Here is a 194,319-nt window from a genome sequence, read left to right as displayed (position 1 = left end):
GCGGTAGTTCAAAAATCAGCCTTGGATCACGAAGCGGTTCGAGGAGGCGGTGGCGGCGGCGAATCATTAATTCAGCCGAGACCTCCGTCCACTCACGTAGCCTCATGCTACTTAGTCTCGGGAAACGCTGGCTTCCGCCCCGCCTTCTCGCGGCTAACGGACCCCAGAGACGTTATTTGAGGCTCCAAGGGCATTTTCCGATTCTAACGGACTGAGGAGACCTTATTTCAAAGAAACGCAGCAAATCGGCTGCGATTATGACCCAACAAGGTCGCTGGAGTCCGTTACAGCGGGAAATGACCGGGAAATAGGCAAATAAGGGCTGTACGGTCCGTTAGAACCCTTCGTTCGTCGAGCAAGCCGCCTTCTCACGGCTAACGGACCCCAGAGACGTTATTTGAGGCTCCAAGGGCATTTTCAGATTCTAACGGACTGAGGAGACCTTATTTCGAAGAAACGCAACAAATCGGCTGCGATTATGACCCAATAAGGTCGCTGGAGTCCGTTACAGCGGGAAACGACCGGGAAATAGGCAAATAAGGGCTGTACGGTCCGTTAGAACCAGCCATCAAACGTTTTGCGCACTAAACACAGAACGGAAGCGCAAATTGCAAAGCACACGAAGCGACGCTAGAAACACGAAATGAATATATTAAAAGGAGGGCCTCCCATGGCCGGAAGAAACCGCGAAGAAATGCAGGACGTCACGCTGCTGGGCAACCAGGGTGTGAAATATCCTTTTGACTATGCGCCTGAGGTACTGGAGAGCTTTGATAATAAGCACCCGTACCGCGATTATTTTGTAAAGTTCAACTGTCCGGAATTCACCAGCCTATGCCCGATCACCGGGCAGCCTGACTTCGCCACCATCTATATCAGCTACATTCCCGACATCAAAATGGTGGAAAGCAAGTCGCTCAAGCTGTATTTGTTCAGTTTCCGCAATCATGGTGATTTCCACGAGGACTGCGTCAACATCATCATGAACGATCTGATCAAACTCATGGAGCCTAAGTATATCGAGGTTTGGGGCAAATTCACACCGCGCGGCGGCATTTCCATCGATCCCTACTGCAACTACGGCCGTCCCGGCACCAAATATGAAGCGATGGCTGAACATCGCCTGATGAATCACGACATGTATCCGGAGAAGATCGATAACCGCTAATCAATCCCTTGACTTGAATCATTCAGACCTTCCCATTCGAGAGAGGAGTACATCATGAAACCGAAAGTGTTTATCTCCCGGCCGATTCCCCCGGAAGTCGAAAGTTACCTTGCCGAGCATTGCGAAGTCCTCAAATGGCAGGGAGACGGGCCGATGAGCCGGGCCGATCTGCTAGCCAGTTTGAGCGACGCCGAAGGCCTGTTAACCGCAGATCGCAGTATCAATCAGGAACTGCTGGACCATGCACCTAAATTGAAAGTCGTCAGCAATATCAGCGTGGGCTACAACAACTTTGATCTGGATGCGATGAAGGCCCGCGGCGTGATGGGTACCAACACGTCAGCCGTCCTGAACGACACGGTCGCCGATCTCATCTTTGCCTTAATGCTGGACGTTGCCCGCCGAATATCCGAGTTGGACAAATACGTCAAGGCCGGGCTATGGAAACGCGGCGATGGCCAAAACCTGTTTGGCCTGGACGTCCACCATAAGAAGCTGGGTATCATCGGGATGGGTGAAATCGGCGAAGCCGTTGCCCACCGGGGGCAATTTGGCTTCGGTATGGATGTGTTGTACCACAACCGCAGCCGCAAGCCTGAGGCTGAAGCCAAGCTGGGCGCCGTTTATCGCTCCTTGGACGAATTGCTGCAGGAAGCGGACTTCATCGTGCTGATCACGCCGCTCACGCCGGAAACGCGAAAGCTGATCGGTGCGCGTGAATTTGCCTTAATGAAGCCGACGGCCGTATTCGTTAACGCCTCGAGAGGGGCTACCGTTGATGAACAGGCGATGACCGCCGCTTTACAGAACGGACAAATTTACGGTGCGGGACTTGATGTGTTTGAGAAAGAGCCCATCGATCCGGACCATCCGTTGCTGAAGTTGCCCAACGTCGTGACCTTGCCGCATATCGGTTCAGCGACGGACCAAACCCGCCGGCAGATGGCGATGCGAGCTGCTGAGAACCTGGTTGCCGCACTTGAAGGACGGACACCGCCAAGTCTGGTCAAGGAACTGCGGCCTGACTGACCAAGCCTAAGGCAGTCCATCGCAGGCTCAAGGCCTAACCCAGCAGGACACTTCCTGATGAATCCCGATGAACCCTCTCCTCCTCGAACAAACTAAAGAAACTCCCCGAATCCCGTAAGCGAAAATCGCCTGTGGGATTCGGGGAGTTTCTTATTCTTCATCGTTCAACAAATCGGCCGGGTCTCTGTCACCCAACCGCCCAGCCTCGGCATCCGCATATAGCCGGCGCAGCCAGGAAAGCTCCGTTTGGGCGTGCTCGTAACGGCCGGCCATCAGATGCAGCACGCTTCGCGGCACGATCCCGCGATGCTCTTCGTAGACCTGGTAGCTTAAATTTACCTGATGTTCCGCTTCCCGAATGCGAGCCTGCAGCAAGGCAACGATCTTGTCGCGATCCCCGTGTCTAGCGAATACCAAGGCGACATGCAGCGGATGATAACCGGACACTTCCTCTTTAAAACGGTCGACCAGCAGCTTGTGAAAATACCCCCGGCCTTCGTCCGTAATCCGGTACACCTTCTTGTCCGGACGTCCATCGGTCTGGATCGTCTCCACCGCTTCGATATATGCTTCTTTGGCTAACTGGTCGACCGCGTAATACAGCGATCCAATTTTAAAGTTGCCGTGATGGTCGAGGAATCGATCCCGGATGCGAATCAGCATTTCGTAAGGATGTTGGTCTTCCTCGAGCAGCAGACCCAGAATGCAGAGGCGGATAGCCAAACCCTTCATGCTCGCTTACCCCTGCTGGTTCGAAGGCTTGACTGCCGCACGCTCAATCCGGTCCTTTGGCATCGCGATCACGACCAAGACCGCGCAGACAGTCGGAACCAGTGCCCACATAAAAGTGTGGGCGATCGAAGAGGACAACGCCTCGGTGATTTTATCCAAAATCTCTGGGGGAATCAGCGCCCTTTTCTCCGGACTTAGCGCCTCTCGGGTATCCCCGAAATTCGCCCCGCCTTGTCCCATCCCGGCAAACGCGTCCGTCATCGCCCCCGACATCAAGTTGCGCTGCACGATGCCAAAGATCGTAATCCCCAGCGTCATCCCCAGGGAACGGAGGAACGAGTTCGTTGACGTCGCCGCTCCACGCTGCCGCATGTCGAAATGATGTACGGACGCCATGCTAAGCACCGAGAAGGAGAATCCTACGCCAAAGCCCGTTAGAATACTGTATACCGTAAGCAGTAAACGAGACGTATCGTTTGTCAGCGTGCTTAACGCAAAGATCCCGCCGACGAAGCAAACGACCGACAAGGCCATCACCGTGCGGTAAGGAATGCGCGAAGCCATCATCCCGCCCAGCATGCTTCCGATCACCGAGCCGATCATCATCGGCATCAGAATAATGCCGGAGTTGGTCGCCGAACCGCCGTATACCCCTTGCACGAAGATCGGGATGTACACCGTAGCGACGATAAATACACTCCCGTAAAATAAAGCCAGCAAACAGCTAGTCGCATAAAGCCGGTTTTTGAACATATCAAATGAAATAATCGGCTCCTGCGCTTTCGTTTCGAGCCGCAAGAACGCAACGAAGAGCACGGCAAATCCCGCGAACAAGCCCAGGATAACGCCAGAATTCCACGCGAATTTCTCACCGCCCAGCTCCAACGCAAACATCAGGCACACCACTGCTCCGACCAAGGTAAACGCCCCGCCCCAGTCGATCTGCTGCTTCGCGTGTGTGAGCGACTCCTTATAGTAGATGATAATCATCACCAGAGATACGATCCCAATCGGCACGTTGATGTAAAATACCCAATGCCAGCTCAGCGCATCCGTGATGAAGGCACCCAGCAGCGGGCCGAAAATACTGGACGTACCAAATACAGCGCCCATCAGTCCGGTCATTTTCCCACGCTTCTCCACTGGGAAGATGTCATAAATGATCGTAAACGCAATCGGCATCAGCGCGCCCCCGCCGATCCCTTGGATCGCCCGGAAGATGCTGAGTTGCACAATACTGCCGGCAAGTCCGCATAGTATAGATCCAAGCAGGAACATCACGATGCCAAACAGGAAGAAGCGCTTCCGACCGTACATATCCGACAGCTTGCCGAAAATCGGCGTCCCCGCCATGACCGTGACCATGTAGGCTGAAGTCACCCAAACGAACTGCTCCATCCCGCCGAGATCGGCAACAATTGTCCCCATCGCCGTCGTGACAATCGTGTTGTCCATCGCCGACATTAAAATCGCGAGCATCAATCCGACTAGGATGAGGCGCGTATGATCTTTCTTTTCTGCAACCAATATTTTCTCTCCTTCGTTCTTATTCAAATTTGAATACATGACCTCTTTCTATTTTATTGAAAATATCTAAAAAGTAAACATTTTGATAAAATTTCGCTTTGTCCTATAATGAAACAAGAGATCGAACGAAAGGAAGTTTTTTCAAAATGAATGAAAAATGGACCGAATTAGAACGCAAAATGCGCGAATCCGGCGTTAGCACGCTGCTAATTACAGATCCGAAGCATGTGTATTACCTAACGGGCTTCTTGAGCAATCCGCATGAACGCTTTCTCGGCGCCGTCCTCCAAGCTGGAGGCGAGCCCTTCCTAGTTGTCCCGGCACTCGATGAGGAAGCGGCCCGCAAAGCGGCTGACCTTACGGAAATTCTCACTCACGGCGATACGGATGATCCTTATGCTCTCCTTAGCCAGCGGCTGACTGGCGCGCTTGGAACGATCGGCTTCGAGAAAGAGCAGGTATCCGTGGCTAACTTTGAGCGCATGCAGGAGAAGCTTACGTTCTCCAGATATATGGATGTAGGACCTTGGCTCCGAGATATGCGGGTACGCAAAAGCTCGGGAGAGGTCGGCAAAATCAAGCATGCCGTACATTTGATCGAACAGGTGCTCAGCGAATCGCTCCGGAAAGTGAAGGAAGGCGTGAGCGAAAGCGAACTCGTCGCCGAAGTGGAGTATCAAATCCGCAAGCTTGGCGCGGACGGCCCTTCCTTTGACTCGATGGTGTTGTCCGGTGAAAAGACGGCCCTACCGCACGGGGTTCCCGGCGATCGGTTGATCCGACGCGGCGATTTGCTTATGTTTGACATCGGCGTTTATGCGGACGGCTACGCTTCGGATATCACCCGTACCTTCGGAGTCGGCGAGCTCTCCGGCGAACTGGTACGTATTTATGAGACCGTGCTTGCCGCCAACGAAGCGGCGATCGCCGCCATCAAGCCAGGCGTCACCTTCGCCTCCATCGATCGCGCCGCCCGCGAAGTCATCGAAGCCGCCGGCTATGGTCCTTATTTTATCCACCGGCTTGGGCATGGGCTCGGGATCGACGTTCACGAGTTCCCTTCCGTTCATGGGGAGAATGAATTTTTGCTGGCGGAGGGCCACGTCTTTACCGTTGAACCGGGGGTTTATGTGCCAGGACTCGGAGGAGTTCGCATCGAAGATGATGTTCTGGTTACCGCAATTGGCGTGGAAGTGCTAACGGCATATCCCAAGCAGTTAACTTATATCTAACACGTCATGTCATCTTATTTTATTGAGAAACCTTGCGGTCGCGAATGTGCCGCAAGGTTCTTTTTTTCTTTTTTTCCGATAGATTTAGTACATTATTCATGAAAATTATTGCGAAAACCAAAAAAAGTACGACTTTTTCGTTTTCAAAGGACATTTTTTCCTATAAAATGATTCTTATGAACCATTGGTTAAAAAAAAGAGAAACCCCAGGTTCGGTCACATGCATCGATAAAATCCATTATTTAAGGGGAACGGAGAGGATTTTCGTGTTCAAGGTCATTAATCGCTCCATTAGCCGCAGACTTATGAGTACCTATGCGGTGATCATTGTCGTATCATCTCTTTTGTTTAGCGTCAGCTTTTATAACATTTCAATGGGGATCATTAATCAAAATGTGCTGCCGCAGTTCGACAAGGTGCTGCAGACCAGTACACAGGATATCTTCAAGCGGCTGGATACGACCCAAGCCCTGCAATTACTTAGTGGGAAAGATAATTCACGTTTTACGGTGGAGACGTATTTGACGAAAAGTGCCAAGGACTTCAATTTGAGCACTGCTTATCTGCTCCAGATTCAAGAGGATGGCGCTGCCGTTTTGGCCGCGAACGAAAATTCCGGCATGAAACCGGGTGACAAGTTGGATCTCCAACCGGCCATGTCCGAGGCATCTAAAGGCGGGGTACAAATCAGCGAGTTATATTCCGACCAATTCGGCTCGCACAAAACAGCCTTTATCGCGATCCCCGGCAGCAAAGCGATGTTGGCCGTAGGCCTTGACGCCACCTTCATCGATCAGAAGAAGGACCAGATTTTATACATATGTATCGGTATCACCCTGCTCGTCATTATCGCGGGAATGGCGGCGGCATACTTTGTCAGCGCGCGAATCACAAAACCGATCAAGAAACTGGTGGCGATTACGGAAAAAATGGCCGGCGGCGATTTCCGCCAAACGGTCGAGGTGAAGGGAAATGACGAAGTTGCCCAACTAGCCGGCAGTTTCCGGACAATGACCAATCAGCTTAAGGACATGTTCGCCGCTGTCATGGAAACGTCTCACGCGGTCGTAGGCGGCTCGGAAGACTTGTCCCGATCGGTTATAACGTTTGAGGATTTGATCTCGCGTTCGGGTGCGGCCACTCGGGAAATCGAGACTGGCAGCATCACGATTGCCTCCGCCGCAGCTGAAAACGCCCGGGCGATGGAAGAAATTTCGCAAGGCGTGCAGCATATCGCCGCTTCGTCCGGCGAAGTCACCGAACGGATCGGACAAGCTGCCGATGAAGCTGGCACCGGCAATACGTTGGCGCAGACGGCCGTGATGCAAATGCAGAACGTTGAAGATGCAGCCAATCGGACACTCGAGCATATTCGCACGTTAAACGATCGCTCCGAATCGATTTCGAACGTTGTAGGAACGATTACCGAAATCACGAAGCAAATCAATATTTTGGCCCTCAACGCAGCGATCGAAGCCGCACGGGCCGGCGAGCACGGGAAAGGATTTGCTGTCGTAGCGGAGGAAGTTCGCAAGCTGGCCGAGCAATCCCGCCTGGCGATGGAGGAAATCGGGGAGAATCTGCTCAGCATTCGAGAAGAATCGGAAAATTCCGTCAGCGCGATGCAGCGCGCTAGCGAGGAAATCGTCTCCGGGACCGAGCGCGTGAAGCAAGCCGGACAAGCCTTCGAACAATTGACGGAACTCATTCAGAACGTCAACTTGACGATCCAATCCGTTTCGGCATCCACGCAGGAGGTGTCCGCCGGAACCGAGGAAGTGACCGCTTCCGTTGAAGAGTCGGCGAATATTACCGCTAAATCGTTGGCCAATATGGAGCAAATCGCCGAATATTCGCAGCAGCAGCTCAGTGAAATGGAAAGCCACGCCCGAACAGTTCGTTCGCTGCATGAACAGGCGTTGTCGCTGCAAGAATCGATTGCGAAATTCCGGATTTAACCGGAGTTTAGAGAAAAAAAACGTACCCTTACTGCCTCCCTTTTACGGAGCCGGCGGTCAGGGTACGTTTTGTTTTACCCGGTAACGGACATTTCGTTGAAGGAGACGGCTTCGTCTTGCCTCCGCTCCGGTTTCCTCCAGTAGGCTTCGTTGCCCGGCAGGTCATCGAACCAAGCAGCCTCGTCCGGACAAGGCAAAATCATGAACTTGCCGTAATCATGGTCTCGCGACTGATGATATTTGAGATAAGCCTGGCCGTCTTCGATTGCGAGGATTTCGATTTTTCCCGAAGAGTGACTCATCGACAAGCGCACGCGCTTGCCCAGGCCCGAAGTGCGGGCCTTCGCTTCCTCAACCAGCTGGTACGCCCGTTTCAGCGGAATGACAAAATCGGCATTTCCGGCAACTGGCCGGTTGATGAAGAAATAATAGGGTGTGACGCCTGCCCAGGACAACCGATCCAGCAATTCGCCAAGCACGGCCGCATCGTCGTTAATGCCTTTGAGGATCGGCGTTTGATTGACCACAATAGCCCCGGCGTCGTGCAACGCCTGAAAGCCTCGTTTGGCCTCAGGGGTCATTTCGCGCGGATGATTGATATGCGCCATGACATAAATACGTTGGTCTACGGTGGAGAATTCCCTGATCAGATCCAGCAGCTCCGGATCTTCATAAATGCGCATGGGATTAAAAACGGGGATTTTCGAGCCGAGGCGGATGATTTTCACATGTTCAATGGCTCGCAGCTGTTCGAGTATAGTACGCAGCTTCCTCGTAGCCAGGATCAGGCTGTCACCGCCGGTCAATAAGACGTTGTTGATCTCGGGATGCTGAGCGATGTACTCGATGCCGGGCGTCACATCAGACATCGCCTCCTTCACATCGTTGCGGAACAAGCGTTTGCGGAAGCAATAGCGGCAGTAGGAGCCGCAAACCTCGGAGACGATCAACAGCGCGGTCGTCCGGTATTTGTGCTGACAGCCGGGAACCGCATAGTTCGTCGCCTCGTCGGAAGCGTCCCAACGCCCGTATTCCTTAAGCTCTCCCGTATTCGGGATCACCAGCTTGCGGATTGGGTCTTCCGGATCGTTCCAGTCGATCAGATTCAAATAGTAATCATTTACCCGAAAGACGAATTTGTCCGTAATCGGTTTCAATTCCTGACGCTCCTGTTCGGACAATTCGCTCACCTTGGCGATGTCGGTGATGTACTTCGGATTTGCCATAATCATCTCCTCCTTTAATGGGATCGATGCGTAAAGAAGTAGCGGGAAACCTTGCAGTGAATGCGAGTACTCCGCCGAATGCTCGGGTCATATCCCTTGAGAAGCACAAAAAGACCCCGCTCAAATAAACAGGGTCATTAGTTGATGACTGAACATATTTAAGATGACCCATCCACTGCAAACGAGGTTAGCTGACGGGCTCGGGAAAGATGGTCCCCTACGTTAAAACTAGCAACGATTCGCCCCAAAAAATGGTTCCCCCGCTTTTCGACTTTACTCATCGAAAATTAAGCGTACTATCATGCTACCTTAGAATCGCCTGATTTGTCAAAGCTTACCTTCTTCCGCGCTCGGCCGAATTCCGGAAATTTCGTAGACCAGGTCCATCCGCAAATGGCTGCGGACTACATCAGCCAGCCGGTTGAAGGCTTCCTCCTTCCGCGAGAAGGACGCAAAAGTGGTGCCCAAAGGTTCCAGTCCTTTGCTTGTACGAAGCCCATCCAGCCAGGCGCGCCGCCAGGTATCATTGTGGAACAAACCGTGTAGATACGTTCCGAACACTCTCCCGTCGGCTCGAACTGCGCCTTCCGGATGCGGGGCGTCCTCCGCTCCCCCCTGCCTTGGCTCCATCCCTTCGGCTTGTAACATAAACAAAGGACTGATGTCCCGAAGGAATTGGGTCTCGCCAGCATGGATCTCATAGCCTTCTATCAGCAATCGACGATCCGAAAGATGCAGCGGAACTGGCAGGTTATCTATCGTTTGGCCATAAACGCGAACGGTCCTTTTGCCCGGAATGAAGGTTGTTGTTAAAGGTAGCAAACCAATTCCTATCGCCGATCTCACTTGGCCGGATTCTACCGCGTCTGGATCATGCAATTGCTCTCCCAGCATTTGATACCCACCACAAATGCCGACAAGCTGGGCTTGGGTATTCCCTTCGATCAAACTGCAAATTGCTCCCTCCAGCCCTTGCTCCCGCAGGAATGTTAAATCCCCGATCGTATCCTTGGTTCCCGGTAAAATCACGGCATCCGGATGTCCAAGTTCCGAAGGTTTACTTACGTAACGCAGTGACACATCCGGTTCGGCAGCCAAAGGTGCGAAATCGGTAAAATTAGAAATTCGCGGGTAACGAATGACCGCGATATCCAGCACCTTACCGGCAGCCTTCTCTGAGCGGGAAACATAAGTATCCAGAACAACAGAATCCTCCGCTTCAATATCCAGATCAGGCAGAAACGGGAGCACGCCTAACACAGGAATCCCGGTCCGCTGCTCCAGCCAATCCAGCCCGGGCTGCAGCAGGGACAAATCGCCGCGGAACTTGTTGATCAAGAACCCTTTGACTCGAGCTCGTTCGTGCGGCTCCAGCAGCTCCAACGTGCCGACGAGAAAGGCAAATACGCCGCCACGGTCGATATCGCCGACCAAAATGACCGGAGCATCCGCCCACTCAGCCAAATTCATATTGACGATATCCCGCTGCTTCAGGTTGATTTCCGCCGGGCTGCCAGCCCCCTCCATGACGACGATGCCGTGCTTCTCGCGCAGCCTTCCAAGCGCTTCCACCACCAGCGATTTGGCATGGGGCAGGAACTCCTCGCGATAGTCTGATGCGCTGAGATGCCGGTAAGGACGCCCGTGAACGACGATTTGCGAATGCATCTCACCCGTTGGCTTGATCAACACCGGATTCATGTCCGTGGTGGCGTCGATCCCGCAAGCCTCCGCCTGGATTCCTTGCGCCCGACCGATTTCGAATCCGTCTGGTGTAACATAGGAGTTCAGAGCCATATTCTGCGACTTAAACGGAACTGGATGAAGCCCGTCCTGCGCGAAAATACGGCATAATGCCGTCACGATGACGCTTTTACCCACGTCCGATGCCGTGCCTTGGATCATCAGCACCGCGCTGGCCGGAGCCGGGGCATCAGAATCTGCGCCAGTAACTTCAAACTCGTCAAGCCTTTTGTTCACTTTAGCCTCCACCCCTTTCCGAATCGTGAGATTTGTTCCTCTGCAGGCTGCTTTGCCCGATTATCCCTTTCATTAAGGGTGGGGGCCCTTGTATTGTTATCGTTATTAGCACCCTGAGCCTAAGGGATAATGGTGCAAAACCTCGGTTGGGACACGGACTTGCTATGACATTAACATCCAGGCCTTACCGCAAAATCAACACGGCGAGCAGAAGCAGGACAGCCTCCAGCCCTTCACCAAGCGCACCGTATGTATCCCCAGTCAAACCGCCCAGTTTGGCACTGATCCGACGGGCCGCCCAGGTGCCCGCTGCCCAGGCAATCAAAGGCGCCGTAACGATATATAATAGCGAGCGAAGCAATGCGGTTTCGTCAGCTCCGCTCAGCGACAGGAGCAGGGTTAGCAGCAGCACCATGACCGTAAGCGTGACCGCCATCATAGTGCCTCCCCAGGCATCCCGCTCACCAAAGCCGTGAAACTGCGCGGCTAATCCCTCACCTTGCCGAGCCTTCGGCCATCGAAACATCGCCCGGCTCATAAACCAGCGGCTCCATAAAGGGGCCATCAGCAACGCGAGCCCCGTTGTCAGCCTATCTCCTTGGAGGAGGGGTGCCAACAACGAGGCCTTAAATAAGAGCAAGAGAACACACGCCAACACGCCCATTGCGCCAACCCGGCTGTCTTTCATAATCTCTAGCATCTTCTCGCGTGGCCGGTAGCTCAGCAATCCGTCGGCCGTATCCATCCAACCGTCCAGATGCAGCCCTCCGGTTAACCAGACCCAAAGGATTAAGGCGAGTATGGCTGCCGGAAGCGGCGGAAGCAGCCAGGCGGCGAGCCAGCCCCCTACCCAGACGGCGACGCCGATCGCCGCTCCCACAAGCGGATAATAAGTGGTGCTGCGTCGCAACAGGTCCGGCGTAAATTCCAGTTCGGCCCGAACCGGGAAGCGGGACAGGAATTGGAATGCGGCCAGCAACGGTTGCAGGACGCCGGACTTGGCACTCCGGGGATTAATTTCGCGTTTCGATTCGGTCATAAGCGATACTCCCGGCTTTTCAATTCGATGGGGATTCCGGCAGTGACCAGAAAGACCTGATCCGAAATTGACGCTATTGTCCGGTTCAGCAGCCCTGCCCAATCCCGGTATTGCCGACCTAACGGATACTCGGGTACGATGCCGCTGCCCACCTCGTTGGTCACCATCACCAGCGTACCGGGGAAGTCTTCGATTGCGGCGATCAGCTGCTCGATTTCTCGCGCCAGCACGCTGTCGGAGGTATCCTGTCCATCGCCTGCGCCCAGGAGCACGTTCGACAGCCACAGGGTCAGACAGTCGACCAGCACGATCGGGCTAGCGACCTCCGATGCCGATTTCTCTCCTGTTATAACGGGCTGCTCACTCAGCTCGTACAGCAGATTGGCCAGACCAAGCGGCGCTTCATGTGTTGTCCAGGCAAACCCGCTTTGCTCCCGCTGGAGACGGTGCAGGTTGATCCGGGCTTTCATCTCATCGTCAAACGCTTGCGCCGTCGCAACATACCCGGCCGATTTTGCCTGTTTCATCACCCAGCGTTCGGCGAACGTGCTTTTGCCGCTGCGGGCGCCGCCGGTCACCAGGATCTTCATCGTGCGATCTCCCCGTTATCCCCGCCATGCCCGCCATCTGCGACGCCTGCGCTCTCAAACGTCGCCATCTCGGCCACGATGCGGCAAGCCGCGTCGATGAGATGCAGCGCAAGCACGCCGCCCGTGCCTTCACCCAGCCGCATGTCCAACTCCAGCATCGGGTTCAGCCCGAGCTCCTGCAGGAGCGCGCGGTGTCCCTGCTCGTGAGAGACGTGCGAAGCGATCAGAAACCCGGCTGACTCCGGCTTCATGCGCACCGCGAGCAACGCAGCGACGGTCGAAATAAATCCGTCGATCACAACCGGGCAGCGCTGGGCGGCGGCCCCCAGGATAACGCCGGTTAATCCCGCGATTTCAAGTCCGCCCACCTTAGCCAGCACATCCAGCGGATCGTCCGCATTGGGGCGATTTGCTTCCAGCGCCCGCTCCACGACGGCGATCTTATGCCGCAGCCGTTCATCGTTGACTCCGGTCCCGCGTCCAACGCTTTGCTGCGGCACAACTCCAGTCAGACTGCTCATGATCGCGGCGCTAGCTGTGGTGTTGCCGATGCCCATCTCCCCGGTAACGAACAGTCGAACGCCTTGGGACACCGCGTCATCGACGACTTGAGCCCCCACTCGGATAGCGGCTTCGGCTTCTTCTCGGCTCATCGCCGGTCCAATGGCCATGTTCCCGGTTCCGTAACGCAGCTTCCGCTGAACAAGAGACGGATGCGACAACTCTGCATTAACCCCGATATCCACGCAAACGACGTCAGCCGAAGCTTGACGCGCCAGCACATTCACCGCCGCACCTCCAGCCAAAAAGTTGTGTACCATCTGCGGAGTCACTTCGGCCGGAAATGCGCTGACCCCTTCCTCACAGACGCCGTGATCCGCCGCCATGACGATCACTGAACGTTTCCGGAACGCGGGTTGGACCTCTCCCGTGATGCCCGCCAGCTTCACGGCCAATCCTTCCAGCTTCCCGAGACTCCCCGGAGGTTTCGTCAAACGGTCCACATGGGCGCGGGCCGCCGCCATCGCGACTTCGTCCAGCGGGGTTATCGCTTGTGTCAGTTGTCCTATTGAATCGTATCCCATCATGCATTCCCCTTTCATTATTACGCATCTTACGCATCAGCGTTCTTGCACTTCTCACGCCGCCATAGCAGCCGGTACTCACGACCGTTCCCGACGCAGCAGCAGCAGCTGCGGAACGTTTGAGTCCGGATGAGGCACTTGATGTGCCTGAACCCCAAACACCTCGGCGACCAGCTCCGGCGACAAAATATTCTCCGGCGCCCCCTGATCCACGATCCGACCTCCGCTCATGACAAGAAGATGGCTGCAAAACAACGCAGCCAAATTCAGATCATGCATGACCGAAACGACAGTTAGCCCCGCTTCTCGCTGCCAATCGGCGACCATCTCCATAAACTGCATCTGGTAGCGCAAGTCCAAATAGGTCGTTGGTTCATCAAGCAGCACCAGCTCGGGCTGCTGGGCCATCACTTTCCCGAGCGCTACCCGCTGCCGCTGCCCCCCACTCAGCACGCCCAGCGGACGATGCTCGAGCTCCTTCAAGTCAAGGCGCTCCATAATGCCGTCGATGAGGCGGCGGCCGGCCACCGCCCCTCCTATCTCCCTGCCGCGCCAGTCCTGATGGGCGAATCGGCCCATCTCTACGACCTCGCGAACCGTGAACGCGACGGACGGAAGCCCGTCCTGTTGGAGAACGGCGACTTTACGCGACAGTTCCTTGCGGGAGTAGGCCGTCAACGGACGCCCCTCCAGCGCAATCGCGCCGGAATCCGGTTGTTCCACACCTGAGATTAGGTTCAGGAGGGTCGTTTTGCCGCTGCCGTTTGGACCGATCAATCCCCAAAACTCGCAGCGGCCGACCCGCCAATCCACTTCGTTCAGCACTTCGAGGCGACCAAACGCCTTCGCAACTCCCCGCACCTCGATCAACGCAGCTCCTCCTCTCTCTGCTTTTTCTTCCGGTACAGCAGATACCCAAAGAAAGGCGCTCCCACAAACGCGGTGACGATGCCCAGCGGAATTTCTGTAGGGGCCAGCAGAGAGCGGGCGGCCAGGTCGCTCCACATCATGAATATCCCCCCACCTAGCGCGGACAGCGGGATGATTAGGCGGTAATTCGGTCCGGTGATCAGTCGGATCATATGCGGAACGACCAGACCTACGAATCCGATCACCCCGGACACCGACACCGCAGCTGCCGTCATCAGCGTGGCGACGAGCAACACGGCCAGTTTGGTCCGTTCCACAGCCATCCCGGAGTGGGAAGCCTGACGTTCACCAAGAGCCAGCAGGTTCAAATGCTTGGCCCGGCTCCACAGGAACAGGGCCCCCACCAGCAAATACGGCAAAAGGATGGCCGTATACGACCATCCGCGCAAGCTCAAACTGCCCATCGTCCAATAATAAATCTCATTGATTGTTTTTTTCGACATCGCCGTTAAAAAGGACACGACCGCCCCTAGAAAAGACTGCATCACGACGCCGGACAAGACCAGGCTTTCGATGGGCAGCTTCCCGTTCTCCCGGGCCAGCCAGATCACGATCCATAACGTAACCGCCCCGGTCACGAAGGCGATCATCGGCAACGTAAAGATGCCAAGCAACGAAAACTGCCATCCGAAAAAAATCAGCACAGCCGCACCGATCGCCGAACCTGACGATACCCCTAACGTAAAGGGATCCGCCAGCGGGTTGCGCAGCACGCCTTGAAAGCCTGCGCCCGCCACGGCGAGCGAAGCGCCAACCAACATCCCGAGCAGCACGCGAGGCAAGCGAACCTGCACGACGATTTGCTCTGCCGCAGCGCCCCAGTCCGGCGTAATCAAGCGGCCAAGACCCGGGAGCCGATGCAGCAGGATGGCCGCAATATCCCCTGCCGGAACATAGACAGAGCCAATGCCGATGCAGAACAGCAACGTCACCGCTAGCAGAACGAGTCCCGCCGCCCCATATCCGGCTAATCTGCCGCGCGTCATGGCTGGATCAAATCCGGATGAATCGCTTTGGCGACTTCGATTAGCCCTTGTGTCACGCGAGGACCTGTACGACTAAGCAGATTATCGTCCATAGCAATGATCCGATTCTCCTTCACAGCCGATATTTGGTCCCAGCCGGAACGGCCTTTGATGATGTCAGCCAACGTCTTGTTGTTCTCGTCAATTACGCTTTTTGCATACAAAATGACATCCGGGTTCGCTTGAATAATCTGCTCTTCATTAATCTCGGACCATCCCTCAACCTCGGAAGCAACGTTGATGCCGCCCGATAACGTGATCATTTCATCCATAAATTCACCTTTACCGACTGTCCAGCCTGGGGAAAACTCGATGTACACCTTTTTCTTCTGATCCTCGCTCAGCGAACCCACCGCATCAGTAACGGTTTGGACCTCCTGCTTCATCTTCCCGACCACTTCGTCCGCTTCGGCCTGGTGATTCGTGATTTTGCCAATCGTTTGAATATGCTCCATAACCGCATCGATCGTTTTCGGATTGGATTGGAACACTTGAAGTCCCATATCCGTCAGGCTTTTGACCGTCGCCTCATCAATGAGACTAGCTGCCAAAATGAGATCCGGCTGCGCCGCCACGATCGCTTCAACGTTCACCTGGAATCCGCCCATCCGCGGTTTGTCCTTCACCGCTTCCGGATAGTCGTCCAAATCGGATACGCCGGCGACTTGTTCATTAAGCCCAAGAGCAAACAGCACTTCCGTCTCTGACGGCGCCAGCGAAACCATTCGTTCCGGCGCTGCGTCAAACGTGAACTCCTTGCCGGTGGAATCCGTTACGGTATAGGGATAAGTCGTCTCCTGTGCGGCTGGTTGATTCGCTTCAGCATTTGTTCCCGCGTTTTGCGTCTGCTGTGTCGCCTCCGCAGCGTTCCCCGTTCCTTGATTCACTGCGTTGTTACCGCAGGCAGCCAGCACCAGCAGCAAGGCCAACAAGCCCAAGCTTGCGATTCGTTTCCAGTTCTTCATCTCCAAATCTCCCCTTTTTGTTCATTCCAGTTGGTAAAGAATCGCCTCGTGCTTCAGCGGTACGTTGTGCAGCCGGATTTCAAGTCCAGCCGAACACCATCCCGGCAACAAAGAAAAACCCCTATCCTAGCGGATGGGGTTACGTCTACAAAGTCATGCCGCGCGCCGACGAAGTGGAGAGCTCCACAGTCTGGCGCCAAGCCATGATACTCTTGGCAGAACGTTATCCTTTCCTCGAAGGACCGTCTTGATTTCCCGTGGCAGGTCTCCTGACTTCCAGGTATCGACGAAAGCTCGCCTTCCCATCTCCCTCGCGGGCGACAGTGGCATCGTGAGCTCGTCCCTGTTTACAGTGGCGGGACCGTGCCGGATTTGCACCGGCTTCCCTTTTAACCCGAAGCGGCACGGCGTTCTTCACCGCTGCTTCAGGACCTACGGGCACAATTTGTACGCTTGTCTTAAGGCTTTCTTCTCTATTGGATTATAGGGGAAAAGCGGGAAACTGACAATATCTAATCCGCTTCGTCATGTCTTCGACTTCACTCCAGAGACAAATCCGCTCCCAGGACGCCAATCGCTTCGCCGCCCCGACGGATGGGCACGGCAAGCGTCATGCACCGTCGTTTCGTAATCGCTGAGATATACGCCTCGGAGACGACCGTTTCCCCGGCAAAAGCACGGCGGAACCATTCCCGACCTTTGGCGTTCAGCAAACCAGCCTCCGGGATGGACACGACAAAGGATCCGTCCTCACGGTTTGACCAAGCTGCTTCAAGTCCCGGTTCCGCGGCCAATAGCTCCTCCAGAGCGGCTCGGTGTCCAGCCGGTTCCATCGCCAGGAACCGCGGCTGATCGGCTGCCTTAAGCAGCTTCCGGGCATAGGCCTGTCCCAACGCCACCGCTTCCTCGCCTCCGGCGGCCAAATCCGTCCCCGAATGCACGGAGTTAAGCGAAACCATCAGTTCGCCTTGCGCCCGGTCGAGCCCCACGACTACGGTCTGCAGCTTGGAAATATGCTCCCGTTCGGACTCCATTCGAGACAGCGCCCCCTCCACATGGATGATGCTTCGATTCAGTGCTTCATGCACCTCACCCAGCATGGCTTCCATGTTACGCGTCAGCTCGGCTTGCTCCCGGCTTCGCTGCCCTGTCTCGGCAACCAGTCCATTCACTCCGGCCACTTCCTCCGCGATGAAACGAATATCCTCACCCATTCGCTTCATCAGGGAAATGCCCTCCAGCGCCGAGTCCCGGCCGCCTTTCAGCGTGGACTTCACGCGGTCCACATCCGCGGCAATCTGCCGGAACAACGGAGCAGAGCGGCTGATCGCTTCGGTGCTTTGGTCCGCCAGCTGACGCATACGTACGGCTACCACGTCGAAACCTTTGCCTTGAGCCCCCAAACGGGCCGCTTCAATGGATGCGTTCAGCGCCAGCAAAGCCACCTCCCCGGCGATCTCTTCCAAACTCCGGTACAGCGCGCCCAACTTCCGCGTATTCCCCTCCAATTCCTCCATCGGCCCGGCAATCGATTCCTGGGAATCGGCCAACGAACGGATCGTGCCATCCGCCGCTTCAAGCGCCCCAGCCATGCGCACCGCTTCGGCCCGGGTGTGCTCGCTGCGGCTTAGGAGATGCTCTGCGGCGTCATGGATTTGGGAAGCCGATGCGGCAACCTCCTCCATCGCAGCGAGGCTCTCCTGCACCTGTTCCAGTGAGCGCTCGCTGCTGTGCTTTAGCTTCAAATCCTCCTCCGCCGCCGTGTCGGCCAACCTGTGCAGTTGCTCAAGGCTCCCGCCTACTTCGCCGACCGCCGCCTGCAACCGATCCGCCGCCACCAGCGACTCATTGAAGACCGTTGTCCAATCGGTCTCCTTCCGCACGGGTTCATCCGCACTCGCCGCAACGGACTTGCCTCCCAGCAGTCCCCCCCACGGCGCAGTCCCCCGGCTGGTTCCCGACGGCAGCAGGGAATAACCCAAGCAGAGGAGCGTCAATAGCGCAAGAGCCGTGATATACCATGGCGTCTTCGCTACTACCACACAAACTGCGAGAAGAACTGCCAATCCCACGCCAAGCCAAACGGCGTTTCTTCCTAACCAACGAAGTTGATTCATGTCCCCACCCCTATGTGTAAACTTTGCTAACATTATAAAATAGGACTGGAGTCATAAAAAGGAAAAAGTTAGGAGTTTCGAGACAGGGTGCAAATAATCGACGGATTTCTATAAATAGAACGTTCATTTTAAGAACGTTGTGTCTGGCGTACCCGATTTATTTCTGGTAAATTGATCAATGATTTGCGGCATACTCAATATATATGATATTTTATAATAATACCCTTTTGATGGGTCACAATCTAAGGAGTGCTTATCATGAAGTTACCTTTACACAATCAATTCATACAGGAAGCCATTGAGTATGTGAGTCAAGATCAACGAATAATAGGTCTTCTCGCAGGTGGATCCATGATGTACGGGGAAATGGATGAGTATAGTGATCTGGACTTAATCATTGTGTACAATTCTGCTTTTCGAAGCGAGATCATGGAACAACGCCACTTAATTGCCGAAAGACTGGGTAACTTACTTTCAGCATTTACAGGCGAACACGTCGGGGAGCCTAGATTGCTTATATGTTTATATGGCCCACCTCTTCTTCATGTCGACCTGAAATTTGTCCAACTGGATGAGCTTGAATCCCGAATTGAGAATCCTTTGATTCTTTGGGAGAGAGGTGCTGCTATAACATCTATCATTAGTAAAACAAGTCCGTCTTTCCCAATCCCTCATCCTCAATGGATTGAAGACCGTTTCTGGGTATGGGTGCATTACTGCGCTACAAAATTAGGAAGAGGCGAATTGTTCGAATTAATCGATACTATAACATTTATGCGGAATGCAGTGTTGGGGCCGCTGGTACTCATTAGCAACGGCCATCTCCCGAGAGGAGTTCGAAAGCTAGAAAAACACGCGCTCGAGGAAGTAGAAGAATTAAAAGGAACCATTCCCATCCACAGCTTTGAGAGTTGCTACCTCGCTCTAAAAAATACAATCAAAATGTATCAACGGCTACGTCAAGTTTCGGAAATTTCACCGAGGAGCGAAGCGGAACGCATCACAATTGAGTTTCTTGAAGGAATATATTCAGAACGATCCCAATGATAGAGCCCCCCACTATGGGTAGTGGGGGGCTTTACAGTGCAAATCGGAGGCAACAATACTATCAAACGGAATCTAAAAAATATAACGCATTACGTTACTTTTCTCTTGTAACCCCCCAAACCTGCCGAACGAAGTGGCCTTTGCTAACGGTACAGTGATCCGTAACAATCAATCTCGCTTCAGCAATATCTTGCTCCAGCGGCTCGGTGGAGACGATCACCGCTCTTGTCGAGATTCGCTTTACGCTTTCCAGCATCCGCCGTCGCTCCGTGGCGGTTAGTACCGAACACAAATTGTAAGGAAGGTCGACGATCGCGGCATCGTACGCCCCGTCCAGCTCATTTAAATCTCCGATCTCCACGATTCCTGTATCGTCATAGCCAAAGTGACGTAGATTGCTTCTTGCTCCGCGAATCGCCACAGGATTGATGTCCCTGCCAACAATGTCAATCCCCATCGACATCGCTTCGATCAGCACATTGCCCATCCCGCAGCACGGGTCGATAGCTAGCTTGCCTTTCGGGGCTGGCACGGCGATATTGACCAGCGCCCGGGCCACCACCGTCGTTAACCCGGTGGAGTAGTTATGCGGCTTCTCCTTGTGCGCAAGCCAGACCGGGTCCGAGATGCGGCATATCCCCAGCACCCAGTCGTCCTGCCGCGCCAGCACACCCAAGGTTACCTCTGGATCACGCATCTCCGCGATGCCGCGAACTTGGGCACCGATCCGGCGCTCCGCCTCGCGCTCCCCTTCATACGTTTGCCGCCGTCCGTTTTTGAGATATCGGACCTTGAAGGTGCATCCCTCCAAATCCAGCAACGATGCCAGCTCGCCAAGCTCATCCAGTGTAGGCGCAGCAAACAAAACATCTAACCGCAGCTGCACGAACGGGCTACGATTGGGCGGCAGCCGGAGCGGGCTTTCCAAATAAGCGTCTCCCTCTGAAGCCTGCCCGAACAGGGCGCGCTGCTCCATCAGACAGAGCTCCCGCTCGCTCTCATGGCTGGCAAAAGGATAAATATATGTGATGGGGGATGATTTCAAATTGTAGCTTGGATTCAATCTAGCGACATCCTCTCTTGTCCTTATCTCCCCATTGTACCAGAATGTTCAATCATCCCGCATTTCGGTCAACTGCGCCCAGTATCGCTTGGGCATATGCGACATTTGTGCCCGAGGATTCAGCCGTTCCCGGATCGCCACGGTGTCGTAAAATTGCTTCCACAACCGGCGGTATACCCGTTCCTGCTCCCCCACCTCCGGCAAGACGAGCTCATCGAGATCCACGATCTCCGTCCGCTCCGGAGTCGCCTCCTTCGGGCGATGGATCAGCGCCTGGCGATGAGTTTGATCGTAGATCAGAAACGCCTCATGACGATAACGGTTGCTAAAGTGCGGGGCTAAGATCGGCAACACGCGGTTCTTGGGTTCAATCACCGAAACGAGCACATCGCCGTATACCGAGAAGCGGACAAACCCCATCAAAGCGTGACTTTCCGTATTCAAATGTCTTACCGCTTTGCGAAGCCGATGCACCGTAGTCTCGGTCAGCATATCTATAGCTGCACGCCCATGCCAGAATCCGAGCCGCAGGAAGCGATAGATTAACAAATCCTTCTGCGGCTCGCAAGTCAAGAACCCGCGGCGGACGAGCTCCTGAGCCTCCGGCGAGATGCTCCGCCCGATGGCGCTGTAAACCCGGGACGCTTTCTCAGGTGAGGTCTCCACCCACCTCGACTCAAATAACGTCACCTGCGGGTCGTCGTCAGCGCGGAGATCAACCAGTTCTTCCTTGCGTTCATAGCTTTCGAACACACAGGTTAGCAGACCGTCGAAGCTCCCATCATAAGCGTAAGCCGCTTCCTTTATCCAAGCAGCCATGCTCCGAGCTCCCTTCCTGCCGTCCCCGCCAACTCCTCGTCGGAGAACAACGACAGCTGCTCCACCTTCGGCTGCGGCAGGAACATGTCGATTTCCTTGCGAGACAACAAGGATCTTAGAATCGTGCTTTCGTTCACCTTCAGTCCTTCCAGCCGACGTCCAGAACATGTGAGGAAGTATTGCGCCCGCTTCAACACGACCCCTAGCTTCTTCAAGCCATGAAAATCAAGCCGCCCTGTTCGCCGCGCAGCCACGATCCGTTTAGCGCTTCGTATTCCGATCCCCGGGACGCGCAGCAGCGTTTCATAAGGAGCCGTATTGACTTCCACCGGAAAACGATCGATATGCTGGACTGCCCAATGGCATTTCGGATCCATGAACAAATTAAAATTTGGCGTGCGTTCCTCGAGCAGCTCCTTGGCTTCAAAGCCGTAGAACCGCAGCAGCCAGTCCGCCTGGTACAAGCGGTGTTCCCGCAGCAGAGGCGGCTTGGTATCCAGCGACGGCAGCAGTATATGCTCCGCCACCGGTGTGTAGGCGGAATAATACACCCGCTTCAGCTCATATTTGCGATACAGCGCCTCCGTCAGGTTGAGGATGCTGAGATCGCTGTCCGGCGTAGCCCCGATGATAAGCTGTGTACTTTGCCCGCCGGGCACAAACCGGGGGGCGTGACGGTATTTCACGAGATCGGTACCGTTTTCGCGGATGCCCTGACGGATGGCGCGCATCGGCTTCAGGATCGCCTCCTTGCTCTTATCGGGCGCAAGCTGAAGCAAGCTGTGCTGCGACGGCAGCTCGATGTTTACGCTCATCCGGTCCGCTAGCAGCCCAAGCCGGGCTATCAGCGCCGGATCGGCACCGGGTATCGCCTTCACGTGAATATAGCCGCCGAACCCGTAGTGGTTCCGCAGCAGCTCCAACGTCCGAATCAGTTGCTCTGTCGTATAATCCGGGCTGCGCATGATCCCGGAGCTGAGGAACAAGCCCTCGATGTAGTTGCGGCGGTAGAAATGCATCGTCAGCTCCGCCAGCTCCTCCGGCGTGAATGCAGCGCGGCGCGTGTCGTTAGATCGGCGGTTAACGCAATATTTGCAATCATAAATGCAGGCGTTTGTCATCAGCAGCTTGAGCAACGAGATGCAACGTCCGTCGGCGGCAAAGCTGTGACAAATGCCGCAAGCGACGGTGTTTCCTACCGTCCGGCTGTCGCCGTTCGCTCCGCTTCCCCGTTCAACCCCGCTGGAAGAACAAGATACATCATATTTGGCCGAATCCGTCAAGATGGTCAGCTTGTCAACTACGTTCATCCTTGCAGCCTCCCTTTTGACTGCATTATATGACGAACATATGTTCCTGTCAATGAACCAACAACACCGCTACTCCTTCATCCCGCCGCTGGCCAGCAAAATATTAATGTTCTGCTGCTGCCGGTACTCATTGGGCGTCACGTTATATTTCTTGCGGAACATCTGCGTAAAATGCCGCATGTCCTGATAGCCGATGTATTCGGCGATTTCCGCGACCTTCAGCTTCGGGTTCAGCAGGAGTTGCTTCGCTTGCTCCAGCCGGAGCGAGGTCACGTACTCCTTGTAGCCAAGCCCGACCTTCTGCTTGAACAGCTGACTGAAATAGGCCGAGTTCAGGTAGACGATGGAGGCGACCTTTTCCAGGGAGAGATCCTCGTTGTAGTGCTCCTTGATGTACTGCAAGGCAACATCGATTGCCTTCTCCCCGCTGCCTTTCGCTGGATCCAGCAAGGTGACCGGCGAATCGGAGGCCTGCTTCATGCGCATGACCACCTGCGGCACCATCTTGAAATCGTTGTTCAGACCTGAATGGACGATCTGAAAAGGCACCTTCAAATAGTGCTTCATATGTGCCTTCACTTCGTCTTGAAACTGTCCGATTCGTTCCGGATCCCGCGGCGTAATCAGTCCCAGCAGACTTTGCCGGTCGTAGCTGACAACAAACCCCCGTCCATGGCGTTCAATCAACTCGGAGAGCACATTTTCCACGATGAAATGCTCAAGCCGCACGCTTTTGTCCCCGGCATCCATCTGGACCATCATCAAATAAAAGCTGAGATAGTCCTCCATAAACGGTGTCAGATCCAGATTGCCAATATCCAGGCCTGAGGCCAGCCGCTGGAACATGCCTTCGCGCAAATATTTCAAATTCGCCTTCAAGAGCTCCTCTTCCTTGATCAGCTCGCTTTCCTCGCGGATTTCCGCCGCCAGGGTACTGATGATTTCCTGCAGCCGGGTTTTCCCGATCGGCTTGAGCAGATAATCGCGGGCCCCCAACCGCACCGCTTCCTGGGCGTAGGCAAACTCGCTGTGGGCCGAGATAACCACCCACTTCACGTAGGGATACTTGCGTTTGGAAATCCGCATGAATTCCAGCCCGTTCATCCCCGGCATCAAAATATCCGTTAGGACGATGTCGAAACGCTGCTCTCCCATCAGTTTAACCGCCTCTTCTGCTCCTTCCGCCAAATCCACCGCATATTCCGGGGAGATCCGCTTAATCGTCCGTTTGATCCCTTCGCGAATCGCCCGTTCGTCGTCGGCTATCAGAATATTCACTATGAAACGTCTCCTTCCATTGGAAGCGGCAGCACGACGGCCACCTTGGTTCCTTCATCGGGAATGCTCTCGATCTCCAGACCGTAACGTTCACCAAACATATGCTGGATGCGGCGATGCAGGTTTTGCAGCCCGATGCCGCTGCTGCCCGTGCCGGACTCCCTCGGGATTTGCCGGTTCAACGACTGCTTCAGCCAAGCCAGCCGCTCACCATTCATCCCATTCCCGTTGTCCTCCACGACGATCTTTAATACGTCCCCGACCTCCTGCGTATATAGCTTAAGCACGCCTTGGCGTTTCAAGGACTCGAGCCCGTATTTTACGGCGTTTTCGATGATCGGCTGAACGGTCATTTTCGGCAGGCGGATCCCCATCCAACGCTCGTCAACCGACGTTTCCACCCGCAGCCGGCCCTCCAGCCGGATCAGGATGATCGTCAAATAATGGTGGATCTGCTCCAGCTCTTCGCGCAGCGTAACCTTGGCTCCATCTTTCCACTCGCTGCTGTAGCGGAACATCGAAGACAGCGATAAGACGAGCTCGCCTAACCGATCGTTCTCCTTCTCATCCAGCAGCCAGTAAATCATATCCAGTGTGTTATACAAAAAATGCGGGTTCACCTGAGACTGCAGCGCATGCAGCTCGGCATTCTTCTCGCTGACCGAAGAGACCTTGACTCTTTCGATCAGCTCCTCGATCCGGCTAACCATCCGGTTAAAGGAGGCGACAAGAATGTTGATCTCCTGGTAAGAGGACACGTTCACCATCCCGCGGAAATTCCCGATCTCTACCTGTTTCATCTCACGAATCAGCTTCTTCAGCGGATTGGCGATCGTCCGCGATACGAGGCTGGCGACGACGGCGGAGACGATGATCAGGATCGAGATAACGATCAGTAAATACCGTTTGGTCTCCACCAGCTCCACGTTCAAATCCTGGCGCGGCGTCACGCTGACGACCGACCAGTCGGAGAAAGGCAGCCGGGAGGCCACGGTAATGCCGGAATCTTTCTGCTCCACCACCATATTACGGGATCCCTCCAGCTTGGGGAGGTTCGGCAACACCGGTGCCGGCTCGGTCAGCGACGAGACGACCTGACCCTGCTGATTCATCAGATAGACCTCGCTATGCTCGCCCAGCTTCAAATTATCTAGGGCATCCAGCACAGGCCCGGGGTTCACCTCAAAGAGAGCAATCCCGATCGGCTTGTGTTCATTCAAATCGTAAATTTGCCGGCCAAAAGCGAACACCGGACTGTCTTCGTTCATATCAATCAGCGAATGGGCATAAACGCCTAGCCACACCAATTTCCCCGACGAATCGCGGAGTTGGTGATACCATTCTTCCTTCGGATAGTCCGAATCGAGCACATTCATCGAGTTGCCGTAATTATAGATTTTCCCCCGGTTGGTGATGACATGGATGCCCACCAGATCGTCGCGCGAATAAAAAATCGCCCCGATAATATTTGTAATCGATTGCTCATTGATATAGGCTATCGCCGGTTCGTCGGTTTTCTCGTTCAACAGGCGGATCATTTCGAAATTGTTCGTGATCGACTTGGACAAGCTGTCGTACCCTTCGTAAAGCAGGCTGAACAACCCGGCGGTCTGGGCCACGTTTTTTTGCGACAGGTCGCTGATTTTCTCGTGATATTGCTCGGTGGTCCGGTTATAGTAAAGCAGGCTGACGATCAGCAAAATGCCCGACATGCAAAAAAGAAACAGCAAAAACAACCGATGGTTGATGGAATGAAAGCCGTTTCGCAACTGTTTTCCCCCTCCCATCCTCGTGTCCTGCTGCTCCTCCATTATAAGTCCGCTTCCCTATTTTGCAAGATAATCCCTTTAACCTTTGACGGCCCCTGCAACCATCCCTTTCGTAATCTGGTTCGACAGGAAGAAATAGATCAGAATGACCGGCAGTGCGCCCATAACGAGGAAAGCGCCGATCGCCCCGTAGTTGACGGAATATTGGCTGACGAACGTATATACCCCAAAGGGTAAGGTCTTTAGCTTCTCTGAAGAGATAAACGTCGCGGCCAAAATATATTCGTTCCAGATCGTGATAAAGGTAAGGATACACACCGTCATCATCGGCGGCACGGACACGGGAATAATGATGCTGCGGAAGATCCGGTAAATGCTCGCCCCGTCGATAAAAGCCGACTCCTCGATTTCCGCCGGGATGCTCTTCATGAACCCGCTGAGAATAAAGACGGCGATCGGGGTGGAGAAAGCGATATACGGCAATATGAGCGACAGATGGGTATTCAGAATATCAACGTTTTTGAAAATCACCATCAGCGGCAACAGCGTGGCCTGCATCGGGATCATCATCCCCATCAGAAAGACGGTCATGACCAAGCCGCCGTACTTCCAGCGGAAACGTGAAATCGCGTACGCCACCATCGAGCTCAGGAGGATGACGCAGATCATGGTGATCGCGGTGACCATCACGCTGTTCGATAAATATTTCAAATAGCTGCCGGACTCGTAAGCATCTTTGTAATTATGCCACTGCAGCGCCTTAGGCAAGGCGAAGAAGCTCCCGCTCATGATCTCCTCATTCGTCTTCAAGGAATACAGCAGCAGCCACAACAGCGGGTACAGCTGAGTAACAACCGGAATCGCAAAGAGCAGATACACGATTCCCTTTTTGATTTTGCGCATGGACCTCGCCTCCTTGGCTAGCTGTATTTTTTCTCGAGCTTGTTGAAGATGGAATTGATGATCGCCGTGCATACAAGGCACAACAGAACCAGGAACGTGGCAATCGCGCTGCCGTACCCGTACTTTAAGGACAGGAACGAGCTGTTGTACATATGCGTGGAGATGACGTCGGTAGCATGCGCCGGACCGCCGGCCGTCATGACCATCACGAGGTCAAACGCCTGCAGGGAGCCGATAAACGCCAAGACGATCGATATTTTAAAAATCGGGACGATTAGCGGCATCGTGATGTAACGATCTGCTTTGAAGCCTTCCGCCCCGTCGATTTTCGCGGCTTCATAAATTTCGTCCGGAATGTTCTGCACCCCGGTGTATTGGATCAACAGGTGGTAGCCGAAATACTGCCACAACGACACGAAGTACAAGCTGAACATGGCGATCTTCGGCTCGGTCAGCCAGTTATGCGTCCAACTGTCCAATCCGAGGGCAATAAGCACGCCGTTCAACATCCCGCCCATCGAGGTCGGGTTATAGATGGTTTTCCAGAGTTGTCCGATAATAACGACCGATAAAATCACCGGCGTAAAATAAATCGACGCCAGCGTATTTCCCTTCTTCAAATAACGGCTGAGCAAAATGGCGAAAAACAAGCAAAGCGGAATTTCCAACATGGAAGCTACCGCATAAAGCAACGTTCTCCTGACCGACGGCCAGAAGACTGGATCGTTCCAGAACATGTCGCGGAAGTTGGATAACCCCGTAAATTTCGCAGTGGTGATCCCGTCCCAATTCAATAAACTGGTCCCAAACGATACGACAATGGGAACAAACACCAGGCACACATACAACAACAGACAAGGCAATACGAAGACGGCTATTGTGCGTGCAGGCACCTTCAGTACTTTCATCTCTCCGCCCCCCAATAGAAATGCGATGCGAAGAAGCGCTCTGGCACGAATGCTCATAAGGCTGCTTCGCATCGATGGAAAGGTAACTTTTTAGTTTTTATACGGTAGGGTTAGTTCATTATTGCTTATTGGCTTCGAAGGCGGTTTGATGTTCTTTGGCTACTTGAGCGGATTCCACTTTCTGTACAAACAGGTTTTGGATGCTGCTCAGGTGGACTTGCGCGGTTGCCGGATTCATCGTGTTGTCAAACGCCAGGTCGCCGCCCTTCACTTGGTTGAACAATTCAGCCACGTTGATGGCGAGGTCGGAGTAACCGGCTGCTTTCAGGTCGCCGTCGACTTTTTGGCCGAGACCTACGGCGTTTTTGTTCTCAAATTGCTTCTTCGGGAAGTTCAGCGTAAAGAAGTTCAAGAAGTCCTTTGTTTCCTGCAAATGCTCGCTGTTCGCCGATACCGCAAACGCGCTGCCCGGTGCGAGCATGAACTCGTTTGGATCGCCCTTGCCGTTCACAGTCGGGAATTGGAATGCGCCGACCTTGCCAGCTACAGACGAAGCATCGATGGCGCCGGTTTCCCAGGATCCGATCACCCACATCGCCGCTTGACCGGATTTGAAGATGTTGCCGCCCGCCGTTGCGTCAATGGAGGTTGCGCCGTCCGGGAACGCGCCGGCTTGCACCAGCTCTTGGAACTTGTCGACGGCTTCGATGAAGGCCGGATCTTCAAACGTCTTCTTGCCGTCCATCACGTCTTGCAGGAACCCAGGGCCGCCGTTCGTACGAAGCAGGATGTTCATGAACAGGAACGAACCGGTCCAGGAATCCTTCTCGCCGATCGCCAGCGGCGTGATGCCTTTTTCTTTGAAGATCTTCACGTCAGCCAGGAACTCATCGAACGTTTCCGGTGTTTTGGTGATGCCGGCTTGCTCGAACAGTTCCTTATTGTAATAAACCACTTCGATATTGTTGCCGTCCGGCAGGGCATACACGTTGCCGTCAAAGCTGTAGTAATCAAGCAATCCCGCTTGGTACGTGTCCTTCAGGCCGTTTTGGTCCAGCATGTCGTTGAGCGGCGCCAGCAGGCCGGCGTCCACGAACGGTTTCATTTGCGCCGCCGGGTTCACGATCGTAATGTCCGGAACTTCTTTGGATGCGGCTTGCGTTTTGAGCTTGATTTTTTGCTGGTCGGTATTCAGCGTGTCGAGTTCGATATGGATGTTGGGATGCGCCGTTTCGTACTCTTCAACCAGCGCATGGATCGTTTTATAGGACGGAGTAGCCGGGTCTGGATAAATGTTCTGGAACGTGATAGTGATCTTCTCGCCGCCGCTCCCGCTCTTCGCCCCGTTTCCGGCCGGCTCGTTCGCCGCTGCATTGTTCTTCGCCGCGTTGCCTCCGCATGCCGACAAGCTCAGCGCCAGCACGGCGGTTAAAGCGATTGCCGAAGTTCTCTTCCATAGCTTCTTATTGACCATTGAATCATGCCCCCTGTGTTTAGGATAAAACCATTATTTCGCCTTTAAGCGCTTTCAACAAGGCGCGAACTTTGGATATCCGGTTGATTTTTTTTAGGAATGTAGAATTTCCCCTGTTTCCTTGGAATTGGGAATAGGGGTGGAGCGGAATGCACAGCGCAGGGCGAGGGCGTGGATGCAGCAGGACGTGGTAGGGCGAGGGGGTGCGGGGGGCGCGGGGGGTGCGGGGGGATCGGTAGATGCGGTGGGCGTGGGGGGCATGGGGGGGCGCGGTGGGCGTGGTAGGTGCGGTAGGTGCGGTAGGTGCGGTGGTGGGCCCGGTGGGTGCGGTAGGATCGGGAGCCCCGGGGGAAGTGCGACTAATGTTGCATGTTGTACAACACCCACAGCAATTAGGTGTTCTGCTGCAAAAATGTTGCATTTTCTGCAACATTATTAGCCGGCATGGGACTGCCGCCCTCAAAATGTTGCATTTTGTACAACATTTCACAGCAAATCGGGCGCTCTGTCGCAAAAATGCTGCACTTTCTGCAACATTATAGCTAGAACCCCGGTGGATCAGGGTAAAATGTTGTACATTCTGCAACATTTCAACATCAGCACGGATCGGCAAGAAGCCGATAGGAACGCAACCGCTCCTCGTAATCGGGGATCGGCGAGACGATCAAAAACTCGTCGTTAAGACACTCGCGTTGCATGTTCTGCAGCTGTTCGCGGACCTGATGCCCTGTCCCGACAAGCCCTTGGAAAGGCGAACCTCCGCGGGCGAGGAATCCTTCGGCCGCCTTCGCCGCTAGGGTCTCCGCCTGCTCTTTCGTCTCTGCACAAATGACACTAACGGCAAGTATCGTCGTTGGCTGGGCTTGGTGCAAGGAAGGGCGGAAGGTTTCACGATAGGTCCGCAGGATCTCTCCCCCATCGCTTTCACTCATAAATTGACCGAAGACGTAACCCGTTCCGAGTTCGGCCGCATAACATGCACTTTTGACATTAGTGCCAAGCATCCATAGATCGAGCGGAAGATGGGGAATTGGCCGAGCAGTAACGGGATGATCGTCGTAGCGATAACGATCCGCAAGCAAGTCAGAGAGATCCTTCGCTAGCTGCGGATAACGAGCTACCCGTTCCAGAAAATTACCGCTTAACGCCATCGCCGCATGCGCCTCCCCGCCGGGAGCTCTCCCGATCCCAAGATCGATACGCCCCGGATAGAGGGCCGCAAGGAGCCGGAAGTTTTCCGCTACCTTCAGCGGGCTATAATGCGGCAGCAATACGGCTCCTGATCCAAGACGGATCCGGCGGGTAGCCGCTCCGATCGCTGACAGCAGCACCTCTGGCGCCGCACTGGCCAGACCCTCCATATCGTGATGTTCCGCCGTCCAGTACCGCAGATATCCCAGTTCTTCCGCTTGCCGGGCCAACCGGATGGCTTGTTCAAGTGCCGCTTCCGCCTTAGTCCCCGGGAGCTTCGGAACCAAATCCAGCACGCTAAGCTTTAGCCTTAGCTTCAGCTTCATCTCAGAATCATTCATCGTACGCCTCCTTCTCCACCTCAGGTTCCCCTTCCTCTCGAAAGTACAAACGTTTCACGCCGCCCGGCCCAACCCGGGTGTCCCAGAAACTCAAATTCGGTTGAAGCAGTGAACAGATCAATGAGATAACCCCGCCATGGGTGACGATGAGCAAACGGGTGGGTTCAAGCGGCTGTGATGCGGTTAGCGGCAAAGACGGATATAATCGAACCGCTGACGGCGGGAATGTCTCCCGCAATCGGACGTTTGCCAAACTGCCAAAGCTGGAGTTGGAGTTGGAGATAGAGTCGGATCCCGCTAACGCTTCCGTCCTCGTTAAGAATTCCCCGCACACCCCCGACACACGTGCCTCAAAAGCCTGCCATGATTCGCCGTCAGGTGGCGTTGCGGCTTGCGGATCGTCGATCCAAGTACGGTAACGCTCGTTGTCCTTGAGCATCTCATACGTCTGGCCCTCCCACCGGCCGAAATTCATTTCCCGCAGGCGGGGGTCCTGCTGCGCGCCGTCCAGTAAGTCTGGACGGGCCCAGGCTAACGTTTCGCGGCAGCGCCTTAAATCACTGACATACACCGCCGCGAAATCGACCCCCGCCAGTTCCCGGCGCAGCTCGGCCAAGCCCGATGCTTCACCCGGCAGCAGGGGGAGATCACTATGCCCTTGATACCGGCGTTCGGCGTTCCAGGCCGTGAGGCCATGACGAACCAGCCACCATTCCACGTTCATTCACGTTCACCTCCCAGGCCATTCCCCTCCAAAGTTAAGTTCAAGCTCAAGGCCCGCCGCTAATTCACGAATCGAGTCTCCCATTCCGATTAAATCCATGTCCAATTGCCGGTGATCGCAATCCATATCCCCGTTCCTACGATTACCATCGCATTCGCCGCCCAGAACATCAGTTTCGCCGTCTTCGCTACGTCCTCGGGAACCAGCTCTCGGGTCTTGTCGCCCATATAGGCGCGGAACGAGACGACGCTGTGGTAGGAGTTCTCCCCGCCAAGGCGTACGCCTAGAGCCCCGGCCACCGCCGCTTCCGGGTAGCCGCTGTTCGGGCTCGGATGCTTGGCGGCATCGCGGCGTACCATTCGCCAGACGCCGCGGGCATCCAACCGCAAGGCCCATGCTGCGACGTAGAGCAGCAGCGCCGTCAACCGGGCGGGGATGTAATTGGCGATATCGTCCAACCGGGCGGAAGCCCAGCCGAGATCGATGTATTTGTCGTTCTTATAGCCGACCATCGAATCGAGGGTGTTCACCGCCCGGTATGCCATCGCCAGCGGGGCACCGCCCAGCAGGCCATAAACAAGCGGCGACACGACGGCGTCGACGATGTTCTCGGCGACGGTTTCGACGGCGCCGCGCGTGATCTCCGGCGCATCCAAGTGCGCCGTGTCGCGCCCGACGATCATGCCGAGCGCGCGGCGGGCGGTAGGCAGGTCACCGCGCAGCAGGTGCCCGGCCACGTCCATCCCAGCCATGCGCAAGCCTTTGGCGGCGATCGTCGTCCAGATGAGGGCGGCCTCCACTGCGGCCGCCAGCCACGGGCTGACCTGGGCCAGCAAGCGCAGCAGCGCCCAGGTCAAGACAAAGCTGCCGCCGGCGACGACCAGCGGCAGCAGCACCCCCGCCGCCCGATAGCGGCGGGGCGGAACGAGGCGGCGGATGGCCGCCTCGAGCGCGGCGATCGCCTTGCCCATCCCCACCACCGGGTGGGGAAGCCAGCGCGGATCGCCGAGCAGCCGGTCGAGCGCATACGCGACCGGCAACACCCACCACGCCGCCATCATCGGCGTGCTCCCGCGCCTGCGGCCGCTGCGCGCAGCGACGCGCCTACGGCGGCGTACACCAGGCGGCCCACCGTGCCGCCCAGGTCCGTCGCGGTGCCCGCGTAAGCGTGCAGCAGCGGCCAGTCGGCCCGCTGACTCACGCCAAGCGCGACCGCGTCGGTCGTGGTGCCGGTGGCCGCAAGCCCGTTCTCGGCGTCCAGCACGCCGAGTTCGCCCAGCGCGGCCGTCTTGGCCTCCGTCGCCGTCATCACGGCGTTGACCATCGCCGCCGGCGTCAGCCGTCCGTCCACGGCCAGCAGCACATTAATCGTTCCCGGTGTCCACGAGGCCGGGAACGTCGTCCGCCGAACGCCGGCCCGCGCGGCATTCGAAGCTCCCGCCGTCGCGCAGCAGAAGACGGCGAAATCGCCTCCCCGCTCCTCCGCCACCGCCGCGTAGCGCATCGGCACCGCCGTCAGCAGCCCGGCCGTTCCTTCAGCCGGATAACCCCACTGCCCCAGCAGATCCGCGATATCCCGCGCTGGGTCATCGCAGCGGTAATGCCGGTCTACGTAGATGTTGACCATTCGGCTAAGCTTGCCGAAGCCGCCGCCATACACCGCGCTGCTCAGCCCGTCCATCTCCTGCGGGGCTTCCAGCAACAAATGGCGCTCCCCGTATTCCAGCTTCAAGCCAGGCCAGGCTTCAGATGCATAAACCTTGCCCGGGTTCGCCTCCATAAAAGGCATCTCGATCGTCATTCTTCCCTTCCTCCCAAATCCACGTCTTGCGCAATCGCAAACGATACTCGTTCAATTCATCCCTACCGTCAGGAATTCACAGGAATCCCAATCATCCCGTTCCTCTTGAATTCTCCTCACCGCTTCTCCCCTACAACGCTTCCCCCATCACCGCTTCCAGCTCCCGCAGCAGTTTGCCGCAGGCCGGTTCGTCCTTCACCGCCAGCCGAATGTCCCGCTCCGTCAGCCCCGGGTACATCGCGCAGCTGCGCACCAGCACGCCGCGCCGTCCGAGCGCGGTCTGTATCGATTCGGCCGTCCACGGCTCCGGTACCCGGACAAGCAGGAAGTTCGCTTCGCCTGGCCAAGTTTGGCAGCCCAGCCGCATCAGCTCACCCATCAGCCGATCGCGCTGCTGCTTCACCAATTCCATAGTCGTTCGTTCGTACGAAACGTCCGCCCCCAAGCAAAACTCCCCCGCCAGCAGTGCCAACGAATTGACGCTCCAGGTCACCTGCTTGTCCCGCATGCGCCGGGCCGTCTCCGGATGCGCGATCGCAAACCCGAGCCGGAGGCCCGGGATCGCGTAAAACTTCGTCATCGACCGGATCAGGATGAGATGCGGATATTCCCCCAGTTCCGGCAGCAACGTTCGGCGCTCCGGTTCCGGGATAAAGTCGATAAACGCTTCATCTATCACCACGTACGTGCCGTATCTCTCTCCTGCCGCGGCGAACCGCCGCAGCTCGTCCATCCCATATTGCACCCCGTTCGGGTTGTTGGGTTGCCCGATGAACGTCAAATTCGTTTCACGAATCAGCCCTTCAATCTCCTCCGGCGCCGCCTTAAACGCCCGCTCCTCTGTCCCGAACACCGACATCACCTCGGCGCCAAACTGTTCCGAAAGGGTGCGGTATTCGGAGAAGCAAGGCTCTACTATCCCGACCTTCTCCGGGGCGAGTCCAAGCAGCGCCAACGCCATATTTTCCGCCGCCCCGTTGCCGACGACTAATGCATCCCCCTCCACTTGAAGGCGGGCTGCCAACTGCATCACCAGCTTGCGATGTCCGGGATCCGGATAACGCACAATACCCGGCAGCGCCTCCCGAAGGGCATCCAGCAACCCCGGCGGCGGCCCCAGCGGATTAATGTTCGCGCTAAAATCCGTCCATTCTCCCGCCGCCACGCCGTACCGGGCCGAAGCCGTCACCAGGTCGCCGCCGTGGCCGTAAACTTCCAACTCCATGACTGATCCCTCTTTCCTTATGCTCCTTGCATCAATGCACGTTATTCTTTTCTCTCCAAAAAAGTTCAGGTGTCCCCATTATCTGTTCCCGGTCACCTCCCGTCAATAAGGAAGCTATTCGGTTCTTTTTCACCAAATATCCCTGCTCCCTCTTTGGTTTCGACATCAATTGGTTTACAATAAATTCATATGCGTGTAAGACTACATACCGGGGCCTGAGATTCAGGCGTCCGGCCGCAAATAGGAGGATGGAGAACCATGCTGTTTATTGATAACGAAGGCATTACCGATGCATCCGTCAATTTGGCCATCGAAGAATATGCCCTGAGACATTTGCCGCTGGAGGACGACAGCTATTTGCTGTTCTATATCAACGCCCCTTCCATCATTATCGGCAAGCACCAGAACACCATCGAGGAGATCAATCAGGAATACGTCAAGGAGAACGGCGTGCAAGTCGTGCGACGGCTTTCCGGAGGCGGCGCGGTATACCACGACCTCGGGAATTTGAACTTCAGCTTCATTACCAAGGACGACGGTGAGTCTTTCCACAACTTCCGCAAGTTTACCGAGCCGGTGGTGCAGGCATTGAAATCGCTGGGTGTGAATGCGGAGATGACCGGACGCAACGACCTTCAGGTCGGGGAGCAAAAGATTTCCGGCAATGCCCAATTCGCCACGCGAGGCCGCATGTTCAGCCACGGCACGTTGATGTTTAACCTAAACCTGGACAACGTACAGGCTTCGCTGCATGCCAATCCGGAGAAGTTCAAATCGAAAAGTACCAAATCCGTACGCAGCCGGGTCGCCAACATCATCGACTTTCTGGACCGCAAAATGACAATTGAGGAATTCCGCGCCGAGTTGCTGCGGCATATTTTTGGCATGGAACCGAACGCCGTGCCTCAATATAAATTGACGGAAGCAGACTGGGCGAAGATCCGTGAGATTTCCGCTCAGCGCTATAAAAACTGGGATTGGAATTACGGTTTGTCGCCGGAGAGCAACGTGAAGCATGCCAAGAAATTTCCGGTCGGCATCATCGATCTGCGCATGAACATCAAAGACGGACACATTCAAGACATCAAGATTTACGGGGACTTCTTTGGCGTCGGCGACGTGGCGGATATCGAGGACAAGCTGAGAGGCGTGAAATACGAGGATTCGGCTGTGCGAGAAGCTTTAGCTGGCATTGAGGTGAAGCACTACTTCGGCAATCTGGAGCTGGACGACTTTATCGGACTGGTATTCCTTGAAGAATAACGAACCTGCCCTATCTTTGAAAAAGCCCGCCATAAACCGGACCCGACTGGCCGATATGGGCCTGTTGTTCGTCGCGTTCATGTGGGGCTGTACCTTCCTGATCGTTCAACATGCGGTGCAGGTGCTCCCGCCCCTGGCCTTTAACGCCATCCGCTTTATCGGGGCGGCGCTGCTGCTCGCTTTGATCATCGCCGTGTTTTATCGGCAGGAATGGAAGCAATTATCCTGGAGTATGGCGGGACATGCGGCGCTGCTTGGTTTGTTCCTGTTCCTCGGCTATTCGTTTCAAACGGTCGGCTTGCTGTATACCTCCACCTCGAACGCAGGGTTCATTACAGGATTGTCCGTCGTCATCGTGCCTTTTTTGTCATTTTGGCTGCTGAAGCATCGCATCTCCCGGTTCACCTGGATAAGCGCGTTGCTGGCCGCCGCCGGACTCTATCTGCTAGCGTTCGCCGGTACCCAGGGTCTGGCTTTGAATCGCGGCGATGCCCTCGTGTTCTTATGCGCCATTGCCTTTGGGCTGCATGTCGCCTACACCGGCGTGTTTGCTCCCCGTTATCCGGCGCTTCCTTTAGCATCGCTGCAAATGTTGGTCGTCGGCGTTCTCAGCGCGGCTGGATCGCTGCTGTTTGAACGTTCGGCTTCTTGGACCGAAACGGCCGGTCAACTGATGCAGCCGGAGGTATGGCTTGCGCTACTCGTATCGATCGGGCCGACCAGTGCGTTCGCGTTTTGGATTCAGACGGTAGCTCAGAAGTTTACCAGCCCTTCCCGGGTCGCCGTCATTTTCGCCATGGAGCCGGTGTTCGCCGCGGCGACCGGCGTGCTTTTCGGAGGCGAACGGCTTGGTTTGGCGGCAGGGATCGGCTGTATGTGCATTTTAGGCGGTATGTTGCTCGCGGAATTGAAATCCGCCGGTTAGAGAGAGATCATTCCAAAAGGAGAGAAACCATGTATAAACTGATTGCCATCGATATCGATGATACCTTAATTAATGACGACAAAGAGGTTACTCCTGCAACGCAGCAGGCGTTGGAGCAAGCGGTGTCCAAGGGGGTAGTCGTTACCCTGGCAACTGGCCGCGCCTACGCTTCGGCCCAAGCGATCGCCCGTCAGACCGGGCTGAACGTGCCGATTATTACGTACCAGGGAGCGCTGGTCAAAAATCTGATGGACGAAAAAGTGCTCTACGAGCGTTACGTCCCGATGGAAGCGGCGCGCCAACTGTTTGAATACTGCATCGAGCGCAACCTGCACCTGCAAACGTACATCGACGACAAGTTGTACGCCCGCGAGGAGAACCAGAAGCTTATCGACTATACCACGCTAAACCGGACGCGGTATTACGTGGAGCCGGATTTCGCCAAGCTGGTGGCCCAGCCAACGCCGAAAATGCTGATCATCGACGAGCCTGATTACCTGGACCAAATCGCGCCGGAGCTGCGCGAATTGCTGGGGGACGGCGTTCATATCACCAAGTCCAAGCCGAATTTCCTGGAAATCATGCATGCGGAAGGCACGAAAGGCCATGCCCTGCGTTTCCTGGCGGCCCATTTTGGCTGCGACTTGTCGCAAACGATTGCCATCGGCGATTCGTGGAACGACCATGAGATGCTGGAGGCTGCTGGCCTGGGCGTAGCGATGGGCAATGCCATCCCCGCATTGAAGGACATCGCCGACTTCGTCACCCTGAGCAACAACGAGGACGGCGTGAAGCACGTGATCGATCAGTTTGTGTTAAATGCAAAAAACTAACTGGATTCCTCCAGTTAGTTTTTTTTTAGCTGAAATTTCGTTTATCATTTGCTGCAAAACGCCCAAAACTCGAAATCTATTCGGTTTTTCATATAGATTCAGGGCTTTTGCACCCGATTGGGACGAATAAGCATGAAATTTCATATACATTGGGTCCAAGTGACCTGACGTGGGTGAAATGTATTCGAATTTTCGCATACATTCGGCAGAAAGTATCGGTAGCGGGTAAATTGTATTCGATTTTTCGCATACATTAACCTCATGCCTACAGGGAACGGAGCTCGGAAGACATCCCCTCGGCCCCCGCTTCGGAACGGCTCGGATATCCGCTTGAACAACCATTCGGAAATCTCCCTAAACATCTGCTCGAACATCCGTTTGAACATCTGCTCGGACATTCACCCGGACGCCCAATCCGCCATCACTCCCCCGTCTGCAGCAGTACCCTCATCCCCGTCGCAGCAAACGCCACGCCCTCCGGCAATCCATAATCGCGCCGAAGGTCGAGGTCGTGCGACAGGTGCGTAAACACCGTTCGTGTCGGTCGAACTTCGTTCAAGAGCTCGAGCGCTTCCTTTACATCATACACCGACCGGGTCGCGAACTCCGCCAACTCATGATAAAAGCTCGTGCCCAGTACCAACAGATCTAGACCATGCAACGGCTCCTTTTGCTCCTCCGGTAAAGCGATCGAATCGGAGCAATAGGCCCAGGCGAAGCAGCCTTTCTCCAATCGGTACGCATACGAAAATCCGTTCTTGCCGTGGAACACCTTCCACGCGCGGATCTGCCACCCGGCCAGCCGGGTCCCTTCGCTGCCAACGGCATGCAGATCTAAATGACCGCCTAGCCACGGATATTGCCGAAGGATCGTGTCCAGCACCTCCTGCGGCGCGTGCAGCTGTCCCCGTCTCCCCAGCCAACGGCAAGCATCCGCCCATTCGGGCAGTCCGCCAATATGGTCGAAATGGGCGTGCGTAACCAGAATTTGCTCGGTAAAACGTTGTCCTCTACGTTCCATGCCGGTCCGCCAATCCGGGCCGCAGTCAATCAGGAAGCTGCCTTCATCACCTTCTACCGCGACTAAAGCGCGATATCTCCGATTCACGCCGCTGGTGCTTCGCGCTTCCGCGCAAACCTCACAATCACAATACACCCTTGGAACCCCCATCGCATCCCCGGTGCCGATAAACTCGAGCTGATCCATATTGAAACGTCTCCCTCCTGACGAGCCACTTGTCTATTTTTTACGAAATCTCCCGCCATCGAGACCAGTCTGTCTTGAGGGTTGACTACGTCTTATGCGCACAGTAATTATCGTCCAAGCAAATCCAGCGAGATGGAATTCGAGTCCTTATACATGTCCGGCGAACCAGATATCGGCTCGATCGTCAGCTCCAAATCGTCATTGACATTCAGCGTCTTGTCCTTGACGTAAAGATGTGCCCGATTCGCATGATATTGCAGCAATCCCAGGCTGTCGCGCGCGCCTTCCTTCACGATCCAGACGCGAATGGTTTGACCTTTGTCCGGGACCAACCCGCCAACCAGCATGAGCATTTCCCGGGTGGCGGCGTTGTACCACACCCTCCCGTTTTCCGGCTCCAAACGGCCCATGGCGATCGGATAAGAGATCGTATCCGGCTTGGACAGGACCGATAGGGCTTCCGGCTCGTACGTTTGCACATAACGGTCCCAACCTGCTTCGGGTTGGTTCAGATGATCCAAAGCGTATCCCAAGCCCATCAGCACCATCAGGGCTGCAGCCAGTGACACCGTCCACTTCCAGCGTACCGATAGCAAGCGTAACGCCCGACGTCGCCACCCGACTCCTCTCACCCGGCGACGCAGGCTGCGCCGAATTCGTTCAGAAGGAAGGGCATCTGCCCACGGGTCAATACGCTGAGTGGAAGAAGTGACAGCCTGCTCCTGGAGGTGCGGTTGCACTCGCACTGGTTGCACCGGCATGACTAGCGCCGGCTTCGGGTCTCCGCTAACGGGTATCCCTGGCATGTCCGTCTGTGATGCGTCAACGCCTGCAATCCCCAGGACGTCCTCCCAATACGTTTTCTGCCCCAGACAGATCGCACAGGTGTCCAAATGCTTCGCCATTTCAGAGCGCTTCGTCTCCGCCATTGTCCCCAGCAGCCAATCGATCCACTCCTGCTCGGTATACATCCGAACACATACGCCGTCGTGCTCCGCCCCGTTGATTTTGCGAGCATTATCGCCGGTTTGCCCGTTCATGCTCGTTCCCTCCTTCCAGCGATTCTCCCCAACCCTGCTTCTCCAACTGCTTGCGCAAATGATTCAGGCCATATCGCACCCAGGACTTCACGGTACCGATTGGCACGCTCCAGGCCTCCGCCATCTCGCGCTGGGTCTGCAGGGCGAAATAGGAACCCACGATCGCCCTCTTCTGCGGTTCCGGCAGGGTGTAAATCGCCGTGCGGAGCGCCTCCCGCTCCAGTCGCGACAAGGCTTCGCTCTCGCCGGAGCCGTCTTCGTCCACCGCATCCCGGAGCAGGGCCTCGTCGCCTGGATACTCCAGCCGCGCTTTACGCCGCAAGCGGTCCAGGCTGCGGCTCCGGGTCATGACCGCCAGCCAGGCCTTGATCGAACCGCGTGACGGATCATAGTCCTGTCCGCGTCGCAGCACCTCCAGAAACACCTCATGGCAAATATCTTCGGCCTCCATCCGCTCCCCAACCAGACGGCCGGCCACCTGCATGACAAAAGGAGAATAACAGGCGTAAAACGCATCAAATGCCGACACCGAACCTTCGCACATTTCGCGCAGACGCCAGGTCATCTCTTCATTTTGCAGGTCCATGTTTGTCCCTCCCGCAAAATTTCTCCTCTTCTTACCTCCCGTTTTACCAAAAATGGTTTCGCTTGAAAACCCCAATTTTTTTTGCTCGGAATAAATCCAAGGCGTCGTTTCGTGCGTACCCTTGATGAACATCAATATTTCATAGGGGGTATAAAAGATGCATCAAACCTTTCGAAAAGCAGCGTTCCTGCTGCTCATTGTGATCACGGCCGTAGGCGGTGCTCTATCCGGGGTTGGCAGAGCCTCGGCGGCCGGTTCGTTGGAACTTTACTCACCTTACTTAGAGTGGTCCGCAGCGCCGGGCGAATCCGTATCGTATACGATCGATCTCGTCAATCATGGCGGAAGCACGGCATCAGCCAACCTCTCTTTAGATTCGCAAAGCAAGGACTGGAAATACGAATTGACCGCGGGCGGCCGCGAGGTCTCGCGCCTGGCGGTAAAGGCCGGAGAGACCCAAACCTTCAACCTCGACCTCGACGTACCGCTGCAAGTCAACAAAGGCCGGTACGTATTCAATCTCAAAGCGGACGATGTCACATTGCCGCTCGTCGTCAACGTCTCGGAGCAGGGCACCTTCAAAACCGAGTTAACCTTGGACCAGGCTAATATGGAAGGCCATTCCGACTCCACTTTCACGTACAGCGCGGTGCTGCGCAACCGGACGACGCAAAAACAGACCTATGCCTTCAGCGCACAAGCCGAGCAAGGCTGGGACGTCCGCTTTAAAGCCGACGGCAACAGCGTAACTTCGGTCGAAGTCGAACCCAATGCCGAGAAGACGATTACGATTGAGGTGAAGCCGCCTGAACAAATCAAAGCCGGCAAGTACGAAATCCCGATTGCAGCTACAAGCGGCGATTCAACCGCCAACGCCAAGATTGAAGCCGTCGTGACGGGAACGTACGATATGAAATTTTCCACGACGGATGATCGGCTTAGCACTGACGTGGGGGCGGGTTCCGAACGCAAGCTGACCTTTGTCGTTCAAAATACCGGTTCCGCCGAGCTGCAAGACCTCTCCTTCTCTTCGTCCGCGCCAACGGATTGGGAAGTGTCGTTCGAACCTTCGTCGATCACATCGATCGCGCCGGGCGAGAGCAAGCAGGTCCAAGCCACGATCAAGTCGAGCAAGAAATCGCTCCCCGGGGATTACGTGGTCAGTCTGACCGCCTCCTCCGCAAACAAAAGCGCGAACGCCGATCTGCGGGTGACCGTGAAATCGTCCGTATTATGGGGATGGGTGGGGGTTCTCATCATACTGGCGGTTTGTGGCGGCATCTATTACCTGTTCCGGAAATACGGGAGAAGATAATCCATGGTTACTGAGACCGGTATGCGTATGACACCCACCCCATCGGCCAACGGCGAACGTCCGGTCGTCGAGCTGGTGCAGTTGACCAAGAAATACGGCGAGGCCACAGCTGTCGATCATCTGAATTTGAGCATCGCCCGCGGGGAGATTTTCGGATTGCTTGGTCCCAATGGCGCAGGGAAAACCACAACGATCCTGATGATGCTCGGGCTGACCGATCCGACCTCGGGGCATGCACGAATCTGCGGATTCGATCCGACGCGCGAGGCGCTTAAGGTCAAGCGGAAGGTTGGTTATCTGCCTGATGACGTCGGGTTCTATGAGGACCGGACGGCACTGGATAATCTCATGTACACGGCACGGCTCAACGGCGTATCGGAGCAAGAGGCCCTCCAGCGCGCCAAAGCCCTTCTGGAGAAAACCGGACTTGCGGACAACGCCGGTAAAAAGGTCGGGGCGTTCTCCCGCGGGATGCGGCAGCGTCTGGGTCTGGCCGACGTGCTCATCAAAAACCCGGAGGTCATCATTCTCGACGAGCCTACGCTCGGGATCGACCCCGAAGGGGTACGGGAGCTGCTCGCCCTCATCTCCTCGCTGAGCCGCGACGAGAAATTGACGGTACTGCTATCCTCGCACCACCTGCATCAGGTCCAGCAAATTTGCGACCGCGTCGGTTTGTTCGTCGAAGGCCGTCTGATCGCCGCCGGCGACATCCGCTCCTTATCCAAGCAGTTGGACGCGGACGGCAACGTCTACGTCGAGGTTGGCGCCAAAGGCTGGACGGAGGAGTTGGCCCTGCACATCGCCGGTTTGGAAGGCGTCCGCGGCATCCGCTACCCGGTTCAAGGCGACGACGAGCTTGAGCGGGGCGTGACCGCAACCGTGGTATGCGAGCGCGACCTGACCGCCCAAATTGCCGATGCCGTCATTCACGGGGACGCGGAGCTTGTGTACATCCGCCGGAAGGAGTACGGGCTTGACGATATCTATCATCGTTATTTCGAAAGAAGGGGTGAGCAATGATGCAGCCAAACAAAGCGGCCGACGGCCGTTCGCCGAAGGAACTGCTGCGCCTGAACGAATGGCGGGAGCGCGCAAGAAGACAGTGGGCGGAACTGCGTCCCGCCGGCGAAGCTGATCCGCCCCGGGAACGCTCGTTTTCCTCCTTTTGGGTCATGGTGCAGAAGGAAATCGGCGATCATCTGAGCAGTTGGCGGTTCGGGATCCTGATGGGCATTATCGTGCTGGCTTGTATTGGCTCGATTTATTCGGCCGTCACGGCCATTCGATCGGGCGGCAGCGCGGCTGACGGAGGGGCGGGAGATACGTTCCTGTTCCTGAAAATGTATACTCTAACCAGTTCGGCGCTGGCGGTACCCTCCTTCTCTACATTCCTGTCCTGGCTAGGACCGCTGATCGGCATCACGCTCGGCTTCGACGCCGTCAACTCCGAACGGAACAAAGGGACGTTAGGCCGCCTTCTGTCGCAGCCGATTTACCGCGACGATTTTCTGAAAGCCAAGTTCGTCTCGGCATTGGCGATGATCGCCGTCGTCGTGTTTTCACTGGGCCTGCTCGTGATGGGGCTTGGCTTGTTTACGATCGGCTACCCGCCAACGCCGGAGGAGTTTGCCCGCATCTTCATCTTTTTGCTGATAGCGGTGGTATACATCGGCTTCTGGTTATGCCTGTCGATCCTGTTCTCGATCCGCTTCCGGCAGGCAGCGACGTCGGCGCTGTCGTCCATTGCCATTTGGCTGTTCTTTACGATCTTCTACAGCATGATCATCAACATGATCGACAGCGCGACGGCCGTCTCCCAGATGGCGACGCCGGATGCGCAGCTGCGGCAAATGAACCTCGTGCTGACGCTGAACCGCCTGTCTCCGACGGAGCTGTTCTCGGAGACGATCTCGACGATGCTTTCCCCCGGAGTCCGCGCATTGGGGCCGTTGACAATGGACCAGCTCGTGGGTGCAATCGCCAGCCCTTTGTCGCTGGGCCAAAGCCTGCTGCTGATCTGGCCGCAGCTGACCGGACTGCTCGCCGCCACGATGATCTGCTTCGGCCTGTCCTACGTCCTGTTCATGCGCCAGGAAGTGCGGTCGAGAGGCTAACCGAAATCGTACGCAAAGAAGCCGCTGAATATTTCAGCGGCTTCTTTATTCTCACCCAAATAGTGGTGCTTTGGGGTCTTATTTTAAACCGCTATTTCATTCCCATCGACAACTCAGATCAAATAATCACGCTAAGCGGATTACCCTTCAGCGGATTCTCGAGGATCCAGCTCCGCTTTTGGTCGAAGAGATAAGCGCGGTGGACGAGCACGCGAACCTCCTGACCCGCCTTCAACGTTTCTTTCTCCAGGGAGCGGAACGTCGTTAGGGTATGCCCCCCGACCTCCACCTCCACCAGCCATTCGCTGCCGCGGAAATGCAGGTGCTTCACGACGCCTGGGGCAGTCGCGGATAACAATGTAAATTCGTGATCGGTACCTACTTCGATGTATTCCGGACGGATCAAGGCTTTCGTCTCCGGCCCTCCGCTTTCCTCCTCGAAGCCTTTCAGGTCGGCGGCACGTTCCACCAGCGTCGATTGCCCGATAAACGAAGCCACGAACGGGGTTTCCGGCTCCTTGTAGATATCCCAAGGCGTCCCTTTTTGCTCCAGCCGTCCCTGATTAATAATCATGATTTCGTCAGCCACCTCAATCGCTTCATCCTGGTCATGAGTGACGAAAATCGAGGTGATCCCTACTCGCTCGATCAACTCGCGTAGCCACGAACGCAGCTCCTGGCGGATCTTGGCATCGATCGCGGCAAAAGGCTCATCCAGCAGCAACAACTGCGGCTGCGGAGCCAAAGCGCGGGCAAAGGCAACCCGTTGGCGCTGCCCCCCCGACAGTTGATGCGGATAGCGGTTCTCGAATCCCCGCAGCCCGGTCAGCTCGACCAGCTCCATGACCCGCGCTCGCGTGTCCGCCTTTGACACCTTCTTCACTTGCAGGCCGAAGGCAATATTATCGAATACCGTCATATGCTTAAAGAGAGCGTAACTTTGGAAAACAAAGCCGATTCCGCGATCCTGCGGTGCCAGCTCGTTAACCCGCTGCCCATGGAATAGAATCTCCCCGCCATCCGGCTGCTCCAGGCCCGCTAGCATGCGAAGTATCGACGTTTTGCCGCCCCCGCTAGGCCCCAGCAAACCGATCAATTGACCCTTTTCGATGCCAAAACTGACATTTTGGACGGCATGGAAGCTGCCAAAATGCTTATCCAAATTCCGCACTTCTACATGCATGCAAAACCACACATCCCTTCCGGTTTCCAAAGAACTGAATTATTAAATATTCAGATGAATTTACTTGGATTTGTTTATTAAGAATAGATTACCAAACCGCAAGCATTCCGTCAATCTGAAAAAAAGCAGTAGCCAAGCGGTTTGAGCGGTTTTTTTGCTATACCCTGAACAAAAACCGGCCTTCCCCGAATCTGTTTTCTACAGGGGATGGACCGGTTTTGTCAATTAGTGTTATAAAGTGTTGATGCTATGATGGTGTAATTGGATAAAGCGAGAAGTGAAAACAAAAACGCCCTATGACGTTATGCGGTAAATGCTGTGGCTTAACATTTTGACGTGCGCGACAGCGGCCGGCTTAATCTCTTCAAAGGTCAGCCGATCCTGGATGTAGTAAGAGATAAATCCATGCATACCCAAAAACATGCTGAGCGGAAGAGACGGATTGTTCTCCAGCGGATGCCTCTCCTCCTGCAAAAAACTGCGGATGATGGACTCGAACATATTGAAGCATTTGGCCTGTTCGCTGCGACAGTACGCCAATATTTCCTCATCCCTGAGCATAAACATGATTTCGTATTGGTGCGGATGCTCCAAGCCGAATTTGATGAATTCCAGCATGAGTTGCTCTGCTTTGGTCAGCCCGTCGGTAGGCGGCCGTTTGGTCACCTGCTCGCACAGATGGGTCAGCGACTCGAAATCTTTCACCACGATGGCATAAAACAACTCGGCTTTTTCCTTGAAGTGATAATAAAGCGAGCCGTGACTGTATCCCAAATGCTGACCGATGCTCCTCATGGAAATCCCGCGGTACCCTTTGGTAATGAACAAGTGCCGGGCCGCTTCCATAATTCTTTCTCTCGACAACTCCTGATCAACTGCTCTTCTTGCCATAGGCATTATTCCCCTTCAATAAAATAAACCTTTTCACCTTCCGTCATCACGGCCTGCCCTCCCGTCAAATCGGTCATCCAATCCATAAAGGCTTGCGCCTCCGGATGATGCGGCAGACAGCATAGTGTCACCTTATCCGCAAACCCCGTATCTCCCGTACGGATGCCGCGGTTACGCAATTCATTCTCCACTTTACCTAGCCAAGTGTAATCCAGCTCCACGAATACTTGCTGATGAAGCACACGGGAAATGGCTTCCCCTGCTTCAATCGCTGCGACGGCTCCGTCAGTATATGCCCGGATGAGACCGCCCGCCCCCAGCATGATCCCTCCGAAATACCGGGTTACGACGATGGCGACGTTCTTGAGGCCCTGATTTTTGATCACCTCCAAAATCGGCTTACCGGCTGTTCCGCTCGGCTCCCCGTCGTCCGATTGCTTTTGGATTTCATCCCGTTCCCCGATCATGTACGCGGAACAGTTGTGCGTGGCGTTCCAGTGCTTCTTCTTGATCTCCTCAATAAACTGAAGCGCATCGGCTTCGGTTTCCACCGGTTTCACGTGCCCGATAAACCGTGATTTCTTGATGACGATTTCTTGTTCTCCGGCTTGCCTAACCGTCTTGTACTTTTCCAGCATATGAGACCATCCTTATGAATGTGCCAAGAAGCAGCTCCTCCGGCATCTTCCGGCGAACTGCTTCCTGACATTCTAACTTCAACGCATTTACTACTACCTGGCCTTACTTATTCGGAAAGACGGGCTTCCAGTTCGGCCTTTTCCTTCTCGTAACCCGGCTTGCCAAGCAGTGCGAACATGTTCTTCTTGTACGCTTCGACACCCGGTTGGTCAAATGGATTGACGCCCAGCAGGTAACCACTGATACCGCAGGCTTTTTCAAAGAAATAAACCAGGTAACCAAACGAATATGGCGTCATGTCCGGCACATTCACGACCAGGTTAGGTACATGGCCATCGGTATGTGCCAGCAGCGTGCCTTGGAACGCTTTCTTGTTGACGAAATCAAGCGTTTTGCCGGACAGGAAGTTCAAACCATCCAGATCGGCCGGATCGGATTCAATCGTGATGTGGCTAGGCACCTCAGTCACTTGAATCACCGTTTCGAAGATGTTCCGGTTGCCCTCTTGGATGAATTGACCCATGGAGTGCAGATCGGTGGAGAAATCAACCGAAGCCGGATAGATCCCTTTGTAATCCTTGCCTTCGCTTTCGCCGTACAGCTGTTTCCACCATTCCGATACGTAGTGCAGGGAAGGCTCGTAGTTGACGAGGATTTCCGTCACTTTGCCTTTGCGGTACAACGCGTTACGTACGGCTGCATATTGGTAGCTGGCGTTCTCGGCGAGGTTCGGGTTGCTGAATTCCTTCGACGCATCGGCTGCGCCTTGCATCATTTCTTCAATATTAATACCGGCAGTCGCAATCGGCAACAGGCCAACTGCGGTCAGAACGGAATAACGTCCGCCAACGTCGTCCGGAATGACGAACGTTTCGTAACCTTCTTCGGTGGACAGCTTCTTGAGCGCCCCTTTTGCTTTGTCAGTCGTTGCGTAAATGCGCTTACGCGCTTCTTCCTTGCCGTATTTCTTCTCCAGCGCAGCGCGGAAAATGCGGAAAGCGATCGCCGGTTCTGTTGTCGTCCCCGATTTGGAGATGACGTTCACCGAAAAATCCTTGCCTTCAATCAGTTCAAGCAGGTGATTCACGTAAGTCGAGCTGATGTTGTTACCGGCAAAATAAATTTCCGGCGTCTTGCGCTTGTCCTTCGGCAACAGGTTATAGAACGAATGGGACAGCGATTCGATCGCCGCGCGCGCGCCCAGGTAGGATCCGCCGATGCCGATGACGATCAGAACATCGGAATCGTTTTGGATTTTGGCTGCCGCATTCTGGATGCGGGCAAACTCTTCTTTATCATAGTCGGTCGGCAAGTTGATCCAACCCAAGAAGTCGGAACCTGCCCCGGTACCTTTATGTAGCTGCTCATGAGCCGTGCGAATCGGCTCCGCAAAATAATCGACCTCATGCTGCCCAACGAATTGCAGGGCTTTGCTGTAGTCAAACGTCACTTTTTTGGACATTGCTGAAACTCTCCTCCGTCTAATATTTATCACACTGACCTATCCAAGAGGAAACGTTCAAAAGCTGCTGTCTGGTAAAAAAAGCCGGTCTGAACGCCGCCTCAAACAACTTAAAACTAGGATACTGTAAATTCCCGGCAATGACAAGGGCACAATATACAGGTTTCCACGCGCCGTGCTAAAATAATTAAATGATGTTCAATTCTTTTGGAAGATGGTGACGAACTTGAAAAAAATCGGATTTATCGGCCTCGGGACGATGGGTGCGCCTATGGCATCCAACCTGCTGAAAGCAGGTTATCCTGTGACCGTGTTTAACCGGACCGCATCCAAAGCAGCGCCCCTTGCCGAGCAGGGAGCTTCCGTGGCACCTTCGCCGAAGGAAACCGCCGTGTGGGCGGACGTCGTAATCACGATGGTCAGCAACGATGAGTCCATCGCCGAAGTATACGAAGGCGAGAATGGCGTATTGGCCGGAATCCGGCCCGGGACCACCGTCATCGACTGTTCGACGATCTCGCCGGCACTCGTCAAACGCCTAGCCGCACAGATTGCTGAGCTTAGAGGCACGTTCCTCGACGCCCCAGTGACCGGCAGCTCGCCGGCCGCAATCGACGGCACCCTCGTATTTATGGTCGGCGGTTCTGCAGAGACTTTAGCGCAAGTGATGGATTTGTTTGACACGATGGGCAAAAAAGTGCTGCACATGGGCGACAACGGCAGCGGTGCCGTCGCTAAGCTGGCCCATAACACGATTGTCGGCATCAACAACCTGGCGCTGGCCGAAGGGTTTGCCATCGCCGCCAAATCGGGTCTGCCAGCAGACCGCTTCCTAGAACTCGTGCAGCTGGGTTCCGCCGGCAGCAAAGCCGCGGAGCTGAAGGGACGCAAAATCATCGAGCACGATTTCACGAATCAGTTCTCGCTTGCCTTAATGCTGAAGGATCTGAAGCTCGCGTCTGCGCTGACCGACGGCTCGGGCATTCCGGCGCCGATGCTGAGTCTGGCTAAGAGCCTGTTCCAATCTGGCCAAACCCAAGGCTTCGGCGAGGAGGACCTCTCCTCCGTCGTCAAGCTGTATGAAGCTTGGATTGGCAAACAAATCGGCGAATGAGCCTTCAGATTATGAAATAAAGGCAGGTACAGCGACATGGAATCGCTGATACCTGCCTTTTTGATTAGCTATGAGGCTTAAGCTCCTGCCCCATAAGAGCAGCAGTAGTCGGTGACGCTGCGCACCTCCAGCTTGAAGGAAGACTTGGCAGGAACGGTGAACGTTCCGCGCCCGCTGATTTCCCGCCACAGCGTTTCGCCGGGAAGCAGCACTTTTAGGTCTCCGGACAAAATGTCCATCACTTCCAGCGAGTCCGTGCCGAACTCATATTCCCCCGGGAGCATGATTCCCAGTGTCAGTTTGCTTCTGTCCGGAAGCCAAACGGTCCGGCTCGTAACTTTGCCGTCAAAATAGATGTTGGCTTGCTTCTCTACGGTTACATTTTGCAGTTTCTCTGTCACGTTCCCCTCTCCCTTCTTCCCCTCTAAGCGGTTGTTCAAAAAGTCGTCTTTTAATCACCTTCCCGGTGCTGAAAATCCGACTTTTTGAACTCCTATTCTTATTTATTTCAATTGGGCTTTCACGTGGTTAACCACGTTTTCTACCGTGAAGCCATACTCTTCGATGACCTTGTCGCCAGGTGCGGAAGCCCCGAATTTATCGATGCCGATGACCGAGCCTTTCTCGCCGACAAAACGATCCCATCCGAACGGATGCGCCATTTCTACAGCAACGCGGGCTTTAACGTCCGGCAGGATAACGGAGTCCTTGTAAGCCTGATCCTGTTTATCAAACAGATCCACGCTCGGCAAGCTGATGACGCGAACCTGGATGCCTTCTTCGGCCAAAGCGGCTTGCGCTTTTACCGCGAGTTGGACTTCCGAACCCGTAGCGATGATTTGCGCAACCGGTTTGCCGTCCTTCGCGTCGGATACGACGTAACCGCCGCGTTTGATCCCTTCGCGAGCCGCTTCCGCCGTTTTCTCCAGGATCGGCAGGTTTTGACGAGTCAGCACCAGGACGACCGGATTCGATTTGTTCTCTACCGCATAAGCCCATGCCGCCGACGTTTCATTGCCGTCCGCCGGACGGATGACCGTCAAGCCTGGGATGATCCGCAGGGAAGCGAGCTGTTCGATAGGTTCGTGAGTAGGGCCGTCTTCGCCGACCGCGATGCTGTCATGCGTCAGCACGTAAGTCACCGGCAACTTCATCAGTGCGGACAAACGCACTGCCGGACGCAAGTAGTCAGTGAACACGAAGAACGTGCCGCCGAACACTTTCAGACCGCCATGCAACATGATGCCGTTCATGGCAGCAGCCATACCGAACTCGCGAACGCCGAAGTACAGGTTGCGGCCATCGCGGGTTTCCGGTGTATACATCGCCAGATCGTTCAAATGTGTCATTGTCGAGCTTTCCAGGTCGGCGGAGCCGCCCAGCAGTTGCGGTACGTTTGGAGCAAGTCCGTTGAGCGCGTTACCAGAAGCTACGCGCGTGGAGACCGCTTTGTCTGTTGCGCTGTACTTAGGCAGCTTCGCATCCCAACCGGATGGCAGATCGCCGGCAATCGCTTGCTCGAATTGAGCGGCCAACTCCGGATATTGTGATTGATATTGCTTAAACGTTTCTTGCCAAGCTTGATAAGTGGCAATTCCACGTTCTTTAACTTTGGCAAAATGCTCGCGTACTTCTTGCGGAACATAGAAATCTTCTTCATATACCCATTTGTAATTCTCTTTGGTCAGCTTCGCTTCTTCAGCGCCCAACGGGGAGCCGTGGGTACCGCCATGGCCGCCTTTGCCTTGCTTGTTCGGGCTTCCGTAACCGATCACTGTCTTCACTTCGATCAGCGTTGGACGTTCAGTGTCGCCTTTCGCTTCTTCGAGCGCCGCTTCGATGGCCGCCAGATCGTTCCCGTCTTCTACGCGCAGCGTTTGCCAGCCGTAAGCTTCGAATCGTTGACGCACGTTCTCCGAGAAGCTAAGATTCAGCTTGCCGTCCAGCGAGATATCGTTAGAGTCATAGAGGAAAATCAATTTGCCAAGCTTCAGGTGACCGGCGAGCGATGCCGCTTCACTGGCCACGCCCTCCATCAGGTCGCCGTCGCCGCAGATGCCGTACGTATAGTGATCGATCACTTTCAGATTGCCTTTATTGTAAGTCGCAGCCAGTTGGGTTTCTGCAAGCGCCATCCCTACTGCCATCGCCAAACCTTGACCAAGCGGGCCGGTTGTCGCATCCACACCAGCGGTATGACCAAACTCCGGATGACCCGGCGTTTTACTGCCCCATTGGCGGAATTGTTTAATTTCTTCCATCGGGAGGTCGTACCCGGACAAGTGCAGTAAGCTGTACAGCAGCATGGAGCCATGGCCGGCGGACAAGACGAAACGGTCGCGGTTGATCCAGGTTGGTTCGTCCGGATTATGGTTCATCGTTTTGGCAAATAGTTGATATCCCATTGGGGCGGAACCCATCGGCATGCCAGGATGGCCGGATTTCGCTTTCTCGATCGCGTCGATCGCCAGCGTACGAATGGTAGTGATCGAGAGTTTGTCGATCGTGTTGTTTTCTGAAAGTGACATTCGTGTTTCCTCCTTCATTATGAAAAGATCGTTGAAAACCATGAAACATTTAACGCTCCGATTACAAAACAATCATTTTGAAAAAATCATTTTGACTTTATCTATTGTAGCACTTCCTACTCCCCTTTTCCATACCATTATTCCCAACCATTCCCCTGTAAATGAGCTTTTTTCGTGTTGCTCCTGCCCCGTTAATAATTCCCTTGCTTTTTAGGAACATATGTTCTATACTATGTGAAAACATTCACCTCTGGATCCGGCAAAAATCCTTATCTATTAGGAGGCTAAAGATCATGATTACCCGTATTCCAACTCCGTTTAGCTATTCTTCCGCCGTTACGGCCGGCGACTATGTCTTTCTCGGTCTGCACCGAGGTTTTGGCGACGACTTCACCGTGCAAATCCACGATGTCTTCACCCAACTGAAATCCACCTTATCCGCGTGCGGATGCCCGCTGGAACGGTTGGTGAAAGTGAATGTGTATCTCAAGCATATTCAGGATCTGCCTGAGATGGAGAAGGTATTTTTCGAGTACTTTGAGCAAAACCATTGTCCGGCGCGCATGACCTCCACCACTGAATTCATCGATACCGATTGTCTTCTGATGATTGACGGGATCGCCTACCGGGGAGAGGAATAACGTAAAAACCGGCATCATGACGAGCTGACACGCTGCCCATGATGCCGGTTTTGTTATCCAAATCTCATGAATGAGGCCGTTAGTTGAAAACGACCGTCTTGTTCTGGTGGACCAAAATCCGGTCCTCGATATGCCATTTTACAGCCCGGGCTAGCACAACCCGCTCGATGGTCCGACCGATTCGTTTCAGTTCGTTCACGTCGTCACGGTGGCTTACACGCTGCACGTCCTGCTCGATGATCGGTCCGCCGTCCAGTTCCTCAGTCACGTAATGCGCGGTGGCGCCGATGATCTTGACCCCGCGGTCATAAGCTTGAGCATACGGCTTACCTCCCACAAACGCCGGCAGGAACGAGTGGTGAATGTTGATTAGGCGATTGCGGTACGGCTCGATCAGCGCCGGGGAGACAATTTGCATGTATCTCGCCAATACGATTAAATCGACGTTGCCTCCGACGATCTCCAACTGCTTTTGCTCGGCTTCGCGTTTCGTCTCTGGCGTCACCGGAATGTGGTGGTACGGAATCCCAAACGATTCGACGTATTCCTTCATATCCGGATGATTGCTAACGACCATGGAGATTTCCGCATCCAGGTCTCCGGCTTGCCATTGCCAAAGCAGCTCGACCAGGCAATGATCCTCCTTGGATACGAAAATCGCCAGCTTCTTCTTGCGGCTCAGCTGATAGATGTTCCACTGCATCCGGAACTGCGAGGCGATCGCTTCAAAATCGCTCCTCAGCGCCGCAATCCGCCCGTCCAATCCATCCAAATCGAATTCGACCCGCATAAAAAACATGCCGCCCTCCGGATCCATCGTATACTGGTCCGACTGCACGATATTCGCCCCATGCTCGTGCAGGAAGCGGGATACCGCGGCAACGATCCCCGGCCCGTCCGGGCAGGAGATCAACATGCGCGCACGGTTGCTCTCATAAGGTTTGACGGGTTGTCCGCCCGTTTTGATATGCGTATCCATTGTTCTTCCATTCCCCTTGCCACAAATGATGTCTTCGTTATTTACCCGCGCCGGCAAACCAGGCCACCAGGCGTTGGTTCACCTGCTCTTCCGTCAGCTCTGGGAACAGGCTGGCTTCCATCGCGAGGTCGTACAGCCGCTCCATCGGCTCGCGCGGATCGGCCTTCTTCGCTTTGGCATCGTTCTTGAGCAGATTCCACGTATCCAGCACGAAGGAACGGGCCCCGATGTCCTGCTTGGCAAAAAAGTCGGCCAAACGCTCCACATCGCTCAGGAACGATTCACCAAACCGTTCGCGGACGTTCCCGCGCAGCAGCGCGATCTCAACTTCGTACATCGGGCGTTGAGTTTTCGCTTCCTTCCCGACCCAAGGCGTCTCCAGAATGAACGGTCGGCCTTGCAGCGCCTCATGATGGACGACGCGGTGGATCGCATCGAAGCCAATCCAGCCGGAGCCGATCGGCGTATGGCGGTCTTTTGCCGCGCCAACCGGGTTTTTGCTGTCATTGATGTGAACGACTTCAATCCGCTTTAATCCAATTGTATCGTCGAATTTCTTCAGGACGCCGTCCAGATCATTTACGATATCATAGCCGGCGTCATGGATGTGACAGGTATCAAGGCAGATAGTTAAGCGCTCGTTGTGTTGGACTTTCTCGATAATCTGCGCGATTTCCTCGAAGCTGCGACCGATCTCCGTCCCTTTGCCGGCCATGGTTTCCAGCGCGATGCAAACGTCGGTTTCACTCGTTCCGTTCAGCACTTCGTTAAGGCCTTCCGCAATGCGATTCACCCCGTACTCCGCATCCTTGTCCGTAAAAGCGCCGGGATGAAGCACGATGTTACGTACGCCAAGCGCATGGGTACGACGGATTTCCTCCTGCAGGAAATCCACGGCAAGCTGGTACGTGTTCGATTTGTAAGAACCTAGATTGATAATGTAAGGCGCATGGACGACGATTTCGTCGATACTGGCTTGTTTCATCGCCGCTTGGCCTTCTTCAATATTCATCGATTCGATCGGTTTACGCCGCGTATTTTGCGGTGCCCCGGTGTATATCATGAAGGAGCTGGAGCCGTAGGTTACCGCCTCGGCCGTTGCGCTAAGCAGGCCCTTGTCCGAGAACGATACATGGGAACCAATTTTCAGCAAGGTATTTTCCCCCTTTTGGACATTAAATCGCTAAACAAACCTATTTTAGCTTGAATGCTGAAATAAATAAAGAAATAAGGTATAATTTTAGCAGATTATCTCAGTTTTGAAAGATTCAATTTCTACTATCATAATATCCGAATTGTTAGCGAAAAGCGAAATCCGTTCCGAGGTGATGAATCGTGCTGCAATCTACCGTTTACATACTAACCGCCCAAGGCCCGAATCGCTGGTTTATGAACAGCATCGCGTTTTGGGGTTTCGTGCTGCTTGGCATGATGGCGATCGGCGGCTTCTTTATGTTCCGCAAATTTTTGAAGGTACTTCCGAAGGCTGACGGCATGTCGAAGCTGGACTGGCAGAACCATTGGGTCGAGCAGAGCCGCCACCTATGGACGGACGAAGCCAAAGCGTTCCTCGACCGGTTGGTCGAGCCTGTACCGGGACCGTTCCGGGACATCGCCAAGCATTCGATCGCCGCGGAGATCGGCAAAATTGCGCTGCAGGAGGAAGCCTCCGAGGTCACGCAGGAGCACTGTATCCGCGGTTACATCGTAGCCACGCCAAAACGCGACAACAAGTTCCTTGTTAAGTTTCTGGAAAATAATCAGATCGATTATCAACCCTATCGGCATTTAATGAACAAATAAGCGCATATGCACAAATTCACATCCGGCTCCTTGTCTTGCACTAGGCAGCCGGATTTTTACGTAGAGGAGGATTCAGGAAAACATGAAAACGGTGATCTTCGGGGGCTCGGGGTTTATCGGCCGGGCGCTGGCCAAGTTTTGGCTGAGCCAAGGACACGAGGTAATGATTGTCACGCGTGGAGGTACCGGGGGAAAGCGCTGGCTGCAGGAGGCTGCTGCTTCCGACGCTTTGCTGACCTCCACAACGTGGTTGGAGTTGGAGAGAAATCCTGTGCTACTGGAAGGCGTTTCAACCATCGTGAATCTGGCCGGAGCTACACTGAATCAGCGTTGGTCGAAACCGACCAAGCAGCGGATTCTAGAGTCCCGCCTGGAGTCCACCCGAGCGGTTGCCCGCGCCGTTGAGCGAATGAAACTAAAACCCGAGGTTGTTGTACAAGGTTCCGCAGTTGGCATTTATGGCACTTCGCTCTCAGAATCGTTTGACGAGAGCTCGTCCATACCATCACCTCCCCCCGATTTTCTCGCCGAAGTGACAACGGCTTGGGAGGAGACGGCAGACCGGGAATTCCGCGGAATTCGCGTAGTCAAGCTGCGCACCGGGGTCGTACTGGGGCAAGGCGGCGGCGCGTATCCGTTGATGCGCCTCCCCTATCAGCTTGGCATCGGAGGAAGTATCGGCAGCGGCAAGCAATGGGTCCCTTGGATTCATATTCAGGATATGGTGAGGCTGATTGATTACTGTGCCACTCATCCGGAAGTTCGCGGCCCGGTGAACGCAGTGAGCCCGCATCCGGTGACGAACCTTGATTTCGGGCGCACCGTATGCCGCGTGCATCGCCGTCCCTTCTGGCTTCCGCTGCCGGCGGCGGTGCTCCGAGCCGCGTTAGGCGAGATGTCGCTCCTGCTGCTCGAGGGGCAGCAGGTCATTCCCCGCGCGTTGCTAGAGGCTGGATTCACCTTCACTTATCCTGATTTAGAATCGGCGGTCGCCGATCTGAAGTCCTAAAATGATCAACGGCCCGGAGACTGGAATTCCAGTCTCCGGGCCGTTGTCATTATCAACATTCAGGCATTTACATCCGCGACTTCGTGAGCAAATACAAGAAATAAGGCGCACCGATAATAGCTACTACAATCCCGGTTGGGATCTCAGCCGGCTGAAGCACCCAGCGGCCTAGTGTATCGCCTAGGATAACAAGCAAACCACCAGCCAGCGCGGAGGCAGGGAGTAAATACTCATGCTTGGGTCCAACCAGCCGGCGGGCCAAGTGCGGCGCGATCAGCCCCACGAAGGAGATGCCTCCGCCCACGGCGACGCAGGCGCCGGTCAAACCAACCGCGGCAGCCAAGAGCCCCAGACGGGATCGCTCCAATGGAGTGCCGAGACCCGTCGCGGTTTGATCTCCCAGATTGAGCACATTCAGCGCGCGCGACTTCAAGAACACGTAAGGAAGCAGTACGATCAGCCAAGGCAGAAGCGCCAGCACGTACTTCCACGACGTTCCCCAAATACTGCCGACCAGCCAGATTTGCAGCATCTGAAAATTTTCCGGACGCAAGCGCAACTGCAGAACGATCATCGCGGCATTGATACCGGCAGCAACCGCAATCCCAACCAACACCATTCGGACGGGGAGCAAACCGTAATTTTTTTTGAAGGAGAGTACGTAAAGCAAGGTCGCTGCCCCGGCCGCTCCAAGAAAAGCCAGGACCGGCATCATATAGACGGGGGCGCTCGTCGTCGTCGGATAAAACGAAATAAACAGCGTTACCGCAAGGCCAGCTCCGGCATTGATTCCAAGCACCCCGGGATCGGCCAGCGGGTTACGGGAGATGCCTTGGAAGATACAGCCGGCAACCGCCATCCCCATTCCGATCAGCACGGAAATCACGATGCGCGGCAACCGGAATTCGAATAAAATCAGCTCTTGTTTATCTGTCCCAATGCCAACCAGGGTCCTAAACACATCGAGCGGCGACAGACGGATGTATCCGGTATTCATACTAAAGATGAATACGGCAAGGATCAATAGCGCAAAGACGGTCATAACGATATAAGCTTTACGGGCTTTCTGCCGCAAATGCATAGGGGCTTCGATTCGGTTCATTCCAATCCCCCCTTCTGCTTCATGGCGAGATACAGGAAGAACGGCACCCCGATGACGGCAATCAAAGCGCCAATCGGCGTTTCATGCGGTGGATGAACCATCCGCGCCAAAATATCTGCAAATACCATCAACAAACTGCCAAGCAGGGCCGAGGACGGGATCACCCAGCGATAATCAACGCCAACTAAAAAGCGAGCCACGTGCGGAACCAACAAGCCAACGAACCCAATCGCACCGACAATCGAAACCGCACTGCCGGCTAGAACCAACACGATGAGCATGCCAAGCGCCTTAATCAAGCGTGTTCTTTGGCCCAAGCCGGTCGCCACCTCTTCGCCGAGGCTGAGCAGAGTAATCGATTTCGACAGCAGCAAAACGCAGAACAACCCGGCGAACACCCAAGGTGAGACCAGTTTGATTTGCAGCCAATTCGCACCTGCAATCGCGCCAGCGTACCAGAATGCAAGATCCTGTCCAATATTGAAGTAAATCGCAATCCCCTCGCTGATTGCGGTCAGCAGCATACTGACGGCCGCCCCTGCCAACGTCAGTCGAACCGGAGACATGCCTCCCTTGGACATGGAGCCGATGCCGAATACGAGTCCGGCACCCAGCCCGGCTCCGATAAACGAATAAAACATCGTTAGCAGGAATGAGGTGCCTGGCATCAACGCAAAGCTAATGGCCAGGGCCAGCCCTGCGCCGGAGTTAAGTCCCAATAAGCCGGAATCAGCCATCGGGTTGCGTGTCATCCCCTGCATAATGGACCCGGCTACCGCAAGCGCCGCGCCGATTAATGCAGCCGCCAAAGCCCGCGGGAGCCGCAGCTCCATAATAATTTGATGCTGAGTTTGCTCCGCCTGAAAGTGGAACAGCGCATCCCAGACGGTAGTGAGGTGAATATCTGCCGCCCCAACGGAAATCGAAAGGCAAATGGCAAACAGCAGCAGCACGGCACCGCCGAATAAAATCAAAGTTGCCGCAAGCGGGCGGGAACGGTAGCGTGGTTTGGTAGATTGGGTTATTGCCGACATGTCGAGAACCATCCTTTAATCAATTTTGCCGAAAAATAAGAGCATGAAATATGTAATTGAGAATCATTCTCGTTCATTATACCCGCTTTTCCGGTGAGAATCTACGGCCATTTCAAATTTGGTCCATGACTTTCCGGTCAAGCGTGGGCGATAATCCCCTAAACCTCCTTGCTCAAGAAACCTCCGCACCGAATTTAAAGCTCGTCTCCGCTAAATAAAACGTGTCGTCCGCCTGCAAAGGATATTCTTTATATGGAGCCACACTCTCCCCGTTTAACCGAGTCCCATTCTTCGATCCTAGATCCTTGAGTAAACAGCCGCGCGAAGTGACCAAAATCTCCACATGGGCACGGGAAACGCCTGCGGTATTCTCCACATATTGAACGATCTCTTCGGAGCGCCCGATTACGAAGCTTCCTGGGGTCAACGGAATCCGCTCTGACACGCCACCGCCCTCCTCGAAACGATCTAAATAATAGTGCGGGCTGCGACCGTTCAAAGATCGATCTTGTCCCTGCAGCATGGACCGGCTCAGCAGCACTGTAGGGGGAGATCCCCCCACTTCGGGTTCAGATTCACTCGCTGCTTCCGCGGATTCCGGCATCTCATACGAAAGCTCAGTCCGCGGCACGAACGACTCCACCGAGGACCTGGCTGGAAAAACGCCAGAAGACTCTAAAGCTTCAATATTTCTATTGTAGAATGAAGAGCCCGATGGTCGTTCTGCGGATAATCCCAGAAGTCCCGATACTCCTAGCGCCTCAGGGGCTTCCTCCAACACTGTTCCTTCCGCTTCTTCTTCCACTGCCGCGTAACTGCGCAGCTTTCGCCATAGAACAAATCCGGCAGCCCCTAAAAGTACGGTAACCGCTATGCTTAGCGATAACCCGAAGGCTCCGGGTCGATCAAAATAGAGAAGCTTCCAACACAACGCATCCACAAGCAGCACCCCGAGCACAAGGTAAGTCGGTTTGATCTGCATTTCACTCGGCGATGCCTTCTCGTCGAGTCCCGCCCATTCTTCCCGTTTAACGTTTACATCGTTAACGGCACTGCCTGCCCAAGTTCCCGATTCCGCAGGCTCCCGTAACGGTAGATATTCCCTAACTACGGCAGAACGAGGAAATGACGGAGAAGGCTCCGAAAGCCTTGGCAACGGCTCCTTTACTGTCGTTGATGTTCTCCTTGCCTCCGCATTGCTTTCCGGCTTGATATCCGGTTCGTCCGACAACAAACGCAACAGCATTTTTTTAAGTTCTCCCAAAGAAAAAAGCTCATCCCCACATAACCGAATCAACTGCGGGATTCCATCCCCTTCGACATGTGTGACGCAAGTGAGCAGTCGGGTCATCAATGATAACAGCATCTGGGACAGCGGGAGAGCGGCCGGCATCTCCTTCCAAGGAACATAAGTAAAATACAGCGACCCGCTGGATAGCGGCTCCTCCACAAAAATATGCGTCTCATCGAGCAAAAAACCGGATGGGGACAACATATACCTCTTGCTATCTTCCAGCACAGCAACCACTTGGAGCAGCAAACCGTAAAACTCCGGCATGCCGATTTTGTCGCTGCGTAAGCACTGAGACAGCATTCTTTTTCCCGTAATGTCATAGTGCAAACTGATTTGATAATCAACCTCGCGAATGTCGAGCCGCAGCAGGTTCGGCACGGTCACCGATGCCAGCATGGCGCGCTGGACGCGATTCAATTGTTCAGGCTTCAGCCCTTCTTTAGCCTCAAGAATCATGTAGGTTCCGCCGTCCCTAACAAAATCGGCAACTAACTCTGGCATGGCACGCCCCTCCTCGCACGTCACATATAGTAGATCGCCAGTATCGCCCCCGGCAGCACGGCTAACATAAACGGAAACTGCAATTGGCCTTTGGCGGCAATCTGAATGGGGAGCGTACTTCGCAGGGCGGCTGCTCCAAGGACGCTACCGGTGATGCGACGCAGACGAACCCCAGTCTCACGACGCCAAATCAAGATGATTAAGCCGATGCACCCTGCAGCCAAAATCGAATACATCATCGTCGATAGAGCGAAAGCGATTCCCATCCAGGCCCCAATTCCTGCAAACAGCTTGACATCGCCTCCTCCAACCGCACGCAGTAAATACAGTGCAAACATCAGACCAAATCCAGATGCAGCCCCGGCAACAGCGAACCAAGCACCAATCCAGCCCTCCATCAAAAGGTGATAGGACAGTCCGGACCAGATTCCCGTTATCGTGATGATATTAGGAATTTTCATCGTTCTCAAATCCGTGACGAAAGCCGCAAGTAACATCAATAAACAACTCCCTAACTCAACCATCAGCCCTTGCACTTCCTTCCTATTCCGAATGCGGACTTGCCACCTCGAACCCGGCTGTCGTGCGCAAGCCCTCTCCCGTTTCAATCACGAAACTCCACGTCCCCGGCGTAGTGTTTCCCCCAACCAACCAGGTCCAAGCAATCCTGCCTTGATCATCCGCAGTCGCTTCCCCTAAATATTTCGCCTGGCTAACCCCGCTTTTATAATAGATGGTCAGCTTGGCGCTAGTCCCGGGAGCAACCTGGGCAACGATCGTCGCCCGATGTCCGGCATACGCCGGGTCTGGCTTGGAGACCACAACCGCCGCTTCCCCGGTTTGGCTGTCTCCGCTTCCAGCCCCCGAATCCAGTTCGCCGGTATCGCCGATCCAAAGACGCTCTTCCGCCCTCGTTTGCAGTACCATCCGCCGCCCGGAAAACGGGACCTTCAGCGGAAGCTCGTAACTCACCTCTAGTCCGAAATAAGGCTGCTTGCCCGTCTTCAAGTCTGGAACCGTGACACGATTGACATGCAAGCGTTCTTCCTCCAGCAAGGTCCCTTGCAGGAACGGGCGTAACATCGGTTTAACCAACGGGTCCAAAACAGCTTCCACCGCATTCGTCTTTAACTCTTGCAGCGGTTCGTCGCCTTTACGCGCAGCATCGGTTATCCATGTCGATAGAGGGGCCGGCAGTTTTGCCGCATATTGTCCCGCCCATTCCTCAAGCGACAGGGACGGCATTCGCCAAGAGAACGGGCTGTTTCCCGAAACCATTCCCTTATTGCGGGAACCCCCCGCTCCATTCAAAGGAGCGGTTCCCTGACCCGTCTCCCCGACCGGTGTCTGCGTTTCTTGCTGCCCGCTGCTCTGCGCCTCGACCGCAATCGCCACCGGATAGATATGTGCGGAGATTTGTTTGACAGCATTCGCTGCCGCCGCATGCAATTGTCCGAATAGCAGCGTCATATGGACAAGGAAAATGAACCAGAATACGACCAACACGAAGACGGGAGCGATCAAAGCAGCCTCCAACGTGATACTTCCTAATGACCCCTTTTCCCGGAAGCGTTGTGCCTTCGATCCTTCAATATGAGAAGTCCGCTTGTTTGGCAACATAGTACCGGCTTCCTTCCACGTTTCCTTTCAATACGCCGACCTTACCCAACGTTTTACATACCCCGGGCAAAAACCATAAAGGCATTGCCACCGTCACTTTCCCTTTGACATAGGTGGCTCGCTCCGCCGGATCGATCCCGGTATTCAATGATATAACGGCAAGCATTCGCGACAACCGCTGTTCGCTGCGGCCATGCAGCAGCAGAAACAACCGGAGATGATCCCGATAGGTCAGATCAACCTTAAGGTAGTCGCTTAACTGGATTTTCCCGTCCCGGGTTAATGCGATCATATCCTGCAAGGCATGCTGCGCTCCGTACAGCAGGGCTGCGGCAAACACCAGTAAAGGATTCCCTTTGGCCGCGTTCTTGCTGAAGCCCTCCATTGTCCGAATGGCCAGACGCATTGCAAAAATCTCTCCAAACGCGGCTGCGACATTCCCTCCCGGATTATGCATACCGTACAAAATATACTCGACCTCTTGGCTCTCCGGCGCGAATTGCTCGCGGATCACTTCAAGCTTGTCCGCTTGGCCTTTGCCCTCTAGCAAACCGTTCAAGGCGCTGACATCCAGGAAGTGAAAATAACTCGCAACGTACTCCATTTGAAATACGGAGTCCGACATCCCTCCCATCAGTCCTGCCAAACCGCCGTACAATCCGTCCATCCTTCCCATGGAGGCTTGTCCCGCCTCACTTGGATCATCGTTCAAGGCGGCCGAGGCAGACCCGTCTCCAGAGGTGGAACGGTTTAACGATCGATTGGCTTCCATCTTCACCTCTAGTTGATCGAATTTGGCCTGGTGCTCTTTCAATCCGTTTTTGAGCTGTTCGATTTCACGGATCCAGCCGGCTGCCTCCTTCAGCTTGGCGCTTGCTGCCTTCTCTGTCGCCTTCCGCTCCTTATCGGAGGACCGGTGACTGTCCAGCCGACGAGCGCTCGCATCCAGCACATTGGCTGAACCCGGAGTGACGAATTGCCGGAGATAGGCATCGCATGCCTCAGCCGTGCTATTCACGCCCGAAGCGAAAGATGTAGACGAAGCCGTCGCCGATAATACAGATTCGCTTTGCGCTAGGAGCGAGGTTCCGGTGTTCCGGAGTCCGGCGAACGCCGCCGACTGCCGATCGATATCCGCGGTCAGGCCGGCAAACGTCTCCTCGGATAGCAGCAGGGATCCGGCTTGGCTCCGGATATTGGCGATGACGTCGCCGTCGCCGACCGGACCGGAACTGCCACCGCGGGTGCTCGTCCCGGCTGACACTTCGTTATAACCCGTTTGCTCCGGGCGCTTTTCCGCCTCTTCAATCGTTTGCCGCATCTGATCATTGATCCGCCGCGCTTCCTCCAGCAGGGCCCTAGCCTCTGGCAGGCGTGAGGCATGGTTCTGCTCTGCAAGCCGTTGATCGCGGTCCAGTTTAGCAAACATCCCGCTGGTTGTTGAACGGTAGCGGCTGATTTCCGCCGTATACATCCGATCCTCGGGTTCCTTACCCGCATCCGCCTCGACTTGGCTCACATAAGCGGGATAATTCGCCGCAGCGTCGGGCAGCGTGGAGATATCGCCGTTCCAGGCTTCCCCGTGGGTCCCGCCGCTTCCCACTGACAGTACTTCCGCATAAGGCCCTACTGCATTGGCCGCTTGCCGCTGCTTCTCCAGAAGTTCATCCAGCTTGGCTTCCCTCTGGTCGTAAAGCTTCTGTAATTTTCCCAGCAAATCCACCGTATTCGAAGCTTCCTTCATCACTCCGGCCATCGGTTTAAAGCGATTCAACAGATCTATAGTTACGTCGATCGGTGCCCGGTATTTCATTTGTTCGCGGATTTGTTGCTCGAACACGGGATAGGTTCCGATGGGACGCAAAAATTCGACAGAAGAAGAATCTAATTGGGCTCCCAGCAAAGGTAACCCCTCGCTACGTCCGACCAGTTCGAGCTGGTCCTGAAGCACCTTTGCCATAATGTAGTTCCCGTCGGTTTGCCCATATGCAAATAGGCCGTACCGTTCGGCCAGTTCCCGGTCGTAAGCGGACAGGACGGACCTCGAAGCCGCATGCGTCAAAGCTTCTGCTTTGGCCTGCAGGGCGAACATTCTGGCAAAATCGATAAACAGGGCGACAAATGCGAATACCGCGGCAAATATCACGATAAAAAATACCGTAACCGCTCCTTGCTCCGAGCGTTTCCGTTGGAACACCGCCATCCTCCTTTCCCATCATCGCGATGATTTACCAAACAGCTTCAGCGCCTCCTGCGCCTCCTGCTTATCCATCCCCCCTTGCCCCCTACCGCTTCGGAATTTCTCGCCGTAATAGCTCGCAAGCTCCACCGTCCGAATCCATTCCACCGGTTCGACGACATAGGCCTCCGCACGCCCGCTCTGGTTGACATCGCCAATCCAGCCCTCCAATGGAGCCAGCGGAACCAGCCGTTCTAAAGCTACGCTTACTTTACGCATGAGCAGCCGGTTGTCGTAGCGCACCTCCCCGCTAAGGCCCTTAGGCACTTCAGCTCCTGTCCGACTTAGCTTCCGAACCGGGAGCGACTGCCCTGCCTCTCGATCTTCCGCCGGCAAATTCAGCTTGGCGGTCCCGCCTTCGCCGTTCCAGTCAAATACAGCCTGCAGCATACCGTCATCCCCTAGGCGCCAATAGAGGGGATCGTACTCCCCTTCGTCAAAGGCGCCAGTCAAACTGTCCTGATGGCTATTCTCCCAGTTGTAAGCCGTTCGCTCCGCTGCAACGGTGGCAGCCTGACCCACAAGCACATGTTGATACAGGTAGAGGCAGAAGAACAGGAGAATGAGCACCGTGTAAAAAACCATCGGAAGCACCAATGAGGCTTCGATCGTAAAGCCCCCGCGTTGATCCCGCCATAGGCCCATAATTACTCTCCGTCCATGAAGTCTTCGGTCTTTGACTTGGCTTTCCCAAGCAAGCTCTCGACGATGTCTCTCAACTGATCTCGGAAAATCACTGCAATTATGACGATCACCGCGATAATTAAGATCATTTCTAGCATTCCCAGCCCTTCTTCATTGCGCCATGCCCCTTTGATTTCCTTGCGAAATGCAGTCAACATGTTGATTCCTCCTCTGCTCGAATTTACAAATTCATAATCATAAACGCCGGTGCGCCCACCAGAATCAGTACCGCCATAAACAGCAGCACCATGGGGAAAACCAGCTTGGACGATGCCTGCTCGCCCAGCGTTTTGCCGACGGCTTTGCGTTTCTCCCAGAGCGAATGGGACAAATCTCGCAACGCCAGTGCAAAATCTTCTCCGCCGCGGCGGTAGTTTAAGAGAACCGCCGTAGCAAACGCGGAGACCTCCTGAATACCGCAACGTTTGCTGAAACCTTCCAACGCTTGCTGAAACGAATCGCCCCCTTCCCATTCCTTTTGCATTTGTAGTAGCTCCCTGTATAAAGGATGGTTGGCTTGCTCCCGCTTGCGCTCCAGACATAGCTTAATCGCTTGCTGAACCGTTGAGCCTGCGCCAACCAGCAACACGATCTTGTTCAGCAACTCGGGCAGTTCAAGCAGAACGAGCTGCTCTCGTCGTTGTACCTTGCGATGGAGGTCGTTAATCAGCGCCATCGGCATCAACACGGCTAACAGACCCCCGATCAGCAAACCGCTGGCACCGCCGCTCAGCAAGGTCATCAAGCACCCGAAGATGAGAAATAGATAACCGTACGTGAGCGCTTCTGCCAACAACAACAAGGTCATTTCACCGCTGCGCCGATTCCCGCAGATTTTCTGCACGGCACGCTGAACCTTAAAAAAAAAGCGTGGAAGTCGCTGGGACACTTTGATCCGCTCCAAGAGCAGCAGCATCGGCGGCGATAGGCGCACGAGCCTTAACCCTTCCATGGTTAATCCCTCATAACTGCGGTAAAGTAACCGGGACTTCCAATAGGCATATAGCCAGCTTCCGCCTATGGCGGCCAGCAGCAATCCCGCGACCAGCAGGTACATTGGCAAAGGCCCCTCCTCTATAGCCGAATATCGATGATCTTTAACATCAGCCAAGCACAAACTGCATACAACAACAAAGCCAGTCCCGAGATCAACAATCCGACTCCCTGATGCAGCGGAAGCATATAGTCCGGGGAGGTCATCTGCATAAACAATAAGAACAAAATGGGGGCCGCCAGCATTGCCTTGGCTTCGAACCGTTTTTGGGCAATCATCACGCCAATTTCCTGACTGATTTCCAGCTTCTCGCCGATGAGGTTCGAGGTGCGTCGGACAACTTCAACCAAATCTCCGCCTGAACGCTTGCAGGTCGTAAATACATCCGCAAAGTTGTCGATATCCTCCAGTGCGGCCCGACGGCTGAAATCGAGTAGCGCTTCCTCGACCGGCTGTCCGTAATCCATACGTGCGCAGATGATCGCAAGCTCTCGCATGACATCGTTGTCCCCATCGGGATATAGAAGCTTTAAATCGTCGATCGCTTCGCGAAAGCCGTTCTCTACCGAACGACCAGAGGCCAAAGACGAAGATAACGAATATAATGCCTGCTTAAAATGCAGGCTCAGGTTCTCCCTTCTCCGGCGCAGTAAGTAGCTGCTCCAATATTTCGGCGCATACACGCCGCAAAGCGATAAGAGAAACGCCAGCGAGACCACCCGGAAGAAGACATAACCCAAGGCATAGAACGCAGCTCCTCCAACCAACATGCAAATGCCCCTTTGCTGTGCAGACAATGGATATACTCGATAATCCGCTAGTTTCGCCGGATTATCGGCAGCAATGAATCCAACCCTCCATTTCTGCAGATTTGCCCGCCTTTTTAGCAACGAAAACCCTCCCATCCTAACTCTGCATTAATTGAAAGGCATACCCGCCATGCGCAGCTTGTCCGTATGTATTAACCCTGTATCGCTGCTTTGCAGCTTGCCAACGATTCGACCGTTTTGTTCCCCTTCTTCCCAAAAAGTAAATAAGGGCTGAAGTACCACCTCCCCTTCCTGCAGACCAACGACCTCGGAAATTGCCGTTACTCGGCGCGAGCGATCGCGTAGACGCGACAAATGCACGAAAACGTCGATGGACGAGGCGATTTGCTGCCGAACGACCGGAAGCGGTAATTCGGCTCCGCTCAGCACCATCGTTTCCAGCCGACTGATCATATCCGCAGTGCTGTTGGCATGCCCGGTAGAAAGACTGCCGTCATGGCCGGTATTCATCGCCTGCAGCATGTCCAGTGCCTCAGCTCCACGCACCTCACCGACGACAATTCGGTTGGGCCGCATCCGCAGCGAGGATCGAATCAAATCGCGGACGGTAATTTCACCCTTCCCTTCCGTATTCGCATTCCGGGTTTCGAGCGATACTAGATTCGGTACCGTGACGATCTGCAACTCGGCCGAATCCTCAATCGTGATCACCCTCTCATCGGACGGAATAAACTGGGACAAAGCGTTCAAAAATGTCGTCTTTCCTGAGCCCGTTCCACCGCTGATAAAGATGTTATATTTGCTTCGAACAAGCCGTTGCAGCAGCTCCGCCGCTTCCTCGCTAAGCGAACCGATCGAGACTAATTGCTCCATCGTTAGCGGTCGTTCCGGAAATTTGCGAATCGTCATCGTCGGTCCCTTTAAGGCGACAGGCGGCAGTACGATATTGACCCGCGACCCATCCCGAAGCCGGGCATCCACGATCGGCGACGATTCGTTCACCATCCGATTAACGCCAGATACGATCGTTTGGATGATGTCCTCCAAGCGTTCCCGGGATTCGAAGCGGACAGGAATCCGCCTAACCTGCCCCTCCCGTTCAACGAATATCTCCTCATGGCTGTTAATCATAATTTCCGTGACACCGCGATCCTCAACGAGCGGTTGAAGGACGTCGAGTCCTCGAAACGAATCGTACAGCCTGCGCACCCATTTCCGCTTCTCAGCCGCGGTCGCTCCGCTCAAACGCCGGTCATCAAGCACGCGCCGCTCGATAAAATCGAGCAGCTGGTCGTCGTTCAAGACGGAGGTGACGTCCAGTCCCTGGCGGATTTCACTGCGCAGCGCCGCAAAGTCCGCTTCCTCCATCACTTATCCCTCCAGCGCCAGCGTGATTGGCCCCTCGCCATGGAGTTCGCTACATAGCCGAATCATATCGCGTTGATAAAGAGGGGAGTACAGCAAATCTCCTTGGCGGTTGCCTTGACTCCAGGCGGGAATGTGGGATAACGTTGCCTGAATTTTCAAATCCGGCCTTGGCAAATCCACCGACCGCTTCCCCGTATAACGATTTAGTACAAACCGGGCTTTCCCCAGCAGCGACCGGTAAAAATCTGGACGGGTGCGTTCAAGATGAGCCAGCCAGCCCCCGGTTTTGCGCATCACTCCCCAGTCGTCCGTGACGATCCATACAACACGATCAGCCCGCTCCAGGACCGCTTCCGTACGGCCGTCCGGAAAGGAATCCATATCCACGATCACCGAGTCGTACAAACCGCTGCCTGCGATGTACTCGAGTAACTCCGACGTATCCTTGCGTTCCATTTCCAGCAGCTCGTTGAGATTGTCCGGGGGAGCAAGCGTGTCCCCTTGCAGGACGGGATGCCTGTAGGCGTAAGCAGATATCGGAAACCGCGGCGGCTCCCGCCGGTCATCCGCCGCCTTCAGATCGTACAACAGCCGGGCCAACCCCGCCTGCCCCTCTCGTAAGCTCTGTCCGGCATGGGTCAGTTCACTGCCGATCGTCTCCAGGTTGAGGTAAAACACCTTTCCCCCCTCCGTCGCCAGCTGCCGAGCCAAATGAAGCGCAACCGTCGTCTTGCCGCAGCCGCCAACGGTAGAGTAAACCCCGATGACGATTGGCCGTCCGCGTGAAGGCATCGATGTCCCAAAGCCTCCTCGAACAAGCTCGACAACCGAAGAAAGCAACTGATGCAGCGGTTGATACTTCTCAATACAAAGGCCGTTGGCTCCTGTGAGATTGCCGTCTTCCCCCAGCTGAATGCAGCAGAGTCCAGGCCGCTTCAGCGGATCAACCGCCTCAAGAAATGTCGCATCCCCCAATATCGCGTCGATGTCCCCGCCGGACTCCAACACATATTGGGCAAATGCCTCCTTTCGGCTAAATGCCGTCACCACCAAACGCCGATCAAACTCGCTTGCATGCACATACCGCAGAAACGGGTCGATATACTCCTCTTCTTGCACGGCCAGCACCAATTTAATCGGAACCATGATCCACCCTCCTTCTTCAATGGAACGAAAACAAAAAAGCACCGCCCAAAACCCGAATGAAAATCGGATCATGGACGGTGCTACCGTTCCCGTATTCCTTAAATTTACAGTAAGAATATCACAAATATGGATCGCAGACAAGATTTTTTTTATAGATTCAACGCCTCTACCCGTCCTCCAAAAACCGCTCCTTCAGCTCACGGGTCGGAACCAGGCAGGCCTCGTCCTTCCCAAACCAGCGGTAACGATGCTTCGCGACGAATTGATACGCCGCATCCCGAAGGCCTCGCGGGACGATGATCAGCACATATAGCAGCGGCCAGGGATACCGTAAACCTCTGGCTATACGCAGTGCCGCCGCCGAGCGGGTATAGGGAGTCCCGTGTTCAATCAAAACGACGCTGTCCAGCGCTTCCTCACGTGCCCCCGCTGCTTTCAGCAACCGGCTGCCGGCCGGCGATTGCAAGGAAGCAAAGCGGAATCGCCCTACCGGGTCACGCTTGATGATAAACTTGACGGCTCCTTGGCATAAATGACAAACCCCATCGAATAAGATGACGTGCCCTTTCCATTCATTTGGCCCCTCAGACACGCTCTAGCCCCCTCTCCTTGCGGCTTCGACACTGCTCCTAAATGATATATAAGAAAAAAGCACGGGAAATATCCCGTGCTTGCCGTCGCCAGATGGCAAAAGCGATTACTTGGACGAAAGCTTGTCGAGCCACTGTCCTTCTACCATTTGACGGTTAATTTCACCCGAAAATTTCTCCATGCATTGGCAAATGAAGTCTTTACGGCAGACCGGGCAAGGTGTCTTTTGCAGCCTGCTGACGTTGGTTAACCGCCATTCGGGATTACGGTGGTAAAACACGCGGCACGCCGTACCGTCGGCCATATTCACGATAAACTCATACAACCCGTCCTTATCGTTGCTGCCGGCCTTGGTTACATTTACAACATTCGGTCTGTAGGACATGTTATCACCCATATTATCAAATTTCTTTCCAGAGCGAAGCTCTTTTAGTACTTAGTCATATTAAATAATTTTTATCAGCATGTCAACTTGAAAACCCGCCCAAACGGCCTGATCCGGCGCATATTGTGCAAGATGTCTATTAGAATGTGCAAATCTTCCCCGCCCCATACACCCAGACTACGAAAAACAACTTTGCATAACCAAAAAAGAACCTCCCGGAGTTTCCGAGAAGTTCTTTATCGGCTTCAATGATGCGGTCGAGAGGACTCGAACCTCCACGGGCGTACGCCCACTACCCCCTCAAGATAGCGTGTCTGCCATTCCACCACGACCGCGATTCTAAAAGACGAACATGAATTATTATATCTTCGTAGTCATGAAAAGTAAAGTGGAATTATTTGTCCCTCCGCCCGGCCTTCAGCCTCCGGTAACGGGTAAACTCGATGTACTCCCGCACGAAAGCCCGCTCTGATTCAGTCAATGAGCTCGCAAACAAATTCCAATCTTTTTCGATGGAGACATATTCCGTTCTTTGGTCTTGCACCAATTCGGCCTGTTTCTCTCTTCCGGTCATGAGCCAGTCCAGGCTGACATCAAAAAACGCGGCGATTTCAATCAATTTATTCGTACTCGGCGTGGACTTGCCGCGCTTCCAGTCCCCGAGATTTCCTGTACTGATCCCAAGTTCTAGACAAAAGGCTTTTTTAGTCATACCGGCGTTTTTGATCAGCAATTCGATACGTTCGTAAATCGACAACTTCTCTCCAACCTTCCTAACAAGCATTAATGACGCAATTAAGTTATTTTTTTCGTTGTAGAACGACGCATATGCGTATATAATAGAGTAAGATACCGCGATACTATTCCATGAGGCTAACATACGCCTATATCTTAACACAGGGCCGACAAGTACTTAATAGGTCGGAAGACTGCCCTTATTTCATGACAGGAGCGCACCCGCCGTGAAAGAGAACCCGCGTTGGAAAGAACCCTATCATTCGTTAAATCAAAGCGTTGCGATCCTAGACCCTAACGGAACGATCGTCTCCGTCAATCGGACCTGGGCCAATCGAGCCTCTCAACTTGGCGTTGCTCCCGAATGGGGGCGGCCCGGTTTGAATCTATTTCAGTTTTTTCAGCATGGCCCCCATCATCTTACTTATTTTAACGTCCGCCAGCTGATGGAGCAATTTTCGCGTATTTTAAATGGGGATACCAAGATATTTGCCTTTGAATTCAAGGCCCCAACCACCGAAGAGGAACTATGGTATCTTGCCGAAATGACCCCTTATGCCGAAGAGGCATCCGCCCCTCCCCATGGAATCGTGATCACCTGCACCGACATCACCCGAATGAAACGTCAGGAAATTCAAATGCAGCATGATTTGGCTCATATTCGAACGCTCCGGGGGCTGTTGCCGATTTGCGCCGTATGCAAGAAAATTAAAGACGAAAGCGAAATGTGGAGCACCATCGAAGCCTACCTTATTAAGCATACCCACGCCGAATTTACCCATGATATTTGTCCGGATTGCATTCGAGCACTATACCCCAAATATTCTTCGATCCTGGATCTGCCGCCCCAGTCGGAATAACCTGCTCACACTTAACGTATCGTTCTTTCTACTTTGGCTTTGGTCGGGGCGGGATTCATCCGCCCCTTTCTCACTCGGCTGATCTGCTGCCCTAACGTAGCACCGACCAAGCCTCCGGCGATCAGGCCGACACCCCCAAGCTGGAGTATCGCCGCCAAGGTAGCGAGCACTGCCCCGCATCCCGCGGCGGCCATAAACGGCAGCGTGCGTTTCCCCCCGGCAAGCAGGGCGATGAAGAGTGCCGGCAGCGCGAAAGTTAACACCTCAGCCAGCTCTGCGGTAACAAAACCGCCCAGCCCAGTGCCCGCTGCTGTACCTGCCACCCATGATCCATAAATGGCCATAGCGAAAGTAATATAATAGGAAGGCGATATGATGTCCCCTTGCGCTGCCCGGCTCGAAGTCACTGCAAACCCTTCGTCCGTAAGACCCATCGCCGCCAGCCACTTCCCGGATTCCCGCCAATTCGCCAAATAAGGCCCCATCGTCGCACCATACAGAACATGACGCATGCTTAACAGGAGGAGTGTCGTGATGATTGTAACGGGGGCTGCGGCCGAGGCGAACATGCCTAGCAACATAAACTGAGCTCCTCCCGAGAAAATCCACACCGAGCTGAACACGGCGATTCCTCCCTGTAACCCTCCCGATGCAGCGAGCACGCCGTAAGTCATGGACAACGGAAAATAAGCTAACATGATCGGGAACGCATCACGCAAAGCCAGTTGGATTTCTTCTCTTTGATACGACCGATTCATTCGGTTCATGATCGCCATTCCCTTCCCTCTAATGGGTACTTTTCCATCTACCCTAACCAGGTAAGAAAGCCGGCATAAAACAAGACGCCGGCAGCCACGGTTAATAGAAGCCGTCGTGACCACCAGGCAATAATCATCGTAGGAATTGCTGCAAACAGCATCGAATTATCCACTAGCGGAATCCACTTCCCGTCTTTGAGCAGCAGAAGCGGTCCAATCAGCGCGCCTAGCACGGCAGGAGACACATAGGACAACCATTCTTTCGTCGATTCAGACCATCGGACACGGCTCCCTAATACTAAAGAACCTGCCCGCAATAAATAAGTTCCTGCTCCAATCAGAATAATAATCCAAAGCTGGGTTGCCACGTCTTGATCTCTCCTTGACCTGAAATGCATTTCATAATCTATACTCTAGAAAAACAGACAACACCCCCAACGATGGGCTAGGAGGAAACTACCATGAAATTGATTGCCGTGGATTTGGACGGAACATTGCTCACCTCGGACAGCCGCCCGAGTCCCCAAGGCTTGGACGCCATTTCGCATGCGGTAAGCCAGGGCCATACTGTAACGCTCTGCACCGGGAGAGCTAGCTTTGACGCCCGACATTTAACCGGAGAGCTGTGGATCCCGATCATTGCTTCGAATGGAGCGGAAGTTTTCGACTCGAAAGGAAAGCTGCTGCGGGAAACGCCAATTGACCCAAGCGCTGCCGCGGAGGCCATTCGTTATCTATTGAAACAAAATGTGTATTTCGAAATCTTTTGCCCGGAAGCCATTTATTCGCCTTCCGACGGCGAGCAGAAACTGCTGGCTGAAATGGATATTCTCGTTAGCGCGAATCCGGAGGTCGATCGGGATCAGCTCTGGGAGAGCGCCAAAATCCAGTTCGTCCAATTTGGTTTCCGGGGAATCGACCAACCGCTACTATTGCTTGAGCAGGGCCGTCCAATATATAAACTCTTGGTTTATACCTTCAACGCAGACAGGCTGAACGAAATTACGGAGCATTTCAACGAGCAACCGCAGGTGCATACCACTTCCTCTGCCAACCACATCGTTGAGGTTATCGCGAAGGAAACCGATAAAGGAAGCGCCTTGCAATTCCTCGCAGGCCAGTTGGGAGTGGACATGTCCGATACCGTTGTCATCGGAGACAGCTACAATGACATCTCGATGTTTGAAACCGCAGGAACCAAAATTGCGATGGGCAATGCGGTGGAAGAGATCAAGCGTCTGTCCACGATGACCACCCGATCCAATAACGATCATGGGGTCGCCTACGCCATTCGATCCTTGCTCGAAATCTAGCCCCTTGCTCACGGCTGCAGGTATGAAGAAAGAACCTTGCTAACCGCAAGGTTCTTTCTTACTGGGATGCGGTCGAGAGGACTCGAACCTCCACGGGCGTACGCCCACTACCCCCTCAAGATAGCGTGTCTGCCATTCCACCACGACCGCATATTCAATTTGAAAATCCTAAAATCGAATGGTGACCCGTAGGGGATTCGAACCCCTGTTACCTCCGTGAAAGGGAGGTGTCTTAACCCCTTGACCAACGGGCCACAATCTAACCGTCGCTTTGAGGCAGCGACAAAAATGAGTATATCAAAAAGCGATGCACCTTGCAACCCTTAAATTATTGACATAAGCTTGCAAATCCTGCCATTCTCTTTAATCTACTATTGGCTTAATCGCCAGAAATCCCTCCGGATCTCCGGAGGGATTTCTACATTCACAATTATACTCAACGGAGAGAGAGGGATTCGAACCCTCGCACCGCTTACGCAGTCTAACCCCTTAGCAGAGGGTCCCCTTATAGCCACTTGGGTATCTCTCCAAGAATGAAATGGCTCCCCGAACAGGACTCGAACCTGTGACAACTCGATTAACAGTCGAGTGCTCTACCAACTGAGCTATCGGGGAACAGTCTTAAATAACGAGAACATGAATTAATTTATCACGCTTCCGCGGCAAAGTCAAGATTCATAGCGCTTTCGAGCCCCTTCCTTCTTTCCCCAATCCTTTTAGGTGTAAGGGAAATCGCAAATGGAACTCACAAGGACAAGCCAAGCAAAAAAAGGGTTGCATTCTGTTGGAAATTCAATAAAATAAACATAACGTTAAATAAATTTTAACGTATGATTATTTTTAAAGGACGGGTGCTCATGAGTCAAGAAGTGCGGGTCAAAAGTCAACCATTTCCCGGGTTTAGAGGACTGGCGGTTTACAAATCGTTTATGTATCTTCTGCTGGCCCGTGTGATTTCCCGATTTGGGGATTCCGTCGATTCCATTGCTTACAGTTGGATGGTATACATGCTCACCGGCTCCAAGCTGTTGATGGGTACCTTGTTTGCGCTCAATTTCATACCGAACATAGCCTTCAGTTTTTTTGCAGGAACGCTGGTGGACCGCTGGTCCAAACGAAAGGTCGTCGCCATTACTTATCTGGGACGCGGCCTGATCGTTTGCTTCACGGCTTTGCTCTATTGGCAAGGCTGGCTTGTCCCATGGCATCTTTATGTGTTGACGCTACTCACCTCAACGCTGGAATGCTTCGCATCTCCTGCCGAACTGGCCCTAGTTCCCCAATTGCTGCCTAAGGAAAAACTGCTAAGCGGCAATTCCTTTAGCACCTCCGCCTCTCGGGCGGCTGAATTAGCGGGAATGGCGGCCGTTGGCGGCATCATTGCAAGCTTTGGAATCTCCGCGGCCATCCTGATCGATGGGCTTACTTTCACCATCGCCGCTGCTTTCATCCTGCTGATCCGAGCGCCCCGACAGACTTCGCCTGAACCTCATCATAACGCCGCGGAAAGCAAAAGCTCCTTCTTTCAGGAACTAAAAGCAGGGTTGCTGTATCTCAAATCCAATAAGCTGCTCATTACCATCGTCATGGCTGCGGCCTTCGTTAACTTCTGCTTATCGCCGTTTAACGTGCTGAATGTCGTCTACGTGGATGAAATCTTAGGTTCGGGCCCTGTCGGCTTAAGCTTAATGGGGATTAGCTTGGTCTGCGGAACCATTGTCAGCGGATTATGGATAGGCAAAAGAGGTGCTGCCTATAAAAAAAGCCGGCTCATCTTAACCGGATATCTGCTGCTTGGCCTCAATTATGCGCTGATGTACTTACCTGCGGTCCTACCGATTCAACCGCTGGCCATGGCCACGTTGTTCAGCTTTGGGATAGGTCTGTCCGTCTCGTTATGCAGCACGCCTTCTACCACCTATTTTATGGAAACGGTGCCGAAGGAGCTCCTTGGCCGCGTGGGGGCGCTTTACGGAATGGTGTGTACTTGTGCGATACCCGCGGGGAGTGCCCTCGCCGGTATCCTGGGGGAATGGGTGCAAGTCCACCTGCTGTATGTGAGTTTTGGTATTCTCTTGCTGGTTCCCGTTTTTATGTTGATGAAACAGCGAAATTTCATGGAGATCTGATCCGATCATGCTTTGCGCAATTTATAGGCCCGAGCTATACTTAAAATAAGTGACGGTCAACCGTCTTATGTTCGGGTAGGGGGCTTACAGGTGAACGAGGCGAAGGAATTGAAAACGCTGGAGGACATTCGGATCTATTCCGACCCATATCGTCTTCAAATCCTGGATACATTCAAGCAATTGAATCGTCCAGCGACGATGAAGGAAGTGGCGGATACGATGGGCGAAGTTCCGGCTAAAGTCTATTATCATGCCAAAAAGCTAGAGAGTATCGGTCTCTTGCAGCTCGTGGACACCAAGGTTATTAATGGCATCACCGCGAAATATTATGAACCTTTTGAGGGTGCCATTCATATTAAGAAGAGCTACTTCGACGATTCGCTCAAGCAGGTCGCTTTAACAGAAACCGAGAAGCTGCTGAGCAATTTATACGACGAAAGTAAGAAACGTTTTTTGAAATCCTCTCGCTCCGATACGTCTTCCGGGCAGTTAAGCAACGATCACGTGTATTTGACTCCGCAGGAAGTTGAGGAATTTCAAGCGTGGATCACGGCGTTTCTAAAAAAACACCAGTCCAAAACAACCGAGGATAGTAAGCAATACGAAATTTTTACGACCATAGCAAAAAGCAGCGAAACCGAGGACTGAAAATAAAAAGAACCATCGTCTCCGTAAGGGGAAGCGTGGTTCTTATATTTTTGCCGATGAAGTTGTTCCTGCTTCGTTTTCGTCTTTCGGGTTCGCAGATCTTGAAACGCAAACGGGCTGCGGCTGAGTTCCGGGCTGCGTTTTCCTTCGCGGATGAGCTTTTGACGCTGCTTCTTGGCTTGGGATTGAGCCATCTTCAATCACTCCTTATGTCGTTTGATCTAAGTATAACACATCCTTAGCCGCCGGATAACGTATATAGGCGCAGTCGGCCGGCGCATTTCCCGCAGCGGTACCGGTTCGGATCGACGCGGCGTTTCCGCAGATACTCCATCCCGCAATCCGCGCACACCAGCTTGTAGCGGTGCGGTAAGACCTTCCGTTGCTTGCTCCCGGGTAAAGAATGGCAGTACCGGCTGCCGCCGACTTTTTGAAGCAGGGCCTTAAAGTCCGCGTCGCGATGCTGATACCCTCGTCCCGCCAAATGCAGGTGGTAGTGGCATAATTCATGCTTGATGATGCGCTCGACTTCCTCCTCTCCGTAGGTGACGAGCTGAGCGGGATTAATTTCGATATGATGGCTTTTCATAAAATAGCGGCCCCCTGTCGTTCGGAGCCGGCTGTTAAACCGGGCTTGGTGCCGGAAAGGCACGCCGAAGGAACGCAGCGAGATTTGCTCGATCCAGGCTTGCAACTGCTCATCCGTCATCGTCCTCTCCCCTTCCTGTTGTCGTGAGTGCTAGAAATCTGCTAGATTCATTACTTGAATTTTAACTTCTCCTTACGCTACACTGTCAAGTAGGATGGATAGAAAAGGAGAATCGCAAGCATGTCCCTAATGAGATACGTTATTTTGCAGCAAGGCCCGGATCTAGTTTTCGTAGAAATGCCCCGCGACTATGCCTACCAGCTCAGCGCTTTGAATCTGCGGCTGAACAAGGAAATCGATAAATTGACGGCCTCTGAGATTCCGTCGCTGCCGCGTGCAATTGCCGAATGCGACCAGCTCGATCTCCTGCAGGAATCGTTGCAGACCACGAGCGGTCTGGATTATATCAACGGACTGGAGTCCGCTTTTTCCGCAATCCGCGAGGAAAACTACCCCCTGATCTCGCTGCTCACCGAAATCCGCGCCCTCCAGGCTCAGCTCGAGCAATGGTACGAGGAAGAAGGCGCGTAGATTCGTTTCGTACCGCTTAATAGATCCAACCCAAGCCGACTGGACTAGCTGCTCATTGCGATGAGGGCCGTTCAGCCGGCTATTTATGTTGTGAGATTCCGGCATCCCCATCCCCGATGGTGTAGCTTTGCTCCTCGTAGATCTAACGTCGTCCCGATGAGGCAACGTTACTCCTCGCGAGCCTACGTCGCTCTAACGGAACGTAGAGACCTTATTCGCTCATTTCCCGACGATTTCCCGCTGTAACGGAACGGAATGACCTTATTCAACCAATTGGGCAGCCATTTCTCTGCTTTTGCCGTAAATAAGGTCTCCTCGTTCCGTTAGAATCGGAGCATGCCCCGTTTCGGGCAAATAGCGTCTCTGAGTTCCGTTAGAGTCGCGTGAGCAGCGGAGGGCCCGACTGAATTCATGATTCGACGCCGAATACGCTCCTCCGATTCCCCTTCGTGATCAAACGCCGGAATCTTAGTTTCCGTTTCAATGAAGACTAAAATGCAGGCTTTTCAGCACCGAGAAGGTTGAATGAAGCTAGGGACTGAGCAGCGCAGCGTAGGTATAACCTACGTGAGCAGCGGAGGGCCCGGCTGAATTCAAGATTCGACGCCGAATCCGCTCCTCCGATTCCCCTTCGTGATCAAAAGCTGGAATTTTAGTTTCCGTTTCAATGAAGACTAAAATGCGGGCTTTTCAGCACCGAGAAGGTTGCGTAAACCCGAAGAAGGAGGAGCGCAGTGTAGGTGGAGCCTACATGAGCACCGCACTTCGAGGGTGAGCGCAAGATTCGACGCCGAATCCGCTCCTCCGATTCCCGCTTCGTGATCAAACGCCGGAATTTTAGTTTCCGTTTTATGGGGGACTTGCACGGATTGGGGGAATGCCCCATACCCTAACCATACCAATGGGTTACCGGAGGAGGGGATACGCTTGCCGAACTGGCTCAGCAATCAGATCATGCGTGCCTTTAACAAGAGAGATCGTCGTCAGATTCGTCTGCTCAACGATTGTTGGTTTTTTTACTACAGTCGCCGAAATACCCACACTGACAACACCAACCCGATGCAATAACGGCTGATCCAAAACACAAGGGGCGGCTCCACCGCGGCATGAACGCCAACTTTGGAACAGCCCCGTATTCTCGTTATATGTTAGATTTGAATTCCGCTTTAGTCACTGCCAATCACCAGCGCATGAAACTCCTCGTCCCAAACGACGAGATAATCGAACGCATCGATTAAAAACCGGGACTCCACGTAGAACTTCCCGCCGATCCGCAGCACACCTGACTGCCGGGCTGAAAACGCCACTTGCCACGTCCCTTTTTTAAGAGAGAGCTCCTCCCGATCTTCAGACCACGTCACCTGTGCGCCCCACGCTTCAAACAGCTCCCGCACCGGTAAATAGATGTGCTCCTGTCGAGTGATAGGTTGCGCAGCTCCTGAAAATCGGACAAGCTGGCCGTCAAACCATACCTGAAGCTGGTCCCGGGCGGGCTCTAGATCGACGGTATCCAGCAAATCAACGCCGCTGCGCAGTACGGGCAGCGCATCTGCACTTACCTGAATCTTCCGAACCACACCGCCGATGGCATCACTCATGTAAAGATCTCCGGAGCGATAGGTGAGCCCGTAAGGCTGCGCAAGCCTTCCTGTCGTCAAAGATCCTGCGGGTTGCTCAGTCAAGTTGCCGGTTACTGGGATTAACGCCTCTGCTTTGCCGAAATCCAATGTTACTACACGTCCGGTAGGCGTAATGGCGCGTATTCGATGGTTCAGTCGATCGGCCACATAGAGGACCCCATCCCCATAGGCCAATCCCGTCGGATGGTTAAACCGGGCCTGCTCCCGTTCACCGTTGCGATAGCCGCCGCTCAAGTAACCGGTGTCGCGATCGGGCTGCCCCGGGACCCCGGCATAGGTCACCACCCCCTCCGCCCGAATATGGCGGATGACCTGGTTGCCGCTGTCGGCGACATATAGCCCGTTATCTCCCCAGGCCAGTCCAACCGGCTCGTTAAACCGGGTCGACGAACGGTCTCCGTTCGTATAGCCGCCCTTCTCCCCTGGTTGCCCAGCCCACGTACTCACCGTACCGTCCGGAGCAATTCGGCGTATCACGTGATTAAGCGTATCCGCCACGTATAGATTTCCTTCCCCATCCAGCGCGATTCCTGTCGGATTGTGAAATTGCGCTTCCTTCGCTGCTCCGTCACGATACCCCGCTTCGCCGGTTCCGGCAAAAGTATATACTGTGCCGTTTTTGACTTTGCGGATGACCTGATTGTCTGGATCGCTGACATAAACGGTACCTCGGTTGTCACTGATGAGAAAGGCTGGACGTTCAAACAAGGCTTGGCCAATCGAACCATCCCGGTACCCTCCATTCTCCGTCTCCGTCGCCAAACCGGTGTAGGCTGTCCAAGCGGTTCCTTCCCATGCCAAAATCCGTTTGGCACCCGCGTCGGCGGCCAGCAGCGTTCCATCGGAAGCAAAGGCAAGGCCCGTCGGCTCAATCATCTTATCCGTAACGCTAGAAGCCAGCGCCCACCCTACCGGGATGGGGCTTAATACACTACCAGACAACCCAATCAAGAGCCCCGCGCTCAACAACGCAGTTCGAACACTGAATCGCACGGCCTTCATTAACATGTCTAACCTCCTCCCGATCTAACTTGCAAACAATCCATATCTTTAATTCTCAACCGTAATCTTGATTACCGCATGATCCAAGACATCCAGATACTCAAATGGGATCTGAAGAAGATACTCTCCCGGATCCAACGTATTCAAGAAAGCTTGTCTCAACGTGAACCGCAGCTGCGAACCCTCATTCTCCGCGCTGAAGTCCTGTAGCGGCATCAAGATTTGTGGTTGCGCGCCCATCGGATCGGACAGCACCGTATCATAATCGTCGTCCGGTCCAAACGCATCTCCGAGGCCGTTTACGAGCCAGACGAGATCCCCGGGCTGCGATTTGATGTAGGTCACTTGTTCGCGGTCCGCATGCGGTTTCACCTCGGATGAGAGCTCGATAAGCTGCTGCAAATCACCGGTATTCGGGTTACGGAGTAATCCATCCTGAATATAGAAGGTGATCTCCGATTTAAGCTCGAGGAATCCATCCAGCTTAATGATCAGACGGTTTCCTTCGATACTCAAGCCGGATGCATCAATTGGACGAGGATGATCCGGATCGTAGGCTACCGCATTAGTTAATGTAATCGCCGATTCTACCGGATCAGGCGCCCCAGCCCCCGTATTAAATTCGATTGGCATCGTAAACGGGATGGAGAGGGTGGACAAATCCCAAACCAAGGAGTAAGGCTCATTCCCTATCCGTTCCATATCCACCTCTGGCGGTTGAGGCAAGCGGGCATGCAGCTCAATCATCGGCAGATGAAACCCAGAGGCAAAAAACAGCTTCAGCCCCAAAGATTCGATCCCGTCCTCAATGCCCTGCATATAAGAAGCCCGGATAACCAATACCGTCTGATCGGAATTGGATCCCGCCGCCACCACGTAATCTGCGCCTTCCACCAGGTCCGTTTCTGTGTCGGCCCGCATCACCCTCGTAATCCGATCTCCGTACAGCTTCAACACGATGCTAACATCGATGCGCCGTTCCGGATCCTGTTCAAATTGCGGCACGGAAATGACCGTGGGGTTAGTTGGAGCTGGGTCATGCCCACCGCTCGAATTACCGGAGGGAGTCAATGATCCCGGTGAGCCAACACCTTCATCTTCAAACCGAATGACCGCAGTAGCTGCAGTTCCCCCGCCCTGCCGGTCGCTGAGCTCCTCTTCCGTTTTCCGTTCGATGGTTCGCTGCAACAATTCCAGCACCTCGGGCAAGGTCCCCCCGGCTGATTTCAGATCTTCATAATGCTGCTCCAAAACAAACAGCGGAAGATCTCCCCAATCAAGCGCTTCGACCGCTCCGGTGCCATCAGCCGTCCGCCGAAGCTGCTCCCCAGGGCGAACCGTGACCTCGGCAGTCGCCTCTGCCAAGATTGCTCTTCTTACCGCAACACGGCCTTCTAGGACGCCAACGTAGGTCTGTGCCTGTGCATATCCGACGATAAACTCTGTACCCATTACGCCCATCACGGTGGTTGGCGTTTTGATTTCAAAACGTGAATCTTCGGTCAGCTTCTTCTTCACTTTGATCAATACGCTGCCCTTTTGAAGAGATAAGCTCGTCTTTCCCTCCATCGCCTTGGCGCTTTTCACCAATTCATGAATCATCAGCTTCGTATCCGGTCCAATGTATACCAGCTTGTCGCTGTCCAACTCCAGCTCAACGCGTCCTTCCTCGCCGGTGAGCAGTACGTCGCCCTCGGTTACAGCCATATTTTTCACGGCCTTGAACTTCTTCTCGCCGCCCTTGTTCACCACGGCACTGCCGGAGACGTCCAGAATTTTTCCCATCTTCTTCGTGTCCTTTGCCATCGCCGCCCCCGGCGATAGCAGCGTCACTGCCAGCACCAGAGACAGCACGATCCTGATGAATTTCAAAGTAAACCCTCCACTTCGTAAGCCACAATTTCCTGCTCTTTACCTTTGAGTTGATAGAAGCCGGATCTTGAGACGGCCACTCTTCCTTCAATCTGCACATAAACGGCCTCGCTGAGCAAAATCCGTCCCGGCTTAGCCCGACTTTCCAACCGTGCCGCCGTGTTCACCGTATCTCCGATTGCAGTATAATCCATCCGTTTCCGCGAACCGATGTTCCCAAATACCGCCGGCCCTGTATGGATGCCTATGCCAAACGAAATCTCACGATTCAGCCTCGCTTTCCACTTGCTTTCCAGCTTCGCTGCACCGTTCTGGATTGCTAATGCCGCCTGTACGGCTTTGAAGGCATGATCCTCTTGTTCCAGCGGCGCATTAAATATGGCCATTGCAGCATCCCCGATAAACTTGTCCAACGTTCCTTCGTACCTAAATATGCAGCGTGCTGCCAAATCCAGATACTCGTTGACGACCGAAACGATCTCCTCCGGTTCTGATGACTCGGATAAGGACGTAAATCCACGGATGTCAACGAACATCACCGTCAACGTGCGACGGACACCCCCAAGCTTTAAGCCATCCCTTCCGGCCGATAAAATCTGGTTGACCACTTGCGGGGCCACATATCGTCCAAAAATCTCGGTCACTCTCCGCCGCTCCGTCCATTCGTAAAAATAGCGCAACAATAGCGCCGCTAAATAGAATGCACCCAGGAATATCAGCGGATAACCGATGGAAATCAGCAGACCTTTGTCATAAAGCCATCTCCCGCCAGCAAGCAACAGGGCAGTCAATACGGCAAGCATCAGCAGTGAATAAACGGGATGTACCAGACGAAAGAAAACATAGGCAGCGGCACCCATGACAAGCAGCAGCAATGCATTCCAATGCCATTCCACCGTTTTCTTCTCGTTGTTCTCTAACAGGGCTTGTACGATATTGGCGTGAATCTCCACGCCGTACATAGGGGTATGATGATCCAGAGGAGTGACGTAGTTGTCTTGGAGGGAAGCTGTATACGGCCCGATCATCACGATCTTGTCAGCAAAATAATCGGCGGGGATATCACCTCGCAACACGGAGGCATAGGAAAACATCTCATATTGTCCAGGAATGCCGGTAAACGGGACGACAAACCGCCCGAATTCGTCTACTGGCGGCGATTCGAGGGGTCTCATTCCTCCGGACGGATTTCGATCCTGCACATGCGTGGCATACAACCGGTAAATCTCCCACGCCATATGGTTAACCGCTCGGCCTTTATACTCGAAACGAAGCAGGGAACGACGTACGATCTGATCCTGATCGGCCATCACATTAATATGTCCTACGGCAGCGGCTGCCTCACGCAAAGCGTCAAACGGGTCAGCTAGCGTCAAAGCCTGGACCACCCCCCGCTTCTGAAAAGGCGGAAAGGTGCCATAGGTAGGCAGAACAACATTTCCAGCCTTCGAAACCGCCTCAACCCACGCCGCATCTTCGCCAGGTGACGAAGACGGCACCTGAAAGGTCAAGTCAAACGCGACAACGGCCGGATGTCCGGACGATATTCGATCCAACAGCTCGGCATGAACGCTACGCGGCCAAGGCCATTGTCCAAGTGAGCGTATACTTTCATCATCAATACCGATCAGGACGATTCTCGAGTCGGCGAATCCCTGCCTCTGGTAAACCCGGTCCTCTACCCATGAATCCAAACTGCTTGGGTATCCCCGATAAACTAGAAACAAGGCGATGCCGATCAGCACGCCCCAAACGGTAAACAATCTGCGCCTCACACATTCACTTCCCGATTGATTGTCATGATTCCAATTTAAGAATAACACAACTTTTGTCCTAGTCTTCGATTTTTTTGGATAAATCTCCTCCGATCTTCAAGCCTGCCCGGAAATGGAAAGCCAGCGAATCCGGTTCGCTGGCTCGGTAATGCGATTAGGAATGCAATTCTTCGCAAGAATGCAGCACGACGACATCCCGCTTCATCGATAAGTCCAGTTCATACGGGGAGCGTACTCGGGTACCGTCCGCCTCCCGAAGGATGCGTACAACCGGGCGATGTGCGAAGCCATTGGCATTGGACGCAACCTCCGCGATCTGACCATTGCTCAGCTTGATGAGCGTAGAGACCGGGAACAAGGAAATATGCTTGACGAATTGCTTGACGAGCTCTGCATCGAAATACCGACCCCCGGCCCCGAACAAAAACTCGATCGCCTCGTTTTCCGTATAGGCCTGCCGATGATATCGCGGCGAGGTCAAAGCATCAAAGACGTCGGCCATCGCCACCATCTGCGCCATTTCGGGGATTTCTCCACCCGACATCCGGACAGGGTATCCGCTGCCGTCGTAACGCTCGTGGTGCAGCAAGGCGCATTTAGCCGATTCGGTCGAAACCCCGTCAAGCGCCATCATGATACGATAGCCTTCGATTGCATGGTTCTCCAGCGTCTTCCGCTCTTCCTGAGACAGTCTCCGTTTTGCGCGGATTAATGATCGCGGCATGCGAGTCATGCCGATATCGAACAAGAGCCCCCCCACCGTCAGGTCCAGCAGCCTGGCGTTATCGAACTGGCGGGAAACCCCCAGCATGGCGGTCAGCTTCGCCACATTCAATGAATGATCAAAGAGCCGCCGATCGCATTGAAGCATCAACGCCAGTTGGTCGATCAGCTTGGCATGCGAGGAAATATCGCAGATCATGCCGCGAAACAACCGCTTGAATCGTTCCTCGATCAAGGGCGTCGAAAGCCGGCCCTCTATATTTTCCGGTAACGTTAACGCCACCAATTCCTCCATCGCTTGTTTTCGAACCCGCGGATCCGGGACGTCCGTGCCGTCCATTGCATCCGCAGCTAATGCAGCGGCCCCACCTGACAACGAGATGAAATGATTTCCCTCAAATTCAGTCCTTGCCTGCCCCGGAACCTCCCGCACAAAAACCGAGGTAATGCCAAGCTCCTTAATCCGCTTAATGTAAGCCTCCGTAAACATCGTGCCTTCCTCCAGTATCGATAAGCCCGTACGGCTCAGTACGGCTCTTCCCAGAACGTCGCCCGGCTTCAACAACTCCACACGTATCGATTTCATACTCCAACCCCCTATATTTCTACCTTCTCCGATCCGATATTTCGAGATGGAAGGAAAACTGTCGAATCATCGCGAATGTAATGCTTAGGGACTACTTTATCAGGATAAAATCCAAAATTTTGTAGCCCAAGCTACAAAATATGAAAAAAGTCACTGTTTTTCGTGTTTCGATCCCGAAACCCTGCTGCAAGAAATGGGTCTTTCGGTCCGACGCCATTTTTGACCAAAGGAGGCAAGCTGATGAACGATTTCGAACTCATCCGACGTTTTCCGTATTTCGAGCATTTGGATCCCGTGGATCTTGCCAAAATGGCGCCGCTGTTCATCACTCGGGAATACGATAAAGGGACTACGATTTTTTGGGAAGAGGAGGAAGGGGACGAGCTGTACCTGATCCAATCCGGCCTCATCCATATTTATCGAAACGACGAGAATCGGGAAATTATCTTATCGGTGTTGAGTGAAGGGGATTTCTTTGGGGAGATGGCATTGCTGGAGAGCGTGCAGTTGCGATCCGCTTCGGCGCGGACGATTGAGAAATCGCTCCTTTATGTGTTGAAACGGCGGGATTTCATCGGCTTGCTGCAGCAAAACCCGCTGATTTCCTTAAAAATCCTGGAGACGACGCTCGGACGCCTGCGGAAGGCGAATGAGTTGATTATGGACTTGACGTTGCTGGATGCCCGTACCCGGATTGTGCGAACGCTGCTGCGCTTGATGGAGCAGCACGGCACACCGAAGTCGGACGGCATTCTCATTGCCTTTAAGCTAACGCACCAGCAGCTTGCCGACATGTCCGGCACCGTACGCGAAACGGTGACCAAGGTGATGCTGGATCTGCAGTACAGCGAACTGATCCGGGTTGACAAGAAAATGATCCTCGTCCTCGCGCCGGACAAGCTCCGGCAATCCGCCGGACTCTAGAGCTTGGGAACGTATCGCAAAAAAGAGCCGAAGCCGCGAAACATTTCGCGGCTTCGGCTCTCTTTTTTTACTACCTTACATTACTGTGCCTTCACTTCGGCAGGGCCTCGCATCGTCAAACCAACCCGCCCCTTCTTGATATCCACGTTCAGCACCCAAACGGTCACATTGTCGCCGACGGAAACGACATCCATCGGATGCTTTACGTACCCGTTGCTCAACTGGGAGATATGCACAAGCCCATCGTTTTTGATCCCGATATCAACGAAAGCACCAAAATCGATGACATTACGTACGGTTCCTTGCAGCTCCATGCCCGGGACCAAGTCCTCGATCTTCAGCACGTCGGTACGGAAGATCGGCAGCGGCAGCTCCTCGCGTGGATCGCGTCCTGGGCGCTGCAGGCTTTCGAGAATGTCGCGCAGCGTTGGTACGCCAACCTCGAGGCGAGGCGCCAGCTCGCCGGGATCCAGCCCAGCCAGCTTCTCATTCAGCTCCTTGGAGCCTAGCTGATTCAAAGAAACGCCCAGCTCCGCAAACAGTCGGGTCACCACGTCATAAGATTCCGGGTGAATCGGCGTCTTATCGAGCGGATGCTCCCCTCCGTCAATCCGCAGGAAGCCAACGCACTGCTCGAACGTTTTGGCGCCGAGCCGCGGCACCTTCTGCAGCTGTTTGCGGCTCTTGAAACGCCCGTTCTCTTCGCGGAATTTAACAATGTTCTTCGCCGTAGTCGCGTTAACGCCGGACACGTAGGACAAGAGCGCCGGGGAAGCGGTATTCACGTCCACGCCGACGTGGTTTACAGCCGATTCCACGACGTTCTTCAAGCTTTCGTCAAGATGCTTCTGGGAGACGTCATGTTGGTATTGCCCAACACCAATCGCCTTCGGCTCAATCTTGACCAGCTCTGCCAGCGGATCTTGTAGCCGCCGCGCGATGGAAGCCGCGCTCCGCTCCGCGACGTCCAGATCCGGAAATTCCTCCTGCGCCAGCTTGGAGGCGGAATAGACGCTCGCCCCCGCTTCGTTGACGATCAGGTACGCCAGCTCACGGTCCTTGCCCTTGCGTTCGGCGATGACCTCGGCAACGAACTGTTCGGTCTCCCGCGAAGCGGTGCCGTTGCCAATCACGATCAGCTCGACGCCGTATTTGTCGATCAGCTCATGGAACTTGGCCGCCGCCTCCCGTTTCTTGTTGTTCGGCGGCGTCGGGTAAGTGACCGCCACCTCCAGCAGTTTGCCGGTGTCGTCGACAACGGCGAGCTTACAGCCGGTCCGGTAGGCCGGGTCAACGCCAAGCACGTTCTTACCTCGAACCGGCGGCTGCAGCAGCAAGCTGCGCAGATTGCCGGCGAAGATCGATATCGCCTGGGCTTCGGCTTTCTCCGTCAGCTCGCCGCGCACCTCCCGCTCGATCGACGGGGCGATCAGGCGTTTATAAGCATCGTCGATCACCGCGCGCAGCACGTCCTCCGTCGCGGAACGCCCGCGGATGACCTGGCCGGCGATGTAGCGGCAAATCGCTTCGGCGTCCACTTCCAGCGACACCTTCAGCACGTTCTCCCGCTCGCCGCGGTTCATGGCGAGGATGCGGTGGGACGGCATTTTTTTCGCGGCCTCCCGGTAGTTGTAATACATCTCGTAGACGGATTCCTCTTCCGGCGTCTTCGCCTCGGACACCATCAGCCCGTGATCCATCGTATATTTGCGGACCCAAGCCCGAATGACGGCTTCGTCTGCCACTTGTTCGGCCACGATATCCATCGCGCCTTGCAGCGCCTCCTCGGCCGTATCCACGCCGTTTTCGATCCCGGCAGCCGCCGTGAACTTCGCCGCTTCCCCCAACGGATCGCCCTGCTTCGGCTGCGACAACAGCCATTCCGCCAGCGGCTCCAGCCCTTTCTCCTTAGCCACGCTCGCCCGGGTTTTCCGCTTTTGACGGTATGGTCGATACAAGTCCTCCACTTCCTGCAGCTTTACCGCCTTCCCGATAGCCGCCGCCAACTCGTCCGTCAGTTTCCCCTGCTCGTCGATGATTCGAATGACTTCCCGTTTCCGCTCCTCTAGATTGCGGAGATATTGCGTCCGCTCCTCGATGTCGCGTAGCTGGTTCTCGTCGAGTTCTCCGGTCATTTCTTTCCGGTAACGAGCGATAAACGGAATCGTGTTGCCTTCGTCCAATAGCCCGATCGTCGTTCGTACCTGCTTCAGCGATAATCCCAGCTCCTTGGCGATTTGAACGATGATCCGCTCCTGTTCCCCCGTGTCGGCCGTACCTTGTACCGCTGTTCCGTTCGTCTCCGTTTGCGCCATGGCAGAATCCCTCTTTCATTCAAAAAATTGCGATTGTTTCTATTATCACAAACTTTGCACGCCTTTTCCAGCGTGTCCGGGCGATCACCTCCGGGGAAAAACAAAGAAACACCGCGCCTTAAGGCAGCGGTGCTTATTTTCGGGCAATTTAAAACGTGCTGTACGTCGAATCAAACGTTGTGGCATATACCAGAACCGCGATGATCGCGATCACGATAATGATGCCGTACAACACCGTGCCAACGATGCCGCAAACGAGGCCGGCGACACTAAGTCCCTTGCCCTGCTCGCCCGTGCGTTTGATCTCTTTGAACGACAGGCTGGAGAATACAATAGCGACGATCCCCAGAATAAAGCCTACATAAGGAATGACGATCGATAAAATGCCCAACACCAGCGACACGATCGACTTTCCGTTCGTTTTTGCCGGCGCCGGCGGTGCCGACGGCGGATACTGACTGAAGGTGGAATAGGAATAAGGCGTTTCAGACGGACGTTGATCCATGAAAAAAGGTTCCTCCCCGGAAAATGTTACATTTATTGTACTTGATCGTAGCAGATGACGCCATGATATATTTTTTCGCAAACCCCGGCTTTATCAAAAATCCATTCAGAAAACTTTCAGCTAGACTTCAGGTTGGCCTCATCTTCATCCCTTAAAATAGGTTCGACTTGTTGAGTGTAAAGGGCCGTACAAGCCCCGACGCTTGTTGGCGGAATACATAGGTTGGAGGGATTCGATTGAAGAAGAAGTGGTTATGGATCGGGATTGGAGCCGGGGGCATTATCGCGATCGCCCTGATTTTGATCTTAACGATTCCGAACAAACCGAAGCAAGCAGCGACACCCGTTCAGAATACGACGCGGGTCAGCAAAGGCGACATTACGGTCAGCGTCTCCGGTTCGGGTTCTACCGTCTCTACGGAGAGCGAAAGCGTCCGCACGAAAGACGAAGGCAAAGTCAGTGAGGTTCGCGTAAAGGCGGGAGATATCGTAAAAAAAGGACAGGTGCTGCTTACGTTTGAAGGCACCGATAACTCCGATAACCTCAAAGCGCAGCAATCCTCCTTGGAGTCGCAACAATTGGACCTAGTCGATTTGCAGGAGCAGTTTAAGCGTCAGGTGCAGGAAGGAGCCGATGAACAGACGCTGAACGCCACGAAAAAGTCGATCACCAAACAGGAGCTGAACATCGGCAACACCGAAACGGAGATTGCCAAGCAGAAGGAGGATATGGTGCCCCCTGACCCGTTAACCTCGCCGATCGACGGCACCGTCACGGCTGTCAATATCACGGCTGGCGAACAGGCCAAAACCGGTGCCGAACTATTCGTCATTAACGATTACCTGAAGCTGAGCGTCAAGATTCAAGTCGATGAACTGGATATCCCTAGCGTCAAGGAGGGGATGAAGGCGACCGTACAGGTCGATGCCCTTCCGGATCAGACCTTTGAAGGCACTGTCTCCGACATCGCCGACGAAGGGACTGCCTCAGGCGGCGTATCGTTATTTGACGTCACGATTGCACTAAACGATTCCGAGGGCGTGCGGGTAGGCATGTCGGCGGAAGCGACGATTATCACCGAGGAAAAACAGGACGTTTTGACCCTGCCGATCGAGGCGGTTCAGCAGCGGGGCGGCCGGTACGTAGTCTTGTTGGCGGGAACCGAAGCCGGCACAGAGAGCGCAGCCGCGGGTGTGGCGAACCCGGCCGAGGGTGCGACCGGCGCCGGTCGGACGGGCCAGCCCGGGGCCGCACTGGACGCCGAAGGAACGCCGCCGCAAACCGGTTCCGGCACCCGAAGCAGCGGTGCCTCGGAGGCCCCGGCGAACCGACAGGGCCGGGGCACCGGAGCAAACGGAGCCGCCGGGGGGACCGGTGGCATGGGAGGTCGCATGCAAGTCGTAGAGGTCGGCGCGCATAACGAAACGTTAATCGAAATCGTCAGCGGATTAACTGAAGGCCAGGAGGTCATCATTCCTACGGTGATCAGCAACTCCTCCGGTTCCGCCAACCAGCAGCAGCAGACAAGAATCCAGGGCGGATTTGGTGGAGAAAGTGGATTTAGCGGCGGTAGCGGCGCTGGGTTCGGCGGAGGTGCGGTGCCCGGCGGAGGCGGGTCTGCCCCCACCGGCGGCGGAGGTGGATTTGGCGGCGGAGGTGGCAGATAATGGCCCTAGCACATCCCCCGCTGATTGACGTGCAGAACCTTGGACATGGTTATCGCATGGCCGGTGAAATGATGACTGTGTTAAGCGAAATCAGCTTCCAGGTCGGGCACGGCGAATTCGTGGCCATTATCGGTCCGTCCGGCTCCGGCAAATCCACGCTGATGAACATGCTGGGCTGCCTGGACGTAGCGAACGAAGGCACTTATCTGCTCGACGGACAGGACGTTCGCAAGCTATCCGACAATAAGCTGGCGACGATTCGCAACGAGAAGATCGGGTTCATTTTTCAGCAGTTTAATCTGCTGCCCAAATTAACCGCCTACGAAAATGTCGAGCTCCCGTTAATCTACCGCAATGTTCCGCATAAGGAGCGGAAAAGATCCGTCGAGGAGTCGCTCCGTCTCGTCGGCTTGGACGACCGGATGCACCACCGCCCGTCCGAATTGTCGGGCGGGCAGCAACAGCGGGTGGCGATCGCCCGAGCGATCGCCGGCGCGCCGCCGATGCTTCTTGCGGATGAACCGACCGGGGCGCTCGACAGCAAAACCGGCGTCGAGGTGATGGATAAAATGAAGGAACTGAACGCGCTGGGCCATACGATCATCATCATCACCCATGACCTCTCCATCGCCGAGCAAGCCAAACGGCTCATTCGGATTCAGGATGGACGGATCGTCGAAGATCGGGGGAACCCGGCATGAACCTGCTGCAAAGCATCAAAATGGCCTGGAAGAGCATCGCAGGCGCTAAGATCCGTTCTTTTCTCACCATGCTTGGCATCATCATCGGCGTCTCTTCCGTGATTACGCTCGTCTCTGTGGGGCAAGGCACGACGTCGCAAATTACCGATCAGCTTGAAGGTCTGGGAACCGATCTGCTCACGGTAAATATCATGGGCCGGGGCAGCGCAACCTCGCTCTCTTTCGAGGAGGCGATGGCTTTGGGAGACCTCGATGGAGTGAAAGCCGTATCGCCCGTGATCAGCGGCTCCGTCACCGCCAAGAAAGGGACAACCAACGATACCCTATCGATTGAGGGCATTGCCCCTTCCTACGAGGAGGTTCAGGATTTCCACGTCCAAGCCGGTCGTTACATCATCGACATGGACAACGAATTCCGCATGAAGGTGGCATTGATCGGCACGGAAGCCGCCAGCACTTACTTCGGTACCGACAACCCGGTCGGACAAACGATTCAGCTTAACGGGAGCCGCTTCATCATCGTTGGTTTGCTGGAGTCGAAGGGCTCGAGCTTGACCGCATCCAACGACAATAAGCTGTTGATTCCGATCGCCACGGCGGAGCGCTTTCTGCAAAGCCGCGGCGTGCGTTCGATTACGGTCCAGGTGCAGGACACCAAGGAAATCGATACGGTCAAAACCTCGCTGGAAGCTGACTTGGACAAGAAGTTCCAGAACGCCGACAACGCCTACAGCATCTTTAACTCTCAAGAAATGCTTGATACGTTGAACTCGACGACCCAGATGCTGTCACTGGCTCTCGGCGGCATCGCCGGCATCTCACTGCTTGTCGGCGGCATCGGGATCATGAATATCATGCTTGTGTCTGTAAGCGAGCGTACACGAGAAATTGGCGTACGCAAAGCGATCGGCGCCAAGAAACGCGACATCTTGATGCAGTTCATGGTCGAATCGACGGCGCTCAGCGGCTTCGGCGGTTTAATCGGAATCGCGTTGGGCTACGGCGCCTGCGCATTGATTGGACACTACTCAGCATTGACGACAACCGTCTCCTTTCCGATCGTCCTCATCGCTTTTGGCTTCTCCTTGTTCATCGGCGTCGTCTTCGGGATGATTCCGGCCAACAAGGCGGCCAAGCTTCGCCCGATTTACGCGTTGCGCACCGAATAAGCGAAGAAAATAGCGAAAGAATACAATATTTTAGGTTAGAAAAGTAAGGAAATTATGCTATATATTAAAATAGAATTCGAGGGGGAAGGAAGAGAAAACATTGAGTTTAATTGAGACAAGAGGACTGCGGAAAGTGTTCCGGCAGGCGGTCAAAGACCCAGGACTGTCTGGTGCGGTGAAGCATTTGTTTACCCAACGGTACAAGGATAAATGTGCCGTTGAAGGGATCGATCTGAGCATCGAGGAAGGGGAGAGCGTTGCTTACGTCGGCCCTAACGGCGCGGGAAAATCGACAACGATCAAAATGCTCAGCGGCGTGCTCGTTCCTTCCGACGGCGAGATCACGGTTGACGGGCTGGTCCCCTACAAGCAAAGGATGGAGAATGCCCAACGGATCGGGGCGGTCTTTGGCCAGCGAACGCAGCTTTGGTGGGACATCCCGGTCCGGGAATCGCTGGCATTGCTGAGAGATATCTATCAGGTTCCGACTACGGTGTTCAAGAAAAATATGGATGCTTTTACGGAACTGCTTGGGATGGAGGACTATCTTCACCTATCGGCCCGCAAGCTGTCGCTTGGGCAAAGGATGCGTGCCGATTTGGCCGCCGCCCTGCTGCATGATCCGAAGATCGTCTACCTCGACGAGCCGACGATCGGGCTCGATGTTGCGGTGAAGCATCGGATTCGTGATTTTATCAAAGAGATGAACCGGGAGAAAGGAACTACGATCCTTCTGACCACACATGACCTCGGCGATATTGAGGATTTATGCGAGCGTCTGGTCATCATTGATCAGGGCAGAATCATATACGACGGCAAATTGCAAGAAGTGAAAGACGCATTTGCCCAGGAGCGTACCCTACATATCCAATTAAGCTCGCCTTTGTCGGATGCGGAGAGCTTGTTTCGGGACTTGCCGGAAGTAAGCGTTAAACGGACAAACGACGGCTCGGAGGCTGCGTTTTCATTATCGATCCGTTTTAACCGTTTTCGCAGCACGGCCAGCGATATCGTCAAACGGGTCATGAGCCATGCGGAGGTTATCGATTTTCGCATCGATGAGCCCAGTATCGAAGAAATCATCCGCCGCGTTTATGATGGACAGCTGGATGCGGCGGAGTTGGCCGCAGCTGGGAAGGGAAGTGCTTAATACTATGGCACCGGCCTTCAAGAAATATATCACACTTGCACTTTGTTCCATGCAAAACACACTGGCTTACCGGCTCTCATTCACTTTAAATTTCTTATCCGGCTTTATCGGGTTAATTGCAATGTACTTTCTCTGGCAGGCCGTTTATATCGGCAGGGATCAGCTCTCCGGCTTTACATGGGAGCAGATGCAAGCTTACTTGCTGGTCACGTTCTTCGTAAACTCGATGCTGTCCTATTACTCCGAATCGAGTATTACAAATAAAATCATCGACGGCAGCGTGATGATGGACCTGCTGCGTCCGATTCAATTCCAAAAAGCCAGACTCGCGGAAACCCTTGGCTCCTGCGTGTTGGAAGGGCTGTTGAGCTGCATCCTGATTGGACTTGCGGCGATATTCACCTTCGGCATTACCTTGCCGCATGACGTTTGGACTCTTACACTGTTTGCCTTAAGCCTGCTTTCCTCCATTCTGTTGAAATTTTGTATCGTCTATTTGTCTGCTTTGCTCTGCTTTTGGACCACCAGCGGTTTCGGCATTTATTGGGCCAGAGTCTCCATTACCAACCTGCTATCCGGCGCGCTCGTGCCGCTGGCATTCTTTCCAGGCTGGCTGCAATCCTTCGCCATGGTACTGCCTTTCCAGGGGATTGTGAACACGCCGGTCATGATCGGCCTCGGGATGAGGGGGAGCTTCGAAGCGCTGGAACTGATCGCAATACAGCTGGGCTGGATCGTCTTGCTCTGGCTGTTAGGCAAGATGCTGTGGTCCCGGGCCATCCGGCAAATTACGATTCACGGAGGATAAGGTCATGAAAATCAGAAATACGCCTTGGCGGATTTTATATCTATACTGGCGGCTTTACAGCCAACAGCTTAAGGCGATGATGGAATACTCTGCAGACTTCTATATCATGGTGGGATCCGCGGCGCTGACCCAAATCACCGGCTTTTTATTCCTGTGGGTGGTGTTCTCCCGCATCCCGGATATTCAAGGCTGGGGGCTGTGGGAAGTAGCTTTTATGTACGCCGCGATTTATGTGTCAGAGGGCGTCGGGTCGCTGTTTTTCGAAGGTACCTGGCGGATGCTGCGGCTGATCAATATGGGAGAGCTGGATCGTTATCTCGTTCGGCCGGTTTCGCTTGTGCTGCAAATTTTCTGCACGGGAATCGGGATGAACGGACTTGGCAACATTGTGATCGGCGGGAGTATTATCGTCATGTCGTTAACTCGTATGGATATCGCTTGGAGCGCGCAACATGTGGCTATGGCTTTCCTGCTTTTCGTTTCCGCAATGACGACTCGGGTCGCCATCAATCTGGCGGCAAACTGCTCGGGTTTCTGGATTCGCAGCAGCGGGAACGCCTTCCCGATCATGATCCACAATCTCGGCGAGTTCGCCAAATATCCGATCACCATTTTTTCACAAGGCCTGCAGCTTTTTATTTCGCTTGTCGTGCCGTTTGCGTTCGTCAGCTTCTTTCCGGCGGCCGCCATATTCAGCAAGGCTCCCTGGAGTTACTGGGGTTGGCTCGGCCCGCTGGTCGCTGTCTATTTCGTCTTCCTAGCCCTGCTGATTTTACGTATCGGACTTACGAAATACGAAAGTGTGGGGAACTAAAAACAGGCATTGCTTCCCTTGCTCATGCAAGGGAGCAATGCCTATCAAATTCCTTGGAGCCTCCTCTTCTTGTTGACGCTCAGCTCACCCCGTACACCGATGCCATGCAATCCACGAACATTCGGTTGTACTCCTGCCGGGTCAGGTCCTTGTTACACTGGATATCGCGACCCAGGAACTGGTACCAGGTGATCTCGACCTGATCCTTCTTATACAGGAACCGGCCGTTCGCAAGCGAAAACTTGTCGTTTTCGAAAGATGCTACATTTTCGTAATCCAGCTTGCTGCCTTGCTGCTCCGCCACGAATGTCGCCAACAAAATCAACATTTTAAAGGGATCGTCATAGATTTCATATTGAGCGTTCAAACGGCAACCTCTCCTTTATCCGTGATTACTCTCATCGTACTCGAATTGCCTCCGATCGAAATAGCAAAATCATAAGATTCTTTTATCAAAATTATCGGCAAAACAAAAAACGCCCCGGAGCAAAGTCCAGAGCGTTTGAAGCAATCTGAAAACGCATTAGTTAAAGAAACTCAAAAATCGATTAAACCGAGACTGATGAGCAGCGAATCATTCACTTTCTTCATCGTCTCATCGTCCAAATGCGTAATTTTATCCGTTAATCTTTGTTTGTCGATCGTTCGAATTTGCTCCAGCAAGATGACGGAATCCCTATCAAATCCGTGCGTAGCCGCGTCAATCTCAACATGGGTTGGCAATTTCGCCTTTTGGATTTGCGCCGTAATAGCGGCAACAATAGCCGTTGGGCTGAATCGATTTCCGATATCATTCTGGATGATAAGCACCGGTCTGACCCCACCCTGCTCTGATCCTACCACAGGAGAGAGGTCTGCAAAAAAAACGTCGCCGCGCTTTACGATCAATGTTTACACCCCGCTTACTAGGCGGTCCAGAGTGATGTCTGCATCTTCTTCCGCGTGGAACGCTTCGGAGGCCATGGACAAATTGATTTTTGCCATCTCCATATAGCCGCGCTGCATCGATTCCCGGATGAATCGTTTCTTCCGCTCGTTCAGATACAGCTTCATGGCCTGCCTGATCAACTCGCTGCGGTTGGAATTCTCCATCGCGACGATTCCATCGACTTCCTGCAAAAGATGATCCGGCAAACTGATCATAATTCTTTTGGTGTTGTGCATATTGGCCATCTTAAAACTTCCACCCCCAAAACCTACTCGACCCTGTTTCCTGATATCAGTATAGCATTATTCAAGGAAATTTATACAAAAGAAATATATGCCGATAGTATATCAAGTATGCTGCATTTCATTATAAACAAAAACGCTCGTGCCGTACATACCTGATCATTTCCATGTTTAGTATTCGATAGACTCGGCATAAATTCCTTCCCTCAGGAAAAAGTTTTGTAGAATTTTGTCTGCCGCTCCATTCTGTCACAGCAGCGGGTTTAGCAATACGTCAGGTTCACCCTTCCGTCTGTATACCCGGGGCACTCGGTGGGCCAGCATGCAGATCAACTCGTAATGGATCGTTCCCATGGCGGAAGCCAGCTCCCCGGCGGTAATTTCCTCGCCGGCTTGCCGGCCGATGAGTACAACCTCTTCGCCGGCTTGAATTTCTTCGGCTTCCTCAGCCAAAGCTTGAAGCGATACCATACATTGGTCCATACAAATAACGCCTGCTACAGGAACGCGGCGGCCGCGTATCAGTACTTGTGCTTTGCCGTTCAGCAATCGCGAATATCCGTCGGCATACCCGATCGGGAGGGTGGCAATGCGCTCCTCCTGCTGGGTGACGTATTTCGCTCCATAGCTGATGGCGGAATGAGGCGGCAGCGTCTTGACCCGTACCGTTTCGGTTTTCAAGGATAAAACCGGGGTGAGCCGCACTTGATCGCGGCGGACCTCGTCGGACGGATACAAGCCGTACAAAGCGATGCCGATGCGAACCATTTGTACTGACAGTTCCGGCATATCGATGGCGATTGCGCTGTTCCCCGTATGTATGATCGGGATACGAATTTCATGTTCCCGCAGCGCGTCCACCACACCCTGAAACCGGCGAAATTGTTCCAATGTATAGCTTTTGTCTTCCTCGTCCGCCGTGGAATAATGAGTGAACAGGCCTTCCACTTCCACCTGCGGCGCTTGCGTGGCCTTGCGTATGAAGGCGACCGCTTCTTCTCCGGGCAGCAGTCCGACGCGGCCCATGCCGGAATCGATCTTGATATGGACTTTCAGCTTATGCGGGAATTCGTCGGGATGCAGCGCTTCGATCGCCTCCAGCACTTCCATGCTGAATACGTTCAGCGTGATATCTTGCTCCCACGCGGCGCGAACCCCGTGGGGCGGCGTATACCCGAGCACCAGAATCGGCAGCTTTACACCGGCTTTCCGGAGCTCCAGCGCTTCATCCAGGAACGCGACGCTGAGGTAATCCGCGCCGATCCGTTCCAACTCCTTCGCTACGAGCACGGCGCCGTGCCCATAAGCATTAGCTTTCACACATGCCAGCATTTTCATGTCCGCCGGTTGTCTTCTTCGCAATTCCTCGAAATTGCTGCGCAGCGCGTCCAAATCAATTTCCGCACGGGTAGGTCGATACATCACTTGCACTTTCGGGTCACCTTCTCCAAAGATTGAGAGTTCAAATATCTGAGCAATAACCTAATGGTAATGTTCATGGATGCGACTGTCAATTCTGCAAAAGAACCCAATTGCGAAAGAAGGGCCGTTTTCAGTTACAACCTCGCTATAGAATAAAGAAGCGAATCGTCGGGGCCGGTGGGAGAAGTCTCCCGCCGGCGCAGCCGCAATCCGCCTGTTCTGATTTTATTTACCGGTTTGGTCCTGCATCGATGCGGCGACTTTAACCATTTCGGTCACCGGCAAATTCTCGCTGGTAATCCGGAATTCCAGCCCGTCCACGGTCCAGGTGAGGGTCCGCAGCGCATCGCCGGTCAGAAGTCCCCACGTAAAGCCCATGTCGACCAGTTCGCCCGGTACGAGCGAAGCGGTGCGGTCCGGGGAACGCGTCTCCGATAGCGTAAATTGATATGTACCATCATAACGCAGCATGACGGTCGTGCGATCGGCACCTTCCACGGCTTTGTCATCCTGGTACAAGACCCCTTCCGGCAGATAAGTCGGGATAATCACGCCAAAAGGTTCGGTTAAAGCCGGTGTAGCCGGAGTTTTCGCGCCATCCGCTTCGCTGGACGCGGCATCGCCGTTAGCGCCTGCGCCCTCCTCAGTTGGCGTCTTCTCCACGAGCATGCCGTTCTCATCGACTTCCAGCAGCGTGCCTTGAGAATCCTGAGCCGCCGTATCCAGATTGTGCTGCATGTCAAACGAGTTCTTGTCGAACTTGGCATCGAAGTCGAATTTATCGAATTTCACTTCGACGACGACTTTCGCCTCGGCATCGGATACCTGCACTTGCTTCGGCGCATAGTCATCTTTGGCCAGCCAGATTTTTTGCCGCACTAAGGCATGGGTGTTGTAATTGGCCGCGACTTCGAAGATGTAGTTCTCCTTATCGCTTTCGAATTGCCGCGAACTGTCGCTCAAAATGCTGCGAGCCAGCGTTTGGTACAGATACACCTGACCTTGGTTCTCCGGCCAGTCGCTTTGGAAGCGGAAGCTCTTGTTCAGGCTTGGCGTCAGCACGAACACTCCTTGTTCATTGCGGAGCACGATTTGTGTGACGTCCTTCTGTGCATTCGTGAGTGCGATCCGGTAGAACGACGGGTTTTGATACCAAACTTCCACCTTGTACTCCTGAGGCTTGTCACCCGTATAAAGCGTCATCGTGCCTGAACCTTGATAACTCTCCAACTGGGCAACCACTTTGTCCAAATCCTTGACGACGCCATCGGCGTCCTTTTTCCCGCATGCAGCCAGCACGAAGCTTAAGGCTATCACAATGGTCAGCATCCACGTGAAACGGCGCATGAGATCATCCCCTCTGCAGTTTGATTTCCTAAACTGATACATGTCTATGAGGGAACTTGGCCGATTATGCAGACTAGCCCCAGCAGGGCGAAGACAAGTTGCCGAATGCAGGTTACCCTGCCGCAAATGCAGTTTACCGATTACGGTATTGCGTATGCAAAAAACAGCGTGCTATGGTTAACTCACCAACTCATTTCACAGCGGATGTGGCTTACCCCGAACCCCGAGGAGTGAAACCTTTGAAATTGATTATTGAACAATCCCTCGACCACGAGGACGTAGAAATTACGATCAAATGCCAGATGATCGACGCCGATTTGGAGAAACTGATCGCCCAGATACGGCTGTATGGTTTTTCCATCATGGGCAAAAAGGACGGTTCCGTCCATCCCCTGCGACCGGAAGATATCTTCTACTTCGAATCGATCGACGACAAGACTTTTGCTTATTGCGAGAAGGACGTCTACGATTGCAGCCTGAAGCTTTACGAGCTGGAGCAGCAGCTAGCTAAAGCCGATTTCGTTCGGATCAGCAAAAGCTGCATTATGAATATTGCGAAGTTATCCAGCGTGAGAGCCCTAATTAACGGGCGTTTCGAGGCTCGCCTCCAAAACGGGGAGAAGCTGGTCATTAATCGCCATTACGTGCAGGGATTTAAGGAAAAATTCAATTTTTAGGAGGGCTGAAGGATGACCCAATTTAAAACCTACTTCACGATCGATTGCATCTCGTTTACGTTCGTTATTTTGATTTTCTCAGGTTTGTCACTGCTGGATCTGCTCCCTTCCTTAACGACCCTGATTGCCTTGCAGATTTTTGCTATGACGACATGCATCACCTTCTTAATGACGCTTACCGATCGCATCCCCTGGAAGAGCCTGTGGCCATCCATCCTTGTTGATATCGTGACCGTGTTGTTTTCGGTATTTGCCATCGGGTGGCTATTTCACGTATTTCCGATGGATTGGCCCAATTTCGCGGTGATCAGCGGCATGTCGGTGGTGGTGTATTTTGCCGTATACGGCGTTCTGATCATCAAGGACCGCGTGGATGCGGATAAAATTAATCAGCAGATTCAATCCAAACATAACAAATAGTTGAAGTCGGAGGGGAATAACCCATGGGTAATATCATTGAGGTCACCGGCCTAAAGAAATCATTTGGTTCGCTGGAGGCCGTGAAGAAAGTGGATTTTACAGTGAAGGAAGGAAGTTTGTTTGCTTTTCTGGGTCCTAACGGAGCAGGTAAATCAACGACGATCGACATCATATCCACCCAGCTTCAGCCGGACGCCGGCGAGGTGATCATCGACGGGTATCGCTTGGGACTGGACGATGACCGGATTCGTTCTTCCATCGGGATCGTGTTCCAGGACAGCCTGCTGGATCCACTGCTTACGGTCGAGGAAAATTTGCAGATCCGGGGCCGATTCTACGGGCGGTCTCGTTCGGAACTCCAAGCGGCGATCGAAGTCGCGGCAGAGACGGCGGGTGTCTTCGAATTTCTAAAGCGTCCCTACGGTAAGCTGTCCGGCGGGCAGCGTCGGCGGGCAGACATCGCACGGGCGTTAATCCATACGCCAAAAGTGCTGTTTCTGGATGAGCCAACAACCGGATTGGATCCGCAAACGCGCAAGAGAGTGTGGGAAATGGTCCTCAAGCTGCAGCGAGAACAGGGCATGACGGTATTCCTGACCACCCATTATATGGAGGAAGCCGCTCAAGCCGACTACATCACGATCATCGACCATGGCGAAGTGTTGGCTCAAGGTACGCCGCTGGAACTTAAGAACCGGTATGCTTCGGACATGCTGAGAATTAAGCCGGCGGATGACGGCAAGTTGACTGCCCTGCTAGAGGAATTGGGCCTTGCCTTCGAACGGGATGCCGCAGGTATCTACCGTATTGCGCTAAATTCTACCCTAGAAGCGCTCGGGATCCTGGACCGGTGCCGGGACAATATCGCCAACCTGGAAATCGTCAACGGAACGATGGACGACGTCTTTATTAACCTGACGGGAACGGAGGTCAGAAGCTGATGTTAAGCATCGCAAACCGAAATTTGAAAATCTTTTTTAGGGACCGCGCCGCCGTATTGTTTTCCTTGCTGGCCGTGTTCATCATTCTCGGACTCTATGTCGTCTTCCTTGGCGACACCATCGCAAACAGTCTGCCGGTGATCGAAGGGGCGTCTGTTCTGATTAATAGTTGGGTACTGGCCGGAATCCTGGCCGTCACCTCCGTTACTTCAACCATGGGGGCTTTCGGAATCATGGTCGAAGACCGCTCGCGTAAGATCCTCAAGGATTTTACGACTTCTCCCCTCCGCAGAAGCCGGCTAACCGGCGGTTATATTCTCAGCGCTTGCTCCGTGGGCGTCATCATGAGCGTAGTCACGTTTATCCTTGGGGAGTTGTACATCCTGATGCTGGACGGGGAGTTACTGCCGCTGCTCAGTATCCTGAAGGTGCTTGGACTCATCGTGTTATCCGTGCTCGCCAGCAGCTCGATCGTCTTCTTCATCACCACGTTCCTGCGCAGTCAGAACGCCTTCTCGGCAGCCAGCACGGTGATCGGGACGCTGATCGGTTTCCTAACCGGCATCTACGTGCCGATGGGCAGCCTGCCCGAGGCGGTGCAATGGGTCATTAAGATTTTCCCGATCTCCCATGCCGGGGTGCTGATTCGCAACGTCATGCTGGAACATCCGATGGAAGTGTCCTTCAACGGGGCACCCGCCGAGGCACTGACGGAGTTCACGGAAAGTATGGGCGTCGTCTATCATTTTGGCTCCTACCAGGTCGAGTCCTGGTTAAGCATCGTCATTTTGCTGGCGACTACAGTGTTGTTCTTCGGCTTGTCCTTACTGAGTTTGTCGCGTAAAAGCAAATAAAACAAAAGACCGGACCGGGCGTGAATCGCCCGATCCGGTTATTTGGTGTGCCCTGACTTAGCTATTGTTGATGAACCCTATTAACGGTAGAAAATCCAGTGGGTTGATTACCTTATCAACCCGACACCCCCGCCTGCGCCTCCCCATTCCCAGCCGCCGCTTCTCGCGCGGTTAAATGGCGTTTCGCCAGCAGCAGGAACGGCACGCCGAAGGCGGCCGTCAACGCGATGATCCCAAAGATGATCAGGGACTTTGGGGCACCGAAGGCATCCAACAGAAAGCCGCCCAACAACGGCGCGAGCACGTTGCCTAATTGGTTAAAGCCAAACATGCCGAAATACGTACCGCGTAGCGATGCCGGGGCAATGCGGTCGACGAGCACGTCAGTCATCGTAAACATCAGCACCTCGCCGATCGTAAAGATGACGACGCCTAGCAGGAACGCCCAGATCGCGTGAACCGAGCCGAACAGCAGCAGGCTGCCGGAGACGAACAGATTACCCGCAATCAGCGGCACAACCGGCGTGAAGCGGCCGGCGAACTTGACGATCGGGAACTGTACCACCAGGACGACAACCGCGTTCAGTGACAGCATGTAGCCAAACAGCTTGGCCCCGTCCTGGATACTTGGCGTCATCTCTAAGTATTGCGCTAACGTCGAGCTGAAATGTCCGTACCCAAGCACGCAGAAAATCATACCGACCAGCACATACAAGAAGGTCCGGTCCTGTCCGGTCACCTGCATCGCACCCTTCAGGGACAGGCGCTCTCCCGCTCCATGACCCGCGGTTCCGATCTCCTTATGCAGCATAAACTGGAATACCAAAACCAGCCCATACACCAGATAGACGAGACCGGCGAAATAGAAAGCAATTCCCGAATCTGAAGCCCCCATTTGCAAACCTAGGATCGGTCCGACGACTACGCCAAGATTAATCGCTGCGTAACGCAGATTAAATACCAGCATCTTGCTTTCCTGTGGCGTGATATCAGCCAACAATGCCCGGGAGGTCGGTTCGAACAACGCACGGCACAATCCGTTTAAGGCATTCATAATAAAAAAGAGCCACACTTGATTCGCCAAGCCAAAGCCAATGAACACCAGCACCCAGCCGAAAATGGAAATGTACAGCACTCTCTTGCGTCCGATAACGTCCGAGATATACCCTCCGTAAAAGCTGGCGAACACCCCGATCAGCGAGCTGACCGCAACGACGATCCCAGTTTCGGACGGGGACGCTCCAAGGGACTTGATGAGATAGATGGATAAGAACGGAATGCTCATGGACGAAGCCATACGTCCAAATATGGTCCCCACGATGATGGTCCACGATAAAGGGTGAATATTTCTGAGATGTGCGTTCATACGGTTTTCGCCTTCTTTGTTCACGAGTTGTACAAAACTATCTCCCTATTAAACCCGCGAAGTAAATAATTGTCAAGGCTTGACAGGCTCCGTGTTGCCTGACATTTCAAAGACCCGCGAATCCCCCTGGATCCCCCCCGACTGAAGGGATTGCCGGGAACCGGATCAACACTGTCGTGCCGATCCCGGGACGGCTAAACATCTTCACCCCATACTCCGTGCCGAAATGCAACTGAATGCGGCTATGTACGTTGCGTATGCCAAACCCGGCCTCCGCCCCGGGTGCCGAGTCGAAAATTTGCCGAAGCCGATCTTGCGGCATGCCGATCCCATCGTCGATGATTTTGAAGCAAACTTCCCGCCCTTTCGCATAACCTTGAACCCGGACGTGAATCGGATCGCCGAACCAGGCATGCTCCAACACGTTTTCGATAAACGGCTGCAGGACTAGCTTGACCGTGGAAAAAGACAGGATCGCCGGGTCGACCTCGAAACCAAAGGACACCGCCTCCCCGAATTTCGTTCGCTGGATATTGATGTAAGCCTCCGCCTGGGCCAGCTCGCTGCGAATCGGAATGATGGTCCGCCCGTCGCTAAGCGACAAGCGGTAGAACTTCGCCAGATCAAGCACCATGCGCTGCAGCTTGTCAATCTCCCCGAACTTGGCGAGCCGGCTGATCGAGGACAGCGTATTATAGAGGAAATGCGGGTTGATCTGCGCCTGCAGCGTCTCCAGTTCGGCTTCCTTCTTCTCCAATTGGGACAGATAGACCTGCTCAATCAGCCGTTCGATATTGTGCCCCATCTCGTTTAGGGCAGAGGCGATCTGGGAAAACTCGTCTTTCCCCCGGTAGCGCATCCGTTTATGGAGATCCCCTTCCCGGAAGGCATTCAGAACCGACACGATTTTGGTTACCCGGATCGAAAAATAACGGGAAATGAACATCCCGGCAAACGTAAACACGATCAAGCACAACACGCAGATCAGGGTCACGAACCAACGTACCTTCGTCGAGTCCTGTTCCATGATCGTAAGCGGAACCCGGGCCGTGAGTACCCATCCCGGACCTGCGACCTCCTCGCGGATCGTTAAAAACTCTGCCGATTCCCCCCGACTTCCGGCAACGCCGGTCTCTTCGATCCCGCCGGATTCGTATAACGTCTTCCCCGCCCCATCTTGAATCAGCAATTGGCTGCCCTCGCCGATTTTGCGGTAGTCCAGTGCTTCGAACAACTCGCCGCTTCGCACGCTCAGTCGCAAGAAGCCGATTACCTGCAAATCGAGCGGCTTATCGCTGTCGACCAGCCGGCGCAGCAGCGAAATTCGGCCATACTCCATGTCCCTCTCTACCTCGCGCCAAACGAGCGTTTCTCCGTACTCCTCTTCCGGAAACTCCAGAACCCACGGTTTGTCCTGAATCCTCCGAAGATGATAGATGTTGTATTGCCCCTCGAGCGCATCCGGGTTCTCATGTAGGAATGAACCGTGATACACTTCGGGCAGCGTATCGTTCTCAAGGAACACGTACATGGCCAAATTCAGACCGGTCGCATTCATGGCGATATGGAGCTTCGGTTGGAGTACCGTTGTCGTGCGTTCATAGCTGCTCCAGCCTTCCTCATAGCTGCGCAGTTGCCTCACCAGTGTATAGTCATGGTATAGCATGGAGGAAACGCGCTCCACATCCGCCATTTTGTATTCCATGTTATCGCGGATTTGCAACAGCGTGCCTTGAATAGTGCTGCGGGTTTGCTTGCGGATGGATTCCTGATAAAGGGTGTGGGAGAAATAACCGATGGCGAGCACCGGAATCAGGATAAAAACGAGGTAGGTCAACATCAGCTTGTAGCCGAACGGTAGGTAACGGGGCGACCGGTTTGGCGAAACGCGGAGAATCTTCATCAAGGCGGCTCACTCCCGTTTGCGGAATTCCATCGGCGTCATCCCGAAGGTTTCTTTAAATTGCCGGCTAAAATAAGGCATATAGCGATACCCGACCTGACCGGCGACCTCATAGATTTTCACCTTGGGATCCCTTAGCAGCTCACGCGCCCGCTTCATCCGAAGCTCGGTCAGCATTTCGCTGAAGCCTTGGCCGGTTTCTTCTTTAAAGAGGTGTCCCAAATAATTGGGGGAAAAAGCAAACTGCTGGGCGATTTGCTTCAAAGTGAGGTTCTCGTGGAGACGCGCCTGCATGGTGGCCACGATTTCCTTGATCAACCGGCTGCTGCCCGGCATGTTCCTCAGGTCCGATAGCTCCGAAGGCTCCGGTTCGATGTGCCGATCCCGGGCGTCCTCTGACTTTCTGCCGTCCTGTGCTCCCAAAGCTTGCATCATTTGAAGGAACTGTTCCTCCGTCCGTTTGCGATTCGCCTCGTACTCTAGCTCAAGGGTGATTTGCCGCAGCGAGGCGACCAGCTCTTCGTCGTCCATCGGTTTCAGCACATAGCTGCATGCCTTCAACGAAAGCGCTTGCTTTACAAAGTGGAAGTCCTGGTGCCCGCTGACGAACACGACGCGGACGTCCGGCTTTCGATCCAGCGCTCGCCGCGCCAGCTCCAGTCCCGACATATTCGGCATATTGACGTCTGTCACCAGAATATCGACGGACTGCCGTTCCATCAGCTCACAGGCCGAGAAGCCGTTGCTTACGGCGCCTACGACCTCCATCCCCAGCTCGGACCAGGGAATAAACGTCCTCATGCCCTCCAGGTCGAGATGCTCGTCATCGGCAAGCAATACCTTATACAAGATCGTCTGCCCCCTTTTCCCCTTGCGGAAGTTCGGTTTATCCCTAAGTATACCCGTCCCCCCCGGCGGTTGAGAACGGAGAATATCCTCTAATAACAGCAGGCGTTTACGGATGTTCGGCGCGATGCAAGAAAGGGGAGCCCGAAAAAAACGGGTCCCCTCTTCGTATGTCCTGCTTCCTCTCCCTAGTTGCCCTGGATCATCTTCAAGTTTTCATGCCAGCGCTGAGTGTAATAATCCAGCAGCTTCTCGAACCCGATGGACATCGTATCGTCATGTGCTTTGTCCAGAATCGCCAGCGCCTCCTCATCTGTCTTCGCGTACAGGGCTTGAGCTCTCGCTTTCTGCCAAATGTCTTTGCCGCTTTGGAAGGTGATTCCCTCCTCTGTATCCGGCAGCGGGAACAAGTTGATAAACTCGGTCGCATCCCCTTGGGTTTTCCACGTGATTTCATACTGCCAATAGGTCGACCAGTTTCGCTCGTTCTCCGGCAGCGTTGCTTCGAATTTCCCCTTGATGTCGTCGACGTATACGGTATTGCCGACCCACATTAACGGGTCCATCTTCGCTTGGTAGTCCGCGAGCTTCTCTTTGTCCTTCGTATAGTTCTCCGTAAACTTCGGCGTGATGCCGTCGGCTTCACGTCCCTGCCAGAACTCGCCCTCGACACCCCACATCTGCAAGGTCATCCCTTCCGGACCGGTCCACCAATCCAGGAAAGCGAAGATCGCCTCCGGATCTTTGGCGCCGGTCGTAATCACAGCGGCGTTCCAGCCAAGCATATTATAGGTGCCGGGATACGTTTTGTTTTTGTCCAGACCTTCCTTGTGGATCGGCCAGATCATGATGTAGCCGGCGTCCGGATCCTTCTGGGTTAAAGCCGCATGGGCCTGCATTGCATATAAGGTCGGGTTAGAGGAAGTATATACCGCCACTCGGCCGTTCATCAACTTCTCCTGCACCTGATCCCGCGTTTGCGTCATCGCATCCTGCGTCATCAGCTTCTCGCGGAACAGCTTCGCCGCGTACACCACCGATTCACGGTAAGCCTCATCCTTATAAATCGAAGTCATCTTATCCCCGCTCGGAACGGCAAAATAACGCGGAAAGCTTAAATTGTTCTCTTTAAACGCGGAGTAGATTTGATCCAGGCCGTGGCCTTCGCTGGCCAGATCCGTCTCCAGCGGAATCACGTCCGGATATTTCTCCTTCACGAGCTTTAAGTAGGCGTACAAATCATCAGTCGTTTCCAGCTTGGGCGAACCCAGCTCCGTATAAATCTTCTTGTTCACGACCCACCCGGCATTGCCGTTCGGACGGTTCGTATACCAGTTCGGGAACTGGTACAGCTTGCCGTCGGGGGATCGCAGCATATTCAGCGCTTTCGGATCCAGCCACTTCTTCAGATTCGGATACTTCTCGATGTAATCATCCAAGGGGACCAGCAGCCCTGCTTCACGCAACCGCTCGACATCGGCTCCCCGCTCGCCCCAAATCACGTCCGGCAAATCTCCCGAGGCGATCATCGTATTCAGCTTTTGAACCGTATTTCCGCCGTTCGGGATTTCCGTGATGTTCACCTTCTTGTTCTCCTTGACCCAGGTGGTGGTCTCATCGGCGCCCCATTTCGGCATGGTGTACCAATCGTAGTTGCCGTATAACGTAAATTCCAGCGGCTCCTTGCCAAGCTCGTAAAGCTGCGGTTCAGCAGATTCGGCTTGGTTGTTCTTCTCATTGCCGCTGTTCTCCTTCGGCGCCTCGGCGGTATTGCCGCCATTTCCGTTGTTCCCCCCGCCGCCGGAGCATCCCGCGATAAACAAGGCGATCACCAGGAAAATAACCATCATTCGGCTTAACCGTATTCCCCTCTTTTGCATGCGACTGTTATCCCCTTTCTACTTACATTTTTATGTTCAAAGCAAAACCATTTGCTCCAAACCCCATGGCTACTCCTTCAAGGAACCCACCAGAACCCCTTTGACAAAATACTTCTGCACGAATGGATACACCAGGACGATCGGGAGCGTTGCCACCATCATCGTTGCCATCGAGAGCGATTTGCTGGTGACGGTTTTGGCCTGCGCCATATGGGCCTGCGCCGCTGCGTCCAAATTGGCCGTCTGCTCGGAGACGATATTGGAAGCAAGAATTTGCTTGAGAATGGTCTGAATCGGCAGCAGCTCCTCCTTCGAAATGTAGATGCTGGCCACAAACCACTCGTTCCAGTGTCCAACTGCCGTAAACAGCGACAGCGTTGCGATAACCGGACCCGACAACGGCAACACAATGCGGAACAGGGTGCCCCAATTCCCGCAGCCATCGATCTTGGCCGATTCCTCTAACCCTTGGGGTAGCCCCTGGAAGAAGGTACGGAAGATGATCATGTTCCACACCCCGATCAGCGAAGGAATAATATAAACCCAAAACGAGTTGAACATCCCTAAGTTACGAATGAGCAGAAAGGTCGGAATCAACCCGCCGGAAAAATACATCGTAAAGATACATATCAGCATGTAATACTTACGTCCCATCAGCTCACGTTTCGTCATTCCGTAGGAGAAGATCGCGGTTGCCAAGATCGCACTGACAGTCCCGACGACGGTCCGGAGTACGGAGATGACGAAACCCGACATTAACCGTTCGTCCTGAAAGACGACCTCGTAATTTTCCATGGTGAAGGCCCGCGGCCAGAGAGTAACCCCGCCTTTAGCGGTATCCAACCCCTCATTCAGCGAGATCGCAATGGCATTCAGGAACGGATATAACGTGGAGAGAGCAAAGACGATTAAGAAGACATAGATGAAAGCAACCATAACCCGGTCACCTCTGCTGCTAAACATCGCGAACACCTCCTCCTGATTACCATAAGCTGTTGCCGGATTTGCGGGCCACATAGTTGGCGATGGTCAACAACCCGACGCTGACGACCGCTTTGAATAATCCGACGGCGGTAGCGTAGGAATATCGGTAGTTGTTGATCCCGACCCTGATCACATACGTATCGATCACGTCAGACACATCCCGCAGCGCCGGGTTCACGGCCAACACGAGGATATCCTCGAAGCCGGCGCTCAGCAAATTGCCGATCGCCAATATCATAAAGATCGAGATCACCGGCATGATGGATGGAAGCGTTATCAAATAAATCTGCTTGAAGCGGCTGGCTCCGTCAATCGAAGCCGCCTCATACGTATTCGGGTCCACCCCGGCAATCGCCGCCAGGTAGACGATGGAACCGAAGCCGATTTCCTTCCACACGTTGGTCGTAATCAGGATGCTCCAGAAATACTCGGGCAGGGACAGGAAGTTGATCGGTTCCTGAATGGTACCGAGCCGCTCCAGCAACAGGTTTAAGCTGCCATTATCCGTTGCGAGCAGCGAGGCGACCAGTCCGCCGAGAATGACCCAGGACATAAAATGCGGTAAATACGTAATGGTCTGCACCACTCTTTTGAAAGCCATTTTCCGCACTTCGTTCAGCATTAGAGCCAACAGGATCGGCGCAGGAAAACCGATGCAGAACTTCAGCAAGCTGATCACAATCGTATTGCGCATCACCGTATAGAAATCCGGCGATTGAAAGAAGTAGGCGAAGTGCTTCCAGCCCACCCACGGACTACCGGTAAAGCTGTGTCCGATCTTGTAATCCTGAAAGGCGATCAGGACGCCGTACATCGGAATGTAGCTGAACACGAATATGAGCGCGAGCGCCGGGAGTACCATAAGCTGCAGGTCGATTTGCCGAATAAAACGCGCGAACCCGTTGTTCCTCCTCTTGTAAGGCACGCGCGGCATGGCGGGTTGCATTTCCTGATCGACGGATAGCCGGGCCATACGCTTCCCCCCTTTTCGCTTTATTCATCTTGTGAGTTATTGTATATTGGCCCCGGGCGCTTGCCTACCTGACCAATCAACGAAATGTGATAATAATCAATCGGCTATGATTTCATTTCCTCTGCCTGGGGAATTAGTGTAATATAAGTCCGTATTGCATTTAAGGGCATTTCGAGGATTTAACTTATGTTTAGGGGGCTTTATTTACGTGAAATCCGAATCTTCTACGCTGCAGAAAAAACTGCTGCCCCGCCATATCAGCTTCATGGCTATGGGCGGTGTCATCGGCACCGGCATCTTTAAAGGCAGTGCCGAGACCGTCAGCTTGGCGGGTCCTGGCGTGATCTTCTCCTACGTCTTCGCCGGCCTGCTGCTGCTTGTCGTCATGGGCGCGATTGCCGAAATGGCCACCGTGTATCCCGGCCGAAACATGAAGGACTTCATCCGCGAGGCGTTTGGGGAGCGTATCTCCTTCATCTTGGGTTGGCTGTATTGTTTCATGTGGCTAGCTGTTTGCGTGATTGAAGTGATCGCTGCCGGCAGCTTCCTGCAGTTCTGGCTGCCGGACGTGCCGCTGTGGGTGCTCAGCCTGGCCAGCGCCATCTTTATCCTCGCCATCAATATGATGAGCGTAGGCGGTTACGGTGAATTTGAATTTTGGCTGGCCGGGGTCAAGATCGCGATGATTATTGTGTTTATCTTGCTTGGTGCGGCTATGTTGTTTGGCTTCATCCCGGGTGCGGAAGCCCCGTTCCCGCGCAATTACATCGATTACGGCGGCTTTTTTCCGAATGGATGGACGGCAATCTTCTCGGCGCTGCTGGTCGTCATGTTCTCCTACGGCGGCTCCGAGCTAATCGGCCTCACCTTGTCGGAGGCCAAGGACGCTGAAAAGGTGCTCCCCCGGGTGGTCAAAAACTTTATTTTGCGCGTGGTGCTGTTTTATACCTTGCCAATCTTGATCATTTGCGGACTTATTCCGTGGAATAGTCTTAGCGAGCAGACCAGCCCGTTCGTGCAAGTGCTGACGTCGGCAGGGCTGCAAGGCGCGGCGCATTTAATGAACTTCATCCTGATTACGGCCGTCTTGTCCGCAGCCAATTCCGGCATTTACGGTGCGACCCGGATGCTCCATTCGATGGCCACCGGCGGCGAGGCGCCGGCCAAGTTGGCGCGGATTTCGTCCAAGGGCGTACCGATCAACAGCTTGATTCTCAGCGGGATTGTCCTGATCCTGGGCTCCATGCTCGCCGTTCTCAATCAAGCGGGATTGTTCCGCCTGCTGATGGCCGTGCCCGGCTTTGTCGTCCTGCTCGTGTGGATTACGATCTGTTTGTCCCAGCTGAAGCTTCGTCGGCGTTATCCGACTGCGCCTAGCTTTAAAGTTTGGGGATTTCCTTATCTAACGGTGCTGACCATCATCGGTTTAGCGGTCATTGCTCTGCTGTTCCTGTTCGACGCGCAGAACCGCATCAGCATCGGCGTATGCCTGGGCGTGCTGGTTGTGCTGATCGGATGGTCGACCGTCCGATTCCGCACGCGCCCAAGCCAGAGAGACTAGCAGCCTAGCAGTTCACAAGCTCGGACCCTGCATTCCCCTGTTCCTCCCGTTCCCCTGCCCATGTTACAATGAAGGCAGAGGAGAGATTACAACTATTGGGGGAGACCATGGAACTTCAGGTTGTTACGGAACTAGTGTTGCGCAAGCCAAAACGGCGTCACCGGATCGCTCGCCGCATCCGGAATGCCTACCAATACGATACCGCCTACTGGCGATCCGCCGTTGCCGGCCCCTGGGGGGCCGGCATGTTCGCGTTTGGTCTGTTGGCGCTGGGCATGCCGACCGGGCTCGGAACCACGGTCGACTTACTCCTGTTTCTGCTGGCGGGAACGCTCGCGCTTTACCTGATTGCTCACCTCACTACACTGCTGATAGCCTTGATCGGCTTGCCGATCCCCCGGCTGTTTACGGGGGCGGTCTTATTTGATTACGCCGCCTCCTTCCTGATTTTCTACTATAACGAAGTATCTCTAGCCGCAGCTGCGTTGGTGGCTGCGGTAATCAGCTTAGCGGGGATCGCCGCCGGACTTCTGGCAGGAATGCTTGCCAGCCGGCGCCTCCGGCTTCGTCATAAAGCGGCGATCACCCTGCCAGCGGTGTTGCTCGTTGCGGCGGCTGCAATCTGGTTTTTTGCTCCGGGGACGGGCAACGACTCCACCGTGCCCGCATTCCAAGGCGTGCAAAGCGCCGGGTTGCAGGAAGTCGGCGAGGCTGGGGACGGCGGCGGACTATTGGCCGATCAGCCGGATAACCCCGCCGAACCCGGGCCCTATGCTGTGTCGACCTTTACGTACGGTAGCGGGAACGACACTTGGCAACCCGAATACGGTGAATCGGTTGACGTTACGTCCCAGGCGGTGGATGCTTCAGCTTATATCAAGAAATGGTCGGTCTACCGAACCGCTTATTGGGGATTTAATCAACGTGCATTACCGCTGAACGGCAGAGTCTGGATGCCCACTAGTGCGGAAGGGAAGGACGCTGCTGAAAGTCCCTCCCACTTTCCGATCGTCCTCATCGTCCACGGGAATCACTTAATGGAAGATTTCTCCGACGACGGCTACGCCTATCTCGGGGAGCTGTTGGCCAGCCGTGGGTTCATTGCCGTCTCGATTGATGAGAATTTCCTGAATTACTCCGTATGGACAGGGATTCCCGACAACGATATGAAAGTCCGGGCCTGGGTCCTGCTCAAGCATCTGCAGCAAATCGGCGATTTTGCCAACGAGCCCGGCAACCCGTTGTACGGCAAAGTCGACTTTGCCCGCATCGGCTTAGCTGGCCATTCCCGAGGGGGGCAGGCGGTCGCAATGGCCGCCGATTACATGGATTGGTTCGGGAGTGATACGGAGTTGATTCAAAGCCTCGCCTCGTACCAAATCGAGGCCGTAGCCGCCATAGCGCCTACCGACAGGAAAGTAGACAGCAAGGTCACTCAGTTGAAGGATGTCAGTTATTTAACGCTCCAAGGCGCCCGGGACGGCGATGTCAGCGACTTCGACGGCGACCGGCAGTACATGCGAACGAGTTATTCGCCAGGCGAGGAGCGATTCAAGGCCTCTCTGTACATTGGAGATGCCAATCACAGCCAATTCAACAGCAGTTGGGGCGGCCGCGACGTCAGCTATCCGAAGGGTATCCTGCTTAGCCGGGACGGGATGTTGTCGCCGGCCGAACAGCGAAGCATCGCCAAGGTGTACCTCTCGGCGTTCTTCGAAGAGACGTTGCGTGGCGGGGAGTCAGGGAACGACGGCCAATCGGGCCGGTACCTCCCGTTGCTGCAGGATTATCGCGTCGGTCTGGACTGGCTCCCGGACACGGCATACTACAACCGGTTTGAGAGCGGTTCGTTTACGGCCTGGGCCCGCTACGATGAGGATTCGAACCGGGCGACGCTGCCCGGTGGCGGGAAAGCGGCAGCCCGTGGATTATCCTGGAAAGAAGAGGATGCAAAGAACCGGCAAAAAGGCGTCAAGCCCTCCCGCGGAATCGTCCTGGAGCGCCGGCTGAGCGGCAACGAGCCGTCCACTTACGCGCTAAGCTGGGAGCAAGGCGCTCCCCTACCAGCTAGCGGTAGGCTGGAGGGGCTCGCGTTCTCGCTAACCGACCGCAGCTTTGAGCTGGAAGACGATACGCCGGATGCGCCCTTGGCTGCGGGGGTCGTCACGGTTGAAGTAGAGCTCATTGACGGCAACGGCACCTCCGTCCGCCTGCCTCTGACGAGATTCATGGAAGCTGAACCGTTGCCAATCACGTCGTTTACGATCCACCCTTGGCTGGACCGCCACCTATCGGACGGGAAATACAAGCATGCGACGGAAGCGGTATATCAAACGTACCGGCTGGCGCTGGAAGACTTCATTGCAGCCAATCCGGAGTTTGACCCGGATACTGGAATCCTAGAACTGGCCTTTCAACTGAGCGGTGGCTCTGCCAAGCTGATGCTCGACGATATCGGAGCCTACTGACACGCAAAAAAACGCTTATTCCCAACGGCCATCTGATGGCGTCGTTGGAATAAGCGTTTCTTTTTTTTGATCATGAACGTGATTCGGTTTCTTTCGGGACCAGCTTGTAGATCTCTCCGCTTTCCATCGTATCGATGAGACGGTCCAGCCATTCGTAATACTTCACCGTTTCCTTCATCTTGCGGACGTCTTCCTCCAACACCCTGCGAAGCGGCCCCTCCGCCTCTTCCGTCATCGCTTTGGTCAATTCCTCGATCGAGCGGCGCAACACCAGGATATTGCTTTCCACCGCTTTTCTCCATTTTATTGCGAAAAAGTCCGTAAACGTTTGGTACCAGTCGTATTCCACTTCATATAAGTCCTTGCGGGAGCCTTTCTCCCACACTTTATTGACCATTTTGAGATCCAGCAGGGTGCGGACTCCCGTACTCATGCTGGTTTTGCTCATTTTCATTTCCATGCCCATCTCATCAAGCGTCATCGGTTTGTCGGCAAAGAATAATAACCCGTACAAGTGCCCTGTCGATAAGGAGACCCCGTACAAATCCATGTTTCGTCCGATCGCCTCGATCACTCGCTTGCGTACCTTCATTAATAATGCCTGTTGCTCATCGGTGAGCTGGTCCAAGCTCATGCTTGCAACCTCCTATTCATTTGCAAAAAAACTCTCCGGCTGTAGCGCGTTTAACCCGTAAACCTTAAATCACCACGCGGCTCAACGCTTATTCTATCTTAAGAAAGTCAAGACCAAATGTAAAGAAGCAGCCTAGGGAGCATTTGGGAGGATTATGGAGTTATCCGGAAGATCTTTACGTTCAGTTTTTTCTGTACGTTCCTTACGTACGGTTTTCGGCTTTGCGTTCTTGACAAGAGGTTTGTTAAGCTTACATCACGGATTGATGCGATACGGTCTCGCTCGGCCATTTTCTAGCAGTGAGCTGATATCGAAGGGGGAACTGAAGATTTAGAAAAGGAGTGAATCTATGAATCAGCCATTATTGCAAGTACGTGAAGTCAGTAAGTTATTTGGCCCTCATCCAGAGCAGGGCATTCCCTTATTAAAACAAGGTTACACCAAAGAGCGTCTACTCAAAGACAAAGGGGTTACGGTCGGCGTCGGGCAGGTCAGCTTGGACATCCGGGAAGGTGAAATTTTCGTCATCATGGGCTTGTCCGGGAGCGGCAAATCGACGTTGGTTCGCATGCTCAATCGGCTAATTGAACCGACGGCCGGAGAAATCCTGCTGCATGGCCGGGACCTCCGTAAAATGAACAAAAGCGAGTTGCGCGAGGTGCGGCGTAAATCGATTAGCATGGTGTTTCAGAAGTTCGCCTTGTTCCCACACCGAACCGTCCTGCAGAACGTGGAATACGGACTGGAAATCCAGAAGGTTGCAAAAAAAGAGCGTCGCGACAAAGCGATGCAAGCGCTGGAGCTCGTCGGCTTGAAGGGCTGGGAGCTCAAAATGCCCGATCAGCTAAGCGGCGGTATGCAGCAACGGGTCGGCCTGGCCCGCGCGCTGGCCAATGACCCGGAAATCCTGTTGATGGACGAAGCGTTCAGCGCACTCGATCCGCTCATTCGCCGTGACATGCAAGATGAACTGCTAGAACTGCAGGAGAAGATGAAGAAAACCATCGTCTTCATTACACATGATCTGGATGAGGCCCTGCGCCTCGGCGATCGGATTGCCTTGATGAAAGACGGGGCGCTCGTCCAGATCGGTACGCCGGAGGAAATGTTGATGAACCCGGCCAACCGCTATGTTGAGCGGTTCATCGAAGACGTAGACCTGTCGAAGGTGTTGACCGCGGCCCGCGTGATGCGCCGGCCGGAAACGGTCACGTTGGACCGAGGTCCACGCGTCGCCCTTGAGCTGATGCGCGAACGAGGCATCTCTAACCTGTTCGTCATCGGCCGAGGCAAACAATTGCTAGGCGTAATTACGGCCGAAGATGCCTCCCGCGCCGCAAAATCCGGCGCGGGCCTCGAGGAAATTCTAATCGCGGACGGCCCCCGTGTGGCCCCGGACACCGTGCTGAGTGACCTGTTTGAAGTCACCAGCTCGTCCAAGGTTCCGCTTGCGGTCGTTGACGAGCAAGAGCGCTTGGTTGGCGTTATCGTACGCGGCGCCGTGCTGGGGGCCCTCGCCGGAGAGAGCCATCATGAATCCAAGGAGGTGAGTCCAAATGAAGTCCATACCGAAATTGCCGTTAGCCGAGTGGATTGAATCGCTGGTCGACGGAATGGAACGGACGCTCGGCGGATTTTTCGACGGATTGTCCATGGCGATCGAAACGATCGTTGATTTTTTCGCAGGATTGTTTCTGCTGCCGCATCCCCTGCTCTTTATCGTCATCATCGGAATCATCGCTTATTTGATCGGAAAATGGCAGTTGGCCCTATTCACCGTCATCGGGTTCCTTCTGATCGATAATCTCGGTTATTGGGACGAAACCATGAGTACGTTAGGTCTGGTTATCACGTCCGGGCTGATTTCAATCCTGCTTGGGATTCCAATCGGCATTTGGAGCGCCTACAGCAAGCTAGTCCATCGGATCGTTTCGCCGCTGCTGGATTTCATGCAGACGATGCCGGCATTCGTCTATCTGCTGCCGGCCGTGACTTTCTTTAGCCTAGGTGTCGTTCCCGGGGTGATCGCTTCGGTGATTTTCGCCATCCCGCCAACGATCCGGCTCACTTATCTTGGCATCAAGCAAGTGTCCGGCGAGCTGACGGAAGCGGCCAACGCCTTCGGCTCGACGTCCTGGCAGAAGCTGTTCAAGGTGGAGCTTCCGCTTGCCATGCCTACGCTGATGGCCGGGGTGAACCAAACGATCATGTTGTCGTTGTCGATGGTGGTCATCGCCTCCATGATCGGAGCGCAAGGTATCGGGGCTACCGTCTATCGAGCAGTCACCCAGTTGAAAATCGGGCAAGGGTTTGAGGCCGGTCTGGCCGTGGTCGTCTTGGCCATCGTGCTCGACCGCTTTACACAAAATTTGTTTAAATCCAAATCACAAAGGGGAGATTAAGATGAAAATGAAGTTGAAGACGACGAGGAAACTGATGGTGCTGGCAGGTCTGGTTGGGATGTTGGTACTCTCCGCATGCGGACAAGCGAACAATTCCGCCGCAGGGGGCGGTAGCAACGCACCTGATGCGTCGGCGAACGGGGCAGGCAACTCCACTGCCGTCGCGATTGGCGAGCAAGTCGACTACGAAATCATCGGGATCGACCCCGGCGCGGGGATCATGAAAGCGACAAACCAAGCAATCGAAACCTACGGCTTGGCGGACTGGAAGCTGATCGAAGGCTCCGGTGCGGCGATGACGGCGATGTTAGATAAGGCGATCAAAGCCGAAGAACCGATCATTATCACCGGCTGGACGCCGCACTGGATGTTCGCCAAATACGATCTGAAATATTTGGAGGACCCGCAGAAGGTTTACGGCGAAGCCGAGGAAATCCACACGGTGGCTCGGAAAGGCCTGAAGGAAGATCATCCGACCGCTTATGAATTCCTTGACCGTTTTGAATGGACTTCGGATGAAATGGGAGCGATTATGACCGCGATCCAGGAAGGTCAGGATCCGGCTGAAGCCGCCAAAGCCTGGGCAGAGGCCAACACGGACCGCGTTGACAGCTGGACCCAAGGCTTGACGCCGGTGGACGGCGACAAACTCAAGTTGAGCTACGTCGCTTGGGATTCCGAGATCGCCAGCACAAACCTGCTGGAATACGTGCTGGAGAGCAAGCTGGGTTATGATGTTGAGTCCCTCCAGGTCGAAGCCGGCCCGATGTGGACCGGCGTCGCCAGCGGGGACGTCGATGCGACCGCAGCCGCTTGGCTGCCACTCACCCATGCGGATTACTGGGACAAATACGGCGATCAACTCGATGACCTCGGCGCGAACATGACCGGCGTCAAAACCGGCCTGGTCGTCCCGGCTTACGTGAATATTGGCTCGATCGAGGATTTGAAGTAAGGAAGTCACGGCCTTCTCTTCCTAACGGAACTCAGAGACCTTATTCCCCCATTTCCCGGTGATTTCCCGCTGTAACGGAACCCAGAGACCTTATTCGGCTCTAATGCCCGCAAATTAGCTGCTTTTATCCGAAATAAGGTCTTCTAGTTCCGTTATCCGCGCTGAACATCTATAAAGTGTGAAATAACGTCTCCTGGTTCCGTTAGCACTTTTAAGAGTGAGCAACGGAGCGACCGGCTGAATTCAAGATTCGACGTCGAATAGGCTACATCGACTTGCCTCGTGATCGGAAGATGACTTTTTGAACTACCGTTTCAATGAAGGTTCAAAAAGTTAGGTTTCGAGCACCGAGAAGCTTGAATGAAGTTAGGGAGTGAGTAGCGGAGCGTACGTTTTGGGTACGTGAGCAACGGAGCGACCGGCTGAATTCAGGATTCGACGCCGACTCAGCTCCTCTGGATCCACTTCGTGATCGGAAGATGACTTTTTGAACACCCTTGCGTAACAGGAAGAAGCCACCCCGGGCAGGGGTGGCTTCTTCACGTATATATCAATTAAGAAGAGGGAGTATCTAAAGAATAGCATCGGTTCCTTAAAGGAACATTACAGAAACCTGAAGATCAGCTTAAAATTTTACTTCCAAATCCGTTTTCGCTGCAGCGCCTCCTGCACGTACCCATAAACGGAGACCGGGCTCATCACCATTTGATAGAGCAGCACATAGGCAATAAAGCCAAACAGGTTTTTGCGGATCCGCAGGTTGAGCGAGCGGAACACCTGACTTTGATACCGATACAAAATGAAGTTTTGGATAAACGTTAGCGGCAGCACCAGCAACGTTGCCGGCCCAACGATCCAGAAGATGCCGAAAAAGGCGAGTACCAAACCCGGCAGCCAACAGAAGGTGTACACCAAATCCAAATACGGCATCAGCAAATTGCAACCGGTCAAATATTTGGCATAAATGGACGGTTGGTTCCACGGCTTCAACATTTTCAGAGCTTCGATCATCCCCCGAGCCCAACGGCTCCTCTGCCTGACGAGATGACGGAACGATTCCGGAACGTCTGTAAAAGCGACCGCCAACGGTTCAAAATACACGCGCCAACGCCGGGCCAAGAATTCCCACGTCAGCACGATGTCCTCGCCGATCGCATCCGGCCAACCCTCCACGGCGCGCACGGCATCGGTTTTATAGAGGGAAAAAGCCCCTTGCGCTACCAACGTTCCCTGGAACATTCCCTGCAACCTTTTAATGCTGGCAATCCCGAGAAAATAATCCCATTCCTGCAGCTTGGCCCAGAAATTATGGCGGCTGTTACGGGCAAGCACCGCTCCCGCAACTGCGCAGATATCCGGTGGCGCCGACTCCATGCGGGACACGATATGCTTGACAGCCAGATTGTGCAGCAGCGTGTCTGCATCCAGCGTGATCATTAGCTCGGTCTCCACCAAAGTTAGAGCCGTGTTAAGCGCATGGTTTTTGCCTGGCGTTTTCTCCTCGATCACGAGCAGGTCCAGACCAAGCTCCCTACCGGCAGCCTTGGCCCGCTCCGCCGTTTGATCCGAGCTATTGTTATCGATCACGATGACCTTCATCGGTCCCGAATACTCTTGAGCGGCTAGATACGCAAGCGTGGTCCTGATCCCACGCTCTTCATTATGACAAGCGATCAGCACAGTCACCGACCGTTCGGGTGAGCCCCCCGGAAGCGGAGGTTGTCGGTCCAGCAACAGGCTGACGATCATAAAAGCGTTCATGTATCCGGGAATATACGAGATTCCCGCGATGATCAGAACCGCTGCAGGCAGCGTCACAAACCTCGCAAAATCTTGCAGCCACGGCATCGATACCCCTATGGAAAAGAGCATCCACAGACCTGCCGCCACATGGCTGATCCAAAATTTCTGATTCACCGATATGTAAATTCGTTTGGGATCGTCGTAGCTGCGATTCATGATGTTCTCCCTTATGTGAAAACGTTAGATTATGCCCATTATACGCGGTGGGTTCAACCCTGTAAATCATTCGACTCCTTGGGAAATTTATCATTTGTCACCGAACAGCCGATACAAAATGGAGAGGAGGTGACATTATGGATATTGCAGCAACGTCCGTAGCCATGAGCCAAAGCGCGCTTTCCCAAGCCGTTGGGATCCGCGTGTTGAGCATGGCCAAAGACCAGGCCGAAATCCAAGGTCAAAATCTCGTGCAAATGATGTCTCAAAGCCAAGCTCACCCGACGCTCGGGAAGAACTTGGATATCAAAGTTTAACTGTCCCAGTTCCACAGTCCTTGTTTGCCGAGGGCAGGAATCGGCTCGAGAAGCGGACGCAGCTCGGTCAGTTCCCAGGCGTACCGGCCCGGCGCAAAGTCGCCGAACCGGTATTCCTGCCCTGCGGCTTCCAATCGTCTTTCACCTCCACCCAGCCAGGCAGTCTCCCCGCTGTTGCTCAACACGGATAGACATTCTTTCAACCGGCAAACGGCTACGATCGCACCGACTGGCAGTTGATCCGCAGACGAGTATCCGTGCGCTAGTAAAAGCGACCGAATCGGTTCTGTCTCGCAAGCCTTCCGATCCATTTTCTTACCGGCATGTATACCAAACTCACCGCGATAATTCGTTCTCCAGCTCCTCGTTTCCAACCGCTTGGCCCCTATTGCAATCAGTGTCGCCCAAGGTTGTCGGATCGTGATGCAGCGCATGATCTCCCCCCACTTCGATTTTTCATCTGAACGTTTAGTACTTCACCCGCCTTACCTCCGCCTTCAGCTCATCCATCATTAACTCAGCTGCTTCCTCTCCAGCTTTGATGCAATCGGTCATTTTGGAGAAGTCGAACGCGGACACATGCCCCACGTCCGGCCGGATGACGATGTCGGCAAGCCGCAGGCTGGTATGTTTGCGCTCCGCGGTCATCAGACTATAGGAGCGGTAAACGACCTCGATCATGTTGCGCGGCGGTTTCTTCTCATGTTCTCGGGTCACATCAACCGCAATAATCAACCCTACGTCCTTTCGCTTCAACTCCTGAACAGGCAAATTGTTCAACACCCCGCCGTCAACCAGCAGTTGATCCCCCCGTACTAACGGAGCAAACACCCCGGGAAACGCCGTCGTTGCCCGCAGCGCGGTCCCCAAGTCGCCTCGATCCAGGATGACCTGCTGACCCTGCATCAAATCGACGGCAACGGCCTTGAATCGGATGGGAAAATCCTCGATCTTCAGCTCATCCTTGCCATGCTGCTTCAATAATTCATTGACCGTGTGATAGATTTTATTTCCGCCGATCAGACCCCGGTGGCGGATTCCTAAGTCCATCAGCCGGTATTTCGGCGTGTGGTACAGCAAATCCTCAATGTCCCCCGCCGGAATGCCTGCCGCATATAAGCCCCCGATCGCACCGCCCATACTGGTGCCTATGATCGTGTCCACTGGAATTCCATGCCGCTCAAATGCCTTCAGCACACCCAAGTGAGCGAGTCCACGTACGGCCCCGCCGCCTAACACCAACCCCACTTGCTCCATGGCCATCTCCCCGTCAGCCGTTCCTTTTACTAAAATACATATTCCTCAGCTTGGCGGAAGTTCCTCCTCTTCCAAACAAAGCGCCCCGAATCGACGATGGCAATATCGACCCGGGGCGGACCAGAGCAAGTCAATCAACTTATTGGAAGGCGGCGTAAGGAATCGTGAATTCCGGCATCCCCGCCGCATAAGGCGTATATTCATATTGCGTAAAATAGATGACGACCCCGTTCCGGTTCAGGAAAAAGTCGCGATCCGCCTTGATCGAAGTAAACGGATGAAGCAGCTCCAGCTTACGCTCTTTGATTTGTTCCTTCACTTTAAGGTTAATAATCGTAACGTAATTGGCGTTATTGTTCGCCGCCTCTTTCAAGGTCAGTACTTTACCGGTAGACAAATCAAACGTGTACGGAACGCGGGCAGTCGTCCCATGCGCGCCTCCAAGATCCACGTAATAATCCACATAGAGGCTTAACCGGCCTTTTTCGTTATAAGTCACTGTGAAGCGTCCGTCAACGCTGGGCTGACGTACCGACGCGTTCGGGTCGTTATCGAGAATCCGGCTGTTTTCCTCCGCGGCCAGACCGATTTCCTTCGCTCCTGCAGCTACGTGCTTATCGGCTTCTTCCTTGAGGAAGGTATTGATTTTTTGTTGGACCCCGCTATCTGCCAACCCAGAAAGGACCGGATAATACACCAACAGCGATTTCCCGTCGCCGTCCGCTCCAATCTCTTTAGCACCAATCTTCACGTCATTCTCTTGAACGGCTTGAAGAGCAATAAGCTTTGTGGAGGAATCATAACCTACGATATACCCCATTTGTTCGAGAATGAAGCGCATCGGCAAATAGGTCGTATTATCCTGGACCACAAGCTGTGGCCCCCAAAGGATCTGCTCATTTAACTTAAAGGAGGTTGCGTTCAGATTGATCTCCAGCACCCGGTTTTTGCCGGTGACTTTCGCCACCTGCGTTGCTTTGTCGAAGCCGATGCCAAGCCCCAGACCATTACTCAAATCACGCAGCGCAATATACGAAGTGCCATGTAGATTGATGGTTTTGATCGTTTTTTTGGCGCCTTCTATGCTGAACGTTTGAGGAGACACCGTATATTTGGCTTTGGCCGCAGCTTCTGCCTGCTGCCCCGGTAATGAGATGGCCAATGGAGCCGCCATTAGTGCTGCAGCAAGGGTATAAATCATCCATTTATTGCGTTTATTCATCGTAAATGATTCCTTTCCGGTGGGCTCACCTGAAACACTGAGTATCACTGAAAAAACGAAATTGGGGTTAAAAAAGTTGCATGTTGGGATTGGTGGCCAAACACGATTTTCGAGCGAAATGAACTTCACTTTTGCATCTGACTAACCTTAACGTACTCGGTGACCTTAGTGGGGCTGGTATGCCCACGAACAAATCGATTACAATGTTAACAACAAAAACATCGATACGAGGGAGGGTTCCCCTATGTGCGGACGATTTACGATTACGCTTCCCCTGGACGAGCTGATTGTCAGGTATCTGATTTTTGAAAATCGGCTGGCGAAATTCGCTCCGAACTATAATGTAGCGCCGATGCAATTCATCCCCGCCGTCATTACAGGCAAGCAGGGCAACCGCCTCGGCGAGCTGCGATGGGGGCTGGTGCCATCCTGGGCCAAAGAGGACAAGATCGGCGGCGGCATGATCAACGCCCGGGCCGAATCGCTAACGGAGAAACCGGCGTATCGCAAGCTGCTCACGTCCCGGCGTTGCCTTATTCCGGCCGACGGCTTCTACGAATGGCAGCAGCGGGAAGGCGGCAAGCAGCCGTTCCGGATCGTCATGAAAGACGGGGGCCTCTTCTCCTTTGCGGGGTTGTATGATATTTGGAGCGATCCGCACGGAAACAAGCTGGCGACCTGCACCATCATCACCACAGAACCCAATTCGCTTATGGCTGAAATCCACACCCGGATGCCTGCCATCCTTCGTCCGGAGCACGAAGCCGAGTGGTTGGCGCGAGAGCATGCAGACGCCGCTTCTTTACTTAAGCTTCTTCAGCCCTACGAAGCAGCGAAGATGCGAGCTTACCCGGTATCTACGGCCGTCGGAAACGTGAGGAACAATTCCAAGGAACTGTTGGAAGCGGTCAATTAGTCGGATAGAATCGGTCTTACTCCCGATAAAAAGGGCTTCGCCTTACGCGCAGGCTGATCCACCCTGCTGCGTAAAAGACGAAGCCCTATTCGCTGTACAATCCTTCAATCGTGGTTACTCGCCCACATTCCGCCGCCCGGCAGCGGACAAGTCCGCTCCTTCAACCAGGCGACTACCGGGATGATGCAGCCGCAGGCCGTACAAGTCATCCCGTCCATCAGCTTGGGGCAATCACCGCAAACGCGCAGCCTTTCCTGATATTGCTCCTCGCTTACTCTTCGTTCCGGCGCAAACGCCGTCGTCTTCAGCAGGCGCTGGATCTGCTCGTCCGTGACCCGATAATCGTCTCGGCATGCTTTGCACGAGGTATCCGCCATCAGAGGTTAACCCCTTGTCACCAATTCGAGTGTCGTCACCGACATCGACGGCAGGTTAACCGTCAGCTTGCCGCCATCCAGCTGAAACGACTCGAATGGCTGCGGCTTCACCGCGTCCGGTTGGTCGAACGTATTATGGGCGTCGATCGAATGGCCGGTCAACGTCGAACCCGTCGCCGTCAAGCTGCCGCTGTCCAACCCCCGAACGTCGATCGTCACCTGCGCTTCCGCCTGATGCTGCAGATTACAGAAGCTGAGATGGATCTTCCCTTGCGTATCGCGCGATGCCGTGGCGGTCACCGCCGGGATTTCCCCGCCGTCCAGCTTGTAGCTGCCTGTATCCAGCGACAGATCCAGCATCTCGGCATCCTGATGAACCTTATACATATCAAATACATGATACGTTGGCGTCAGGAGCATCTTCTCGCCTTCCGTCAGGATCACGGCTTGGAGCACGTTGACGGTCTGGGCGATATTTGCCATGCGTACGCGCTGGTTATGCTTGTGGAAGATGTTCAGCGTAAGCCCGGCGACGAGCGCGTCGCGCATCGTATTTTGCTGATACAGGAATCCTGGGTTGGTTCCCGGCTCCACGTTGTACCAGGTCCCCCATTCATCTACGATCAGCCCTACCCGACCTTCCGGATCGTATTTATCCATGATCGTACGGTGGCGGGTAATCAAGTCGTCCATCCGAAGCGCTTTTTGCAGCGTGGTAAACCAGGCTTGCTCGTCGAACCCGGTTGCCGGCCCTTTATCCTGCCAGTTATCGGTTGGCAGCGTATAGTAATGCAATGTGATGGAATCCATGAACCGTCCAGCTTCCCGCATCAGGACGTCCATCCAGTTGTAATCGTCGGAGTTCGGACCGCAGGCGATCCGGTGAATTCGGTTGTCGTCATAATTGCGTACGTAGGTCTGGTACCGGCGGTACTCATCGGCATAATATTCCGGACGCATGTTACCGCCGCAGCCCCAATTCTCGTTGCCGACGCCGAAGTAAGTGACCTTCCAAGGCTCCCTGCGCCCGTTTTGTGTCCGAAGCTCCGCCATCGGCGACACACCGCCAAAGGTCAAATATTCAACCCACTCGGACATCTCCTGGACCGTCCCGCTGCCGAGATTACCGTTAATATAAGGCTCACAACCCAGCTGTCGGCACAGCTCCATGAACTCATGGGTCCCGAAATGGTTATTCTCCACCACGCCGCCCCAATGGGTGTTAACCATCCGTTTGCGTGTTTCCTTTGGTCCGATGCCGTCTTTCCAGTGATATTCGTCAGCAAAGCAACCCCCAGGCCAACGGAGTACGGGAATCCGAATCTGCTTAAGCGCTTCCACAACATCGTTACGGATTCCATTCGTATTCGGGATCGGCGAATCCTCACCCACCCATATGCCCTCATAAATACAACGACCCAAATGCTCGGAGAAATGTCCATAAATATTGCGGTTAATCGTTCCTTTGCCGGAATCGGCGTTCAGCACACCTCGTAGTGACATCCGTTGCTTCACTCCTTAGTTAATATATTTATTAATTAAATAACCATATCACTAATATTATAGGCGGCCCTCCGCCGGTTCGTCAAACGATTTTCGAGCAAGAATAGAACCCTGTCCATGCTTGCTAAACAAATGACTTTTCGTTAATATAATGGTTAATTAAACTTCGGTTAAGGTGGGGAAACCGTGAAACTCGATTTAACTGAAAAATCACTTCCGGTCTATGAGGCGCTTGCGAGCCCGGTTCGTCTGCGCATTCTGCGGCTGTTGGCCAACCGCCCAATGAACATTAAGGAATTGGCCGCAGCGGTCGGGTTATCCAGCGCGATCATGACCATGCATGTGCGCAAGCTGTCCGAATGCGGACTGGTCGTCACGCAAATGGCGCCCGGCAAGAGCGGTCTGCAGAAGATTTGTTCGCTTGCCGTCACTAGCGCGGATATTCACTTTCCGGTACAGGCAACCGCCGAGCGCAAGAGCTACCGGGTCGAAATCCCGGTGGGACATTACTCCGACTTTCACATCGAGCCAACCTGCGGCATTGCGACGACCGCCAAGATCATCGGCAGCTTTGATGATCCCCGGTATTTTTGGGATCCAGAACGGATCGATGCAGCCATCCTTTGGTTTGGCACAGGATTTATCGAATACAAGACACCTAATTATCTGCTATCCAGTCAAGAACCGGAGGAGTTAGTCTTCACGATGGAGCTCGCATCCGAAGCCCCGGGAACCAGGGATGATTATCCTTCCGATATTACGTTCACCCTGAACGGGATGCAGCTCGGCACCTGGACGAGTCCCGGCGACTATGGGGATCAACTCGGCAAATATACTCCCGATTGGTGGCCAAGGCAGGCAAATCAATATGGACTGTTAAAACGGCTGCGCATTACGGGCGACGGGACGTATATGGACGGCTTGAAAATGTCAGACATCACTTTTCGTGACATCGACATCAGGCAGAAGCAATGGACATTCCGCTTGTCCGTTGAGCCGGACGCCCGCTACCCCGGCGGTTTGACTCTGTTCGGTAAAGGATTCGGCAATTACGGCGAGCATCCGAGCGCGGAAGTGTTTTACGTGGAGAGGCAAGATAAAGGGAATTACGCGCAGTAAAAACAACAAAACGGGGCTGCCCCAAAGCCATAACGTATGGCTAATGGAGCTGCCCCTTTTCATTGGGAATCGATCACGGGAGCTACCGCTGCCCCCCCCACTATTCCCAATACGACGCCCCGCCGTCCTTCAGCCGGGCGAGGCCTTCCGCAAAGAAGTAATCGCCGTAAATCAGCGGGACGTCGATGTTCGTTCCCTGCGGGTAATTGCTCGTACCGTGCAGGATCAGGCCTTCCTCCGACGGGTCGTCCCAGGCGCCGTAGTTGTCGTACAGCGATTTGAGGATGCGTTCGCCCCCCTCGCGGTACTTCGCTGCAGCCGCATTTGCACCTTCCCTGCCAAGCTTCTCTGCCAGCAGCAACAGACCGCTGGCCGCGCAGGAACCGGCGGACGAGTCCCGCAGATCGCGTATCTCTAACGGCGCGCGAAAATCCCAGGCCGGCACCTGATCGTCCGGCAACTGGCTAAGGAAGAAGTCAGCCGCCCGTTGCGCGGCGGACAGGTATTCCGGCTTCCCCGTATGGTGGAAGCCCAGCGTCAAGCCGTAAATCGCCCAAGCGGCACCGCGCGACCACGCCGACTCCGGCGCATATCCTTGCCCGCCTTGCGGCCCCACCACCTCGCCTGTGGCCGGATCAAAGACCACGATGTGATAAACCGAACCGTCTTCGCGGATAAACTGCTCAAGCACCGTATCCAAATGCGCTTCGGCCACATGGGCGAAGCGGGGGTCACCGCTTTCTCGGGACGCCCAGAATAACAGCGGCATGTTCATGCAGCAGTCGATGATTGCCCACCCTTCATTCCGCTCGCCTTCCTTCCACGGGTTCCAGGCCCGAATGTAACGCCCCTTCAGATTAAAGCGCGCCGCCAAATAGTTTGCGGCCTTCAGCGCCCGAATCCGCGAAACGTCGCTCCCCGTCAGCTTATAAGAAGCGATGCTGGTCAGCGTCCACATAAACCCCAGATCGTGGTCCAGCCTTACATAACCGTCCAGCACCGCATCCAGCTTGGCCTCGCATTCTTGCGCCAACGCCTTCAATTCCTCTCTTCCGCTTCCCTCATACAAGACCCACAGCAGTCCCGGCCAAAATCCCGCGGTCCACCAAGCCGGCTCGGCCAAATCATAAACCCCGCCCTGACTTGCGTGTGGAAACCCGGAACCGATTCTTGCCGTATTCCGCAGCGTTTTGTCCAACGTCTTCGACCAAGCTTCTTCTACCCATGCTCTCCCGTTCCCCATAAGACTTCAGTTCCTCCTCCATTCCCACTTCCTACAACGTGACAAAATTAAAAAGAAAATCGATACCAAGATCCGCTTCCGTGCGCCGCACCCGAAAATCCAGTGCGTACCAGACCATATCCTTCCCGTAATGATCGCGGTACGTCCGTTCCTCAACCTCGGCCTCCAGCCGCTTCGGATCATAATGCAGCTCCAGCATCAGCTCAGCGCGGGCGAAGCGCAGCACTCCCGCCTCGGTGACCTCCGGCCGAACCGGGGACACGAACCGTTCCGTCAGACGCTCCGGTGCTTCCGCAAACCGGAATTCATCCCGAAGCGACAGGCTGGGCAGGTCTGTTTTATTCCAAACCCACCTTCTCTCGAACGACCGCAGATTTCCGTCCTCGTAAGCCCCGGACAATTCCAACTCCAAACGGCATACTTCCTCTGAAGTCTCGCATCGAACCACTGTAGCGGATCTCTCTGTTCCCTCTTGCTGATAACGCCCGTCGATGATCGGGACGGAATGCCCTTGCGAGCCGTTACAATCATACTCATACCTAGCCTCGCCAAAATAATCCCGCGTATATTCCCCGCACCCGAGATCGGACAAGAAAAACGCGCCCCTGCCCGCCAGCATGAAATGGCCCAGATCGTTATGGTTATGCGATTCGCCGTTATGCCCGCCCTTCGCGGCAAAACCAAACGTCCCTCCCGCGGCAGTAAACCGCGAGATCAGCCAGCCGGCATCCTCGAACACAAAGTCGCCGTCCTTCCACTCCGCTGCCCCTTCTACGGCGCGGTCCCGCCAGATCAGGTTGCGCAGCGCCGGAGCCCACCGGCTGCAATGATCCTCGCGGTAATCCGCATGAAGCGAGGCGGGCGGGGCTTCCACCTCCGCATACCGCGCCGCGAGGTAATGCGACAGCCCGGGATGGACGCTGCCGTACGGCTGCGTGTCGGAGAAATTGGCGACCAGGCGGCCGCCCATAAAGCTTTTTTGCTGGAAACCGGCAATTCGCCGAACCTTATCCTCGCGGAACCAGTCCCGCTGGCCCCCGGTTCGCTTCAGCAGCAAATCCGCGTAATAAGCAAAATAACCAAAACCATAATTCCAGTATCCCAGCCCTTCCGGACAAGCCCCGTCCTCACCGAAGCCCTGCAAATAGAAGGACATACTGCGCTCGGTCTTCTCCAGAATTCGGGCCAGACGGGCGTGATCCCGCTTCTCTTCCATCAACAGTAGCGCTGCCGAACCTATCGAACCGGCGCAAACGGCCGACCAGTTGTTCGTCAGCTCCTCCCAATGGAAAGGCCCCTTCTCGAGATAAGGGCGAAACAACCGCTCATCCACCAGTTCGGCAATCCGCACGCGCAGCAGTTCCGGCAACCTGCCGCCCAGCAGCAGGGACAACTCAGCCAGCGCAAACCCGGTCTCCGCCGAGAACAGGTCAATCGTCTCCGAGACCGGGCGGTTTGCATCCACATGCGCGGGAAGACACCAGGTGAACTCGCTGCTGATCGCCCAGATCGCATCCCACAGCGCGGCCTCGTACGTCTCCGACTCCGGTTCGAGCAGTGACAGAAAGGCAAAGGTGTTCAGACGCCGCCTCTTCTCGAAATAAACCCGCTCATACTCCAGCCGTGACCCCTGCACGGCAAACAAGGAAAACAGCGAATAAGTCAGCTCTTCCGACGGGCTGCATAACAGCCTCTCCCCCTCGGTCCGGATCACATTGACCTCGGTCTGGGCGTCCGGATCCACGCGCAGCGACTTCCAGAATGCAGTCCCGCCTTCACCCTCCGGATAATAATCGTCTGCCCTTAAGGGGGGCAGACCCTCAGTCAGCTTCTCCCATTCTTCGTGTTCTGCCATCGACTCTCCTCCTTCCGCCACAGTTTGAAGACGGCGCGGATTACCCCAGCTCGATCCGCACCTCATTCCCTTGGCAGTTCTTCAAGACGATATCCCGCTCCCGAATCACGAGGTTCAACGATTCAGGCGATATCGGCTGCCAGGAAACGCCCGGTGTCGGATCCCCGTAAATGGCCGACGCAAGCACATGAACTCCCGGCTTCAAGGAAGCGTGGAGCGTCGGAAGAACGGTGCGTGGATGCAGGATATTCGTGTTGGCGTTCGGGCGAATGAGTTCAGCCGTCTCGTAGCCAAGCAGGCTCTGCACGCCGCTTGCTCCATAAGGACTTGCCGCCCCCACCGCCGTCCGGTCTGCTTCCGTCCACTCCGTCAGCTCCGTTTCCACCCCTAACGCGAATCCGCCTTCCGCAGCGTCGAGCGGACGCCCGTTCACAATCCGGTGAATCCGTACATGCCAGGGGAGTCCTGCCATGATCCAGGTGCGCACCTCCACGTCGGACCAAGGCTTCCATAATGCGTACAGCACGTTATCCTGAATCGACATATCCAGGTTACGGCGTCTGACCCGATACAGATTCTCCCCGCGTTCGCTAAGCGCAAGCATGGAGTCGAACGCACCTTGAGCCAGGCCCCATTCCGCACGCGGAACGCTAAACCCAAACCCGGTCGAATAGACGAACTTCTCGTATTTGGCCGAAGTATGGGTATGCTCGTTCGTACCGCGATGGCCGCTGTTGAAGGCCGCAACGTGACCGGACTGGTTATCGCGGGCCAGCACAAGATGCGCCGGACGCTGCACCGACAACGCCGGAAGCTCCGGCAGCGGCAGCTCTTCCGCCGTCCAGAACGGATGATCCTCCGGCAACGCCAGCGGCAGGAACGCCTTAAGCGCCCAATACGGCGAGCCAGGCGAATTGTAGTTCTCCGACATCACCAGGTTCGGATAGGCGTAACCTACTGTAAGGAGCCCGTCAGAGCTCCGAATCGGTTGATTTAACCACCAGCGTAAGTTGCGCAATACAAGCCCCTTCAGCACGCCGGCCGGGAACCCCTCCACGCCAGCGTAGGCAAGCGCGCTCCAGAAGGCGGATTGAGCGAAACGATATGCGAGGCTTCGCCCGTACGGCAACGCAGCGCCATCCGGAGCGAACCAAGCCAGAAAATCGCATGCGAACGCTGCGGCGCGTTCCTTGAACAATTGAGATCGTAGAGGATCTTCCTCTTCCATCAAGCGTGCATAGAGCAGCCCATAATAGTGGAACGCAAAGGGGACGTAATAGTCGCTGTGTCCCCCGATCCCGTCGCTGTACCAACCGTCCTCCAGATAAAATGCATCCAGTCGGTCCAAATTCCGCTCCAGCTGCACCGCGTCGTAGAGCAAGCCGGCCTTGCGGAATCCTATATTCACCAGGACGTTAAAGAACAGCCAATTGCAGTCGTAACAAGGATGCTGATTCATTTGATTCAACCAGCGGTGCAGCCGGTCACGTTCCGCCGGGCGTAGCGGTTCCCAGATATGCTCCGGGATCAGCGCCAGCGCGTACCCAAAGACCGCCATCTCCACCAGCCGCTGATCATAATCGCCGACTTCGCCCCAATATTCTTCATGCTCCGGATTTGTACCTGAGCGAATGCCGTCCAGGACGATCTCCCAAAGCTCACTGGAACCTCCGCCAGCCAGCAGAGGAACCAAGCCCCACAGTACACGGGAGAACCCTTCCATCTCCGCCACCTTTGCCGGGTAGGACACGCCGGTTCGGCCAAGCGCCAACCGAGCGCCGCCTTGGCTGTAGAACGGCCGGAGGGGGCTTACCAATTGCTCCAAAGCTTTTACCATATCGCTTCGCGTTTGGAGCGGATGGTCGAAAGTCACGTTCATTTCGTCAACTCCTTCTACCCGTGATGATTACCCCTTGATGCCGGATGAGGCTACGCCCTGCACGAAGTACTTCTGCAGCGCCAAGAACACAATCAGCACCGGGATGATCGATACGACGCTGGCCGCCATGATCAAGCCGTATTCGGCGGAATATTGCGTGATGAACATCCGCAGGCCGATTTGGATCGTCTTTAACTCCGTTTTGGTCAAGTAAATCATCGGACCGAGAAAGTCGTTCCAGGTATTCACGAACGTGAAAATCGTAAGTGTCGACAACGCCGGTTTGGAGAGCGGGAGCATGATTTTTCCCCAGATTCCATATTCGCTGAGTCCATCAATCCGTGCCGCTTCGCACAGCTCATCGGGAATACTCTGGTAGAACTGACGCATCAAGAAGACGCCAAACGCCGAGAAGGCTTGCAGAAAAATGATCGCGAGATGGGTGTTGTTCAGCCCCATAGAACGCATCATGATAAACTGCGGAACCATATAAGCCTGCCACGGAATGGCGATCGTTGCGATATAACCGAGAAACAGCAGGTTTCTCCCCTTGAACCGCAGCTTCGAGAAAGCATATGCGGCAAAACTGGAAGTCAGCAGCTGAAGTACCGTGACAATAACGGACAACTTCGCCGTGTTGTATATAAATCGGCCGAGCGGAATCCGCGTCCAAATCTCCGCATAATTGAGCCAGCGGGGAGCGTCCGGGATCCAATGCATCGGAAACGAAAAGACGTCCTTGTTCAGTTTAAGCGAGGACGACAGCATCCACGCGTAAGGAACGAGCATACACAGAATGACCACCGCGAGGATCAGGTACGCAAAAATTTTAGCGACGGTTTTGGCTTGTTTGTTGGCTCTTGTCATTTTTGCATCCTCCTATTGTCCGTACTTCTTCTCGCCCTGGAACTGGATCAAGGTAATGCCCAAAACAAGCAGGAACAGCACAATCGCCATGGCGCTGGCGTACCCGTAATCCAGAGAGCGGAACGCGGTGTTGTAGATTTGATAGACAAGTACCCGGGTCGAGTTGTTCAACTGATTGTCGGCACCGGCGAACAGGTTGATAAAGATGTCGTATACCTTAAACGAGTTGATGACCAGAATCATCAGTACGAAGAACGTTGTTGGCGCCAGCTGCGGGATCGTCACGTTGCGGAATCTCTTCCATGGACCGGCTCCGTCCAGCTCGGCGGCTTCGTAAAGCTCGGGATTTACTCCCTGCAGCCCCGCCAAATAAATCACCATGTAATACCCCATATTTTTCCACACTGTAAAAAGAACTACCGTAAACATGGCCCAATCCTTATCCGCGGCCCAGCGGGGTAAATCCTCGATCGGAACCCCGGTGATCGCGTGCAGGATATTGTTGACCGGTCCCATCGTCGGACTGAACACGAAATTCCATACAGCCGCTACCGCCACCAGCGAGGCGACGTAGGGGAAGAAGAACACGGTCCGCATAAAGTTGCGTCCGCGCAGCTTCTGATTCAGCAGGATCGCTAGTCCGAGCGCGCATACCATCGTGACCGGCACGACGCCGGCGGTATAAATAATCGTATTCCAAAACGCTTTGTGGAAGGTGCTGTCCTGAAGAAGCCGGGCGAAATTGTGCAGCCCCACGAACTCCATCGGATTGGCGCCATCCCATTTTACGAAAGCGAGAACAAATGCATAAATCATCGGTACCAGCGTAAATACGGCAAAGCCGATAAAATTGGGGGCAATGAAGCTGTACGCCACCAAATGATCCTTCACGTTTTTGGACATCGCGTTTCTTTTTACCATTTCGTTACCTAACACGGGTTCATTCTGCATGATTTCTCCTCCAAACCTGCTTGCTTGTGCTAGAGAATTCGGAAAAAAGAGGCGGGCTCTCAAGCCCGCCCCCGGCAGCACTGAAACTTCATACGAGTTGATCGAATTAGTTGCCTAGCGCCTCTTGTACCCGTTTCTCCATATCCGCTATACCTTCGTCAATGGTGGCATTCTTCGTCATAATGTTATCGTGCGCTTCGTTCAGGATGACTTCGATGTCTGCGCTCTTCTCATGTAGCGGCATTTCCAGGTAGGTTCTATCTGTCGTCAGAGCCGCTTTGCTGTTCTCGTCCGATGGGAAGCCATCAATGGAAGCGATGGAGTTAACAACCTCATCGTTTTTGATCGCCGGAATCGTCCCCGTGGATGCGATCACGGATGCGCCTTCTTCTCCGGTGACAAATTTCAGGAAGTCCAGAGCGGCTTCTTTGTTGGCGGACTTTTGGTTCACCGCCAGCGAGGTAATCGTTCCCAGCGTCGTACCGGCTTTCACGCCGTCCGGATGCGGGTATTTCACGATCCCCCAATTCGTAGCCTGGGACTCGCCGCTTTTCACTTTGTCGATTTGCGTGGCGATAAACCAACTGCCCATGTTCATCATGGCGACGGAGTTATTGTAGAATACGCCGGAATAGTGCGTGCTGGAGGTCTTCAGCGTTGCGTAATCCATCACAATCCCGTCGTCTTGCTCTTTCAAGATCCGTTCGTAAACCGGTTTCAAGAACGCGTATTTCCCGTCAACGATGGTGTTCTTCCCATCCAGGATGCCAAACAGTTGTACCGCGCTGCGCCAGGTGTGGTAGTGAGCGCCGTATACTTTCTCCGAGCCGCTGCCGGACGTCATTTTTCTGGCCAACTCATCATATTGATCCAGCGTCATATCGTTTGTAGGATAAGGAACGCCGGCTTTATCAAACAAATCCTTGTTATAGTAGACAATCCAGAAGTCACTGCGGAAAGGCAGCGCGTACACGTCACCGTTCACTTGAATTTGCTCCACGGTTCCGCCGTATAGGGATGTATCGATGCCATTGGAGTCAATGTAACTCTTCAACGGTTCCAGATGGTTCTGCTTCACCAGGTTGGCATAGCCCGGAATATCCTTGATGGTCAAAATATCCAGGTCCGCGCCGCCGGAGAGCTGCGTGCTGAGCATCGTCATATAGTCGGTGGAGCCCAGGTCGACATATTCGATCGTTACGTTCGGATGATCTTTCTTATAAGCGTCGATCAATGGCTGATAATAAGCCGTTGCCTCCCAGTCCCATAATGCCCATTTCAGCGTGACGGGTTCGTCGCTTTTCTCATTGGAAACGCTTGCAGAATTGTTCGTTTGAGGCTCTGCTGCAGGCGTTTTGCCCGAGTTTCCGTTATTTCCGGAACATCCTGCGAGCAGACCTACGAGGAGAACTGCTGCCAAGGTAAAGCCGAATACTTTCTTTCGTCTCATGTTCAAACCCCTTTTCCTCCTGTATTGAACTTCCGGATCGGCATCGCCAAATCCTTAGGTTCATGGTAACGAAATCTCAAATGAAAGGGCATACATTTTTACGTTCTTTTCCTACACTTTTCTATTCGCTTCTTCAATAAACGGGCGGAAAGCTGTAAAATCATACTCAAAAGATGTAAAAATGGTTGTTTATGATCCATGCCGCTGTCTGTGCAGCCAAGTCATGTTATTGTAATTTATATCGGTTTATCCCGGCAGGAATCTTACTTCGGACGAGGTGATCGACACGAGCGCAAGAAAAGCCACCATCAAAAGCCGCATCATCTTGATCATGACCTTGTTTGCCTTGCTGATCGCGGGGATGCTCTCCTTTTTCAGCTATGAGTTGATCTCGTATTTCCAACGCAAAACGACGATCCAGGCGACGGAATTCAATCTGCAGCTCGTTTCTCACATCATCGACCAGGATCTCAACAATTTATCTGCCTTGGCCTTGGCCAGCAGTACGAACTCCCCTACCAATAACCTGATTCAGGACTATTTTGTCTCGCCGAACGCCAGCCCCAAGGACGGGCTGAACGTCTTCGCCTCCATGCAGGAGGACTTCCGGGTCAACCGGTCCAACAGCTATGTGCGTCGTCTGATTATCACTGACACCCAAGCAAAATTTATTCAAGTCGACAATTCTGGAAGCGCTTCAGTTCCACTGAGTATCCATAATATCAACCAACTGCCCGGGCTTTCCTCTGACGCGAAGGAAGCGTGGGAACGAGTCGTTCAGGATCCGTTCTCCCGTTCAAGCGGCATTCCGATCGTATTACCGATTTACGGAGATCGGGCCGCACGCATCGGAACCGTATACCTTCTGGCCAACACCTCGGTCATTACCGATAAGCTGAAGGGATATGGCCTGCCGGAGGGCTCGGAATTGCTGGTCACACTAGGCAGCCAGAAATATCGGATCGAAGGGGACACCGTTCAGCCTCTCTCCAGTCCTTACACCCTTCTTCCTTATGAGAAAAATGAAGCCACCGGAGCTCTCACCCAGCTGGCGTGGATGGAGCAGGACGGGAAGCGCCGCATTTCCGTGTCTTATCCGGTGAAGGAAGGGGTCCTCCTATCGCAGACGCTGGACGAGAAGCAATTCGCTCCGCAGTTGAACGCTTGGCTGCTATTGATGATCGGCGTATCTCTGCTGGTCATTGCGTTAAGCGGCTTTATTACCCTTTACCTCACCCGGACGATCAGCCTGCCAGTAGAGAAATTGCGAAAGCGGATCGATAAGATCGCCCAAGGCAATTTCCTCATCGACCGGAATATCGAATGGAACAGCGAGCTGGGCGATGTGGGACGAGGCATCAACCGATTGTCCCATGATATCCTGACCCTGATGGATTCCCGCGTGGCGGATGAGAAGCAGAAGCAGGAGCTGGAATACCGGATGCTGCAAAGCCAGATCAGTCCTCATTTCCTCTATAACACGCTGAACTCGATTAAATGGATGGCCACGCTCCAGAATGCCACGGGGATCGCTGAAATGACCACCTCCTTGTCCAGGCTGCTTCGCAGTATCGCCAAGGATCACCGCAAGCTGGTTCCCCTGCGGGAAGAGCTCAGCTTAATGGACGATTATTTCCTCATCCAGAAATATCGCTACGGCAACACGATTACGATGGAACAGAAGCTGGAAGACGAGGAGTTATTGTCCGGTCTGATTCCCCGCTTTACCCTGCAGCCGCTGGTGGAAAATGCGATTTTCCACGGGATTGAGCCTAAGGGGCGAGGAGAAATTGCCGTTACTGTAGCCAAAAGCGGTGTAAACGACATTCGGATCACAATTGAGGATAACGGGGTCGGGATGAATGAGGCGCAGATCACCTCCATCTTGTCCCAGCAGGAACCCGGATCGAAAGGCCTGTTTGAAAATGTCGGACTGCGCAGCGTACATGATCGTCTGCGCTTGACCTTTGGGGAGCGTTACGGCCTATCCATCGAAAGCGAGCTGGGCCAATATACAAGCATGAACCTGTTATTGCCTTACCGGAAGTTGTGAACATCCGTGTTTCAGTCTATCGCGAACGTAAACCACGCAAGGAAGTGATGGGATGATTAAACTACTGATCGCCGATGACGAGGCACTGGTCTGCATCGGCCTGCAGTCCATGCTTAAATGGGAGGAGTATCAGATTGAAGTTGTCGGCATCGCCCATAACGGGGCTCAAGCCGAGGAGATGATCGAGTCTTTGCGTCCCGACCTTGTCATCACCGACATTAAAATGCCGGTCAAAACCGGTTTACAGGTCGCCGAATCCGTTCGCCATAAATATGGTCGGATCCCGTTGTTTATCTTTCTAACGAGCTACGAAGAATTCGAATATGCGCGCAGCGCGATTCACTTGCAGGCGGCGGATTACCTGGTCAAGCTGGAGCTGACGCCGCAGACGCTGGCCGAATCCGTACGGAAGGCCGTGACCCTACTGGAAGATTACAAGACCGTGGAGAGCTACCCCAATATGCTCTATCGCAGCAATTTGCATGCACTTCGCGACAAATTCTTTATCCGGCTGTTTAACCAGCTGTTCGAGAACAAAAACCAGTTTCTCCTGCAAAGGGATGATCTCGAGCTGGATTTATCGGCTCCCGCCTATCTGGTCTGCACCTGTCGGATTCAGGGGCCGGAAAGTGTCCCTCCGCGCGGGGATAAGCTGGTCGCCTTATGCTCCAGCACGGTGCAGATGGCCAAGGACACGCTCGCCTCGGCACGGCCTTGCTTCGTCACTAGCCTGGATCTGAGGAACTTCGCGATTGTGCTGCCCATTTCCGATAAAGACCCGCAGCACTGGATGCCGGAGGTCGAAGGCCAACTTCACGATATGGCCGCGGTACTCCATGCCTATTTCAACGTGAATATCATCGGCGCCGCCGGTTACGCCGTGGATGACCCTTATCTGCTGCACGAGAGCTACCTGGCTGCCCGCCGGGCGTTGCCGATGGCGCTCGAACGGCAATCCTTCGTCTTCTTTGCCCAGAGCAGCGCAGCCGAGCTTGCTCCTTCGGGTGAAGACGATGCGGCCTCCCGCTCGGAGATTCGCCGTGCTTTTGAGGAGCTCGATATCGGCGCCTTATACGCGATGATCACGAATCTCATCGATCGATATGAAGGCAGATCCGAGCTGCTGGTTCCAGCCACCGATGCGGCCTGCAACATCTTGTATATGGCGACCTCATTGCTGGCGGATGGTGAAAACGTGGTCGAGCAAATTTACGAGAACGAGCCGGAGGGCTACCGCGCGATTTATAAGAAGCAAACGACCCAAGGCGTAATCGATTGGCTTGTCCAATTTCGGGACGGGTGCTGTGATATTCTGTCTTCGCGTAAACAGAGCTACAAGGAGCAAATCGTCCGGAACGTTCAGGATTACGTCAAACGGAATCTGAGCAGCAAGCTGTCCCTTAACCAGGTTGCCGATGTGTTCAACTTTAGCCCAAACTACCTCAGCCATCTGTTCTCCAAGACCGCCAAAATCAATTTCGTGGAATATGTGACGGAAACCAAAATCGCGGCGGCCAAGGAAATGATGGTTCGCGGTGAGGGACGAATTTATGAGATCTCGCAAAAGCTGGGTTATGAAAGTGCCTTCTATTTCAGCAAAGTGTTCAAAAAAGTGGAGGGAATCTCGCCGCGGGAGTTCATGCAGCGCAAAGACAGCTCGATTCCTTCCGGCTGATCAACGCCGCAGGATGCCTTTTCGGTGAATTTTCACGCGAGGATCCACGATCGTGTAGAGCAAGTCCGCCAGGAAGTTGGTGACCACCACAAATGCGGAGATAATCAAGATGCTCATGAGCAACACGGGATAATTCCGGCTTTGCGCGGAGCTCACCGCCAAGCTTCCAAGACCGTTCCAGTTAAATACATTCTCTACCACGGCTGCGCCGGAAATTAGAACCGGCAGGTCCAACATGAGGATCGTGATCATGGGGATCAAGGCCATTCTCAATGCATGTCGATAGGTGACTCTTCGTTCCGATAGTCCTTTGGCGCGGGCCAAGTTTAGAAATTCGGAAGGCAGTACCTCGATCATGCTGGTACGGATCATTTTTAAGTAGTATGCAATGAGGCCGATCGTTATCGTGGTTACCGGGAGAACCATGTGGTAGAGGAGGTCGCCCAACTCCCCGGTTTTGTTCGGGGTATGCATGCTGCTTGGCGGGAACCAAAACAATTGGAAGGCAAAGATGTTCTGCAGCCAGTGCCCCAGCACAAATACGGGAATGGAGTACCCGATCAGGCTCAGGATGAGACCCAGCTTGTCGGAGAGTCCGTCCTGCCTTTTGCTGTTATAGATCCCCCATGGGATAGCGATCAGTAGGGCAATGATCAAGGATGTGCTTAACAAGGTGAAACTGTTCCATACATATTTCCAAATGTAGTGATTAATCGGTGTGCGGTAATAATCCAGACCAAAGTTCCCATGCAGGAGATCGTTGATCCACCGGATATATTGCTGATAAATTGGGAGATCCAGTCCAAACAGATGCTTCTGCTCGTTTGCCATTTGGATCTGCTCTTCCGTCATCCCTATGCTTAATGACCAGAAGTTCCCCGGCATCAAACGCATGATACAAAAGCACACGCTCATCACGATAAACAATACAATCAACGAATGAATCCCACGACGGATCAGATAGGTCCACATCTTCGTCCTCCTCCTGATGGAATAAAATTTTTATTCATTCTATCACAGATCGAGAACACCGTAAGCTGGAAATTGAAAATTAAATTGTTAAATTTTCATAAAGTTTCATAGGATGTAAGGAAATAGAGAGCTGCAGCAGAGTTCTTTTAAAGATAGCGTCCTTTAGTGTACTGAGGTTTCAGCTTATCTAAGGTCTTATTGTAATAACGCTTGAGCCAGTTGTACTTAAGTAATACCCCAGGATCCTGAAGCGAATGTAGTTGATCCTTGATTAAGGATTTTGTTGTGTCTAACGCATCAAAGTAAGCAGATTCTTCATCTATCTCTTGCCACTGAAACATATAATCGATAAACAACTGATGATCCTCATCCTTCTCCAGCAGACTAAGGAGTTGCTCGAGTTCATCTTCCGGATCATGAAGAGCATTTTTCATTCCCTCTTCAATAATAATTGGATTCACTAAGACACGGGGATAAATGGCACGCTTACTTTCTAGCTCATAAGCTTCGATCATCGCAGGACCATAAACAATATGATCATTATGATAGAGTTTCCCTGCTGTAACCCCACCCCTCATTAATATTCCTAGCCCCATCATTTCTAATTGAAGATGAATGATGTCCAGTAACAGATAAAAACATGCTGACTTTAAGGATAGCGGATAGGAGATCACAATAGAATCTGAAAAAACCGATACTTCTTTACCCAACTCTTTTTCTGCTAGAAACCCCTGATCATTATCATGTTTGAGTTCGGTTATGAACTCGAGTACTCGTTGGATGTTCTTTGCATGGGTTGTATCTGTTAGCGTTAGTCTAACATGTTCTCGGAAACCCAAAATATCAATAAAAGCGACTACCCGATTTTCATAATAATCGTGTATGGTCATCGTAATTTCTCCTTAAATTTAAAATAGACCTCTCAGCTTGAATTCTGAGAGGTCTATTTTCATAAATTTGTTCAAAAGGCGTTCTCCCCAGGGACCCCCTAGGTTTTTGAACCCTAATTACATCATGCCGCCCATGCCGCCCATGTCAGGCATAGCTGGTTTTTCCGGTTCTGGTTTGTCGGCGATCACCGCTTCGGTGGTCAGGAACAAGCCAGCAACGGATGCTGCATGTTGCAATGCGGAACGAGTAACTTTCGCTGGGTCAACGATCCCTGCTTCGATCATGTTCACCCATTCGCCGGTAGCGGCATTGTAGCCGACGCCAACTTTTTCTTTTTTCAGGCGATCCACGATAACGGAGCCTTCTTCGCCAGCGTTTGCAGCGATCGTGCGTACCGGTTCTTCCAGGGCACGAAGCACGATGTTAACGCCGGTTTTTTCGTCGCCGGTTGCTTCAACCGCAGCTACAGCGCCATATACGTTCACGAGGGCAACGCCACCGCCGGATACGATACCTTCTTCAACGGCTGCACGCGTTGCGTTCAGCGCGTCTTCGATGCGCAGTTTGCGTTCTTTCAATTCAGTCTCGGTTGCCGCACCAACTTTGATCACCGCTACGCCGCCAGCCAGTTTAGCCAGACGTTCTTGCAGTTTCTCTTTGTCGAACTCGGAAGTGGTTTCTTCCAGTTGAGCACGGATTTGGTTCACGCGAGCCGTAATGTCGCCTTTGTCACCGCTGCCGTCCACGATCGTTGTGTTTTCTTTCGTAACGATCACTTGACGTGCGTTACCCAGTTGATCCACCGTTGTGCTCTTCAGGTCAAGGCCGAGCTTCTCGGTGATCACTTGGCCGCCGGTCAGAGCCGCGATATCTTGAAGCATTGCTTCGCGACGGTCGCCGAAGCCAGGAGCCTTAACTGCTACCGCGTTGAACGTGCCGCGCAGTTTGTTCACGATCAGCATCGCTTGCGCTTCGCCCTCGATATCTTCAGCAATGATAAGCAGCGGTCTGGATTGTTGGACGATCTTCTCCAGAAGCGGCAGGATTTCTTGCGTGCTGCTGATCTTCTTGTCGGTGATCAGGATATATGGGTTATCGAGTACGGCTTCCATTTTGTCCGTATCGGTAATCATGTAAGGAGATACATAACCGCGGTCGAATTGCATCCCTTCAACCACTTCGAGCTCGGTGGCAAAACCACGGGATTCTTCAACAGTGATAACGCCGTCCTTGCCGACTTTCTCCATCGCTTCAGCGATCAATTCGCCGACTTCTTCGTCCGCAGCAGAGATCGCGGCAACTTGAGCGATCGATTGCTTGCCTTCGATGGCTTTGGAGATGTCTTTCAGTTCAGCCACTGCAGCGCGAACCGCTTTGTCGATCCCTTTGCGCAGGCCGATTGGGCTAGCACCTGCAGTCACGTTCTTCAAACCTTCGCGGATCAGCGCTTGCGCCAGAACCGTTGCCGTCGTCGTACCGTCACCGGCTACGTCGTTGGTTTTCGTTGCTACTTCTTTAACGAGCTGGGCGCCCATGTTTTCAAAAGCGTTCTCCAATTCGATTTCTTTCGCGATCGTCACACCGTCATTCGTGATCAGCGGGCTGCCGAATTTCTTCTCCAGCACGACGTTGCGGCCTTTCGGACCGAGTGTTACTTTAACTGCGTTTGCCAAAGCGTCAACCCCGCGAAGCATAGCGTGGCGGGCTTCTTCACTGAATTTAATGTCTTTTGCCATTGTTCAATTACCTCCCATATAGATGTGTGTAGGATTGTTCGTTCGATACCCTTCGGCGGTTTAGCCGAGGATCGCGTGGATGTCGCTTTCTTTCATAATCAAATATTCTTTGCCTTCGTATTTCACTTCGGTGCCTGCATATTTGGAGAAAAGAACGCGGTCGCCTTCCTTTACTTCCAATGGAACGCGGACGCCATCTTTCAAAGTACCGCTGCCAACAGCGATGACTTTACCTTCCTGCGGTTTCTCTTTGGCCGTGTCTGGAAGCACGATACCAAATGCCGTTGTCTCCTCTTGCTCGATCGGTTGCACGAGAACGCGTTCACCTAAAGGTTTGATCATGAAAAAACAGCCTCCTTTAAATATGTGGTGTTATGGGTAGATGTTTGTCATATGTATTAGCACTCGATCTACTCAAGTGCTAACAACCACTTTTATATTACTCAAGTTGCGAGTAGATTTCAAGTTCCTTTGTACAAATTTTTTTCTTTGTTTCATAGGGCTTCACCCACGCCCTTCCCATTTTATCCTTGCACTTGGATAAATATTCCGCTGGTCACGGACAGGGCCCCTTCACCCAACCAAGCCCAGGTCCAGCGGGCAAAAGAAAAACGCACCCCGCTTACGCGAAGGTGCGTTCCCCCTCATTTATACTTTTCCGCCCGTTCCGCATCCGCCGCTTGCTGCTTTGCATATACCCGCTTGGACAGGAACACGCTGAGCTCATAAAGCAGGACCAGTGGGACGAGCACCAGGAAGGCAGAAAAGAAATCCGCCGGCGTAATCATCACCGACACGACCACCAGCGCGAAATACGCTGCCCGGCGCATCTTCTTAAGCCGAAGCGGGTTCAATATTCGCAGCTGCGTCAGAAACAAAATGACCAGCGGCAGCTCGAACAATAACGAAATCGGCAGCACGATATTGGTCAGAAACTTGAAATAGTCGGCCATCCCGTAGGTCTCGACAAGTCCCAACTGCTTGTTCAACGAGCCCGTAAACGTCATGGCCAGCGGGAATACCACGTAATACCCGAAAGCCAAGCCCGCTAGGAAGAAGACGAACACGTACGGAATATACCTTGCGGTCGCTTTACGTTCCTGGGCCTTCAGACCGGGGCTCACAAACGCCCAAACCTGATAAAGCGTAAACGGCAGTGTAATCCCGAGTGCGACCAGCATGGCGATTTTCATGTAAACGCCAACGCCGTCCCAGAACGAAAAAGCGTTGAGTTCGATGGCCACGCCGGAAATGGCGTTCTTCGTCACATAGTGGTAAATCGGATCGACCACGAAAAAGGCCGCCACCAGCACCGCGACGAACACGACGCCAACAACCACTAATCGCCGCCGCAACTCCGTCAAATGATCCACGAGACTTTGCGCATTGTCTTTCTCCGACATCTCCTGTTCTCCTTCCCCATCAAGCTTCCCTTCAAATCTCAAACAAAATCCCTCCGCGAAGGAAGGGATCAGGTTACGCCTATGTAACTGGATCTACCGTTTCCGTTTATTCAGGAAGACGGCGGTCGTCCGGTTTGGGGCCTTCTACCTGCGGTTGCGGTGCAGTTTCCGTTCTTCTGACTTCCGGTTGATCGTCTACGATATCCCGGGTTGCCTCTTTGAATTCACGAAACGTGCGGCCAACAGCCCGCCCCAGATCAGGCAATTTATTCGGACCAAACAGCAGCAACGCCGCGATGACGATCAACAAAAATCCGCCTGCGCCCATGGTTGATTCTCCTTTCGTTACGGCAAATAAATAGACAGCGATCATCCGAACCGATACATTCACTCGCCCACATCATACCATAATGAATATCACAGTTACAGTCTATTTATTTAACAACTTAACAAAGAAACAGAGAATAAGGCCCGATAATGAAGGTTCATTATAAACGAAATTGTCCCGTGACCATCAGTAACGCTTCCGGCAGCTGGTCCATGATCGCCGCCAAATTTTCGTGCACGCCTTTAGGTGTTCCCGGCAAATTCACGATCAGCGTACGTCCACGAATGCCCACGATCCCCCGAAATAGCATGGCTGCAGGGTTCTTCTGCATCAACCGGTACCGCATCGCCTCCGCCATGCCCGGCACTTCGCGTTCGATGACTCGGCGGGTCGCTTCCGGTGTCACGTCACGGATCGCTAGCTCCGTCCCCCCCGTAGTTAACACCAAATCGGCGTGAAAATAATCGGTCATTTCAATCAATGCGGCGATAATTTCATCCGGTTCATCGGGGACGATCCGGTATTCCACGATTTCGCCGCCCAATTCCTCCTCCACCAGCTCACGGATTACTTGGGCGCTCGTATCTTCACGTTCTCCCCTGGCTCCTTTGTCGCTGGCGGTAAGGATCGCTGTTTTCCAAACCATGAAGTCACCCTCCTCATCCATATAGGAACTCCCTGCGGAGTCCAACGTAATGCCGGATCATGTCGATTCATGCTGAAATCAACTTTAAACTGCCATCTATATATCTATATCAAAATCTAGTAGCCGCCGCAAATGTCATGAACGCACGTAATCCCCGCTTTTGCCGCCCGACTTCGACCGCAGCTGCGTCGGACCAATCACCATGTCCTTTTGCAACGCCTTGCACATGTCGTACACGGTCAGCGCGGCGGCGGACACCGCGGTGAGCGCCTCCATTTCAACGCCCGTTTTGCCTTCTGTCTTCACTGTCGCCTCGATGTATAGCTCGTCCTGTCCGTTGTCGCCAAACGTGATGTTAACGCCCGTCAACGCCAGCGAATGGCACATCGGAATCCAATCGGAGGTTCGTTTAGCTCCTTGGATTCCCGCAACCTGGGCGACGGCTAGCACATCTCCTTTGCCGACCCGCCCTTCTTTAATGGCCACAAGGGTTGACGGCAGCATGGTGACCTTCGTCTCCGCCACGGCCACGCGAACGGTCGCCGATTTCCCGGAAATGTCCACCATACGGGCTCGGCCTTGTTCGTTAAAATGCGTCATTCCTTGACCCGATTCCGAGGTTGTCAAGCTTATCACTACTTTCCTTCATATATATCGTTTCTTTTGCCGTTAACAACAGGTCTAGCCGGAAATCATGCGGTTCCATCGGGATTGCCCCCTCCGGCAGGATCAACTCCTGAAGGACGAGGGCAGCCAGGACGACCTGATCGGTACCGCCACTCAGGCGGCTCAACTCATCGATTAGGCGATCGTAATACCCTGCTCCAAATCCGATCCGCCCCCCGTTCCGATCAAAGGCCAGCCCCGGAACGACAATGACGTCGATTTCGGGATAGCGCTCAGGTGGCCAAACGGCCGTATGCCCCGCGGGCTCCCGGATCCCCCAGGTACCGGGAACGAGGTCCTCCATCCCGGAAATCTCGTGCAAGGAAAGGCTGCGCTCCGGTCCGATCCTCGGCGTGAGCAACCGGTCCCCCTGGGCCAGGCCGTTAGCCAGCAATGGCCAAGTATCCGGTTCATCTCGGAAAGCCACGTAGCAGAACAAGTTCAGCTTCCCGCCTCGCCGCGCCCGCAGGGGGCTTAGCACCTCACGTTCGGCTATACGGCCGGCGGCCAGAGATTGCTCCAAACGAGATCCCTCCGGAATTTGGGCGCGAACCTTCAGCATTCGCTGGCGCAGCTCTTTTTTGGCATCCATAAACTCCATGCCGTTCTCCCCTTCCGCTCCCGTCACACGATGACCGGTCTTCCACTAGCAACATAGCCGATCCGGCTGTTCTCTCCCTTAGTGTATCATTGTTATATGAAAATGAAAACCAAAGCACCCGGTTTGCAAAACGCGGTCTTCCAAGCATTCAGCGATGCAATTCGCTTGGGTTTCATGTACACTGAAGGTACGAGTTTCAACGAACTAATGCTTTCCCCATCATGAACAGAATGCAAATCTTTATTTGGAGGATCGAATTCGCTATGCTGCTTCAAGCTTCGAACATTACGAAATTATACGGCGTAATCCCCGTGCTGGAGGGGATCAACCTGCAGGTGCTCGAACGGGACCGGATCGGCCTCGTGGGCGTCAACGGCGCGGGTAAATCGACGTTTTTGCAGATTTTGGCTGGAGAACTATCCCACGATGGAGGACAAATTTTCAAAGCCAAGGAGACTACGATCGGTTACCTCGCGCAAAATAGCGGATTACAATCGGACCGCACCCTCTGGGAAGAGATGCTTGCCGTGTTTGCCCCGTTGATCGAAACGGAACGCGAACTGCGCCGGATGGAAGAGCAGATCGCGGATCCGGAGTTAGCCCGGGACGAGAAAGCGCACCAGGAGTTGCTCGACCGTTATGCGCTTAAATCCGACTGGTTCAAAGATCATGGCGGTTATGAAATGGAGACCCGCATCCGCATGGTGCTGCACGGTATGGGATTTGGCGATTTTGCGCCGGACACCCCCATCGCAACGTTAAGCGGCGGACAGAAAACCCGGCTTGCGCTTGCCCGTATTTTGCTGCAGGCACCGGACCTGCTGATGCTGGACGAACCAACCAACCATCTTGACATCGAAACATTAACCTGGCTCGAGGATTATTTGCGTAATTATTCCGGAGCCTTGCTGGTCGTCTCGCATGACCGTTACTTCCTCGACCGGCTTGTCACAGCGATTGTAGAGATCGAACGACATCAATCCCGCCGTTATACGGGGAACTACAGCCGTTTCATCGAGCTGAAAGCGGCGGAATACGAAAGCCAATTGAAGCAATACGAGAAACAGCAGGATGAAATCGCCCGAATGGAGGCGTTTATTCAGAAGAACATCGTCCGTGCGTCCACGACGAAACGGGCGCAAAGCCGTCGGAAGGCGTTGGAGAAGATGGATGTTCTCGACCGGCCGCTTGGCGACCTGAAACGGGCGACCTTCTCCTTCGAGGCCGAGGTTATGACGGGTAAGGAAGTGCTGCACGTCAATGGCCTTACCTACACGTTTGCGGATAAACCCAAACCGTTATTCCAAAACGTCAACTTCGATCTATACCGCGGCGAAACCGTAGCCTTGATCGGCCCGAACGGGATCGGAAAATCGACGCTGCTGAAAATGCTGACCGGCGATTTGCGACCATCGGATGGAACGATTTCTTGGGGCGCCAAGGTCAAGGTCGGTTACTACGACCAAGAGCAAACGCATTTGAATGCCGCCAACACGGTGCTTGAGGAAGTCTGGGGTGCCTATCCCCACATTGAGGAAGCGCGTATTCGCAGCGTACTGGGCAATTTCCTGTTCAGCGGCGAGGACGTGCTCAAGAAGGTCGCGGCGTTAAGCGGCGGTGAGAAAGCCCGGGTCGCCTTAGCCAAGCTAATGCTGCAAAAAGCCAACGTGTTGATCCTGGACGAACCAACCAACCATTTGGACCTATTCAGCAAAGAAGTCCTGGAGTCCGCTCTGATTGAATACGATGGAACGCTGCTGTTCATCTCCCATGACCGTTACTTTCTGAACAAGATGGCGGAGCGTATCGTTGAACTTCATCCGTATGGTGCGGATCATTTCCTGGGTAATTATGACGATTATTTAGCCAAAAAGCAGGAGCTTGCCGAACTCGCTACCGAGCAGGCGAACGCTGAGGCAGCCAAGTCGAACGCAAACTCGACCAACAAGCCGTCCGAACCGGAGTCTTCGACAGCTAAATCCGGTGCCGCTTCCTATGAAGCCGATAAACAGGCGAAACGCGAGGAGCGGAACCGACAACGCCGGTTGGAGCAACTGGAGGAATTGATCTCCGTGCTCGAGGACGAAATTGCCCGACTGGAATCGGAACTGACCCTCCCCGAGGTCTATCAGGACTACACCGCAGTCCAAGAGCGGCAGGACGGGATCGACCGCCGGAAAGAACAGTTATCCACGGCCTATGAGGAATGGGAATCCTTGGCTGAAGGATAAAATTCACAAAATATTTTGATCCTTACCACATTTTTTTCACCTTGGTTATACACAGCGTTATCCCCATTATGCAGAAAATATTCGACCTAAAAACGGCCCGCGGGGCCGTTTTTTTCCGGGGAAATCGTCGTTTTTTGTCAAAACCCTGTTTTATCCACCAACTTGTCCACATTATCCACAGTTTTCTGAAAACATGAGACTCGTTTTCTTCGATCTTGCTTCATAGGTTGGTACGCAAGCTTTCATCAACTTTTCATCAAGATAGCCAACAAGCTGTGGATAACCTTGTCCACAACTTGACAAAACCTTCGTCTTAGGTCCAACTCCTCAACCCATCCCCAAATGCTGATTTTCTTCACAGGAAATCGCCCAGGTTCGAAGCTCATAGTTCTCCGCTCCCGATTTCACGAACGGATCGCATTCCGCGATTCCCCTTGCTTCCTCCAGACTGTCCGCCTGGATAATGACCATCCCGCCCTTGTAATCGAGAAAAGGCCCGCATATCACAAGTTGACCGTTTCGGTCCAGTTCTCTTAGGTGAGCAACGTGTTCGCGGATTAATTCCTCGTCCAATCGTCGGCCCGGATTTAGGGAAAGCAGGATCACGTACCTCTTGAATTCTTCAAAAGAGGGGGCCTCACTCATAGTTAATTCCTCCTTCATCTAGTCTGATGCTTACTTCCCAAATTCCTTCCATTTTGCATGTGCGCTCGCCCAGGGCCCCTGAAACCATCCGAAATGCCTATTGCCCTGCCCTTTTTAAAATCATTATGATCTCTATAGAACTGCGGCCAAAAAAACACATAGGCCGTCAAATATTCACCGAAAAGGAGAGAATGGAATGAAATTTGTCAAAGCCGCTTCAATCGCCGCACTAGGCGTCAGCCTCGTCTTTGTAGGAGGATGCCAAATGTTCGGCTCTTCTAAGGGCGCTTCATCCACGACATCCCCTTTTACGGAGTCCAAGCTGCCCGGAGGGGGTCTAGCCCTCCCGCAGAACGAACGAATCCATTTGTCTACCGATAATCAATGGATCGAAAAAGAAGGGCATTTATCCGACCTGATCCGCCTGCAGTGGACGGGGGACCGCGCCAAACCCGCGATCGCTTGGGCCGATGAGCAGGGGAAGGACAAAACGGCGATCATCTCGCATGATAAAGCGAACAACCCCGAACAGCATGATCATAAGCATATTTCGATCGAAACGACGATGTCACCCACCGGAGAGAATAAGGATCAACTGTTTACCCGTTTGGAAATCCCTTACGATACCGACGTCGCCGAGATTCGCACCCACTCTTCCAACTTTAACGTCATGGACGGTATTTTGCGCGTAGCCGGCGAAGGCAATCGGGACGTGCAGTTGGCCAACACCGGCAAGGATAACGCCACGTCCCCGCTTTGGAGTCTTCGTGCCAACAGCGCTGAGCTCAAGGGAAGCAATGCCGGGGCCGATTTTAACGTGATCCGTTACTCAGATGAAGGAGAAGTGCTCGACAGTGCCCTGACAATCAAACGGGATCATGGACAAGTTGGCATCGGTACGGAGGATCCGCAAAGCGCGCTGGACATCAATGGAGACGGAATTCGTATCCGCGAGTCCCGCACGCCGGCTTCTTCCAAAGCTCCTGGAAATCCCGGCGACATCGCCTGGGACGAAAACTATGTTTATGTCTGCGTAGCCAAAGACACCTGGAAACGAACGGAGTTGTCCAATTGGTGACCTTGCTCAATGATCGGCGGCTACGATACGTATGCCCGCATCTGCCTGGATTTCCGTCTTCACTCGGCCCTTGGCGTTGTTACCTACAAATTTGATGCGATACGTTCCCGGGCTGACCTTCAGTTCCATCTTGCCTTCGCTAGTTCCTTCGGCAAGCGTCGTCACCTCGCGATCCGGTCCGATCGCCACTAGCTTGAATCGGCCGCCGTCGATCTCTTGCCGATGGATGAAATTCACCTTGCCCTTCGCCGAGGCGTGGATGAACCAAATCGTTTCCATCCCGTAGAAAGAGGAGAAGGACACCGTGTTCGACTCGTTGCTCGTATCGCCTACCCGCTTCACATAGGTGAAGGTGTCGCCTTCCTGGGCCAGCTCCGCTTCGTCGTCGTAAAGCTGCTTTTGCCTTTCCGTAGCCAGACTGCAGCCCCCAAAAATGGCCAGCAGCATCACAGCGCACAGAAGGCCGAGAAGCAGCCGTATTCCGCCGGGCAGCCGCGTAGAGTTGCCCGGCATCCTTTGATTACGCATATTTCTCCCCTCCTAGGCGTTGTCCGTAAATGACTTTCGATAAAATCCTGTGACCGAAGGCAGTATGGTTAACGCTTGGATCGCCAAGCCCCAAGCCGTATAAACCAAATGTACGACCGAAGAACTGCCGAGAATGTAGATTTGGACCGAAAGCCAGACGATTAATCCAAAGCCGATATAAAGGGAAAAGGCCCAAGACCAATGCCGGTCTTTAAATGGGTTCAGTTTCTCTCCTAAACCCCAATTCCATTTCCATACGAGAGCCGTCGTGACCGTAAGCGGTAACACGCCAAAGGCCATCAGAAGGATCACCCCCGGAATCAAATAATTCGGGAACAGCGGGATCTGCATCAACTCTGTCGGCATCCCCAACAAGGCGCCTGACGGATCTAGCATCAACGCTCCACCGCCGAATACAGCACCGATTCCGAGTAACCCCTGCAATCCTATCAATAACAAACTTGCCACCGGTTTATCTACCGTTCCCCCCATTTGTACACCCCTTTTGCGTCTTTCTATTTGTGATTCAATTCACCCATTCACAAAAAAAAAAGAAGATGGGGCCTATTTCGGCTCATCTTCGTTGTTACTGCTACTTTATCATAGGATGCCCGGGTTGGAAACGGTTAAATGTCGAATAAACGGCGTGGCTTGAAAGAATAGGAGGTTCCCGAGTAGAATAGATAAAAACTTAAAATTTAAGAGAGAGAGGGCTCGGCCATATGAATCGTAAAGCGGTCCGAAGCATTACAGACCTGATTGGCGAAACCCCGGCCGTCAAGTTAAACAAACTGGTCTCCAACGAGGAGGCGGACGTATACGTCAAGCTGGAGTTTGCCAATCCGAGCGGAAGCGTTAAGGATCGAGCCGCTGCCCACATGCTTGCAAAGGCAGAACAGGCCGGTCTGATTGCTCCGGGGGCCACGATCATCGAGCCGACGAGCGGGAATACGGGCATCGGGCTGGCGATGAACGCCGCGGCCAAAGGGTATCGGATTATCCTCGTCATGCCGGACAATATGACGAAGGAGCGAATCGCCCTGCTGCAAGCTTACGGGGCCGAGGTCGTACTGACGCCGGCTGCGGAGCGCATGCCCGGCGCAATCGCCAAAGCCCGGGAGCTGCTGGACCAAATCCCCGGCAGTTTTATGCCGCAGCAGTTTCAAAACCCTGCCAACCCGGAAATTCACCGGCTCACGACAGGTCCAGAAATCATGCGGCAAATGGATGGCCGGCTCGACGGGTTCGTAGCCACGGCAGGCACGGGCGGCACCATCACCGGAACCGGCGAGTATCTGCGGGGCGTATTGCCGAACATCCATATCACCGTCGTCGAGCCGCAAGGCTCCCCCGTCCTCTCCGGAGGGGTACCCGGCCCGCATAAGTTGGTCGGTACCAGCCCGGGTTTTATCCCACCGATCCTAAATACCGCTGTCTATGATGAAATCGTCCAGGTCAGCGATGCGGATGCGCTGGATACGACACGGCGATTAGCGGCACTAGAAGGCCTATTGGTCGGACCTTCGTCCGGGGCCTCGGTTTGGGCGGCGATTCGTTTAGCTCGGCACTTAGGCCCTGGGCGCTGCGTTTTGTGCATCGCTCCGGACACCGGGGAGAGGTATCTTAGCATGGGCATCTTCGATGAGCCCGCACGCGTAGAAGAATAAGTAGATGAAACAAACCATTTTATCGGGAAAAGAGGAATGAATTTATGCCCCAACTAATCGGAGGCATCTCCCATTTCGACAAAGCGGAGTTGCACGCCATCCTTCAGGATCCTGCCAGCGACATCGTCGTCATCGATGTCCGTGAGCCGTTTGAATACGAAGCTGCGCATATTCCAGGGGTCCCCCTGATTCCGATGGGTGAAATCCCCTACCGGCTGGAAGAACTCGACCCGGAGCAGGAATACGTGTTGGTCTGCCGAAGCGGCTCCCGCAGTTACGAAGTCGCCCGTTACCTACAGGCACAGGGCTTCACGCGGATCCACAATTTTCTCGGCGGCATGCTTGGCTGGGACCTCGAGGTGACGTCCGGGCTGGAAGAAGATGCATCCCATTAAGAAAACAAAGGAGAACAGAAGATGAGAAAACTCGTTCTATTTCTACACGCATCGCTTGACGGTTTTGTGGAAGGTCCTAACGGAGAAATGGATATTGGCTGGGTTTCCTACGATACGGATCTCGAGAGACACGCGAAAGAAATTCTGAGTACGGCCGATACGGTTATTTGGGGCCGCGGTACTTATCAGATGATGCACAGCTACTGGCCGTCCGTGCCTTCAAACCCGTCAGCTTCGCAGCATGAACGGGATCATGCCGAGTGGATCGATAAGACAGAGAAAATCGTTTTTTCCACTACGCTGGAGAACGTCGATTGGAATAACTCCAGACTTGTGAACAAAGATATCGAGAATGAAATCCGTCACCTCAAACAGCAGCCTGGTAAGGACATGGTCATTCTCGGCAGTCCTAGGTTAGCGCACCACTTTATGCAGCTTGACTTAATAGATGAGTATAAAATTACCGTATCCCCTGTCCTGATCGGTAAAGGTTTGCCCTTATTCCAAGGTCTCAAGGAGAAGATTAACCTTAAGCTCATCGAAAACAAGACCTTTGACTCTGGAGCCATCGGTCTCGTCTATCAGACGGTAGGATGATCTTGCCGCTTGCGGTGGCGTTCCAACCATCCTACGGCATAATCAACCAATTCTCGTTGGGGCATCAGCAAGGCGGTTGCCCCGGCGATTTGTCCCTGTTTCACCATTCCGGTTTCCCGTGCAAAATCTGCACCGAGCTGAATAAAATCCTCTGAATCGTATTCGAGCTCGGGAAATTCCACCCACTGTCTTTCCCCATTCACCTGCATCGGTGCTTTTGCCGTGTAAATTTCTTTGCTCTGATCGTCCATCCGACACTCCGCCAAATGGATCGACGTATTGTTCCCGTGACCTACGCCAAGCAGCAAAACATCTCCTCGAAGCTCGTAAATTCGCGCAAGCGGAGAACGCTCGCCTAGCCCGAATTCCAGGCCGTGATTCGCCGTAATGTTCTCGGCCTCGCGGCCTCTGGCTGCAAACGACACTTGCGGATGTCCGCTGCGCAAGGTGCCCTTTTGCTTGCGGAACGTGTCCGGAATCACGCCCATGTACCATAACGACGTCAGCTCGGGATCATAAACCGGCATCTGCTCGCGAATGGTGTCCCACCATTCCTTGGGTACCGGCGGATTTTGCCATCTGGCCGGGTCTCCAACGTCGCCCGAATGGGTGGGCATTACCAAGGTCCCTTCCTCCCCCAACGCTGCCTCTAGAGCCAGGACAACCGCCGCTGGGCCGCCGCACACCCATTTCCCCAGCGCTTTAAAAGACGAATGGACAAGCAGTGTCGACCCTTCTCGAACCCCTAGAGCCGCTAAGTCTGACCGCAATGTTTCTACCGTGTACAATTCCCCTTGAATTTCTTCCATTATGCTTCGATCTCCCCTACTTTCTCTAGTCTGCAAACGACGACGGTAAGCCGTCCAGGCTTACGGCGTTTTTCTGGCGACGATATTCCTCCAGGCCGGAAGATCCTTTGGTTTCAGCCCATTTGACCAAGGTTTCGCGATCCCCGTCATAGCTGAACAGCGGTACACCGTAGCCGCAGGATGTCTGCACCCCGTAAACAGAGACAAGAACGATTTGGCGCGCCCCGCTCAGCTTGGGAAACAACCCTTCGAGTCGCTCCCAATCCGCCGATCCCGGCAGAATCACTTGGCCTTTCCCATACAGGCGCAGGATCAACGGCTGCCCTTCGAAAGCGGCGAACATGATCGTGATCCGTCCGTTCTCCTCGAGATGGGCTGCCGTTTCATTCCCGCTGCCGGTCAAATCCAGGTAAGCGACCTCGTTTGGCGTAAGGATCCGCAGCGAATCATACCCTTTGGGCGACAGATTGACGTGCCCTTCTGCGCCAAGTGGTGCCGAACCAACAAAAAAGAGATGCTGCCGACGAATAAATGCCTCATGCTCCGGCAGCATCGAATCGAACATTTTCCCCATGTCTACCCCTCCCATCTATAAATGCAACCAACGGTGCCGTCCTTACTTCCGGCTGTTTCTCATCGCGTTCAGCAGTTGGACATCGGTTGAAGCGGTAAACCGCTGATAATCCGGCGAGTCCATGCCGTAGATGGCGATTTTCCCCTGTTCGTCATAATGCACGCCCCATCCATACTTCTTGGGAAGGACCGAGGCCCGCAAGCAGGGATGCGGTTTGCTGAACAACTCCTCCCAGAGTTCCTGCCTCCGCTCCTGCACAACTTCCTTCGGAATTTGCTTATGGCGAATATGTATCTCGAACAGCAGCTCCTCGTGATTGTACCGGTACGGAGCTTGCGAGAGCAACTCGTATTGGATCATGTGCGCAGGTTTCGCAGGTCTCGTCGACACCGGCTCGATGCCACGATCTGCAGGACAATCGGGCGATACGCGAATAAACGTATTTTTGTAGCTCACGGCCCCCGGCCTCCTTCGCTTTTTTTTCCTTATTATACCTGAATCCTCAAATTTAAAGAATATGATCCTTCTTCGTCAATTGTATTCGGTTTTTCGCATACAAAACGGTGCTGAAGCCCAAAAATCCGAAATCTATTCGATATTTCGTACAGAATCTAGGCTTACGCTTTCCTGACGGGCAAAAAGATATGAAATTTCATATACATTCCGTTAATAACGCCGAAATCGCCCCATTGTATTCGGTTTTTCGTATCCATTTCTGCCTGTAGGCCTCCTGTATCCAGGAGATGAACATCTAAACTCAAAAAAAAACCGGCGGTGCATGCACCGCCGGAACAATTACTTGGATCTTACGCCGGGTTCGGCTGTTGGCCGGCCTTATTCTTGGCCAGCTTCAAGTAACCCTGCACGTTCAGAATTTCGCTATTCTCTTCAAAGCGCAAACGCATGGGGCCGGCCGCATCGATCAAGTACGATTTCAACGCCGCGGCGCCGCCGCCTAGCACATAAAAGCATTCGATGTCTGGGTACTTCTTCCACCGCTTGCGGATCAGATCAACCAGCTTCTGCGCGGCTCGGCTGAAATACATATCGACAATCGGCCGAATATCCGCTTGTCCTTCACCTACACGCTGGATGACGAATTCGCGATTCCGGATGCGTCCAATCAGCTTCGTACGGCTTGGGAAGCGGTAGCCGAACTGGTCCTCTATATCGCGGATAATCGAATCCAGATAGGTTGCAAGTCCGAACTGCTCCCCCGTACTGAACTGGTTGTCGATATTCATCCGCTTCACGACCGGGAAATCCGTTGTCAAAGCGCCGATTTCGCAAATGCCGATACAGCCGTTATGGAGTTCTTCGTTTCGCACCTGGAGCGTATCGTTCGTCGCCAAATGGAACAGCGCCGCCGCGCCTTCCACCGACACGATCGTACGGCGGATCTGAAGGCGTACCGTGCGCCCGCGCAGCTCCGGCGTGGACAGGAACGTCACTTCGTGCTCGCCGGTCAGCCGCTCCTCGAACGCTTGATGAAAGGCAACGTAAGAACGGACCGGAAGTCCTGTCCCGATTATGTATTCAGCCTCTTCGATCCCGGTTCCCGCCGTCGGATAAGTTTGTCCAGACAGGGCTGCATAAGCCAGCGCCGTCAGCGCCACGACCAGGGACTGATCGCTGGTGGCTTTGTTGTCCGTCTCTTCCAACTCGGAATTGTCTTGATCCTCCATCGCCAGCAAGCCTACGAAATACCGCTGGTTATTTCTCTTTAATTTAGGGCTATAGACCCGAACATCCAGCGCCTTCAGCGGAGAGTCTTCCTCTTGCAGCACATGTCTATCATATCCGGGAGAAACGATACTCGGAATAATGATCGGTCGTTGTGAACCGTCAACCACTACCTTAACGCTGTCGTTGCCAACGTCGATTCCGGCAATTCTGATCATAATAACCTCCTTACATTAGGAAAGAAGACACTTTTCCAATTATTTCTCATTTCGCTTCCCTTCGACAAATTCCTGCTTTAGGAGTGAAAATAGTTACAAAATTTTTTTAAATGAAAAAGGGATTTGCCACATTTTGCCGAAATAGTTGTATTGGCAAGTCGCAAGGAATGACCTTGGTCCTACATAATGGCATATTCAACCCAAGAAGATCAGGAGGAAGTCATGAAGATCAGATTCAAAAAAAACGTGAACCGGCGCTACACGCTGCTGATCGTGCCGGAAGGCACCAGCCCTGTGTTCCGCTTTAAATTCCGCTTGTTCTATTTATTGGCCATCCTGGTCACCGCGGTGGTGCTGCTCAGCTCCGTGTTGGTTTTGTATGCCGTCAACCGCACGCATACGAGCCGGATCGGGACGCTCGAAGCGCAGCTATCCGATTCTTCCGACCAGTTCAGGAACACCGTCGTCAATAAGGAACAGGAAATCGACCGGCTCTTAAACGAGCTGATGGAGTTATCCAAGAAGTCGAAGACCATTGAGACGAAGATGAGCGAGCTGGAGCAACTGGAAGCCGAGCTTAAATCGATTACGGACGGCGGATCGACAAAAGCAAAAGACAAAACCGCAGCCGCGGGCAAAGAAGCAGCGATGGACTCCCTCGCTTCCGAAGGTGGAGTTGGCGGAGAATCGATCCCACTCACCGAACAGGATGTGGCAAAGCTAGTCAAAGAGACGAAGGAGAGCATCACCACCTCGCTGACGGAGATGCCCGAATTGCAGCAACGGCTGGAGCAAACGAAAATTTCGATCCAGGAATATAAAGCGTTGATGGCCATCTTGCCGACCTTTTGGCCCGCCGATTCCGTCAGAGTCACCTCCGAGTATGGTGAACGAGAAGACCCTTTTAACGGGCGTTTGACCATGCACGCCGGAATGGATATCGGGGGAAGCATCGGCGATCCTGTCTATGCGGCAGCGAACGGTAAGGTCGTCGATACCGGATACAATAGCGCACGCGGGAACTTTATCACGATTTCGCATCCTTCGGGATTGAAAACGAACTATATGCATTTGAGCAAAATCCTAACCAAGGTTGGCGCCACCGTTAAGCAAGGCGATACCATCGCAGAGCTGGGCTCCACCGGGCGTAGCACCGGTCCTCATCTACACATCGAAGTCGTGAAGAACGGCAGTACGGTCGACCCGGCCAAATACCTTAGAAAACCCGGAGAGGAAGAGTAATTCATGAAATTAAGGAATAACGCGAAACCTGTTAAGCTTGACCCGAACACCACCGACACTTTGATCGGGGAAGGCAGCATTTTTGAAGGGAAAATCCGCTCGGACGCCGGCGTGCGCATCGAAGGACAAATTACCGGCGATATCGAATGCGAAGGCGACGTGACCGTTGGGGAGAAAGGTGTGGTCCATTCCAACATCCTGGCCCGTAACATCATTATCGCCGGCACCGTGAACGGCAACGTGCAGGCCAAGCTCAAGCTGTCCATCACCTCCAAAGGCAAGCTGTACGGCAACATGGTTGCTTCCTCTCTCTCCATTGAGGAGGGCAGCGTATTCGAAGGTACCAGTAAGATGGGCGGCTCGGACAAGCCCGATCCCGCTGTAATGAAGGAAACGGCGGCTGCGGTTGACCCTGAGCAAACGCCTCCTGCCAAGAACAACGCGAAGTCGGAAAACGATGCGGTTTATAAAACGTGGTAACGCGAACCCATCGAATAATAAAAGGCCGGACAATTTGTCCGGCCTTTTGCTTGGGGCGGTCGCCTCAATATTGAATTAGCTTGGGTTAACAGACCAGCCTTCCAGCGAAAGCGAAGGCTCGGCTTTTAGCTCCAGGCTGGAAAACTCACCGTTCTTCCACTTCAGGTAAGCGGCTGCGCCAATCATCGCGGCATTATCGGTGCAGTATTTCAACGGTGGGATCAGCAGGGCAATCCCCTCGCGATCACAGCGTTCGGCAAGCGCAGCCCGTAACCCCCGATTGGCAGCTACGCCGCCGCAGAGGAGGAGCTGGCGGGAGCCGGTTGCTTTGACGGCGCGGACCGCTTTTTCCACCAATACCTCGATCACCGATTCCTGGAACCCGCGGGCAATGGCCGGCTGGTAGCCGTCCTCGCCGCGCATCTTGTGCTGGTTCACTGCGTTCAGTACGGCCGATTTGAGCCCGCTCAAGCTGAAGTCGTAAGAGTCCGGCTCCAGCCACGCCCGCGGCAGCTCCTCCGCTTCCTCCGCCTCCGCAGCCAGCTTGTCCACGAAGGGCCCCCCCGGATAAGGGAAGCCAAGCGCCCGGGCGACCTTGTCATAGGCTTCACCAACGGCATCGTCGCGCGTCCGGCCGAGCAGGCGAAAGCTCCCCTCCCGCTCCATCAGCACCAGCTCCGTATGACCGCCCGAGACGACCAACGCCATGGACGGGTATAATATCTCCGCCTCCAAACGATTGGCGTAGATATGACCGGCGATATGATGAACGCCAATGAGCGGTTTGTCCAGCGCGAAGGCAAGGCTCTTGGCGGCCATAATCCCGACGAGCAGCGCGCCAACCAAGCCGGGGCCTTCCGTTACGGCGATCGCCGACAGCGATTGCGGCGGAATCCCCGCCTCCTGCACGGCCTCCTGCAGCATTCGCGTAATACTCTCGACATGCTTACGTGAAGCGACCTCCGGTACGACGCCGCCGAACGCCCGGTGCGTTTCGATCTGGCTCGCGATCAGGTTGGACAGCACCTCCGTCCCGTTCTTCACCACGGATGCCGAGGTTTCGTCGCAACTTGTTTCCACAGCCAAAATATATACATCCTGCTCTTGCTTTACCACAAACTTTCGCTTCCTTCCCCGGTCTCCGACTGCGATCCTGGCAGCTCGCACCACATTATGATTGCATCTTCATGATTATCGGAATAATACCCTTTGCGTACGCCCGCCGGGGCAAAGCCCATTTTCTCATAAAGCGCGCGGGCGACCCTGTTGGACACCCGCACCTCCAGCGTCATCCGGACCATCCCCAGCTCCACCGCCCAGTCCATCATCCGGCGCAGCAGCTTCTCCCCGAGATGACGTCCGCGGTAAGCGGTTCGAACCGCGATGTTCGTGATGTGGGCCTCGTCGAGGATCGTCCACATCCCGGCGTACCCGATCGGTTCGCCGTGAATTTCCATGATTTGATAACGGGCAAAATGATTATGGGTCAACTCGTTGCGAAATGCTTCCTCACTCCATGGGAGCGAAAACGACTCATGTTCGATGACCATGACGTCCGGAAGGTCTGCGAGCCTCATGTTACGGAATACGATCTCTTGTTCCAGCTTCGCCGCCCCCTCGCCTTACGCGTTCCGCAGCCGTTTGGCTTCGGCTTCGGCCAGCTGCGTATAATTGGGCTCCAGCGCATGGACCTCGTCCGCCGGCAGCCACGAGCGCGCTAGGCCGGCGATCCCCATCCAAGCGCCTTCCAGCTCGTAGGGCACGAGCTGGACAAGCTCGCCGAAGGCGGCGATCAGCGGCGCGATCGCCGCTTCGTGCTTCTCGGTCTCGCCCACGAACCAGAGGCGGGCCGGCCGTTCGTCCGGCGGCAGCTGTTCCAGCTGCCGCTGGAGCTCGTCGGCCCACCCGTCCATGAGCCGGATCGCGTCGGGTTCGAGACGCTCCGGCAATCCGCCCGGCGCGGTTACGCCGAACAGCGCCGTATAGGCCTGGCCGCGCCGCGCATCGATCAGCGGCGCGATCCAGTGGCCGCCGGCAGTGGCGCGGCGGCCTTCTTCGCCCCGCCGCGCGGCGAGCTCGCCCAGCGCGGCGGCGTCTTGCCCGCTGGAGCCGGCCCAGCCGCCCAGCGCCAAAGCGGCCAGGCTCGAGACACCGTAAACCGGAAGCCGTAACGACCACGCCAAAGTCTTGGCGGTCGTGACGGCAATCCGGATCCCGGTGTAGGAGCCTGGCCCAATCCCGACGGCGATTCCATCTAAATCCTGCTTGGCGAGCCCTGCCGCCTCCAGGCAATCCCCGATCGCCGTCACCAAATATGCCGAATGGTTCCGTTCGGCATGGATATTTCGTTCGGCCAGCACGCGGCCGCCCTCCGTTACCGCCACCGCCAGCGAGGACGTGGCGGTGTCAAACGCCAACAGCCGCTGCGGTGGCCGTATGTTTTCGTATTCGTTCATCTTCAGGATACTCCATTCTCTTTCAGGGCCGACACCCATGCTTCATAGGTTCCGCCCTGACCCTTGATATGCATCCGCCGTCCAATCGCTGACACCGTCTCTACGTAGATGCGCAGCACGTCTTGCGGAAGCAGCTCCTCAATCAAACTCGCCCACTCCACCAAGGTGACGCCATCTCCGTAGAAATACTCGTCCAGCCCCAGCTCATCGGCCTCATCCAACGACAGCCGGTAGACATCCATATGGTAAAAAGGCAACCTGCCCTCATACTCCTTGATCAAAGTAAACGTCGGACTGTTCACCGTGTCCCTCACGCCGAGGTGCTTCGCAAACAGCTGAGAGAACGCCGTTTTGCCCGCGCCGAGATCCCCGTCCAAGGCGATCACGGTTCCCGGCAGCGCCAGCTTCGCTAATGCGGCCGCCAACTGCTCCGTCCCTTGTAGATCCTCGGCTTCGTAAACCCATTGCGCAGGGGGGTTACCCTTGTTATCCTTCACACTCACTCTAGCTTACCACCTTTATCGCGACTCCAACAAAATCATCCGTCAGACACCTAAGTTTCGCTAACGGACCGAGCTGACCTTATTCGCTCCATTTCCGAACATTTCCCGTGCTAACGGACTCAGGAGACGTTATTCCGCCCTTCCGGCAGAAAAAACACCCCAATACAAGCAAATAAGGTCTTTCCGGTCCGTTAGCGGCCGGAACCTCTCACTTGCAGACAAATAACGCCCCTGATGTTCGTTGCGATCTACGTCACCTCATCGCCTTGCCATGGATATCCGTCACCGTTCCCATCCCAACATCACCCAGACCCTGATGTCCGTTGCGGCTCGCATCAACTCATCTCCACGGTCACTGCTAGGCACTGTCCTCATTATATCGGTCCACCGCACCCCCCGCAACCGCAGAACGCAGGAACGAATGGAGATGATAACGAGCGTAAATAGAAACCACTTTTATAACCATACTACGAATAGGCGAATCCATAGCGAGTATTCGAAGGAAAGAAGAAAGGGGTTTAAACCATGCATACGGTCTGGAAGGGAGCGATCAGCTTCGGACTGGTTCATGTACCGGTCAAAATGTTTTCGGCCACCGAAGACAAGGACATCTCCATGAAATACATCCATAATGTGTGCGGCAGTCCGATCTCCTATGTGCGGCGCTGCCCGGCCTGCGAGGTGGACGTGAATTGGGAGGAAATCTCGCGGGGATACGAATACGAGAAGGGCAAGTATGTGCTATTCGACAAAGACGAGCTGGAGCAGCTCTCCGCCCACGCCGAAAAAACGATCAACATCATCGATTTCGTGGATTTAAAGGAGATCGATCCGATTTATTTTCAGAAGACGTATTATCTGTCGCCGGACCAGGCAGGCGGAAACGCCTATCAACTCCTGCTGGAAGCGATGCGCCAATCGGGCAAAATCGGCATCGCCAAAATCGCCATCCGCTCCAAAAGCAGCTTGGCGGCCATCCGCGTGATGGAAGGATGCCTCGCGATCGAAACGATTTTCTACCCGGACGAAATCCGGCCGATATCCCAAGTGCCCAATCTGCCGGAGAACCTTCAGGTGAACGACAAGGAGCTGACGATGGCGAAAATGCTGATTGAGCAGCTGTCCACCCCGTTCGAGCCGGAGAAATACACCGACGATTACCGTGAGGGACTGCTACACTTGATCGAGCAAAAGGTGGCCGGCGAGGAAATCAGCTTGGCTCCGGCCAAGCCGGAGACCAACGTCATCGACCTGATGGCAGCGCTGCAGGCCAGCATCGAAGCCGTCAAGCCGGTCGCCACCGATCCGGGTCCCGCGGCCGCCGCACCGGCGAAGCGTACGCGCAAGCCGGCGGCCAAAAAAGCGAAGACCGAGCCCGAAGCCGCTCCCGCTGCAGCAGATGCCGGGACCGCTACGCCAACCGTCGCGGTCAAGCCAAAACCCAAGCGGCGCACTGCCGCCAAGCCGGAGGCGAAATAGGAGAGCGCGCCGTGCCGAGTTGGGCTGTACCGCGCGATACCGTGCCATACCGCGCCCCGCTTGCCCCCTCCGTCCGCCCCCGCCTACATGCTTTGCCCCATGTCGCACGCCTCGGGCGGGACATTCGCCCATCCCTGGATAATGGGATGGCGCATCGTCCCACCTGGCGTCCATTCCAGGAACTGAATCTTTACAGTGAGGGCCGGCTGAATCCAGACGGCCCCTTTCATGCGTTCAGGGACGTTTGCGAACGGCCGGTTCGGCACGATCAGCGCCTTCACGTTCTCCGTCAGGTCGCGCCAGTCGGACCCCTTCCATTTCCCGCTGCCGGCATGCCCAATATAGATGAACCGTCCCTCCGGATCGTACAATCCCAGTAAAATCGCGTTCACCCCGCCGTCTCGGTACGTCACGCCGCCGATGGCCGCGTTGAGATCACGAGCCAGTTTCTTTTTGACCCAGCGCCCATCCTTCCCTCCGATCGCATAAGCGCTGTCCAGCCGTTTCGAGACAATCCCTTCCCAACCCCGCTCCTGCATCAAACCGAACAACAACTCCCCGTCCGTCACATTAGGCACAACCTGCACCCGTTCGGAGGGGATCATGAGCTCTTGCAGCAGCTGCTGGCGATTCACGAGTGGTTCCATGTTCACCCATTTGCCGTCATGATACAAGATGTCAAATATCATGTAAATCGCCGGAATCCGCCTGGACGCAAAGCGGATCTCTTGCTCCCGTCGCAGGCTGTCGCGGCGCATGATTTCGTGGAACGACGGCTTCCCGCCCGAGAGCGCGATCATTTCGCCGTCGAGAATAACCGAACTCGCGCGGCAGTAAGCGCTCGTATCCTGGAACTCCGGATATTGAAGGGACCGGTCGTTCCCCTTCCGATTGATCAGCTTGACCTCACGGCCGTCGTTGTACGTGAGCATCCGCACTCCGTCCCACTTGACCTGGGCCACCCATTCTTCCCCTTGCGGGATCGTATCGCTGCGAATCGGTTCAAACGGCGCGACCGGTTTCCATTCCATGCGGATCACTGCCTCCTCTTTCAACTCCAACGTCCAACCTTTCTCCCCAAGTTTGCCCTCGGCCCTCGGGAACCATTCCGCTAACCCTCCATTCGCTCATAGTTTCCAGGCCCCTAGGCAAGCCTAACATCAAACCCCAATCGATCCGGAAAGGAGGCTCTGCCATGCCGCGAACAATCAAAGGGACCATCTCCGTTGAAGGCGAAGTGGTCCCCGTCTCCAACCCCGACAAGCTGCTCTGGCCCGAAGTTGGTATCACGAAGATGATGTATTTGGAGAAGCTGGCCGAGCTTTCACCCTACCTGTTGAAATCCTGCCGGAACCGTTTGCTGACGACCATTCGTTATCCGGGCGGCATCCACGGCAAGTTTTTTTACCAGAAAAACGCACCTGATCCGCTGCCCCCATACGTCCGCACGTCGGTCGATGAGAACATCAACTATGTCGTGTTGGACCGACTGCCCGTGCTGCTGTGGCTCGGGAACCTCGCCTGCATCGAATTCCATCCCTCCCTGCATTATGTCGGGGAGCAGTTGCCGTGCGAATGGATGATCGATCTCGATCCCACATTAGAGGACGAACCGCGGATTATGGAGGCTGCCGCTAGGGTCGGCGATATCTTGACGTCCCTGGGTTTGCAATCCGTGCCGAAGACGTCCGGTGCCACCGGCGTGCAGATCATCGTGCCGATCGAATACGGCGTGACCTTTGACGAGCTGCGTTCCATCGGCCATTTCGTCGCGAGGTACGTGACCGAGAAACATCCGAATCTATTTACCATCGAGAGGCTGAAGAAGGACCGGGGCGACAAAATCTATTTCGATTATTTGCAGCATTATGGCGGCAAAACGTTGGCAGCTCCGTATACTCCGCGAGCCCGTGCAGCCGCCAGCGTCTCGACCCCGCTCACCTGGGACGAGGTGCGGCAGAATCCTAAGCCTGCCGATTTCAATCTGCTGAATATCGGACGTCGGCTGAAGGAACGCGGGGATTTGCTGGAAACCGTGCCCCCGCAATCCTTGAAGCTGATTTTACAGCATTTGAAAGCCCCAATCCGCGCCTAGTGCCTGTCCATTATAAGAGCGGGGACAACAGCCGGGCCAACAGCTCCAGCCCTTTTTGCCACCGCGAACGCTCAGCGAATGTCTCCGGCAGGATCGGCACCGAATCGGCCAGATCTTGCTGGAAGTCGCGCTCCAGTCGTGCGATCGTTTCCGGATCAAACAACAAGGCGGTCATTTCAAAGTTGTAGAAGAAGCTCCGCATGTCCATGTTCGCCGTCCCCACCGAAGCGAGCAGACCATCGATCAGCATCACCTTGGCATGAATAAAGCCCTTCGTATACTGAACAAACTTAACCCCGGCCTGCAGCAGCTCTTCGACGTAGGATAACGAAGCCAGCTTGACCAAGCGGCTGTCCGAATGATAAGGCATGATGACGATCACTTCGACCCCGCTCAGCGCCGCCGTTTTGAGCGCCAAATGGACGCTGGGGTCTGGAATGAAATAGGGCGAAGCGATCCATATCCGGCGCTTCGCCACCGCGATCGAATTAAAGCACATTTCTTGGATCAGGTTACGTATCCGATTGGGGCCGCTGGTCAGGATCTGCACCTGCTCCCGTCCAGGCCCTTCGTGGGCCGGAAATAAAGCGGGGGCTCCGAGATCTTCACCCGAAGCTAGCAGCCAATCCTCCAGGAAAGCGAGCTGCAGAGAATGGACCGAATCGCCTTCCAACTGCAGATGCGTGTCGCGCCAATACCCCATTTTTTCATAGAGGCCTAGATAGTCGTCGCCTACGTTTAATCCCCCCACGAACCCGATCCGTCCATCTACCACGACGATTTTGCGATGATTGCGATAGTTTACCCGGCGATTCCGCACAGCCACTCGGGGCGGCAGAAAGAAATAAACCTCCACACCGGCATCCTTCAACCGTTTGACGAATGCAGGCTCCAGCTTGATGCTCCCCAGCCCGTCGCAGATCATCCGCACCTTGACCCCATCCCGAGCTTTGCGAATCATCACCTCTGCAAAGGCCGATCCGATCATGTCGCTGCGAAAGATGTAAAATTCAAGGTGGATATGATCCCGCGCCTGCTCCATCCGTTCCAGCATCGCGCCAAAAGCCTTCTCTCCGGAGGAGTACACTTCCGTCCGGTTTCCGCCCGTAATCGGGTTAGCCCCATGATGCGTCAGCAGCCGGTAAAGCCGCTCCTGATGAACAAAATCGGGGTTCCTCATCCCCTCCAAGGTTTCCACGGTCGCCGACTGGGAACGCAGCTGGTCTCGGAGGCTTTGGAACAGAACCGGCCCCCGATGCAGCAGCCTTTTGCGCTTCTTATAATCGCGAGCCATGAGATAGTAGAGAACAGGCCCCAAAGGGGGACATAAGAATAAAATGAACATCCAAGCAATGGCTTTACCGGGATTGCGGAATTCAAGCAGCAGAATCAAAGCGATATGTACGATAAAAAGAAGCAAAATGCCGATCAACCAGATCATGATGTCCACCCTCCCCTGCCATCATCATTAACCATCCGGGCGGCGGTTTATTCATTTGTTCATTCCGATTCAATTCATTTATATCAGACAGGACCCGATTTTTGACATGATTTAAGAATCATAGGAATAGATAAGATATAGAACCAACGAAGCGTAGGGAGGGGATGCCATGAAGAGCGTAAGCTTACCGAGTCCCAATCGGATGACGTTGCTTGTCCTTCGGGATGCCGGCCGGCCCGTCAAACAGGTGCAAGTGTCCAAGCCGCTTGTGGTTGCCGTGCCTTTGCTGGCACTGCTGTCCATTTCCGGACTGATCATCAGCCTGCAGGTTCATTCGGATCAAACCGTTTCCCGCCTGGAAAGTAAGCTAGAGCAGCAAACCCTGGCCTTTGAAGCGGTGGTGACCAACAAAGACGAGGCGATTCAGCGCTTGCAGAACGAAGTGATTGCCTTGTCTAGCCAATCGAAGGATATGAAGGACCGAATGGAACGTGTAGCCGAACTCGAAGCGGAGCTTCAGAAATTTATCGATAAATACGGAGACGGCGATGCGAAGAACTTAGGCAAGCTGTCTTCGCTGTCCTGGGACAAATCGTTGAACGCGCTTGGAGACAGCGGCGTTGGCGGCGAGTTCATTGCGGTCCATGAGAACGAAATCGAGGCGCTTGCTGCGGACACGCGGAACGATTTTGCCGCGATGAACGACATGCTCGACGAGATGGAGAAGAATGTGCCGATCACGCTAAAAAAAGCGAAGCAGACGCAAAATTCCCTCTCCGGCACCCCCTCGGAATGGCCCACGTTATCCACGCGGCTGACCTCCAATTTCGGTTACCGCACCGACCCCTTCACCGGTCGTGCTGCCTTCCACGCGGGGATCGACATCGCCGGAAAAGTAGGCGACTCCGTTTATGCCGCGGCCGCAGGTAAGGTTGTTACCGCCAAACGGGACGGCTCCCACGGCAAATACATCGTGATCGAGCATCCGGGCGGCCTGCAAAGCTGGTACATGCATCTGAGCGATATCGACGTCTCCGTCGGTGACGAGGTGAAGAAAGGCGAAAGCATCGGCAATCTGGGCAATACCGGACGCAGCACCGGGCCCCACCTGCATTTCGAGATCGTCAAAGGCGGCAAAGCGATCGATCCGATGCCTTATTTGAAGTAATTCAAACTTGGAAAAGGAGGACGATGACAGCGATGTTCAAAGACAACAAAAAAGCCCCCCGCCCGACCGACACCCTGATCGGCCAAGGCAGCCTGGTAGAAGGCAGGCTGGAATGCAAGTCCAATTTGCGCGTGGAGGGCCAGATCCATGGCGAAATCGAATGCCAAGGCCAGGTCATCATCGGCGAAACGGGTGAAGCCATGTCTAACATTAAAGGAGCCGAGGTGATCGTCGCTGGCAAAGTCGTCGGAGATGTTTCTACGACGGGCAAATTGACGATTACGGCGAGCGGCCAGGTCGACGGCAACGTGGAGGTTGCCAAGCTGATTATCGTCGAAGGCGGCCTGCTGAACGGGTCGAGCAAGATGGATCGAATCGCGCCCGTCCCCACGCCATCGGCCTCTTCCGGCAAGGGAAAGATGAAGAAGTCCGCGCGCCCCGAAGCGGGGTAAGGCGAAATAACGCGAAAAAAAGTTCCCGCCTGACGAGGCAAACGGGAACTTTATTTTTTGCGTTTTTTAGGCTGCAACATCCCTTTTCTTGAACACCAGCCAGGCGATCGCCAGGAACAGCAGCACATACGCCGCCAGTACCGCAGCGGAAAAACCTAACGTCATGCCGGCTGGACCCATCTGCCCGCCGCGGTATTGCCCCAGATCCATGTTGGCGAACAGCAGGTATTTCGCCCAAGGATAGCGGACGGGGTTAAACAACATCGTAAAGATGTTGCCCGCGAATAGAATAAAGATCGACAGCCCAATGGCGATGCCGCTGGAGCGAAACACCGTCGACAGCATAAAGGAAAACGCCGCGATGACCAGCAGGTCAATATAGCTGTAGAGCAGGCTTTCCAAAATCCGACCTAACGGACTTTCTCCCGGCAGGAAGATTTGCGACGGCACATTCGGGAAAATCAGGAACGCGACCGCCAGGGCGGAAGCGAAAAAGACCGCACTCATGGCCAGCGTAAATAGCAGTACGGCCGCCAGCTTGGACAACAGGACCTTCGTGCGCGTCCACGGGCGGATCAGCAGCAGCTTGATCGTCCCCCAGGTGAACTCGCCGGCCACAATGTCGGCGGCTACGACCGCCGCATAGATGCTGACGAGATAGTAGAAGAAGCTCAGTTGATCCAGGGCATCCCAGGCGCTCATGCGGCGGCTGCCCCCATCGAGCGAAAACAACACCCCAAACAGAATCGTCAGCAGGACAAGCAGCCCGAACATAATCCAGGTGCGGACCCGCCGGTAGATTTTCATGTTTTCGTTTTGGATCAGCGCGAGAAAATTATTCAATGTCCTTCCCTCCCGTCAGCTCCAAGAATTGATCTTCCAGGGAACGCGTCACGGCCTGGATGGCGTAGACGTCGATGCCTGCCATAACCAGCTTCGTGTTGATCCCCGCCGCGGCTTCCCGGTCGGCGGATACAATCAACTGGCTGCCTTCAATGCGTCCGGCGCCAACGAGCTCCGCCGCACGCCGCGGATCGCTCACCTCGAAGGCCGTCTCCCGCTCACGGCCTTCTCCCGCCTCCGGATGCAGGGACTTGACGTCCACGAGCCGTCCCTGCTGGATCACCGCGACCGTGTCGCACATCAGTTCCATTTCCGACAGCAAATGGCTGGAGACGAACACGGTCGTGCCTTCCTCCCGCGCCAGCACCCGCAAATAATCGCGGAGCTCGCGGATGCCCTGCGGGTCGAGCCCATTGGTCGGCTCGTCCAGCACCAGCAGCTTCGGCCGATGCAGAATGGCCTGCGCGACCCCAAGTCGTTGGCGCATGCCCAGCGAATACGTTTTGACTTTGTCATGGATACGGTTCTGCATGCCTACCCGCTCGACCGCTTCCCAAATCCGTTGCTTCGTCACCCCCGGGGACATGCGAGCGTAATGCAGCAAATTCTGATACCCGGTCAAGAACTTGTACATCTCCGGGTTCTCCACGATGGCGCCGACATGCGAAATCGCCTCTTCAAATCGGTCCTTGATACTCGCCCCTTCAATGAGAATGTCTCCTTCCGAAATGGACATCAATCCGACCATCATCCGAATCGTTGTCGTTTTCCCGGCCCCATTCGGCCCCAGGAATCCATACACTTGCCCTCTCGGGATGTCCAGCGTTAATCGGTCGATCAGCGTCTTGCTGCCGATGCGCTTGCTGACGTCCCGCATGCGCACGACCGGTTCCTGCGTCATCTCCATGGATACTCCAACTCCCTCTTCGTTCTGTATCCCGTTAAGTCAGGATAATTTATCCTATTCTACCATAAGGCGCTGGTCGGCTAAAGCCTCGGCGAGTGATGTTGAAGTGACGGAGGGCTGATGGAGGCGATAGCGATAACAAAATAGCAAACGTGAATACGCCCTCGCTTTCGCTGAGGGCGTATTAGATTAGGTCTACGACGGAGAAACGCCGCCGCATCAAGTATCGGTTGCTAGTGCCAGCCGTCCGTTGTCAGCGCCAGTTGTCAACGCCAGTTGCGAGCCGCAGCAATTGCCTGCGGCTTGTTGCCGATGCCCGGTTCACGCCTCGCCGGCCTGGGACTCCTCGCCATACCATAGCTGGCGGAAGCTGGCGCTAGAGGCGAGCAACTGCTCCGCCGTGCCTTCGGCTTCAATCGTGCCGTCCTGCAGCACGATGATATGGTCCGCGTGCGAGAGCGCGGCCTTGCGGTGCGACACCACGAGGCAGGTCGCCTGGCCTCGGGTCTGGAACAACCGCTCCCACAGCTTACGTTCGGTTTCGACGTCGAGCGCGCTCGACAGGTCGTCGAACACGTACAGCTGCGCCTCGCGCACGAGCATCCGGGCGGCCGCGGTCCGCTGGACCTGGCCGCCGGAGAGCTTGACCCCGCGCGGCCCGACCATCGTGTCGAGGCCGTGCGCCAGGTGCGCCACGTCGTCTTCCAGCACGGCGACGTGCAGTGCCTGCGTCAGGTTGTCCCCGCTCTCCGGCAGCCCGAGCAGGATGTTGTTCCGCAGCTTGTCGCTGTATAGGCGCGGGATCTGCGCCGTATACGCGCTTTGCGGCGGAACGAAGAAGTCCGCCGGCGTGCGGACGGGTCGGCCGTTCCAGCGGATCTCGCCGCCTTCCGCCGGCAGCAGGCCAAGCAGCGCCCGCAGCAGCGTGGTCTTGCCGGAACCGATCATGCCGGTGACGACGGTAAATGAGCCACGCGGAAGGCGCAGGTTGACGTTCTCGATCCCCCGGCCGGTCTCCGGATAGCGGTAGGTCAGGCCATTCGCCTCCAGCAGCTGCAGCGCATCCACCGGAAGGCTGCTCGAGTGTCCCGGCTGCACCAATTCAGAGGAGTCGGGCGTGGCCGGAGAAGCCGTCATCGTGTCGCCAGCATCTGCCTCCTTGCGCTTTCCGATGCCAATATACGCCGGAAGCGTCAATAGCTTGGCCGGAGCGCCCTGAAGCATTTGCTTCAAACGGGTAAAGCTAATCGCCATCTGCTTATAAAACGTCATGAAGTTGCCGACGTTCGAAATCAATTGGGTGACGAAGGTTAAGTAGTAGATGAACAACGACAAGTCCCCGACGGAAAACGATCCGCTGCGCATCTTGTAGCCGGCCAACACCAGGATTAAGCCGGTTCCGAGGTTGACGGAGTTCGTAAACACAGAGGACAGCGATTCGGTGATCAGCTTGTCTTTGACCATCATCTTCCGGCGATCGTCGCTTAGGCGTTCAAACCGGTGCACGATCCGCCCTTCCGCCCCGGCAACTTGGATCGCCTGAACATTCGCGAACATCTCGCTGATCGAGCCGGTAACCTTAGCCGTTGCGGCGCGGCTGGCTGCCCGGTATTTCTGGATGCGCGCCGTCGCGATTTGCGCCACCGTAACGACCAGAATCAGAGGTACAAAAACGAAGAACGTCAGCTCAGCATCGATTGAAATCAAGATCGAACTCGATACGGCGACAAAACCGATCAAACCAAACATATCGACCGACCAGCTCATCGCTTCCTCGGTTTGGTCCACATCGTCGCGGAAATTACTAATCGCTTCTCCCGGCGAACAGGGAATCGCTTTGGCGCCAGGCTCCTTAAGCACGTGGGCCAGCATATTCCGCCGAAGCAGCATGCTGATCCGAAAGCGGTAGCCCCCGTCCGTCCAGCAACCTACGGCGATCAGCATGATACGCGCCAGCGCCACGCCGACAAACAGCGCCATCAGCCCCTCGACTCCGTACGGGAAGTCGGCGTTGCCTTCCAAATCATCGAAGAATGCCTTCGTAATCAGCCCCGGAAGCAAGGGAACCATATGGATGACCATCCAGGAGAACAGGTTCGCGAAATAATAGGCCGGCCGATACAAAAGCAGCCTCCAGAAAAAATGCCGCGTACTCATGCCAATACCTCCTCGAGTCCAACGGACAGCATCCGACTGAACCGCGACCCCGGATCCGCGGCCAGATCGACGCGCGGCCCATATTCCACGATTCGACCGTTCTCCAGAATGAGGATCTGGTCGGCGCGTTGTACGGTCGATAAACGGTGCGCGATCATGATGCAGGTCCGTGATTCCAGCAGTTGGTTGATGGCCGTCTCGATCCGGTTTTCAGTCAAAGGGTCGAGACGCGAGCTGGCTTCGTCCAGGATGACCAGCCCCGGGTTGGTCAGGAACACCCGGGCAAACGCGAGCAGTTGCGCTTCCCCTGCCGACAGGCTGCCTCCCCCCGAGGCGAGCACCGTGTCCAACCCGTCCGGCAAGGCGGCGTACCACTCTTGCAGCCCCAATTCCTTCAGCACGTCGATGATATCCTCGTCCTGAATGCTTTCATCAAACAATGCCAGGTTATCGCGTACGGTGCCTTCCATAATCTCGATGTTTTGCGTCACCATTGCTACCCCACTGCGCAGCTCCTGCAGCTTACAGTTGCGGATGTCGATTCCGGACAGCTCGATCTTGCCCTGCTGAGGATCGTAGAAGCGCAGCAACAGCCGGGCAAGCGTTGATTTGCCGCTGCCGGTGCGCCCCAGCAGACCCAGCGTTTCCCCCGGCTTCAGCATTAGATCGAGCTCATGCAGCGTCGGGTCTCCGTCCTCCTCATAAGCAAACGTCATCCGGTCGAATTTCACAGATAGCGGTCCTTGAGGCAAAGGAGCGCCCGGGCCGTCGGTAATCCGTGGTTTCGTGTTCAACAGTTCGCGGACGCGGATTAGGCTGGCATCGGCTTTTTGTAAATCGTCTAGTTGGGTACGAATCTTCTCGATCGGCTGGGCCAGCAGTTCTGTATAGTAAAAGACGAGGTAAATCGAACCGATCGTCAACTCTCCCCGTCTCCATAACCAAGCGCAGACCAGAAAGGCGGCAGCGTTGCCCAGTGCAAACACCAGGATGGTCGTCCCCCACATCATGCCAAAGCCCAGCGAAGCGCGAATGCGCACCGGCAGCATCCGCCGGGCCATCGCGTAGAAACGCTCCAGCACATAGCCGGCGGCCCCGTTGGCCCGGGTATCTTCCGTGCCTTCCAGCTGTTCGCCGATAAACCCGTAAAGCTCCGCATTTTGCGCCCGCCATTTGGTCCAGACGGGAACGGTAAACTGACGAATTTTGCGGATGATAAAGATCGCGCCGACGACGAACAAGCTCATCGCTAAGCCAATCCAGACGCTTTCACGAAATAGTAGCACCAGGATCCCCGTCATCAGCAGCAAATTGCCGAGCAGGTGGATTAAGAAGCTAGAGAAGAAATTGGCCAGCGCATTGACGTCGCCGTCCACCCTTTCGATCAACGCACCGGAGGTGTTCGATTTGTGAAATGACATATCGAGCGACAAGCAATGTCTGACGAGGTCCGCTCTCAGCTTGTTGGTTGTGGTCCAGCCCAGGTTCTCGCTGAAGTAGGACGCACAGACTGAAACCAACTGCTGCGCGAGGGAAAAGCCGATGAAGAGTCCAGCCGCAATATACAAGGGCCTGAGACTTCCTTCCCCCTGAGCGGTATCGATAAAATAACGAATGACCTGCGGGTTGATCAACTGCAAGGCGATCGAGATCAACAGCAACGCGGTCATTGCGATCAGCAGCTTACGCTGCGTAAACACGTATTTCTCCAGCATTTCACGGTAATGCCCTAGCGGCTTAGTCCTTCGTTGTTTACCGCCTTTCATTGCATAAGTTTGTTCTGCCAAGGGACGACCTCTCCTCTCGCATCCGCTTACTCCTATTCTCCAAATCATTTTATACAAAAACATATGTTCGCACAATGGAATTCTTTATTTTCCTATGCAAAAATCCGCCCCGCTGTCTTAACAAGACAAACGGGGCGGTTCTCACCTTCTTGAGGTTACATTCAATTTAATTATTGCCGGCTCGAGCCAACTCGCGCGCGTTTGCTTCAAAGGCAGCCAGCAGCGCGGCCTCACCTTTCAGGCCTTCATCCTCAACTTTGCGGATCTGCTCGAGCATCCGCTTATAGTCCTTCGGAATGACGCGGACGAACTTCGGCAGGTACTCGTTCCACCGGTCCAACACACGGCGTCCCACCGAACTGTCCGTGTAGAGGATATGACGGCTGATTAACGTCCGCAGTTGATCCGCTTCCGCCGGATCTTCCACCGCTTCCAGCAACACCATTTCCAGGTTGCAGCGGCTGGCGAAGTCTCCGCTCTCGTCAAGCACGTAAGCGATCCCGCCCGACATCCCGGCGGCAAAGTTCCGACCTGTTCCCCCAAGGACGACGACGCGTCCGCCGGTCATATACTCACAGCCGTGGTCGCCGACGCCTTCAACAACGACGTTGGCGCCGGAGTTCCGAACGGCAAACCGTTCCCCGGCAATACCGCGGATGTATGCCTCTCCGCTCGTCGCACCGTAGAACGACGTATTGCCGATAATAATGTTCTCCTCAGCGGCAAACGTGGCGCGCGGCGACGGCTTCACGATCACCTTGCCGCCGGACAGCCCTTTCCCGGTGTAGTCGTTGGCATCGCCGTCAACGGTGAGCGTCATGCCCTTCGGTACGAACGCCCCAAAGCTTTGGCCAGCCGAGCCCTCGAAATGGAACGTGATCGTATCCTCTGGCAGTCCTTGTTGTCCATAACGGCGGGTAATTTCGCTGCCCACGATCGTCCCGGTCGCCCGGTTCACGTTGCAGATTGGAAGCCGAGCGCTGACGGCCTCTCCCTGCTCCAACGCGGGTAAGGCCAACCGCATCAGTTGCGTCATATCGAGCGTCTCCTCCAGCCCATGGTTCTGCTGTTTCGTGCAGTAGCGGCTGCTGCCTTCCTGCAGCTCCGGCATATGCAGCAGCGAGCTGAGATCAATGCCTTGCTTCTTCCAGTGATCGACCGCCTTAACCGAATCCAAGCAGTCAGTGCGTCCGATCATCTCTTCCAGGGTACGGAAGCCCAGCTCGGCCATCCATTCGCGCAAATCCTCGGCCACGAAAGTCATAAAGTTGACGACGTGCTGCGGATCCCCGGTGAAGTTCTTGCGCAGCTCCGGATTTTGCGTAGCAACGCCAACCGGGCACGTATCGAGATGGCAGACGCGCATCATGATACAGCCAACCGCCACCAAAGGTGCGGTCGAGAAGCCATACTCTTCGGCACCGAGCAGTACGGCAACCGCAAGGTCGCGGCCGTTCAAAATCTTGCCGTCTGTTTCCAGTACGACGCGGTCACGCAGGTTATTCAACATCAGCGTTTGATGCGTTTCGGCCAGCCCCAGCTCCCAAGGCAGACCCGCGTGGCGGATCGAGCTTTGCGGCGACGCCCCGGTTCCCCCATCGTAACCGCTGACCAGAATGACATCGGCACGGCCTTTGGCCACGCCGGCGGCAATGGTTCCGACACCGGCTTCCGAGACCAGCTTCACATTGATGCGGGCCCGTGGATTAGCATTCTTCAGATCATAGATCAGCTCCGCCAAGTCTTCGATCGAATAGATGTCATGGTGCGGCGGCGGCGAGATCAGGCCGACACCCGGCGTCGATCCGCGCACTTCCGCCACCCAAGGATACACCTTGCGGCCTGGCAGTTGGCCGCCTTCGCCCGGCTTAGCCCCCTGGGCCATTTTGATCTGGATTTCGTCGGCATTCACCAAATAGTTGGACGTAACGCCAAAGCGCCCCGAAGCAACCTGCTTGATCGCGCTACGGCGCAGATCGCCGTTCGCGTCCGGCACATAGCGCGCGGGATCTTCGCCGCCTTCGCCGGTGTTGCTCTTCCCGCCGATCCGGTTCATCGCAATCGCGATCGTCTCGTGCGCTTCCTTACTGATCGAACCAAAGGACATGGCCCCTGTCTTGAAACGGCGCATGATCGATGCCGCCGATTCCACTTCTTCCAGCGGAACTTTCGGTCCGACCGGTTTTAGCTCCAGCAAGGAACGCAAGGTCAAATGCTTCTTATTCTCCCCCTGCACCAGTGCGGCGAACTTCTTATACAGCGGGTAGTCGCCCGTCCGGACTGCCTGTTGAAGCAAATGCACCGTCTGTGGGTTGAACAGATGCTCTTCCCCGCCGCTGCGCCATTGATATTCCCCGATGGAATCCAGCACCTTGTCGCTGCCGTCTTTATCGGTGTACGCCCGGTAATGATGGGCCAGCGTCTCGGCCGCCACTTCCTTCAAGCCGATGCCCCCAATCCGCGACGGCGTCCAGGTAAAATAACGGTCTACGAACGAGGGTTCCAGGCCAACCGCTTCGAAAATTTGCGCCCCACGGTACGATTGGATCGTTGAAATCCCCATTTTGGACAACGTTTTGACGACCCCTTTGGTAGCCGCCTTGATGAAGTTGTACACCGCTTTGTCATGCGAAACTCCCTGCAGCATACGTTGACCGATCATATCCTTCAGCGTCTCGAACGCAAGATACGGATTCACCGCACTAACGCCATAGCCGAGCAGTAACGCGAAATGATGCACCTCGCGTGGTTCGCCCGACTCCAGCAGCAGGCTAACCTTGGTCCGCGTCTCCTCACGGATGAGATGATGATGCAGGCAGGACACCGCAAGCAGTGCCGGAATGGCCGCGTTCTCCGCATCCGCATCACGGTCGGACAAGATTAGTATATTGTGGCCTTTGGCAATAACTCGATCCGCCGCTTCGCATAATGTATCCAGCGCTTTGCGCAGCCCCTCCGCCCCTTCAGCGGCCGGGAACAGGATCGGAATCGTGATCGCCTTGAAGCCTGGCCGATGCAGATGGCGGATCTTCGCGAAATCCTCATTGGACAAGATTGGCGAATCCAGCCGGATTTGCCGACAGCTCTCCGGTTCCGGCTGAAGCAGGTTGCGCTCCGGCCCGATCGTTGTTGCGGTTGAGGTGACCAACTCCTCGCGGATCGCATCGATCGGCGGGTTCGTGACCTGTGCGAACATCTGCTTGAAGTAGTTGTACAACCGCTGGGGCTGCTCCGACAATACGGCGAGCGGCGCGTCATAGCCCATCGAAGCGATATTTTCCTGACCCGTTAAGGCCATCGGTTCAAGCACTTTCCGAAGATCTTCATACGTATAGCCAAACGCCATTTGGCGTCGCGCAATGTCTTCATGGCTTTCCAGCGGCAGCTCTTTGGCTTCCGGCAGGTCTTCCAGCTCGACGAGGTGCTCATTCAACCATTCGCGGTACGGATTCTCGCGAGCGATCGCCGATTTCACTTCCTCATCGGAAATGATTCGACCTTCCCTCGTATCGACTAGCAGCATCCGCCCCGGACGCAGACGGTCCTTGTAAAGCACATCCTCTGCGGGAATATCGAGGACGCCGACCTCCGAGGAGAGGACGATCAGATCGTCCTTCGTCACGTAATAACGCGACGGACGTAAGCCGTTCCGGTCCAGGATGGCTCCGATCTGGATCCCGTCGGTAAAGCCCATCGCCGCAGGCCCGTCCCATGGTTCCATCATCGTGCTGTGATATTCGTAGAACGCCTTTTTATCCGGGTCAATATCCTCCCGGCCGTCCCACGGTTCAGGCACCATCATCATGGCCACATGCGGCAAGGACCGTCCACTTAGATACAAGAACTCAAAGGTGTTGTCGAACATCGCCGTATCCGAACCGTCCGGGTTGATAATTGGCTTGACCTTCTCCAAATCGGTTCCAAATGCCTCACTCTTGAACATTGACTGACGAGCATGCATCCAGTTCACGTTGCCGCGCAGCGTGTTGATCTCGCCATTGTGAATCATAAAGCGGTACGGGTGCGCCCGCTCCCAGCTTGGGAACGTATTCGTGCTGAAGCGTGAATGCACCATCGCGATCGCCGATTCCAGTGTCTCGTCCCGCAAATCCAAGTAAAACTGCCCCACTTGCTCTGTCGTCAGCATCCCCTTGTACACGACCTTGCGGCAAGACAGGCTGGATACGTAAAAGGCATCCCCATGTTCTCCGCCGCTGTAGCGGATCGCAAGTTCAGCTCGGCGACGGATCACATAGAGCTTGCGTTCAAAGTCCAAATCGTCCTGGAGATCCGCGGAACGCCCGATGAATACCTGACGAACGAACGGCTTCGCCGCTTTGGCCGAATGCCCCAGCGTCTCGTCGCTAGTAGGCACCGTCCGGAAACCGAGGACCCGTTGCCCTTCCACTTCGGCGATCCGCACGAGCTCCTCCTCCTGTTTGGCCCGAGCCGCTTCGTCATGGGGCAGGAACAGCATGCCAACGCCATACTGTCCCGCATCCGGCAAAGAGAATCCAAGTGTTGTCGCTTCGGCGGCAAAAAAACGGTGCGGGATTTGCAGTAAAATACCTGCTCCATCCCCCGAGTTTGGTTCGCTGCCTTGCCCCCCCCGGTGTTCCATATTCGCTAGCATGGTCAGCGCCTGGCTGACGATATCATGGGAGGCTTTCCCTTTGATATGGGCCACGAAGCCCATGCCGCAAGCGTCCTTTTCGAAAGCGGGATCATAAAGTCCTTGCTTGGGAGGTATAACGGTATGTTTCATCATCTGACGCAACCTTTCTATTTAGAGGTAGTTCAAACATCATAAGCGAATATATATAGATCATTCTTCATGCCACGACACAGTGCCGGATAAGCCCGGATCAATCTTTCTTACTATTCTAACGGAAAATGTCACGTCTGTTTTTGCATTATATTCTCTTTATTTTGCACTATTGATTAGAACTTTCAGGCCATGACAGGGCGATTTTGCCTCGAAAGCGTCACCAAATGAAGCCGGATTGTTGTCCTGCTTGGCTGTTTGCACCATTATCCCTTTCATTAAGGGGGAGACGTAAAATCCTGTGAAGGGAAAACATTGATTTATCCCCCTCGCGTGTTCTCCCCTCCAGGGAGGGCGGTGACCCTGTGTCCTGATCATTCGGGATAATCGTGGAAGCGTTCGATAAAGACCATCAACCTGACGGCAGCGCGTGCCCAATGCAAAAAAGATCCGCCCACCGGATATCCGGAGAGCGGATCTTTTATTTCGATATAATTACGATTAATGCGATTGGACGCTCAGATTGGCTTCGGGACTAACGTCCGTGCTGCGTTCATGGCGCATGAAGTACACCAGCGTAATCGCCAGGAATACGACGCCAAACGCGGCCAGCAAGCCGATGTTCTCCCAAGCAATCGGCATATCGCCGGTTGAGATGACCGCTTTGAAGCCTTTGACGCTGTACGTCATCGGCAGGATCGGGTTGAAGGCTTTCATCCAGTTCGGAATCAATTCGAGCGGGAATGTCCCGGCGCTGGTCGTCAGTTGGAAGATCAGCATGAGGATAGCCAAGAACCGTCCCGGGTTCTCCAACCAGGTCACCAGCGCTTGAATGATGAACATGTAACACAAGCTGGTGATAAAGGCGAACAAATAGAAGAGCGGAACACTCTTCACCTCAAGCCCCAGTCCGTACAAGACCAGGACGACGGCCAGTAGGGACTGAATAAGGCTCATCCCTGCAAAAGCCATCGAACGGCTCACGAATCGGTTCCAGCCGCTGGCTTCCGCCACCGAGGTTCCCCGTACCGGTACGACCAGCGTCGAAATCAACGCCCCGACGAACAGACCGAGCGACAGGAAGTATGGAGCAAAGCCGGTTCCGTAGTTTGGCACTTCGTTGACCTTCTGCTCGTTGATTTCAATCGGCTCAGCATACATGTTCACAAGCGCGTCGGTTTTCTTCACGCCGGACGTTTGTTCTGCCGCATCGGTCAGCTTCGAAGCCAACTCGCCCGAACCTTCCGTCAGTTGATCCATGCCGTTCTTCAACTCGCCGGCACCTGCGTCCAACTGCTTGGAGCCGTCAGCCAGCGTGCCTACGCCACCGGACAATTGCTCGACGCCGCCAAGCAATTGTTTCGCGCCAGCGCTAAGTTGTCCGGCACCGCTCGCGAGCTTCTGTCCACCGGCCTTCGCTTCCGAAAGCTTGCTGCCAAACAGTTCAAGGCCGCTTGCCAACTGCTCTTGTCCTGCATTCAACCGCGTCGCGCCTTGCAGCAGTTGCTCTTGGCCCGCCGCCAATTGTTGACCGCCTTGGGCCAGTTGTTGCTGGGCGCTATGCAGGTTTTGGCTGCCTTGCAGCAGCTGTTGGTTGCCTTGGTGCAGCTGTTCACTGCCTTGGGCCACTGCCTTGCTGGCCGCGACCAGCTGTTGCACCGCGGCGCTCTTCGCTAGTTCTGGATTCGATTGGGCGAGCTGCTCCAGGCCTTGCGCAACGCTGTTAGCGCCCGCAGCCACTTTCGCGCTGCCTTGAACCGACGATTCCAAACCGGTCTGCAGTTGGGCGCTGCCTTGCTCGGACGCTTCTAGTCCAGCTTGCAGCTTCTTCGCGCCTTCAAGTGACGACTGAAGCCCTGCTTGCAGCTGCGTACCGCCTTGATGCGCCTCTTTGGCCCCATTCTCCAACTGCTGATTTGCCGCTTCCAACTGCGTCAAACCGCTAGCCAAGCCGCTGGCCCCGGTTTTGACCTCATTGATGCCTTGGTACAGCGACTGCGTGCCTTTCTCCAACGGTGCAACGCCATTCTCCAGTTTCATCGTGCCATCAACCAGTTTGGCTAGATTCTCCTTCAGCTTCTTCGTGCCGTCGTCAAGCTTGGCCGCCCCATCGTTCAGGGTGCTGGCACCGCTGCCGGCGTCGCTGAGTCCGCCGGAAATCTTCTCCACTTGGTCGAACAAGGTTTCCGTATAAGCTTCCGTCACCTTGGCGGAAACTTTCGATTTGATTTCCTTGACTGCCGTGCCGCCGATTTGCGCTGCGAGGAAGTTATAGCCCTCATTCGGTTCGAAGATCAGCTGTGCCGGCGTTGGATTCTCATCCATCAGCGTGGTCGCTTGCGACGAGAAATTGTCCGGAATCACGATGGTCATGTAGTAGTCGTTGTTCTTCATTCCGGTTTCCGCTTGCTCGTGAGTGACGAATTCCCACCGAAAATCGTCGCTTTTCTTCAGCTCGGTTACGAGATCCTCACCGGCTTTGAGTTCTTTTCCCTCGTACTGTGCCCCTTGGTCTTCGTTCACCACCGCAACCGGCAGCTCGTTCATCTTCCCGTATGGATCCCAGAAGGCCGTCAGGAACATGCCGCTGTACAGAACGGGAATGAACAGCACAACAAGAATCGGGATGAACACTTTAGGATTCTTGAAGGTGGCTCCCATATCCTTGAAAAATACGCTTAATGATTTCATTTTTGCTTTCTCTCCCCTTGGTGGCGTCTTTCTCTAATAGTTGATCGGTTCCTTTATGCTCTCGCCGGCAGAAGTAAGCCTCCTGCTAGAAAGTCGCGGATAAACTCCTTGATTTGTTCTTTACTTAAAGGCTCATTGTTTTTGTTCCAGTCCGATGTTATCGCGATATACAGCTTAAACACGACAAAAGCGACCAGCTTAGCATCAAACGGGCGAATCTCCTCCCGTCTGGCGGCCCGAGACAGATGACGCTCCAGATACTCCAGAATCGCGTTCTCGATCTGCTCCAAACCCTCCCGGGCCTTCGGAGTTCCGAAATCGCGCACCTCTTGGGATAACTTGATTAGGAGCTCATGCTCGCTGCGGAATTCCAGCAGCGCATCCATCGCTCGGTGCAAGTTCTCGAAGAAAGTCTTCTCCTCGTCAATCTCCGGTTCGATGACCCGCTTCATTTCCGTGATGACGGAACGCAGAATTTCATCGAACAGCTCCTCCTTGTTCGTGAAGAAGGTGTAGATCGTTCCTTTGGCCACATTTGCAATTTTCGCCACATGGTCCATCGTCGTTGCTTTGTAGCCGAATAAAGCAAAGGACTTCTCTGCCGCTTCGATTACGAGTTTACGGCGATCTACCACAGCCATCCTTGTCACCTCCCTGCGTTGGAATTGTCGATTCTCATTATATCGGCCGAAAATGACTAAAATTCAATTCCGGTCATTTGGTCATTCCCTACTTTACTCCTCCCGTATCCGAAATGCAAGCTGTTTTTTCAGTTTTTTTCATTTGTTTTCATTTTCTTGTCCCACGCCTCGACTCCCCCTGCCGTCCCCCCGACCTAAGTCCAGTCGGCTCACCCGTCCGGAGCCTCTTTAATCCAGCATATAAACAACATAAACTTAGTATCAGAGGCAATGAAACGGAACTATCTTGGAAGCAGGTGAAATGAAGATGCGAAAAAGAAGAGTGTTGATCTTATCGGAAGGCTTCGGAAGCGGGCATACACAAGCCGGACATGCGCTGGCAGCAGGGCTAAAACGAATGGATCCGCAAATCCGGACGAAGGTGTTGGAGTTAGGTTCGTTTTTGAATCCAACCGTGGCGCCATTGATTCTCTCCGCCTATCGGATGACGGTAAATACCAGCCCCGCGTTAGTTGGCTTATTTTATAAACACAAGTACGAGAAACCGGTAAGCCGGTTTACCCGTTTGGCTCTGCACAAAATGTTCTATCAGCACGCAGCCGACGTCATCGCGCAGCTTCAGCCCGACCTGATCGTTTGCACGCATCCGATCCCGAGCGCCATCGTTTCCTACCTTAAGCTGGCCGCCGGCCTGGACGTGCCGCTTTGCACGCTGATCACAGACTATGATGCCCACGGCTCCTGGATGAGTCCCGGCGTGGACCAGTATCTCGTCTCCGCGCCCGAAGTCAAGGCACTGCTCGTCCAGCGCGGCGTGGCTCCTTACAAGATACAGGTCACGGGCATTCCCGTGCACCCGGATTTTTGGAGCAAGCAAGAGAAGGCGTCCGCCCGGGAGGATTTGGGGTTGAAAAATATGCCGACCGCCCTCGTGATGGGTGGCGGGTGGGGATTGCTGTTTAGTGAGGAGCTATTAGCGAAACTGGCTGCCTGGCGCGAGAAAATCCAGATCGTCTGCTGCATGGGCAGTAACGAGAAGCTCGCCGCGAAACTGCGAGCCCACCCCGCTCTTCAGCACCCGAATATCAAGGTGATCGGATTTACGCGGGAGATCGGCAAATGGATGGACGCCTCCGATCTTCTCATTACGAAACCTGGCGGAATGACCTGTACCGAGGGGATGGCCAAAGGCATTCCGATGTTGTTCTTCGAATCGATCCCCGGCCAGGAGGAAAAGAACCGCGAATATTTTGTTAAGCGTGGGTTTGGCGCCGAGCTGGATTCTCCGAACGTTTTGGACGTCTGGTTTGAAGCCATCTGTGACCGGCACGCCGCAGGCGGCCGGACCGTGCCGGAATCGGCAGCGCGGCAAAGCGGCTATCGGCCTGACCTTTGCGCGGGAGCCGTCATCAACTTGCTCCGTCCGATCGTCGCCCCGGCCCGCGTACGTCTGCAAACGGCCGGCCCTGCTGAACAGCGGGCCAACTAACCCAACTCCGCCGTCCCGACCACTTCGTACATCGGGCGCTCATGCATATGCGTCCGATAGATGACCAACCGATCAGCCGTCCAGTGGCCGAAATCCGCTGATAAGGCCTGCAGACTCTGCGGGTCTATTTGGGTTTCCTCCCGAAACTTCCGAGCCAGCGTAATATGCGGGCTGAATCGCCGTTCTTCCGGTTCAAAGCCGAGAGAACGATTCTCCGAAGTAACCTTGCTATGCAGGCTTTCCAGCTCGGTTACCTCTCCGCGTACGCCGGCCCAAAGCACGCTGGGACTTGACGGCCGTCCAAAGGTGCCGATCCCCATCGCTTGCAAGCCAAATGGAATCGCCCCCTTTGCCGCCCGCTCGATTGAAGCTGTTAATTCATCCAGACGTTTCGGCGAAGTGTCACCCAGAAACTGAACAGTAATGTGATAGTCCCCGGCATGCACCCATTTTTTGAATGGAAGGAATGCCTTTTGCTCTCTACACCATGCCTCGAGTTTTTGTTTTACCTCCAGTGAAAGGGGCACCGCGATAAACAATCTCCATTTTTCATCATTTCCTGACATCGTTTGTCACCTACTGTGATATTTTTCTCAATTTATTCATTTTTTTCGACAAATTGAAGTGCGATTGATTACATCCCGCAAATCTATTCTCTATATAATGTGTCTTAGTGCTACTTACATATACAGTCATCAAGCCTTATTGACGGGAGATGGAATATGAGCTTTGCACAAAAAATTACCTCTGTACTGATTGGGCTTCTTATCCTGATCGGTTCGCTGATCGGGTTATTTGGGTATCAGATGACGTACCGCCAGGTGGAAAAGTCGGTCGGAATCGAAACCGTGGGCTGTGCCAATATCACGACCGGGCTCGTCGATCCAGAAGCGATCGCACAGCTCGCTGAAGGAGACCGTACCAGCCTTGCGGAGCTCGAAAAGCGGCTAAACTGGACGGTCGAACATAAACCGCTATTCAAAGAAGTGTTCCTGATGTCACTCGACGGTACCATTCTCGCCGCCGATCAGAACCTCCAAAGCCGGGGATACAAAGCCGGAGATGCTTTTTATTTCAGCGCGCAGGATAGGGACATGATTCTCCAGATGAAACATTCCGTATATACGAAGGTGTATTCTTATGACGGTGTGAAGCTGCTTAGCGGCTATGGTCCCATCTACAAAAATCACGATCCGAATCAAGAGATCGTCGGATTAATGGTCATCAACTTTGACGCGTCCATCATTGGGGAACGAACGCGCGACATCCTGCTCCTTCCGTTCCTTATCGGAGGGGGCGTCCTGCTTGCCGCGGTTATATTCGTGTATTTCTTTATCCACCGAATGATTCGTCCGCTCGAAACGCTATCCCGGCATGTGGAACAAGTGGCTAACGGAGATTTGACCGTTCAGACGCACCTTCTTAGCAGCCAAGACGAGATCGGCAAATTGACGCGCAATTTCGCGATGATGGTTGGCAGCTTGCGACAGTTGATCACCGAAGTCAACGATACATCGATGCAGGTCGCTTCCTCCTCGCAGGAGCTATCTGCCAGCGCACAACAAACCGGGAAGGCTAGCGAGCAAACTGTGGGGATCACATTGTCTCTTGCCGAAGGCGCAGAACTGCAGCAGCAAAACCTGGAATCCGGGTCGGCGATGCTTCGCGCGATGTCCGAACAGATCAAGCATATCGCACGTCATGCCGAAGGGGTCTCTGAATCAGCCGAGCAGGTCTCCGCTGCATCCAACCACGGAGGACAGGCTATTGAGTTAGGCGTGAAGCAGATGGCGACGATGGAAGCCCAAATCGTTCACCTCTCCGCAATCATCGAAGAGCTGGGCACCCATTCCAAAGAGGTGCAGAGTATACTCGATATTATGACCGATATTGCAGCCGAGACGAATTTGCTTGCGTTAAACGCTTCGATTGAAGCGGCCCGAGCTGGAGAATACGGCAGCGGATTTGCCGTCGTTGCTTCCTCGGTCCGTAAACTGGCTGAGCGTTCCGCCGTTTCGGCGCAGCAAATTGCCGAACTCATCGCCCATATCGTCAGACGGGTGGAACTCACCGGAGAAGCGATGGATGTGACCGTACGCGAAACGAAACGCAGCTCCGAGCTGGTGCGAAGCGCCGGAGCCTCCTTTGCAGACATCCAAACCTCAGCACAGTACACCGCGGAGTCGATTGCCGATGTCAGTGAAGGCGTTCGCCACTTGTCCGATCACTCGCAAAGACTGGTGCAATCCATTGAAGAAATTGTTCGTTTTGCGGGCGATACGGCAATCAGCGCACAGAACATGTCGGCAGCCTCCGAGGAGCAATTGGCCGCCATGCAGGAGGTTGACGCTTCAGCCAGCTTCCTTTCCGGCTTGTCGGACAAGCTACACACCTTGATCGAACGCTTCAAAGTGATTTGACCCAACAATAGCAAAAAGACCTTGCCCAACAAGCCTTCATTCGCTTGGGCAAGGTCTTTCTATAACCATTAAGTCTTATTTGCCAAGATAAGCATTCAGCATCCAGCGGTGTTTCTCGAGCGCGGATACAATGCCGAGCAGCAGGTCACTGGTCGCTTCGTCTTCCGATCTTGCCGCTGCTTCCATGCCATCCTTCAGTTCGCTGCCCAATTTCTCAAAATCAGCGATCACGGCAGCCACCATCTCATCCGCGGACTCCTTGCCGCTCGCTTCGGAAATGCTGGCAAGTGCAAGTGATTCGCGCAGGGTTGCCACGGGTGTGCCGCCAATTGCCAGCAGGCGTTCGGCGATATCGTCGATATAACCTGCCGTTTCGTTGTAGAAGGATTCAAATTTCTCATGGAGCGTAAAGAAGTTCGGGCCTTTCACGAACCAGTGGAAATTGTGCAGTTTCGTGTACATTACCGTCCAGTTTGCGATTTGCAGGTTCAGTTGTTTTTGCAGTTCTTGATCCGCTTGTGTCATTGTTTGGTTTGCCATCGTTATTTCCTCCATTCGCCATATCAAAATTTGAAGTGCAATCCGTCTAATGGGTCTCCTGATTGAAATGCTTTAAATTTAGACTAAATCTAAATCTTGTTTATATCATACCACTCCGCTTTCAGAGATGCAACCACTTGCTTCATGAACATCACATGAAATTCCAAAAACCATCAGGTCTATTCTGTACCTCTTTCATCCTTGATATGCAAAGGACCGAACCGGAAAAAATCGTCCGATTCGGTCCTTTGGTATTATCTTTCGCTGCGGATATGCAGCTTAAACTGCTCCAAGCTTCTTTCCATTTGGCGAATGCCATCCTCCACCAGTCTGCGGTCCACCGCATTCTCCAGATCAAACTGTGGTTTGCGGGCAGCCATCGCCTTCTTTTCCTCTTCCCAATAGGCTTGCCGACGCTGGATTTCTTTATATTTGTCCAGCAGATCGGTAATGATATCGTAGAAGCGCTCGTAATCGACGATAATGTCATCCAGGAATCGGTCAACTTCCTCCTTATCGTAGCCCCGCATCTTGGCGTCGAAATCTTTTTCATGAATGGAGAGCGCATCCAGTTTGATCCCTAGTTGCCGAAACAGGCTTTTTTGATCTTCCAGTTTGCGCGCGTATTCGTCTTGCATTCCAAATCCCTCCGTACCTGCCTAAAAAGGTTATAAAACGCGTTTTCCTTGCAAAAGCAATCGTATCTTTTATAATGTACCACATTTTTGGCCTTCCGTTCATCTTCACGGTATGCAGCGAGTGATACAAGTATTCGACAATGTCCGAATTTCTTTCTATAATAGTCATTAGCTGAGTCTAACATCTGGTGGTGAGTAACGATTTTATACTTATTAACTTTTTTGTTATCGTTTCTGATTGTGTATTTTCTGATTCCGCCGCTCGGTAAGCTGGCTTTCCGCCTCGATTTCGTGGACAAACCCCGTGCGGACGTCGAGCGCAAAATCCATCGCCAGCCGATCCCGCTAACGGCAAGCTATGCCATATTTGCCGGGTTCTTCGCCTCGTATCTGTTGTTTACGCGCAACTTCTCCTGGGAGACAGGCGCGTTGTTTGCTGGCGGCGTGCTGCTGCTGGCCATCGGTACGATCGATGACTGGTACAAGACAAAAGGCAAGGATTTTCCCGCGCTGCCCAAGCTGATCGTGCAAGTATCTGCGGCTGTCTTGGTTTATGCGGCAGGAATCACCTTTAGCGGCTTCGTTAATCCATTTAGCGGCGACTACGTCCTGCTTCCCGCATGGCTCCAGTTCGTATTGACCATCCTGTGGATCTTTGGGGTCACTACGGTGATCAACTTCTCTGACGGATTGGATGGCTTGGCCGGGGGATTGTCCGCCATTTCTGCAGTAACGCTGTTTGTGGTGGCTTTGACCAAAGGACAAACCAACTCCGCCATGCTGTCGATCGCCCTCATCGGGGTGACGCTTGCTTACCTGCGGTATAACAAGCCGCCGGCGAAAGTATTTATGGGGGATGCCGGAGCGACCTTCCTTGGGTTTATGCTGGCAGTGATCGCACTGGACGGTGCCTTTAAACAAGCGACGATCTTGTCTTTGTTTATCCCGGTGCTCGCCCTCGGCGTACCGATATTCGATAATCTGTTCGTTGTCATCAAACGGATGCTGCAGGGGAAATCGCCTTATGTGGCGGATGCCAGCCAAGTGCATTACCGGCTGCTCCGGGCAGGGCTAAATCAGAAGCAGGTCGTCATGTTCCTGTACCTCATCAGTACTTGTCTGGGACTATCCTCCATCATTCTTCTCCTGCTCCAGGTATAACGATCGGCACTTAAACCGTTCAAGCAACAAACGCGTGCTCGGGTTTCTTCCCGTAGGCACGCGTTTTTTTGCTTTGGAACCTCAAAAAAAAAGACCCCCGAAGGCGTCCTATCTACTGGCGTTAAGAAGATTTATTCGTTTCCGCGGCTGGTTGTATTTCCGCTGCTTGCGGCTTCTCGTCTTCGAGGATATCTCCGCGTGCGCCTCTCTTAAATTCCTTGAGCATCGTGCCGAAACTACGGCCCAGTTCCGGAAGCTTGCTGGGACCAAATAGTAAAAGCGCCGCGATCACTAGAAGCAACAGATGGGACGGACGCAACAAATTTTCAAGCACATTTATCACTCCCAAACATTATCTTTGTGGTCATTATACTACTTTATTGGAGGTAATGGAAACCCTTTATCGCCAGTATCGGCTTTATCTGCGGACAAGATGATCGCTCGCCCCATAAACCAATTCCCTTCTCTGGGCATATGCTGTGTCATCATGTATTGCAAAGGAGCGAACATCATGGGTTCTTACAGTCTGTTGGCTGTCATCGCCATTGGACTCGCGTCCAACCTGGATAATGCGGGAGTCGGAATTGCCTACGGGGTACGCAAAATCCGCATTCCATGGTACTCCAATCTGGCCATCGCCATCATCTCTTTTTTGGCCACTCTGGTGTCGGGTTTTTTCGGAAGCTGGTTATCCTCGTGGATCCATCCCTGGATCGGGCAATTATTGGGAACGGTCGTGATCGTTGGTGTGGGCGTTTGGGTATTGCTGCAGCCGTTTCTGGAGAAGAAGATCACTTCCGTTCAGGAGGAGGATGTGAATCCGCTGACCCGCCTGCTGCGCAATCCTGAAGAAGCGGACAAGGACAGCTCCAAATCCATCAGCTTGGGGGAATCCGTTGTTCTCGGGATTGCTTTGGCCATGAATGCGTTAGCCGGTGGTTTCAACGCCGGAATTACCCATCTGAACGTTTGGTATACCTCGATATCCGTCGGTTTGTTCAGCTACTTGCTGCTGGCTGCATGCGCTGGCTTTGGCGAGAAGGTCGCCGCGGAGAAGTTCGGAAACCGGGCCACCGTCATCTCCGGATTGTTGTTAATCCTGATCGGCATTCATCAACTCTTCTGACAACCTACCTTATCTACAAATTCTCCTATATAATGAAGAGGATGGTGCCAGTAAAAGGAGGTCATCCTACGTGAATTGGTTAACCCGCTTTGAGCAGGATTTAGGTATAGCATTCGATGATGCAGAACACCTCTTATCAGAGCTGCCGGAGGAATTCCGGAACCAGGCAATCAACTACCTGGAAAGATTTCGCATCTTAAACAAAGCGGGATCTACAAACTATATTTGCTACTTGTTAGCGTATTGGCTGCAAGAGGCCTCAAATTCCAAACTAGAAGATTGCCGACGTCTTACCGTAGCCATGATTTTCGTAATGATGTATTATCATCTGATCGACGAGGTCATGGACGATCCGGAAGTGAGCGATAAACGGAAACTACCGCTAGCGAATCTGCTACAATTTGAGTTTTGGAAGATTTACAGCAGTTACTATCCGGCAGCATCTCCATTCTGGCATAGTTACCGCAAGTATACTGCTGAATGGGCAGAGGCGGTGGCACTTGAGAACCAAAACGACTTTTTCCAGGAGGACCCCGTACGGATTGCCCACAAGGCTTCTCCGGTGAAGTTGACGGTAGCCGGCCTCCTGATCCTGAACGGCCAAGAAGCCCGGTTGCCTGCATTCGAAAAGGCGGTTGACGTTGTATTAGTTACGTTGCAAATGTTGGATGACTGGGAGGATTGGGAGAAGGATCTCCGCGAAGACAGCTATAATGCGCTTATTTCCGAAGTGCAACGCGAGCTGCAAATTCCCCGGGACCGTAGACCGAATCAGGAGGAGATCAAACACGCTTTATTTGTGCGGGACATTCTTTTCTCCTATGCCGAGCGGACAGATCATAACGCAGCCGTACTCGATCAGACCGCACCGACCCTTACACATTTGATAGACTTTCACGAGTATCTCCGACAGAGTCTCAAGCAGGGGGCACAAAGCCTGAGAGAAGAGAGAGAACTGTTGGCTCAGGGTGGTTTATTGTATTGGCTGTCGAAAAATCAAACACACGCCTAGCGTTATGTCGAATAACATGTTATAGTAATAGGGAAATTATACTATTTTTAGAAAGGGTGATCTTATGACATCAGGAGCTCTCCTTCAATCGCAAGTCGTTGAGAAAGCATGGCAAGACCCAAGCTTTAAAGCTAAGTTGCTCGCCGACCCCAAAGCTGCTATCCAGGAGGCACTGGGTGTAATTCTCCCGGATCACATCAAAATCAAAACCGTGGAAGAAAGCTCTGACGAGTTCTACGTTGTACTTCCACCTCAGCCGGAAAAAGCAGTGAAAAGTGAAGTAAAACCAGCTGGAGCTTGGTTCTAACCTTTGAAGACGACCTCAACATCGCGAAGAGGTTAAAGCCGAAAGGGCAGGACACGAGGAGCAATGGAACCGGACAACTTCCTCCTATTTGGAGGAAGGAAACCGGATGACCGCTTCCGTTCCTGCCCCTTTTTTACTGGTAAAATGGATCTCGCCGTTCATCACTTCGATGATTCGAAATGTCACCATCAACCCCAAACCGGTCCCCTTCGTTTTGTTTGAGAAGTAAGGTTCACCTAGCCGGGCCAGCACGTCTTCATCCATCCCTTCCCCGTCATCTTTAATATGAATGACCACTTGGTTATCTTTCTCGTAACTCCAGATTTGGATATCCCCTTCGCCTTTCAGCGCTTCAATGCTGTTCTTGATAATGTTGATGAAAGCTTGTTTGAATTTGGACGAATTCCCTTTTACGTAAAGATCTTTGGGGATATGCGTCGTAATTTTCCCGCCTTGCAAATTGGCGAGCGGAACCAGAATGCCTTCAATATGAATAAACTCATCAAGCACGTTCAATTCCGTAATTTTTCCGCCTTCCGGCTTTGCAAAGGTCAGGAAGTCCGTAATAATCGCAGAGGCGCGATCAAGCTCCTCCAAAGCCATACTTAGATATACTTTATCGGCTTGCTGCTGCTTCTCGACTAGCAACTGCAAAAATCCACGAGTGACCTGCAAGGGGTTGCGTACCTCATGGGCTACAGAAGCGGCAAGCTCACTTATGATCTCCATCTTCTCCGAACGCTGCAGCTCATTGTTGAACATCTCTAATTGCTTGGAATACTCTACTACCTGTTCGTGGTTTGCGACAAATCTCCGGCTTAGAATAATGATCAACGAGCCGAGGAAGCCGATAATTCCCAACTTCCATAAGAATAGAGTATAATACCCGTCATTATAGTAATACCAAAGCAACTCACCTACGCAGAGGAAAGCAAAAATTAAGAACCCGCATAATAGAATGACGGCTTCTTTGTTCCCCTTAATCACATTGATCGTTAAAGTCCCTGCCAGAATGATGAATTGGGCCACCATGATATAGCCCATGAATTGAACGGTAACGATGGTGTAAAGTGTATTGAACATGTCGGGTGAAATCTCATTTAGGATCAACATAAAGGCGCAAAGAATCGAATACGCAAACACAACTTTGCGCGAACGTCTTATCAAGCCTTTATATCCTGAACCGAAGGTTTGTTCAAAGAAATAAGTAAGCGCCGGAAGCAAACTAAACAAGGCCAAGTCAAACAATACCATAAGTAGCCTACCCGCGATCACAAAGTCAAACAGCCAATAGACAAACGACGTGTACGTGAGCACAAGCAGTCCGCTGGAAAAGATGACTCCGCATAACGAAAACCACATGGGGATATGTACATGCTTTAAGAAAAGCGCGCAGATGAGCATGATTGCAGCGATAAAAATCAATGTACTTCCCAATACGAGGTCCGGAACGTTATCCCTAACGAATTTTTTCATCAAACCTTGATAATCGCCGATTTTGATTGGAGCAAACAGGCCGATTTTATACGTCGCCGAGGTTGACCCAATATAGACGGTTTGCTTGGAGTTCTCCGCAGTGATCGGAATGACAATATTGTTGATGGCATAATTGAATAACCGATTGGATTCGTAAACGCGTTTCCCGTTAATCATGACGATCACATGACTTGCATTAATCTTATCGATAAACATAATTTGGGAATTATCTGACAATTCGGGGAGCTGAAACTTGATCCATTGGGACATCCCATTACGGGGCTTCTCTGGGATCACCTCATCTGCTTTCACATCTGTCCAGCCATCCAGCGACTTTACGTTATCCATACTCGTTTCTGGATCGAATCGATCCGTCCATGTGATTTGCCAATGATCTATTTGAATGGTATCTGACCCAGGATCATCGTAACCTTTAAATAAAAAGAAGCAAAGCGTAGCCAAGAGCAGTAGGAAAAACACAATAACGCTTTTTGTCAAAGCCTTCATATAACACCTCTGCAGTTATGATTAAGAGAAAGCCTGTTGTTGAATTTCTAGAACAATACATCATTCGATACAATTACCGCAAAAACCTTCAATTATATGGAAATAGTGATAAATATTTTTAAGATTCGGGCACCACAGTTATTTTACCGTGTCTAAGTTGTTTTATCTATGAATAGTTTGCATTTTCTATCAAAAAAAACGCAGGAGCCATCTCCTGCGTTTCATCTCGTTAAACTTTCAGACGGACAGATCTATACTCCCTCCGTCGTTCGTTTCACTTCGTTTCGCACAACGGACGCCGCTTCCGCCCGCCACAGTCTTTCCCCAGCGCAAGCACCAACAAGCCAAGCGCTCCGATTACTCCACCTAAATATACAAATGTCGTCCCCGGTCCAATCCTTTCCACCAGAAGTCCACCGAACAACGGGGCTACGAACATCACAGCTCCCAAGAGAGAGGTTTGGATACCAAAGACACGGCCGACCATGGCCGATGGCGTTTCTTTTTGCAGGCAGTAATTGAAGGTTACGACCACCAATCCATTGCCGACGCCTAATCCGAATCCCAATAACAGGATGGGAACTGCCGCACTCCCCGCGGGGAGCAAGCCCAGACCGCCGACAGCTATACCTATCAACCCGTATCCGGCGCCGAATTTCCAAGCGTAACCTGCTGCCCCTCTATTCCAGCGGTTAAGCACTGCAATCACCAACACGGCCCCAATCCCCGCCGCGGCTACCATCCAACTGAGATAAGCCTCCTTCAGAGGGGCAATTTCCCGAAACAGGCTGGTGAATTGAAAATCGATCATTTGGATGGCTGTCGTCGCGACAAAACCAAACAGCAGAGTTACCAGTAATAACCGGGTTTTCAGGATAAAACTTAAGCCTTCGATCCACATGGTACGCAAGGATGTATCGACAGCAGTTTCCGGAGAGGAGGAAGAACTAGCTAGATTTAGTCCTACCTTCTTGAATTCAACTTCCGCCTTTTTGATCGTGAGCAGAATCAACAATGAAGACAAACGAAAGCAAGCATTCAGCAGGATGCACCACTCTGGTGTTAATAAGGCCAGTGCAAAGCCGCCGAGCAGCGGACCGGCGATCTTGGAGCCCTGGTTGACGAAGCCATTCAACGAGGTTGCTTGAAATAGCTGGTCTTCCCGAACGATGCTGCGCGTCAACGCTTGTTGAGCGGGAATCATGAACGTTGAGAGGGTTGCTCTCAGTGTCAGCACCGGAAGCAACCAGAGCATATTCGGAGCCAGCAGAATCAGCAAGGTCAGCGCGGCTGTCAGCAAATCGCAAAGGCGCATCAACTTCAACTGGTTGATTCGGTCCGCGACCACGCCCGCAAGGGAACCGAGCAGGACACTAGGTAGAGCGTTGGTTACGGGAATCAGCGCCAGCATGAGCGGCCCGGCTTCCCAGCGGTATCCCACCAGCACCTGGATGGCCAGCATATCGAACCAATCACCAAATGTCGCCGCTGTGTAGGCTGTATAGATACGTGTGAATATCTTGTTACGAAGCAAGCTGGCAACCCCGGCTTGTACATTGCCCGTCATTTACACTCCCCCAAATAAAGCTAGTTTCGAATGACCTAAGCTCAATGTAACGGAGGAATGTCAGAGAATCATCAGAGCGATTGCACAGATCAACCTAACTCGCCGCGGATAACGGCTTCGAGCGCGTCCGACAACCGGGTTACCCCTATCCGATCCAGTTCCATGTCAAATAATGCCTTGTATTTTCGATCCAACGCTAATGGGGGAGGGAACAGGATAAAATAATTAACGATTCGGTACAAGGAAAGTAAGCGTAGCGGCACGAAGCCAGACCGTTCCAGTACAGCCAGCCCTTCATCCAGTAGTTTTTCCGCTCCCGTCCCTTCCCCTCTCCGCTGCAGCCATAATCCTTTTACCACTTTATAGCTGCCAATCTCTCTTAAAAAGGGTTTCTCGGTTAACATCCCATTTTCTATAGCATCCGCCAACTTCTCGATTTTGCGCTCCGGTGATCCTGCCACCAGATGAGCCAACAGCTCAGAGATCGCGGTTTGCGGGATGAAGTTGTCGTAACTCAACTCCGCGATGATGCGATAGCTAAGGCGTAAGCGTTCCACCGCTTTTATCGGCTCACCGGCCAGGGTATAAATATCCAGGATCGTCAGAATCTCCATCTCCCTGTGATGAGGGGGCGGCAGCAATTCCAGGGCAAGCATACGCTCGCATACCGGCAAGGCACGCTCCGGACTTCCCGACAGGCAGAAGAACAGCAGCAAGTAATACAAGCGGTCCCGCAAAGGAGCATCGTTCTTATTCAAGAGCCCGTCCAGATCGCCTTGCACAAACGGGATGTATACCGCGTAGAACGGATCCAGTTTATAGCCAAGCACATCCTGCTGGCGTGCCAGCGTCAGCATCGAGC

At 54.1% G+C, this 194,319-nt stretch carries 177 protein-coding genes, 5 tRNA genes, 1 pseudogene and 2 riboswitches (1 of these 185 cut by a window edge); of the genes and pseudogenes, 59 read left to right on the top strand and 124 right to left on the bottom strand.

Features of this window, described 5'->3' with window-relative positions:
- Positions 1–670 precede the first annotated feature (670 nt).
- Together queF and IM700_RS02335 are read left to right on the top strand one after the other, a co-directional pair.
- A complete protein-coding gene (gene queF / locus IM700_RS02340) occupies positions 671–1,168 on the top strand; it encodes a preQ(1) synthase (protein ID WP_193415461.1) in 498 nt (165 codons plus the stop codon).
- Positions 1,169–1,222: 54 nt separating this feature from the next.
- Positions 1,223–2,197, top strand: coding sequence for a 2-hydroxyacid dehydrogenase (locus IM700_RS02335; RefSeq protein ID WP_193415462.1), 975 nt, complete (start codon positions 1,223–1,225; stop codon positions 2,195–2,197).
- A gap of 150 nt (positions 2,198–2,347) precedes the next feature.
- Here the strand turns inward: IM700_RS02335 and IM700_RS02330 are convergent, their stop codons facing one another.
- Both IM700_RS02330 and IM700_RS02325 read right to left on the bottom strand, forming a co-directional pair.
- Entirely contained in the window at positions 2,348–2,929 is a 582-nt protein-coding gene (locus tag IM700_RS02330) for a PadR family transcriptional regulator (RefSeq protein WP_155607593.1), read from the bottom strand.
- A gap of 6 nt (positions 2,930–2,935) precedes the next feature.
- Complete coding sequence (locus IM700_RS02325) at positions 2,936–4,456, bottom strand: MDR family MFS transporter (RefSeq protein WP_272491395.1); 1,521 nt, start codon at positions 4,454–4,456, stop codon at positions 2,936–2,938.
- A 146-nt stretch (positions 4,457–4,602) separates the two neighbouring features.
- Between IM700_RS02325 and IM700_RS02320 the strand changes: the two genes are divergently transcribed.
- Positions 4,603–5,688: a M24 family metallopeptidase gene (locus IM700_RS02320; RefSeq protein WP_193415463.1), complete on the top strand. Its 1,086-nt coding sequence runs from the start codon at positions 4,603–4,605 to the stop codon at positions 5,686–5,688.
- Positions 5,689–5,954: 266 nt separating this feature from the next.
- A complete protein-coding gene (locus IM700_RS02315; protein WP_193415464.1) occupies positions 5,955–7,646 on the top strand; it encodes a methyl-accepting chemotaxis protein in 1,692 nt (563 codons plus the stop codon).
- 74 nt (positions 7,647–7,720) lie between these two features.
- On the opposite strand, the gene IM700_RS02310 is transcribed toward IM700_RS02315, so the two are convergent.
- The 9 genes from IM700_RS02310 to IM700_RS02270 form a co-directional block, all read right to left on the bottom strand.
- On the bottom strand, positions 7,721–8,872 hold the full coding sequence (locus IM700_RS02310; protein ID WP_193415465.1) for a KamA family radical SAM protein: 1,152 nt from the start codon (positions 8,870–8,872) through the stop codon (positions 7,721–7,723).
- A gap of 161 nt (positions 8,873–9,033) precedes the next feature.
- Positions 9,034–9,176: riboswitch (cyclic di-AMP (ydaO/yuaA leader) on the bottom strand.
- Positions 9,177–9,199: 23 nt separating this feature from the next.
- The gene (locus IM700_RS02305) at positions 9,200–10,777 is read right to left on the bottom strand and encodes a cobyric acid synthase (protein ID WP_193415818.1); all 1,578 of its coding nucleotides are present in this window, start codon (positions 10,775–10,777) and stop codon (positions 9,200–9,202) included.
- A gap of 259 nt (positions 10,778–11,036) precedes the next feature.
- A complete protein-coding gene (cobS, locus tag IM700_RS02300) occupies positions 11,037–11,891 on the bottom strand; it encodes an adenosylcobinamide-GDP ribazoletransferase (RefSeq protein WP_193415466.1) in 855 nt (284 codons plus the stop codon).
- Positions 11,888–12,481: a bifunctional adenosylcobinamide kinase/adenosylcobinamide-phosphate guanylyltransferase gene (cobU, locus tag IM700_RS02295; RefSeq protein ID WP_193415467.1), complete on the bottom strand. Its 594-nt coding sequence runs from the start codon at positions 12,479–12,481 to the stop codon at positions 11,888–11,890. Before cobU ends, cobS begins: the two co-directional genes overlap by 4 nt.
- Complete coding sequence (gene cobT, locus IM700_RS02290; RefSeq protein ID WP_193415468.1) at positions 12,478–13,566, bottom strand: nicotinate-nucleotide--dimethylbenzimidazole phosphoribosyltransferase; 1,089 nt, start codon at positions 13,564–13,566, stop codon at positions 12,478–12,480. Before cobT ends, cobU begins: the two co-directional genes overlap by 4 nt.
- 78 nt (positions 13,567–13,644) lie before the next feature.
- Positions 13,645–14,436, bottom strand: a complete 792-nt coding sequence (locus tag IM700_RS02285) for an ABC transporter ATP-binding protein (RefSeq protein WP_193415469.1) — start codon at positions 14,434–14,436, stop codon at positions 13,645–13,647.
- Positions 14,433–15,482, bottom strand: a complete 1,050-nt coding sequence (locus IM700_RS02280) for a FecCD family ABC transporter permease (protein WP_155607600.1) — start codon at positions 15,480–15,482, stop codon at positions 14,433–14,435. The genes IM700_RS02285 and IM700_RS02280 overlap by 4 nt, the downstream gene beginning before the upstream one ends.
- Complete coding sequence (locus IM700_RS02275) at positions 15,479–16,486, bottom strand: ABC transporter substrate-binding protein (protein WP_193415470.1); 1,008 nt, start codon at positions 16,484–16,486, stop codon at positions 15,479–15,481. The genes IM700_RS02280 and IM700_RS02275 overlap by 4 nt, the downstream gene beginning before the upstream one ends.
- Positions 16,487–16,728: 242 nt before the next feature.
- Positions 16,729–16,938, bottom strand: a riboswitch (cobalamin riboswitch).
- Positions 16,939–17,025: 87 nt separating this feature from the next.
- Complete coding sequence (locus tag IM700_RS02270) at positions 17,026–18,603, bottom strand: methyl-accepting chemotaxis protein (protein WP_193415471.1); 1,578 nt, start codon at positions 18,601–18,603, stop codon at positions 17,026–17,028.
- Between the two features lie 258 nt (positions 18,604–18,861).
- Here IM700_RS02270 and IM700_RS02265 point away from each other — a divergent pair, with 258 nt between their 5' ends.
- Positions 18,862–19,650 (top strand): nucleotidyltransferase domain-containing protein, encoded by a 789-nt coding sequence (locus tag IM700_RS02265; protein ID WP_193415472.1) that lies wholly within the window; start codon positions 18,862–18,864, stop codon positions 19,648–19,650.
- Between the two features lie 94 nt (positions 19,651–19,744).
- On the opposite strand, the gene IM700_RS02260 is transcribed toward IM700_RS02265, so the two are convergent.
- From IM700_RS02260 to IM700_RS02200, 13 genes are all read right to left on the bottom strand, one after another.
- Entirely contained in the window at positions 19,745–20,626 is an 882-nt protein-coding gene (locus tag IM700_RS02260; RefSeq protein ID WP_193415473.1) for a TRM11 family SAM-dependent methyltransferase, read from the bottom strand.
- A gap of 135 nt (positions 20,627–20,761) precedes the next feature.
- Positions 20,762–21,532, bottom strand: coding sequence for a TIGR03915 family putative DNA repair protein (locus tag IM700_RS02255; protein WP_193415474.1), 771 nt, complete (start codon positions 21,530–21,532; stop codon positions 20,762–20,764).
- Entirely contained in the window at positions 21,517–22,842 is a 1,326-nt protein-coding gene (locus tag IM700_RS02250) for a putative DNA modification/repair radical SAM protein (RefSeq protein ID WP_193415475.1), read from the bottom strand. The genes IM700_RS02255 and IM700_RS02250 overlap by 16 nt, the downstream gene beginning before the upstream one ends.
- A 69-nt stretch (positions 22,843–22,911) precedes the next feature.
- Positions 22,912–24,120, bottom strand: a complete 1,209-nt coding sequence (locus IM700_RS02245; protein WP_193415476.1) for a response regulator — start codon at positions 24,118–24,120, stop codon at positions 22,912–22,914.
- A complete protein-coding gene (locus IM700_RS02240; RefSeq protein ID WP_155607607.1) occupies positions 24,120–25,889 on the bottom strand; it encodes a cache domain-containing sensor histidine kinase in 1,770 nt (589 codons plus the stop codon). Before IM700_RS02240 ends, IM700_RS02245 begins: the two co-directional genes overlap by 1 nt.
- 78 nt (positions 25,890–25,967) lie before the next feature.
- Positions 25,968–26,792: a carbohydrate ABC transporter permease gene (locus tag IM700_RS02235; RefSeq protein ID WP_155607608.1), complete on the bottom strand. Its 825-nt coding sequence runs from the start codon at positions 26,790–26,792 to the stop codon at positions 25,968–25,970.
- A 17-nt stretch (positions 26,793–26,809) separates the two neighbouring features.
- Positions 26,810–27,700 (bottom strand): carbohydrate ABC transporter permease, encoded by an 891-nt coding sequence (locus tag IM700_RS02230; protein WP_155607609.1) that lies wholly within the window; start codon positions 27,698–27,700, stop codon positions 26,810–26,812.
- Positions 27,701–27,818: 118 nt separating this feature from the next.
- Positions 27,819–29,174 carry an extracellular solute-binding protein gene (locus IM700_RS02225; RefSeq protein ID WP_155607610.1) on the bottom strand — a complete coding sequence of 452 codons (1,356 nt, stop codon included), beginning with the start codon at positions 29,172–29,174 and terminating at the stop codon, positions 27,819–27,821.
- A gap of 596 nt (positions 29,175–29,770) precedes the next feature.
- Positions 29,771–30,706: an LLM class flavin-dependent oxidoreductase gene (locus IM700_RS02220; RefSeq protein ID WP_239483503.1), complete on the bottom strand. Its 936-nt coding sequence runs from the start codon at positions 30,704–30,706 to the stop codon at positions 29,771–29,773.
- Positions 30,699–31,430, bottom strand: coding sequence for a histidine phosphatase family protein (locus IM700_RS02215; RefSeq protein WP_193415477.1), 732 nt, complete (start codon positions 31,428–31,430; stop codon positions 30,699–30,701). Before IM700_RS02215 ends, IM700_RS02220 begins: the two co-directional genes overlap by 8 nt.
- Before the next feature lie 89 nt (positions 31,431–31,519).
- Positions 31,520–32,488 (bottom strand): adenosylcobinamide-phosphate synthase CbiB, encoded by a 969-nt coding sequence (gene cbiB / locus IM700_RS02210; RefSeq protein WP_193415822.1) that lies wholly within the window; start codon positions 32,486–32,488, stop codon positions 31,520–31,522.
- Positions 32,488–33,231, bottom strand: coding sequence for an adenosylcobinamide amidohydrolase (locus IM700_RS02205; RefSeq protein WP_193415478.1), 744 nt, complete (start codon positions 33,229–33,231; stop codon positions 32,488–32,490). Before IM700_RS02205 ends, cbiB begins: the two co-directional genes overlap by 1 nt.
- A 130-nt stretch (positions 33,232–33,361) precedes the next feature.
- On the bottom strand, positions 33,362–34,456 hold the full coding sequence (locus IM700_RS02200; RefSeq protein ID WP_193415479.1) for a pyridoxal phosphate-dependent aminotransferase: 1,095 nt from the start codon (positions 34,454–34,456) through the stop codon (positions 33,362–33,364).
- Positions 34,457–34,714: 258 nt separating this feature from the next.
- On the opposite strand from IM700_RS02200, the gene IM700_RS02195 reads away from it, so the two are divergent.
- The 3 genes from IM700_RS02195 to IM700_RS02185 are packed head-to-tail and all read left to right on the top strand — an operon-like array spanning position 34,715 to position 37,477.
- Positions 34,715–35,719 (top strand): lipoate--protein ligase, encoded by a 1,005-nt coding sequence (locus IM700_RS02195; protein WP_193415480.1) that lies wholly within the window; start codon positions 34,715–34,717, stop codon positions 35,717–35,719.
- Between the two features lie 31 nt (positions 35,720–35,750).
- Positions 35,751–36,644 carry an EamA family transporter gene (locus tag IM700_RS02190; RefSeq protein WP_193415824.1) on the top strand — a complete coding sequence of 298 codons (894 nt, stop codon included), beginning with the start codon at positions 35,751–35,753 and terminating at the stop codon, positions 36,642–36,644.
- A gap of 29 nt (positions 36,645–36,673) precedes the next feature.
- Positions 36,674–37,477: a Cof-type HAD-IIB family hydrolase gene (locus tag IM700_RS02185; protein ID WP_193415481.1), complete on the top strand. Its 804-nt coding sequence runs from the start codon at positions 36,674–36,676 to the stop codon at positions 37,475–37,477.
- 421 nt (positions 37,478–37,898) lie between these two features.
- On the opposite strand, the gene IM700_RS02180 is transcribed toward IM700_RS02185, so the two are convergent.
- From IM700_RS02180 to IM700_RS02170, 3 genes are all read right to left on the bottom strand, one after another.
- A complete protein-coding gene (locus tag IM700_RS02180; RefSeq protein ID WP_193415482.1) occupies positions 37,899–38,684 on the bottom strand; it encodes an MBL fold metallo-hydrolase in 786 nt (261 codons plus the stop codon).
- A gap of 107 nt (positions 38,685–38,791) precedes the next feature.
- Complete coding sequence (locus tag IM700_RS02175; protein ID WP_193415483.1) at positions 38,792–39,724, bottom strand: anti-sigma factor; 933 nt, start codon at positions 39,722–39,724, stop codon at positions 38,792–38,794.
- Positions 39,702–40,310, bottom strand: coding sequence for an RNA polymerase sigma factor (locus tag IM700_RS02170; protein ID WP_155606522.1), 609 nt, complete (start codon positions 40,308–40,310; stop codon positions 39,702–39,704). Before IM700_RS02170 ends, IM700_RS02175 begins: the two co-directional genes overlap by 23 nt.
- Before the next feature lie 157 nt (positions 40,311–40,467).
- On the opposite strand from IM700_RS02170, the gene IM700_RS02165 reads away from it, so the two are divergent.
- Genes IM700_RS02165 through IM700_RS02155 form a run of 3 tightly spaced genes read left to right on the top strand, consistent with a single transcriptional unit; the run spans position 40,468 to position 43,742 of the window.
- The gene (locus IM700_RS02165; RefSeq protein WP_193415484.1) at positions 40,468–41,625 is read left to right on the top strand and encodes a COG1470 family protein; all 1,158 of its coding nucleotides are present in this window, start codon (positions 40,468–40,470) and stop codon (positions 41,623–41,625) included.
- Positions 41,626–41,628: 3 nt separating this feature from the next.
- A complete protein-coding gene (locus IM700_RS02160; protein ID WP_193415485.1) occupies positions 41,629–42,648 on the top strand; it encodes an ABC transporter ATP-binding protein in 1,020 nt (339 codons plus the stop codon).
- Positions 42,645–43,742, top strand: coding sequence for an ABC transporter permease (locus IM700_RS02155; RefSeq protein ID WP_204801104.1), 1,098 nt, complete (start codon positions 42,645–42,647; stop codon positions 43,740–43,742). The genes IM700_RS02160 and IM700_RS02155 overlap by 4 nt, the downstream gene beginning before the upstream one ends.
- A 118-nt stretch (positions 43,743–43,860) precedes the next feature.
- On the opposite strand, the gene IM700_RS02150 is transcribed toward IM700_RS02155, so the two are convergent.
- From IM700_RS02150 to IM700_RS02135, 4 genes are all read right to left on the bottom strand, one after another.
- A complete protein-coding gene (locus IM700_RS02150; protein ID WP_155606513.1) occupies positions 43,861–44,925 on the bottom strand; it encodes a sulfate/molybdate ABC transporter ATP-binding protein in 1,065 nt (354 codons plus the stop codon).
- 294 nt (positions 44,926–45,219) lie between these two features.
- Positions 45,220–45,816, bottom strand: a complete 597-nt coding sequence (locus IM700_RS02145) for a TetR/AcrR family transcriptional regulator (RefSeq protein WP_059046549.1) — start codon at positions 45,814–45,816, stop codon at positions 45,220–45,222.
- 5 nt (positions 45,817–45,821) lie between these two features.
- Positions 45,822–46,454 carry a YigZ family protein gene (locus tag IM700_RS02140; RefSeq protein WP_155606512.1) on the bottom strand — a complete coding sequence of 211 codons (633 nt, stop codon included), beginning with the start codon at positions 46,452–46,454 and terminating at the stop codon, positions 45,822–45,824.
- A gap of 107 nt (positions 46,455–46,561) precedes the next feature.
- Entirely contained in the window at positions 46,562–47,917 is a 1,356-nt protein-coding gene (locus IM700_RS02135) for a glucose-6-phosphate isomerase (RefSeq protein WP_193415486.1), read from the bottom strand.
- Between the two features lie 226 nt (positions 47,918–48,143).
- On the opposite strand from IM700_RS02135, the gene IM700_RS02130 reads away from it, so the two are divergent.
- Positions 48,144–49,031 carry an NAD(P)-dependent oxidoreductase gene (locus IM700_RS02130; protein WP_193415487.1) on the top strand — a complete coding sequence of 296 codons (888 nt, stop codon included), beginning with the start codon at positions 48,144–48,146 and terminating at the stop codon, positions 49,029–49,031.
- A 77-nt stretch (positions 49,032–49,108) separates the two neighbouring features.
- Here IM700_RS02130 and ppnP read toward each other — a convergent pair whose 3' ends face one another.
- A complete protein-coding gene (gene ppnP / locus IM700_RS02125; protein WP_193415488.1) occupies positions 49,109–49,432 on the bottom strand; it encodes a pyrimidine/purine nucleoside phosphorylase in 324 nt (107 codons plus the stop codon).
- A 102-nt stretch (positions 49,433–49,534) separates the two neighbouring features.
- The gene (gene tkt / locus IM700_RS02120) at positions 49,535–51,559 is read right to left on the bottom strand and encodes a transketolase (protein ID WP_193415489.1); all 2,025 of its coding nucleotides are present in this window, start codon (positions 51,557–51,559) and stop codon (positions 49,535–49,537) included.
- Between the two features lie 293 nt (positions 51,560–51,852).
- On the opposite strand from tkt, the gene IM700_RS02115 reads away from it, so the two are divergent.
- Complete coding sequence (locus tag IM700_RS02115) at positions 51,853–52,200, top strand: RidA family protein (RefSeq protein WP_193415490.1); 348 nt, start codon at positions 51,853–51,855, stop codon at positions 52,198–52,200.
- Between the two features lie 79 nt (positions 52,201–52,279).
- Here the strand turns inward: IM700_RS02115 and purU are convergent, their stop codons facing one another.
- Complete coding sequence (gene purU, locus IM700_RS02110) at positions 52,280–53,179, bottom strand: formyltetrahydrofolate deformylase (RefSeq protein ID WP_193415491.1); 900 nt, start codon at positions 53,177–53,179, stop codon at positions 52,280–52,282.
- A 37-nt stretch (positions 53,180–53,216) separates the two neighbouring features.
- Positions 53,217–54,332, bottom strand: coding sequence for a deoxyribonuclease IV (locus IM700_RS02105; RefSeq protein ID WP_193415492.1), 1,116 nt, complete (start codon positions 54,330–54,332; stop codon positions 53,217–53,219).
- Positions 54,333–54,568: 236 nt separating this feature from the next.
- Here IM700_RS02105 and IM700_RS02100 point away from each other — a divergent pair, with 236 nt between their 5' ends.
- Together IM700_RS02100 and IM700_RS02095 are read left to right on the top strand one after the other, a co-directional pair.
- Positions 54,569–54,982 carry a DUF2621 domain-containing protein gene (locus tag IM700_RS02100; RefSeq protein ID WP_193415827.1) on the top strand — a complete coding sequence of 138 codons (414 nt, stop codon included), beginning with the start codon at positions 54,569–54,571 and terminating at the stop codon, positions 54,980–54,982.
- Between the two features lie 82 nt (positions 54,983–55,064).
- Positions 55,065–55,991 (top strand): TIGR01777 family oxidoreductase, encoded by a 927-nt coding sequence (locus tag IM700_RS02095; protein WP_193415493.1) that lies wholly within the window; start codon positions 55,065–55,067, stop codon positions 55,989–55,991.
- Between the two features lie 67 nt (positions 55,992–56,058).
- On the opposite strand, the gene IM700_RS02090 is transcribed toward IM700_RS02095, so the two are convergent.
- From IM700_RS02090 to IM700_RS02015, 16 genes are all read right to left on the bottom strand, one after another.
- Complete coding sequence (locus tag IM700_RS02090; protein WP_193415494.1) at positions 56,059–57,093, bottom strand: FecCD family ABC transporter permease; 1,035 nt, start codon at positions 57,091–57,093, stop codon at positions 56,059–56,061.
- Positions 57,090–58,127, bottom strand: coding sequence for a FecCD family ABC transporter permease (locus IM700_RS02085; protein WP_239483500.1), 1,038 nt, complete (start codon positions 58,125–58,127; stop codon positions 57,090–57,092). Before IM700_RS02085 ends, IM700_RS02090 begins: the two co-directional genes overlap by 4 nt.
- Positions 58,128–58,299: 172 nt before the next feature.
- Positions 58,300–59,922, bottom strand: a complete 1,623-nt coding sequence (locus IM700_RS02080; RefSeq protein WP_193415496.1) for a DUF6382 domain-containing protein — start codon at positions 59,920–59,922, stop codon at positions 58,300–58,302.
- A 20-nt stretch (positions 59,923–59,942) separates the two neighbouring features.
- Complete coding sequence (locus IM700_RS02075; RefSeq protein WP_239483498.1) at positions 59,943–60,419, bottom strand: A24 family peptidase; 477 nt, start codon at positions 60,417–60,419, stop codon at positions 59,943–59,945.
- A gap of 46 nt (positions 60,420–60,465) precedes the next feature.
- A complete protein-coding gene (locus IM700_RS02070; RefSeq protein ID WP_239483496.1) occupies positions 60,466–61,458 on the bottom strand; it encodes a pilus assembly protein in 993 nt (330 codons plus the stop codon).
- 52 nt (positions 61,459–61,510) lie between these two features.
- Positions 61,511–63,745: a TadE/TadG family type IV pilus assembly protein gene (locus IM700_RS02065; protein ID WP_193415499.1), complete on the bottom strand. Its 2,235-nt coding sequence runs from the start codon at positions 63,743–63,745 to the stop codon at positions 61,511–61,513.
- Between the two features lie 12 nt (positions 63,746–63,757).
- Entirely contained in the window at positions 63,758–64,426 is a 669-nt protein-coding gene (locus IM700_RS02060) for a TadE/TadG family type IV pilus assembly protein (protein ID WP_193415500.1), read from the bottom strand.
- 2 nt (positions 64,427–64,428) lie between these two features.
- Positions 64,429–64,623 carry a Flp1 family type IVb pilin gene (locus tag IM700_RS02055; protein ID WP_155606497.1) on the bottom strand — a complete coding sequence of 65 codons (195 nt, stop codon included), beginning with the start codon at positions 64,621–64,623 and terminating at the stop codon, positions 64,429–64,431.
- A 23-nt stretch (positions 64,624–64,646) separates the two neighbouring features.
- Entirely contained in the window at positions 64,647–65,522 is an 876-nt protein-coding gene (locus tag IM700_RS02050) for a type II secretion system F family protein (protein WP_155606496.1), read from the bottom strand.
- 17 nt (positions 65,523–65,539) lie between these two features.
- Entirely contained in the window at positions 65,540–66,229 is a 690-nt protein-coding gene (locus IM700_RS02045; protein ID WP_239483495.1) for a type II secretion system F family protein, read from the bottom strand.
- Positions 66,230–66,376: 147 nt separating this feature from the next.
- Positions 66,377–67,597 (bottom strand): CpaF family protein, encoded by a 1,221-nt coding sequence (locus tag IM700_RS02040; RefSeq protein WP_193415502.1) that lies wholly within the window; start codon positions 67,595–67,597, stop codon positions 66,377–66,379.
- Between the two features lie 3 nt (positions 67,598–67,600).
- The gene (locus IM700_RS02035) at positions 67,601–68,743 is read right to left on the bottom strand and encodes a nucleotide-binding protein (RefSeq protein WP_193415503.1); all 1,143 of its coding nucleotides are present in this window, start codon (positions 68,741–68,743) and stop codon (positions 67,601–67,603) included.
- Positions 68,744–68,909: 166 nt separating this feature from the next.
- Entirely contained in the window at positions 68,910–69,335 is a 426-nt protein-coding gene (locus IM700_RS02030) for a thiol-disulfide oxidoreductase DCC family protein (RefSeq protein ID WP_193415504.1), read from the bottom strand.
- 105 nt (positions 69,336–69,440) lie between these two features.
- The gene (locus tag IM700_RS02025) at positions 69,441–69,719 is read right to left on the bottom strand and encodes a hypothetical protein (RefSeq protein ID WP_155606492.1); all 279 of its coding nucleotides are present in this window, start codon (positions 69,717–69,719) and stop codon (positions 69,441–69,443) included.
- A gap of 252 nt (positions 69,720–69,971) precedes the next feature.
- Positions 69,972–70,054: transfer RNA gene (locus IM700_RS02020), tRNA-Leu, on the bottom strand.
- A gap of 59 nt (positions 70,055–70,113) precedes the next feature.
- A complete protein-coding gene (locus tag IM700_RS02015) occupies positions 70,114–70,503 on the bottom strand; it encodes a helix-turn-helix domain-containing protein (protein ID WP_193415505.1) in 390 nt (129 codons plus the stop codon).
- Between the two features lie 178 nt (positions 70,504–70,681).
- Between IM700_RS02015 and IM700_RS02010 the strand changes: the two genes are divergently transcribed.
- Positions 70,682–71,314 carry a PAS domain-containing protein gene (locus IM700_RS02010; protein ID WP_193415506.1) on the top strand — a complete coding sequence of 211 codons (633 nt, stop codon included), beginning with the start codon at positions 70,682–70,684 and terminating at the stop codon, positions 71,312–71,314.
- Between the two features lie 11 nt (positions 71,315–71,325).
- Here the strand turns inward: IM700_RS02010 and IM700_RS02005 are convergent, their stop codons facing one another.
- Both IM700_RS02005 and IM700_RS02000 read right to left on the bottom strand, forming a co-directional pair.
- Entirely contained in the window at positions 71,326–72,090 is a 765-nt protein-coding gene (locus IM700_RS02005) for an AzlC family ABC transporter permease (protein WP_239483493.1), read from the bottom strand.
- Between the two features lie 29 nt (positions 72,091–72,119).
- Positions 72,120–72,440 (bottom strand): AzlD domain-containing protein, encoded by a 321-nt coding sequence (locus IM700_RS02000; RefSeq protein WP_336244866.1) that lies wholly within the window; start codon positions 72,438–72,440, stop codon positions 72,120–72,122.
- A 93-nt stretch (positions 72,441–72,533) separates the two neighbouring features.
- Between IM700_RS02000 and IM700_RS01995 the strand changes: the two genes are divergently transcribed.
- Entirely contained in the window at positions 72,534–73,385 is an 852-nt protein-coding gene (locus tag IM700_RS01995) for an HAD family hydrolase (protein ID WP_193415507.1), read from the top strand.
- A gap of 67 nt (positions 73,386–73,452) precedes the next feature.
- Here IM700_RS01995 and IM700_RS01990 read toward each other — a convergent pair.
- The 4 genes from IM700_RS01990 to IM700_RS01975 form a co-directional block, all read right to left on the bottom strand.
- Positions 73,453–73,535, bottom strand: a tRNA-Leu gene (locus IM700_RS01990).
- 29 nt (positions 73,536–73,564) lie between these two features.
- Positions 73,565–73,639 (bottom strand) — tRNA-Glu (locus tag IM700_RS01985).
- A 186-nt stretch (positions 73,640–73,825) separates the two neighbouring features.
- Positions 73,826–73,914 (bottom strand) — tRNA-Ser (locus IM700_RS01980).
- A 10-nt stretch (positions 73,915–73,924) separates the two neighbouring features.
- Positions 73,925–74,000, bottom strand: a tRNA-Asn gene (locus IM700_RS01975).
- Between the two features lie 242 nt (positions 74,001–74,242).
- On the opposite strand from IM700_RS01975, the gene IM700_RS01970 reads away from it, so the two are divergent.
- Both IM700_RS01970 and IM700_RS01965 read left to right on the top strand, forming a co-directional pair.
- Positions 74,243–75,514 (top strand): MFS transporter, encoded by a 1,272-nt coding sequence (locus IM700_RS01970; RefSeq protein WP_193415508.1) that lies wholly within the window; start codon positions 74,243–74,245, stop codon positions 75,512–75,514.
- Positions 75,515–75,604: 90 nt separating this feature from the next.
- Positions 75,605–76,162, top strand: coding sequence for a winged helix-turn-helix domain-containing protein (locus IM700_RS01965; RefSeq protein WP_193415509.1), 558 nt, complete (start codon positions 75,605–75,607; stop codon positions 76,160–76,162).
- A gap of 238 nt (positions 76,163–76,400) precedes the next feature.
- Here the strand turns inward: IM700_RS01965 and IM700_RS01960 are convergent, their stop codons facing one another.
- Positions 76,401–76,871, bottom strand: a complete 471-nt coding sequence (locus IM700_RS01960; RefSeq protein WP_155606486.1) for a SprT family protein — start codon at positions 76,869–76,871, stop codon at positions 76,401–76,403.
- Between the two features lie 120 nt (positions 76,872–76,991).
- Between IM700_RS01960 and IM700_RS01955 the strand changes: the two genes are divergently transcribed.
- Both IM700_RS01955 and cmpA read left to right on the top strand, forming a co-directional pair.
- On the top strand, positions 76,992–77,342 hold the full coding sequence (locus IM700_RS01955; protein ID WP_193415510.1) for a hydrolase/acyltransferase: 351 nt from the start codon (positions 76,992–76,994) through the stop codon (positions 77,340–77,342).
- 927 nt (positions 77,343–78,269) lie between these two features.
- The gene (cmpA, locus tag IM700_RS01950) at positions 78,270–78,410 is read left to right on the top strand and encodes a cortex morphogenetic protein CmpA (protein WP_193415511.1); all 141 of its coding nucleotides are present in this window, start codon (positions 78,270–78,272) and stop codon (positions 78,408–78,410) included.
- 98 nt (positions 78,411–78,508) lie between these two features.
- Here the strand turns inward: cmpA and IM700_RS01945 are convergent, their stop codons facing one another.
- From IM700_RS01945 to IM700_RS01930, 4 genes are all read right to left on the bottom strand, one after another.
- On the bottom strand, positions 78,509–79,990 hold the full coding sequence (locus IM700_RS01945; RefSeq protein WP_193415512.1) for a stalk domain-containing protein: 1,482 nt from the start codon (positions 79,988–79,990) through the stop codon (positions 78,509–78,511).
- Between the two features lie 42 nt (positions 79,991–80,032).
- Positions 80,033–81,856, bottom strand: coding sequence for a FecR family protein (locus IM700_RS01940; RefSeq protein ID WP_193415513.1), 1,824 nt, complete (start codon positions 81,854–81,856; stop codon positions 80,033–80,035).
- Positions 81,853–83,631, bottom strand: coding sequence for a CHASE2 domain-containing protein (locus IM700_RS01935; protein WP_193415514.1), 1,779 nt, complete (start codon positions 83,629–83,631; stop codon positions 81,853–81,855). The genes IM700_RS01940 and IM700_RS01935 overlap by 4 nt, the downstream gene beginning before the upstream one ends.
- Before the next feature lie 154 nt (positions 83,632–83,785).
- Positions 83,786–84,940, bottom strand: a complete 1,155-nt coding sequence (locus IM700_RS01930; protein ID WP_193415515.1) for an HD-GYP domain-containing protein — start codon at positions 84,938–84,940, stop codon at positions 83,786–83,788.
- Positions 84,941–85,180: 240 nt separating this feature from the next.
- On the opposite strand from IM700_RS01930, the gene IM700_RS01925 reads away from it, so the two are divergent.
- The gene (locus tag IM700_RS01925) at positions 85,181–85,864 is read left to right on the top strand and encodes a Crp/Fnr family transcriptional regulator (protein WP_155606483.1); all 684 of its coding nucleotides are present in this window, start codon (positions 85,181–85,183) and stop codon (positions 85,862–85,864) included.
- A gap of 80 nt (positions 85,865–85,944) precedes the next feature.
- On the opposite strand, the gene IM700_RS01920 is transcribed toward IM700_RS01925, so the two are convergent.
- Together IM700_RS01920 and IM700_RS01915 are read right to left on the bottom strand one after the other, a co-directional pair.
- A complete protein-coding gene (locus IM700_RS01920; protein WP_239483492.1) occupies positions 85,945–88,179 on the bottom strand; it encodes a Tex family protein in 2,235 nt (744 codons plus the stop codon).
- Between the two features lie 148 nt (positions 88,180–88,327).
- Positions 88,328–88,684, bottom strand: a complete 357-nt coding sequence (locus tag IM700_RS01915) for a DUF4190 domain-containing protein (protein ID WP_155606481.1) — start codon at positions 88,682–88,684, stop codon at positions 88,328–88,330.
- A gap of 236 nt (positions 88,685–88,920) precedes the next feature.
- Between IM700_RS01915 and IM700_RS23335 the strand changes: the two genes are divergently transcribed.
- The 6 genes from IM700_RS23335 (at position 88,921) to IM700_RS01885 (ending at position 94,993) form a co-directional block, all read left to right on the top strand.
- On the top strand, positions 88,921–90,351 hold the full coding sequence (locus tag IM700_RS23335) for an efflux RND transporter periplasmic adaptor subunit (RefSeq protein ID WP_193415516.1): 1,431 nt from the start codon (positions 88,921–88,923) through the stop codon (positions 90,349–90,351).
- Positions 90,351–91,052 (top strand): ABC transporter ATP-binding protein, encoded by a 702-nt coding sequence (locus IM700_RS01905; protein ID WP_193415517.1) that lies wholly within the window; start codon positions 90,351–90,353, stop codon positions 91,050–91,052. Before IM700_RS23335 ends, IM700_RS01905 begins: the two co-directional genes overlap by 1 nt.
- The gene (locus IM700_RS01900) at positions 91,049–92,221 is read left to right on the top strand and encodes an ABC transporter permease (RefSeq protein WP_193415518.1); all 1,173 of its coding nucleotides are present in this window, start codon (positions 91,049–91,051) and stop codon (positions 92,219–92,221) included. The genes IM700_RS01905 and IM700_RS01900 overlap by 4 nt, the downstream gene beginning before the upstream one ends.
- Positions 92,222–92,321: 100 nt before the next feature.
- A complete protein-coding gene (locus IM700_RS01895) occupies positions 92,322–93,371 on the top strand; it encodes an ABC transporter ATP-binding protein (protein WP_193415519.1) in 1,050 nt (349 codons plus the stop codon).
- Positions 93,372–93,375: 4 nt separating this feature from the next.
- On the top strand, positions 93,376–94,179 hold the full coding sequence (locus IM700_RS01890) for an ABC transporter permease (protein ID WP_193415520.1): 804 nt from the start codon (positions 93,376–93,378) through the stop codon (positions 94,177–94,179).
- Positions 94,180–94,183: 4 nt separating this feature from the next.
- Complete coding sequence (locus IM700_RS01885; RefSeq protein WP_193415521.1) at positions 94,184–94,993, top strand: ABC transporter permease; 810 nt, start codon at positions 94,184–94,186, stop codon at positions 94,991–94,993.
- 79 nt (positions 94,994–95,072) lie between these two features.
- Here the strand turns inward: IM700_RS01885 and IM700_RS01880 are convergent, their stop codons facing one another.
- The 5 genes from IM700_RS01880 to IM700_RS01860 all read right to left on the bottom strand — a co-directional run bounded on the left by IM700_RS01880 (position 95,073) and on the right by IM700_RS01860 (position 98,932).
- On the bottom strand, positions 95,073–95,360 hold the full coding sequence (locus IM700_RS01880) for a hypothetical protein (protein WP_155606477.1): 288 nt from the start codon (positions 95,358–95,360) through the stop codon (positions 95,073–95,075).
- A 170-nt stretch (positions 95,361–95,530) separates the two neighbouring features.
- Positions 95,531–95,881, bottom strand: a complete 351-nt coding sequence (locus IM700_RS01875; RefSeq protein WP_059046614.1) for a type II toxin-antitoxin system PemK/MazF family toxin — start codon at positions 95,879–95,881, stop codon at positions 95,531–95,533.
- A 3-nt stretch (positions 95,882–95,884) separates the two neighbouring features.
- A complete protein-coding gene (locus IM700_RS01870; RefSeq protein ID WP_018750966.1) occupies positions 95,885–96,166 on the bottom strand; it encodes a CopG family ribbon-helix-helix protein in 282 nt (93 codons plus the stop codon).
- Positions 96,167–96,412: 246 nt separating this feature from the next.
- Complete coding sequence (gene alr, locus IM700_RS01865) at positions 96,413–97,594, bottom strand: alanine racemase (protein ID WP_193415522.1); 1,182 nt, start codon at positions 97,592–97,594, stop codon at positions 96,413–96,415.
- Between the two features lie 216 nt (positions 97,595–97,810).
- Positions 97,811–98,932 carry a LolA family protein gene (locus IM700_RS01860; protein WP_193415523.1) on the bottom strand — a complete coding sequence of 374 codons (1,122 nt, stop codon included), beginning with the start codon at positions 98,930–98,932 and terminating at the stop codon, positions 97,811–97,813.
- A 239-nt stretch (positions 98,933–99,171) separates the two neighbouring features.
- Here IM700_RS01860 and IM700_RS01855 point away from each other — a divergent pair, with 239 nt between their 5' ends.
- From IM700_RS01855 to IM700_RS01840, 4 genes are read left to right on the top strand one after another with little or no spacing between them, the layout of a single operon-like run.
- Entirely contained in the window at positions 99,172–99,609 is a 438-nt protein-coding gene (locus IM700_RS01855; RefSeq protein WP_193415524.1) for a LytTR family DNA-binding domain-containing protein, read from the top strand.
- A 12-nt stretch (positions 99,610–99,621) separates the two neighbouring features.
- Complete coding sequence (locus IM700_RS01850) at positions 99,622–100,029, top strand: DUF3021 family protein (protein ID WP_155606474.1); 408 nt, start codon at positions 99,622–99,624, stop codon at positions 100,027–100,029.
- Positions 100,030–100,052: 23 nt separating this feature from the next.
- A complete protein-coding gene (locus IM700_RS01845) occupies positions 100,053–100,970 on the top strand; it encodes an ABC transporter ATP-binding protein (RefSeq protein ID WP_193415525.1) in 918 nt (305 codons plus the stop codon).
- A complete protein-coding gene (locus IM700_RS01840; protein ID WP_193415526.1) occupies positions 100,970–101,824 on the top strand; it encodes an ABC transporter permease in 855 nt (284 codons plus the stop codon). The genes IM700_RS01845 and IM700_RS01840 overlap by 1 nt, the downstream gene beginning before the upstream one ends.
- Before the next feature lie 115 nt (positions 101,825–101,939).
- Here the strand turns inward: IM700_RS01840 and IM700_RS01835 are convergent, their stop codons facing one another.
- From IM700_RS01835 to IM700_RS01810, 6 genes are all read right to left on the bottom strand, one after another.
- The gene (locus tag IM700_RS01835) at positions 101,940–103,190 is read right to left on the bottom strand and encodes an MDR family MFS transporter (protein ID WP_193415527.1); all 1,251 of its coding nucleotides are present in this window, start codon (positions 103,188–103,190) and stop codon (positions 101,940–101,942) included.
- Positions 103,191–103,296: 106 nt separating this feature from the next.
- A complete protein-coding gene (locus tag IM700_RS01830) occupies positions 103,297–105,093 on the bottom strand; it encodes a cache domain-containing sensor histidine kinase (RefSeq protein ID WP_193415833.1) in 1,797 nt (598 codons plus the stop codon).
- Positions 105,094–105,102: 9 nt separating this feature from the next.
- On the bottom strand, positions 105,103–105,942 hold the full coding sequence (locus IM700_RS01825) for a response regulator transcription factor (RefSeq protein WP_193415528.1): 840 nt from the start codon (positions 105,940–105,942) through the stop codon (positions 105,103–105,105).
- 185 nt (positions 105,943–106,127) lie between these two features.
- The gene (locus IM700_RS01820) at positions 106,128–107,819 is read right to left on the bottom strand and encodes an extracellular solute-binding protein (protein ID WP_193415529.1); all 1,692 of its coding nucleotides are present in this window, start codon (positions 107,817–107,819) and stop codon (positions 106,128–106,130) included.
- Positions 107,820–107,888: 69 nt separating this feature from the next.
- The gene (locus IM700_RS01815; protein ID WP_155606468.1) at positions 107,889–108,782 is read right to left on the bottom strand and encodes a carbohydrate ABC transporter permease; all 894 of its coding nucleotides are present in this window, start codon (positions 108,780–108,782) and stop codon (positions 107,889–107,891) included.
- Between the two features lie 19 nt (positions 108,783–108,801).
- A complete protein-coding gene (locus IM700_RS01810; protein WP_193415530.1) occupies positions 108,802–109,776 on the bottom strand; it encodes an ABC transporter permease in 975 nt (324 codons plus the stop codon).
- Between the two features lie 208 nt (positions 109,777–109,984).
- Here IM700_RS01810 and IM700_RS01805 point away from each other — a divergent pair, with 208 nt between their 5' ends.
- Both IM700_RS01805 and IM700_RS01800 read left to right on the top strand, forming a co-directional pair.
- Complete coding sequence (locus IM700_RS01805; protein ID WP_193415531.1) at positions 109,985–111,337, top strand: amino acid permease; 1,353 nt, start codon at positions 109,985–109,987, stop codon at positions 111,335–111,337.
- A gap of 107 nt (positions 111,338–111,444) precedes the next feature.
- Positions 111,445–113,805, top strand: coding sequence for an alpha/beta hydrolase family protein (locus IM700_RS01800; protein ID WP_193415532.1), 2,361 nt, complete (start codon positions 111,445–111,447; stop codon positions 113,803–113,805).
- Positions 113,806–113,875: 70 nt separating this feature from the next.
- Here IM700_RS01800 and IM700_RS01795 read toward each other — a convergent pair whose 3' ends face one another.
- Positions 113,876–114,439: a GbsR/MarR family transcriptional regulator gene (locus IM700_RS01795; protein WP_193415533.1), complete on the bottom strand. Its 564-nt coding sequence runs from the start codon at positions 114,437–114,439 to the stop codon at positions 113,876–113,878.
- 349 nt (positions 114,440–114,788) lie between these two features.
- On the opposite strand from IM700_RS01795, the gene IM700_RS01790 reads away from it, so the two are divergent.
- The 3 genes and pseudogenes from IM700_RS01790 (at position 114,789) to IM700_RS01780 (ending at position 117,796) form a co-directional block, all read left to right on the top strand.
- Positions 114,789–116,036, top strand: a complete 1,248-nt coding sequence (locus IM700_RS01790) for a quaternary amine ABC transporter ATP-binding protein (protein WP_193415534.1) — start codon at positions 114,789–114,791, stop codon at positions 116,034–116,036.
- Positions 115,996–116,827: pseudogene (locus tag IM700_RS01785) on the top strand (ABC transporter permease); the annotation flags it as partial. The gene IM700_RS01790 and the pseudogene IM700_RS01785, both read left to right, overlap by 41 nt.
- A gap of 21 nt (positions 116,828–116,848) precedes the next feature.
- The gene (locus IM700_RS01780; protein ID WP_193415835.1) at positions 116,849–117,796 is read left to right on the top strand and encodes a glycine betaine ABC transporter substrate-binding protein; all 948 of its coding nucleotides are present in this window, start codon (positions 116,849–116,851) and stop codon (positions 117,794–117,796) included.
- A gap of 633 nt (positions 117,797–118,429) precedes the next feature.
- Here IM700_RS01780 and IM700_RS01775 read toward each other — a convergent pair.
- The gene (locus IM700_RS01775) at positions 118,430–119,755 is read right to left on the bottom strand and encodes a glycosyltransferase family 2 protein (RefSeq protein WP_193415535.1); all 1,326 of its coding nucleotides are present in this window, start codon (positions 119,753–119,755) and stop codon (positions 118,430–118,432) included.
- Between the two features lie 137 nt (positions 119,756–119,892).
- Here IM700_RS01775 and IM700_RS01770 point away from each other — a divergent pair, with 137 nt between their 5' ends.
- Positions 119,893–120,072: a YjfB family protein gene (locus IM700_RS01770; protein WP_155606460.1), complete on the top strand. Its 180-nt coding sequence runs from the start codon at positions 119,893–119,895 to the stop codon at positions 120,070–120,072.
- Here the strand turns inward: IM700_RS01770 and IM700_RS01765 are convergent.
- The 3 genes from IM700_RS01765 to IM700_RS01755 form a co-directional block, all read right to left on the bottom strand.
- Entirely contained in the window at positions 120,069–120,506 is a 438-nt protein-coding gene (locus tag IM700_RS01765; RefSeq protein ID WP_193415536.1) for an ASCH domain-containing protein, read from the bottom strand. The two genes, IM700_RS01770 and IM700_RS01765, sit on opposite strands and share 4 nt — an antisense overlap.
- A 34-nt stretch (positions 120,507–120,540) precedes the next feature.
- Positions 120,541–121,329, bottom strand: coding sequence for a patatin-like phospholipase family protein (locus tag IM700_RS01760; RefSeq protein WP_193415537.1), 789 nt, complete (start codon positions 121,327–121,329; stop codon positions 120,541–120,543).
- Between the two features lie 139 nt (positions 121,330–121,468).
- Entirely contained in the window at positions 121,469–122,551 is a 1,083-nt protein-coding gene (locus IM700_RS01755) for a DUF3298 domain-containing protein (RefSeq protein ID WP_193415538.1), read from the bottom strand.
- Positions 122,552–122,795: 244 nt separating this feature from the next.
- On the opposite strand from IM700_RS01755, the gene IM700_RS01750 reads away from it, so the two are divergent.
- On the top strand, positions 122,796–123,467 hold the full coding sequence (locus IM700_RS01750; RefSeq protein WP_193415539.1) for an SOS response-associated peptidase: 672 nt from the start codon (positions 122,796–122,798) through the stop codon (positions 123,465–123,467).
- Positions 123,468–123,571: 104 nt separating this feature from the next.
- Here the strand turns inward: IM700_RS01750 and IM700_RS01745 are convergent, their stop codons facing one another.
- Positions 123,572–123,844 carry a DUF6171 family protein gene (locus IM700_RS01745; RefSeq protein WP_155606455.1) on the bottom strand — a complete coding sequence of 91 codons (273 nt, stop codon included), beginning with the start codon at positions 123,842–123,844 and terminating at the stop codon, positions 123,572–123,574.
- 6 nt (positions 123,845–123,850) lie between these two features.
- The gene (locus tag IM700_RS01740; RefSeq protein WP_193415540.1) at positions 123,851–125,347 is read right to left on the bottom strand and encodes an alpha-N-arabinofuranosidase; all 1,497 of its coding nucleotides are present in this window, start codon (positions 125,345–125,347) and stop codon (positions 123,851–123,853) included.
- Between the two features lie 186 nt (positions 125,348–125,533).
- Between IM700_RS01740 and IM700_RS01735 the strand changes: the two genes are divergently transcribed.
- A complete protein-coding gene (locus IM700_RS01735; RefSeq protein ID WP_193415541.1) occupies positions 125,534–126,466 on the top strand; it encodes an ArsR family transcriptional regulator in 933 nt (310 codons plus the stop codon).
- 100 nt (positions 126,467–126,566) lie between these two features.
- On the opposite strand, the gene IM700_RS01730 is transcribed toward IM700_RS01735, so the two are convergent.
- From IM700_RS01730 to IM700_RS01705, 6 genes are all read right to left on the bottom strand, one after another.
- Complete coding sequence (locus IM700_RS01730; protein WP_193415542.1) at positions 126,567–127,709, bottom strand: glycoside hydrolase family 88 protein; 1,143 nt, start codon at positions 127,707–127,709, stop codon at positions 126,567–126,569.
- A 31-nt stretch (positions 127,710–127,740) separates the two neighbouring features.
- Positions 127,741–129,564: a heparinase II/III family protein gene (locus tag IM700_RS01725; RefSeq protein WP_193415543.1), complete on the bottom strand. Its 1,824-nt coding sequence runs from the start codon at positions 129,562–129,564 to the stop codon at positions 127,741–127,743.
- 40 nt (positions 129,565–129,604) lie between these two features.
- Positions 129,605–131,443, bottom strand: a complete 1,839-nt coding sequence (locus IM700_RS01720; protein ID WP_193415544.1) for a DUF2264 domain-containing protein — start codon at positions 131,441–131,443, stop codon at positions 129,605–129,607.
- Positions 131,444–131,470: 27 nt separating this feature from the next.
- Entirely contained in the window at positions 131,471–132,310 is an 840-nt protein-coding gene (locus IM700_RS01715; protein WP_155606450.1) for a carbohydrate ABC transporter permease, read from the bottom strand.
- Positions 132,311–132,322: 12 nt separating this feature from the next.
- Complete coding sequence (locus IM700_RS01710) at positions 132,323–133,261, bottom strand: carbohydrate ABC transporter permease (RefSeq protein WP_193415545.1); 939 nt, start codon at positions 133,259–133,261, stop codon at positions 132,323–132,325.
- Positions 133,262–133,367: 106 nt separating this feature from the next.
- Positions 133,368–134,711, bottom strand: a complete 1,344-nt coding sequence (locus IM700_RS01705; protein ID WP_193415836.1) for an ABC transporter substrate-binding protein — start codon at positions 134,709–134,711, stop codon at positions 133,368–133,370.
- A 277-nt stretch (positions 134,712–134,988) separates the two neighbouring features.
- Here IM700_RS01705 and IM700_RS01700 point away from each other — a divergent pair, with 277 nt between their 5' ends.
- Together IM700_RS01700 and IM700_RS01695 are read left to right on the top strand one after the other, a co-directional pair.
- The gene (locus IM700_RS01700) at positions 134,989–136,764 is read left to right on the top strand and encodes a histidine kinase (protein WP_193415546.1); all 1,776 of its coding nucleotides are present in this window, start codon (positions 134,989–134,991) and stop codon (positions 136,762–136,764) included.
- Between the two features lie 52 nt (positions 136,765–136,816).
- Positions 136,817–138,439, top strand: coding sequence for a response regulator transcription factor (locus IM700_RS01695; protein WP_193415547.1), 1,623 nt, complete (start codon positions 136,817–136,819; stop codon positions 138,437–138,439).
- On the opposite strand, the gene IM700_RS01690 is transcribed toward IM700_RS01695, so the two are convergent.
- From IM700_RS01690 to IM700_RS01650, 9 genes are all read right to left on the bottom strand, one after another.
- Entirely contained in the window at positions 138,440–139,411 is a 972-nt protein-coding gene (locus IM700_RS01690) for an ABC transporter permease (protein ID WP_155606447.1), read from the bottom strand.
- Positions 139,412–139,557: 146 nt separating this feature from the next.
- Positions 139,558–140,301, bottom strand: a complete 744-nt coding sequence (locus IM700_RS01685) for a hypothetical protein (RefSeq protein WP_193415548.1) — start codon at positions 140,299–140,301, stop codon at positions 139,558–139,560.
- Positions 140,302–140,418: 117 nt separating this feature from the next.
- Positions 140,419–142,038 carry a chaperonin GroEL gene (gene groL / locus IM700_RS01680; RefSeq protein WP_193415549.1) on the bottom strand — a complete coding sequence of 540 codons (1,620 nt, stop codon included), beginning with the start codon at positions 142,036–142,038 and terminating at the stop codon, positions 140,419–140,421.
- Positions 142,039–142,098: 60 nt separating this feature from the next.
- Complete coding sequence (gene groES / locus IM700_RS01675) at positions 142,099–142,380, bottom strand: co-chaperone GroES (RefSeq protein WP_155606444.1); 282 nt, start codon at positions 142,378–142,380, stop codon at positions 142,099–142,101.
- 302 nt (positions 142,381–142,682) lie between these two features.
- Positions 142,683–143,441 (bottom strand): twin-arginine translocase subunit TatC, encoded by a 759-nt coding sequence (tatC, locus tag IM700_RS01670; protein ID WP_155606548.1) that lies wholly within the window; start codon positions 143,439–143,441, stop codon positions 142,683–142,685.
- A 106-nt stretch (positions 143,442–143,547) separates the two neighbouring features.
- On the bottom strand, positions 143,548–143,769 hold the full coding sequence (locus tag IM700_RS01665; RefSeq protein WP_193415837.1) for a twin-arginine translocase TatA/TatE family subunit: 222 nt from the start codon (positions 143,767–143,769) through the stop codon (positions 143,548–143,550).
- Between the two features lie 160 nt (positions 143,770–143,929).
- On the bottom strand, positions 143,930–144,415 hold the full coding sequence (locus IM700_RS01660) for a MogA/MoaB family molybdenum cofactor biosynthesis protein (RefSeq protein WP_009226288.1): 486 nt from the start codon (positions 144,413–144,415) through the stop codon (positions 143,930–143,932).
- Between the two features lie 135 nt (positions 144,416–144,550).
- Positions 144,551–145,015, bottom strand: coding sequence for a cyclic pyranopterin monophosphate synthase MoaC (gene moaC / locus IM700_RS01655; protein WP_193415550.1), 465 nt, complete (start codon positions 145,013–145,015; stop codon positions 144,551–144,553).
- The gene (locus IM700_RS01650; RefSeq protein ID WP_193415551.1) at positions 145,002–145,682 is read right to left on the bottom strand and encodes a 5-formyltetrahydrofolate cyclo-ligase; all 681 of its coding nucleotides are present in this window, start codon (positions 145,680–145,682) and stop codon (positions 145,002–145,004) included. The genes moaC and IM700_RS01650 overlap by 14 nt, the downstream gene beginning before the upstream one ends.
- A 263-nt stretch (positions 145,683–145,945) precedes the next feature.
- On the opposite strand from IM700_RS01650, the gene IM700_RS01645 reads away from it, so the two are divergent.
- Positions 145,946–147,913, top strand: coding sequence for an ABC-F family ATP-binding cassette domain-containing protein (locus IM700_RS01645; RefSeq protein WP_155606441.1), 1,968 nt, complete (start codon positions 145,946–145,948; stop codon positions 147,911–147,913).
- 327 nt (positions 147,914–148,240) lie between these two features.
- On the opposite strand, the gene IM700_RS01640 is transcribed toward IM700_RS01645, so the two are convergent.
- Positions 148,241–148,558, bottom strand: a complete 318-nt coding sequence (locus IM700_RS01640) for a YciI family protein (RefSeq protein WP_193415552.1) — start codon at positions 148,556–148,558, stop codon at positions 148,241–148,243.
- A 196-nt stretch (positions 148,559–148,754) separates the two neighbouring features.
- On the opposite strand from IM700_RS01640, the gene IM700_RS01635 reads away from it, so the two are divergent.
- Positions 148,755–149,636: a hypothetical protein gene (locus tag IM700_RS01635; protein WP_155606439.1), complete on the top strand. Its 882-nt coding sequence runs from the start codon at positions 148,755–148,757 to the stop codon at positions 149,634–149,636.
- Between the two features lie 6 nt (positions 149,637–149,642).
- Here IM700_RS01635 and IM700_RS01630 read toward each other — a convergent pair whose 3' ends face one another.
- The gene (locus IM700_RS01630; RefSeq protein ID WP_193415553.1) at positions 149,643–150,164 is read right to left on the bottom strand and encodes a hypothetical protein; all 522 of its coding nucleotides are present in this window, start codon (positions 150,162–150,164) and stop codon (positions 149,643–149,645) included.
- 12 nt (positions 150,165–150,176) lie between these two features.
- Positions 150,177–150,656, bottom strand: coding sequence for a hypothetical protein (locus IM700_RS01625; protein ID WP_155606437.1), 480 nt, complete (start codon positions 150,654–150,656; stop codon positions 150,177–150,179).
- A 230-nt stretch (positions 150,657–150,886) separates the two neighbouring features.
- On the opposite strand from IM700_RS01625, the gene cysK reads away from it, so the two are divergent.
- From cysK to IM700_RS01610, 3 genes are read left to right on the top strand one after another with little or no spacing between them, the layout of a single operon-like run.
- Positions 150,887–151,831 (top strand): cysteine synthase A, encoded by a 945-nt coding sequence (cysK, locus tag IM700_RS01620; RefSeq protein WP_193415554.1) that lies wholly within the window; start codon positions 150,887–150,889, stop codon positions 151,829–151,831.
- 44 nt (positions 151,832–151,875) lie between these two features.
- Positions 151,876–152,226 (top strand): rhodanese-like domain-containing protein, encoded by a 351-nt coding sequence (locus IM700_RS01615; RefSeq protein WP_155606435.1) that lies wholly within the window; start codon positions 151,876–151,878, stop codon positions 152,224–152,226.
- 21 nt (positions 152,227–152,247) lie between these two features.
- Entirely contained in the window at positions 152,248–152,823 is a 576-nt protein-coding gene (locus IM700_RS01610; protein ID WP_193415555.1) for a dihydrofolate reductase family protein, read from the top strand.
- Here IM700_RS01610 and IM700_RS01605 read toward each other — a convergent pair.
- From IM700_RS01605 to IM700_RS01590, 4 genes are all read right to left on the bottom strand, one after another.
- Positions 152,808–153,632 carry an AAC(3) family N-acetyltransferase gene (locus tag IM700_RS01605; protein ID WP_193415556.1) on the bottom strand — a complete coding sequence of 275 codons (825 nt, stop codon included), beginning with the start codon at positions 153,630–153,632 and terminating at the stop codon, positions 152,808–152,810. The two genes, IM700_RS01610 and IM700_RS01605, sit on opposite strands and share 16 nt — an antisense overlap.
- Positions 153,633–153,657: 25 nt before the next feature.
- Positions 153,658–154,206: a pyridoxamine 5'-phosphate oxidase family protein gene (locus tag IM700_RS01600; protein WP_193415557.1), complete on the bottom strand. Its 549-nt coding sequence runs from the start codon at positions 154,204–154,206 to the stop codon at positions 153,658–153,660.
- Between the two features lie 42 nt (positions 154,207–154,248).
- Positions 154,249–154,662 (bottom strand): DUF6157 family protein, encoded by a 414-nt coding sequence (locus tag IM700_RS01595; protein WP_193415558.1) that lies wholly within the window; start codon positions 154,660–154,662, stop codon positions 154,249–154,251.
- A gap of 350 nt (positions 154,663–155,012) precedes the next feature.
- A complete protein-coding gene (locus IM700_RS01590) occupies positions 155,013–156,107 on the bottom strand; it encodes a ParM/StbA family protein (RefSeq protein ID WP_155606431.1) in 1,095 nt (364 codons plus the stop codon).
- Positions 156,108–156,329: 222 nt separating this feature from the next.
- Between IM700_RS01590 and IM700_RS01585 the strand changes: the two genes are divergently transcribed.
- On the top strand, positions 156,330–157,349 hold the full coding sequence (locus IM700_RS01585; protein ID WP_239483489.1) for a M23 family metallopeptidase: 1,020 nt from the start codon (positions 156,330–156,332) through the stop codon (positions 157,347–157,349).
- Positions 157,350–157,352: 3 nt separating this feature from the next.
- A complete protein-coding gene (locus IM700_RS01580; RefSeq protein WP_193415559.1) occupies positions 157,353–157,829 on the top strand; it encodes a bactofilin family protein in 477 nt (158 codons plus the stop codon).
- A gap of 75 nt (positions 157,830–157,904) precedes the next feature.
- Here IM700_RS01580 and tsaD read toward each other — a convergent pair whose 3' ends face one another.
- The 4 genes from tsaD to tsaE are packed head-to-tail and all read right to left on the bottom strand — an operon-like array spanning position 157,905 to position 160,782.
- Complete coding sequence (gene tsaD / locus IM700_RS01575) at positions 157,905–158,945, bottom strand: tRNA (adenosine(37)-N6)-threonylcarbamoyltransferase complex transferase subunit TsaD (RefSeq protein WP_193415560.1); 1,041 nt, start codon at positions 158,943–158,945, stop codon at positions 157,905–157,907.
- Entirely contained in the window at positions 158,939–159,406 is a 468-nt protein-coding gene (gene rimI / locus IM700_RS01570) for a ribosomal protein S18-alanine N-acetyltransferase (RefSeq protein WP_193415561.1), read from the bottom strand. The genes tsaD and rimI overlap by 7 nt, the downstream gene beginning before the upstream one ends.
- Positions 159,407–159,451: 45 nt before the next feature.
- The gene (tsaB, locus tag IM700_RS01565; protein WP_193415562.1) at positions 159,452–160,285 is read right to left on the bottom strand and encodes a tRNA (adenosine(37)-N6)-threonylcarbamoyltransferase complex dimerization subunit type 1 TsaB; all 834 of its coding nucleotides are present in this window, start codon (positions 160,283–160,285) and stop codon (positions 159,452–159,454) included.
- Positions 160,286–160,287: 2 nt separating this feature from the next.
- Positions 160,288–160,782, bottom strand: coding sequence for a tRNA (adenosine(37)-N6)-threonylcarbamoyltransferase complex ATPase subunit type 1 TsaE (gene tsaE / locus IM700_RS01560; protein WP_193415839.1), 495 nt, complete (start codon positions 160,780–160,782; stop codon positions 160,288–160,290).
- Positions 160,783–161,313: 531 nt separating this feature from the next.
- Here tsaE and ku point away from each other — a divergent pair.
- Positions 161,314–162,267, top strand: coding sequence for a non-homologous end joining protein Ku (gene ku, locus IM700_RS01555; protein WP_193415563.1), 954 nt, complete (start codon positions 161,314–161,316; stop codon positions 162,265–162,267).
- Positions 162,268–162,350: 83 nt separating this feature from the next.
- On the opposite strand, the gene IM700_RS01550 is transcribed toward ku, so the two are convergent.
- Complete coding sequence (locus IM700_RS01550) at positions 162,351–163,298, bottom strand: ATP-dependent DNA ligase (protein ID WP_193415564.1); 948 nt, start codon at positions 163,296–163,298, stop codon at positions 162,351–162,353.
- Between the two features lie 164 nt (positions 163,299–163,462).
- Between IM700_RS01550 and ligD the strand changes: the two genes are divergently transcribed.
- A complete protein-coding gene (gene ligD / locus IM700_RS01545; RefSeq protein ID WP_193415565.1) occupies positions 163,463–164,362 on the top strand; it encodes a non-homologous end-joining DNA ligase in 900 nt (299 codons plus the stop codon).
- A gap of 10 nt (positions 164,363–164,372) precedes the next feature.
- Here the strand turns inward: ligD and cls are convergent, their stop codons facing one another.
- Positions 164,373–165,803 carry a cardiolipin synthase gene (cls, locus tag IM700_RS01540; protein ID WP_193415566.1) on the bottom strand — a complete coding sequence of 477 codons (1,431 nt, stop codon included), beginning with the start codon at positions 165,801–165,803 and terminating at the stop codon, positions 164,373–164,375.
- 169 nt (positions 165,804–165,972) lie between these two features.
- On the opposite strand from cls, the gene IM700_RS01535 reads away from it, so the two are divergent.
- Complete coding sequence (locus IM700_RS01535) at positions 165,973–166,971, top strand: M23 family metallopeptidase (protein ID WP_193415567.1); 999 nt, start codon at positions 165,973–165,975, stop codon at positions 166,969–166,971.
- A gap of 23 nt (positions 166,972–166,994) precedes the next feature.
- The gene (locus tag IM700_RS01530; protein WP_239483487.1) at positions 166,995–167,423 is read left to right on the top strand and encodes a bactofilin family protein; all 429 of its coding nucleotides are present in this window, start codon (positions 166,995–166,997) and stop codon (positions 167,421–167,423) included.
- A 66-nt stretch (positions 167,424–167,489) separates the two neighbouring features.
- On the opposite strand, the gene IM700_RS01525 is transcribed toward IM700_RS01530, so the two are convergent.
- The 7 genes from IM700_RS01525 to IM700_RS01495 form a co-directional block, all read right to left on the bottom strand.
- Complete coding sequence (locus IM700_RS01525) at positions 167,490–168,266, bottom strand: ABC transporter permease (RefSeq protein ID WP_193415568.1); 777 nt, start codon at positions 168,264–168,266, stop codon at positions 167,490–167,492.
- Positions 168,259–169,167, bottom strand: coding sequence for an ABC transporter ATP-binding protein (locus IM700_RS01520; RefSeq protein WP_193415841.1), 909 nt, complete (start codon positions 169,165–169,167; stop codon positions 168,259–168,261). Before IM700_RS01520 ends, IM700_RS01525 begins: the two co-directional genes overlap by 8 nt.
- 327 nt (positions 169,168–169,494) lie before the next feature.
- Positions 169,495–171,330: an ABC transporter ATP-binding protein gene (locus IM700_RS01515; protein WP_193415569.1), complete on the bottom strand. Its 1,836-nt coding sequence runs from the start codon at positions 171,328–171,330 to the stop codon at positions 169,495–169,497.
- Entirely contained in the window at positions 171,327–173,096 is a 1,770-nt protein-coding gene (locus tag IM700_RS01510) for an ABC transporter ATP-binding protein (RefSeq protein WP_193415842.1), read from the bottom strand. The genes IM700_RS01515 and IM700_RS01510 overlap by 4 nt, the downstream gene beginning before the upstream one ends.
- A gap of 187 nt (positions 173,097–173,283) precedes the next feature.
- Complete coding sequence (gene gltB, locus IM700_RS01505) at positions 173,284–177,882, bottom strand: glutamate synthase large subunit (protein WP_193415844.1); 4,599 nt, start codon at positions 177,880–177,882, stop codon at positions 173,284–173,286.
- A gap of 501 nt (positions 177,883–178,383) precedes the next feature.
- On the bottom strand, positions 178,384–180,573 hold the full coding sequence (locus tag IM700_RS01500; RefSeq protein WP_193415570.1) for a YhgE/Pip domain-containing protein: 2,190 nt from the start codon (positions 180,571–180,573) through the stop codon (positions 178,384–178,386).
- A gap of 53 nt (positions 180,574–180,626) precedes the next feature.
- Positions 180,627–181,214 carry a TetR/AcrR family transcriptional regulator gene (locus IM700_RS01495; protein ID WP_193415571.1) on the bottom strand — a complete coding sequence of 196 codons (588 nt, stop codon included), beginning with the start codon at positions 181,212–181,214 and terminating at the stop codon, positions 180,627–180,629.
- A gap of 307 nt (positions 181,215–181,521) precedes the next feature.
- On the opposite strand from IM700_RS01495, the gene IM700_RS01490 reads away from it, so the two are divergent.
- On the top strand, positions 181,522–182,703 hold the full coding sequence (locus IM700_RS01490; RefSeq protein ID WP_193415572.1) for an MGDG synthase family glycosyltransferase: 1,182 nt from the start codon (positions 181,522–181,524) through the stop codon (positions 182,701–182,703).
- Here the strand turns inward: IM700_RS01490 and thpR are convergent.
- Positions 182,700–183,269, bottom strand: coding sequence for an RNA 2',3'-cyclic phosphodiesterase (gene thpR / locus IM700_RS01485; protein ID WP_193415573.1), 570 nt, complete (start codon positions 183,267–183,269; stop codon positions 182,700–182,702). The genes IM700_RS01490 and thpR overlap by 4 nt on opposite strands.
- 156 nt (positions 183,270–183,425) lie before the next feature.
- On the opposite strand from thpR, the gene IM700_RS01480 reads away from it, so the two are divergent.
- Complete coding sequence (locus IM700_RS01480; protein ID WP_155606414.1) at positions 183,426–185,123, top strand: methyl-accepting chemotaxis protein; 1,698 nt, start codon at positions 183,426–183,428, stop codon at positions 185,121–185,123.
- A 75-nt stretch (positions 185,124–185,198) separates the two neighbouring features.
- Here the strand turns inward: IM700_RS01480 and IM700_RS01475 are convergent, their stop codons facing one another.
- Together IM700_RS01475 and IM700_RS01470 are read right to left on the bottom strand one after the other, a co-directional pair.
- Positions 185,199–185,663, bottom strand: a complete 465-nt coding sequence (locus IM700_RS01475) for a Dps family protein (RefSeq protein ID WP_155606413.1) — start codon at positions 185,661–185,663, stop codon at positions 185,199–185,201.
- 254 nt (positions 185,664–185,917) lie between these two features.
- Positions 185,918–186,301, bottom strand: coding sequence for a DivIVA domain-containing protein (locus IM700_RS01470; RefSeq protein WP_155606412.1), 384 nt, complete (start codon positions 186,299–186,301; stop codon positions 185,918–185,920).
- 201 nt (positions 186,302–186,502) lie between these two features.
- Between IM700_RS01470 and IM700_RS01465 the strand changes: the two genes are divergently transcribed.
- Complete coding sequence (locus IM700_RS01465) at positions 186,503–187,462, top strand: MraY family glycosyltransferase (protein WP_193415846.1); 960 nt, start codon at positions 186,503–186,505, stop codon at positions 187,460–187,462.
- Positions 187,463–187,583: 121 nt separating this feature from the next.
- On the opposite strand, the gene IM700_RS01460 is transcribed toward IM700_RS01465, so the two are convergent.
- Positions 187,584–187,796 (bottom strand): twin-arginine translocase TatA/TatE family subunit, encoded by a 213-nt coding sequence (locus tag IM700_RS01460; RefSeq protein WP_193415574.1) that lies wholly within the window; start codon positions 187,794–187,796, stop codon positions 187,584–187,586.
- 177 nt (positions 187,797–187,973) lie between these two features.
- On the opposite strand from IM700_RS01460, the gene ytaF reads away from it, so the two are divergent.
- The 3 genes from ytaF to IM700_RS01445 all read left to right on the top strand — a co-directional run bounded on the left by ytaF (position 187,974) and on the right by IM700_RS01445 (position 189,907).
- Positions 187,974–188,588 (top strand): sporulation membrane protein YtaF, encoded by a 615-nt coding sequence (ytaF, locus tag IM700_RS01455; protein WP_155606409.1) that lies wholly within the window; start codon positions 187,974–187,976, stop codon positions 188,586–188,588.
- Between the two features lie 70 nt (positions 188,589–188,658).
- Positions 188,659–189,600: a hypothetical protein gene (locus tag IM700_RS01450; protein ID WP_193415575.1), complete on the top strand. Its 942-nt coding sequence runs from the start codon at positions 188,659–188,661 to the stop codon at positions 189,598–189,600.
- A gap of 64 nt (positions 189,601–189,664) precedes the next feature.
- Positions 189,665–189,907, top strand: coding sequence for an NHLP leader peptide family RiPP precursor (locus IM700_RS01445; protein WP_155606408.1), 243 nt, complete (start codon positions 189,665–189,667; stop codon positions 189,905–189,907).
- An 84-nt stretch (positions 189,908–189,991) separates the two neighbouring features.
- Here IM700_RS01445 and IM700_RS01440 read toward each other — a convergent pair whose 3' ends face one another.
- The 3 genes from IM700_RS01440 to IM700_RS23330 all read right to left on the bottom strand — a co-directional run.
- On the bottom strand, positions 189,992–191,731 hold the full coding sequence (locus IM700_RS01440; RefSeq protein ID WP_239483485.1) for a sensor histidine kinase: 1,740 nt from the start codon (positions 191,729–191,731) through the stop codon (positions 189,992–189,994).
- A gap of 433 nt (positions 191,732–192,164) precedes the next feature.
- The gene (locus tag IM700_RS01435) at positions 192,165–193,457 is read right to left on the bottom strand and encodes an MFS transporter (RefSeq protein ID WP_193415577.1); all 1,293 of its coding nucleotides are present in this window, start codon (positions 193,455–193,457) and stop codon (positions 192,165–192,167) included.
- 89 nt (positions 193,458–193,546) lie between these two features.
- Positions 193,547–194,319, bottom strand: the 3' portion of a protein-coding gene (locus IM700_RS23330) for a winged helix-turn-helix domain-containing protein (protein ID WP_193415578.1). It continues 379 nt past the right edge of the window; the window shows 773 of its 1,152 coding nt (coding positions 380–1,152); its start codon lies beyond the right edge, outside the window; its stop codon occupies positions 193,547–193,549.

It is taken from the genome of Paenibacillus rhizolycopersici (assembly GCF_014947195.2).
In the GTDB taxonomy this organism is placed as follows: Bacteria; Bacillota; Bacilli; order Paenibacillales; family Paenibacillaceae; genus Fontibacillus; species Fontibacillus rhizolycopersici.
The sequence above is the reverse complement of the archived record's forward strand: the minus strand, read 5'-3'. Positions and strand labels throughout refer to the sequence as shown.

Excerpts from the sequence above, each read along its gene's own strand:
- queF (WP_193415461.1), top strand. The coding sequence starts at position 671 with ATGGCCGGAAGAAACCGCGAAGAAATGCAGGACGTCACGCTGCTGGGC.
- IM700_RS02335 (WP_193415462.1), top strand. The coding sequence starts at position 1,223 with ATGAAACCGAAAGTGTTTATCTCCCGGCCGATTCCCCCGGAAGTCGAA.
- IM700_RS02330 (WP_155607593.1), bottom strand. The coding sequence starts at position 2,929 with ATGAAGGGTTTGGCTATCCGCCTCTGCATTCTGGGTCTGCTGCTCGAG.
- IM700_RS02320 (WP_193415463.1), top strand. The coding sequence starts at position 4,603 with ATGAATGAAAAATGGACCGAATTAGAACGCAAAATGCGCGAATCCGGC.
- IM700_RS02310 (WP_193415465.1), bottom strand. The coding sequence starts at position 8,872 with ATGGCAAATCCGAAGTACATCACCGACATCGCCAAGGTGAGCGAATTG.
- IM700_RS02305 (WP_193415818.1), bottom strand. The coding sequence starts at position 10,777 with ATGATCCAAGGCACGGCATCGGACGTGGGTAAAAGCGTCATCGTGACG.
- cobS (WP_193415466.1), bottom strand. The coding sequence starts at position 11,891 with ATGACCGAATCGAAACGCGAAATTAATCCCCGGAGTGCCAAGTCCGGC.
- cobU (WP_193415467.1), bottom strand. The coding sequence starts at position 12,481 with ATGAAGATCCTGGTGACCGGCGGCGCCCGCAGCGGCAAAAGCACGTTC.
- cobT (WP_193415468.1), bottom strand. The coding sequence starts at position 13,566 with ATGGGATACGATTCAATAGGACAACTGACACAAGCGATAACCCCGCTG.
- IM700_RS02280 (WP_155607600.1), bottom strand. The coding sequence starts at position 15,482 with ATGACGCGCGGCAGATTAGCCGGATATGGGGCGGCGGGACTCGTTCTG.
- IM700_RS02275 (WP_193415470.1), bottom strand. The coding sequence starts at position 16,486 with ATGAAGAACTGGAAACGAATCGCAAGCTTGGGCTTGTTGGCCTTGCTG.
- IM700_RS02270 (WP_193415471.1), bottom strand. The coding sequence starts at position 18,603 with ATGAATCAACTTCGTTGGTTAGGAAGAAACGCCGTTTGGCTTGGCGTG.
- IM700_RS02265 (WP_193415472.1), top strand. The coding sequence starts at position 18,862 with ATGAAGTTACCTTTACACAATCAATTCATACAGGAAGCCATTGAGTAT.
- IM700_RS02260 (WP_193415473.1), bottom strand. The coding sequence starts at position 20,626 with ATGGAGCAGCGCGCCCTGTTCGGGCAGGCTTCAGAGGGAGACGCTTAT.
- IM700_RS02255 (WP_193415474.1), bottom strand. The coding sequence starts at position 21,532 with ATGGCTGCTTGGATAAAGGAAGCGGCTTACGCTTATGATGGGAGCTTC.
- IM700_RS02250 (WP_193415475.1), bottom strand. The coding sequence starts at position 22,842 with ATGAACGTAGTTGACAAGCTGACCATCTTGACGGATTCGGCCAAATAT.
- IM700_RS02235 (WP_155607608.1), bottom strand. The coding sequence starts at position 26,792 with ATGCGCAAAATCAAAAAGGGAATCGTGTATCTGCTCTTTGCGATTCCG.
- IM700_RS02230 (WP_155607609.1), bottom strand. The coding sequence starts at position 27,700 with ATGAAAGTACTGAAGGTGCCTGCACGCACAATAGCCGTCTTCGTATTG.
- IM700_RS02225 (WP_155607610.1), bottom strand. The coding sequence starts at position 29,174 with ATGGTCAATAAGAAGCTATGGAAGAGAACTTCGGCAATCGCTTTAACC.
- IM700_RS02220 (WP_239483503.1), bottom strand. The coding sequence starts at position 30,706 with ATGAATGATTCTGAGATGAAGCTGAAGCTAAGGCTAAAGCTTAGCGTG.
- IM700_RS02215 (WP_193415477.1), bottom strand. The coding sequence starts at position 31,430 with ATGAACGTGGAATGGTGGCTGGTTCGTCATGGCCTCACGGCCTGGAAC.
- cbiB (WP_193415822.1), bottom strand. The coding sequence starts at position 32,488 with ATGGCGGCGTGGTGGGTGTTGCCGGTCGCGTATGCGCTCGACCGGCTG.
- IM700_RS02205 (WP_193415478.1), bottom strand. The coding sequence starts at position 33,231 with ATGACGATCGAGATGCCTTTTATGGAGGCGAACCCGGGCAAGGTTTAT.
- IM700_RS02200 (WP_193415479.1), bottom strand. The coding sequence starts at position 34,456 with ATGGAGTTGGAAGTTTACGGCCACGGCGGCGACCTGGTGACGGCTTCG.
- IM700_RS02195 (WP_193415480.1), top strand. The coding sequence starts at position 34,715 with ATGCTGTTTATTGATAACGAAGGCATTACCGATGCATCCGTCAATTTG.
- IM700_RS02185 (WP_193415481.1), top strand. The coding sequence starts at position 36,674 with ATGTATAAACTGATTGCCATCGATATCGATGATACCTTAATTAATGAC.
- IM700_RS02180 (WP_193415482.1), bottom strand. The coding sequence starts at position 38,684 with ATGGATCAGCTCGAGTTTATCGGCACCGGGGATGCGATGGGGGTTCCA.
- IM700_RS02175 (WP_193415483.1), bottom strand. The coding sequence starts at position 39,724 with ATGAACGGGCAAACCGGCGATAATGCTCGCAAAATCAACGGGGCGGAG.
- IM700_RS02170 (WP_155606522.1), bottom strand. The coding sequence starts at position 40,310 with ATGGACCTGCAAAATGAAGAGATGACCTGGCGTCTGCGCGAAATGTGC.
- IM700_RS02165 (WP_193415484.1), top strand. The coding sequence starts at position 40,468 with ATGCATCAAACCTTTCGAAAAGCAGCGTTCCTGCTGCTCATTGTGATC.
- IM700_RS02160 (WP_193415485.1), top strand. The coding sequence starts at position 41,629 with ATGGTTACTGAGACCGGTATGCGTATGACACCCACCCCATCGGCCAAC.
- IM700_RS02155 (WP_204801104.1), top strand. The coding sequence starts at position 42,645 with ATGATGCAGCCAAACAAAGCGGCCGACGGCCGTTCGCCGAAGGAACTG.
- IM700_RS02150 (WP_155606513.1), bottom strand. The coding sequence starts at position 44,925 with ATGCATGTAGAAGTGCGGAATTTGGATAAGCATTTTGGCAGCTTCCAT.
- IM700_RS02145 (WP_059046549.1), bottom strand. The coding sequence starts at position 45,816 with ATGGCAAGAAGAGCAGTTGATCAGGAGTTGTCGAGAGAAAGAATTATG.
- IM700_RS02140 (WP_155606512.1), bottom strand. The coding sequence starts at position 46,454 with ATGCTGGAAAAGTACAAGACGGTTAGGCAAGCCGGAGAACAAGAAATC.
- IM700_RS02135 (WP_193415486.1), bottom strand. The coding sequence starts at position 47,917 with ATGTCCAAAAAAGTGACGTTTGACTACAGCAAAGCCCTGCAATTCGTT.
- tkt (WP_193415489.1), bottom strand. The coding sequence starts at position 51,559 with ATGTCACTTTCAGAAAACAACACGATCGACAAACTCTCGATCACTACC.
- IM700_RS02115 (WP_193415490.1), top strand. The coding sequence starts at position 51,853 with ATGATTACCCGTATTCCAACTCCGTTTAGCTATTCTTCCGCCGTTACG.
- purU (WP_193415491.1), bottom strand. The coding sequence starts at position 53,179 with ATGGATACGCATATCAAAACGGGCGGACAACCCGTCAAACCTTATGAG.
- IM700_RS02100 (WP_193415827.1), top strand. The coding sequence starts at position 54,569 with ATGAACAGCATCGCGTTTTGGGGTTTCGTGCTGCTTGGCATGATGGCG.
- IM700_RS02095 (WP_193415493.1), top strand. The coding sequence starts at position 55,065 with ATGAAAACGGTGATCTTCGGGGGCTCGGGGTTTATCGGCCGGGCGCTG.
- IM700_RS02090 (WP_193415494.1), bottom strand. The coding sequence starts at position 57,093 with ATGAACCGAATCGAAGCCCCTATGCATTTGCGGCAGAAAGCCCGTAAA.
- IM700_RS02085 (WP_239483500.1), bottom strand. The coding sequence starts at position 58,127 with ATGTCGGCAATAACCCAATCTACCAAACCACGCTACCGTTCCCGCCCG.
- IM700_RS02080 (WP_193415496.1), bottom strand. The coding sequence starts at position 59,922 with ATGCCAGAGTTAGTTGCCGATTTTGTTAGGGACGGCGGAACCTACATG.
- IM700_RS02075 (WP_239483498.1), bottom strand. The coding sequence starts at position 60,419 with ATGTTACTTGCGGCTTTCGTCACGGATTTGAGAACGATGAAAATTCCT.
- IM700_RS02065 (WP_193415499.1), bottom strand. The coding sequence starts at position 63,745 with ATGGCGGTGTTCCAACGGAAACGCTCGGAGCAAGGAGCGGTTACGGTA.
- IM700_RS02060 (WP_193415500.1), bottom strand. The coding sequence starts at position 64,426 with ATGGGCCTATGGCGGGATCAACGCGGGGGCTTTACGATCGAAGCCTCA.
- IM700_RS02055 (WP_155606497.1), bottom strand. The coding sequence starts at position 64,623 with ATGTTGACTGCATTTCGCAAGGAAATCAAAGGGGCATGGCGCAATGAA.
- IM700_RS02050 (WP_155606496.1), bottom strand. The coding sequence starts at position 65,522 with ATGTACCTGCTGGTCGCGGGATTGCTGCTGGCCGCCATAGGCGGAAGC.
- IM700_RS02045 (WP_239483495.1), bottom strand. The coding sequence starts at position 66,229 with ATGTTGGTTGGAGGAGCTGCGTTCTATGCCTTGGGTTATGTCTTCTTC.
- IM700_RS02040 (WP_193415502.1), bottom strand. The coding sequence starts at position 67,597 with ATGGAGGAAGCGGACTTTGCGGCGCTGCGCAGTGAAATCCGCCAGGGA.
- IM700_RS02035 (WP_193415503.1), bottom strand. The coding sequence starts at position 68,743 with ATGGTTCCGATTAAATTGGTGCTGGCCGTGCAAGAAGAGGAGTATATC.
- IM700_RS02025 (WP_155606492.1), bottom strand. The coding sequence starts at position 69,719 with ATGTCCTACAGACCGAATGTTGTAAATGTAACCAAGGCCGGCAGCAAC.
- IM700_RS02015 (WP_193415505.1), bottom strand. The coding sequence starts at position 70,503 with ATGCTTGTTAGGAAGGTTGGAGAGAAGTTGTCGATTTACGAACGTATC.
- IM700_RS02005 (WP_239483493.1), bottom strand. The coding sequence starts at position 72,090 with ATGGCGATCATGAACCGAATGAATCGGTCGTATCAAAGAGAAGAAATC.
- IM700_RS01995 (WP_193415507.1), top strand. The coding sequence starts at position 72,534 with ATGAAATTGATTGCCGTGGATTTGGACGGAACATTGCTCACCTCGGAC.
- IM700_RS01970 (WP_193415508.1), top strand. The coding sequence starts at position 74,243 with ATGAGTCAAGAAGTGCGGGTCAAAAGTCAACCATTTCCCGGGTTTAGA.
- IM700_RS01960 (WP_155606486.1), bottom strand. The coding sequence starts at position 76,871 with ATGACGGATGAGCAGTTGCAAGCCTGGATCGAGCAAATCTCGCTGCGT.
- IM700_RS01955 (WP_193415510.1), top strand. The coding sequence starts at position 76,992 with ATGTCCCTAATGAGATACGTTATTTTGCAGCAAGGCCCGGATCTAGTT.
- IM700_RS01945 (WP_193415512.1), bottom strand. The coding sequence starts at position 79,990 with ATGTTAATGAAGGCCGTGCGATTCAGTGTTCGAACTGCGTTGTTGAGC.
- IM700_RS01930 (WP_193415515.1), bottom strand. The coding sequence starts at position 84,940 with ATGAAATCGATACGTGTGGAGTTGTTGAAGCCGGGCGACGTTCTGGGA.
- IM700_RS01925 (WP_155606483.1), top strand. The coding sequence starts at position 85,181 with ATGAACGATTTCGAACTCATCCGACGTTTTCCGTATTTCGAGCATTTG.
- IM700_RS01920 (WP_239483492.1), bottom strand. The coding sequence starts at position 88,179 with ATGGCGCAAACGGAGACGAACGGAACAGCGGTACAAGGTACGGCCGAC.
- IM700_RS01915 (WP_155606481.1), bottom strand. The coding sequence starts at position 88,684 with ATGGATCAACGTCCGTCTGAAACGCCTTATTCCTATTCCACCTTCAGT.
- IM700_RS01905 (WP_193415517.1), top strand. The coding sequence starts at position 90,351 with ATGGCCCTAGCACATCCCCCGCTGATTGACGTGCAGAACCTTGGACAT.
- IM700_RS01900 (WP_193415518.1), top strand. The coding sequence starts at position 91,049 with ATGAACCTGCTGCAAAGCATCAAAATGGCCTGGAAGAGCATCGCAGGC.
- IM700_RS01890 (WP_193415520.1), top strand. The coding sequence starts at position 93,376 with ATGGCACCGGCCTTCAAGAAATATATCACACTTGCACTTTGTTCCATG.
- IM700_RS01885 (WP_193415521.1), top strand. The coding sequence starts at position 94,184 with ATGAAAATCAGAAATACGCCTTGGCGGATTTTATATCTATACTGGCGG.
- IM700_RS01870 (WP_018750966.1), bottom strand. The coding sequence starts at position 96,166 with ATGGCCAATATGCACAACACCAAAAGAATTATGATCAGTTTGCCGGAT.
- IM700_RS01860 (WP_193415523.1), bottom strand. The coding sequence starts at position 98,932 with ATGCGCCGTTTCACGTGGATGCTGACCATTGTGATAGCCTTAAGCTTC.
- IM700_RS01850 (WP_155606474.1), top strand. The coding sequence starts at position 99,622 with ATGACCCAATTTAAAACCTACTTCACGATCGATTGCATCTCGTTTACG.
- IM700_RS01845 (WP_193415525.1), top strand. The coding sequence starts at position 100,053 with ATGGGTAATATCATTGAGGTCACCGGCCTAAAGAAATCATTTGGTTCG.
- IM700_RS01840 (WP_193415526.1), top strand. The coding sequence starts at position 100,970 with ATGTTAAGCATCGCAAACCGAAATTTGAAAATCTTTTTTAGGGACCGC.
- IM700_RS01835 (WP_193415527.1), bottom strand. The coding sequence starts at position 103,190 with ATGAACGCACATCTCAGAAATATTCACCCTTTATCGTGGACCATCATC.
- IM700_RS01830 (WP_193415833.1), bottom strand. The coding sequence starts at position 105,093 with ATGAAGATTCTCCGCGTTTCGCCAAACCGGTCGCCCCGTTACCTACCG.
- IM700_RS01820 (WP_193415529.1), bottom strand. The coding sequence starts at position 107,819 with ATGCAAAAGAGGGGAATACGGTTAAGCCGAATGATGGTTATTTTCCTG.
- IM700_RS01815 (WP_155606468.1), bottom strand. The coding sequence starts at position 108,782 with ATGTTTAGCAGCAGAGGTGACCGGGTTATGGTTGCTTTCATCTATGTC.
- IM700_RS01810 (WP_193415530.1), bottom strand. The coding sequence starts at position 109,776 with ATGGCCCGGCTATCCGTCGATCAGGAAATGCAACCCGCCATGCCGCGC.
- IM700_RS01800 (WP_193415532.1), top strand. The coding sequence starts at position 111,445 with ATGGAACTTCAGGTTGTTACGGAACTAGTGTTGCGCAAGCCAAAACGG.
- IM700_RS01795 (WP_193415533.1), bottom strand. The coding sequence starts at position 114,439 with ATGAGCTTGGACCAGCTCACCGATGAGCAACAGGCATTATTAATGAAG.
- IM700_RS01790 (WP_193415534.1), top strand. The coding sequence starts at position 114,789 with ATGAATCAGCCATTATTGCAAGTACGTGAAGTCAGTAAGTTATTTGGC.
- IM700_RS01780 (WP_193415835.1), top strand. The coding sequence starts at position 116,849 with ATGAAGTTGAAGACGACGAGGAAACTGATGGTGCTGGCAGGTCTGGTT.
- IM700_RS01775 (WP_193415535.1), bottom strand. The coding sequence starts at position 119,755 with ATGAATCGCAGCTACGACGATCCCAAACGAATTTACATATCGGTGAAT.
- IM700_RS01770 (WP_155606460.1), top strand. The coding sequence starts at position 119,893 with ATGGATATTGCAGCAACGTCCGTAGCCATGAGCCAAAGCGCGCTTTCC.
- IM700_RS01765 (WP_193415536.1), bottom strand. The coding sequence starts at position 120,506 with ATGCGCTGCATCACGATCCGACAACCTTGGGCGACACTGATTGCAATA.
- IM700_RS01760 (WP_193415537.1), bottom strand. The coding sequence starts at position 121,329 with ATGGAGCAAGTGGGGTTGGTGTTAGGCGGCGGGGCCGTACGTGGACTC.
- IM700_RS01755 (WP_193415538.1), bottom strand. The coding sequence starts at position 122,551 with ATGAATAAACGCAATAAATGGATGATTTATACCCTTGCTGCAGCACTA.
- IM700_RS01750 (WP_193415539.1), top strand. The coding sequence starts at position 122,796 with ATGTGCGGACGATTTACGATTACGCTTCCCCTGGACGAGCTGATTGTC.
- IM700_RS01745 (WP_155606455.1), bottom strand. The coding sequence starts at position 123,844 with ATGGCGGATACCTCGTGCAAAGCATGCCGAGACGATTATCGGGTCACG.
- IM700_RS01740 (WP_193415540.1), bottom strand. The coding sequence starts at position 125,347 with ATGTCACTACGAGGTGTGCTGAACGCCGATTCCGGCAAAGGAACGATT.
- IM700_RS01730 (WP_193415542.1), bottom strand. The coding sequence starts at position 127,709 with ATGGGGAACGGGAGAGCATGGGTAGAAGAAGCTTGGTCGAAGACGTTG.
- IM700_RS01725 (WP_193415543.1), bottom strand. The coding sequence starts at position 129,564 with ATGGCAGAACACGAAGAATGGGAGAAGCTGACTGAGGGTCTGCCCCCC.
- IM700_RS01720 (WP_193415544.1), bottom strand. The coding sequence starts at position 131,443 with ATGAACGTGACTTTCGACCATCCGCTCCAAACGCGAAGCGATATGGTA.
- IM700_RS01715 (WP_155606450.1), bottom strand. The coding sequence starts at position 132,310 with ATGACAAGAGCCAACAAACAAGCCAAAACCGTCGCTAAAATTTTTGCG.
- IM700_RS01710 (WP_193415545.1), bottom strand. The coding sequence starts at position 133,261 with ATGCAGAATGAACCCGTGTTAGGTAACGAAATGGTAAAAAGAAACGCG.
- IM700_RS01705 (WP_193415836.1), bottom strand. The coding sequence starts at position 134,711 with ATGAGACGAAAGAAAGTATTCGGCTTTACCTTGGCAGCAGTTCTCCTC.
- IM700_RS01695 (WP_193415547.1), top strand. The coding sequence starts at position 136,817 with ATGATTAAACTACTGATCGCCGATGACGAGGCACTGGTCTGCATCGGC.
- IM700_RS01690 (WP_155606447.1), bottom strand. The coding sequence starts at position 139,411 with ATGTGGACCTATCTGATCCGTCGTGGGATTCATTCGTTGATTGTATTG.
- IM700_RS01685 (WP_193415548.1), bottom strand. The coding sequence starts at position 140,301 with ATGACCATACACGATTATTATGAAAATCGGGTAGTCGCTTTTATTGAT.
- groL (WP_193415549.1), bottom strand. The coding sequence starts at position 142,038 with ATGGCAAAAGACATTAAATTCAGTGAAGAAGCCCGCCACGCTATGCTT.
- groES (WP_155606444.1), bottom strand. The coding sequence starts at position 142,380 with ATGATCAAACCTTTAGGTGAACGCGTTCTCGTGCAACCGATCGAGCAA.
- tatC (WP_155606548.1), bottom strand. The coding sequence starts at position 143,441 with ATGTCGGAGAAAGACAATGCGCAAAGTCTCGTGGATCATTTGACGGAG.
- IM700_RS01665 (WP_193415837.1), bottom strand. The coding sequence starts at position 143,769 with ATGGGCGCAGGCGGATTTTTGTTGATCGTCATCGCGGCGTTGCTGCTG.
- IM700_RS01660 (WP_009226288.1), bottom strand. The coding sequence starts at position 144,415 with ATGGTTTGGAAAACAGCGATCCTTACCGCCAGCGACAAAGGAGCCAGG.
- moaC (WP_193415550.1), bottom strand. The coding sequence starts at position 145,015 with ATGACGCATTTTAACGAACAAGGCCGAGCCCGTATGGTGGACATTTCC.
- IM700_RS01650 (WP_193415551.1), bottom strand. The coding sequence starts at position 145,682 with ATGGAGTTTATGGATGCCAAAAAAGAGCTGCGCCAGCGAATGCTGAAG.
- IM700_RS01645 (WP_155606441.1), top strand. The coding sequence starts at position 145,946 with ATGCTGCTTCAAGCTTCGAACATTACGAAATTATACGGCGTAATCCCC.
- IM700_RS01640 (WP_193415552.1), bottom strand. The coding sequence starts at position 148,558 with ATGAGTGAGGCCCCCTCTTTTGAAGAATTCAAGAGGTACGTGATCCTG.
- IM700_RS01635 (WP_155606439.1), top strand. The coding sequence starts at position 148,755 with ATGAAATTTGTCAAAGCCGCTTCAATCGCCGCACTAGGCGTCAGCCTC.
- IM700_RS01630 (WP_193415553.1), bottom strand. The coding sequence starts at position 150,164 with ATGCGTAATCAAAGGATGCCGGGCAACTCTACGCGGCTGCCCGGCGGA.
- IM700_RS01625 (WP_155606437.1), bottom strand. The coding sequence starts at position 150,656 with ATGGGGGGAACGGTAGATAAACCGGTGGCAAGTTTGTTATTGATAGGA.
- cysK (WP_193415554.1), top strand. The coding sequence starts at position 150,887 with ATGAATCGTAAAGCGGTCCGAAGCATTACAGACCTGATTGGCGAAACC.
- IM700_RS01615 (WP_155606435.1), top strand. The coding sequence starts at position 151,876 with ATGCCCCAACTAATCGGAGGCATCTCCCATTTCGACAAAGCGGAGTTG.
- IM700_RS01610 (WP_193415555.1), top strand. The coding sequence starts at position 152,248 with ATGAGAAAACTCGTTCTATTTCTACACGCATCGCTTGACGGTTTTGTG.
- IM700_RS01605 (WP_193415556.1), bottom strand. The coding sequence starts at position 153,632 with ATGGAAGAAATTCAAGGGGAATTGTACACGGTAGAAACATTGCGGTCA.
- IM700_RS01600 (WP_193415557.1), bottom strand. The coding sequence starts at position 154,206 with ATGGGGAAAATGTTCGATTCGATGCTGCCGGAGCATGAGGCATTTATT.
- IM700_RS01590 (WP_155606431.1), bottom strand. The coding sequence starts at position 156,107 with ATGATCAGAATTGCCGGAATCGACGTTGGCAACGACAGCGTTAAGGTA.
- IM700_RS01585 (WP_239483489.1), top strand. The coding sequence starts at position 156,330 with ATGAAGATCAGATTCAAAAAAAACGTGAACCGGCGCTACACGCTGCTG.
- IM700_RS01580 (WP_193415559.1), top strand. The coding sequence starts at position 157,353 with ATGAAATTAAGGAATAACGCGAAACCTGTTAAGCTTGACCCGAACACC.
- rimI (WP_193415561.1), bottom strand. The coding sequence starts at position 159,406 with ATGAGGCTCGCAGACCTTCCGGACGTCATGGTCATCGAACATGAGTCG.
- tsaB (WP_193415562.1), bottom strand. The coding sequence starts at position 160,285 with ATGAACGAATACGAAAACATACGGCCACCGCAGCGGCTGTTGGCGTTT.
- ku (WP_193415563.1), top strand. The coding sequence starts at position 161,314 with ATGCATACGGTCTGGAAGGGAGCGATCAGCTTCGGACTGGTTCATGTA.
- IM700_RS01550 (WP_193415564.1), bottom strand. The coding sequence starts at position 163,298 with ATGGAATGGAAACCGGTCGCGCCGTTTGAACCGATTCGCAGCGATACG.
- ligD (WP_193415565.1), top strand. The coding sequence starts at position 163,463 with ATGCCGCGAACAATCAAAGGGACCATCTCCGTTGAAGGCGAAGTGGTC.
- cls (WP_193415566.1), bottom strand. The coding sequence starts at position 165,803 with ATGATCTGGTTGATCGGCATTTTGCTTCTTTTTATCGTACATATCGCT.
- IM700_RS01535 (WP_193415567.1), top strand. The coding sequence starts at position 165,973 with ATGAAGAGCGTAAGCTTACCGAGTCCCAATCGGATGACGTTGCTTGTC.
- IM700_RS01530 (WP_239483487.1), top strand. The coding sequence starts at position 166,995 with ATGACAGCGATGTTCAAAGACAACAAAAAAGCCCCCCGCCCGACCGAC.
- IM700_RS01520 (WP_193415841.1), bottom strand. The coding sequence starts at position 169,167 with ATGACGCAGGAACCGGTCGTGCGCATGCGGGACGTCAGCAAGCGCATC.
- IM700_RS01515 (WP_193415569.1), bottom strand. The coding sequence starts at position 171,330 with ATGAGTACGCGGCATTTTTTCTGGAGGCTGCTTTTGTATCGGCCGGCC.
- IM700_RS01510 (WP_193415842.1), bottom strand. The coding sequence starts at position 173,096 with ATGAAAGGCGGTAAACAACGAAGGACTAAGCCGCTAGGGCATTACCGT.
- gltB (WP_193415844.1), bottom strand. The coding sequence starts at position 177,882 with ATGAAACATACCGTTATACCTCCCAAGCAAGGACTTTATGATCCCGCT.
- IM700_RS01500 (WP_193415570.1), bottom strand. The coding sequence starts at position 180,573 with ATGAAATCATTAAGCGTATTTTTCAAGGATATGGGAGCCACCTTCAAG.
- IM700_RS01495 (WP_193415571.1), bottom strand. The coding sequence starts at position 181,214 with ATGGCTGTGGTAGATCGCCGTAAACTCGTAATCGAAGCGGCAGAGAAG.
- IM700_RS01490 (WP_193415572.1), top strand. The coding sequence starts at position 181,522 with ATGCGAAAAAGAAGAGTGTTGATCTTATCGGAAGGCTTCGGAAGCGGG.
- thpR (WP_193415573.1), bottom strand. The coding sequence starts at position 183,269 with ATGTCAGGAAATGATGAAAAATGGAGATTGTTTATCGCGGTGCCCCTT.
- IM700_RS01480 (WP_155606414.1), top strand. The coding sequence starts at position 183,426 with ATGAGCTTTGCACAAAAAATTACCTCTGTACTGATTGGGCTTCTTATC.
- IM700_RS01475 (WP_155606413.1), bottom strand. The coding sequence starts at position 185,663 with ATGGCAAACCAAACAATGACACAAGCGGATCAAGAACTGCAAAAACAA.
- IM700_RS01470 (WP_155606412.1), bottom strand. The coding sequence starts at position 186,301 with ATGCAAGACGAATACGCGCGCAAACTGGAAGATCAAAAAAGCCTGTTT.
- ytaF (WP_155606409.1), top strand. The coding sequence starts at position 187,974 with ATGGGTTCTTACAGTCTGTTGGCTGTCATCGCCATTGGACTCGCGTCC.
- IM700_RS01445 (WP_155606408.1), top strand. The coding sequence starts at position 189,665 with ATGACATCAGGAGCTCTCCTTCAATCGCAAGTCGTTGAGAAAGCATGG.
- IM700_RS01440 (WP_239483485.1), bottom strand. The coding sequence starts at position 191,731 with ATGGATAACGTAAAGTCGCTGGATGGCTGGACAGATGTGAAAGCAGAT.
- IM700_RS01435 (WP_193415577.1), bottom strand. The coding sequence starts at position 193,457 with ATGACGGGCAATGTACAAGCCGGGGTTGCCAGCTTGCTTCGTAACAAG.